This is a genomic window from Dickeya oryzae (assembly GCF_020406815.2).
Lineage (GTDB): Bacteria > Pseudomonadota > Gammaproteobacteria > Enterobacterales > Enterobacteriaceae > Dickeya > Dickeya oryzae.
Window position 1 is genome coordinate 1,730,144 of the sequence record NZ_CP162670.1, and the last position, 230,686, is coordinate 1,960,829.

General features: G+C 54.5%; 201 protein-coding genes, 2 tRNA genes, 4 pseudogenes and 1 riboswitch (2 of these 208 cut by a window edge). Of the genes and pseudogenes, 141 read left to right on the forward strand and 66 right to left on the reverse strand.

All coding sequences use genetic code 11. From position 1 onward, the window contains the following. Positions 1–234, reverse strand: partial view of a 4Fe-4S dicluster domain-containing protein gene (locus tag LF929_RS07485; protein WP_016943637.1) — the start only. It extends 393 nt beyond the left edge of the window; 234 of the gene's 627 nt are visible here — the first part of the coding sequence; the start codon lies at positions 232–234; its stop codon lies beyond the left edge, outside the window. A 407-nt stretch (positions 235–641) separates the two neighbouring features. On the opposite strand from LF929_RS07485, the gene hybG reads away from it, so the two are divergent. Next, complete coding sequence (gene hybG, locus LF929_RS07490) at positions 642–920, forward strand: hydrogenase maturation factor HybG (RefSeq protein WP_016943638.1); 279 nt, start codon at positions 642–644, stop codon at positions 918–920. A gap of 43 nt (positions 921–963) precedes the next feature. Here the strand turns inward: hybG and LF929_RS07495 are convergent, their stop codons facing one another. Beyond that, positions 964–1,758: an FkbM family methyltransferase gene (locus LF929_RS07495; protein ID WP_210175306.1), complete on the reverse strand. Its 795-nt coding sequence runs from the start codon at positions 1,756–1,758 to the stop codon at positions 964–966. Positions 1,759–2,056: 298 nt separating this feature from the next. On the opposite strand from LF929_RS07495, the gene cbl reads away from it, so the two are divergent. The 3 genes from cbl to LF929_RS07510 all read left to right on the forward strand — a co-directional run bounded on the left by cbl (position 2,057) and on the right by LF929_RS07510 (position 5,904). Next, entirely contained in the window at positions 2,057–3,010 is a 954-nt protein-coding gene (cbl, locus tag LF929_RS07500; RefSeq protein WP_210175305.1) for an HTH-type transcriptional regulator Cbl, read from the forward strand. Between the two features lie 432 nt (positions 3,011–3,442). Further along, entirely contained in the window at positions 3,443–4,762 is a 1,320-nt protein-coding gene (gltP, locus tag LF929_RS07505) for a glutamate/aspartate:proton symporter GltP (RefSeq protein ID WP_168365346.1), read from the forward strand. 152 nt (positions 4,763–4,914) lie between these two features. Then, entirely contained in the window at positions 4,915–5,904 is a 990-nt protein-coding gene (locus LF929_RS07510; protein WP_226093413.1) for a Gfo/Idh/MocA family protein, read from the forward strand. 95 nt (positions 5,905–5,999) lie between these two features. Here LF929_RS07510 and LF929_RS07515 read toward each other — a convergent pair whose 3' ends face one another. Then, positions 6,000–7,340 (reverse strand): anaerobic C4-dicarboxylate transporter, encoded by a 1,341-nt coding sequence (locus LF929_RS07515; protein WP_038908487.1) that lies wholly within the window; start codon positions 7,338–7,340, stop codon positions 6,000–6,002. A 1,107-nt stretch (positions 7,341–8,447) separates the two neighbouring features. Here LF929_RS07515 and patD point away from each other — a divergent pair. The 36 genes from patD (at position 8,448) to LF929_RS07695 (ending at position 48,189) form a co-directional block, all read left to right on the forward strand. Further along, positions 8,448–9,884, forward strand: coding sequence for an aminobutyraldehyde dehydrogenase (gene patD / locus LF929_RS07520; RefSeq protein ID WP_168365350.1), 1,437 nt, complete (start codon positions 8,448–8,450; stop codon positions 9,882–9,884). A gap of 279 nt (positions 9,885–10,163) precedes the next feature. After that, positions 10,164–11,585, forward strand: coding sequence for a putrescine aminotransferase (gene ygjG / locus LF929_RS07525; RefSeq protein WP_226093412.1), 1,422 nt, complete (start codon positions 10,164–10,166; stop codon positions 11,583–11,585). A 529-nt stretch (positions 11,586–12,114) separates the two neighbouring features. Beyond that, the gene (gene gntA / locus LF929_RS07530; RefSeq protein ID WP_210175303.1) at positions 12,115–12,795 is read left to right on the forward strand and encodes a guanitoxin biosynthesis heme-dependent pre-guanitoxin N-hydroxylase GntA; all 681 of its coding nucleotides are present in this window, start codon (positions 12,115–12,117) and stop codon (positions 12,793–12,795) included. 202 nt (positions 12,796–12,997) lie between these two features. Next, positions 12,998–13,747 (forward strand): SDR family NAD(P)-dependent oxidoreductase, encoded by a 750-nt coding sequence (locus tag LF929_RS07535; protein WP_210175302.1) that lies wholly within the window; start codon positions 12,998–13,000, stop codon positions 13,745–13,747. A gap of 11 nt (positions 13,748–13,758) precedes the next feature. Beyond that, entirely contained in the window at positions 13,759–14,790 is a 1,032-nt protein-coding gene (locus tag LF929_RS07540; protein WP_016943650.1) for a hypothetical protein, read from the forward strand. Positions 14,791–14,973: 183 nt separating this feature from the next. Continuing rightward, the gene (locus LF929_RS07545) at positions 14,974–15,645 is read left to right on the forward strand and encodes a 2Fe-2S iron-sulfur cluster-binding protein (protein WP_038908484.1); all 672 of its coding nucleotides are present in this window, start codon (positions 14,974–14,976) and stop codon (positions 15,643–15,645) included. Positions 15,646–15,647: 2 nt separating this feature from the next. After that, positions 15,648–16,292 (forward strand): LysE family translocator, encoded by a 645-nt coding sequence (locus LF929_RS07550; RefSeq protein ID WP_016943652.1) that lies wholly within the window; start codon positions 15,648–15,650, stop codon positions 16,290–16,292. Between the two features lies 1 nt (position 16,293). Beyond that, positions 16,294–16,983 carry a phenylalanine--tRNA ligase beta subunit-related protein gene (locus LF929_RS07555; protein ID WP_016943653.1) on the forward strand — a complete coding sequence of 230 codons (690 nt, stop codon included), beginning with the start codon at positions 16,294–16,296 and terminating at the stop codon, positions 16,981–16,983. After that, a complete protein-coding gene (locus LF929_RS07560) occupies positions 16,983–17,747 on the forward strand; it encodes an MOSC domain-containing protein (protein WP_038908483.1) in 765 nt (254 codons plus the stop codon). The genes LF929_RS07555 and LF929_RS07560 overlap by 1 nt, the downstream gene beginning before the upstream one ends. Positions 17,748–18,144: 397 nt before the next feature. After that, positions 18,145–18,864 (forward strand): phosphonate metabolism transcriptional regulator PhnF, encoded by a 720-nt coding sequence (phnF, locus tag LF929_RS07565; RefSeq protein WP_012885258.1) that lies wholly within the window; start codon positions 18,145–18,147, stop codon positions 18,862–18,864. Beyond that, positions 18,865–19,314, forward strand: a complete 450-nt coding sequence (gene phnG / locus LF929_RS07570; RefSeq protein ID WP_226093411.1) for a phosphonate C-P lyase system protein PhnG — start codon at positions 18,865–18,867, stop codon at positions 19,312–19,314. Further along, positions 19,311–19,886, forward strand: coding sequence for a phosphonate C-P lyase system protein PhnH (gene phnH, locus LF929_RS07575; RefSeq protein WP_226093410.1), 576 nt, complete (start codon positions 19,311–19,313; stop codon positions 19,884–19,886). Before phnG ends, phnH begins: the two co-directional genes overlap by 4 nt. Continuing rightward, the gene (locus LF929_RS07580; protein ID WP_226093409.1) at positions 19,886–20,977 is read left to right on the forward strand and encodes a carbon-phosphorus lyase complex subunit PhnI; all 1,092 of its coding nucleotides are present in this window, start codon (positions 19,886–19,888) and stop codon (positions 20,975–20,977) included. The genes phnH and LF929_RS07580 overlap by 1 nt, the downstream gene beginning before the upstream one ends. Continuing rightward, a complete protein-coding gene (locus LF929_RS07585) occupies positions 20,955–21,809 on the forward strand; it encodes an alpha-D-ribose 1-methylphosphonate 5-phosphate C-P-lyase PhnJ (RefSeq protein ID WP_038908479.1) in 855 nt (284 codons plus the stop codon). Before LF929_RS07580 ends, LF929_RS07585 begins: the two co-directional genes overlap by 23 nt. Further along, entirely contained in the window at positions 21,796–22,611 is an 816-nt protein-coding gene (gene phnK / locus LF929_RS07590) for a phosphonate C-P lyase system protein PhnK (RefSeq protein WP_226093408.1), read from the forward strand. The genes LF929_RS07585 and phnK overlap by 14 nt, the downstream gene beginning before the upstream one ends. A gap of 24 nt (positions 22,612–22,635) precedes the next feature. Further along, positions 22,636–23,358 (forward strand): phosphonate C-P lyase system protein PhnL, encoded by a 723-nt coding sequence (gene phnL, locus LF929_RS07595; protein WP_226093407.1) that lies wholly within the window; start codon positions 22,636–22,638, stop codon positions 23,356–23,358. After that, a complete protein-coding gene (gene phnM, locus LF929_RS07600) occupies positions 23,355–24,542 on the forward strand; it encodes an alpha-D-ribose 1-methylphosphonate 5-triphosphate diphosphatase (RefSeq protein WP_210177516.1) in 1,188 nt (395 codons plus the stop codon). Before phnL ends, phnM begins: the two co-directional genes overlap by 4 nt. After that, positions 24,542–25,105: a ribose 1,5-bisphosphokinase gene (phnN, locus tag LF929_RS07605; protein ID WP_038908476.1), complete on the forward strand. Its 564-nt coding sequence runs from the start codon at positions 24,542–24,544 to the stop codon at positions 25,103–25,105. The genes phnM and phnN overlap by 1 nt, the downstream gene beginning before the upstream one ends. Before the next feature lie 18 nt (positions 25,106–25,123). After that, a complete protein-coding gene (gene phnP, locus LF929_RS07610) occupies positions 25,124–25,873 on the forward strand; it encodes a phosphonate metabolism protein PhnP (protein WP_226093406.1) in 750 nt (249 codons plus the stop codon). Between the two features lie 268 nt (positions 25,874–26,141). Continuing rightward, positions 26,142–27,020: a phosphonate ABC transporter ATP-binding protein gene (gene phnC, locus LF929_RS07615; protein ID WP_226093405.1), complete on the forward strand. Its 879-nt coding sequence runs from the start codon at positions 26,142–26,144 to the stop codon at positions 27,018–27,020. A 62-nt stretch (positions 27,021–27,082) separates the two neighbouring features. Further along, positions 27,083–28,015, forward strand: a complete 933-nt coding sequence (gene phnD, locus LF929_RS07620; RefSeq protein ID WP_038904840.1) for a phosphonate ABC transporter substrate-binding protein — start codon at positions 27,083–27,085, stop codon at positions 28,013–28,015. Between the two features lie 162 nt (positions 28,016–28,177). Further along, positions 28,178–29,044, forward strand: coding sequence for a phosphonate ABC transporter, permease protein PhnE (gene phnE, locus LF929_RS07625; protein ID WP_226093404.1), 867 nt, complete (start codon positions 28,178–28,180; stop codon positions 29,042–29,044). Beyond that, a complete protein-coding gene (gene phnE / locus LF929_RS07630; RefSeq protein ID WP_019846302.1) occupies positions 29,041–29,937 on the forward strand; it encodes a phosphonate ABC transporter, permease protein PhnE in 897 nt (298 codons plus the stop codon). Before phnE (LF929_RS07625) ends, phnE (LF929_RS07630) begins: the two co-directional genes overlap by 4 nt. Before the next feature lie 419 nt (positions 29,938–30,356). Further along, entirely contained in the window at positions 30,357–31,727 is a 1,371-nt protein-coding gene (locus tag LF929_RS07635; RefSeq protein ID WP_226093423.1) for a diaminobutyrate--2-oxoglutarate transaminase, read from the forward strand. Between the two features lie 166 nt (positions 31,728–31,893). Then, complete coding sequence (locus tag LF929_RS07640; RefSeq protein WP_038906384.1) at positions 31,894–34,008, forward strand: TonB-dependent receptor; 2,115 nt, start codon at positions 31,894–31,896, stop codon at positions 34,006–34,008. Positions 34,009–34,110: 102 nt separating this feature from the next. Beyond that, the gene (locus tag LF929_RS07645; RefSeq protein WP_226093403.1) at positions 34,111–35,991 is read left to right on the forward strand and encodes an IucA/IucC family siderophore biosynthesis protein; all 1,881 of its coding nucleotides are present in this window, start codon (positions 34,111–34,113) and stop codon (positions 35,989–35,991) included. Beyond that, on the forward strand, positions 35,984–37,237 hold the full coding sequence (locus LF929_RS07650; protein WP_226093402.1) for a type III PLP-dependent enzyme: 1,254 nt from the start codon (positions 35,984–35,986) through the stop codon (positions 37,235–37,237). Before LF929_RS07645 ends, LF929_RS07650 begins: the two co-directional genes overlap by 8 nt. After that, positions 37,227–38,675, forward strand: coding sequence for a DHA2 family efflux MFS transporter permease subunit (locus LF929_RS07655; RefSeq protein ID WP_226093401.1), 1,449 nt, complete (start codon positions 37,227–37,229; stop codon positions 38,673–38,675). The genes LF929_RS07650 and LF929_RS07655 overlap by 11 nt, the downstream gene beginning before the upstream one ends. 80 nt (positions 38,676–38,755) lie before the next feature. Continuing rightward, on the forward strand, positions 38,756–40,612 hold the full coding sequence (locus tag LF929_RS07660) for an IucA/IucC family siderophore biosynthesis protein (protein WP_226093400.1): 1,857 nt from the start codon (positions 38,756–38,758) through the stop codon (positions 40,610–40,612). Then, positions 40,606–41,382, forward strand: a complete 777-nt coding sequence (locus tag LF929_RS07665) for an HpcH/HpaI aldolase/citrate lyase family protein (RefSeq protein WP_210177525.1) — start codon at positions 40,606–40,608, stop codon at positions 41,380–41,382. The genes LF929_RS07660 and LF929_RS07665 overlap by 7 nt, the downstream gene beginning before the upstream one ends. Before the next feature lie 19 nt (positions 41,383–41,401). Then, the gene (locus LF929_RS07670) at positions 41,402–43,309 is read left to right on the forward strand and encodes an IucA/IucC family siderophore biosynthesis protein (RefSeq protein ID WP_226093399.1); all 1,908 of its coding nucleotides are present in this window, start codon (positions 41,402–41,404) and stop codon (positions 43,307–43,309) included. A 406-nt stretch (positions 43,310–43,715) separates the two neighbouring features. Continuing rightward, on the forward strand, positions 43,716–44,633 hold the full coding sequence (locus LF929_RS07675; RefSeq protein ID WP_210177527.1) for an ABC transporter substrate-binding protein: 918 nt from the start codon (positions 43,716–43,718) through the stop codon (positions 44,631–44,633). Next, positions 44,630–45,652, forward strand: coding sequence for an iron ABC transporter permease (locus LF929_RS07680; protein ID WP_226093398.1), 1,023 nt, complete (start codon positions 44,630–44,632; stop codon positions 45,650–45,652). Before LF929_RS07675 ends, LF929_RS07680 begins: the two co-directional genes overlap by 4 nt. Continuing rightward, entirely contained in the window at positions 45,645–46,694 is a 1,050-nt protein-coding gene (locus LF929_RS07685; protein ID WP_210177528.1) for an iron chelate uptake ABC transporter family permease subunit, read from the forward strand. Before LF929_RS07680 ends, LF929_RS07685 begins: the two co-directional genes overlap by 8 nt. Before the next feature lie 11 nt (positions 46,695–46,705). Next, positions 46,706–47,551 (forward strand): ABC transporter ATP-binding protein, encoded by an 846-nt coding sequence (locus LF929_RS07690; RefSeq protein ID WP_038908462.1) that lies wholly within the window; start codon positions 46,706–46,708, stop codon positions 47,549–47,551. Next, positions 47,548–48,189 (forward strand): RraA family protein, encoded by a 642-nt coding sequence (locus LF929_RS07695; RefSeq protein ID WP_226093397.1) that lies wholly within the window; start codon positions 47,548–47,550, stop codon positions 48,187–48,189. Before LF929_RS07690 ends, LF929_RS07695 begins: the two co-directional genes overlap by 4 nt. 127 nt (positions 48,190–48,316) lie before the next feature. Here the strand turns inward: LF929_RS07695 and LF929_RS07700 are convergent, their stop codons facing one another. The 4 genes and pseudogenes from LF929_RS07700 to LF929_RS07715 form a co-directional block, all read right to left on the reverse strand. Next, positions 48,317–49,198, reverse strand: coding sequence for an EcsC family protein (locus LF929_RS07700; protein WP_226093396.1), 882 nt, complete (start codon positions 49,196–49,198; stop codon positions 48,317–48,319). A 221-nt stretch (positions 49,199–49,419) separates the two neighbouring features. After that, positions 49,420–49,632: pseudogene (locus LF929_RS07705) on the reverse strand (toxin-antitoxin system HicB family antitoxin); the annotation flags it as partial. An 80-nt stretch (positions 49,633–49,712) separates the two neighbouring features. Then, the gene (locus LF929_RS07710; RefSeq protein ID WP_226093395.1) at positions 49,713–50,780 is read right to left on the reverse strand and encodes an MBL fold metallo-hydrolase; all 1,068 of its coding nucleotides are present in this window, start codon (positions 50,778–50,780) and stop codon (positions 49,713–49,715) included. A 164-nt stretch (positions 50,781–50,944) separates the two neighbouring features. Beyond that, positions 50,945–51,871, reverse strand: coding sequence for a LysR family transcriptional regulator (locus tag LF929_RS07715; RefSeq protein ID WP_210175280.1), 927 nt, complete (start codon positions 51,869–51,871; stop codon positions 50,945–50,947). A 161-nt stretch (positions 51,872–52,032) separates the two neighbouring features. On the opposite strand from LF929_RS07715, the gene LF929_RS07720 reads away from it, so the two are divergent. The 15 genes from LF929_RS07720 (at position 52,033) to LF929_RS07790 (ending at position 72,477) form a co-directional block, all read left to right on the forward strand. Further along, a complete protein-coding gene (locus tag LF929_RS07720) occupies positions 52,033–53,124 on the forward strand; it encodes a 4-oxalomesaconate tautomerase (protein WP_038904825.1) in 1,092 nt (363 codons plus the stop codon). Positions 53,125–53,192: 68 nt separating this feature from the next. After that, the gene (locus LF929_RS07725; RefSeq protein WP_226093394.1) at positions 53,193–54,437 is read left to right on the forward strand and encodes an MFS transporter; all 1,245 of its coding nucleotides are present in this window, start codon (positions 53,193–53,195) and stop codon (positions 54,435–54,437) included. Between the two features lie 143 nt (positions 54,438–54,580). After that, positions 54,581–55,465 (forward strand): fumarylacetoacetate hydrolase family protein, encoded by an 885-nt coding sequence (locus LF929_RS07730; RefSeq protein ID WP_210177740.1) that lies wholly within the window; start codon positions 54,581–54,583, stop codon positions 55,463–55,465. A 75-nt stretch (positions 55,466–55,540) separates the two neighbouring features. Continuing rightward, the gene (gene citC / locus LF929_RS07735) at positions 55,541–56,590 is read left to right on the forward strand and encodes a [citrate (pro-3S)-lyase] ligase (protein WP_210175918.1); all 1,050 of its coding nucleotides are present in this window, start codon (positions 55,541–55,543) and stop codon (positions 56,588–56,590) included. A 33-nt stretch (positions 56,591–56,623) separates the two neighbouring features. After that, complete coding sequence (gene citD / locus LF929_RS07740; protein ID WP_038904517.1) at positions 56,624–56,914, forward strand: citrate lyase acyl carrier protein; 291 nt, start codon at positions 56,624–56,626, stop codon at positions 56,912–56,914. Continuing rightward, the gene (gene citE / locus LF929_RS07745; RefSeq protein ID WP_153509092.1) at positions 56,914–57,804 is read left to right on the forward strand and encodes a citrate (pro-3S)-lyase subunit beta; all 891 of its coding nucleotides are present in this window, start codon (positions 56,914–56,916) and stop codon (positions 57,802–57,804) included. Before citD ends, citE begins: the two co-directional genes overlap by 1 nt. A gap of 89 nt (positions 57,805–57,893) precedes the next feature. Continuing rightward, complete coding sequence (citF, locus tag LF929_RS07750; RefSeq protein WP_368678963.1) at positions 57,894–59,423, forward strand: citrate lyase subunit alpha; 1,530 nt, start codon at positions 57,894–57,896, stop codon at positions 59,421–59,423. Beyond that, positions 59,420–59,962: a citrate lyase holo-[acyl-carrier protein] synthase gene (gene citX / locus LF929_RS07755; RefSeq protein WP_226092915.1), complete on the forward strand. Its 543-nt coding sequence runs from the start codon at positions 59,420–59,422 to the stop codon at positions 59,960–59,962. Before citF ends, citX begins: the two co-directional genes overlap by 4 nt. Positions 59,963–60,044: 82 nt before the next feature. Next, the gene (locus tag LF929_RS07760; RefSeq protein ID WP_226092916.1) at positions 60,045–62,645 is read left to right on the forward strand and encodes a bifunctional aconitate hydratase 2/2-methylisocitrate dehydratase; all 2,601 of its coding nucleotides are present in this window, start codon (positions 60,045–60,047) and stop codon (positions 62,643–62,645) included. 411 nt (positions 62,646–63,056) lie between these two features. Then, positions 63,057–66,104, forward strand: coding sequence for a formate dehydrogenase-N subunit alpha (gene fdnG, locus LF929_RS07765; protein WP_226092917.1), 3,048 nt, complete (start codon positions 63,057–63,059; stop codon positions 66,102–66,104). A 12-nt stretch (positions 66,105–66,116) separates the two neighbouring features. Further along, positions 66,117–67,040 carry a formate dehydrogenase subunit beta gene (gene fdxH / locus LF929_RS07770; protein ID WP_038904819.1) on the forward strand — a complete coding sequence of 308 codons (924 nt, stop codon included), beginning with the start codon at positions 66,117–66,119 and terminating at the stop codon, positions 67,038–67,040. Next, a complete protein-coding gene (fdnI, locus tag LF929_RS07775; RefSeq protein WP_038908447.1) occupies positions 67,033–67,692 on the forward strand; it encodes a formate dehydrogenase-N subunit gamma in 660 nt (219 codons plus the stop codon). The genes fdxH and fdnI overlap by 8 nt, the downstream gene beginning before the upstream one ends. 150 nt (positions 67,693–67,842) lie before the next feature. Continuing rightward, positions 67,843–68,865, forward strand: a complete 1,023-nt coding sequence (locus LF929_RS07780) for a LacI family DNA-binding transcriptional regulator (RefSeq protein WP_226092918.1) — start codon at positions 67,843–67,845, stop codon at positions 68,863–68,865. A gap of 147 nt (positions 68,866–69,012) precedes the next feature. After that, on the forward strand, positions 69,013–71,142 hold the full coding sequence (locus LF929_RS07785) for an alpha-galactosidase (RefSeq protein WP_210177571.1): 2,130 nt from the start codon (positions 69,013–69,015) through the stop codon (positions 71,140–71,142). Between the two features lie 54 nt (positions 71,143–71,196). Next, the gene (locus tag LF929_RS07790; RefSeq protein ID WP_038904815.1) at positions 71,197–72,477 is read left to right on the forward strand and encodes an MFS transporter; all 1,281 of its coding nucleotides are present in this window, start codon (positions 71,197–71,199) and stop codon (positions 72,475–72,477) included. 119 nt (positions 72,478–72,596) lie between these two features. On the opposite strand, the gene LF929_RS07795 is transcribed toward LF929_RS07790, so the two are convergent. From LF929_RS07795 to LF929_RS07815, 5 genes are all read right to left on the reverse strand, one after another. Next, positions 72,597–73,403, reverse strand: coding sequence for a C1 family peptidase (locus LF929_RS07795; RefSeq protein ID WP_038908442.1), 807 nt, complete (start codon positions 73,401–73,403; stop codon positions 72,597–72,599). A 257-nt stretch (positions 73,404–73,660) separates the two neighbouring features. Next, complete coding sequence (locus LF929_RS07800) at positions 73,661–82,111, reverse strand: glucoamylase family protein (RefSeq protein ID WP_226092912.1); 8,451 nt, start codon at positions 82,109–82,111, stop codon at positions 73,661–73,663. A 253-nt stretch (positions 82,112–82,364) separates the two neighbouring features. Beyond that, positions 82,365–82,535, reverse strand: a complete 171-nt coding sequence (locus tag LF929_RS07805) for a YnfU family zinc-binding protein (protein WP_226092910.1) — start codon at positions 82,533–82,535, stop codon at positions 82,365–82,367. Between the two features lie 188 nt (positions 82,536–82,723). Further along, a complete protein-coding gene (locus tag LF929_RS07810) occupies positions 82,724–82,918 on the reverse strand; it encodes a hypothetical protein (protein WP_210175510.1) in 195 nt (64 codons plus the stop codon). An 85-nt stretch (positions 82,919–83,003) separates the two neighbouring features. After that, complete coding sequence (locus tag LF929_RS07815; protein ID WP_071603287.1) at positions 83,004–83,237, reverse strand: hypothetical protein; 234 nt, start codon at positions 83,235–83,237, stop codon at positions 83,004–83,006. A gap of 118 nt (positions 83,238–83,355) precedes the next feature. Between LF929_RS07815 and LF929_RS07820 the strand changes: the two genes are divergently transcribed. The 3 genes from LF929_RS07820 (at position 83,356) to LF929_RS07830 (ending at position 85,995) form a co-directional block, all read left to right on the forward strand. Then, the gene (locus LF929_RS07820) at positions 83,356–83,523 is read left to right on the forward strand and encodes a YnfU family zinc-binding protein (RefSeq protein ID WP_226092909.1); all 168 of its coding nucleotides are present in this window, start codon (positions 83,356–83,358) and stop codon (positions 83,521–83,523) included. Between the two features lie 281 nt (positions 83,524–83,804). Next, complete coding sequence (locus LF929_RS07825) at positions 83,805–85,136, forward strand: FAD-binding oxidoreductase (RefSeq protein WP_038904811.1); 1,332 nt, start codon at positions 83,805–83,807, stop codon at positions 85,134–85,136. 10 nt (positions 85,137–85,146) lie between these two features. After that, positions 85,147–85,995, forward strand: a complete 849-nt coding sequence (locus LF929_RS07830) for a GNAT family N-acetyltransferase (RefSeq protein ID WP_226092908.1) — start codon at positions 85,147–85,149, stop codon at positions 85,993–85,995. A 126-nt stretch (positions 85,996–86,121) separates the two neighbouring features. Here LF929_RS07830 and dsbG read toward each other — a convergent pair whose 3' ends face one another. From dsbG to LF929_RS07845, 3 genes are all read right to left on the reverse strand, one after another. Further along, on the reverse strand, positions 86,122–86,874 hold the full coding sequence (gene dsbG, locus LF929_RS07835) for a thiol:disulfide interchange protein DsbG (RefSeq protein ID WP_210175512.1): 753 nt from the start codon (positions 86,872–86,874) through the stop codon (positions 86,122–86,124). Positions 86,875–87,016: 142 nt separating this feature from the next. Beyond that, complete coding sequence (locus LF929_RS07840; RefSeq protein WP_210175513.1) at positions 87,017–88,432, reverse strand: GGDEF domain-containing protein; 1,416 nt, start codon at positions 88,430–88,432, stop codon at positions 87,017–87,019. Between the two features lie 372 nt (positions 88,433–88,804). Beyond that, complete coding sequence (locus LF929_RS07845) at positions 88,805–89,599, reverse strand: DUF2076 domain-containing protein (RefSeq protein ID WP_226092907.1); 795 nt, start codon at positions 89,597–89,599, stop codon at positions 88,805–88,807. Between the two features lie 415 nt (positions 89,600–90,014). Between LF929_RS07845 and LF929_RS07850 the strand changes: the two genes are divergently transcribed. From LF929_RS07850 to LF929_RS07885, 8 genes and pseudogenes are all read left to right on the forward strand, one after another. Continuing rightward, complete coding sequence (locus tag LF929_RS07850) at positions 90,015–91,049, forward strand: isopenicillin N synthase family oxygenase (protein WP_038908434.1); 1,035 nt, start codon at positions 90,015–90,017, stop codon at positions 91,047–91,049. A gap of 36 nt (positions 91,050–91,085) precedes the next feature. Further along, entirely contained in the window at positions 91,086–91,898 is an 813-nt protein-coding gene (locus LF929_RS07855; RefSeq protein WP_226092906.1) for a MetQ/NlpA family ABC transporter substrate-binding protein, read from the forward strand. A 3-nt stretch (positions 91,899–91,901) separates the two neighbouring features. Then, positions 91,902–92,693 (forward strand): methionine ABC transporter ATP-binding protein, encoded by a 792-nt coding sequence (locus LF929_RS07860; protein WP_012885200.1) that lies wholly within the window; start codon positions 91,902–91,904, stop codon positions 92,691–92,693. Then, positions 92,678–93,349 carry a methionine ABC transporter permease gene (locus LF929_RS07865; RefSeq protein WP_038904803.1) on the forward strand — a complete coding sequence of 224 codons (672 nt, stop codon included), beginning with the start codon at positions 92,678–92,680 and terminating at the stop codon, positions 93,347–93,349. The genes LF929_RS07860 and LF929_RS07865 overlap by 16 nt, the downstream gene beginning before the upstream one ends. 278 nt (positions 93,350–93,627) lie before the next feature. Continuing rightward, entirely contained in the window at positions 93,628–94,659 is a 1,032-nt protein-coding gene (locus LF929_RS07870; RefSeq protein WP_152490423.1) for an ABC transporter substrate-binding protein, read from the forward strand. Positions 94,660–94,756: 97 nt separating this feature from the next. Then, a complete protein-coding gene (locus LF929_RS07875) occupies positions 94,757–95,263 on the forward strand; it encodes a substrate-binding domain-containing protein (protein WP_368678964.1) in 507 nt (168 codons plus the stop codon). A 20-nt stretch (positions 95,264–95,283) separates the two neighbouring features. After that, positions 95,284–95,421, forward strand: a pseudogene (locus tag LF929_RS07880) (metal ABC transporter permease); the annotation flags it as partial. 324 nt (positions 95,422–95,745) lie between these two features. After that, complete coding sequence (locus tag LF929_RS07885; protein WP_226092905.1) at positions 95,746–96,138, forward strand: hypothetical protein; 393 nt, start codon at positions 95,746–95,748, stop codon at positions 96,136–96,138. A 543-nt stretch (positions 96,139–96,681) separates the two neighbouring features. Here the strand turns inward: LF929_RS07885 and LF929_RS07890 are convergent. Then, a complete protein-coding gene (locus tag LF929_RS07890) occupies positions 96,682–97,461 on the reverse strand; it encodes a CDP-diacylglycerol diphosphatase (protein ID WP_226092904.1) in 780 nt (259 codons plus the stop codon). A 212-nt stretch (positions 97,462–97,673) separates the two neighbouring features. Continuing rightward, complete coding sequence (locus LF929_RS07895; protein WP_226092903.1) at positions 97,674–98,564, reverse strand: LysR substrate-binding domain-containing protein; 891 nt, start codon at positions 98,562–98,564, stop codon at positions 97,674–97,676. Between the two features lie 166 nt (positions 98,565–98,730). On the opposite strand from LF929_RS07895, the gene LF929_RS07900 reads away from it, so the two are divergent. From LF929_RS07900 to LF929_RS07940, 9 genes are all read left to right on the forward strand, one after another. Beyond that, complete coding sequence (locus LF929_RS07900; RefSeq protein ID WP_226092902.1) at positions 98,731–100,269, forward strand: ABC transporter substrate-binding protein; 1,539 nt, start codon at positions 98,731–98,733, stop codon at positions 100,267–100,269. A gap of 266 nt (positions 100,270–100,535) precedes the next feature. Next, a complete protein-coding gene (locus LF929_RS07905) occupies positions 100,536–101,420 on the forward strand; it encodes a dihydrodipicolinate synthase family protein (RefSeq protein WP_210175519.1) in 885 nt (294 codons plus the stop codon). Continuing rightward, a complete protein-coding gene (locus tag LF929_RS07910; RefSeq protein WP_226092901.1) occupies positions 101,417–102,445 on the forward strand; it encodes a nucleoside hydrolase in 1,029 nt (342 codons plus the stop codon). The genes LF929_RS07905 and LF929_RS07910 overlap by 4 nt, the downstream gene beginning before the upstream one ends. Continuing rightward, positions 102,420–103,379 (forward strand): nucleoside hydrolase, encoded by a 960-nt coding sequence (locus tag LF929_RS07915; RefSeq protein ID WP_226092900.1) that lies wholly within the window; start codon positions 102,420–102,422, stop codon positions 103,377–103,379. Before LF929_RS07910 ends, LF929_RS07915 begins: the two co-directional genes overlap by 26 nt. 40 nt (positions 103,380–103,419) lie before the next feature. Further along, positions 103,420–104,394 (forward strand): ABC transporter permease, encoded by a 975-nt coding sequence (locus tag LF929_RS07920; protein WP_038904789.1) that lies wholly within the window; start codon positions 103,420–103,422, stop codon positions 104,392–104,394. Then, positions 104,391–105,314: an ABC transporter permease gene (locus tag LF929_RS07925; protein ID WP_226092899.1), complete on the forward strand. Its 924-nt coding sequence runs from the start codon at positions 104,391–104,393 to the stop codon at positions 105,312–105,314. Before LF929_RS07920 ends, LF929_RS07925 begins: the two co-directional genes overlap by 4 nt. A gap of 2 nt (positions 105,315–105,316) precedes the next feature. Beyond that, a complete protein-coding gene (locus tag LF929_RS07930; RefSeq protein ID WP_226092898.1) occupies positions 105,317–107,107 on the forward strand; it encodes an ABC transporter ATP-binding protein in 1,791 nt (596 codons plus the stop codon). Positions 107,108–107,196: 89 nt separating this feature from the next. Further along, positions 107,197–108,117 carry an alpha/beta hydrolase gene (locus tag LF929_RS07935; protein WP_226092897.1) on the forward strand — a complete coding sequence of 307 codons (921 nt, stop codon included), beginning with the start codon at positions 107,197–107,199 and terminating at the stop codon, positions 108,115–108,117. 14 nt (positions 108,118–108,131) lie between these two features. After that, on the forward strand, positions 108,132–109,199 hold the full coding sequence (locus LF929_RS07940; protein ID WP_226092896.1) for an alginate lyase family protein: 1,068 nt from the start codon (positions 108,132–108,134) through the stop codon (positions 109,197–109,199). A 15-nt stretch (positions 109,200–109,214) separates the two neighbouring features. Here LF929_RS07940 and LF929_RS07945 read toward each other — a convergent pair whose 3' ends face one another. Continuing rightward, positions 109,215–110,183, reverse strand: coding sequence for a threo-3-hydroxy-L-aspartate ammonia-lyase (locus LF929_RS07945; RefSeq protein WP_210175526.1), 969 nt, complete (start codon positions 110,181–110,183; stop codon positions 109,215–109,217). Positions 110,184–110,377: 194 nt separating this feature from the next. On the opposite strand from LF929_RS07945, the gene LF929_RS07950 reads away from it, so the two are divergent. From LF929_RS07950 to mdcH, 10 genes are all read left to right on the forward strand, one after another. After that, complete coding sequence (locus LF929_RS07950) at positions 110,378–110,998, forward strand: transcriptional regulator (protein ID WP_210175527.1); 621 nt, start codon at positions 110,378–110,380, stop codon at positions 110,996–110,998. A 474-nt stretch (positions 110,999–111,472) separates the two neighbouring features. Then, positions 111,473–112,441: a chemotaxis protein gene (locus LF929_RS07955; protein ID WP_210175528.1), complete on the forward strand. Its 969-nt coding sequence runs from the start codon at positions 111,473–111,475 to the stop codon at positions 112,439–112,441. 463 nt (positions 112,442–112,904) lie between these two features. Then, positions 112,905–114,560, forward strand: a complete 1,656-nt coding sequence (gene mdcA / locus LF929_RS07960) for a malonate decarboxylase subunit alpha (RefSeq protein ID WP_210175529.1) — start codon at positions 112,905–112,907, stop codon at positions 114,558–114,560. After that, complete coding sequence (locus tag LF929_RS07965) at positions 114,561–115,418, forward strand: triphosphoribosyl-dephospho-CoA synthase (RefSeq protein WP_210175530.1); 858 nt, start codon at positions 114,561–114,563, stop codon at positions 115,416–115,418. A 9-nt stretch (positions 115,419–115,427) separates the two neighbouring features. Beyond that, positions 115,428–115,727 (forward strand): malonate decarboxylase acyl carrier protein, encoded by a 300-nt coding sequence (gene mdcC / locus LF929_RS07970; protein ID WP_038904776.1) that lies wholly within the window; start codon positions 115,428–115,430, stop codon positions 115,725–115,727. Further along, positions 115,720–116,553, forward strand: coding sequence for a biotin-independent malonate decarboxylase subunit beta (locus LF929_RS07975; RefSeq protein WP_210175531.1), 834 nt, complete (start codon positions 115,720–115,722; stop codon positions 116,551–116,553). The genes mdcC and LF929_RS07975 overlap by 8 nt, the downstream gene beginning before the upstream one ends. Further along, on the forward strand, positions 116,550–117,350 hold the full coding sequence (mdcE, locus tag LF929_RS07980) for a biotin-independent malonate decarboxylase subunit gamma (RefSeq protein WP_210175532.1): 801 nt from the start codon (positions 116,550–116,552) through the stop codon (positions 117,348–117,350). The genes LF929_RS07975 and mdcE overlap by 4 nt, the downstream gene beginning before the upstream one ends. A 257-nt stretch (positions 117,351–117,607) precedes the next feature. Next, positions 117,608–118,567 (forward strand): AEC family transporter, encoded by a 960-nt coding sequence (locus tag LF929_RS07985; RefSeq protein ID WP_038904772.1) that lies wholly within the window; start codon positions 117,608–117,610, stop codon positions 118,565–118,567. A 21-nt stretch (positions 118,568–118,588) separates the two neighbouring features. After that, positions 118,589–119,206, forward strand: coding sequence for a malonate decarboxylase holo-ACP synthase (locus LF929_RS07990; RefSeq protein WP_210175533.1), 618 nt, complete (start codon positions 118,589–118,591; stop codon positions 119,204–119,206). 1 nt (position 119,207) lies between these two features. Continuing rightward, positions 119,208–120,116 carry a malonate decarboxylase subunit epsilon gene (gene mdcH, locus LF929_RS07995; protein ID WP_210175534.1) on the forward strand — a complete coding sequence of 303 codons (909 nt, stop codon included), beginning with the start codon at positions 119,208–119,210 and terminating at the stop codon, positions 120,114–120,116. Here the strand turns inward: mdcH and LF929_RS08000 are convergent. Further along, the gene (locus tag LF929_RS08000; protein WP_168362848.1) at positions 120,100–121,032 is read right to left on the reverse strand and encodes a LysR family transcriptional regulator; all 933 of its coding nucleotides are present in this window, start codon (positions 121,030–121,032) and stop codon (positions 120,100–120,102) included. The genes mdcH and LF929_RS08000 overlap by 17 nt on opposite strands. Positions 121,033–121,276: 244 nt before the next feature. On the opposite strand from LF929_RS08000, the gene LF929_RS08005 reads away from it, so the two are divergent. Continuing rightward, on the forward strand, positions 121,277–121,705 hold the full coding sequence (locus LF929_RS08005) for a hypothetical protein (protein ID WP_226092895.1): 429 nt from the start codon (positions 121,277–121,279) through the stop codon (positions 121,703–121,705). Positions 121,706–122,148: 443 nt separating this feature from the next. Here LF929_RS08005 and LF929_RS08010 read toward each other — a convergent pair whose 3' ends face one another. Both LF929_RS08010 and LF929_RS08015 read right to left on the reverse strand, forming a co-directional pair. Then, entirely contained in the window at positions 122,149–122,499 is a 351-nt protein-coding gene (locus LF929_RS08010) for an FMN-binding protein (protein ID WP_226092894.1), read from the reverse strand. A 78-nt stretch (positions 122,500–122,577) separates the two neighbouring features. Continuing rightward, a complete protein-coding gene (locus LF929_RS08015) occupies positions 122,578–123,996 on the reverse strand; it encodes a flavocytochrome c (RefSeq protein WP_226092893.1) in 1,419 nt (472 codons plus the stop codon). Between the two features lie 1,204 nt (positions 123,997–125,200). Between LF929_RS08015 and LF929_RS08020 the strand changes: the two genes are divergently transcribed. The 3 genes from LF929_RS08020 to LF929_RS08030 are packed head-to-tail and all read left to right on the forward strand — an operon-like array spanning position 125,201 to position 128,249. Continuing rightward, positions 125,201–125,914, forward strand: coding sequence for a 4Fe-4S dicluster domain-containing protein (locus LF929_RS08020; protein ID WP_226092892.1), 714 nt, complete (start codon positions 125,201–125,203; stop codon positions 125,912–125,914). Beyond that, entirely contained in the window at positions 125,907–126,869 is a 963-nt protein-coding gene (nrfD, locus tag LF929_RS08025) for a cytochrome c nitrite reductase subunit NrfD (protein ID WP_226092891.1), read from the forward strand. The genes LF929_RS08020 and nrfD overlap by 8 nt, the downstream gene beginning before the upstream one ends. After that, positions 126,870–128,249 carry an MFS transporter gene (locus tag LF929_RS08030; RefSeq protein ID WP_226092890.1) on the forward strand — a complete coding sequence of 460 codons (1,380 nt, stop codon included), beginning with the start codon at positions 126,870–126,872 and terminating at the stop codon, positions 128,247–128,249. A 139-nt stretch (positions 128,250–128,388) separates the two neighbouring features. On the opposite strand, the pseudogene LF929_RS08035 reads toward LF929_RS08030, so the two are convergent. The 5 genes and pseudogenes from LF929_RS08035 to LF929_RS08055 all read right to left on the reverse strand — a co-directional run. Continuing rightward, a pseudogene (locus LF929_RS08035) lies at positions 128,389–128,577 on the reverse strand (DUF2000 family protein); the annotation flags it as partial. A 62-nt stretch (positions 128,578–128,639) separates the two neighbouring features. Next, positions 128,640–128,996: a Dabb family protein gene (locus tag LF929_RS08040; protein WP_226092889.1), complete on the reverse strand. Its 357-nt coding sequence runs from the start codon at positions 128,994–128,996 to the stop codon at positions 128,640–128,642. Between the two features lie 195 nt (positions 128,997–129,191). After that, positions 129,192–130,484 (reverse strand): FAD-binding oxidoreductase, encoded by a 1,293-nt coding sequence (locus LF929_RS08045; RefSeq protein WP_226092888.1) that lies wholly within the window; start codon positions 130,482–130,484, stop codon positions 129,192–129,194. A gap of 20 nt (positions 130,485–130,504) precedes the next feature. Further along, positions 130,505–130,927: a RidA family protein gene (locus LF929_RS08050; protein WP_016942663.1), complete on the reverse strand. Its 423-nt coding sequence runs from the start codon at positions 130,925–130,927 to the stop codon at positions 130,505–130,507. Positions 130,928–130,942: 15 nt separating this feature from the next. Next, positions 130,943–132,082, reverse strand: coding sequence for a tyramine oxidase subunit B (locus LF929_RS08055; protein ID WP_226092887.1), 1,140 nt, complete (start codon positions 132,080–132,082; stop codon positions 130,943–130,945). 178 nt (positions 132,083–132,260) lie between these two features. On the opposite strand from LF929_RS08055, the gene LF929_RS08060 reads away from it, so the two are divergent. Beyond that, a complete protein-coding gene (locus LF929_RS08060; protein ID WP_226092886.1) occupies positions 132,261–133,094 on the forward strand; it encodes a helix-turn-helix domain-containing protein in 834 nt (277 codons plus the stop codon). A gap of 144 nt (positions 133,095–133,238) precedes the next feature. Continuing rightward, a complete protein-coding gene (locus LF929_RS08065) occupies positions 133,239–134,621 on the forward strand; it encodes an APC family permease (protein ID WP_210175538.1) in 1,383 nt (460 codons plus the stop codon). 109 nt (positions 134,622–134,730) lie between these two features. Here LF929_RS08065 and LF929_RS08070 read toward each other — a convergent pair whose 3' ends face one another. Beyond that, the gene (locus tag LF929_RS08070; protein WP_246753729.1) at positions 134,731–134,889 is read right to left on the reverse strand and encodes a hypothetical protein; all 159 of its coding nucleotides are present in this window, start codon (positions 134,887–134,889) and stop codon (positions 134,731–134,733) included. Between the two features lie 354 nt (positions 134,890–135,243). Between LF929_RS08070 and LF929_RS08075 the strand changes: the two genes are divergently transcribed. Further along, positions 135,244–135,783: a hypothetical protein gene (locus LF929_RS08075; protein WP_226092885.1), complete on the forward strand. Its 540-nt coding sequence runs from the start codon at positions 135,244–135,246 to the stop codon at positions 135,781–135,783. 45 nt (positions 135,784–135,828) lie between these two features. On the opposite strand, the gene LF929_RS08080 is transcribed toward LF929_RS08075, so the two are convergent. After that, positions 135,829–136,395 (reverse strand): hypothetical protein, encoded by a 567-nt coding sequence (locus LF929_RS08080; protein WP_210175540.1) that lies wholly within the window; start codon positions 136,393–136,395, stop codon positions 135,829–135,831. A 206-nt stretch (positions 136,396–136,601) separates the two neighbouring features. Here LF929_RS08080 and LF929_RS08085 point away from each other — a divergent pair. After that, positions 136,602–136,948, forward strand: a pseudogene (locus LF929_RS08085) (zincin-like metallopeptidase domain-containing protein); the annotation flags it as partial. A gap of 201 nt (positions 136,949–137,149) precedes the next feature. Here the strand turns inward: LF929_RS08085 and LF929_RS08090 are convergent. After that, positions 137,150–138,133 (reverse strand): NAD-dependent epimerase/dehydratase family protein, encoded by a 984-nt coding sequence (locus LF929_RS08090; protein WP_210175541.1) that lies wholly within the window; start codon positions 138,131–138,133, stop codon positions 137,150–137,152. Positions 138,134–138,227: 94 nt separating this feature from the next. On the opposite strand from LF929_RS08090, the gene LF929_RS08095 reads away from it, so the two are divergent. Both LF929_RS08095 and LF929_RS08100 read left to right on the forward strand, forming a co-directional pair. Further along, positions 138,228–139,136 carry a LysR family transcriptional regulator gene (locus tag LF929_RS08095; protein ID WP_210175542.1) on the forward strand — a complete coding sequence of 303 codons (909 nt, stop codon included), beginning with the start codon at positions 138,228–138,230 and terminating at the stop codon, positions 139,134–139,136. Positions 139,137–139,284: 148 nt separating this feature from the next. Then, positions 139,285–139,905, forward strand: a complete 621-nt coding sequence (locus tag LF929_RS08100; RefSeq protein ID WP_210175543.1) for a LysE family translocator — start codon at positions 139,285–139,287, stop codon at positions 139,903–139,905. Positions 139,906–140,184: 279 nt separating this feature from the next. Here LF929_RS08100 and LF929_RS08105 read toward each other — a convergent pair. Together LF929_RS08105 and mtfA are read right to left on the reverse strand one after the other, a co-directional pair. Beyond that, positions 140,185–140,260: transfer RNA gene (locus LF929_RS08105), tRNA-Asn, on the reverse strand. A 124-nt stretch (positions 140,261–140,384) separates the two neighbouring features. Then, positions 140,385–141,161 (reverse strand): DgsA anti-repressor MtfA, encoded by a 777-nt coding sequence (gene mtfA / locus LF929_RS08110; protein ID WP_226093671.1) that lies wholly within the window; start codon positions 141,159–141,161, stop codon positions 140,385–140,387. Positions 141,162–141,255: 94 nt separating this feature from the next. Between mtfA and LF929_RS08115 the strand changes: the two genes are divergently transcribed. The 3 genes from LF929_RS08115 to LF929_RS08125 all read left to right on the forward strand — a co-directional run bounded on the left by LF929_RS08115 (position 141,256) and on the right by LF929_RS08125 (position 144,359). Beyond that, positions 141,256–141,345: transfer RNA gene (locus LF929_RS08115), tRNA-Ser, on the forward strand. 392 nt (positions 141,346–141,737) lie between these two features. Continuing rightward, a complete protein-coding gene (locus LF929_RS08120) occupies positions 141,738–142,085 on the forward strand; it encodes a DUF3168 domain-containing protein (RefSeq protein WP_038904751.1) in 348 nt (115 codons plus the stop codon). 87 nt (positions 142,086–142,172) lie between these two features. Then, on the forward strand, positions 142,173–144,359 hold the full coding sequence (locus LF929_RS08125) for a discoidin domain-containing protein (RefSeq protein WP_210175545.1): 2,187 nt from the start codon (positions 142,173–142,175) through the stop codon (positions 144,357–144,359). Positions 144,360–144,453: 94 nt separating this feature from the next. Here the strand turns inward: LF929_RS08125 and LF929_RS08130 are convergent, their stop codons facing one another. The 14 genes from LF929_RS08130 to bioA form a co-directional block, all read right to left on the reverse strand. After that, positions 144,454–145,008, reverse strand: coding sequence for a flavodoxin family protein (locus LF929_RS08130; protein WP_210175546.1), 555 nt, complete (start codon positions 145,006–145,008; stop codon positions 144,454–144,456). A 262-nt stretch (positions 145,009–145,270) separates the two neighbouring features. Next, positions 145,271–146,323, reverse strand: a complete 1,053-nt coding sequence (locus LF929_RS08135) for a glycosyltransferase (protein ID WP_226093673.1) — start codon at positions 146,321–146,323, stop codon at positions 145,271–145,273. 109 nt (positions 146,324–146,432) lie between these two features. After that, positions 146,433–146,828 carry an acyl-CoA thioesterase gene (locus LF929_RS08140; RefSeq protein ID WP_038908340.1) on the reverse strand — a complete coding sequence of 132 codons (396 nt, stop codon included), beginning with the start codon at positions 146,826–146,828 and terminating at the stop codon, positions 146,433–146,435. Positions 146,829–147,018: 190 nt separating this feature from the next. After that, positions 147,019–147,777: a molybdopterin-synthase adenylyltransferase MoeB gene (moeB, locus tag LF929_RS08145; protein ID WP_226093670.1), complete on the reverse strand. Its 759-nt coding sequence runs from the start codon at positions 147,775–147,777 to the stop codon at positions 147,019–147,021. After that, positions 147,777–149,012 carry a molybdopterin molybdotransferase MoeA gene (gene moeA, locus LF929_RS08150; protein ID WP_210177181.1) on the reverse strand — a complete coding sequence of 412 codons (1,236 nt, stop codon included), beginning with the start codon at positions 149,010–149,012 and terminating at the stop codon, positions 147,777–147,779. Before moeA ends, moeB begins: the two co-directional genes overlap by 1 nt. Before the next feature lie 200 nt (positions 149,013–149,212). Next, complete coding sequence (locus LF929_RS08155) at positions 149,213–150,910, reverse strand: NAD-dependent malic enzyme (protein ID WP_038904743.1); 1,698 nt, start codon at positions 150,908–150,910, stop codon at positions 149,213–149,215. A 243-nt stretch (positions 150,911–151,153) separates the two neighbouring features. Continuing rightward, complete coding sequence (gene cdd / locus LF929_RS08160; protein WP_226093669.1) at positions 151,154–152,041, reverse strand: cytidine deaminase; 888 nt, start codon at positions 152,039–152,041, stop codon at positions 151,154–151,156. 177 nt (positions 152,042–152,218) lie between these two features. After that, positions 152,219–152,917, reverse strand: coding sequence for a CidB/LrgB family autolysis modulator (locus LF929_RS08165; protein WP_193744472.1), 699 nt, complete (start codon positions 152,915–152,917; stop codon positions 152,219–152,221). After that, positions 152,917–153,327 carry a CidA/LrgA family protein gene (locus tag LF929_RS08170; protein WP_038904741.1) on the reverse strand — a complete coding sequence of 137 codons (411 nt, stop codon included), beginning with the start codon at positions 153,325–153,327 and terminating at the stop codon, positions 152,917–152,919. The genes LF929_RS08165 and LF929_RS08170 overlap by 1 nt, the downstream gene beginning before the upstream one ends. A gap of 324 nt (positions 153,328–153,651) precedes the next feature. Then, on the reverse strand, positions 153,652–155,616 hold the full coding sequence (locus tag LF929_RS08175) for a glycoside hydrolase family 3 protein (RefSeq protein ID WP_226093668.1): 1,965 nt from the start codon (positions 155,614–155,616) through the stop codon (positions 153,652–153,654). A gap of 320 nt (positions 155,617–155,936) precedes the next feature. After that, complete coding sequence (locus LF929_RS08180; protein WP_226093667.1) at positions 155,937–156,422, reverse strand: hypothetical protein; 486 nt, start codon at positions 156,420–156,422, stop codon at positions 155,937–155,939. Between the two features lie 215 nt (positions 156,423–156,637). Further along, positions 156,638–157,417 carry an AraC family transcriptional regulator gene (locus LF929_RS08185; protein ID WP_038904738.1) on the reverse strand — a complete coding sequence of 260 codons (780 nt, stop codon included), beginning with the start codon at positions 157,415–157,417 and terminating at the stop codon, positions 156,638–156,640. Positions 157,418–157,446: 29 nt separating this feature from the next. Then, entirely contained in the window at positions 157,447–158,814 is a 1,368-nt protein-coding gene (locus tag LF929_RS08190) for an MFS transporter (protein WP_210175550.1), read from the reverse strand. A gap of 514 nt (positions 158,815–159,328) precedes the next feature. Beyond that, a complete protein-coding gene (gene bioA, locus LF929_RS08195) occupies positions 159,329–160,621 on the reverse strand; it encodes an adenosylmethionine--8-amino-7-oxononanoate transaminase (protein WP_210175551.1) in 1,293 nt (430 codons plus the stop codon). A gap of 89 nt (positions 160,622–160,710) precedes the next feature. On the opposite strand from bioA, the gene bioB reads away from it, so the two are divergent. The 6 genes from bioB to LF929_RS08225 all read left to right on the forward strand — a co-directional run bounded on the left by bioB (position 160,711) and on the right by LF929_RS08225 (position 168,015). Then, entirely contained in the window at positions 160,711–161,748 is a 1,038-nt protein-coding gene (bioB, locus tag LF929_RS08200) for a biotin synthase BioB (RefSeq protein WP_226093666.1), read from the forward strand. Continuing rightward, the gene (gene bioF, locus LF929_RS08205) at positions 161,749–162,903 is read left to right on the forward strand and encodes an 8-amino-7-oxononanoate synthase (protein ID WP_226093665.1); all 1,155 of its coding nucleotides are present in this window, start codon (positions 161,749–161,751) and stop codon (positions 162,901–162,903) included. Continuing rightward, a complete protein-coding gene (gene bioC / locus LF929_RS08210) occupies positions 162,890–163,672 on the forward strand; it encodes a malonyl-ACP O-methyltransferase BioC (RefSeq protein ID WP_226093664.1) in 783 nt (260 codons plus the stop codon). Before bioF ends, bioC begins: the two co-directional genes overlap by 14 nt. Continuing rightward, positions 163,665–164,345: a dethiobiotin synthase gene (gene bioD, locus LF929_RS08215; RefSeq protein ID WP_226093663.1), complete on the forward strand. Its 681-nt coding sequence runs from the start codon at positions 163,665–163,667 to the stop codon at positions 164,343–164,345. The genes bioC and bioD overlap by 8 nt, the downstream gene beginning before the upstream one ends. Before the next feature lie 733 nt (positions 164,346–165,078). Then, positions 165,079–167,091 carry an excinuclease ABC subunit UvrB gene (uvrB, locus tag LF929_RS08220; protein ID WP_016942626.1) on the forward strand — a complete coding sequence of 671 codons (2,013 nt, stop codon included), beginning with the start codon at positions 165,079–165,081 and terminating at the stop codon, positions 167,089–167,091. Positions 167,092–167,130: 39 nt separating this feature from the next. Then, positions 167,131–168,015 (forward strand): FRG domain-containing protein, encoded by an 885-nt coding sequence (locus LF929_RS08225; protein ID WP_226093662.1) that lies wholly within the window; start codon positions 167,131–167,133, stop codon positions 168,013–168,015. A gap of 353 nt (positions 168,016–168,368) precedes the next feature. On the opposite strand, the gene yvcK is transcribed toward LF929_RS08225, so the two are convergent. Beyond that, a complete protein-coding gene (gene yvcK / locus LF929_RS08230) occupies positions 168,369–169,289 on the reverse strand; it encodes a uridine diphosphate-N-acetylglucosamine-binding protein YvcK (protein WP_226093661.1) in 921 nt (306 codons plus the stop codon). A 594-nt stretch (positions 169,290–169,883) separates the two neighbouring features. On the opposite strand from yvcK, the gene LF929_RS08235 reads away from it, so the two are divergent. The 12 genes from LF929_RS08235 to LF929_RS08290 all read left to right on the forward strand — a co-directional run bounded on the left by LF929_RS08235 (position 169,884) and on the right by LF929_RS08290 (position 180,460). Beyond that, positions 169,884–171,293 carry a cytochrome ubiquinol oxidase subunit I gene (locus LF929_RS08235; protein ID WP_038904727.1) on the forward strand — a complete coding sequence of 470 codons (1,410 nt, stop codon included), beginning with the start codon at positions 169,884–169,886 and terminating at the stop codon, positions 171,291–171,293. 1 nt (position 171,294) lies between these two features. After that, positions 171,295–172,302: a cytochrome d ubiquinol oxidase subunit II gene (gene cydB / locus LF929_RS08240; protein ID WP_038908323.1), complete on the forward strand. Its 1,008-nt coding sequence runs from the start codon at positions 171,295–171,297 to the stop codon at positions 172,300–172,302. After that, positions 172,302–172,442, forward strand: coding sequence for a DUF2474 domain-containing protein (locus tag LF929_RS08245; RefSeq protein WP_168365477.1), 141 nt, complete (start codon positions 172,302–172,304; stop codon positions 172,440–172,442). Before cydB ends, LF929_RS08245 begins: the two co-directional genes overlap by 1 nt. Positions 172,443–172,779: 337 nt before the next feature. Next, positions 172,780–172,924: riboswitch (molybdenum cofactor riboswitch) on the forward strand. Beyond that, positions 172,912–173,901 carry a GTP 3',8-cyclase MoaA gene (moaA, locus tag LF929_RS08250; RefSeq protein ID WP_226093660.1) on the forward strand — a complete coding sequence of 330 codons (990 nt, stop codon included), beginning with the start codon at positions 172,912–172,914 and terminating at the stop codon, positions 173,899–173,901. It overlaps the preceding riboswitch by 13 nt. A 44-nt stretch (positions 173,902–173,945) precedes the next feature. Beyond that, positions 173,946–174,458, forward strand: a complete 513-nt coding sequence (moaB, locus tag LF929_RS08255; protein WP_038904723.1) for a molybdenum cofactor biosynthesis protein B — start codon at positions 173,946–173,948, stop codon at positions 174,456–174,458. A 6-nt stretch (positions 174,459–174,464) separates the two neighbouring features. Then, a complete protein-coding gene (gene moaC / locus LF929_RS08260) occupies positions 174,465–174,947 on the forward strand; it encodes a cyclic pyranopterin monophosphate synthase MoaC (RefSeq protein ID WP_226093659.1) in 483 nt (160 codons plus the stop codon). Then, on the forward strand, positions 174,944–175,189 hold the full coding sequence (moaD, locus tag LF929_RS08265) for a molybdopterin synthase sulfur carrier subunit (RefSeq protein ID WP_226093658.1): 246 nt from the start codon (positions 174,944–174,946) through the stop codon (positions 175,187–175,189). The genes moaC and moaD overlap by 4 nt, the downstream gene beginning before the upstream one ends. A gap of 1 nt (position 175,190) precedes the next feature. Beyond that, on the forward strand, positions 175,191–175,643 hold the full coding sequence (gene moaE / locus LF929_RS08270) for a molybdopterin synthase catalytic subunit MoaE (RefSeq protein ID WP_226093657.1): 453 nt from the start codon (positions 175,191–175,193) through the stop codon (positions 175,641–175,643). Positions 175,644–175,890: 247 nt separating this feature from the next. After that, complete coding sequence (locus tag LF929_RS08275) at positions 175,891–176,907, forward strand: iron ABC transporter substrate-binding protein (protein WP_038904721.1); 1,017 nt, start codon at positions 175,891–175,893, stop codon at positions 176,905–176,907. Between the two features lie 124 nt (positions 176,908–177,031). Continuing rightward, positions 177,032–178,534 carry an iron ABC transporter permease gene (locus LF929_RS08280; protein ID WP_226093672.1) on the forward strand — a complete coding sequence of 501 codons (1,503 nt, stop codon included), beginning with the start codon at positions 177,032–177,034 and terminating at the stop codon, positions 178,532–178,534. Further along, the gene (locus LF929_RS08285; RefSeq protein ID WP_226093656.1) at positions 178,531–179,565 is read left to right on the forward strand and encodes an ABC transporter ATP-binding protein; all 1,035 of its coding nucleotides are present in this window, start codon (positions 178,531–178,533) and stop codon (positions 179,563–179,565) included. The genes LF929_RS08280 and LF929_RS08285 overlap by 4 nt, the downstream gene beginning before the upstream one ends. A 184-nt stretch (positions 179,566–179,749) precedes the next feature. Further along, complete coding sequence (locus LF929_RS08290) at positions 179,750–180,460, forward strand: Bax inhibitor-1/YccA family protein (RefSeq protein ID WP_012885126.1); 711 nt, start codon at positions 179,750–179,752, stop codon at positions 180,458–180,460. A gap of 368 nt (positions 180,461–180,828) precedes the next feature. On the opposite strand, the gene clsB is transcribed toward LF929_RS08290, so the two are convergent. The 6 genes from clsB to hlyD all read right to left on the reverse strand — a co-directional run bounded on the left by clsB (position 180,829) and on the right by hlyD (position 188,010). Beyond that, positions 180,829–182,040: a cardiolipin synthase ClsB gene (gene clsB / locus LF929_RS08295; RefSeq protein ID WP_226093655.1), complete on the reverse strand. Its 1,212-nt coding sequence runs from the start codon at positions 182,038–182,040 to the stop codon at positions 180,829–180,831. Continuing rightward, positions 182,037–182,807, reverse strand: coding sequence for an endonuclease/exonuclease/phosphatase family protein (locus LF929_RS08300; RefSeq protein ID WP_210177160.1), 771 nt, complete (start codon positions 182,805–182,807; stop codon positions 182,037–182,039). Before LF929_RS08300 ends, clsB begins: the two co-directional genes overlap by 4 nt. A 91-nt stretch (positions 182,808–182,898) precedes the next feature. Beyond that, a complete protein-coding gene (locus LF929_RS08305) occupies positions 182,899–184,005 on the reverse strand; it encodes an ABC transporter permease (protein WP_038908314.1) in 1,107 nt (368 codons plus the stop codon). A gap of 55 nt (positions 184,006–184,060) precedes the next feature. Continuing rightward, entirely contained in the window at positions 184,061–185,281 is a 1,221-nt protein-coding gene (locus LF929_RS08310; protein ID WP_210177159.1) for an ABC transporter permease, read from the reverse strand. Beyond that, a complete protein-coding gene (locus LF929_RS08315) occupies positions 185,265–187,016 on the reverse strand; it encodes an ATP-binding cassette domain-containing protein (RefSeq protein WP_038904713.1) in 1,752 nt (583 codons plus the stop codon). Before LF929_RS08315 ends, LF929_RS08310 begins: the two co-directional genes overlap by 17 nt. After that, positions 187,006–188,010, reverse strand: a complete 1,005-nt coding sequence (hlyD, locus tag LF929_RS08320; RefSeq protein ID WP_038908309.1) for a secretion protein HlyD — start codon at positions 188,008–188,010, stop codon at positions 187,006–187,008. Before hlyD ends, LF929_RS08315 begins: the two co-directional genes overlap by 11 nt. Before the next feature lie 444 nt (positions 188,011–188,454). Here hlyD and rhlE point away from each other — a divergent pair, with 444 nt between their 5' ends. Continuing rightward, a complete protein-coding gene (rhlE, locus tag LF929_RS08325; RefSeq protein WP_226093654.1) occupies positions 188,455–189,825 on the forward strand; it encodes an ATP-dependent RNA helicase RhlE in 1,371 nt (456 codons plus the stop codon). Positions 189,826–189,829: 4 nt separating this feature from the next. On the opposite strand, the gene LF929_RS08330 is transcribed toward rhlE, so the two are convergent. Continuing rightward, complete coding sequence (locus LF929_RS08330; RefSeq protein WP_226093653.1) at positions 189,830–190,726, reverse strand: DMT family transporter; 897 nt, start codon at positions 190,724–190,726, stop codon at positions 189,830–189,832. A gap of 228 nt (positions 190,727–190,954) precedes the next feature. On the opposite strand from LF929_RS08330, the gene LF929_RS08335 reads away from it, so the two are divergent. After that, the gene (locus tag LF929_RS08335) at positions 190,955–191,830 is read left to right on the forward strand and encodes a helix-turn-helix domain-containing protein (protein WP_226093652.1); all 876 of its coding nucleotides are present in this window, start codon (positions 190,955–190,957) and stop codon (positions 191,828–191,830) included. Here the strand turns inward: LF929_RS08335 and pepT are convergent. Continuing rightward, positions 191,822–193,063, reverse strand: coding sequence for a peptidase T (gene pepT, locus LF929_RS08340; protein ID WP_226093651.1), 1,242 nt, complete (start codon positions 193,061–193,063; stop codon positions 191,822–191,824). The genes LF929_RS08335 and pepT overlap by 9 nt on opposite strands. Positions 193,064–193,177: 114 nt before the next feature. Here pepT and LF929_RS08345 point away from each other — a divergent pair, with 114 nt between their 5' ends. The 4 genes from LF929_RS08345 to cyaB all read left to right on the forward strand — a co-directional run bounded on the left by LF929_RS08345 (position 193,178) and on the right by cyaB (position 197,589). Beyond that, positions 193,178–194,773: an ABC transporter substrate-binding protein gene (locus LF929_RS08345; protein WP_226093650.1), complete on the forward strand. Its 1,596-nt coding sequence runs from the start codon at positions 193,178–193,180 to the stop codon at positions 194,771–194,773. Between the two features lie 148 nt (positions 194,774–194,921). Next, positions 194,922–195,857, forward strand: a complete 936-nt coding sequence (gene dusC / locus LF929_RS08350; protein ID WP_226093649.1) for a tRNA dihydrouridine(16) synthase DusC — start codon at positions 194,922–194,924, stop codon at positions 195,855–195,857. A 90-nt stretch (positions 195,858–195,947) separates the two neighbouring features. Next, the gene (locus tag LF929_RS08355) at positions 195,948–196,355 is read left to right on the forward strand and encodes a VOC family protein (protein ID WP_210177121.1); all 408 of its coding nucleotides are present in this window, start codon (positions 195,948–195,950) and stop codon (positions 196,353–196,355) included. Positions 196,356–197,049: 694 nt separating this feature from the next. Beyond that, positions 197,050–197,589, forward strand: coding sequence for a class IV adenylate cyclase (gene cyaB / locus LF929_RS08360; protein WP_012885110.1), 540 nt, complete (start codon positions 197,050–197,052; stop codon positions 197,587–197,589). Between the two features lie 51 nt (positions 197,590–197,640). Here cyaB and LF929_RS08365 read toward each other — a convergent pair whose 3' ends face one another. After that, the gene (locus LF929_RS08365; RefSeq protein ID WP_210175576.1) at positions 197,641–198,321 is read right to left on the reverse strand and encodes an epoxyqueuosine reductase QueH; all 681 of its coding nucleotides are present in this window, start codon (positions 198,319–198,321) and stop codon (positions 197,641–197,643) included. A gap of 336 nt (positions 198,322–198,657) precedes the next feature. On the opposite strand from LF929_RS08365, the gene pbpG reads away from it, so the two are divergent. Continuing rightward, on the forward strand, positions 198,658–199,617 hold the full coding sequence (pbpG, locus tag LF929_RS08370) for a D-alanyl-D-alanine endopeptidase (protein WP_038904700.1): 960 nt from the start codon (positions 198,658–198,660) through the stop codon (positions 199,615–199,617). Between the two features lie 19 nt (positions 199,618–199,636). On the opposite strand, the gene LF929_RS08375 is transcribed toward pbpG, so the two are convergent. Both LF929_RS08375 and LF929_RS08380 read right to left on the reverse strand, forming a co-directional pair. Further along, the gene (locus LF929_RS08375; protein ID WP_210177119.1) at positions 199,637–200,323 is read right to left on the reverse strand and encodes a glutathione S-transferase family protein; all 687 of its coding nucleotides are present in this window, start codon (positions 200,321–200,323) and stop codon (positions 199,637–199,639) included. Between the two features lie 114 nt (positions 200,324–200,437). Continuing rightward, positions 200,438–201,214: a DeoR/GlpR family DNA-binding transcription regulator gene (locus LF929_RS08380; protein ID WP_226093648.1), complete on the reverse strand. Its 777-nt coding sequence runs from the start codon at positions 201,212–201,214 to the stop codon at positions 200,438–200,440. Positions 201,215–201,610: 396 nt separating this feature from the next. Here LF929_RS08380 and LF929_RS08385 point away from each other — a divergent pair, with 396 nt between their 5' ends. Then, entirely contained in the window at positions 201,611–202,951 is a 1,341-nt protein-coding gene (locus LF929_RS08385) for an aspartate aminotransferase family protein (protein WP_038904694.1), read from the forward strand. A gap of 241 nt (positions 202,952–203,192) precedes the next feature. After that, a complete protein-coding gene (gene bglX, locus LF929_RS08390) occupies positions 203,193–205,508 on the forward strand; it encodes a beta-glucosidase BglX (protein WP_226093647.1) in 2,316 nt (771 codons plus the stop codon). 116 nt (positions 205,509–205,624) lie between these two features. Here the strand turns inward: bglX and LF929_RS08395 are convergent, their stop codons facing one another. Then, the gene (locus LF929_RS08395; RefSeq protein WP_012770198.1) at positions 205,625–205,732 is read right to left on the reverse strand and encodes a membrane protein; all 108 of its coding nucleotides are present in this window, start codon (positions 205,730–205,732) and stop codon (positions 205,625–205,627) included. A 217-nt stretch (positions 205,733–205,949) separates the two neighbouring features. On the opposite strand from LF929_RS08395, the gene dinG reads away from it, so the two are divergent. The 6 genes from dinG (at position 205,950) to tnpA (ending at position 213,337) form a co-directional block, all read left to right on the forward strand. Further along, positions 205,950–208,055, forward strand: a complete 2,106-nt coding sequence (dinG, locus tag LF929_RS08400) for an ATP-dependent DNA helicase DinG (protein WP_226093646.1) — start codon at positions 205,950–205,952, stop codon at positions 208,053–208,055. 213 nt (positions 208,056–208,268) lie between these two features. Beyond that, positions 208,269–209,237 (forward strand): DNA-binding protein YbiB, encoded by a 969-nt coding sequence (gene ybiB, locus LF929_RS08405; protein ID WP_038904691.1) that lies wholly within the window; start codon positions 208,269–208,271, stop codon positions 209,235–209,237. Positions 209,238–209,267: 30 nt separating this feature from the next. Beyond that, positions 209,268–211,133: a M3 family metallopeptidase gene (locus tag LF929_RS08410; RefSeq protein ID WP_226093645.1), complete on the forward strand. Its 1,866-nt coding sequence runs from the start codon at positions 209,268–209,270 to the stop codon at positions 211,131–211,133. A gap of 253 nt (positions 211,134–211,386) precedes the next feature. Continuing rightward, positions 211,387–212,664 carry a phosphatase PAP2 family protein gene (locus tag LF929_RS08415; protein ID WP_226093644.1) on the forward strand — a complete coding sequence of 426 codons (1,278 nt, stop codon included), beginning with the start codon at positions 211,387–211,389 and terminating at the stop codon, positions 212,662–212,664. 27 nt (positions 212,665–212,691) lie between these two features. Beyond that, positions 212,692–212,922, forward strand: a complete 231-nt coding sequence (locus tag LF929_RS08420) for a hypothetical protein (RefSeq protein ID WP_368678965.1) — start codon at positions 212,692–212,694, stop codon at positions 212,920–212,922. Next, a complete protein-coding gene (gene tnpA, locus LF929_RS08425; protein WP_033570971.1) occupies positions 212,879–213,337 on the forward strand; it encodes an IS200/IS605-like element IS1541D family transposase in 459 nt (152 codons plus the stop codon). Before LF929_RS08420 ends, tnpA begins: the two co-directional genes overlap by 44 nt. Positions 213,338–213,479: 142 nt before the next feature. Here tnpA and LF929_RS08430 read toward each other — a convergent pair whose 3' ends face one another. The 6 genes from LF929_RS08430 to rhtA form a co-directional block, all read right to left on the reverse strand. Continuing rightward, the gene (locus LF929_RS08430; RefSeq protein WP_210174912.1) at positions 213,480–215,207 is read right to left on the reverse strand and encodes a DUF1349 domain-containing protein; all 1,728 of its coding nucleotides are present in this window, start codon (positions 215,205–215,207) and stop codon (positions 213,480–213,482) included. Between the two features lie 232 nt (positions 215,208–215,439). After that, a complete protein-coding gene (gene glnQ, locus LF929_RS08435; RefSeq protein WP_210174911.1) occupies positions 215,440–216,162 on the reverse strand; it encodes a glutamine ABC transporter ATP-binding protein GlnQ in 723 nt (240 codons plus the stop codon). Continuing rightward, entirely contained in the window at positions 216,159–216,818 is a 660-nt protein-coding gene (gene glnP, locus LF929_RS08440; protein WP_012885097.1) for a glutamine ABC transporter permease GlnP, read from the reverse strand. The genes glnQ and glnP overlap by 4 nt, the downstream gene beginning before the upstream one ends. 155 nt (positions 216,819–216,973) lie before the next feature. After that, complete coding sequence (glnH, locus tag LF929_RS08445) at positions 216,974–217,720, reverse strand: glutamine ABC transporter substrate-binding protein GlnH (protein WP_012885096.1); 747 nt, start codon at positions 217,718–217,720, stop codon at positions 216,974–216,976. Positions 217,721–218,221: 501 nt separating this feature from the next. After that, complete coding sequence (gene dps / locus LF929_RS08450) at positions 218,222–218,725, reverse strand: DNA starvation/stationary phase protection protein Dps (RefSeq protein WP_038908293.1); 504 nt, start codon at positions 218,723–218,725, stop codon at positions 218,222–218,224. Positions 218,726–219,207: 482 nt separating this feature from the next. Next, a complete protein-coding gene (gene rhtA / locus LF929_RS08455) occupies positions 219,208–220,089 on the reverse strand; it encodes a threonine/homoserine exporter RhtA (protein WP_038904683.1) in 882 nt (293 codons plus the stop codon). Positions 220,090–220,462: 373 nt separating this feature from the next. On the opposite strand from rhtA, the gene ompX reads away from it, so the two are divergent. Beyond that, a complete protein-coding gene (gene ompX, locus LF929_RS08460; protein WP_012885093.1) occupies positions 220,463–220,978 on the forward strand; it encodes an outer membrane protein OmpX in 516 nt (171 codons plus the stop codon). A gap of 69 nt (positions 220,979–221,047) precedes the next feature. Here the strand turns inward: ompX and LF929_RS08465 are convergent, their stop codons facing one another. Continuing rightward, complete coding sequence (locus LF929_RS08465) at positions 221,048–221,542, reverse strand: MarR family winged helix-turn-helix transcriptional regulator (protein ID WP_038908291.1); 495 nt, start codon at positions 221,540–221,542, stop codon at positions 221,048–221,050. Positions 221,543–221,638: 96 nt separating this feature from the next. Between LF929_RS08465 and LF929_RS08470 the strand changes: the two genes are divergently transcribed. Further along, positions 221,639–222,820, forward strand: a complete 1,182-nt coding sequence (locus LF929_RS08470; protein ID WP_038908290.1) for a CynX/NimT family MFS transporter — start codon at positions 221,639–221,641, stop codon at positions 222,818–222,820. On the opposite strand, the gene LF929_RS08475 is transcribed toward LF929_RS08470, so the two are convergent. Beyond that, positions 222,817–223,731, reverse strand: coding sequence for a LysR family transcriptional regulator (locus LF929_RS08475; RefSeq protein WP_038908289.1), 915 nt, complete (start codon positions 223,729–223,731; stop codon positions 222,817–222,819). The two genes, LF929_RS08470 and LF929_RS08475, sit on opposite strands and share 4 nt — an antisense overlap. A gap of 127 nt (positions 223,732–223,858) precedes the next feature. Between LF929_RS08475 and LF929_RS08480 the strand changes: the two genes are divergently transcribed. From LF929_RS08480 to LF929_RS08515, 8 genes are all read left to right on the forward strand, one after another. Continuing rightward, positions 223,859–224,641, forward strand: coding sequence for a 5-oxoprolinase subunit PxpA (locus LF929_RS08480; protein ID WP_210177109.1), 783 nt, complete (start codon positions 223,859–223,861; stop codon positions 224,639–224,641). A 29-nt stretch (positions 224,642–224,670) separates the two neighbouring features. After that, positions 224,671–224,919, forward strand: a complete 249-nt coding sequence (locus LF929_RS08485) for an acetyl-CoA carboxylase (RefSeq protein WP_019845612.1) — start codon at positions 224,671–224,673, stop codon at positions 224,917–224,919. 52 nt (positions 224,920–224,971) lie between these two features. Then, entirely contained in the window at positions 224,972–226,357 is a 1,386-nt protein-coding gene (locus tag LF929_RS08490; RefSeq protein ID WP_210174909.1) for an acetyl-CoA carboxylase biotin carboxylase subunit, read from the forward strand. 1 nt (position 226,358) lies between these two features. Beyond that, positions 226,359–227,243 (forward strand): allophanate hydrolase subunit 1, encoded by an 885-nt coding sequence (locus LF929_RS08495; protein WP_019845610.1) that lies wholly within the window; start codon positions 226,359–226,361, stop codon positions 227,241–227,243. Then, positions 227,230–228,237, forward strand: coding sequence for a biotin-dependent carboxyltransferase family protein (locus LF929_RS08500; RefSeq protein WP_210174908.1), 1,008 nt, complete (start codon positions 227,230–227,232; stop codon positions 228,235–228,237). Before LF929_RS08495 ends, LF929_RS08500 begins: the two co-directional genes overlap by 14 nt. 198 nt (positions 228,238–228,435) lie before the next feature. After that, entirely contained in the window at positions 228,436–229,743 is a 1,308-nt protein-coding gene (locus tag LF929_RS08505) for a cytosine permease (RefSeq protein ID WP_210174907.1), read from the forward strand. 244 nt (positions 229,744–229,987) lie between these two features. Beyond that, positions 229,988–230,476, forward strand: coding sequence for an Hsp20 family protein (locus tag LF929_RS08510; protein ID WP_023639924.1), 489 nt, complete (start codon positions 229,988–229,990; stop codon positions 230,474–230,476). Positions 230,477–230,651: 175 nt separating this feature from the next. Continuing rightward, on the forward strand, positions 230,652–230,686 hold the 5' portion of the coding sequence (locus LF929_RS08515) for a GlpM family protein (RefSeq protein ID WP_023639923.1). It continues 307 nt past the right edge of the window; only the first 35 of its 342 coding nucleotides appear in the window; its start codon is at positions 230,652–230,654; its stop codon lies beyond the right edge, outside the window.

Genomic DNA, 230,686 nt, shown 5'->3' on the forward strand with positions numbered 1-230,686 from the left:
GTCCAGCAACACGGCGTTGTCCTGATGCGTGATGGCATTGACCGGACAAACTTTCGCGCAGGGCGCGTCTTCACAATGGCGACACAGCACTGGGGCGGTGCCTCCGGCGTCACGCTCAACGGTCAGTCTCGGATGAGACTGCAACCCAGCCTGTCGGTGTACTTGTGTACAGGCCGCCATGCAGGTGTTGCATCCGATACAACGTGTTGGCTCCGCAATGACGAAGCGGTTCATAGCCATACCCTCCGGGGTGATAGAAATGTTTACTGCGCCGCAAGCATATTCCATGCCATAAGAAAAATATGGGTGTAATAGTTTTAATAATCATGTGGTTATGATTTATGTGTAATGAAATTCATCCCTGATGACCGTTGCCGTTCGACATTAGTGACGATGTTTTTCGACGAACCACCAGGCGACTGTCGTCACCCTCGACAGTGCGTTAGCGCCGTCGACAGGAAGGTCATTGCCGACAGATTTGACGAGTAGCCCGGTGTGTAGCGGCCTGACGGCCAGGTGAGAGACAACTGACAGTGGTTCGATTTCGCGACAGCGCCCAGGCTGCGCAGGATCATGTCAGCTGGCATCAAATTTGCTTAAGCTGTCAGGGAGAAAGGTGACTAACGAACAGGATGGGTGTTATGTGTCTGGGAATTCCGGGGCAGGTGGTGGAGTGGGCATCATCGGATCATCAACTGGCATGGGTTGATGTTTGTGGCGTACGCCGTGAAGTGAATGTGACGCTGGTGCAGGACGAGGGGCAAACACCTTCCACATTGATAGGCCAGTGGGTGCTGGTACACGTCGGGTTTGCCATGAGTCGGCTGGATGAACAAGAAGCGCGCGACACGCTGGATGCGCTGCGGCAGATGGAAGAAGTCGAGTCAGATGTGAGCGATTTTTTGACCCGGTCGATTTGAAGGAATAGAGCCATAACTGACATTATGGCTCTATTTCATGTGCTCACTTCGCTCGACATACGGACAGTAACGTTCCGTTGCTATCCCGATTAAAATCTACTCTCGCGTCATTTTTGGGGTGATGTGCAATATAGTCATCGTTATAAATATGCTCTATGGTGTAGCCCATATGTATTATAAATGATAACAGTTCTTGTTTTTTCTCGGCGAACCAGTGGGTATTCCAGGCTTCAAATGAGAAGGGCGGAAAATTGTTATGCTCGAGAAAACTGACTGCACCTTTTAGTACGTCTAACTCCAGACCTTCTACGTCTATTTTTACAAAACGAGTTTTTTCGTTAAACAGAAGATCGTCGAGCTTGATGACCTGCACGAAATGTGTTTCTTTCGACATGCATCCGCTTATGCCATTACGCTCTCTATACTCATCGATTATTGAAAATGTGCCGGTATTAGCCATTTTCTGGTAATCAGGAATAGGGATTTCAATGACTCCATCCTCACTGCCAACGGCCTTATTGAGCGCGGTGACGTTACTCAGCCGGTTTAAGAAGATGTTGCCGCATAGCTGGTAATACACAAATTTTTGCGGCTCGAACGAATAAACAACACCGCCTTGATTCTCTATTTCGCTTGCGACCGGTACGGTATAAGCACCCAGATTAGCACCAATGTCAAAAATGACCGGGGAATCGAATTCTGAGGTAAATTCATTAGTGACGAGACATAGCCATTTTTCCCATTCATCCCTGGTTGTGAGATGCTGTGTTATCAGATCCTGACCTAGCGTTAAAAAACTTCCTTGCGATGAATTAACTAAATGAACCCTCGGTAACATAAAGCCGCCTTAGTTCCGGAAGCGTAAAGTAAAAGGTAACTCGGCATAAGCTTAGTAAAGGTTGGCGAGAATGCCACCACGATAACAGACTACAAATTGTGTAGAATGTACTGTGTAGTTTTGGCGTCTTAATTCACCATGCTTTCGTTCACAACGCTTTTTCCTGTCGAGTAGAAAAGGGAACAATGCGTGCCGTTATAGCTCAAAAAATTATAAATAGTAATTTTTCCTTATTTGTATGGAATAAAAATACTTCGTATGAATAGTGCTAACAACAGAAGTGACAAGGGACAAGGGCGTGAACTTTCAACAATTGAAGATCATCCGCGAATCGGCGCGATGCAACTATAACCTGACCGAGGTTGCCAATACCCTGTTCACCTCCCAGTCTGGTGTCAGTCGTCATATTCGCGAACTGGAAGAAGAGCTGGGGATTGAGATATTTATCCGTCGCGGTAAACGCTTGCTGGGGATGACGGAGCCGGGTAAAGAACTGCTGGTGATGGCCGAGCGTATCCTTAATGACGCCAATCACATCCGTCGGCTGGCGAACCTTTTTAGCGATAATGATGTCGGGCAACTGGTTATCGCCACGACCCATACTCAGGCGCGCTACAGCCTGCCGGGGGTCATCAAAGCATTCCGCGCGCTTTATCCGCAGGTTCAAGTGGTGCTGAATCAGGGAACACCCGATGAGATTGTCGCGATGCTGGAATCCGGTGAAGCGGATATCGGGATCGCCACTGAACAACTGATCAATGTTACCTCACTGGCAGCATTTCCCTGGTACCGCTGGCATCACGCGATTCTGTTGCCGGAAGGCCATTCATTGGCTCAAGAGCCGGTCATAACGCTCGACAAACTGAGTGCAGTACCGTTAATTACCTACCGTCAGGGCATTACCGGCCGCTCACGCATTGACCGCGCGTTCACTGCCGCTGGCCTGACACCGCATATCTCTATCAGCGCACAAGACTCTGATGTGATCAAAACCTATGTTGAACTGGGGTTAGGCGTGGGGATTGTGGCGGATATGTCGTTCGACGCCACACGTGACCCTGGTCTGGTCCGGTTGGATGCTCGCCACCTGTTTGAAGCCAACACCGTCTGGCTTGGTCTTAAACGCGGTCAATTGCAGCGCAACTACACGTGGAAGTTTATTCAGTTATGCAACCCGGAACTGACACCGGATGAGATTAAAGCACGGGTGTTTGCCGATGAGAACGAGGTGGCGATCGATTATCAGATTTAATCGCTGATTTATGATCGAATGGTGGGTTTCGCTGCGTTTTGCCTCGATTTGCATGAGCCAAATTGGGCCTATATCGGCGTTCGGCGGTGTTTAATAGACAGTGACGAAACGCATAATTATGAAAACTACCCCGAACGTAGCGCTTGATCTCACGGGAGGGGGATAGTAGCATGCCTCGGCATAACAACAGGTTATGCCTTTTTTGTTTTCTTTTGCGATACAAATAGTTGCGCAATTTTAATGAATAACTATTTGATTACGCATTCTGTTTTGGTGAGTCACGTATTTGCCTGTGGGTCACGAGTTTTTGCAAAAATAACCTTCAAACCTCCCCCTTCATCTGTAGCAGTTCAGCATACGCTGGAGCGTTCGATGGCTGTGTTATAGCCATCGACTAGTAGTCGCAGGGAGCACAGACAATGGATTCGTATTATGAAAAAACAGAAAGTTAGCCTTGCCTGGCAAATCCTCATCGCATTGATTGTCGGTATTGCCGTCGGTGCCTGGTTACATGAAAACCCGGCCAATAAGCTGTGGCTGGTGACCAACGTGTTAAGTCCGGCCGGGGATATCTTCATCCGGTTGATCAAAATGATTGTGGTGCCGATCGTTATCACCACGTTGGTGGTGGGTATCGCCGGGGTGGGTGATGCTAAAAAACTGGGACGTATCGGTTTTAAAACCATCGTTTACTTTGAGGTCATTACTACACTGGCGATTGTGATTGGTATTACGCTGGCCAACCTGTTTCATCCGGGGCATGGCATTGATATGTCGATGCTTACCCGGGTGGATATTTCTCAGTATGAGAAAACTACTGAACAGGTGCAAAGCGGTTCGCACAGTCTGGTGGGCACGATTCTCTCGCTGATCCCGCCCAACATTTTTGCCGCGTTGGCCAAGGGTGACATGCTGCCGGTGATCTTCTTCGCCGTATTGTTTGGTCTTGGACTGTCATCTCTGCCGCGTGAGCAGCGTGATCCGCTGTTGAACGTGTTTCGCAGTGCTTCGGAAACCATGTTCCGCGTCACCAATATGATTATGCGGTATGCCCCGGTTGGGGTATTTGCGCTGATCTCGGTGACCGTCGCCAATTTCGGGTTCGCTTCGCTGTGGCCGCTCGCCAAGCTGGTCATACTGGTCTATGCCGCGATTCTGTTCTTTGCGCTAGTGGTACTGGGCGCTGTGGCGCGGCTGTGTCGGTTACGGATTATGACCTTGATCCGTATTTTGAAAGATGAGTTGATTCTGGCGTACTCCACCGCCAGCTCTGAAACGGTGCTGCCACGTATCATCCAAAAGATGGAAGCCTACGGTGCGCCGAAGGCGATTACCAGTTTTGTGGTGCCGACTGGATACTCGTTTAATCTGGATGGTTCAACGCTGTATCAAAGTATCGCGGCTATTTTCATTGCCCAGCTTTACGGTATCGATTTGAGCCTGTGGCAGGAGTTGGTGCTGGTGTTGACGCTGATGATTACCTCCAAAGGGATTGCTGGCGTACCGGGTGTTTCCTTCGTGGTATTGCTGGCGACCCTGGGCAGTGTAGGGATCCCGCTTGAAGGTCTGGCATTCATTGCCGGGGTAGACCGTATTCTGGATATGGCGCGTACGGCACTGAACGTGGTGGGCAACGCCCTGGCCGTGCTGGTGATTTCGAAGTGGGAAGGGCAGTTTGACGAAGAAAAAGCACGAGCTTATGAACTGGAGCAGGCAACAATGGCGGTTCGTCCCGCCGCCAGTCAGGAGTAGTCTGGCGCGCTGACAACAGGCCATCGGGCGTTGCCCGGTTCTACGCTTCTCACCCTCACCCTGCGAGCGCTATGCTGGCAGGGTGTTTTTTTATATCGGTTCGTATCGGTATATTACGTTCTGTTCCGCTAATCCATTTTGGAGTCTGAGGCATGAAGATAGCGTTGGTTGGGTCGGGGAAGATTGTTGCTGCCTGTCTTGAGGTGCTGTCAACGATTGAGGGGATAGAACTGTGTGCGTTGTGTGTCCGACCAGGGAGCTTGTCAAAAGGTGAAACACTCGCCCGCCAATATGCTATCCGTTCGTTGTATACCGATTACGATGCCATGCTGCGTGATGAGCATATTGATGTTGTTTACCTCGGCATACCCAATCATCTGCATTACGCGTATTCCCACCGGGCATTATCTGCCGGGAAGCATGTCGTCTGTGAAAAGCCGTTTACGTCCAGTTATGCGCAACTACTGAGTTTGGTGACGCTGGCGAAATCCAAAAAGCGCTGTTTGTTCGAGGCGATAACCGCAATTCATACGCCGGGATTCCATTATCTGAAGCAAAACATCGCTGAGATTGGCGATATTAAAATGGTACAGGCGAATTACTCGCAGTATTCGAGTCGTTACGATGATTATGTCAATGGGATCGTGCATCCGGCATTTGACCCGGCTTCGTCGGGCGGCGCGCTTTACGACATCAATGTTTATAACATTTACCTTGTCTGCGCGTTATTCGGCGCGCCAGATCGTGTGAATTATCTGTGTAATAAAGGGCATAACGGTATCGATACGTCGGGTGTTCTCGTCATGAGTTATCAGACGTTTATTGCGGTTTGCAGTGGTGCCAAAGATTCAGCCAGCCCGGCTTATTTCACCGTACAGGGGGCGGCGGGCTATGTGAAAGTTAACGATACACCTGGCGTATGCAAGCACGTCGAGAGTGTGAAGCAAGGACAGCTCGCCACATTTGACGATGCAACGGATAACCATCACATGAGGTACGAGTTCGAGGTATTCAGAGATATTGTCAACGCTCAGGATCTTTCCCGCTGTTATCAGTTACTGGATATGGCGTTGATGGTTGCTCGGGTGCTGGAACAGGCCAGAGTGTGCTGCGATATTTATTTCCCCCTTATTCAAGAATAACCGCCCGACGGCAGGGACCGAGCGGGCGGTTGAGGGAGAAACCGACATGCGCCAGAAGAGCGGTCTGGCGCAATGGCTAACTCAGTAACATTAACTCAGTAGTACCCATACATGGCGGCGAACACCCAGCCGAATACGCAGGAGGTGCTGACGCCAATCAGGCCGGGCAGAATGAAGCTGTGGTTAATGACAAAGCGGCCGATGTGGGTCGTACCAGAGCGGTCGAACTGGATAGCGGCCAGATCGCTGGGGTAAGTCGGCAGAATGTAGTAACCATAGCAAGCCGGTGCAGATGCCACGATATACGCCGGGTCGACACCAATCGCCAGTGCGACCGGTACGATAGCGGCCAGCGCGGCAGCCTGCGAGTTAACGAACTTGGAGACCAGCAGTAGGATCAGCGCATAAGCCCAGGGGTACTCTTTAACCAACTCCCCCAGCGTACCCTTGATCTGTCCAAGGTGAGCACCGAACATGGTTTCCGCCATCCAGGCGATACCGTACACCGCGACAATCGCAATCATCCCGGAACGGAACACCTCATTTTTTGAAATCGATCCTGGGTTGGTTTTGGTGGCGATAATAATGATGGCACCAGACAGCAGCATAAACATCTGGATTACCAGCACCATGGACAGCGGTTTGCCGCCGAAGGTCGGACGCAGGCTTTCGACTGCACCCAGCAGGGCTACCGCCGCGATGGTGGCAAGGAAGATCCACATGGCAACCCAGTTGCTGCGCGGCAGTTTGCGATCCAGCAGGGTGGCGGTGTCACCATAGACGTACTCACGGTTTTCCGGTACGGAAATAAATTTCTGGAAATCCGGGTCTTTATCCAGATCTTTACCCCTGAACCAACTGAAAATCCCGATGGCCAGAATACCCAACAGGGTAGAGGGAACCGTGATTGCCAGTAAGTCCAGAAACTCGAGGTGTTTACCGTGGAAGGTAAATTTACCGAGCATGGCGACCAGTGATACCACTGCCACGGATACCGGACTTGCGATAATCCCCATTTGCGCGCCGATCGAGCTGGCCGCCATGGGGCGTTCCGGGCGGATGTTATTCTTGATAGCGACGTCGTAGATAATCGGCAGAATGGTATACACCACATGACCGGTACCGCACAGAATCGTCAATATACAGGTGACGAACGGTGCAATAATTGACACGTATTTCGGGTTACGCCGCAGCATTTTTTCCGCTACCTGCAGCATAACGTCCAAACCGCCGGAAGCTTGCAATGTCGCCGATGCAGCGACTACGGAAATGATGACCAGCATCACGTCCACCGGTGGTTTCCCAGGTTCTAGTTTGAAAATGAAAACCAGAATGACGAGCCCGATACCCCCTAATAATCCGAGCGCGATACCGCCTTTTCGCGCACCGTAAAACAGGCAGATCAGGACTATGACAAGTTGAATGATAAAGTCCATAGATTCCCCATTACTCAGCATGACGAGTTAATTAATTGAGATTGGATTACTGTCGTCGCAACTACTATAGAGATTATTCCGTCTATTTTTTCTTGATCTAAGTCTACAATTTCCATTGTTTCTTGCCCGTAGTACAAATTAAATGGCGCATTGGCGAAGATAAAAAAACCGTAGTTTTTTTAGTTTATTAACTATAATATTAATTTTATAACCTTTAATAAAGATGTGTCTTCGCGAGTTTGTTTAATTATTTTCGGTATTTCGCGTTTTTGTTTTGGTATGTGTTTTATTTTTGTTGTGTCGGTGTTTTTTTATGGTTTATTTTTTGCCTCAATTTGGTGAGTGGTGTTCACTGACGTTATATCAATAAATGTATTGTTAGTGGATTTTATTTTTATCCTGTTGATTTATAATGATTAAGTTTTATATCGATTTGCTGATTTATTCTGTTTTTTTAATGTCAATCACATGTGGGTTTGTCGGGAATAAATGATAATAATTTTCGAATCGGCTGGGGGCGTTATTTTATAAATCTATCGGTGGTGTCACATTGTTGTGCTCGTGAGAAAATAAATATCGCATGCTATGACTAATAGTCTATAGGGTTATTAAAATAACGCGGCAATGACGTTTTTTTCATTGTCAGCAGTAAACCACCTCCTGATGAGGTGGTGATTGTTGTGGTCTGAGTCATGCCACGTTATCAAACCCAACCTCAAACCGGTTGAGCGAGACAGTATTAGCACGTACTTATTCTGTCTGTCGTGCGCTGACCAACGCGGCCATTGCCGGGCAACCCTGTTCACGTTGTAATCCATCAATTACGCCCTGACGGTCTGCCGGGGCATTCATGGTGTGATGTGAGTGCGTGATATGTGATGTCAGTAATCCCTTTGCTGGTCGATATCGGTTCCCGCTCATTCTCCTTTTGGTGGTAGCTCAGCTACGCTTTAACGATAGCGAATACACGCGTTTTCACGCCTTGATTCACGATGAGGTGCGCGATGACGAACCAGTACAGGGTGGACGAGTCGAGAAGATGGCAGGTATTTTGCTAGATGATTGCCATAGGGTACGTCTATCGCTATCGCTTCAGGGGAGCAGGGTATGCACGACAATTTGCTGATTGACATGTTGATTGACGGAAAACGGGTGCTGGGCAAGGGAGCGCCTTACACGGTGCACAACCCGGCCACGGGAGAGGCCATCATCACGATGGCGCAGGCGGATCTGTCACAGGTGGATGCTGCCGTGATGGCGGCGGAGGCGGCGTTTGCCCACTGGGGGCAGACAACGCCCAAAACACGCGCCACGCTGTTGCTGAAGCTGGCGGACTGCATCGAACAGCACGGTGAAGCGCTGGCCCGACTGGAATCGCTAAACTGCGGTAAACCCTACCATGCGGTATTAAATGACGAGATACCCGCAGTAGCGGATGTGTTTCGCTTTTTTGCCGGTGCCGCACGCTGCCTGAATGGCTCGGCGGCGGGTGAATATCTGGAAGGGCATACCTCGATGATCCGTCGTGATCCGGTGGGGGTGGTTGCCTCCATTGCTCCCTGGAATTATCCGTTGATGATGGCTGCCTGGAAGCTGGCTCCGGCGCTGGCGGCCGGTAACTGTGTGGTGCTGAAACCCGCAGAGCAAACGCCGCTGACGGCATTGTATTTGGCCAGCCTGTTGGCTGACCTGTTCCCGCCGGGCGTCGTCAATATCCTGTTCGGGCAGGGACGGGAAATCGGCGATGCGCTGACCGGCCATGAGCGGGTGCGTATGGTGTCACTGACCGGCTCTATTGCCACCGGTTCGCATATTATTGGCAACGCGGCGGCCAGTGTAAAACGTACTCACATGGAACTGGGCGGCAAGGCACCGGTTATCGTGTTCGACGATGCGGATCTGGAGCAGGTGACAGACGGTATTCGTAGTTTTGGCTTCTATAATGCCGGGCAGGATTGCACCGCGGCCTGCCGTCTCTACGTGCAGCGCCCCATCTATGACCAACTGGTGGAAAAGCTCGGTAAGGCGGTTGCTTCGCTCAAAATCGGCACGCCCGACGACCCGACAACGGAACTGGGGCCGCTGATCACGGCAGAACAACTGGAGCGGGTGGCTGGGTTTGTCGAGCGAGCCCGCGCACAACCCCACATCCGGCTTATCACCGGGGGAGAACGGGTGCCCGGTGGGGGTTACTATTTTCAACCCACCGTACTGGCTGATGCCCGGCAGGAAGACGAGATAGTCCAGCGAGAAGTCTTTGGTCCGGTGATATCCATTACGCCGTTTGATGATGAAGCACAAGTGGTGGCGTGGGCCAACGACTCCCGCTATGGGCTGGCGTCTTCGGTATGGACGCGGGATATCGGCCGTGCGCATCGCGTTGCCGCCTGTCTGGAGTACGGCTGTACCTGGGTTAACACCCACTTCATGCTGGTCAGCGAGATGCCGCACGGCGGACAGAAACTCTCTGGTTACGGTAAGGATATGTCGGTCTATGGTCTGGAGGATTACACCATCGTGCGGCATGTGATGATCCGCCATTAACGGTAGCGCGATAACCGACGGGCGGTGAAAAAATGCCCAATCGTAGGGCGAGCTGCACATAAACGGTGCGTTCGCCTTGTTTTTTGGGCGATTTTTATTCTTTATCTGATCTGCAATAGCAGGATGTGACAATAAATGAGCGGTTTTGTCTATAATCTGTTGTAAAAATAAGCAGGGAAAGGACGAAATCGTGATTTTCTGATTAGGCGGGCGGAGTGGTGCGTTATATGCATTACTTAAATTGGTATCACGTGATACCTCACCCCCAAGGAGCACATTTTGTCCAGATCTCTGTCACATTTCAACCCGCTAGAGTGTTCTCAGCAGGCGCTTGATTTAATTATGAGCGATACCCTTCCCGCCGACGCGATGGCGGCGCTCAATCGTGAAACGCTCAATGCATTTCGTGAGTACGTCAATCCCGGTTTTCTGGAGTACAGAAAATCCGTCACCTCCGGTGGCAGCTTCGGTGCGGTAGAATGGCGCGCCAGCGGCCCCAATACGCTGCTTGATACACAGGGTAACGAATACCTCGATTGTCTCGGCGGTTATGGCATTTTCAATGTCGGTCATCGCAACCCCACCGTCGTGGCCGCCGTGGAAAAGCAGCTTTCCAAACAGCCGTTGCACAGTCAGGAACTGCTCGATCCGCTGCGTGCCATGCTGGCAAAAACGCTGGCGGCCATTACACCGGGTACGCTGAAGTACAGTTTCTTTTGCAACAGCGGCACCGAGTCGGTGGAAGCGGCGATCAAGCTGGCGAAAGCCTACCAGTCACCGCGTGGTAAGTTCAGCTTCATCGCTACCCACGGTGCATTCCACGGTAAATCGCTGGGCGCGTTATCCGCAACCGCCAAACCGGTATTCCGTCGTCCATTCATGCCATTATTGCCCGGTTTTCACCATGTGCCGTTTGGGGATATCCAGGCGATGCGACAGAAAATCGAGCAGTGCCAGCGCAACGGCGAAGGCATCGCAGCGGTGATTCTGGAGCCGATTCAGGGTGAAGGTGGGGTCATTGTGCCGCCGGATCAGTATCTGCCTGCGGTTCGCGCACTGTGCGATGAGACCGGCGCGTTGCTGATCCTCGATGAAGTACAAACCGGCATGGGGCGTACCGGCAAGATGTTTGCTTGTGAGCACTATGGCGTGCAACCCGATATCCTGTGTCTGGCGAAAGCGCTTGGCGGTGGCGTGATGCCGATTGGTGCAACGGTCGCGACCGAAGAGGTCTTTTCGGTACTGTTTGACAACCCGTTCCTGCACACCACCACCTTTGGCGGTAACCCATTGGCGTGTGCGGCAGCGCTGGCCACCATCAACGTACTGCTGCGTGATAATCTGGCGGAGCAGGCGGCACGTCAGGGGGCGTTTCTGCTGACCGGGCTGCAACGACTGGCTGCCGCGTATCCTGATTTGATTGTGGAAGCGCGTGGCAAGGGCCTGCTACAGGCAATTGAATTCAGAGAAAACGCGATCGGCTATGCGTTTGCCAGTGAACTGTTCCAGCACCGGGTGCTGGTGGCAGGCACGCTGAATAATGCCAAGTCGATTCGTATTGAACCGCCGTTAACCATTACCCAAGAGCAATGTCAGCACGTGCTGCAAGAGGCAGAACGGGCGCTGGCGAGGCTACGGGCAACCGGTGTGGACGACGACGCCAAACCTAAACCTGTTAATAAGGAACTCGCACTTCAGTGAACACCCACCCAGCAGCGTTCAGCCCTGTGCTGAGCCGATACATAAAGCCAGTCTGATTCGTCGACTGGCTTTTTTTTACTTACTTTATAGCGTGATATGGTTGCTATTAGGCGATTTTATTTAGCAATGAATGTTCATGAAAAAATTGGATTAAGTCGAACAATCTATTAAATCACTTTTTACCTGCTGTTAATGGCAGTAAGGATAAAGCGATATTCCAAAATATATACGTGATGGTGAGGAAGGTGAAAATGCCGGAATTATCCTTCTGACATTAAACTCTTAGTGTCAAAATGAATAAATATTCAATTTTTTCAATTGAAATATAATCATTGTCACTAGTAATATAAAAAATCACTTTATATGAATTTGTTTTTTTTGAAACTAACATTTAAATTTATTTAATATCAATTGGTTATGGTTGTTTGCATAGATATCGATTTTAGTTATGTCAATACGGTGTTGACACCAATTTAAGTAGGAGTTATTTTTTATTCACTTTGATTGATTTAATATTCATGGCAATTTTATGCAAAAGGATGAAGTTGAACTTACAAATAATCCGGAAATTCTGAATAAATTTCTTAACTATATTGAATCTGATACATTTTCTTGTATTGGGGCAAAAACGGCAGCGGCTATGGGGTCATTAATCCATAGAGACTGTTGCAAAAATAACAATGTAAGCTTGGAAGATGTGTATGGATATCTCCGTCAGTTTATTTCGTTACGTGAACAACTAAGTAAAACAAATAGTACTTTTGTGCTGACATTCAGCGACAAGTACTGCAGTGACGAAGCTGAGTTTGAAATCTTTTTGTGGGATACGTTAACGAAATTGAGCAAAATAGATATGGAATGCGGTTTCTTATGGAGCGAAGAGTGTTCCTCTGATCCTCTGTCACCTCAGTTTAGTTTCTCCCTTGGTGGCGAGCCATTCTTTATTGTTGGCCTTCATCCTAAGGCAACAAGGATCAGTCGTCGCTCTCCTTATCCATCTATCGTGTTTAATTCACATCGACAATTTCATTATCTAAAGGAATTGGGGACATTTGAGAAAATGCAGAAAGAAATACGACGGAGAGAAATGGTTATCCAAGGAGACCTTAACCCAAACCTAAGTAATTTTGGTGAGGAAAGTGAAGCCAGACAATATGCCGGTAATATCACGACAAAAGAGTGGGTTTGTCCATTCAAAAAGAAATTGTAAAAACTGTTTCGTCATTGAAATGAGATAAAACTCATCTTTACAATAAATCGATTTTTTTTAAAACCACCTTTTATACTGACTGAAGCTCAATGCGTTGCATTGGTGATGGGCAAATTAATAGCAGAGAATGGTTTACTGTTTAGCTTAGTAAACCTATATTTTTTTGCAACTTGAAACATGCGTGTGAAAAGGTTATACCTAAATGAATAATACGGAAACAATCGTTATTACAGGCGCATCATCAGGGTTTGGTAAAGCGATATCACACAGGTTTTTAATAGAAGGGTATAATGTTGTTGCTATTGCCAGAAGAGCGGATAATCTTAATGAATTGAGTAAAACGTTTCCAGGCAGAGTACTTCCAGTCATCGCTGATATTACTGATAAAAAGTCAGTTGAAGAGGCCTTAAAAGGTATTCCTAAAGAATTCGGATATATCTGTGGGTTGGTAAACAATGCAGGACTTTCTTTAGGGTTTGGTCCAGCACAAGATAATGATTTCAGCGATTGGGAAGCAATGATCAATACTAACATTATAGGCCTGCTGCATATTACTAAAATTCTTATTGAAAAATTCATATCGCAAAATCGAGGCCATATCATCAATATAGGATCTGTGGCAGCTAACTACCCCTATATGGGTAGTAATGTATATGGTGCCAGCAAGTCGTTTGTGCATAATTTTAGCCTTAATTTGAAAACCGACCTAGAGGGTACAAACATTAGAGTAAGCTGTATTGCTCCTGGGCTATCTAAAACTGAATTCGCTTTAGTAAGATTTAAAGGTGATGTTAAGAAAGCTGATGCATTATATGAGAATAAAACATATCTGACGTCAGAGAATATTGCTGAAATGGTCTTTTGGACTTATTCTCTCCCGTCAAATATAAATGTCAATATTCTTGAGGTGATGCCGACAGGGCAATCATTCGCGTTAGGGTTTAATAAATAACAGGATCTAAAATGAGTATCATAAATAGTTACAGTGATTGGGGTAAATTAGAAGAAATTATTTTGGGTAGTCCAAAGGGACTGACGCTGCCTGATCTAGATATATCATCACGACACTTCTTTGACCTTCAGGAAGAGTTTGTACAAGAGAAGAATGCCGCTTCAGTCCTTTCTAAAGTGAAAGATGAAATGGAAGAGGACTTCCAGGAGATGACATCGGTACTGGAACGATATGGTGTTAAGGTTCGTCGCCCTGACGTTATCCCCCTTGATATAAAGTGCCAAACACCACACTGGAGTTCACAGCAGTCACATGCCCTTATGCCACGAGACTGTTTACTGGTTTTGGGGGATACGTTGATTGAAGTACCAATGCCATCTCGCAACCGATATTTTGAAAACCAATCGTTTAGGAGTATTGCTCGTGAGTATTTTTCGAGTGGTGGAAAATGGATTTCTGCACCTAAACCAATTTTGACCGATGATACGTATCTGTGGCGTAATAACCATCCCTATCTTGCTGAAGATGATCCTCTATTTGATGCGGCAAATATTATGCGCTGCGGAAAAGATGTTTTTTTCAATATAAGTAACAGCGGTAATCATACTGGCTTTGAATGGCTGAATAGAACTTTTGGTGACAAATTCAATTTTCATCCAATGTCGATTTGCAGTGATCATGTTGGTACAACGATGCAGTTGTTACGTCCTGGTTTGGCTTTAATAAATGGATCTAGGATGAAACCAGCGGACATACCACACCAATTTAAACATTGGGAATTGGTGTTCTTCAATGAGCCTATTGATATAGGATACGCATTTGATTGGGCTAGAGCATCTGTATGGATTTCAATGAATGTGTTATCTATTGATGAAAAAACCATAATCGTTGAAAAAAATCAGCATAAGTTAATGGAGATTCTCGACCATTGTGGCTTGGAAGTCATCCCAGTTTCCTTCCGGCATGGAAGAACCGTCGGTGGAGGATTCCATTGCTGTTCACTTGATGTTCGTCGTCAAGGGGACTGCGAGAATTATTTATAAAAATTATATCTACGAATAATTTATGAAGCGTTGCAGGGTAATAATAACCCACGCAACGCGGTAATTAATATAGTGGTTATGGGAAGATAACATGAGCATGGTTATGATGTGTAGTGAGGAGGGAGTACACTGGTAGTTAGAAGGATGACACTTGGCTGAATACTACTGAGGAGATGAGTAAATATGAATCCGGGCGTTCTGTCTATTAAAGGGGTAATAAAATTATCAGGCGGTCATCCAGAAGTAATAAAAATAAGTGTCAGAGCAGACACCCTCCACGAGTATGACGACGAGTGTTCTGGTTTTAATGTTGTTTTTGATGGTGGTGAAAATAATTTTCTTAAGCTTGTACTAAAAAATCTTGAAGGTGAGTCTTATCTTGAAGATGTTCTTTACCCTGAAGAGTTATGGTGTGAATCCGGTTTATTAATGGCTCTATCAGTGGTTTTCTACGTTACCGGTCTTACGAAAATTAAGGTTGTCGAGAGAGAGATTTTTGCGCTCATAGGAAAATTAGAAAAATCCAACAGAACATTTCCAGAAATAAACATTTCTGAGTTGGAGAATAAGTCGAATAAAGTATATGAAATTAGTTATTCTTATGAAGAAATAGTTGTTTCACATAATACAGACGTTTTTAGTTTATCAGTAGAGCAGAGCATCCTTGATGCAGCCCTGAGTAGAAACATTGAGTTGAAACATATGTGTAGATCAGGCATTTGCATGAAATGCAGGAAAAAAGTTCTCTCTGGCGCCTGTATGACACTATCTCAGCAGGAAGAACAAGATATGCTAAAGGTACAGCATCTTCTTACTTGTAACTACAAAGCTATCACTTCACTTATTATAGGATGATCATGGAACAAACTAGTTTAATTGCTTTTGCGTTTGCCGCTTTACTGCTTAATCTGAGTCCTGGCCCATCTTTATTTTTTGTAAGTGCAAGGGGAATTAGTGAGGGAAAAGCTGCAGGCGCTGTTTCTGCCTTGGGGCTTGCTTCTGGTAGTTCTATTCATGCACTTTTGGCTGGACTGGGGGTCACCGCTATTGTTGCAAAAAGTGTTTTTGTCGCTAATGCAGTTGCTTTGGTTGGGGGGGTGTATATTCTTTATCTGGGATATGAATCTCTCAAAGCCGCGCGTGATGTGGGTGATACCAAGGTCGCTGAGTCTGATACAATTAAAAAGAATAGTCTTCTAAAACTTTATTTACAGGCGGTGTCAGTAGAGTTTCTTAATCCTAAGACGATACTTTTTTATCTTTCAATACTGCCAGGCCTTATTTTGACTGGAGGATATACACCAGTCCAAGCACTACTTGTTTCACTCATTGTGCCAGCGACTGCGTTGCCTATTGATATGACTGCTGGGCTTACTGGGGGAGTGCTTGCACGTGCATCGCAAAAAAATCGAGCACTCAATGTTACTCTTAATTATGTGTCAGGAGCAGCACTCGTTTTTATCGGTGTTATTCTTCTTTATAAAAATTTTATGGTTGGTTGATATGTACTTCTCAATAGATAGTGCAGCTGCAGATGCTGGTGTAACACATGCTCTCTTTCTGGTTGTTCGAGGTTTGATAGTTTCGCCCAGTAAGCCAGAGTTTTTAAAGAGATGCGAAAATAGTGTAAGCGAATGTATACCAGAAGATATAGGGCGCTATAATTTTGGTATGCGTAAGATTCTTACCATAACAACTGAGCAGAATAATTTTAAAACTGCAGGTGAGAAACTAAGAGATAATTTCAGTACGCGAGGATTTAGGTCTATAAATAATATCATTGACTCATATAATGAGGTTGCATTTTATTATGGGCTTGGAATCGGTGGGCATGATATCTCTCACGTGAGGACAAGTGACTGTGTTGAAATAAAAATTTCATCAGGTGAAGAGAGGATAACTCCTCTTTTTCAGGATAAAGCTAAAACTATAAAATCAGGTGAGCTCATATATGGTACTGAAGATAGAGTCATGGCTTGGATTGGCAGCAAGGATGTAGATTCTGACTATTTTAAAATAACAGAGAAAACAACTGACTGCCTTTTTGTTATTATCGGTCATGAATATGTCTCAGCTAATGACCTTTATACTGTTAGCAATAAAATAAGAAGAAATATTGTTGATGCATCATATGAGCTTCATAGCCATGAATTCGATGTTCAGGAGTTTTATTACAACGCGAGAAGTAGCTGATGAGTATCATAGAACAGTTAATTTACTATCCTCTCAAATCTGGTGCCGGTATCCGTTCGGATGTGTTGCAAGGCGGAACGAACGGTATTAGAAAAGATCGACAATTTTGCCTTTACGGAAGAAAGAGTAATAAGTTCATGTCGTTAAGGGAAAATATTAACATTCAGAATATAGTGATTGTGGATGCAGGTGATACTCTTATTATAGATTTAGGAACTATTAAAAAATCATTTTTACATACTAACGGAGATGATACATCTATTCATATTTGGTCAAGAGAGGTAGAGGTGTCGGCATTTTTCGGTGAGGTCTCGGCTTTTTTGAGTAGCTATCTTTTAGAAGATGTAGTGCTTGCTAAAATAAAACATCCAGACGATTTTGGTCAGAGTTTTATGGATACAGGACCGATACACATTATTGCGCAGTCAGAGCTTAAGAGGCTTGCTAAGATTTGCCAGCTTGATGAGTTAAACCCAATGATATTTAGACCTAACATTATTGTCTCCGATTTTGGCGAACAGGGTGAGAGCGATGTTAATAAAGTAAAAATTAATGGGGTTGACTTTTTAGTGACAGAGAGGACTGGAAGATGTAATGCAGTAACTCTATTACATAAAAAAAATCATAACATGTCACATTCAATACTTCTCGATGTATTGGATGAAGAGAATAATAATGACGGTGCATTATTTGGGCTATATCTTCGAGCTGACAATGATTTTGAAATAAAAACCCATGATGTAATGGATATTAGCTTCGATTAAATAAGACTTTACTTATGGTGGCAACCATAACTACGAGAGTTTTCCTGATAAATAGTAAGCTATTTCCTCGTATGCCTGAAAATCGCTCTTATGCAGTGGCGGTTTTCAGCATTAGTCTCTTTTATTCTCTGAAAAATTTTGGTAGTGATAACGCATTGATAATATTAGCTATATAGACAGGCTCACTTCCCCACAGCCACCTGTCCTTTTTCCTTCACTATTTCGTCATCCGCGCTTCGCCAGTCTGTCACACAATGTTGTCAACATAATCTCCAATTTCCCTGACTGAGACGTCAACTCTGCCGATAGCTGGCTGCATTCCGGCTCGGTGTTGGGGTTAAGCAAAATCCGTGTGCCAGTTGGGATGCGGAGTTGAACCTGCGAGCAGGAGTTTTTTATGGACAGGTTATCTAGACATCCTACCACTGTGTATCAGGCCATCGCCGCCCGGCTGGAAGAAGAGCTGCGCACGGTGTATCGCTGCGGTGACTATCTGCCGTCCGAACAGCAACTGGCGGCACGTTATGACGTCAATCGCCATACGCTGCGTCGGGCGGTGGATGAACTGGTCAATAAAGGGCTGGTTCAGCGTCGGCGTGGCATCGGCATTCTGGTGCTGATGCGTCCTTATGATTACCCATTACACGCGCAAACACGTTTTAGCCAGAACCTGCTGGAGCAGGGCAGTCATCCCACCAGCGAACGGTTGCTGGCGGTGTTGCGACCAGCTAATGCATCCGTGGCGGCGGCGCTGGGGCGGGAAGAGGGCGATGAAGTGATTCATCTGCGAACCCTGCGCCGGGTTAACGGCGTACCGGTATCACTGATAGATCACTACCTGCCGAATCTCGACTGGTGGCCCGTACTACAGCGTTTCACCAGCGGGTCGTTGCACGAATTTCTGGCGCGTGAGCTACAACAGTCTCTCACCCGCCGTCAAACCCGCATCAGCGCCAGGGCATCACAGGCGAAAGAGGCGCAACTGCTGGAAGTCGCGCTGCAAACCCCGTTGATGTGTATCCGCACGCTCAATACCTGTAACGGCAGCGACCGGGTGGCGGAGTATTCCGTCAGTCTGGCACGCGCTGACATGATCGAATTGACCATGGAGCACTGAATGACAACCCAAACCCCACGGCAGCGCTGGCTGTCGGTACTGGCGCACAGCGATGTGGAGCAACTGCGGCGTCACTGGCTGTCGCTGGCATTACAGCCGTCCTGGCAGTTGCTACGCGCACCAGAAATCGGTTTAACCCGCTTGCAGGCGCGCATGGGCGCAACCGGCAATCGCTTCGTGCTGGGCGATGTTACCGTCACGCGGGCGGTGGTCCGGCTGGATGACGGTACCTGTGGCTACAGCTATGTGATGGGGCGAAATAAACCCCATGCCGAACTCTGCGCATTGATTGATGGCTTGCTGCAACAGCAAGGTACCCAAAGCGCGTTTTACCAACAACTGATCGTGCCGCTGGCGGCGACCCATGACGAGTTGCGTCAGCAACGCGCACGAGAAATTGCCAGCAGCAAGGTCGATTTCTTTACGCTGGTGCGGGGAGATAACGCATGACGTTACTGGCAGGCTTTTCCCATCCGTGGCGCGATGCGCAGTACGCCTTTCGCCGCATATTAAAAGCGATGAGCGAACCGGGCGTGGTGGTATCGCTGGACCATGACAACGGTTGGGACGGTTTATCGTCTTCCGCTACCGCCGTGGTCTTGACGCTGATGGACCGTGAAACACCGCTCTGGCTGGATCCCGCGTTATCGCAAGAGGTGCTGTTGTCTAACCTGCGGTTTCACACTGGGGTGAAACTGGTCGAGCGTGAAGCTGCCGCTTTCGCCTTGCTGCCGGTCAGCCGGGAACTGTCACTGGCGGGGTTTGCGGCCGGTGACGACATAGTACCGGAAAACAGCACGACGCTGGTGCTGGAAGTGCCTGCACTGGGTGGCGGTCGGGCATTACGCCTGAGCGGGCCGGGCATTGCCGAAGCGCGGATGATCGCGCCGCAGTTACCCGCCAGTGTGCTGGATTACCTCGAACATCGCCCGCATGCGTTCCCCGCCGGGCTGGACTTTCTGTTTACCTGCGGCAACGCGCTGATGGCGTTGCCGCGTACCACGCATGTGGAGGTGTGCTGATGTATGTCGCGGTGAAAGGGGGCGAGAAAGCCATTGAGGCCGCCCATCAGTTACAGGCGAACCTGCGGCGTGGTGATACCCGGCAGGCCGAAGTGCAGACCGTGCAGATTGAGCAACAACTGGGACTGGCGGTAGACCGGGTGATGACCGAAGGCGGCATTTACGACCGGGAGCTGGCGGCGCTGGCCATCAAACAGGCGAGCGGTGATCTGGTCGAGGCAATTTTTTTACTGCGCGCTTATCGCACCACGCTGCCCCGGCTGGCGGATAGCCTGCCGCTGGATACCGGGCGGATGCAACTGGAGCGACGTATCTCGGCGGTCTATAAGGACCTGCCCGGCGGACAGGTGCTTGGTCCCACGTATGACTATACCCACCGGTTGCTGGATTTCGCCTTGCTGGCGGAAGGTGAAACACCGCGTGCGCCCAAGGCTGAGGAACCGCTGGCGGAATACTGCCAGCATATGTTTGACATGATGACGGCGGAAGGGCTGGCGGCGGTCGAGGAGGATGATGGCAGCGAGCCGCTGGATATCACGCGCGATCCACCGACGTATCCGATGCCGCGCAGTGCCCGCTTGCAGCAACTGGCGCGCGGCGATGAAGGCTTCCTGCTGGCGTTGGGGTATTCCACCCAGCGTGGTTATGGCCGCAACCATCCGTTTGCCGGTGAGATTCGTACCGGTTACGTCACGGTGGAGATAGCGCCGGAAGAGTTGGGGTTTGCGCTGGAAATTGGCGACATCCTGTTGACCGAATGCGAAATGGTCAACGGTTTTACGGTGCCGGAAGAGAGACCACCGCATTTTACCCGTGGCTACGGGCTGGTGTTTGGCCGTGCGGAACGCAAAGCGATGGCGATGGCACTGGTGGACCGGGCGTTACAGGCTCCTGCCTATCAGGAACCGGTTGGCAGCCCGGCACAGGACGAAGAGTTTGTGTTGTCGCACGCCGACAACGTAGAAGCCGCGGGTTTCGTTTCTCACCTCAAATTACCGCATTACGTCGACTTTCAGGCCGAGCTGGCGCTGCTGCGTCAGTTACGCCAGCCACCGCAGGAGGAGCGCGATGAACACGCTGAGCGGGTATAACCCCGGTTATCTGGACGAACAGAGTAAACGCACGATTCGGCGCGCCATTCTTAAAGCGGTGGCGATCCCCGGTTATCAGGTGCCGTTTGGTGGCCGGGAGATGCCCATGCCCTACGGTTGGGGCACCGGCGGCATCCAGCTCACCGCCAGCCTGATTGGCGATGACGATGTATTAAAAGTCATTGATCAGGGGGCGGACGATACCACTAACGCGGTGTCGATCCGCCGCTTCTTTCAGCGGGTCAGCGAAGCGGCGACCACCGAGCGTACCGTCGAAGCGACGCTGATTCAAACCCGTCACCGTATTCCAGAAACACCGCTGCGTGAAGATCAGATTCTGATTTATCAGGTGCCGATTCCTGAACCGCTGCGCTTTATCGAACCGCGTGAAACGGAAACGCGCAAAATGCACGCGCTGGAGGAGTACGGCATCATGCAGGTGAAACTGTATGAGGATATCGCCCGCTTCGGGCATATCGCCACCACCTACGCGTACCCGGTGAAAGTGAACGGTCGCTACATTATGGACCCGTCACCCATTCCTAAATTCGACAACCCGAAAATGCATCAGATGCCAGCGCTGCAACTGTTTGGGGCCGGGCGTGAAAAGCGGATTTACGCGCTGCCGCCTTACACCAACGTGGAAAGCCTCGACTTTGATGACCACCCGTTCAGCGTCCAACGCTGGGATCAACCCTGTGCACTGTGCGGATCGCACGACAGTTATCTCGATGAAGTGGTGATGGACGATCTGGGCACCCGGCTATACGTCTGTTCCGATACCGATTATTGCCGTGAACGTCAGGAGGCGGGGCACCATGAATCACATTGATCACGCAGCGGTGGAGCAGGCGGGCAGGCTCATCGTGGAAAGCGGTGATGATGCGCCGTTGTTGCAGGTGCGCAATCTGACCCACCTGTATGCCCCCGGTAAAGGGTTTAGCGAGGTGTCGTTCGATCTCTATCCCGGTGAGGTGCTGGGTATTGTCGGTGAATCCGGCTCCGGTAAAACCACGCTGTTACGGGCGATTTCCGCCCGGCTGACACCGCAGGCCGGGCAGATTGATTATCAGGGCCGCTCGTTATACGCCATGAGCGAAAGCGACCGCCGCCGCCTGTTACGCACCGAGTGGGGGGTGGTACACCAGCACCCGATGGACGGGCTGCGGCCCCGCGTGTCAGCGGGCGGCAACATCGGCGAGCGGCTGATGGCGGTCGGCGCTCGCCACTACGGCGATATTCGCCGTCAGGCCGGGCAGTGGCTACAGGACGTGGAAATCCCGCTGTCGCGGCTGGATGACCTGCCCACCACCTTTTCCGGTGGGATGCAACAACGGTTGCAAATCGCCCGCAATCTGGTGACCCACCCGAAGCTGGTGTTTATGGATGAACCGACCGGCGGGCTGGATGTGTCGGTACAGGCGCGGTTGCTGGACCTGCTGCGCACGCTGGTACGCGACCTGGGGTTGGCGGTGGTGATTGTGACCCATGACCTCGGTGTGGCGCGTCTGCTGGCGCATCGGCTGTTGGTGATGCGTGAGGGCAAGGTCGTGGAAAGCGGCCTGACCGACCGGGTGCTGGATGATCCACATCATCCTTATACCCAGTTACTGGTGTCGTCGGTGTTGGGATAAGCGCAACTGGCGATGAGGTGAACTATGACAACCGAAGGCACATCCATGACCATTCTGCGCGTGGAAAATTTGAGTAAAACCTTTGTGCTGCATAACCAGCATGCCGCCCGGCTGCCGGTGTTACATCAGGCCAGCCTGACGGTATCGGCCGGGGAGTGTGTGGTGTTGCATGGACACTCCGGCAGTGGCAAGTCCACGCTGTTGCGCTCTTTATACGCCAATTATCAGCCGGATAGCGGGCAGGTGTGGGTACGCCATCGTGATACGTGGGTAGATCTGGTGACGGCCCCGGCCCGGCAGATACTGGCGGTACGACGCGACACCATCGGCTGGGTCAGCCAGTTCCTGCGGGTGATCCCTCGTATTTCGACGCTGGAGGTGGTCATGCAGCCGCTGCTGGAACGCGGTGAAGACCGTGCCGTGTGTGAAGCATGCGCCAGCGCACTGCTGACCCGCCTTAACGTCCCGCGCCGGTTATGGACGCTGGCCCCCGCCACCTTTTCCGGTGGTGAGCAGCAGCGGGTCAACATCGCCCGTGGTTTTATCGCCGACTATCCCGTGTTGTTGCTCGATGAACCGACGGCCTCGCTGGATGCCGCCAACCGCGACGCGGTGGTAGGGCTAATAGAAGAAGCGCGTGCGCGTGGCGCCGCCGTGGTCGGTATTTTCCACGATGCAGAGGTGCGTGCCCGCGTGGCGGACCGCCTGCATCACATGGCACCCGTCACGCAGGAGCTTACGGCATGAGTGCGACGACTCAGATCACCAATACAATCCATATCACCAATACAACCCAGATAATCAATAATGTCCAACTGGTGTTGGCAAACGAGGTGGTCAGCGGATCGCTGGCCTGGCGTAATGGCATAATTGAAGACTTTTCTTCTACGCCCAGCCAACTGCCGCAGGCGCTGGACGGAGAGGGCGGCTGGCTGTTGCCCGGATTGGTCGAGCTGCACACTGACAATCTGGACAAGTTTTTTATGCCACGCCCGAAAGTCGACTGGCCGGCACATTCGGCGATGAGCAGCCACGATGCGCTGATTGTCTCCAGCGGTATTACCACGGTGCTGGATGCAGTGGCGATAGGGGATGTGCGCGATGGTGGCCACCGGCTCGACAACCTGCGGCGCATGATTGATGCCGTGGTGCATAGCCAGCAGCAGGGGGTAAACCGGGCACAACATCTGCTGCATCTGCGGTGCGAATTACCGCACGACACCACCCTGCCGCTGTTTGAAGCGCTGATGGATATCCCGGAAGTGGCGCTGGTGTCGCTGATGGACCACTCGCCGGGGCAACGGCAGTTTGCGACGCCGGAAAAATACCGCGAGTACTATCAGGGGAAATACCGGCTGAACAATGCCGAGATGGATGCGTTTGAAACCGAGCAGCGCATGCTATCCAAACGCTGGTCAACGCCAAATCGACTGGCGATTGCCGCTCACTGCCGTAAGCGCGGTATTGCGCTCGCCAGTCACGATGACGCCACCGAAGCCCATGTGCATGAATCGCTGGCGCTGGGTAGCGTGATTGCCGAGTTTCCTACCACGGAAATCGCGGCGCAAGCCTCGCACACCCTCGGCATGAAAGTGCTGATGGGGGCACCCAATATCGTGCGTGGCGGTTCTCACTCCGGCAATGTGGCGGCGTCTCATCTGGCGGAGCAGGGGCTGCTGGATATTCTGTCATCCGATTATTATCCCGCCAGTTTGCTGGATGCGGCGTTTCGCCTCGCTGACGATGAGCGCAATAGCTTTACCTTGCCGCAGACGGTGGCGATGGTCAGCGACAATCCGGCACAGGCGGTCGGGCTCGTTGACCGGGGACGGATAGCTGAGGAGCTGCGTGCCGATCTGGTGCTGGCGCACCATGCGCACGGGCAGGTACGAATCCGTCATGTCTGGGCTCAGGGACGGCAGGTGTTCTGATGGCACGGCTCATCTGGCTGACCGGGGCGTCCGGCTCCGGCAAAGACACGCTGCTGGATGCCCTGCGGCAGACCGAGCCAGTGCGCCTGCTGGTGGCGCATCGGTATATCACCCGCCCGGCACAGGCGGGGGGAGAGAACCACATCGCGCTGAGCGAGGCGGAGTTTGCCTATCGTCGTGAGCACAACCTGTTCGCGTTGCACTGGCAGGCACACCAGTATCAGTACGGTATCGGCATTGAAATCGATCAATGGTTATCTGCCGGGCTGGATGTGGTGGTCAACGGCTCCCGGTTTCACCACCAGCAGGCAGAACAGCGTTATGGCAGCCGGTTATTACCGGTGTGTTTGCAGGTGTCTGCGGCGGTGCTGGCACAGCGGTTACGCCAGCGTGGGCGGGAAGATGACGCGCAGATAGCGCTGCGGCTGCAACGGGCCGATGCGATGGATATCCTCCCGGCGACGTGCCGACGGCTGAACAACGACGGACCACTGACGCAGACGCTACAGGCGTTCCACACCCTGCTGGCGGCTGAAAAACGAGAAACTGAAAAATGGACGTGATGCTATGGAGCTGATGCTATGGATCTAATGTTTATGGGCACCGGTGACGCACAGCAGGTGCCGTTGACCGGTTGTGGGTGTATCGCCTGCGAACGTGCGCGTCGGGATCCCCGTTTTCGGCGTGGGCCAAGCAGCGTGATGATTCGATGTGATGGCGAGGTGACCTTGCTGGATGCGGGCGTGACGCAACTGGAGCAGCGTTTTGGCGTGAATGAAATCCGCCGTATTCTGCTGACGCATTACCACGTCGACCATGTTCAGGGGCTGTTTTCGTTGCGTTGGGGCATCGGCGATCGGATCCCGGTATTCGGCCCACCGGATGAACAAGGTTGCGATGACTTGTATAAACATCCTCGACGGCTGGATTTTCAACCGGCGATGACGCCGTTTCAGACGGTGGCGATGGGCGCGTTACAGGTGACGGCACTGCCGCTGAATCATTCCAAACCCACCTTTGGTTATCTGCTGGAAACCGGTCGCCATGCCGTGGCGTACTTAACCGACACCTGTGGCCTGCCGGATGACACCCTGGCGTTTTTGCGTGGTAAGCGGCTTGAGCATATGGTGATGGACTGCACCCAGCCGCCGCGCGACACGCCACCGCGCAATCACAGTGATCTGAACACCGTATTGCAGGTGCGTGAGTGGTTACGCCCGGAACACACCTGGCTGACCCACCTCAGTCATGAAACAGACGCCTGGCTGATGCAAAACACCCTGCCGGAGGGCGTACAGGCCGCTGCCGATGGGGCATGGATTATTGTGTGAGCTGTTATCTGATAACCAATTGCTTTGTAAGTAAATCATTTCTATTTCAACGCGCCGTGGTGGTTTATTGACGCGGCGTGCCTGATAGTGTTTGGTTGTGCATAACGGTAGGCGTTGGTGAGCGGGGATATTGGCTTACCAACGCGCACGTTGCCGTCGTTGTTCTGTAATGTTCATTTTCTAATCACAAAGCTGTCATCAAGTCTTCATCTGCACTGCGCTTAATAGCGTCCATAGTGTTGACTAACCGTAAACGATGACGAAAACCATGGCACAGGCACTGTTAGCATCCGAAAGCGCGATTGAACTGCGCACCTACCAACCCCAGACACAATCACAGTCTCCCATTCTGTCCGTCCGGCAGCTATGCAAAGCCTATTCCGGGCAGCAGAAACGGGTGCTGGAGAACATCAATTTTGACCTGCACGCCGGTGAAATGGTGGCGGTGATTGGTCGCTCTGGTGCCGGTAAATCGACCCTATTACACGTGATGAACGGCACGATCCCGGCCAGCGAAGGGCAAATCCTGCGCTATACACAATCGCAGGTTGACACACAATCGCAGGTCGACCTGCACGGCGAGACGCAGGATGTGCTGCAATTCAGTCGTCGTCAGATGCGCCAGTGGCGCAGCGAATGCGGCATGATCTTTCAGGATTTCTGTCTGGTGCCGCGACTGGATGTGCTGACCAACGTACTGCTGGGTCGTCTGAGCCAAACCTCGACCCTGAAATCATTCTTCAAGCTGTTTTCCGACGAAGACCGCGCCCATGCCATTGGGCTGCTGCAATGGATGAACCTGTTGCCGCATGCGTTGCAACGGGCGGAAAACCTGTCTGGCGGCCAGATGCAGCGTGTCGCCATCTGCCGCGCATTGATGCAGAACCCTAAAATCCTGCTGGCCGACGAGCCGGTCGCCTCCCTCGATCCGAAAAACACCCGCCGCATCATGGACGTGTTGCGACAGGTGAGTGACAACGGCATCACCGTGGTCGTCAACCTGCACTCGGTCGAGCTGGTGAAAGAATATTGCACCCGGGCAATTGGTATCGCACAAGGGCGCATCGTGTTTGACGGTTCGCCGTCAGCATTAACCGACGGGTTGTTGCGTACCTTGTATGGCGACGACCTGCAACCGGTTCATTAATTCTCTGTTTGACATCGCATTACTACACATCATCTTGGCATAACGACAAAATAGGCAAACCGATGAAAAAAACTTTTACGTTGACCACGTTGCTGGCCGGTGCGGTAGTGTCCGCCAGCGTATTCGCCGCGGAAACACCGAAAACCCTGAACCTGGGCATTTTGGGCGGGCAGAATGCCACCCAGCAAATCGGCGATAACCAGTGCGTCAAACAGTTTCTGGATAAAGAGTTGAACGTGGACACGCAAATGCGTAACTCGTCTGATTACGCCGGTGTCATCCAGGGGCTGTTGGGTAAGAAGATTGATCTGGTGCTGAGCATGTCGCCCTCATCGTATGCGTCGGTGTACATCAAAGATCCGAACGCGGTGGATATCATCGGTATCGTGGTGGATGACGCAGACCAGTCGCGTGGTTACCACTCGGTGGTAGTCGTCAAAGCCGACAGCCCTTATAAAAAGCTGGAAGACCTGAAAGGCAAAGCGTTTGGTTTCGCCGACCCGGATTCCACCTCCGGCTACCTGATTCCTAATCAGGCGTTTAAACAGCAGTTCGGCGGTAATGCGGATAACAAGTACAACAACTTTTTCTCCAGCGTGACCTTCTCCGGCGGCCACGAGCAGGACATCCTCGGTGTGCTGAATGGCCAGTTTGATGGCGCGGTGACCTGGGCATCAATGATCGGTGACTACAACACCGGTTATACCAGCGGCGCGTTTGGCCGCCTGATCCGTATGGACCATCCGGATCTGATGAAGCAGATTCGTATTATTTGGCAATCGCCGTTGATCCCGAACGGTCCTGTTCTGGTGAGCAACGCCTTGCCTGCGCCTTTTAAAGCCAGGTTGATCGCCGCGGTGAATAAGCTGGATAAAGAAGACCACGAGTGCTTCATCAAAGCGGTCGGTGGCAAACAGCATATCGGCCCGGCCAGCGTGGATGACTACAAAACCATCATCGAGATGAAACGCGAGCTGACTAAAGGCAACCGTTAAGCACGGCTAGCGGTATTGCGCCGGGCTATCGCTCCCGGCGCGTCCCTGAATCCGCGGTGCATCATGGCGCGATATTGAGGACGGTAGCACAGGCAGGATGCCTTTTTCGCTTTATGGCGACGCCGACCCGCTCATCTGTTTTCCACCATCCAGACTAAACGCATGCTGAACCCTGATTTTGAACGCTACTACCAGCGCATACGCACGCAGCAAAAGCGCGAGTCACTGACATGGGCGCTGGTGCTGGCCGTGCTGTATATCGGCGCGGGCAAATTGTCCGAATTTAATCTGAACACCCTGTGGACATCGTTCCCCCATTTTTTTGACTACCTGTCGGAAACGATGCCGGTATTGCACTGGCATCTGCTATTGGCGGATGGTCATACCGAAGGGTCACTGGCTTACTGGGGATACCGCCTGCCTATCCAGTTACCGCTGATTTGGGAAACGCTCAACCTGGCGCTGGCAGCCACGTTATTCTCGGTGGCGGCATCGGTGGTGCTGGGCTTTCTGGCTGCCGGGAATACCCAGAGCGCGCCAGGTATACGTTTTACTATTCGTGCCTTGGTGGCGTTTTTGCGCACCATGCCGGAACTGGCGTGGGCGGTGATGTTTGTGATGGCCTTTGGTATCGGCGTCATCCCCGGATTTCTGGCGCTGGCGTTACACACCATTGGTAGCCTGACCAAGCTGTTTTATGAAGCGATCGAAACCGCCTCAGAACGGCCGGTACGCGGGCTGGCCGCTTGTGGTGCCAGCGTATTACAGCGCATGCGCTTCGGGTTGTGGCCGCAGGTCAAACCGATTGTACTCTCCTATAGCTTTATGCGGCTGGAGATCAACTTCCGCCAGTCCACCATTCTTGGGTTGGTGGGGGCCGGGGGCATCGGTCAGGAACTGATGACCAATATCAAACTGGACCGCTACGACCAGGTCAGCATCACCATGCTGCTGATTATTGTGGTGGTTTCAATGCTGGATGCGCTGTCCGGATGGTTGCGACAGCGGGTAGTGGAGGGCAGCAAATGAACATGACCTCGCTGGCGTCGACGGATATCGCCGCCATCAAACAGCAACACCCCGAGCTATTCAGCCAGCAGCGCCGTTATCTGTGGCGTGTCGGGCTGACGGGGGCCGCCGTACTGCTTTACTACGTGGTGTTTCTGGTGTTTTTCGGCATCAGTATCGAGCAGTGGGTGCGCGGCTTCGGTGAATTAGGGCGCTACTTTATGCGCATGTTCGTGTGGCACGACTTTGCCAACTGGCCGTTTGGCTACTACCTGTCACAGATATTTATCACCATCGCGATTGTGTTCGCCGGTACGCTGACAGCCACGTTGGTGGCGTTACCTCTGTCATTTCTGGCGGCCCGTAACGTGATGCACGCGCCGATATTGCGACCGGTCGCGTTGCTGGTGCGCCGTTTGCTGGATGTGTTACGCGGTATCGACATGGCGATATGGGGGCTTATTTTTGTGCGGGCGGTGGGGATGGGGCCGCTCTCCGGCGCGCTGGCTATTTTGATGCAGGATGCCGGTTTGCTCGGCAAGCTGTACGCCGAAGGGCATGAAGCGGTAGAACGTTCGCCGAGCCGTGGGTTGAGCGCGGTGGGTGCCAACAGCCTGCAAAAACACCGCTTCGGCATTTTTACCCAATCGTTCCCCACCTTTCTGGCGCTCAGCCTCTACCAAATGGAGTCGAACGTGCGCTCCGCCGCCGTGCTGGGGTTTGTCGGCGCGGGCGGTATCGGGCTGGTGTATGCCGAAAACATGCGACTATGGAACTGGGATGTGGTGATGTTCATCACCCTGATTCTGGTGGTGGTGGTCATGCTGATGGATGTGTTATCCGCCCATTTGCGCCAGCGTTATATCATCGGCAAACCGTTGCCGTTGTTTGAGCCGGAATCTTCGTCACACTAACTCATTGCCACTAATTATCGTCACACTCATCATCCGTCATACTGAGTTGACGGACTTATCTGTTTGTTATAACGCCGGTTTTCTATACGGGGACCGGCGTTTTTATTATCCCATCCGATCATTCCCCTCGCGGGATATCACAACGATAGATCTGAATACTACCCAGTTGCTTACTGTGATGTTCGTCACAAAAATGAGTTCATGTCCGGCCTGCTTGCCTCGTGTATTTTGCCCCCGTTTTGCCGCAAAAAACCCTCTTGCCACCTGCGCTTAGTTAACATTCCTTCAACGTTTGTAAGGATTTGGTTATGAAAACTGTCATTTAAATAACACTTGAGCATCACTATTCTTAATGATAATTATTGTCATTATCAATATCACGGAGGGTGAAGGCGATGTCAGAGACACAGTGGGCGGTAATGGATGCGGCGGTCATGGAGAGTGGGCAGAGAACCAATGCCGATTATCTGGAGCGTCAAAGACGGTTTGAATCCAATGTGCGCAGTTATCCGCGCAAATTACCGCTGGTCATCCAGCAAGCACAGGGTGTGTGGGTGACGGATGTGGACGGCAACCGGTATCTGGATTGTCTGGCAGGGGCGGGGACGCTGGCGCTGGGGCATAACCACCCGGAGGTTGTCGCCAGTATTCAGGCATTTCTGGCATCGGGCCTGCCGATGCACACGCTGGATCTCACCACGCCGCTAAAAGATGCCTTCTGCGAAACCTTGCTGGCGCTGTTGCCGGGCGGTGAAAGCCAGTATTGCCTGCAATTTTGCGGCCCTTCGGGGGCAGATGCGGTTGAAGCGGCGCTGAAGCTGGCGAAAACCTATACCGGTCGGGGCGGCATTATCAGCTTCTCCGGCGGTTATCACGGCATGACACACGGTGCCCTGGCCGTGACCGGCAATATCGGCCCGAAAGAAGCCGTACAGAATTTAATGCCCGGCGTTCAATTCCTGCCGTATCCCCATGAATACCGTTGCCCGTTGGGGATTGGCGGTGACGCAGGTGTTGAGGCACTCAGCCGCTATTTCACCGGGTTTATCGATGATGTCGAGCGCGGTATGTCACTGCCGGCTGCGGTTATCGTTGAAGCGGTGCAGGGCGAGGGCGGTGTTAACCCGGCACCGGCACGCTGGCTGCAAACGTTGCGCGAGGTGACACGCCGTCACGGCATCCTGCTGATCGTGGATGAAGTACAGGCCGGGTTTGCCCGCACCGGCAGTATGTTCGCCTTTGAACAGGCGGGTATTGAGCCGGATATCGTCGTGATGTCGAAAGCGGTGGGCGGTGGTTTACCGATGGCGGTGCTGGGCATTCGACGCGAGTTTGATGTCTGGAAACCCGGTACTCACACCGGCACCTTCCGTGGCAACCAGATGGCGATGGCGACCGGGAAAACCACCATTGATATTTTGCTGCGCGACAAACTGGCGGCGCAGGCGGCGGCACGCGGTGAATGGCTCAAACAGCAGTTCATGCAGATGCAGCCACGCTTCCCTTGTCTGGGACAGGTGCGTGGTCGTGGCCTGATGCTGGGCATCGAAATTGTTGATGAGCGTCAGCCCGTGCAGGCCGGTAGTTGCTACCCGCTGGATGCTGACCTGGCCGCCGCTATCCAACAGCACTGTTTCCGGCAGGGGCTGTTGCTGGAGCGGGGAGGCCGACAGGGTAATGTAGTCAGGTTGCTGCCACCCCTGATTATTACCGAAGAACAGTGTCGCAGCGTTGTGGCACGTTTTGAGCAGGCGTTAACTGACGCGGTGGCGCAAATCCGCCATCGGTAATTCAGCGTGAATAGCCCGTCATGATCCGAAAAGCGAAATAATAAAAGCCAATTGCTGGCGGCGTTATTACGGGCATCACCTTGGGCTGAACAGATTATTTGATGATATGTGCTGGTGGGAACATCAGCGTTTTATTGACTGGGAAAATAATAATGAGGTTGCAGGAATGAAGGTTCGGGCATTATATGCGTTGACGCCATTATTTTTATTTACACAGGCTGACGCAGCAGATAGTACAAATAAAAATGACAGCGAAATGGTGGTCACGGCGTCCCGAACGGATACCGAAAAAAAAGATTCGCCTCAGGTTGTAACCATTATTACCAAAGAACAGATTGAACAGCAGCGACAAATTACCAGTGATTCTTCCCAGATATTAAGTAATTTATTACCGGCAATGGCACCGAGCCGCCAGAAAATGAGCGGTAGCGGTGAAACATTCCGTGGTCGCGCGCCGTTGATCATGGTCGACGGCATTCCGCAGTCGAACCCGTTGCGTCCTACCGGGCGTGAAATGCACACCATTGATTTCTCGATGGTAGACCACATCGAAGTGATTCACGGTGCCAGTGCCAGCAACGGTATTGGTGCGACCGGTGGCGTTATCAATATTATCACTCGCCGCCCGGAACCGGGCTCGTTTAACCAGCACTTCAGCGTGGAAACTACCTCGCCGACGAAAGTCAGCTCAGACACCATGAGCTACAAAACCACTTACGGGTTCAGTGGTCGCGAAGAGTATCTGGATTACCTGTTCTCCGTCAGTTATGAAGATCAGGGGCTGTTTCTGGACGGAAAAGATCGCCCGATTGGGGTGGATAATACCCAGGGCGACCTGATGGATTCGCGCGCCTATGACGTGATAGCGAAGGTCGGCTACTGGCTGGATGATGACCAGCGAATCCAGTTCAGCCTCAACCGTTATCAGATCAAAGGCAAGATGAACTATCTGGGCATTGCCGGTGACCGCGATAAGGGTATCCCGACCACGTCCATATCCGGTCGTCCGGTCGGCGATGCGCCGATGAACAGCGTCTGGACTACCAGCGCTACCTACGATAATTACAATCTGGCGGGCATGAAACTGAACTCGCTGGTGTATTACCAGAATTACGAGTCGTTGTTCGGCGCAGATAACTCCGCCTCTTTCCAGGATGTCCGCATTGCGCCGCTGAATAAGCTCTATGACCAGTCACGGGTGACCTCCAGCCGTTACGGTAGCAAAGTGGCGCTGACCAAAGACGATATCTGGGATGACTACCTGAAAGCGACTGTGGGGTTCGATACCCTGTTTGATACCGGCAAGCAGGATTTCTGGCTGACCAAGCGCATCTATGCACCGCAGATGAAATACACCGATCTGTCGCCGTTTATGCAGTGGGATATTCAGCCGGTCGATTCACTGAAAATTACTACCGGGGTGCGCTATGAGTACGCCCGACTGGACATCGACAGTTTCCGTACGGTGGCGGCCAGTACCGCCAAAGCGCCGAATAACAGCGTGGATGTGCAGGGCGGTCGGCTGAGTTTCAACAAGACGCTGTATAACGTGGGCGCAGTATGGACCACGCCGTATCAGCCATTGAGCCTGTTCGCTAACTATTCACAAGGCTTTGGTATTCCTGACGTAGGCCGCACGCTGCGTGGCATTAAAACCGCCAATCAGTCGGTCAATATGCTGCCGCTGGAGCCGATTGTCACGGATAACGTTGAAACCGGTTTTCGTATCGATAAAGACCCGGTGACGTTTGAGATGAGTTACTACCGCTCGACCTCTAAGCTGGGCGAACGTGTGGTGGATGTCAACGGCACCTTCCAGAGCGAGCGCCAGAAAACCCGCATTGACGGTATCGAAACTTCACTGGGCTACAAAGTGAATGACGACCATAGCCTGAAGTTCGGTTATTCCCACATTCAGGGATGGTATGACAGTGACGGCAACGGCAGCCTGGACAGCAAGCTGGACGGCTTAAATATTCCGCCGGATCGCCTGACCGCCAGCTGGTCTGCCAACTGGACGCCGCAGTGGTCTTCCTTTATTCAGGCCAATTACGCCTTCGACAGAATTATGGATAACCGTCAGCAGGACTTTAACGGTTATTTACTGGTGGATGCCGCCGTTGGTTATAAATTGCCGAAAGGCAGAATTAATCTGGCGGTCTCTAATTTGTTTGATAAGGAGTACATCACGTATTACTCGCAAAGCGCGATTGTGAACTCCCTGCGTTATTTCTCCGGTCGGGGAAGAACCGTGACATTAGGATATAGCGTTGACTTTTAATTCATGTCCCGCCGAAAGGCGGGGCTATTTCCCGTGCGTTAATCAGGATAGTTAACCGTCGCCACGACATCACCGGCCGATTGTTATTCTTATGGAGCAGAGATGAACAACCTTAATCATGATGCTTTGTCCAGAATGATAAGCGAAAAAGCAGCCCTGCATGGGTTACTGAATTGTCTTATCAAAGAGTTCGCCATACCGGAAGGGTATGTGCGATATGAATGGCCAGACGAAATGAAAGGGATCCCGCCGGGGGCCTATTTTGATGGTGCGGACTGGAAAGGTATTCCGATGGTTATCGGTGTGCCCGACTCACTGCAATTATTTGTCATGGTGGACCGCCGTGATACGTTCGGCAGTCAGCACTATCTGTCTGATGTCTATCTGCGCCAGTCACAAGGCGACTGGCACTGCCCCGATTTTGAACGTGTGATTGCCCGCATACTGGCAGCCTGCGAACACATTGCCGGGAGAAAAAACCCGGAACTGTACGAGCAGATTCTGCAGAGCAGGCAATTGGTCGGTGCGATTGTCAGCCACAACCAGCGCCAGCAAACAGACGCACCGCTGCAACACTATTTGCACAGCGAGCAAGGGTTGTGGTTCGGCCACCCCAGCCACCCTGCGCCCAAGGCACGCCTGTGGCCTGCACATCTCGGCCAGGAGCAGTGGGCACCGGAATTTCAGGCCAGGGCGGCGTTGCATCAGTTCGAGGTGCCAACAGAAGGCTTACACATCGGTGCCAACGGCCTGACACCGCAACAGGTGCTGGAGGGATTTGCTGATCAAGGCCCGGCGGCACCGGGGCGCGCCATCATCTGTATGCATCCGGTACAGGCACAACTGTTTATGCAGGACGCCCGCGTACAGCAGTTATTACAAAACGAGGTGATCCGCGATCTGGGGCAAAGCGGGCGTGTCGCCAGCCCGACCGCGTCTATCCGCACCTGGTTTATCGAAGACCATGATTACTTTATCAAAGGCTCGCTGAACGTACGGATCACCAACTGCGTGCGTAAAAATGCCTGGTACGAGCTGGAAAGCACGGTGCTGATCGACCGGCTGTTCCGCCAGTTACTGGCGCAGCAGGCCGATACGCTGGGTGGGTTGACGGCGGCGGCCGAACCGGGTGTGGTGAGCTGGAGCCCGGTCGGTGTCAGCGAATCGGATCAATACTGGTTTCGCGAGCAAACCGGCGGCATTCTGCGTGAGAACTTCTGTCGCCGTACCGGTGCGCAGCACAGCATCATGGCCGGTACGCTGTTTGCCCGTGGCGTCGATTTACAGCCGATGATTCATACTTTCCTGCGCACACACTACGGTGCGGCACTGGATGACAACGCGTTGTTGTACTGGTTTGACGACTATCAGACGCGGTTACTGCGCCCGGTATTGTCACTGTTCTTCAATCACGGTGTGGTGATGGAACCGCATCTGCAAAATAGCGTGCTGGTGCATCAACAAGGGCGACCACATCAGGTGTTGCTGCGCGATTTCGAAGGGGTGAAGCTGACCGACGATCGCGGTATCCACGCAATTCCTGACGATATACACCCCCGCGTGCGCCAGTCGTTGCTGTATTCCCGCGAGCAGGGCTGGAACCGCATCATGTACTGCCTGTTCATCAACCACCTGTCAGAAGCCATTCTGGCGTTGAGTCATGGTCGTGCCCATCTGGCACCGCTGATGTGGCAACGGGTCCGACAGCAGCTGCGTGCCATTCAGGCGGAACTGCGCCAACCGGCACCGGAGCTGGAAGCGCTGATCGCCGGTGAGACGGTGGCATGCAAAACCAACCTCAAGGTGCGGCTGGCAGCCGAGGCCGATCGTCAGGCCAGCTACGTCCAGTTGCCGTCCCCCTGGGGCGAGACTGCGCACCAGAGTAAGGTGACAGGCTACGGCGAAGCGTGGCATACGGCGGGACGTCGGCATGATTCGCTCGCGCAGGGTGAGGTACAGCAGCATGAGGTGCAGCATGGGTAAGCTGCCACAGCCTGTTCGCCAGCTGATCGTTCGCCTGCAACAGCAGCACCGCGATCCGCTGGCCGCGTTTGTCTATGACCTGGCGGCGTTGCGTCAACACGTCAGCGAGGTGATGGCAGCGTTGCCACCCGGCGTCGAACTCTATTACGCCATCAAGGCCAACAGCGAAAAACCGATTCTGGATGCCATCGCACTGCTGGTTCATGGGTTTGAGATTTCCTCCGGCGGGGAAATCGACCGTGTGGCCGGGTGCGCAACCGCGAAACCGTTTGTGTTCTCCGGGCCGGGCAAGCTGGATTCTGATTTTGATCTGGCGCTGGAACACGGGGTGGAGGCGGTCCATGTGGAAAGCCGTCATGAGATAGCCCGCCTGCAACAGCGAGCGCAGCAACACGGCGTGGTTCAGCCGGTGTTCATCCGTATCAACCCGGAACTGGCGTCGTCGCTGACCAGCAAACTGGCGATGGCCGGTACGCCGACACCGTTCGGCATGGATGAGGCAGACCTGCCGGATGCGGTGCGTGACGTGGATAACGCCAGCCACCTGCAACTCAAAGGGTTCCACGTGCATGCCATGTCGCACCAGATGAGTGTGGAGCGGCACCAGCAATTGCTGGATCTATATCTGACGCGCTGGCCGCAGTGGAAAGCGCTGTCTGCCCATCCACAACAGATTACCCATCTCAATGTCGGTGGTGGCATCGGTGTGCCGTACCTGACGCCGGAGCGTTTCGACTGGTCAGCATTGTGTGACTACTTGCGTGTGCGGCTGGCGCAACAGCCGGATGTGCCGGTGGTTCGCTTTGAACCGGGGCGGTTTATCAGCGCGTATTGTGGCTATTACGCCATCGAAGTGTTGGATAAGAAACGCAGCCACGGTAAGCATTTTCTGGTGTGTCGCGGCGGTACGCATCAGTTCCGCCTGCCGGTGGCGCAAGGGCATGACCACCCCGTTATCCATCTGTCACTGGCTCCTGCACAGCCAGCAGGGGAAACGCGCGACTGGACAGTCGTCGGCCAGCTCTGTACGCCGAAAGATGTACTCAGCCGTGACCAGCGCCTGACCGACGTGAATATCGGTGACCTGCTGGTGCTGCCGTTGGCAGGGGCCTATGGCTACAACATTTCGCATGCCGATTTTCTGTGTCACCCCCGTCCTGCGCAGTATTTCATCACCGACGCTGGGGTTATCACGGCGGACGGTACGAACGTAGACATAACCGGAGTGGTGGACCGTGTCGACTAGCGCTGTTCCTCGCTGGCTGGTGGTGGTGAATGTGCTGCTCGGTACTACGACGGTCAGCCTGAATAACAGCTCGCTGAACCCGGCATTGCCCGCGTTCATCGAGGTGTTTCACATTGGGCCGCTGCTCGCTACCTGGGTAGTGGCGGCGTTCATGGTCAGCATGGGGATGACGATGCCGTTGACCGGCTATCTCGGGCACCGGTTGGGTAACAAACCGCTCTATCTGCTGGGGGTAGCGCTGTTTATCAGCGGCTCGGTGCTGGGGATGCTGGCAGATTCCATCTCGCTGGTGATAGCCGCTCGCACGGTGCAGGGCATCGCCAGCGGGCTGATGATCCCGCTGTCGCTGACGCTGATTTTTTCGGTATACCCCAAACAGGAGCGTGGCGGTATTACCGGTATCTGGGGCGCTATCGTGATGCTGGCTCCGGCGCTGGGGCCGCTGTGCGGCGGCATCCTGCTGACGTGGTTTAGCTGGCGGTCGCTGTTTGCCATGAATATTCCCATCGGTGCACTGGCGCTATTGATGGGGCTGGTGGTGTTGCCGAAAACCACGCCCGGTGAGCGCAAGCCGTTTGATATGACCGGTTATCTGTTGGTGTCCGCCGGTATTGGTTTGCTGATGGTAGCCGCCGGGCGATTACATCATGCGGCGGCGCTGGCGAATCCACTCAACCTGCTGATGCTGTTGGTGGCAGCTGCCTGTCTGGCGACCTTTGTTCGCGTCGAACTGCGTAAACGCGAGCCGCTGCTGAACCTGCGTATTTTTCAACTGCACGGCTATCGACTGAGTGTGGTAATTGCGGTGGTGCAATCGGTCGGGATGTTCGAATGTCTGGTGTTATTACCGATGCTGGTCCAAATGGTGATGGGTTACAGCGCCGTCTGGACCGGGCTGGCGCTGCTGTGCACTGCGCTGTTCGCCAGCCTGTTCGGTAAGCTCGGCGGCAACCTGCTCGACCGCCACGGCCCGGCGCGGGTTGTGGGGTGCGGGGTGCTATTGACCGCGCTGGCGACCATCGGGTTAGGCATGGTGGGTGCGCAGTCATCCATTGGCGTGGTGTTTGGCTGGATGATACTGCGCGGCATCGGGCTAGGGTTGTCCTACATGCCGGTCACTACCGCCGGGTTGAATGTACTGCCGGAAACGCTGGTCACCCAGGGGGCGGCGATGAACAACATTTCACGGCGTCTGGTGTCATCGCTGGCGATCGTGGTGGCGTCGCTGTACCTCGAATTTCGGCTGGCGGGCAGCGGGCTGGCACAGGAGGCTGCGCGTGCCGCCGCCATCAGCGAGACCTTTATGGCTACCGGCATACTGATCGTGCTGGCGCTGCCCTGTGCCTTGCGTTTCCCCTCGGGCAGTGACGAGACAGCGGCCAACGCATTGTTGGCCGGGGCTTCACCACCTCACACCGGTACAGGTGAGATGCGCTGAGGCACACAGGTACTGGGTTGACGACTGCCACGTCATTTTGACTGGCAACGTTATTTTTACTGACAAGGTTAAGAGACTGTATGGAAACATTATCCCCCGTCGTATTGCAGGGTATCGCCTGTGACTGGCTGTTGCAGATGGATGCGCAGCGTTATCAGCTGGTAGAACAGCGCGTGGTCGGGCAACTGTTACAGACGTTGCTGTACGAAGAGGTGTTGCCTTATCACTGCACGGACATGGGCGAGGGTAACAGCCAGTTTGTGATAACCGGCCGTGATGCGCAGCAACAACCGGTGGAATACCGCTGTAATGGATTATTGAGCGACAGCTTTGCGCTGATTCGTCTGGATTACGCCAGTGTGCAGCGCGTTGATGCCAGCGGCAATGCGCAGTCACCCAACCTGCACCTGATGCTGGAAGAACTGCTGGGTGAGCAGGAGAACAACCCGTTTTTGACGCGTTTTGTGCAGGAACTGGAGCAGACGCAACTAAAAGATTTGCAGTCGCGCGCACAGGATTACCACCCCGGCAAGCCAGCGCATCAGCTCAGTTTCGATGAGCTGGAGCGCCACTTCATGGATGCACACAGCTACCACCCCTGCTACAAGTCGCGCATCGGTTTTAGCCTGCAGGATAACGCGCAATGGGGGCCGGAGTTCGGCCAGCCTTTCGCCATCGTCTGGCTGGCGTTGTCGAAGCAACGCGCCTCAGCCAACCAGTCGATTAAGCTGAATCTGGATGACTTCCTGCTCACTGAGTTTGGTGAAGCGCGCTGGCAGGCGTTTAGCGAGCAACTGGCGCGTCAGGGGCGAAAAGCGCAGGACTATCAATTGATCCCGGTGCACCCGTGGCAGTGGAAGAACGTGATTGCGCCGGTGTTTTACCCGGAGTTGGTCAGCGGCGAGCTGATTTACCTCGGTGATTCTGACGACCGCTGGCAGGCGCAACAGTCGATTCGCACGCTGGCGAACGTCACCGAAAAAACACGGCCGTACGTCAAGCTGGCGATGAGTATGACTAACACCTCCAGCACCCGTATTCTGGCACGGCACACGGTGATGAACGGGCCTATCATCACCGACTGGCTACAACAGCTGATCGATACCGACCAGACTGCCCGCAACCTGAAGTTTGTGATCCTCGGCGAAGTCGCCGGGGTGAGCTTTGATACCCAGAACTTACCCGCCACCCGCATGGCGCAAGCCTATGGCGTGATGGGTGCCATCTGGCGTGAAAGCATCCATCAGTATCTGCAACCGGGTGAACAGGCGGTGCCGTTTAACGGCTTAAGCCATGTCGAACACCGCTACGACGGCGGCGAGCAGGCCCCATTTATCGACGCCTGGATTCGCCAATACGGGCTGGAAACCTGGACTCGCCAACTGCTGGAAGTGACGGTTTCCCCCATCATTCACATGTTGTACGCCGAAGGCATCGGCATGGAGTCGCACGGCCAGAATATTGTGCTGGTGGTGCGTGATGGCTGGCCGCAGCGCATCGCACTGAAAGATTTCCACGACGGGGTGCGCTATTCGCCGGACCATCTGGCACGCCCGGCGATGCGACCGGATCTGGTGCCGTTACCGGCCAGCCACGCCAAAATCAACCGTAACTCCTTCATCCTGACCGATGACGTTGAGGCGGTGCGCGATTTCACCTGCGATTCGTTCTTCTTTATTTGTCTGGCGGAAATGGCGGTATTCCTGCGCCAGCATTATCAGCTGCCGGAAGCACGTTTCTGGCAAATGACGGCGGAGGTGGTGTTGGGTTATCAGGCCGCACACCCACAGCATCGTACGCGTTATGCGCTGTTTGACGTGTTTGCACCGACCTACGAGGTGGAAGAACTGACGAAACGCCGGTTACTGGGCGACGGTGAACGCCGCTTTAAATCGGTGCCGAACCCCCTGCATCCGTTCGGGCCGTCGTCATGCTAAGAACCAACCATCTCAAGCGCAAGCTGGCGGCCGGTACGCCGGTCTATGGGTTAATCGCCTCGATACCCTCGCCGGTATCGGTGGAGTTGATCGCCGAAGCCGGGTTCGATTTCGTGATTATCGATACCGAACACGTGCTGATTAACCCGGAAACGGTGGAAAACATGATCCGGGTGGCAGAGAGCTATGCGCTCACGCCGCTGGTACGGGTGGCGGACGCCAACCCTAAAACCATGCTGCGGCTGCTGGATGGTGGCGCGCAGGGCATTGTGCTGCCGATGGTAGAGCAGGCTGAGCAGGTGCAGGCGGCGGTACGCGCCTGCTATTACCACCCGCAAGGCGAGCGCAGTCTCAACAGTGGCCGCCCCGGTGCTTTCGGTAAGCACAGTCTGGCGGAATACGTCACGCTGGCGAACCGGGAAATCCTGCTGGTGGCGATGATCGAAAGCGCCGAGGGCGTGCGTCAGGCGAAGGCGATCGCCGCGGTCGAGGGGCTGGACATGATACTGGAGGGCGCGGCGGATCTCTCTCAGTCGCTGGGTATGCCGTGGCAGACCGCGGCCGCCCCGGTGCAGGCCGCGCTGGCCGAGGTGCGTTTTGCCGCCGAGGTGCACGGGGTGTGCTATTGCGCCATCCCCCGCCAGCCTGACGATCATGCCCGCTGGCGTGAGCAAGGTGTGCGCGCATTTGTTTTGGGCGACGAGCGCGGCATCGCGTTTCGCGCGTTACAGGCCAGACTGGCCGCAACGATTTCAGCAGAAGGACAGTAATCCAATGGAAAGTCATGTGATGAAAAATACGTCTCACTATAAGGATGCCAGCGACAGTGTGATGCAGGATCTGGTGGATTGCCTGTTGGCCGAAGAATTTTTTGGTGCCCAGCCGTTGGCGTTGTATACCGCCGATGAATGGCACCAGCAGTACGGGCAGTCGTCACCGTTCGGTGCGCTGGAGAGCACGGCCCGTCTGTGGCGCTGGTGCAGCGATGAGCGTGAACAGCGGCATCTGGTGGTGGCGCTGCGCCCTGGCATTACCCAGCGCTGGGAAAAAGTACCGGACACGGTGGTGTATGCCTGGCAGCAGGGCGGTAACGACTGGCAGGCGCTGGAACCGGAAAGTTTCATGCATCTGGTCTTCGCCGGGCAGCGCAGTAACGAAGACAACAGTGCAGAAGACAACAGCGGGGACGGTAATGCCAAAGGGCAGGCGCTGTTTCTGGATGTGCTTAATACCAGCGTGGAGCAGACCGCGCTCTCACGCGAGCACCGCATCGATACCGACGAACTGCTCGCGCGCGGCAACGCTGATTTCTTCCACGTCATGGAACAGTGGGCTTCGCTGCGCGACCGCCCGTATCACCCGACCGCGAAAGCCAAACAGGGACTGAGTGCCGAAGAGTACCGTCGTTACGTGGCAGAGTTCGCCACGCCAGTGGCACTGAACTGGGTGGCGGTGGCAAAAGACAAGCTGCAATGTGGCGATGGGATTCACAACACGGTTGACCAGTACCCGGCACACTACCTGCTACCACAGGCGGAGCAGGCGGCGCTGCAACAGGAACTGGCGACACGCGGCATTGCTGACACCCACATCGCTTTGCCAGTGCACCCGTGGCAGTTCGATCATATTCTGGAAACCCAGTTGGGCGAAGCGTTTCGCAACGGTGACTGCCAGCGGCTGGATTTCTGTGCCGCTCGCTACCTGCCGACCTCGTCATTGCGTTCCATGACGCCGTGTTTTGCCAGCGCGGACTACCTCAAGCTGCCGATGGCGGTGTACTCGCTGGGGGCGTCACGCTATTTGCCCGCAGTGAAAATGATCAACGGCGGGTTAAGTGAAGCGTTGTTGCGACAGGCGCGCGACAAAGACGCGGTATTACAGCAGCGACTGTATCTGTGTGATGAAGGCAAATGGTGGGCGTTTATGCCGCCGCAGGCCACCCTGTTTGATGAAGCGCCACGTCACCTGTCGGCGATGGTACGCAGTTATCCGCGTGAACTGTTTGATGACCCGGATTACCGCCTGCTGCCGATGGCGGCATTAGGGACGCCGTTACCGGGTAGCCGTCGTCACTTCTTTGACGACTGGCTGGCGTATCGCGGTTTAGCGGCGAATGCCGAGTCGGTATTGACACTGTTTGCCGAGCTTTGCCATTGTTTCTTCGATATTAATTTCCGCATGTTCCGCTTAGGGATGCTGGGTGAGATTCACGGGCAGAACGCGGTGCTGGTGTGGAAAGCCGGTCAGGCCCACGGCCTGTTGCTGCGCGACCACGATTCACTGCGTATTCATGTGCCGACGCTGGAACAACACGGTATGCAGGACCCGGTGTACCGCATCAAACAAGGCCATGCCAATACGCTTTACCACGAACGTCTGGACGACCTGCTGTTCTGGCTGCAAACGCTGGGGATTCAGGTCAACATGCGGGCGATCATTGACACGCTGTCGCTGACCTATGATCTGGATGCCGCAACGCTGTGGGGCGTGATGCGCACTGAAATCAATGGGGCGATTGGCCGTGCCGGTTTCGCGACTGATACGCAAGCGATGCTGAAAACCCGCTTGTTTGACGCACCCAACTGGCCTCAGAAACTGCTGATCACCCCGATGATTGCCCGCGCCGGTGGGCCGGGGAGTATGCCGTTCGGCAAGGGAGAGGTGATTAACCCGTTTCAGGCAATCATTGGTAAATAGATGGCCATTAACTTTTTAGTGACGGGCTTTGCGGGATATACGCTGGTTTTTGGGCGTTGAAACTGTGCTGAGGTGGGCGACTTCGCCGGGTGAGCGGCAGGGACGCCGCGAAAGCCCGTGCCGCGTCTGGAACGCGTCACGGGAGGCCCGAACAGCGAAGGCGAACGCCGAAGGCACCGCGTTAGCGGCACAGTTTAGCCCTTAGCCAGTGGTCAAGGAGAGGCGGCGTTTGAGCCTCTCCTTGTCGTGCGTGCGATGAAGTTGCAAAGGATTCACTCAGTTTATCAAGCACGAAATGTCGCACGGCCCCGGCATAGTTCACCGGCAACAAAAATAATACGGCTGTTTATTAACAGCGCTAACTGTCTGTCAACAGTTCAACCTGTAAGGTAGATCACATCGAATCGTGAATGAGTATTTAATTTCGCGCCGCCGATTGCTGCGGTGGTCGTTAAGTCTGTTGCCGCTGGGGCTTTCCCGGCCTGCGCTGGCTCAGTCGTTGTTAGTGCCGCAACGGGTTATCACCCTGTTTCAGGGCGCGACGGATACCGCCGTGGCGCTGGGGGTGACACCTGCCGGTGTGGTGGATTCGTGGAGCGAGAAGCCCATGTACCGCTACCTGCGTCCGGCGCTGGCCGGGGTGCCGCATGTGGGGCTGGAAACCCAACCCAGTCTGGAAGATATCGTGCTGTTAAAGCCCGATACCATCGTCGCTTCGCGTTTTCGCCACCAGCGACTGGAGCCACTGCTGTCGCAGATTGCACCGGTGGTGATGCTCGATGAAATCTACCAGTTCAAGAAAACGGTACAGGTAATGGGGCAGGCGCTGGGACGTCAGGCGGTGGCCGACACCCTGTTGCAGCACTGGCAGCAGCGGGTGAACGGGCTGCGTGAGCAGTTGCAACGCCGCTTTGGCAGCGGCTGGCCGCCCACCGTGTCAATACTGGATATCCGCGAAGATCATATCCGCAGCTATTTACCTAACAGCTTTCCCGGCTCGGTAGTGAGCGAATTGGGGTTTGGCTGGAGTGATGCCAGCCGCGCCCAACCAGGGGTGTCCCTCAAGCTGACCAGCAAAGAGAGCATCCCGGTGGTGGATGCCGATATCTTTTTCATTTTTCTGCGCTCTGAGAGCCCCGCCGTGCAACGCAACTATGAATCGCTGATCCGTCATCCGCTGTGGCAACAACTGCGAGCGCCGCAGCGACGTCAGGTGTGGGTGGTCAATGGCGTCACCTGGAGCCTGTCCGGCGGTATTCTGGGGGCGAACATGATGCTCGATGATATCGCCCGGGTGACCGGTATCACCGGAGGTCTGTCATGAGCCATGTCGTGAGAGTCCGCATGAAGCAGATGGCACCGGCTCAGGTGCTGGCGGGTGGTGCGGTGTGTCTGCTGGCGCTGGCGTTTCTGAGCCTGATGGTCGGGCCGATAGCGATTGCGCCATCGCAGGTGTTCGGGGCGTTGTGGCATCCGGACCCACTGAACGTGAATCATATTCTGGTCACCTCGACGCGCCTGTCGCGCACGCTGATAGCTATCGTGGTGGGGGCCAGTCTGGCGGTGGCGGGGGCCTTGATGCAGGTACTGACCCGTAATCCACTGGCATCGCCGGGGCTGTTCGGTATTAACGCTGGCGCGATGTTTTGCCTGATTGTCTGTGTGTCGCTGTTTCCCAAGGTGGCGATGTCGGTGTGGCTGTGGTCGGCATTTGCTGGCGCGGCGCTGGCAGGTTGTCTGGTATGGCTGATTGGCACCATGGGCAAAGGCAGCCTGAACCCGCTGCGCATGGTGCTGGCGGGAGCGGCTATCACCGCCATGTTCGCGGCTTTTAGTCAGGGAATGCTGGTGGTCAATCAGGAAGGACTGGATACGGTGCTGTTCTGGCTGGCCGGTTCGGTGGCTGATCGCGAGCTGGCGACGGTATTGCCGTTGATGGGGTATTGTCTGGCGGCGCTGGTCGCCAGCCTATTGCTGGCAGGGCAGGTTAACGTGCTGAATGCCGGTGAAGCTATCGCCCGAGGTCTGGGGCAACGCACCGGACGCATCCGACTGTTGATGAGTCTGCTGGTGATTGTGCTGGCCGGTGGTGCGGTGGCGATGGCGGGCAGCATTGGCTTTATCGGTCTGATTGTGCCGCATATGGTTCGAAAACTGTTGCCTGCCGACCACCGTTGGCTGCTGCCCGGCTGCGCGCTATTAGGGGCTGCGTTATTGCTCCTGGCGGATATTCTGGCGCGGGTGGTGATTGTGCCTCAGGAGGTGCCGGTCGGGGTGATGACGGCGCTATTCGGTGCCCCGTTCTTTATTGTGCTGCTGCGGCGCGGAGGTCGGCATGGATAAGCGCGAAGGCAGGGATTCGGTGCTGGTGTGGCGACAAGGGCCGTTTTCCCGCCAGATTAACCTGACCAGCGTTGGACGCATCGCACTGGCGCTGATACTGGTGCTGGCGGTGATGGTGATATCACTTGGCATCGGCAAGCTGATGCTGTCGCCGTGGGAGGTGTTGCAGGCGTTAGTCTCGTCACAGTCAGAGGGCGCGACGCTTATCGTTCAGCAATTACGCTTGCCGCGGGTGCTGCTGGCGGCACTGGTTGGTGGCGCACTGGCGGTGTCCGGGCTGATTTTACAGGCGATGATTCGAAACCCGCTGGCGTCACCGGATATTCTGGGCATTACCAGCGGTGCCAGCGCCGCAGCGGTGTTCTATCTGGCGTTTCTCACCGGTACGCTGGGGGCGCACTACCTGCCACTGGCGGCGATGACCGGGGCCGGCGTGGCCGCGCTGGCGGTGTATTGGCTGGCGTGGCAATCGGGTGTATCGCCGCAGCGGCTGGTGTTGACCGGTGTGGGGGTATCGGCACTGTTGGTGGCGGCGACCACCTTTATGCTGGTGTTCAGCCCGCTGACGACCACGCTTTCGGCGTATGTCTGGCTGACCGGCAGCGTCTACGGTGCCAGTTGGCGTGAAACCCGAGAACTGGGTATCTGGCTACTGCTGATGGTGCCGTGGCTGGTGTGGCTGGCGCGTCAGGTGCGGGTGCAGCAACTGGACGATGGGCTGGCGCAGGGCATCGGTGTGCGGGTGCAGGGGCTGCGCCTGGCGTTGTTGCTGCTCAGTGTGGCGCTGGCCGGTGCGGCGATCGCCTGGGGTGGGGCGATGGCGTTCGTCGGGCTTATCGCTCCCCATATCGCTAAACGGCTGGTGGCACCGACCTTTGCCGGGCAGGCGACGATGGCGTTTCTGTGTGGCGCTGTATTGGTGATGATGGCGGATCTGTGTGGACGCACGCTGTTTTTGCCGCTGGATCTGCCCGCCGGGATTTTCGTTTCGGCGCTGGGCGCGCCGTTCTTTTTATATTTACTGATCAAACAACGTCATTAAGGAAACGGATGATGACCGCCATTACCAGCCGGGAACTGACCCTCGGCTATGCCAGCCAGACGATTATCGACAATCTGGATATACAGTTGCCAAAGGGCAAAGTGTCGGTACTGATAGGCAGCAACGGGTGCGGCAAAAGCACACTGCTTAAGTCTTTCGCCCGCTTGCTTAAGCCACTCAGTGGCTCGGTCATCCTCAATGGTGAGGATATTCACCGTCAGTCTACCGCCGAGGTGGCGCGCGCGTTGGCGATTTTGCCGCAGATGCCGGATGCGCCGGAAGGCATTACCGTGAAGCAGTTGGTCAGCCTGGGACGCTATCCCTACCAGAACTGGTTACAGCAGTGGTCACAGGAAGACGAGCGGATGGTAAACCGTGCGCTGGTGCAAACCGGCACCGACGGGCTGGCGGACCGACCGGTAGATGCGTTATCCGGCGGTCAACGCCAACGGGTGTGGATCGCTATGACGCTGGCACAGGACACCGAGGTGGTGCTGCTGGATGAACCCACGACCTTTCTCGACCTGGCGCACCAGATTGAAGTGCTGGATTTGCTGCGTGAGTTGAACCGTCAACACGGGAAAACCATCATCATGGTACTGCACGATCTCAATCTGGCGTGCCGTTACGCCGACCATATGGTGGCGGTGCATAACCGTACCGCCTTCGCGCAGGGGGCACCGGCGGCAATTCTGGACGAAGCGCTGGTGAAAACCGTATTTAATCTGGACTGCCGTATTATTGCTGATCCGTTTTTCCACACACCGTTATGCATTCCATTTGGCCGTGAAAAACCGCATGAAACAATGGCAGGCAATGGCCCGTCGGATGACTGGCATGGGCAGGTGGCAGGATGAATTATCATATTCTTCCCCGCGTCTCGCCGCTTAGCGATGAACTGCTGGCAGGCTATCGCCATGTCGGCACCTCCACACTGGGACATTTGACGGAACAGGGGTATTTGCCGGGTATCCGGCCGTTACTGGCGGATGTGCAGATGGTTGGCAACGTGGTGACGGTAAAACTGTGTCCGCCGGATGGCGGTGTACTGCGTGAGGCATTGTTACTGAGCCAACCCGGCGATGTGCTGGTGATTGATGCGTCGGATGAAGAGGAACGCGCCTGTTGGGGGGAACTGCGCACGCTGGCAGCCAAAGTGAAAGGGCTGGCGGGGGTGGTCGTAGCCGGTGACGTGACGGATTCACGTGCGCTACGCAAGCTGGGCTTGCCGGTGTTCTGCAAAGGCGTCAGCGCCATTACCACCCGCACACTGGGATGTGCCGGTGCCGTCAACGTACCGGTCACGATTGCCGGGGTGACGGTGCATCCCGGCGATATGGCGATAGGCGATGACGACGGCGTGTTTATCCTGAGCCCCTCAGCCGCCCGTGACTGGCTGGAGGCGGCACAACACAAAGAACTCGCGGATGCAGAACGGCGGGAGGTGTTGTGGCAAAAATTACCGGAGTGCATCTCCTGCATCGATAAACAGTGACTATTGGATTTATTTGTGTAAGTGTAAAATACTGATGTAATTCTTGTGAAATTAATCCTTTATTCTACATTAGCCCCTATTCTAGGGGCTGGTTTTTATTTTCTATAAAGAAGAATATCTGTGATACCTATCTTATATCTTCAGGGTCGTCAATAATAAAATCTTCTGCTGGCTTAACGGTTTTTTCTATAACATTGTGGCCATATTTTCTTGCTAAGAATCTTTCTCGATATAAGTAGTATGCTGCATTGCAAACATTGCTTGTGAAATAAGCGTTGAACCCTCCACCAACAACTGCACCAGAAACAGGAACAACTTGAGCTAACTTTGCCTTAGTGAGCCTTATTCCTAATATTTTAGATATTTGTTGAATTACTTGAACAAAGGCATGCTTGTTTAATTCATCCCATGTCTTTTTCTTTGCTACATCTTGTGATATTTTTAATAATTGTGCCATTGCTAAATTCTTTGAAATGTCAGATGGGGATGAAGCTAATCCCAATAGATTGAATGCATATAATCTTTCTTCTTGGTTATCAATATCAAAACCATAATAAGTTGCATATTCGCCAATTGCGCGTAAGCTTAGTGTCACTATTAGTGGTATATCAATAAACAAACCTGGTAATCCAATAGTACCCGTGCCAGCTCCTTGAGTAAGAGCCAATCCTTTATATTTTGCACCTAAAAAACCAACGGTTTTATCTATATTTTCAAGTGGGAGAGAGTGTATGTCATTATGAGATTTGATGTGGTGATGGCCATCATCACGAAACTCTTCAAAAATTGATTCAGGTCTTACACTCCATTGAGCAGCATCATTACATACTCCCACTAGTCCGTTAATGGATTTTTTTATCACGTCACCAATAGTGTCGTTATCTAATATCAGATCCCCCACGTAGTCTAAAGGTTTATTTATAACGCTTAATGCTTTGTCGAACCATGTTAATTGTGGGTTTTTCCATGCGTGTATTTCTTCTAGCGCTCGTTTTTCATAATCATTCATTTTATATGTGCGTCCATATTTATAATAAAAGGTTATTTCCCCTAGGAAGAGGATTGACTAAGATGGATTTAATGCTGTAAAAATAATAACAAAAAATAACTATTAAAGTGTTGGTTTATTTATATTGCATAGGGCAGTTAAATCCACGTCAATGCAGGGTATTTTATAAATAAAGGAAGATCAACGAATTGATGATATTTGTACTAATGCCGTCAGATCAAAGGCTCGATACCTGCTGCGCTGCAGTCATCCAGATATTCACGTAGTGAAATCTCACCTTCTTTTTTCAGCCCTTGAATGCTGTTCGATACAAAATCACAATAGCCAGTCAGACCAAGAAACCTGCCACGAAATGCGCCAAGTTATGGCTCATAGCTGATAACAGCCGGTTGACCCGCTATTTCAATCGTGTTTGGTGCAGATGGTTTGCTCATGACTTCACTCCTATGCTTTCAAGCCAGTCGTAGGTGATGGCGACTGGCGATACTCGTTAGCTTTTCATCCCCAAGATCAGCTATTCCGCATCCTGTACCGCGTTTCTGGCGATAGGTCGGGAGGGTAGCGCATCAACGTCTTTCTCCCACCATATCGGCGTGGTTGTGGGTGTCCCCAGCGTGACCACTTCACCCAGCATCGGTGTCAGCATAGGTAGCTGCCGCGCTTGCGCTAACTGGCTGCTGTGTTGCACCGGGTCGGCCCAGTCGTGAAACGCCAGCGTGAACATGCCCCAATGGATGGGCATGAACTGGCGGGCTTTTACGTCTTGTACCGCCTGTATGGTCTGCTCCGGGTGCATGTGTGAGTCTGGCCAGCGTTCGTTGTACTGTCCATTTTCCATGAAGGCGAGATCAAACGGACCAAAGCGTTCACCAATTTCACGGAAATGTTCGCCGTAACCAGAGTCGCCACTAAAAAAGAGACGTTCCCGTTGGCCTTCAATCACCCAGGAAGCCCACAGCGTGGTGTTGCGATCAGACATACTGCGGCCAGAAAAATGGTGCGACGGCGTGGCGGTAAAGCGAATGCCGTTAAACGTATGAGAGTGATACCAATCCAGTTCCTGAATGCGGCTGGCGTCGATCCCCCATTTTTGCAGGCGCTGACCCACTTTCAGCGGGGCGATAAAGCGGGTTGTGGTGTCACGAAAAGCACGGATGGTTTGCTCGTCGAGATGATCGTAGTGGTCGTGCGATAGCAAGATAAGGTCGATATTCGGCAGGGCTTCACGCGCCAACACGGGGGGCTGAAAGCGGCGGAACATAAAACTGAACGGCGAGACACTGGCGGAGAAGACCGGGTCTATCAGGATGCGGGTATCATCCAGATTCAGCAGCAAGGTGGAGTGCCCGAACCAGATAAATGTGAGGCGCTCATCAGCGGCGAGGAACGCCGTCAGGTTGGGGGATACCGTCGGTAACCGTTTAGCCGGTACACGCCCTTTGCGCTGAAAACCCAGCCGCCACAGCAGTGACAGGCTTTGCCACAGACCCATCCTCGGAGCCACCGACGGGCGTGGATTGAAAAAACGCCCGGTTTGCCGGTTGTAGTGTGGGGTGTCGTGTGACGTGATGGTCTCTGGCATAGGTACTCCTGACGTGCTGCATAGAGGGGATGGGCCGACAATCATAGATGTGGCTATCCGTGCTGACATGACTACGGATAGCATGCCTTGCCATACCTGTCATCGCATATGATGCGGTGCGTGAGTGGAACGGCACCACTCAGCGCGTGCCGCCCGGTCGGTGTTTACAGGTTGAATTTGCTTATCCAGGGGCTGTTTTTCTCGTTAGACCACAGATGCATCAACATATCTTTAAAGCGCTCTGCCGCTGGACTCAACGTGGAGTCTTTGCGTTGCACCACCCCGAGCGTTCTGCGCACGACGGGCTCTATCAACGGCTTACTCACTAACACATGGTGATCGTCACGCGGCATTGCCAGACTGGGCACCGCCGCAATCCCTAAACCGGCTTCTACCATACCCAGTGAGGTGGAGAGGTGGCGTACTTCATAAAACCAGTTGGGTTTCCAGGCGCTGTTTTCCAGTGCCTGTTCAATCAATAACCGGTTACCGCTGGAGCGTCTTACGCCAATCAGCGGGTAATCGGCCAGTTCTTCCCACATCACCAGTGACTTGTCTGCCAGCGGGTGGTCGCGTCTGCAGGCCAGTACAAAAGGCTCATTCACCAGCGGTATGAACTCCACATTAAAGTGTGTGACGTTGATCATATTAATACCAAAATCCGCGTCCCCGTTGAGCACGGCGTCCAGACAGTCGCTTGCGCTGTGTTCCAGTATACGAATGCGTATATTCGGGTAGTGTTCGTTGTAATTACGAATCACCGCGGGCAGGAAATAAAAAGCAGCGGTTGGAATACATGACAACGTGACGAAACCGGTTTGGTGTGAGGCCATCTCCTGAATATTCAGGATCGAGTTTTCATAAAAATCAATGAGGTTTCTTGCGTTGGGCAAAAAGCTTTTGCCGACGGCGGTCAGGCTGACCCGTCGGGTCGAACGTTCAAACAGTGCGGTGCCAAGACTCTCTTCCAGCTTTTTTATCCGCCGCGTCAACGCGGGTTGAGAAATATGCAACAACTCTGAGGCTTTCGTAAAACAACCGGTATCCGCAATTTTTACAAATGCCTTAATGCCCTGAAGCTCATGCTGCATGGGGGTTCTCTCCTGTTGACGGGGGGCTGACAAGATAATGTGTACCCGCCCCCTGATTAATGCAAGAAATGAATTAATCGGTATTTTTTTGACATTAGATTCATTGATAGTGCTATGGAATGCTTGTGCCATCAGAAGCAGTTACAGCGTGAGAGAACGTGATGGTAAAGATTCCCTGTGTATTAATGCGCGGTGGTACATCGAAAGGCCCGGTGATTCTGGCCAGTGATTTACCGCAAGATAATCAACAGCGTGACGAAGTGTTGCTGGCCTTGATGGGTTCCGGCCATGAGCTGGAGATCGATGGTATTGGCGGCGGCGCGCCACAAACCAGTAAAGTCGCGATTGTCAGCAAATCGACCCATCCCGAGGCGGATGTCGATTACCTGTTTGCACAGGTGATGGTCAAAGAGCGCCGGGTTGATACCACACCCAACTGCGGCAACATGCTGTGCGCGGTGGGGCCGTTCGCGATTGAACATGGGCTGGTGAGCGCCCGGCATCCTACCACACGGGTACGCATTCGTAACCTGAATACCGGGACGATGGTGGATGCCGACATCCACACGCCACAACAATGCGTCGAGTACGACGGCGAGACTGAAATCGACGGAGTACCCGGCAGCGCGGCACCGGTCGGCCTGACTTTTCTGAATTCCGCTGGCAGCAAAACCGGCAAACTGTTTCCCACCGGCAACGTACGCGATGTGTTTGATGGCGTCGCGGTGACCTGCATTGATATGGCGATGCCGATGGTGCTGATCGATGCCCGTTCATTAGATAAGACGGGTAGCGAATCGCCGCAGGCGTTGGAAACGGATCAGGCGTTTATGCAACGACTGGAACATATCCGTTTACAGGCCGGGCAGGCGATGGGGCTGGGTGATGTCAGTAATAAAGTGATCCCCAAACCCGTATTACTCAGTCCACCGAATGCCGGTGGCACGATTCAGGTGCGCTACTTTATGCCGCACAACTGCCATCGTTCGCTGGCGATTACCGGGTCTATTGGTATTTCCACCGCCTGTGTCGTTGAAGGCAGCGTGGCGCAGGATGTGCTGTCAGAAAAAGACAGAACAGCGTTCCTGGAAAACGTCAATATTGAACACCCTAGCGGAAAAATCGCCGTGTCGCTGATGAAAAATGGTGAGCGTCACGAAGATATTCGTGCTTCGGTTATTCGAACGGCAAGAAAGTTATTTGTCGGTAATGTTTATGTTCCTTCATACGCTCTGGAAACGGAAGATATTTAAGAATAATTAATGTAATAACTCGTTGTTTTATTTCCCCTGTATCCCTAAAACTATATTGTGAGGTTATTATGAGTGCAATTAAGGCGCCTACATCACAAAGCCAGGAAGCATCCGTGAATATTACGCAATACATGCGTGTCATCTTCGCACTGGCCTTTTCCGGCCTGGCTGAACTGGCCTCTTTATTTTTTATTCAGCCATTACTCCCGGTATTGGCTAAAGATTATGACATTCCAGTCAGCCAGGTGAGTATTATTCTGTCAGCAGAAACCGCCATGCTGGCTATCGGGTTGTTGTTTACCGGCACATTGGCCGACCGTTACGGACGTAAACGTCTGATTGTGGTATCGCTGATGCTGGGTGGCCTGCTGACGCTGATTTGCCCGCTGGTTAAATCCTGGGCATTGCTGGTGATGGTCCGTGGTGTGATTGGTCTGTCATTAAGTGGTATCGCGGCTGCAGCGACAGCGTATATCAGTGAAGAAGTCGCTCCGGTAGTCGCCGGTGTGGTGACCGGGTATTTTGTATTTGGTAACTCGATTGGCGGTATGTCTGGCCGCGTGGTTGCCAGCCAGTTGATTGGGCATGTATCTATTGATGTCATTTTCTATGGTTTTGCCCTGACATTGATGTTTGCCGCACTGCTGGTTGCTATGGTTCTGCCTGCATCGAAAAACTTCAAAGCCAGTAGCAGCCTGAATTTTTCTTACATCGTTAAAGGCGCTCAGGCACATTTCAAAAATAAAAAGTTGTCACTGATGTATGTGGTTAGCTTCATTATTTTTGGTGTGTTTACCTCTTTGTATAATTATCTGGCCTTCTATCTGGCGCGTGAGCCTTTCAATGTTTCTCATGCCAATGCCGGGTTGATTTCCTTTAGTTTCATCATGAGCTTTTTTACTGCACCACAAGCAGGGCGTTTGTCACAAAAATACGGCGCACTGAAAGTGTTGTCCGCGTTATTCATGATTATGATAGCCGGTATGTTGCTGACGTTAACCGCTAATCTGCCTGCGTTTGTGATGGGTGCCATTCTGTTTACCGGTTGTTTCTTCGGTTGCCACTCGATTGGATTAAGCTGGGTCAGTAAAAATGCTACCCATGCGCGTGGTCAGGCAACGGCACTGTATCTGTTCTTCTATTATATGGGCGGCTCCGTCGTCGGTTATTGCAACGGGCTTATCTTTTCGGCCGCAGGCTGGCTGGGTATGACCGCATTTATCATTACGTTGCTGATTGGCGGTATTTTGGTGGCGACTTACCTGAACGGTATTCAACGCGTAAATTTAGTCGCGGCGCAAAGCAATAAATAATCCTCTGTAATGAATCATCGGGTAAGTCATTACCCGATAATCCACATACCAGAAAAGCCTGAGAAATAAAAAAGGGATACCGCTGCTGAGGAATGTTTTCCGGCCGGTACAGAATCACTATTGCACGAACACCGGGTGTCATTATGAAACTTGCAAGTTATCGCCATCAGGGCAAAAACAGTTACGGGATCCACACACCGGCAGGGCTTATCGATTTGGGCAGCCGTCTCGGTGACCGCTACGCCGACCTGAAAGCCCTGCTGGCCGGGCAGGCGCTGCACGAAGCCGCCGCCTTCCAGACCGACACGCCGGATGTCGCCGTCGCCGACGTCACCTTCCTGCCGGTCATCGTCGCGCCGTCCAAAATCCTCTGCGTCGGCATGAACTACGCCGACAAGCGCAAGGAGTTCAACGAGCTGAACCCCGCACCGACCCTGTTCGTGCGCTTCGCCGACTCCCAGACCGGCCACGGCACCCCGGTGCTCAAGCCCCACTACTCCAGCGAGTTCGACTATGAAGGCGAGCTGGCGGTCATCATCGGCAAAAACGGCCAGAACATCCACCGTGACGACGCGCTGTCCTTTGTCGCCGGGTACAGCTGCTACATGGACGGCTCCGCCCGCGACTGGCAGCACAGCTGGTTCACCGCCGGCAAGAACTGGCAGAAGACCGGTGCCTTCGGCCCCTGTCTCACCACCCGGGACGAAATCCCCGACCCGCACGCCCTGGCCATCCGTACCTTCCTCAACGGCCGCATGGTGCAGGACGACAACACCGCCAGCATGATCCACAAGGTGGCGGACCTGATTGAGTACATCAGCACCTTCACCGCGCTCAGCGCCGGTGACGTCATCATCACCGGCTCGCCGGGCGGTGTCGGCAAGAAGCGCACCCCGCCGCTGTTCCTCAAGCCGGGCGACAGCATCGAGGTGGAAATCGAGAAGGTCGGCCACCTGCGCAACACCATCGGCGAGGCCGTCCGGCCGGTGACCGCCCCGCGTGCCGCGTCCGTGGCGGCCGGGCACTGAATCGTTCCCGCTGCCGGGTGACCGGCGGCGTCAGCCCCGCGGTGACGGGGCCCAGCAACAAGCAGGATAACCGTTATGTACGCCGATGACGACGAGAGTGTTACGTTTGCCACGCTGGATGCGCGCGTCCCGTCCCCCACGCTGGTGGCGATAACCGCGCTGCTGGCGCGCTGCCAGCTGGACCGGGACCAGGACGTCGAGTTTTTTGTGGCCGGCACGCATCACGGGCGGCTGGTGGCCTGTGCCGGGCTGTGCGCCAGCACCATCAAGTGCGTGGCGGTGGACCCCGACTTTCGCGAGCTCAGCCTGGGGGCGAAGGTGGTCAACGAGGTGGTGCAGCTGGCGGCCGAGCGCGGCCTGTTCCACCTGTTTCTCTACACCCGTCCCTGCAACGTCACGGCGTTTCGCGGCTGCGGCTTCTACCCGATTGCCTGCTATGACGACCAGGCGGTGCTGATGGAGAACACGCCGCTCGGCATCAGCCAGTACTGCCAGTCGCTGGCGGCCGAGGTACGGCCGGGGCGGGACATCGGGGCCATCGTGATGAACGCCAACCCGTTCACGCTGGGGCACCGCTACCTGGCCGAGCAGGCCGCGCAGGCCTGCGACTGGCTGCACATCTTCGTGGTGCGCGAGGACGTCTCCTTCTTCCCGTTCGCCGAGCGGCTGGAGATGGTGCGCCAGGGGGTGGCGGACATCCCCAACCTGACGGTGCACGCCGGGTCGGAATACCTGATTTCCAAGGCCACCTTTCCGGGCTATTTCCTGAAGGAAGCGGCGCTGATAAGCCAGGCGCACGCGGCGCTGGACCTCATCATCTTCCGCCAGTACATCGCCCCGGCGCTCGGCATCACCCGGCGCTTTGTCGGCACCGAGCCGTTCTGCCCGGTGACGCACCAGTACAACCAGGACATGCACCACTGGCTGGAGCAGGACGGGCGGGTGCCCGCCCCGGCCCTGACGGTGGTGGAAATCGAACGCACGCGCGAGCACGACGGGCAGGCGATATCCGCCTCGGCGGTACGGCGGCTGCTGCGCCAGCGCCAGTTCGACGCCATCCGCCAGATTGTGCCGGCGACGACGTTTGCGCATCTGCAGCGCTATGGCGAGCTCGCCTGCGCGTGACGTGTTTTTAATGTATCAGGCAGGAAAACCAACATGAAAATTATCAAGGAAGCCCTGGCGGGCACCTTTGAATCCAGCGACCTGCTGGTCCGGGTGTCCCCGGCGCAGGGCCCGCTGACGGTGGTGATAAACAGTGAAGTCATCAAACAGTTTGGCGCACAGATCACCCGGGTGGTGAACGACACGCTGAGTGCGCTGGGCGTCGAGTCCGGCACCGTCGTGGTGGAAGACAAGGGGGCGCTGGACTGCGTCATCCGGGCCCGGGTGCAGAGCGCCGTGCTGCGTGCCGCCGATGTGGATCAGATTGACTGGGAGAAACTGTGATGAGCACCACGCAACCGAAAAAACTGCGCCGCAGCATGCTGTTCCTGCCGGGTGCCAATGCCGCCATGCTGTCCAACGCCTTCATCTACCAGCCGGACTCCATCATGTTCGACCTGGAGGACGCGGTGTCGCTGCGCGAGAAAGATACCGCGCGCCTGCTGGTCTACCATGCGCTGCAGCACCCGATGTACCGGGATATCGAGACGGTGGTGCGCATCAACCAGCTCAACACCCCGTTCGGGCTCAGGGACCTGGAAGCGGCGGTGCGTGGCGGGGTGGATGTCATCCGCCTGCCGAAGACCGACTCCACCGACGACGTCGACGAGCTGGAGCACCACCTGGCGCGTATCGAGAAGGCCTGCGGCCGTGAAGTGGGCTCCACCCGCATCATGGCGGCCATCGAGTCGGCGGTCGGGGTGATCAACGCGGTGTCCATCGCCCGCTCGTCCGAGCGCATGATTGGCATCGCGCTGGCGGCGTTCGACTACGTGATGGACATGCAGACCGAGCGCGGGGACGGCACCGAGCTGTTCTACGCCCGCTGTGCGGTGCTGCATGCCGCCCGTGCCGCCGGTATCGACGCGTTTGACGTGGTGTACTCCAACGTCAACGACGAAGAGGGATTCCTGAAGGAAGTGGAGCTGATCCGCAAACTGGGCTTCAACGGCAAGTCGCTGATCAACCCGCGGCAGATTGAACTGCTGCACAACGCCTACGCGCCGACCCAGGACGAGGTGGACTACGCCCACCTGGTGATCAGGGCGGCGGAAGAGGGCGAGCGCGCCGGACTGGGGGTCATCTCGCTGAACGGAAAAATGATCGACGGCCCGATTATCAACCACGCCCGCCAGGTGGTGGAGCGTGCGCGGGCCTCCGGCGTGCGCCAGTAGGCACGGCCCGGTTAACCGACAGATTCTGCACGGGCCGGCCGGTGGCGGGAGCGCGCCCCGGCGGGCCGTCGCAATGACAGGATGAGAGCATGAGTAACTTTATTGAAGCACTGCAGAAGCAATACCCGGAAAAAAGTCCGCTGCAACCGTTCGTCAGTGCCAACCACCGTACCCCCTGGCTGGATGACGTCACCGAAAAACACCAGCGCAAGCTGTGTGCCGACCTGGAAGACGCCATCCGCAAGAGCGGGCTGCGGGACGGCATGACCATCTCCTTCCACCACGCGTTCCGTGAAGGGGACAAGGTGATCAACCACGTGGTGGAGACGCTGGCCCGGCTGGGCTTTAAGGACCTGACGCTGGCGTCGAGCTCGCTGATGACCTGCAACGCGCCGCTGATCGAGCATATCCGCAACGGGGTGATCCGCCGTATCTACACCTCCGGCATGCGCGGCAAGCTGGCGGACGCGATTTCGCACGGGCTGATGAAAGAGCCGGTGCAAATCCACTCGCACGGCGGGCGGGTCCACCTGCTGCAGAGCGGGGAGCTGACGATAGACGTGGCGTTCCTCGGGGTGCCGAGCAGCGACGAATTCGGCAACGCCAACGGCACGTCGGGGAAATCGCGCTGCGGGTCGCTGGGCTACGCGATGGTGGACGCGCACTACGCGAAGACGGTGGTGCTGCTGACGGAAAGCCTGGTGCCGTTCCCGAACATGCCGGCCAGCATCGTGCAGGACCAGGTGGACTTCGTGGTGCCGGTGGAGGAAGTGGGCGACCCGGCGAAAATCAGCGTGGGGGCGGCGCGCGTGACCAGCAACCCGCGCGAACTGCTGATAGCCCGCCGGGCGGCGGACGTGATAGCCCATTCCGGCTACTTCAAACCGGGCTTTTCCATCCAGACCGGCTCCGGCGCGGCCTCGACCGCCTGTACCCGCTTTCTGGAAGACCGGATGCAGAAGCAGGGGGTGACGGCGCGCTTTGCACTCGGGGGCATTACCGGCAGCATCGTCGACCTGCACGAGAAGGGGCTGATAGAGACGCTGCTGGACACCCAGTGCTTTGACGCCAACGCGGCGGCATCGCTGGCGAAAAACCCGAAACACGTGGAAATCTCGACCAACGTGTACGCCAACCCGAGCGCCAAGGCGGCGTGCTGCGACCAGCTGGACGTGGTGATTTTGAGTGCGCTGGAAATCGACACCCAGTTCAACGTGAACGTGATAACCGGGTCGGACGGGGTGATGCGCGGGGCGTCGGGCGGGCACTGCGACGTGGCGACGGCGGCGAACCTGACCATCGTGGTGGCGCCGCTGATCCGCAGCCGTATCCCGACGGTGGTGCGTCAGGTGACCACCTGCGTGACACCGGGCAGCGCGATAGACGTGCTGGTGACGGACCACGGTATCGCGGTGAACCCGTCGCGTCCGGACGTGGCGGCGCGGCTGACCGAGGCCGGGCTGAGCGTGATGGCTATCGAAGAGCTGTACCAGCGGGCGATAGCGCTGGTGGGCGAGCCGAAGGCGATTGCGTTTCACGACCGCATCGTGGGGGTGATCCGCTACCGTGACGGCAGCGTGATCGACGTGGTGCGTCAGGTGAAAGAGGACAACGCGTGAGCGAGGCAGTGACAGATACTGCGGTCAGCGTCTCACTGGACAGCCTGCTGGCGGCGAAGGAGCGCCGCCATGCACGCCAGCAGCAACTGCTGGCGTTGCACCAGTCGACGGTGGTGTCGCTGACGCTGGTGACGCCCGGTGCGGTGAAGGACTCGGCGCTGTACCGGCGGGCGATGGGGGAGGCGGTGGCGGCGTTCAACGACCTGTGCCAGGCCCGGGGATGGGCAGTACGTGAGCAGCAGCTGCACTGGCTGGAGACAGGGTCGGAGGCGTTCTGGGTGATAACCAAGGATGCGCTGAGCGTGAAGGCGGCGGCGATTGCGCTGGAAGAGCAGCACCCGCTGGGGCGGCTGTGGGATTTTGACGTGTTCTGCCCGAAGGCCGGGTCGGTGAGTCGAACGTTGCTGGCGCACGATCACCGCCGGTGTCTGCTGTGTGATGAACCGGCTCATCACTGTTCCCGTAGCCAGCGTCACACGCTGACGGCGGTGGTAGGGCGTATTGACGACATGCTACATGGCTGGTTTGACGCACGCTGATTTCAATCCTCTGATCTAAAACCTGTTTTTATTTTGGCGTTAATTACGCATTCATTACCATTGCATGGTAAGAGGAGTTGTCATGTTAGAACAGTATAATGCCCATATTGCAGAGCGACGTGAAATGGGCATTCCGCCCAAGCCGTTAACTGCACAGCAGGCGACAGATCTGGTCGCTCAATTATCTGCTGCTGAAAATCAGTCATCTGGCGATATTCCAGCGTGGCTTGACCTGCTGACATACCATATTTCCCCCGGCGTTGATGATGCGGCACAAGTGAAAGCCGACTTTCTGGGGAAAATAGTGCGTGGTGAGCTAACTATTGCGGCAATTTCTCCGATTGCCGCTGTGCGTTTATTGGCGACGATGCAGGGTGGCTATAATATTCAGCCATTAATTGATGCGCTCGATAATAATGTGTTAGCCGAAGAAGCGGTAAAGGCGCTCAGCCATACGCTGCTGATATTTGATTATTTTGGTGAGATTGAAAAGAAAGCCGGGCAGGGGAATGCCGCTGCACGGCGGGTATTACAGTCCTGGGCCGAGGCGGAATGGTTTAGCGCCCGTCCGGCACTGGCGGAAAAAATCACGCTGACGGTATTTAAAGTCGCGGGTGAAACCAACACCGATGACCTGTCTCCGGCACCGGAAGCCTGGTCACGCCCGGATATCCCGCTGCATGCGCTGTGCATGCTGAGCGTGCCTCGTGATGGTGTCACGCCGGATAAACCGGGGTCTATCGGCCCGGTGGCGCAGATGCAAGCCCTGAAAGCGCAGGGGCATCCGCTGGTGTATGTCGGTGATGTGGTGGGCACCGGTTCATCGCGTAAATCCGCCACTAACTCGATTCTGTGGCACATCGGTCAGGATATTCCGTTCGTACCGAATAAACGTGCCGGTGGGGTGGTGCTGGCCGGGAAAATCGCGCCGATTTTCTTTAACACACTGGAAGACTCCGGTGCGCTGCCAATCGAGATGGATGTGACCTCGCTGTCGACGGGGGATGTGATCGATGTGTATCCCTATCAGGGTGAAGTGCGTCGCCATGATGACAATACCCTGATCACCCGCTTTAGCCTGAAAACCGACGTGCTGCTGGATGAAGTGCACGCGGGCGGACGTATTGCGCTGATCGTTGGCCGCAGCCTGACTGCACGTGCCCGTCAGTCGCTGGGGCTGGCCGCAAGCACGGCATTCCGTTTGCCTCAGGCACCTGCCGAGTCATCACGCGGCTATACGCTGGCGCAGAAAATCGTGGGTAAGGCGTGTGGCGTTGCCGGTGTTCGTCCGGGGCAGTATTGCGAGCCGCGCATGACCACGGTGGGCTCGCAGGATACCACTGGCGGCATGACACGTGATGAGCTGAAAGATTTGGCCTGTCTGCAATTCTCTGCCGATCTGGTGATGCAGTCGTTCTGCCATACATCGGCTTACCCGAAACCGGTTGACGTCAATCTGCATAAGACCCTGCCGGATTTTATCACCCAGCGTAATGGGGTATCGCTGCGTCCGGGTGATGGCATTATTCACTCCTGGCTCAACCGGATGCTGGTGCCGGATACCGTCGGTACCGGTGCTGATTCTCACACCCGCTTCCCGATTGGTCTGTCTTTCCCCGGCGGTTCAGGGCTGGTGGCGTTCGCGGCGGCAACCGGCATCATGCCGCTGGATATGCCAGAGTCGGTACTGGTGCGCTTTAAAGGGCAGATGCAGCCGGGCATTACGCTGCGTGACCTGGTCCATGCCATCCCTTACTTTGCTATCCAGCAAGGGTTGTTGACTGTGGCCAAGCAGGGTAAGAAAAACATCTTCTCTGGCCGTATTCTGGAAATTGAAGGTCTGGCCGGATTAAGCGTCGAGCAGGCGTTTGAACTGGCGGATGCCTCGGCCGAGCGCTCGGCGGCGGCCTGTACCATCAAGCTCGAACAGACGGAAGTGGAAACCTATTTGCGCTCGAATGTGGCGTTGCTGCGCACCATGATAGAAGAGGGATATCAGGATGCACAGACGCTGGCACGGCGCGTTGAACGCATGGAACAGTGGCTGGATGACCCGCAGTTGCTGGAAGCCGACGCCGATGCCGAATATGCCGCTGTTATCGAGATCGATCTGGCAACCATCAAAGAGCCGATTCTGTGCGTTCCCAATGACCCGGATGATGTGAAAACCCTCTCCGACGTGGCAGGAAACCGCATTGATGAGGTGTTCATCGGTTCATGCATGACCAATATTGGGCATTTCCGTGCGGCAGGTAAACTGATGTCGCAACATCAAGGGGATATCGCCGCCCGGCTTTGGCTGGCACCGCCCACACGTATGGATGCCCACCAACTCAGCGATGAGGGCTATTTTAGCCAGTTCATTAAATCAGGCGTGCGTATTGAACCGGCTGGATGCTCGCTATGTATGGGGAATCAGGCCCGCGTGAAAGCCGGTAGCCATGTGGTTTCCACCTCGACGCGTAATTTCCCGCATCGTCTGGGGACGGACGCCAGTGTCTATCTGGCATCGGCTGAACTGAGTACGGTAGCGGCGATACTGGGTCGGTTGCCTACGGCGGCGGAGTATTTGCAGCAGGTGGCGGTTCTGTCCCAGTCTGCGTCAGATATTTACCGCTATTTGAACTTTGCTGCACCGGCAGACCCGGCGGCAGGAAAGCGTATTCCGGTACAGGCTGTTTGATCATGCTGGCCCGCATTGATGCGGGCCATTTTTAATGCCGGTTTGTCCGGCATGACCCCCACTGTTACCTCCGCTTTATTATCCGCTTTCATCACCTTGCTTTTATGGTGTTGCCGACATGTTGCAACACGATACCGTATCGATTTATTCGTCTGCTCGTTATTGTGTTGGGTTGTTAATGTCTCGGTAACGGCAGGTTGCCGGAATGAAATGAGGCTGACACGACGAGACATGACAACCGGCGGATATCGCTATGTATTTACATGCATAGCGAAAGTCTGAGCATAAATACCCATAAAGGGGGTGAATGTACTATTAAAACCGTAATTCTTGATTTTGCTCAAAATCTCCTCGTGGCGTGTTGTTAGATTCCTCGCAACAAAAAAGACACATAAAATGATAGGGAAAAACATGCAAGTTAATCGAAGGGGCTTTTTTAAAGTCTGCGCCGGGGGAATGGCAGGGACTACACTCGCTGTTTTAGGGTTTACACCCACGGAGGCGATGGCCTCGGTCCGCCAGTACAAACTGTTGCGGGCGAAAGAAACCCGCAATAACTGCACGTATTGCTCTGTAGGCTGCGGACTGCTGATGTACAGCCTGGGCGACGGGGCAAAAAACGCCAAACCCGCCATCTTTCACATCGAAGGGGACCCGGATCACCCGGTCAGCCGTGGCTCGTTGTGCCCGAAAGGGGCCGGTCTGGTGGATTACATCCACAGCGAAGGCCGCCTGAAATACCCGGAATACCGTGCGCCGGGTTCAGACAAATGGCAGCGTATCAGTTGGGATGAGGCGATCGACCGTATCGCCCGGCTGATGAAAAAAGACCGTGACGCCAACTTTGAGCGTGTTAACGCTAAAGGCACGCTGGTCAACCGCTGGCTGACTACCGGGATGCTGTGCTCCTCTGCCGCCAGTAATGAAACCGGTATTCTCGACCAGAAGTTTGCCCGTTCGCTGGGGATGGTGGCTATCGATTGCCAGGCGCGCCTGTGCCACGGCCCGACCGTTGCCGCGCTGGCACCGACTTTCGGCCGTGGGGCGATGACCAACAACTGGGTGGACATCAAAAACGCCAACGTGATCATCGTGATGGGTGGCAACGCGGCGGAAGCACATCCGGTTGGCTTCAAATGGGCGGTGGAAGCCAAAACCCACAATGACGCCAAACTGATTGTGGTTGACCCACGTTTTAACCGCTCTGCCGCCGTAGCTGACCTGTACGCGCCGATCCGCGCCGGGTCGGATGCCGCTTTCCTGCTCGGTGTCGTCAACTACCTGATCACCCACGACAAGATTCACCACGAGTATGTGAAGTCTTACACCAACGCCAGCCTGATCGTGCGTGAGGATTTCAGCTTCGACGAGGGGCTGTTCAGTGGTTATAACAGCCAGACGCACCAGTACGACAAGAGCAGCTGGCAGTACGAGCTGGGGGCGGACGGTTTCGCCAAACGGGACATGACCTTAAGTCATCCGCGTTGCGTGTGGAACCTGCTGAAAAAACATGTTTCACGCTATACGCCGGAGATGGTGACCTCGCTGTGTGGCACACCGGCGAAAGCCTATGAAGAGATTTGCCAGTCGCTGGCCAGCACCTGTGTGCCGAACAAAACCGCGACTTTCATGTACGCACTGGGCTGGACGCATCACACCAACGGCGCACAGATCATCCGCTCGGCGGCCATGATCCAACTGTTACTCGGCAACATCGGTATGGCAGGCGGCGGCATCAATGCGCTGCGTGGTCACTCCAACATTCAGGGGTACACCGACCTGGGGCTGCTGAGCCTCAACCTGCCGGGTTACATGCCGTTGCCGTCCGAAAAACAGGGTGACCTGAAAACCTACCTCAGCCAGATAACACCGGATGCGCTGTTGGCGGATCAGGTTAACTACTGGAAGAATACGCCGAAGTTTTTCATCAGCATGATGAAGAGCTTCTGGGGTGATAACGCGCAGTCCTCCAACAACTGGGGTTATGACTGGCTGCCGAAGTGGGACCGCAGCTATGACGTCATGGCCCAAACCGAACTGATGCTGGACGGCAAAATGAACGGCTACATCGTTCAGGGTTTCAACCCGCTGGCCGCGTTCTCCAACAAGAACAAGGCTACCGCCGCGTTATCGAAACTGAAATACATGGTGGTGATCGACCCGCTGGCGACCGAAACCTCCACCTTCTGGCAGAACCACGGTGAGTTTAATGACGTGAATTCGGCGGAGATTCAGACCGAAGTGTTCCGTCTGCCATCGAGCTGTTTTGCCGAAGAAAACGGTTCTATCGCCAACTCCGGGCGCTGGCTGCAATGGCACTGGGCGGCGGCTGAGCCACCGGCTGAAGCGCTGCACGACGCGAAGATCCTCGGGCGCCTGATGACGCGCCTGCGTGAACTGTACCGTGAAGAGGGCGGTGTGTGCCCGGAACCGGTGCTGAACATCAACTGGAACTATCAGGACCCGGAAGACCCGACACCCGAAGAGATCGCCCGTGAATCCAACGGGATGGCGCTGGCGGATGTGTTCGACGATAAAGGCAATCTGCTGTTGAAAAAAGGCCAGCAACTGGCGGACTTCTCGCAACTGCGTGACGACGGCACTACCGCCAGCTTCTGCTGGATTTACGCCGGGAGCTGGACCGAAGCCGGTAACCAGATGGCGAACCGCGACAATACCGATGTCGGGCTGGGGTGTACGCCGGGTTGGGCGTGGTGTTGGCCGCAAAACCGCCGCATTCTGTATAACCGCGCCTCGGCGGATTTGCAGGGCAAACCCTGGGACAGCAAACGCAAACTGCTGGAATGGACCGGCCAGAAATGGAAAGGCATCGACGTACCAGACTTTGCTGCCACGGTAGCGCCGGGCAAAGACACCATGCCGTTCATCATGTTGCCGGAAGGCGTCGCCCGGCTGTTCTCAATGGATAAGCTGGCGGATGGCCCGTTCCCGGAACACTACGAACCGATAGAAAGCCCGATCGGCACCAACCCGCTGCACCCGGCGGTGGTATCGAACCCGGCGACACGCCTGTTTGCGCGTGATGCCAAAACCATGGGCAAGGCGAGCGATTTCCCGTATGTCGCCACCACTTATTCCATTACCGAGCTGTTCCGTCACTGGACCAAGCATGCACGTATGAATGCGATCATCCAACCGGAGCAGTTTGTCGAAATCGGTGAGAACCTGGCGAAAAGCAAAGGAATTCAGGCGGGCGATATGGTGAAGGTCTCCTGCCAGCGTGGTTACATCAAAGCCAAAGCGGTGGTGACCAAGCGTATCAAAACATTGACCGTGGCCGGAAAAGCGATTGAAACCGTCGGTATTCCCTGTCACTGGGGATTCGAAGGGACGACACGTAAGGGATTCCTGGCGAATACCCTGACGCCTAGCGTCGGCGATGCCAACTCGCAAACGCCGGAATACAAGGCGTTCCTGGTCAATGTGGAAAAGGTGTAAGGGTAAAACGTTATGTCAATGCAATCTCAGGATATTATCCAACGTTCGGCCACCAGTAGCCTGACGCCGCCGCCACAGGTTCGGGATGATAAAAGCGAAGTCGCCAAACTTATCGATGTCACCACCTGTATCGGCTGTAAAGCCTGTCAGGCGGCCTGTTCCGAGTGGAACGACATCCGTGATGACGTCGGTCACAACGTGGGGGTATACGACAACCCTACCGATTTGAGCGCGAAATCCTGGACGGTGATGCGCTTTTCTGAAGTGGAGAGCGAAGACCGTCTGGAGTGGTTGATCCGTAAGGACGGCTGTATGCACTGTGCCGAGCCGGGTTGCCTGAAAGCCTGCCCGTCAGCCGGAGCCATTATTCAGTACGCCAACGGTATCGTCGATTTTCAGTCTGAACACTGCATCGGCTGTGGGTACTGTATCGCCGGGTGTCCGTTCAATATTCCGCGCTTAAACAAGCAGGATAACCGCGTCTACAAATGTACGCTGTGTGTCGATCGCGTCAGCACCGGTCAGGAACCGGCTTGCGTGAAAACCTGCCCGACTGGCGCGATTCATTTCGGTACCAAAGAAGAAATGAAGAACGTCGCGGCTGAGCGTATCACGCATCTGAAAAAACGCGGTTACGCCAACGCCGGTCTGTATGACCCCGAGGGTGTCGGCGGTACGCACGTGATGTATGTGTTGCATCATGCGGATAAGCCGTCGCTGTACCACAACCTGCCGGATAATCCGAAAATCTCGACGCCAGTGAACCTGTGGAAAGGCATTCTCAAGCCGTTATCCACGCTGGGCTTTGTCGCCACCTTCGCCGGGTTGATGTTCCACTACATCGGTATTGGCCCGAACACGGAGGAGATAGCACATTCGGATGACGCACATTCGGATAAAGAACAGGCGCATGAAGGAGACGATAAGCATGAGTAACCCAAAAATGATTGTGCGCACGAAGTTCGCCGACCGTGTTTGCCACTGGATTGTGGTGATCAGTTTCTTTCTGGTGGCGCTGTCGGGGATCGCGCTATTTTTCCCGACGCTGCAATGGCTGACGCAAACCTTCGGTACGCCGCAGATGGGGCGCATCATGCACCCGTTCTTCGGTATTTTGATTGTGGTGTGTCTGGTGCCGATGTTTATCCGTTTTGTCGGTCATAACATCCCGAAACGTCAGGATGTGCCGTGGTTCCTGAATATCATTGAGGTACTCAAGGGCAACGAGCATGAAGTGGCGGATGTGGGTAAATACAACCCCGGCCAGAAACTGATGTTCTGGAGCATCATGGGGTTAACGCTGGTGCTGCTGATTACCGGTGTCATTATGTGGCGGCCGTACTTCGCCCATTTGTTCCCGATAGACCTGGTGCGTTACGCCATTTTGTTGCACGCCACCGCCGCCATTGTGCTGATCCACGCCATTTTGATTCACCTGTACATGGCGTTCTGGGTTCGTGGTTCGATCAAAGGCATGATCGAAGGCAAGGTCTCGGAGAAGTGGGCGCTGAAACACCACCCGCGTTGGGCGCGCATGGTGATTGACAAAGCCAACGAAGCCGACAAAGACAACAAAGCCAAGAAATAAGGCTCCCTGCTGGCGGTTCCCGTTCGGAGCGGGAATCGCCAGCCTGTTCACAAAACCACTTGGCTGTTTGTCAACCGCCTCTCGCATCCCCCCCTTGCCGTGATTTGTGGTAGTCTGGCCCGTAACAGAATTCAGGGTGAATGATGCGCCATGTCACTGAAACAGATTGCAAAAACGTTGGGATTATCGGTCACCACCGTCAGCCGCGCGCTCAATGGCTATGATGACGTGGCGGCTCAGACGCGCCTGCGGGTGGAAGATGAAGCGCGACGCCTCGGCTATCGGCCCAATACGTTTGCCCGCCGACTGAAAATGGGGCGTATTGACGCCGTGGGGCTGGTGTTTCCGATGCAGCCCGCACCGCTCAGTAACACCACTTTTATGGAGATGGTGGCGGAAATCAGCCACGAGCTGGCGAAGCAGGAGATTGATCTGCTGTTGATTGCCGACAAGGAGCAGGCCGATCACCATGCGTTTTTACGCATGATAGAAAGCCGCCGGGTGGATGCGTTGATCGTCGCGCATACGTTGCAACAAGACCCTCGACTGCAATACCTGCAATCGGTCGGCTTTCCGTTTTTGGCGCTCGGGCGCAGTGATCTGCCATTGCCCTATGCCTGGTTCGATTTTGACAGTCAGGCTGGTGCGGCGCTCGCCACCCGGCATTTGATCTCGCTCGGTCACCGCCAAATCGCATTTCTTGGCGAACATCATCCGCAATCCTTTATCGCCCAACGTCGTGCAGGCTATCTGGAGGCGTTGGCGGCAGCCGGTATCGCCCCGCGTGATGCGTTGTTGCGACAGGTGGCACCATCACGCCGGGAGGGGTATCAGGCAACGTTGCAATGGCTGGCGTTGCCGCAGCCACCGACCGCTATCGTTATCGATGGCAGCACGCAAGGGGAAGGGGCAGCGCTGGCATTGCGCGACAGCGGCCGTCTGCAAGGGGAGCGCGCGGTATCGTTGATAGTCTATGATGGCCTGCCAGCCGACTCGTTGCTGGAGATACCGGTCACCGCCATCACGCAGGCTACCCGTTCGCAGGTGGGCCAGCAGATAGCCCATATGGTGTCGCGTTTATTGATGGGGGAGGCCCCCTCCTCACTACAGGTGTTATGGCAACCACAGCTGCGCGCCGGACAGACGGATAACCCGCTGCCAGCAACGAAATAACCGCCTGCATCCGCCTGTTTCACCATCGTTTTCCACCACCGTTGCTGCGTTCGTTTTTTAACCCGATCACAAAACCGAAACGTTTCGGTTTTTATCCGAAACGTTTCGGAATACAACTAATCTCATCAACCATTCAGGAGGATGAGGATGGAAACGACGCTAATTCGTTTGACCAGTTCGGTGACGGATGTGATTGTGCGCTGCCGACCGGCGGCAGAAATACTGTATTGGGGGCCGCATCTGGCGACGTTTTCGCCACAGGATGTGCAGAGTCTGTCACGGCCAGTGGCGAACGGCCGACTGGATGTGGATGTGCCGGTAACACTGGCGGCGGAAACCGGGCGTGGGTTATTTGGTTCGCCGGGCGTTGAAGGGCATCGCAACGGTCTTGACGCCTTTGCGGTGTTGACTACCGTGGCGGTAGAACAGCCGAGTCCGCAACACCTGATCATTGACGCAGAAGACCGTCAGGCGGGCTTGCGCCTGACCAGCGAGTTCAAGCTGCATGCTGACAGCGGGGTGCTGCAACTGCGTCATTGTCTGACCAACCTGCATCCAGGTGACTGGCAGGTACAGCGGCTGGCGGTCACGCTACCGTTGCCGGAATCTGCGGCGGAGGTGATGGCGTTTCACGGGCGCTGGGTACGGGAGTTTCAGCCACACCGCACGCGACTCGCGCACGGCAGTCTGGTCCAGGAAAACCGCCGTGGGCGCACCTCGCATGAGTATTTCCCGGCGATGGTGAGCGGTGAGCCGGGATTTTCCGAGCAGCAGGGCCGGGTATGGGGCGCACACCTCGGCTGGAGCGGCAACCATCGGTTGCGCGCGGAAGTGAAAACCGATGGGCGACGGCTGGTGCAGGCGGAAGCGCTGTATCTACCCGGCGAAATCGCGCTGGCGCAGGGGGAATCCCTGACCACGCCGTGGCTGTACGCTGCCTGTTCTGAGCAGGGGCTCAACGGTATGAGTCAACAGTTTCACCGCTTTTTGCGTCAGGACGTTATCCGCTTTCCTCGCGCCAACGCCCGCCCGGTGCATCTCAATACCTGGGAAGGTATCTATTTTAAACACGACCCGGACTACATCATGCAGATGGCAACGCAGGCCGCTGCGCTGGGTGTTGAGCGTTTTATTATCGATGACGGCTGGTTTCGTGGGCGTGACCATGACCGTGCTGCCCTCGGCGACTGGTACGTGGACGCAGAGAAATACCCGCAAGGGCTGATGCCGGTGATAAACCATGTGCGCTCACTCGGCATGGAGTTCGGTATCTGGGTGGAGCCGGAAATGGTCAACCCGAATTCCGAGCTGTATCGCGCGCACCCGGATTGGTTGCTGGCCGTGCCCGGTTACGAGCAGCCGACCGGGCGTTATCAGTATGCGCTCGATCTGGCGAACCCAGAGGTATTCGATTATCTGCTGGCGCGCCTGAGCTGGCTGCTGGGTGAACACCCTATCGACTACGTGAAGTGGGACATGAACCGCGAGCTGGTGCAACCGGCCCACCAGGGGCGGGCGGCCGCCGATCGCCAGACGAAGGCGTTTTATCATCTGCTCGATGTACTGGGCGAATGCTTCCCGCAGGTGGAGTTTGAGTCCTGTGCTTCTGGCGGCGGGCGTATCGACTACGAGGTGCTGCGGCGTAGCCACCGCTTCTGGGCTTCCGACAATAACGATGCGCTGGAGCGGCAGACGATTCAGCGTGGTATGAGTTACTTCTTCCCACCCGAAGTGATGGGCGCACACATCGGCCACCACCACTGTCACGCCACCGGGCGTCAGCACAGTATTGCCTTTCGTGGCCTGACGGCGTTGTTTGGTCACATGGGTATCGAGCTGGATCCGGTACGTGCCGACGCGCAGGAACAGGCCGGCTTTCGCCATTACGTGGCGTTGCACCGCCAGTACCGCACGCTATTGCACACCGGCTGCCTGTGGCGGGTCGACATGCCGGATGCCACCACGCAGGTGCAGGGTGTCGTCAGCGAGGATAGGCGTCAGGCGCTATTTCTGGTCGCACAACTGGCCATGCCGGATTACGCGCTGGCTGGGGTGCTGCGTTTTCCCGGGTTGGATGCGCAGGCCCGTTATCGCTTAACCGTGGTGGACCACCCAGACCTGAAGCCGGTTATCGAAGGTGGCAGCACCATGCGTCAGTTACCGTCCTGGATGGCGGCACCGGCGCAATACAGCGGCGAATGGTTGATGAAAGCCGGGTTGCGTCTGCCCATTCTTAACCCGGAAACGGCGCTGTTACTGGAATTAGAACGTCTGTAATACAGCGGGAGAGGGCGACCTCTCCCCCGACTGGCCTTTTTTAAGGATAGATATATGGACATCAGTCAACCGACCCTACACACGACAACACATCAACATAATCGTAATTTCTGGATTTTCGGCCTGTTCTTCTTTCTGTATTTTTTCATCATGGCGACCTGTTTCCCGTTTCTGCCGGTGTGGCTAGCGGAGGTGATTGGTCTGAACAAAACCCAGACTGGCGTGGTGTTCTCCGCCATTTCTCTGTTCGCCATTCTGTTCCAGCCGTTGATGGGTGTACTGTCCGACCGGCTGGGATTGAAAAAACACCTGCTGTGGGTCATCGCCATCCTGCTGTTTTTGTTTGCACCGTTCTTTCTGTATGTGTTTGCGCCGCTGTTAAAGGTGAATAGCCTGTTAGGGGCGGTCGCGGGCGGTGTTTACATCGGGCTGGTGTTTTCCGCAGGCTCTGCGGCGGTGGAAGCCTACATCGAGCGCGTCAGTCGCCAGAGCGGTTTTGAGTACGGCAAGGCGCGTATGTTTGGCTGCCTGGGATGGGGATTGTGTGCCTCCACCGCGGGTATCCTGTTTAACGTTAACCCGGAACTGGTGTTTTGGATGGGGTCGGGTGCGGCGGTGCTGCTGCTCGTGTTGCTGCTGATAGCCCGACCGGAAGCTCACCCAACGGCACAGGTGATGGACGCATTAGGTGCCAATCAGCCACAAGTCACGCTAAAAATGACAGGCCGGGTGTTCGGCGATCGCAAACTGTGGATGTTCATCTTGTACGTGGTGGGCGTCGCCTGCGTGTACGATGTGTTTGACCAACAGTTCGCCAACTTCTTTAAATCGTTTTTCGCTACACCGCAGCAGGGCAATGAGGTATTTGGTTTTGCCACCACGCTGGGCGAACTGGCGAATGCGGTCATCATGTTTTGCTCGCCGTGGATTATCAATCGCATCGGTGCTAAAAACACGCTGCTGGTGGCGGGGATTATTATGACGGTGCGTATCGTCGGCTCGGCGTTTGCGACCAGTGTGGTGGAAGTGGTGGCGCTGAAAATGCTGCATGCGCTGGAAGTCCCGTTCCTGCTGGTGGGGGCGTTCAAATATATCACCACCACCTTTGACACCCGGCTGTCTGCCACCATCTACCTGATTGGTTTTCAGTTCGCCAAGCAATCGGCGGCGATTTTCCTGTCGGCGATGGCCGGAAATCTGTATGACCGCATTGGTTTCCAGCACACCTATCTGATCCTCGGGGCGATTGCCCTGACGGTGACGCTGATCTCTGCCTTCACGCTATCGGGTACGCGCAGCGCCCCACAAGCAGCGTATCGAACCACAGTGTCTTAACGGCGTTCACTCTCGGGTCGGCCGCCTCGGATGGCCCGACGTTGCCTGTACTGCTATTATGACGTTGGGTAATACCGCACAGACCGTGCGGTTTATTTTTAAGGGCACTAGCTGTGGCACTAGCTTTTAACGGTATTAATAGCCCAGATATCTTGCGTCAACCGGTGGTCGAGCAAATAGGCGTAAGGCATATAGAAGTAGCCGTTTTCTCCCACGTTTTTCCCCCATGAATTGCGGAATTTAAAGAGCTGGGTGGCGTTGTCATACCCGACGCACAGGACGGCATGGCCACCTTCCGGTTTATCTTTGCCGCAGGGCAGCGGTACCACCACCGGCAGATTTTTCAGGTCCATCCAACTGGAATAGACCGTAAAACCGAACACAAACGGAAAGCCGCAGGCCAGACAGCCTTGTAAGTGTGACAAATCCTGGGATAGACGCTGGTAGTTGGTGATGGTGTATTTCAATGCGTCTTGATAACAGCGTTCCGGTGGTATGGTCGCCGCCGGGGCACCGGGAGGAAATTCACCGCCTTCTTCCTGTGCGGGGGTCGCCACATAGGGCCACTCTTCTTCCGGACAGACTCCCAGTTTATGCAGGGTTTTGATGCCATCGCGCAGCGTAGCGCCCGCATCATACTTGATATCGCCTTCAATGGTGCGCTCGTTGTAGTAGATGAACAGTCGTGACGGTATAAAGTTAGGTCGCTCACCAATTTTTAACCGTTCAAACTGCACCGCGCCTGCCAGCGCGTTGGCGGTACACGAGCCGATAGGGCCCTGATCGTAGACCTCAAACGTTGGCGTCAGGTCTACTTTGGCGGGCAGCACTTTCAACACGCTGGGGTCTGGAGTGTAGTGGTGGTCGCGAATGTCTGGAGTATCGGGAATATAGCCCAGTCGGGATTTACGTCTTTTGGTTAACATAGCATCGTTCTCCTGATAGTAGGGTTCCAGTCCATTGTCGGCGATGGGGGTTATCCCGCTATCGGAATGGGTTGAGAGAGGATGACTGGCCGGTGATCGTCTGTTGCAGGATGTGAGTGCGGCGGTATCGCTACCGACGTCCAATCGGCCGCTGACGGCACGACAGGTGATTTTCGCCGGTAACGCCGAGCTTTGTTTTGTTACATCCTGTCGATCGTTACATCCTGTCGAAGACGCATCGGCCGTACATCCATCCCTCATCGCTGTACGATATCCACCTTATGTGACTGGCCGTCATCGACCAGCGGGATCCGGTCACCCGGTAGTGCGTTGCCGTCCAGCGTGACGCAATAGTCATCGTCGCTACGCGTCACCGTTATCTGATAATGGCTGTTGCCATGCTGATAGCGCAGGCTGACCGATGGCCAGTTCTGGGGGAGCAAAGGATGGACGGCAATCGTTGTGCCGTACCGTTTGACACCCAGCAGCGCCTCGACGATCAGCCGGTATGCCCAGCCTGCCGAGCCGGTATACCAGCTCCAGCCCCCGCGCCCGGTATGGGGCTCGACGCTGTAGACGTCTGCCGCCATGACGTAGGGCTCCACTTTATAGCGTTCGACCGCGTCGGCATTCAGGGTGTGGTTGATGGGGTTGATGAGTGACCAGAGTTGCCACGCGCGTGCCGTCTCTCCCCGGTGTGCAAACGCCATCACTGCCCAGAGGGCACCGTGAGTATATTGTCCGCCGTTTTCTCGCACGCCGGGCTGGTAACCCTGGATATAGCCCGGACTGGGGCCACGGCCGTCAAACGGCGGTGTGAGCAGCTTTATCAACCCCGCGTCATCATCCACCAGTTGCTGGTCCAGCGCCTGCATGGCCTGCTCGCAATGCTCCGGGCTGCCCGCACCAGACAAGACGGCCCAGCTTTGGGCGATGGCGTCTATCTGACACTCCGGCGAGGTTTTAGATCCCAGCGGTTCCCCGCGGTCAAAATAGCCCCGGCGATACCAGTTGCCATCCCAGCCTGCGGTTTCGAGGCTGGTTTGCAAGCGCGCCGCTTGCGTACGGCACAGTGTGACGATGTCGTGTTCCTGTTTCTGTTCGGCCAGCCGCGCAAAGCGTTGTAACACGTCGTAGAGGAAAAAACCGAGCCAGACGCTTTCTCCCAATCCTGCCAGCCCGACCCGGTTCATGCCATCGTTCCAGTCACCACTCCCCATCAGCGGCAGGCCGTGTCGACCGAAGCGCAAACCATATCGGATCGCCTTTACACCATGTTGCCATAGTGTTTCCTCAACGGTACTGACGGTGGGTTGTTCGTAGAGCGACTCTTCACCGGGTTGGAGTTGTCGGCCTTCGAGGTACGGCAGCCGCTGTTCGAGAATGGCGGCATCGCCGGTGGTTTCCACGTAATGGCATAGGGCGAACGGTAGCCAGAGGTAATCGTCCGAGCAGTGGGTTCGCACACCATTACCCAGCGGCGGGTGCCACCAATGCTGAACATCTCCTTCGATAAACTGCCGTGACGCGCAGAGCAGGATCTGTTCGCGCAGCCGCTCGGGGGCGGCATGGCTCAGTGCCAGTGCGTCTTGTAGCTGGTCACGAAACCCGAATGCACCGCCGGACTGATAGTAGCCGCTGCGTGCCATAATTCGACTGGCGAGGGTCTGATAGAGTAGCCAGCCATTAGCCAACAGGTTGACGGCGGGATCGGGGGTGTCGACTACGATGTTATCGAGCAGGTTTTGCCAATAGCGATGCACACAGGCCAGTTCAGCACGGGCGGCGTCTTCGTTGAGGTACTGCGCGATCATCAACTCCGCGTGCTGGTGATGCTGCCCGACGCCCAGCACGAAGACGAATGTACGCTGATCGCCATCGATGAGCTTGGTGGTCGACTGCACGGCGGCGCACGGGTCCAACCCTGCACCGGTGTTATCCGACAGGGTACGCTGCGTCATCGCCGCTGGCTCGCGCCGTGAGCCGTTGCGGCCAAGAAATTCCCGTCGATCGCCGGTCACTGAACAGTGAACACCGGTCACAGCGAAGAACGCGGTTCGTTCCGAGCCATTGCTGCGGTAAAAGTTATGTGCCAATACACCGCAGCCGTTGGTGACCGCAGCGGGGCTGGTCACCACGTGCATGGCGGAGTGGGTGCGGGATTCACCCAGCGTCCATTCCACATAGCCGGTGGCGGAAATCCTGCGAGTACGCCCCGAGTTGTTGCTAAGCGTAAGGATCGCGAATTTAACCGGGGCGTGCTCGGCTACCAACACCGTTAGCTCACTGTCGATGCCGGTTTCACGGTGGGCGAAGACGCTGTAGCCAAAGCCATGGCGGGTCAGGTAGTGTCCGCTACCGCGTACCGGTAACGGCGTCGGTGACCAGACCGCACCGCTTTCTTCATCGCGTAGATAGAATGCCTCTCCGGCGTTGTCGCTGACAGGGTCGTTTTCCCAGGGCGTCAGTCGGTATTCGTGTGCGTTTTCATACCAGGTATAAGCCTGTCCTGCTTCAGAAATGACGGTGCCGAACTGGTCGTTGGCCAGCACGTTTGACCACGGTGCCGGGGTCGGGGCGTTGTCCGCCAGCGTAATCTGGTATTCGCGCCCATTCGCAGAGAATCCGCCGTAACCGTTGAAAAACAGCAGGTCACGGGTGTCCGGTTGCCAGGGTTCATGCTGATTCACCGGTAACCCGGTATGCGGAATCAACGTCGGCTGCATGGCGACAGTGGCCTGAACGCGCTGATTAAGCTGCTCTTTTAGACCGCCTGCCCGGTCATCAAGCAGAATGTGTGCAACGCTCAGCAACAGCAGACGATCTTCCGCCGACAGCAGTTCGCCATTGCGCACGAAAATGCCGCCGGGTTTGTCCATCTGACTGGTGGCGGAAACGGTGCCGATCAGATCCATAATCCGGTGGTACAGCTCCTGCTGGTAGCCGCCCTGACTGTCATTGAGGATCACCAGATCAACCGATAGCCCTTTCTGACGCCAATAGTGATGTGCCTGGATCAGTGTGGCTACCTCCGCAAGACTGTCGTTGCGGGTAGCGTTGAGGATGACAATGGGGAGATCGCCAGAAATCGCCCACCCCCACAGGCCGGGCTGTCCGCGACGGTTGCGAATGATGATGGATGCGTCGGCGCGCAGTTCCGGGCCGGGGAACAGTAGCGCACTGGCGAGACGGTTAAACAGTGTGGCGTCGTCTTCGTTGGCGTTGATTTGCCGCAGCATGACCTGACTGTGTGACCACGCGAGTTCAAAGACACGCTCGGCGATCGGGTGATCGCGGTATTTTTCCAGTAGTGCCTGACTGTGCTGGCGGTTGTCCGCGACGCCATACACCATATCGACGATGACCGGCTGGCCTGGCTGCAACACAACCGACTGACGGATGGCGAAGATCGGGTCCAGTACCGGCCCGGCGGTATTACTGAGTGGGCCGCTTTGCCTCGGTGCCAGAGCGTTGGCGGTGGTTCGCCCACGGCCGAGGAATCGTGCACGGTCCGTTTCGAACGACGTTTTTTGCTCTGGGGTCTGTCCGCGCACGACCATCATGTGGAATAACCACACACGGGGTTCATCGGGCGAACGGGGGCGGCGATGGCACAGGATCGCGTCCTGTTCGGGTATCAGTTCGGTCTGCACGAACAGCTTGCTAAACGCCGGGTGCGCCAGATCGCTGGCGGCACAAGCCAGCACGACTTCGGCGTAGGTCGTCAGTTCTAGCGTTCTTGGCTGGCGACCGCGGTGTAACAGGGTCACACGGCGCAGTTCGATATCGTCTTCCGGCGAGACCACGATTTCCGTTTTGATACCGAGTGTGCCTTCCGTGCGCCTGAATTCCGCACTGGCGTCGGTGAATATCACGTGGTATTGGCTGACTGGCGCACCGAGTGGTTGCCAGGTGTTGCTCCAGACATCGCCGGTTTTCGGGTCGCTGATATAGCAGAACGTACCCTGGTCATCACAGGTGGTATCACTGCGCCACCGGGTCAGCGCCAGATCGTTCCAGTGGCTGTAGCCGCCGCCAGACTGGGTTACCATCAGGTGATAACGGGTGTTTGACAGTAGCTGAACCTCGGGGGGCAGGTTGCCGATGCCGGTGAATTCACGCGGTTCATAGCGGGCAGGCGACAACGCCCCTTCGTGCGATTCAAAGTGGCGGCGTGGGCTGTAAAGCTCAATGGCGTCTGGTGTGCGTTCCTGTAACAGCAGACGTGCCGACTGAAAGGCCGGGCAGGACATAAATCGGTCCACCATTGGGGCATTAAGCAGCAGGTGTGACAGCGCCTGAAACGCCATACCCTGATGATGCGCCATCCATGAACGAACCACAGCGTACCGCTGGCCGCTAGCCAGACGGGACGGCGTGTAGTCCAGCGCTTCGTAGAAACCATACTCACCACGGGCACCGATTTTTTCCAGATTGACCAGATTTTCGCAGGCTTTTTGCGGCGCCACCATCAGCGCCATCAGCGAGGCGTAAGGCGCGATCACCATGTCGTCTGCCAGACCGCGCCGTAGGCCGAGGCCCGGTACGCCGAAGGCGTGGTATTGATAATTTTGCTGCGCGTCAAAGGCGTAATAACCCGATTCCGAAATCCCCCACGGCACACCGCGCGCTTTACCCCAATCGATCTGGCGGTTGACCGCCGAGTGGTTCATCGCCTCCAACAGGCTCCCCGGGTAGGTGGGCATCACCAGACTGGGCATCAGGTACTCGAACATCGAGCCGCTCCAGGACATCAGTGCCGTTTCGTTATTGATAGTGGTGAACAGGCGACCGAGTGCAAACCAGCTTTTGAGCGGCAACTGGTTGGTGGTGATCGCCAGAAAACTGGTCAGGCGTATTTCCGAAGGCAGCAAATCATAATAACTCGTGTCCAGCTTGTGGTGGTCGCTGTGATAGCCGACGCTGAGTAGGCTGGTCACCGGATTGTAGAGGAAGGAGAAATCCATGCGTGCGTGCGCATTGAGGCGTAACTCCAGCTCGGTAATGATGTCTAACCGCCTGCGTGCTCGCCCGATTGCGGCTGGCGAAGGCGCGCCTTCAGCATCCGGTGTCGCCTGCGCCAGCCAGGCCAGCGTCGGTAGCGTGGCAGCGTGCCAGTCCGGTGTGATCCAGCCCAGAAGTGACGACCACTCCTGACAGAACTGCGCCAGTTGATGCCTGAGATGATCGACCCAGCGGCGAATACGGCTGTCTTCACGGTTACACAACGCATGCAGGCGGTGGCATTGGGCGCGCATGTTGTTGAGTTCGGCGTACAACAAGGCTGGAGGGAGCGCGGTGGCGGCGGTGCAGTGCTTATGCAACTGGCGTAGCGACGTGGGCGCGTTCCGACCCCAGGCGGTTTCCAGCAGGCATAGGGTGTCTTCCAGGCCTGCCAGCATCTGTGAGCTGTTCAGGATTGGCTGGTGGCGTGACAGGGTTAACCCGGCGCTGAGTGTGAGGAGATGGGCGGCCATGTTGCCGCTGTCCACGCTGGATATGTAGCGTGGATTGAGCGGTGCCAGCGTGCGGGTGTCGTACCAGTTGTATAAATGGCCGCGGTAATGCGCCATTTTATCCAACGTATCCAGCGTATGTGTGACGCGCCGCAATACGTCGCTGAGTGGAATATAGCCGAAGTCCCATGCCGTCAGGTTGGCCATTAGCGCGAGACCGATATTGGTCGGCGACGTGCGATGGGCGAGCATCATACGCGGTATTTCCTGATAGTTATCTGGTGGAAGCCAGTTGTCTTTTGCTGTGGTGAAAGTGTCAAAAAACGCCCAAATTTCGCGGCTGGTTTGCCGCAGGAAACGGGTTTGTCCAATGCTTATCGTGGGGGGGCGACGTCGGGGCGGGCGGCTCAGCCAGCTCAACAACAGCGGCGCCAGACACCACAGTGTGCCGATGGGCAAGGCGAAAAGTAGTCGCATCGGTGTGAATTGTGCTGTCAAAACGATCAGTGTCAGGCCAGAGACCACATTGAGCCACATCGTTTGGTAAAAGCGCCACGGCGATGCCTCCTCGCCATCGGCACATTGATCGATGCTGACCCACTGGTGGAGGTTGCGGTGGCTGATACCCAGCCGCCAGAGTGTCGTCAGGATGGCATACAGGGAATAACCGGCTTTATGTGGCAGGGTGGCGAAATCCAGCCCGATACGTATCAGACGTTTGACAACGCCGGAGGAGACCAGAATCAGGTGTTGCCAGAACGGCCGCCGCATGGGTTTATTGACCAGATCCAGCGTTACGGCCAGTAGCGTGGGGAGCAGCAGCGTCATGGCGAGTATTCCCAGCCAGTAAAACGGGTTGGGCACCAGCAGCAGGGCGCAGAACAGCAGCCCCCACAGCGACGGGGCCACCAGACTGCGGCGCAGATTATCCAACAGCTTCCAGTAGGAAAGCGCACTCAACGGGTTTTTAACCCAGGAACCGTCCGCGGTTCTGACGCGTGGTGTGAGCCAGTTGAGTAACTGCCAGTCGCCACGGACCCAGCGGCGATGCCGGGCGACGTCGGTCAGGTAATTATTCGGATAGTGTTCGTACAGCAGAACCTCGCTCAGCAGACCTGAACGGGCATAGCACCCTTCGAGCAGATCGTGACTCAACACCAGATTTTCAGGGCAGGTGTTGTGTGTCGCCTCAACGAAGGTATCGACGTCGTAAATGCCTTTACCGACGAATGACCCTTCGCCAAACAAATCCTGATAGACATCGGATGACATCATCGAGTAGGGGTTGTTACCTGCCACACTGCTGCATATCGCGGCGTAGCGCCCCTGACCGTCTCGTGGGATCTCTTCCGCCAGCCCCGGTTGCAAAATACCGTACCCTTTCACCACCCGTCGTTTAGTCGGGTCATAGACCGGATGATTCAACGGGTGTGCCAGCGTAGCGACCAGCTTATGCGCTGTATCGCGCGGCAGCACCGTATCGCTGTCCAGCGTAATGACATACTTCACCCGCTCAGGCAGGCCGTGCTCATCCCCCACCACGGTGGAAAACTGCGCGCCAGGCTGACGTAACCAACTGTTTAGCATCGACAGCTTGCCACGTTTGCGCTCATAGCCCATCCACACGCCTTGCTGTGGATTCCACTGGGGTGAACGGTGCAGCAGGTAGAACAAGGGGCGGGACCCCTTTGCGTAGCGGTGATTCAGATTTTGTATTTGTGACCCGACCCAGCTCAGTAGCACACGGTTTTCCGGTGTGTTTTCTGTCGGTGAGTCGGTGAAGTCCGTCAGGAGTGCGAAGTAGAGATTCGCACTGTTATTGCCGAGATAGCAGACCTCCAGACTGTTGATCAGCCGGTCTGTGCTCTCGCGGTGCGTCAGCAGGCAGGGGATGACGACCATGGTACTGAATTGCGGTGGAATGCCGGTGGAGAAGTCCATGCGAGGCAGTGGCCGCGGTGTACGCCAGCGGGTGACGGCCTCGCCCAGCAGATGGCTCGCTAACTGGCTGATGACGACTGCCAGCGGCAATGCCATCAGCCACAGCGGCCAGTGCATACCTTGTTCATGGGTTTTCAGCACGATGTCGGCGGTTAAGGTGAGGGTTAGCAGGCTTAAACTACCCAGCCATGACAGTAGGGAAACCTGATTGAAACCCTGCCTCAGCCGAGTGAACCACGAGGTATTCACGGCTAACTGCCGTTCGAGTTCGGGCCTGCCTGCACCAATCAGGTAATAGCCGACGTGATATCCGGGCGTTGCGGTGTTCGCCTCCTGCGCCAGCATCAGAATGTGGCGGGCAATATCCAGTTCGCTGTGACGGCTGTGCCGTGCCAGCGTTTCAATGCTATGTCGGTAGTTGTCCCGGGTATCGAAGTGCATATCGGGATACACCCCGGCGGGATCCTGGCGCAGCGTCTGTTCGACCAGGCTCATCGCCTCGGCAAAATCAGTCCAGTTGGTTTCACTCAATTGCCGCAGACCTGCGATGCTGTTACTGACGGAAAGCTGGCTGGCAGCAAGTTGCTGATTGAAGCGGCGGATCAGAACATCAGTCGTGATGCCGCTTTCGGCCAGACGCTGTTCCACCCAGGTGAGGGGTAAGGCCAGCATAGCGCCGCGCCCTTGCAGCCGCCGCACCATCTCCGCCACAAACGCGCTGCTTAACGGTGGACGGGAGCGGGCCAGATCAGCAATGACCATAATCACATCCACCGGGGTGTTTTCCGCGCACTCCAGAATGCGTGTCACCCAGGCATCGGCCAGATTGCGCGCTTTCTGCGCGTTAGCGACTTCAATGCTGATACGCCGCAAATTCTCGATGATTGCCAGGCGTAGCATTCCTGGCAGCGCCCAAAGTTCGCCCAGGCTCAGCGGCGTTACCTGCTGATAAGCAGCGATATAGCCGGTGAGACTGGTGGTGTCCCAGCGCCCGTCACCATGGGCAATCGCTTCGGAAGCAATATCATAAATTCGTGGGCAGTCATGCGGCGGGGCCAGTACCGGAAGGCCTTTGCCAAAATTCTTCGGCAGATGGTGACGGACCATGCGGATCTGCTCCTCGATAAGATAATAATTATCCAGCAGCCATTCTCCCTCCGGCGTAATGCTGGACTGAGCGGCGGCATTCAGCACATAGCAGTTGCGGGTAATCATCGCTTCGTTATCTTTCAGACGCTGCAATAAATAATAGGGTTGCCTGGTGGGGGAGAGCTTGTGCGAGTGCGCCAGTTTCTGGCCGTAGCGTTCCATTTGTGCACGTGAAAATAATTCTGCCTTGATAGCAAGATCGTAGGCGGACGCATTGTCTTTCCACACCGGTTTTTCCGGCTGGGCTTTTTCTGGCTTACGTGCAGTAAGCCACTGTTTGATGCTTGTTTTCATGACGGTGCTCATCAGGCGTAGTGAACGCGCAGGAGCAGTTGTTTAATCGAGTCAGAAACGTTCTCTCAGGATGATGTGTAACGGCATCGGGGATTTAACAGCTGCAAGAGTGATTTCCGATCTATTTCGCTGTCTCGCAGACAAACAGCGATTTACATTGCGGGCAAAGCATTGTTTGCTTTCGGCGGATTTTGGTCGTGAGCTGGAGGGCCTGATGCCCGCATATCGGGCACGTGATGGTCGAGTGCGTTAAGCTACCGATGTGTTTCATTGCGTAATCGAAGAAGGACATAGTGATTAACCTTTCAATGAATGAGATTCACCCTACCATTGATAGATTAAAAAATATACAACAATGCATGAAATGTGATGGGACCGCGTCGCCTGAGAAACGCATCGGCAGCAACAAACCGAGGATGGTGTAAGCCTGAGAGCCATCAAGGTCAACACCAGGTTGACACTGGTGTAAAACCGGTTTTTCTATTCAAGCCGGCCGGGGGAAACAAACACCATTGCCTTTTCGTATAACTTTCGTTCATCGACAGACGCGTTTGCTCTCGAAATACGAATAAAATCCCGCATAATTTCCTGAGCGATCGTATCCCGGTTAACGATGCCATGACAGTTGATGACGCGTTCGACGGCAGCGCCGATGATTTCGTGCTGGTTTTTCATGGTGTTCTCTCGATGGCCGATGTTCACTGAAGACATCAAAAGCCTCAGCATGACGCCAGGCTTTTCTGTATGGAGGAGGGAGACGTTAAATTCGTCCGTTGATGCGCTGATTATCCCGAAGCACATCGATTGCTGTTTGCATAGCAACTTTATCGTCACGTCGCTTTTGACTCCTTTGCATGACCTGCAAATACTCAAGCAACGTCCGGGTGTTAATCGGACGACCCAGTTTTCCGACCTCAAGTACCGCATTACCCAGGATGATTTTTACAGGAGGAAGTTGTGCCGGATACCAGTCAAGTGTGTCTTCAGATTTCATGATGAAAATTCTCTGGGAAGGGTATCGTACCACTATGTAGCGATGCACACCTCATGCCGATCGTTTCTTGCTCGATGTTATGGTAAATTAAGACTCATTCTTCAAAAGAGTAAGCTTCATGCCATCCCCCCTCGAACATGCAATCAGGCGTATCAGCAACGCCAACTGCGTTACTGTCAGTTGCCCAATTTGCGGACATGAATCACGGCAGGTAAAGACAAAGGTCACGCGTGAAATGACGCTTATCTGCCCATGTTGTAAGGCCCTGTTTGTCATTCATCGCTAAGATGCCGTTCATGAGTTCATTGCCTCTGGATAGTTTTTATTGACGCACACTGACCCTGTGGCAGAAGGAACGCCATCGCGTGACGGTGACGTAAGATAGCGGCGCAATCTCCCTCGCAGAAGTACTTCGGTAGCATGCAACCTGGAACCTCGCAGATCTATGAGATGAGTCGAAACAAGGCTAATCTACGGTCCTGCATCATATTCTACGTTTTATGTGGCTCTTGCGAATTTCTCGGCATGAGCATTTTTTTTATTATTTAAGGGATATAGAGGAACAACATGCCTGCACCGATCAGATATGTTCAGGACAGTAGCCAGTTGCCAGACCAGGCGGATGTGGTGGTGATTGGCGCGGGTATTGCCGGTGTGGCCGCAGCCTATGAGCTGGCGAAAAAAGGCGTCAGCGTGTTGCTGCTGGAAAAAGGGCTGGTGGGTGGCGAGCAATCCAGCCGTAACTGGGGATGGTGCCGACAGCAAAACCGCGATGAGCGCGAATTACCGCTGATCATCTACGCGTTGCGTCGCTGGGAAGAACTGCAACAGGAGACCGGTGAAGATCTGGGCTTTCACCGTTCCGGGCTGCTGTACACCACGTTGGATCAGGCGGAAATCGATGCCTGGGACAACTGGGGCAAGATGGCGAAAGCCTATGGTGTACGTAGCGATATTCTCAATGCCGAGCAGGCCAAAGCGATGACGCCGGGCAGTACCACCGCGTGGCTGGGTGGCGTGTCGTCGCCGACGGATGGTCATGCCGAACCCGCGCTGGCTTGCGCCGGGCTGGCTATCGCCGCGCAACGTCTTGGTGCCAGTGTTATCCAGCAGTGTGCGGTGCGCGGGCTGGATATCAGCGGCGGACGGGTCAGCGGCGTGTGGACCGAGCGTGGACGGGTAAAAACCTCCACCGTGATTTGTGCTGGCGGTGTCTGGAGCTCGCTGTTCTGCCGTCGTCACGGTATCGAGCTGCCGTTGGGCAATGTGATTGGTACGGCGTTTCGCACCGCACCGATCGAGCAGGTCATTAGCCTGCCGTTTTACACCGCAGGGTTTGCCTGTCGCCCGCAGTCAGATGGCAGCTATACCGTGTCGGTGTCCGGGCGCGGTCGACTGGAGCCGGGCTTTCAGAGCCTGCGGTACGCCCGACAGTTTTATCCGACTTTCCGGGCGCGGCGTAAAAATTTGTCGTTCCGTCCGGGGGTTAAACCTTTCCTGTGTGGGCCGGAATCACGGGCAGCCTGGTCATTCGATGGGGTGTCACCGTTTGAGAAAACCCGTATTCTCGACCCGGCACCGGATATGGCGATAGTGAGCGACGGGCTGGCGGCGATGCGGCGTGAATACCCGGCGCTTGCCGCTATCCGCGCTGTACAGGCGTGGGGAGGGATGATCGACAGCACGCCGGACGCGATTCCGGTCATTTCACCGGTGGAGAGCCTGCCGGGGCTGGTGCTGTCTGCCGGGTTCAGCGCGCATGGCTTCGGTATCGGGCCGGGGGCCGGTCGACTGGCGGCAGATCTGGTGACGGGGGATACCCCGATCGTGGATCCAACCCCATTCCGCTACGCCCGACTGGTAGACGGTTCCGGGTTGAAAGCGCCGGGCATGATGTGAGGAGCATGACATGACGATAACGTTACGTGCCATGACGGCAGCGGATGCTGATTTTGGCTGGTCGTTAACCCGGCAGACGAACTGGCCGCACCGTCTACAGGACTGGCAGGACGCGTTGCGGCTGGGGGACGGGCTGCTGGCGGAAGAAAACGGGCAGCCGTTGGGAACCGCCGTATGCTGGCGCTGGGGCGAACGCTGGGCCACTATCGGACTGGTGGTGGTGGATGAACAGCAGCAAGGGCGTGGCATCGGTCGGCGGCTGATGGAAGGGCTGCTGGCTGGCCTTGAGGGATATCAGGTGCGACTACACGCCACGGCGGCGGGGCAGGGGTTATATACCCGGCTGGGATTTACGCCGGTGGGTGAAATCCATCAGTATCAGTGCCCGCAGTTACCGACAATCGCTGCACCGAGTCTGAACAATGGACAGCGGCTGCGAGCCGCTACGCTGGCGGATGCCTCTCACCTCTCGACGTTGGATCAACAGGCGCATGGGTTAGCACGCCCGGCGCTGATCGCCTGGCTGTTGCGGCAGTCAACGTCGATGCAGGTGCTCGAGCAGCACGGCCGTATCGCTGGGTTTGGCGCGTTGCGACCTTTTGGCCGTGGGTATGTTATCGGCCCGGTGATTGCCGACAGCGCCGAACATGCCCGTTTGTTGATCAGTTCGTTGATGAGCGAGGTTGGCGGTGAGTTTGTTCGTATCGACACAGACGCTGCTCTCGGACTCGGGCACTGGCTGGCAGAGTGCGGGCTGCAACCGGTCGATGCGCCGGTCACTATGATCCGGGGCACACCGTGGCAGCCAGAGGCGGGTGGTATGCAGGCCTGGACACTGATGACGCAGGCGATGGCGTAATCAGGTAGCACTCCAGACACCGTGCACTACGGCCAGTTGGCACCGGCCGTGGTGACGGGGGAAGGCGGCGAGGGTGAGATGGCGTAGCGCCTGAGCATCCACTCTTGTACTTCCCGGCGGAGCGGTTTATTTCCCCATCATGTCGGCCAGTTGCTTTTCATCGGGCAGGCCGACGACCTGTTGCAGGGCGTTGTCGGCGTTCATGTAGTAGATAGCCGGAGTAACGTTAGCACCCAGTTCTTCAAGCAACTGCTGGTTGTATTGCAGCTTTTTCACGACATCGGGCGGTGTAGCGTCCGGGAACGGTGGCACGGTTTTCCCGTTTGACAATTCAAAGTCGTGCCAGGCTTGTGCCGGGTTTTTCGCACTGAGTATGGCCGCGGCATACCGGCCGCTGTCCGGACGGATAATACCAACCAGCAATGTGCGTATCTGCACCTTGCCAGATTCCACCCAGGGTTGGGCCTTTTCCCAGAACTGCTTGCAGTAAGGGCAGAATGGGTCAGCGAATACCACGATGGTGCGAGGGGCATCGGCTTTACCTTCCGCAATCCACGGGGCGCGCTCCAGTTTTTTCCACATTTCCCGTCCGGCGGGCAGGTAGAGTTCCTTATCAATCAGCTGCTCGCTCAGGTTGTTGCCTTGCGCGTCGTACATGTAGCCGGAAATGGCGTGTTTACCATCTGGCGTCAGGTAAATGGTGACACCCATTTTTTGATACTCGCCCAGCCAGCCTTGTACGCCACCGGGTGCAGAAAACGGTTTGATAATTTTAATGCCCTGCTTTTCAAGCTGTTTTACCGCGGGAGGGATGGTGGTGTCAGCCTGTGCCGATACCGCAGCAAGCAGGGCACAGAGCAGTAAATAACGGTATTTCATTGATATCTCGATGCGTTTTTTATTCTTTGAAAACAATGCTTTGAAAGCAACCAATGCGTTGAGCGCCGTCAGGCCAAAGTACAGCTACCGGGCGATGTCCTGCCTATGTCCTTCGGCGACGGTTTTACTGAGTAGTGCTGTTTTACTGAATAGTACGGTTACGCCCTTCGCGTTTGGCGGTATAGAGGTTTTTGTCTGCCAGCGGAAAGAGCTCATGTACGGTATCCACCAGGTGTTTACCCGCTACCTGCGCGTGGGCAATGCCAATGCTAACGGTGACCGGCACATGCTGTTGGTTGAACAGAAATACGGTGTGCTGGATGGTTTGACGCAGTTCGTCGGCCAGCCGATAAAATGCGGGTGGACTGTAGTTAAAGCACACGACGGCAAACTCTTCCCCGCCGATACGACTGACCAGCCCTTGTGCAGAAACCGTCCGTTGTATCACATTGGCGACTTGTCGCAGGATTTCATCGCCGCAGTCATGCCCGAAGCTGTCGTTGATATTTTTGAAGTTATCGATGTCAATCAACATGATGTTGACCGCATCCTGCTGTGATTTGATGTTCTGATCGTGCGTGGATAGCGCTTCGGTAAACCCGTAGCGCGACAAGGTGTTGGTCAAAAAATCATGGCTGGCCTGTCGCAGCAGGCGGGCGTTTAACTGGCGGATGGTTCGTGCGTTGGTTGCCATCATCAGCGGGCTGAATATGGTGGCAGCAATACCGATGCGCGCAATCACGACCTGATGCAAAAACATCGGGTCTTGCGGGCTATAGAGCGCGTAAACATGCTCGGCGGTCATGATTAACTCTGTCGCACCGATGCACAAGGTGATAAGCCGAATCAACCATAGCGGGTAAACAATCGCGCACCAGGTTAATGCTGGCAAAGGAAACGCGATGATCGCGACTGGGCCGAGCAGCGGAGCAATGCAGATAGACAACAGCAGTAACAATAATGGCAGGGCGTCCGCCAGTTGCAGCGAAGCCGGGAGATGCAGCGGGATCCGGCTTTGCAGGGTTAACAGCAGTGGCAGAAACAGCACCGCGGTGTAGAACTGGTCGCTGAACCAATTGAGAAAATTACTGCGAAATACCGCAGCCGGGAAGGCAGGCCACGGCTGTTGCGCCAGGGCACCGACAAAACCGCAGGCCAGAGCGGCAATCATGCAGGCGGCGAAGACATACAGTGAACTGACCATGTCGGTTTCCCGACGTGTCAGTAGCCCCGGCCAGTTGAGCAACTGGGTGAGAACGACGATAAACGCGATGTTGGCGGAGTTGATGGTCAACGCACTGACACCCCAGCCGTAGAACATCGTATCTTGCAGAATCATCGCGGCGTAGGCGACGAGATAGTACCAGGGGTTATTCAAGTATCGGCAGCGGTAAAACAAGGCCGCGATGATGATGTTAACCGGCCAGAATACCGATAAATCAATGTTGGATAACCGGGCATGTGCGCCGATATTGCAACCCACCAGCGTCACCATGAAGACATTCAAACTGTTCAGCCCGGTGCTGCCTTTTTTAAATAAAGCCACGTTCAGATGCATGCCGTCAGTCCACTTTCAGGTTTCAGAGCCTTCCCCTGGCGCTAATCGTTGTGATTCTGTCGCTATCTGGCTGCAACGGTTCACACGTAGAGCCGGTATCATACAGTGTTATTGATAAATGATATGAAAAAAGCCCATTCCGCATTGTTTCTCTTTTATTCTATTTCTTTCAATTCGTTACAAGCGAACGAGGGCAATCAACATTGATCGGCCGTTGCCATGGGGGTTGGCCGTTATCCAGCCGTCACCGATTTCTGAGCGCTTAGGATAGCCTGAAACCGGCGCCAGGATAATCCATATCTATTTATATGGCCGCCCCTTGAGTCAGTACGACGACACAAGGAACGGCCAGATGGCGGGAAAAACGGGGTATCAGACGTAAGAATCGTCGTCGTCGTAGGAGTCGTCGGCAGAGAAATCGTCGTAGTCGTTCCCCTGCGGTTCGCTGCTGACATTGCTCCACTGGTCGTTGTTGCCAGTGCCGTTGAAGGTATCCAGGTTATCCGCGCTGAAATCGCGGAAATTATCGCTGGTATTGCCCAACGGATTGTCGTTGATCATCGGTGTTTCATTGATGATATTGACGATCTCTTCTGGCTGTGATCGATGGAACATGCCTGTCAGCATATCTGCCAGCACGACGCCGCCTGCCACGCCAGCCGCAGTTTGCAGCGCGCCACTCAGGAAACCACCCGCGCGGGAAGGGGCCGGCTGGGCATAACCTGGCGCTGGCTGGCCGTAACCTGCTGGCGGCGGAGTGTATCCCATCGGCTGGCCGTAACCGGCAGGTTGGCCATAGCTCGCAGGCTGCTGACCATAACCCGCCGGTTGCGAAGGCTGGGCTGGTTGCTGTGGCGCGCTGTTACGGCTGCCGCCGCCAAACAGACCGGACAGAAAACCACCACTACTTTGTTGCGGGCGCGCAGCGGCTTCTTGTCTGAGCCGGTTAACCTCGGCTTCCAGTTCTTTCACGCGCTGATCCAGTTGTTTGAGCGCCGCTTCCTGAATAATCATCGCCTGCGCCATGTAGTAAGGTGCGGCAGGTTGCTGACGAATATAGTCGTTGATTTGCTGTTCTGCCTTGAGATCCCGAGGGCCCGTGTTGGTCTCGGCTGTCTTCAGTCGGCTAAACAGACCATCAATAAGGCGTTGTTCTTCAGATTGCATAGGATTACCTCAAGAGATATTGGAGTGCAGACCGGGCACACGGTGGGCGGTTCTGCGGCTGTTTTATCACACCCTTCGCCGTCATCCTACTGTGTTCCCGCAGGCGAATACATGGATTGTCAGGTAAAGCTGCTTACAAATTTGTTACCAATTACAGCAAATCGGCGTCAATGGTTGTGCCGATTTTCGTCTTACCTTTGCCGTTATTGATATTTTACCTGCGTGGGAAAATCGGGATTAATACATTTCAGCCGTCATCCGCTGCTATGGCGTGATGATGTCATGTTTTAGGTTCGTTTTACGAGCCGGTTTCCTGATTATCGACCATGAGGAATCACCATGTCCCCTTCGTCTTGTTGCGCTTGCTCCATGTTGAATGCCACGACATCTCTACATTTCATTACTGGAGTTAGCCATGAGTCATACCGAAACCTTGCCCGTACTCGATTTTTCTCTGCTTGAAGGCAATGCCCGGCAACGCGCCGAGTTTCTGCAACGCCTGAATCACGCCGCACGTGAAACCGGCTTCTTTTATCTCACCCACCACGGCGTCTCGCCGGAATTGCAACAACGCGTTCAGCGCGTATCGCGAGCTTTTTTCTCTCTGCCGGATGATGAAAAACAGCGCGTGGCGATGATTCGCTCACCCCATTTTCGGGGGTACACCCTGGCAGGTGCCGAACGAACCCGCAGCGCGCCGGACTGGCGTGAGCAGTTTGATATTGGGGCAGAGCGCCCGGCGCTGCGCCTGCTGTCGGGCGATCCGGCCTGGCGGCGACTGCAGGGGCCGAATCAGTGGCCTGAATCGCTACCCGCGCTGAGAAGTACACTGCTGGAATGGCAGCAAACCCTGACCCGAATTTCACTGCGCCTGTTGCGTGCTTTCGCTGAGCTTATGGGGTTGCCGGTCACCGCGTTTGATGCGTTGTACGGTAATAAACCTAACGAGCATATCAAGCTGATTCGCTACCCCGGGCAACCGGTGGTAGGCAGCCAGCAAGGGGTTGGCGCGCATAAAGACTCCGGCTTTCTGACGCTGTTGTTGCAAGATGATCAGCCCGGCTTGCAGGTGGAGCTTGAACCGGATAGTTGGGTCGACGCGCGTCCATTGCCGGGTTCATTTGTGGTCAACATCGGCGAGTTGCTGGAACTGGCGACCAATGGCTATCTGCGTGCCACGGTGCACCGGGTCGTCTCGCCGCCGCCAGGTCAGGAGCGCTTATCCATCGCGTTCTTTCTTGGTGCGCAACTGGATGCAGTGGTGCCGGTATTTCCACTGTCACCCGCGCTGGCAAAACTGGCGCGCGGACCTGCCAGCGACCCGAACAACCCGCTGTTGCGTGACGTCGGCTGGAATTACCTGAAAGGGCGCTTACGTTCCCATCCAGAGGTGGCGAAGCGCTATTACGGCGATGTATTGCAGGCACAGCAGCAGGCAGAGACCGTCTGAGACGTAGAATAATTACCATTAATAAGGAATAACAACATGAAAAATAATAAATTTTTTGCTCTGACAGCAATGGCATTGGCATTGGCAATGGGGTTATCGGTATCGGCTCAGGCGGCTGATGTCTTGCGGGTGGCAGCGGACCCGGTGCCGCATGCAGAAATCCTGGCCCAGATTCAAAAGACGGATCCGTCACTGAAACTGAAGGTGGTGGAACTCAGTGGTAACGTGAACGCCAATGAGTTACTGGCCAGCGGCGATGTTGACGCTAACTACTTCCAGCATGTGCCTTACCTGCGCGATCAGGAAAAGGCGTTGGGCAAAAAATTCGTGGTGGTAGCCACCGTGCATATCGAACCACTGGGGATCTATTCCCGCAAATACAAATCGCTTAACGAGGTGAAAGAGAATGCCACCGTGGCGGTGCCAAATAACGTCACTAACCTCAGTCGTGCGCTGTACTTGCTGCAAGGGCAGGGGTTAATCAAACTTAAGGCGGGTTATAACGACCCGGCGAAAGATCAGGCGACACCGAAAGATATCGCCGAAAACCCGAAAAAACTGAAGATTAAAGAGATCGAAGCGGCACAAATCCCCCGCTCGCTGGATGACGTCGACCTGGCGGTTATCAATGGTAACTACGCACTGGAAGCTGGGTTGGTTCCATCCCGTGATGCGTTGGGGTTGGAAAGCGCCAGCCATAACCCGTACGCCAACATTTTGGTGACGACACCTGCGCTGCAAGACGATCCGCGCATTAAACAACTGGCGAAGGATTTGGAGTCTAAAGCGACGGCGGATTTCATCAGCCAGCGTTATAAAGGGTCGGTGATTGCGGTGGCGGGGCAATAACCCATGATTCGCATCGAACGGTTGGGAAAACGCTATCCGGGCTGTGCACAACCTGCGTTGGAGAATGTGTCGCTGACGATTCCCTCAGGGGCGGTATACGGCATTCTCGGGCGTAGTGGTGCGGGCAAGAGTACGTTGATCCGTTGTCTCAATCTGCTGGAACGGCCCACCTCGGGCCGTATTCTGATAGATGAGTGTGATATCGCCAGTCTGTCGCCGCGTGAACTACGCCAGCAACGCCAGCGTACCGGAATGATTTTCCAGCATTTTAATTTACTGCATGCCCGCACTGTGCGGGATAACGTGGCAGTACCGCTGGAAATTGCCGGGGTTGGCAAGCTCGAGCGTGAAGAACGGGTGACGGAATTGTTGGCGTTGGTGGGGTTAAGCGACAAGGCGCAGTCTTATCCATCGCAGTTGTCCGGTGGTCAGAAACAGCGAGTCGGTATTGCTCGCGCGCTAGCGGCGCGACCGCGTTATCTGCTGTGTGATGAAGCCACCAGTGCGCTTGACCCGGAGACGACCGCGTCAATACTGGCGTTGCTGGCGGAGATCAACCAACAACTGGGCCTGACGATAGTGCTGATTACCCATGAGTTGGAGGTGGTTAAAGCTATCTGCGACCATGCCGCGTTGCTGGAGCAAGGGCGTGTGGCGGAAAGCGGCGCGTTACGGACCTTGCTGGCGGATCCGACTTCCCGTTTGCGACACGCGCTGCTGCCGGATTTAGCCGCTGAGCGCGCGTTTCTACGGCGTCATGGCATTGAGGAGAACGGATTATGCAAAGTCGCCTGAGCTGGGACGAATTTTTCCCGATCATGCTGAACGCGACGCTGGAAACGCTCTATATGGTAGGGTTGGCGGCGCTGTTTACCGTGCTGGTCGGTTTGCCGACCGGGGTGTTGCTGTTTATCAGTCGACAGTCCAGTGTTCTGCCGTTGCCGCGTGTCAACGCGGTGCTGGGAAGCGTAATCAACGTCGGACGCTCGCTGCCATTTGTCGTGTTGTTGATTGCCCTGATCCCGTTTACCCGCTGGGTGGTAGGTACCACGTTGGGCAGTACTGCGGCGGTAGTACCTATTGCCGTCGGTGCGTTTCCGTTTTTTGCCCGCATTGTGGAAAATGCGCTGGCCGAGGTGGATAGCGGCCGGATCGAGGCCATTGAATCGATGGGGGGCACTGTCTGGCATGTGATCACCAAAGCGCTATTGCCGGAAGCGCTGCCGTCGATTCTGGCAGGCGTAACGTTGACGGTAGTGATGCTCATCGGTTTTTCGTCAATGGCGGGGGTGATTGGCGGCGGCGGTCTGGGGGATTTGGCTATCCGCTACGGTTATCAGCGTTTTAATCAACAGGTGATGGCGGGCACGGTGATCGTACTGGTGTTGCTGGTGCAACTGGTGCAGTCGCTGGGCGACAGGCTGGTGCGTCGGCTGGCCTACCGACGGTAATCTTTTTATCTTATCCACGATATTGCTGGCATCCAATCGATTGGCTATGAATAACCCTGAGCCCGGTAGCGGGTGTATCCACTGCGTGAAGGCAGGGATTTTACTCCACCAGATGAAGCGGTAGAAACATTACTGAATTTGATTAAACAGACGACCCGACAAGACATGAAGAAATAGTGCACGTTTGTTTTTGTGACTATTCATCCCTCAAGTGTGCGTTGTATAATTTTTTGCATAACGATTGAGGGGAAAAGATGAAACCATTTATTCAACGGGTAATGGCTATTACCTGCTTATGTTTATTGCCATTTCTTGCTCAGGCATCCCGGACAGTGACGGATCAACTGGGGCGTCAGGTAACCATTGCCGATAACGTCGAACGGGTTGTTGTATTGCAGCATCAGACACTGAATATTTTGGTGCAGCTAAACGCCACAGATAAAATCGTTGGCATCCTGGCCAACTGGAAGCAGCAACTGGGCGATAGTTATGCGCGTCTGGTGCCTGCTTTGTCTGATAAAGCCGCTCTGGGCGATTTGACCCATGTGGATGCTGAAAAACTGGTTGCGCTGCATCCGCAAGTGGTTTTTGTCACCAACTATGCCCCACAAGAAATGATCGACAGCATTACCCGTCTGGGGATTCCGGTGATTGCAATATCGTTGCGCCATGATAACGATCCTGTTCAGGCGGCGAAGATGAATTCAACTCCGGCTAATGAGGATGAGGCCTATAACCAGGGATTGCGCGAAGGCATTGCGTTGATTGGCGAGGTGGTGAATAAGCAGGCTGAAGCGAATGCATTAATTGATGCGGCTTTTGCCTATCGTCAACGGGTCAGTGCGCGTTTAAAAGGCATTCCAGATAGTGAGCGTGTTCGTGCTTATATGGCGAACCCGGATCTCACGACCTATGGTTCTGGAAAATACACGGGACTGATGATGCAACACGCCGGCGCACTGAATGTGGCGGCGGCAACGGTTCAGGGCTTTAAGCAAGTCTCTATGGAACAGGTGATTGCCTGGAATCCTCAGGTGATCTTCGTTCAGGATCGTTACCCTCAGGTGGTGAGCGAAATCACCAAGATGCCGGAATGGCAGGTGATTGACGCAGTGAAGCAGCATCGGGTCTGGTTGATGCCGGAATATGCAAAAGCCTGGGGATACCCTATGCCGGAAGCCATTGGTCTGGGGGAATTGTGGATGGCGAAAAAACTTTATCCATCACGCTTCAAAGATATCGACATGAAGCAAGAAGCAGAACGCTGGTATCAGCGCTTTTATCGCACTCACTATCAGGGCACCGAATAATGAAGGTGCTGGTGGCAGGCAGTTTACGGGCAGTCTGGCAACCGCTTATGGTGAATTTCTATGATATCTGGGGCCTGCGGGTATTGCCGGACAGGTGATGCCGTTCGCCACTAACCGACTGTGTTTGACCGTCGCCAGCAGTGGTATTCGCCCAGAGGATAATTGGTTGTCCCTCTTGAGTCGTCCCACCCTGCGTCTGGGGACATCGACGCCTGTCTGTGACCCTTCAGGTGATTATACCTGGCAATTATTTCGCCAGATTGAGTGGAGCCAGCCCGGTGTCGGCCTGTCTATTCAGCAACGAGCGCAGTGTCTGGTCGGGGGCGAAGCGAGTGCCTCGGTTCCTGCCGGGGAGATGGCGGCAAGCTGGCTTATTCAACAAGGCATGGTGGATATGTTTATTGGTTACGCCAGCTATGCACCGCGTTTAAGAAAGATTGCGGGCTTAACGGTATTTGATATTCCTGCTGAGTTCAGCGTCCAGGCACAATACGCCCTGGCGGTCATGAATAAAGAGGCAGAGTCTCTGGCTGCATTTCTGGGTTCGCCTGTCGCGCAACGGATCCTCAGTGAATGGGGCTTCGGTCCCGGCTCAGGCGGCTGATGCCTTGCGGGTGGTCGTGGGATCTGGCTGTCCGCTACGGTTATCAGCGTTTTAATCAACAGGTGATGGCGGGCACGGTGATCGTACTGGTGTTGCTGGTGCAACTGGTGCAGTCGCTGGGCGACAGGCTGGTGCGTCGGCTGGCCTACCGACGGTAATCTTTTTACCTTATCCACGATATTGTTGGCATCCAATCGATTGGCTATGAATAACCCTGAGCTCGGTAGCCGGTTTATCCACTGCGTGAGAGTAGGGATCGCATAAAACAAACGACGCACACGGTATTTATCCAGGCAGGGAGGAGAATATAAAATAATCAGGTCGGATGAGTCAGGTAATTTCTAGGAGTATTCCATATTCTTTTTATTTCCAGCTTTGCTTTAATCACTCACGAGGCGGTTACCTGAACGCTTCGGTTATTAACCAGAATATAAAACGTTATGTCTGGTTAATCGCAAATGACTTGTTAAAGGAAATTCATAATGAATATGAAACCTCTGTTTTTAGGCGTTATCCTGGCTGCTTCTTACGCTCACGCTGCATCCACTGAAGTGAGCGCCAAACCGGTAACCGGAACGGCCACCAGCGCGGAAGTGAAAACCACACCCGTCGCAGACGCTACAGCGAGTCAAGAGGCGAACAACAAAACGCTAACGGCGCAGCAAACAGCAACGGATAAATCGCTCAATAAGCATAGCGATAAAAAAGTGATGCATAAAAAAGTCACGACAGAGGAAAAAGAAAAGACGGCGGCAGAAAGCGCGGGAAAAGAAAAAACAGCGGAACATAAAATAACCGCAGAGAAAAAGAAAAATACCACAGATGAGAAAAAAGAAGCGACACCGACAATATCAAGCCCAGCTAAAACAGAATAGTTTTTATTAATTATATACCCAAAATAATTCGAGTTGCGGGACAACACGCTCGCGTGTTGAACAACGCCACGCGTTGACCCTTTAGGGCAAGGCTCGTTAGAGCCTTGTAACGCGGCAATCGAGTGACAAATTCGTCGGGAACGAATTTGACCAGCCAACGGCTGGCCTCTGGTGAGAGACAGGATGTCTCTCATTTCATCCCCAGGAGCTTACACAAGTAAGTGACTGGGGTGAGTGACAAATTGGCGAAGCCGATTTGAACGCTGCTAGCAGCGGCCCCGAAGGGGCGAGGCCCATGAAATGGGCTGAGTAACGCAGCCAACGCACCTGCAACTCGAAGTATGAAGGGTATAAAAGCATTATGCCAGCCACTGAAGGGAGTCAGTTATAGCTGAAACGGTATTATCGGGCTGGCCCCCTTATTCCCCCGGCTGGTCATCGTCTGTTTTTTGCCTGATGCAGAGAACAGGTGCGATGCCCGGCCATTCGTTAACAAGGTATTGATGCGGTGTATCCCGTTTCACCGTAACGGCCGCTTCAGCGTTACTGCGCCAGCGCGCAGCTCACATCCAGAATTTCTTCTGCGGAACCCAGATTGAACATACCGATGAAGTCACGCCTTACTGCCAGCAGGATCAGTTCGCCCTGCGCGTTGGCGGTGAGCGCCAGACCGTAGTTTTCCATTTTGTCCCCACGGGCCTGTACATATTGATTGAGCAACTTGAACGGGTCGGAACGCGTCAGGTCGCTGCCGTTGAGCTTGGTAGCCAGATAGTCGTGCTCCAGCAGTGGCTGACCAAGGGCGACCCAGTCGTAGCCGATGTGTGCATTTTGGGTGCGCAGCGTTTGGTAGACCTCGGGTTTCAGGCAGGAAATATGAATATGCAACTGGCCTTGTGTGCGGCCATACAGCGAATTGATCGCCAGCCCCAGCTTATCGTCGCTGATCGGTTTACCCATCTGGCTCGATAGTCTGTCGCGGTAACTCCAGGCGGCGGCAAAATAGGCAGGTGTGCCGGGTTGCAACAGCAACGGGCTTTCAATACCGCTGATGCGGTCGGTTGGGATCAGCAGATTGTGATACGGGCCGCGCCGGTCTTTGAACAGGGCGTAATGACCTTGCAGATTGACATCCAGACAAGGGGCGGGCGAGTGGTTGTTCTGCTGGTTGGGAACGCACTGTTGACTGACGAACTGCCACAAGGCATTACCATTACCGCGCCGGGCGAAAGGTTGCCAGAAATAGAGCAGCAGGGCGACCAACAATAACGTAACGATCAAACCGATAAGGTACTTTTTACGTATCATAACGTTGCGTGTCATAGCGCGATTCCATCAAAGGGGGCTGTCGGGGTATGGGTGACAGTGCCATTGTCGCAAGGCGAGCGTTTTCACGGCTATCCGTTATCAAGATAAATCGTTTCAAGATAAGTCGTTGCCAGGTGGTTCATCGTGTGACGGCTGGTCACATCGTGCCGCGTACAGATGGCGCTATGATGACAACCGCTATAGGGGCGACACCGCTTATGCGCTCTTTATGCGCTCTCGTTAATCAAGGTGCGGATAGCGCCAACGACCTCCTCAACCAGCATGCTGCGGGCATGCTGGGGCGGGAAAATCGCCATATAGGCAACGTCGATTTTGGGTTCAAACGGTTTGATCAAAAGCTGGGCTTCGCTGGTGCGGGCGGTAATGGCATCGACAATGCCGACCCCCAACCCGGTGCCTGCCATGACACAACAGTGGCGCAGCGAAGTTTCAATTGGGCTTTGCAATACGATGTCTTGCGCGGTGATAGCCTGCGCCAGTTGCTCACGTAACACGGTCTTGCGCCCCGGCAGTATCGAACGGTGGTAGTTCAGGTCGTCCAGAATAATGCCGGTACGTTCCGCCAGTGGGTGGCCGGGTGCGACAACGGCAACCGCCTGCGCAACGCCCAGCAGTTCAGCCTGCAACCCTTTGATGGCCGGTGTACTGTTGATAAAGCCAATGTCGTATTGATTACTGAGCACCATTTCGGTGATCGATAATGTACTTTCCACATCCATCGACAGCGCCACGTCGGGGTATTTTTTCAGCATCGATGGGAAAATACGTTCGGTACACAGATTGGCAAGCGCAGACACTGCACCAATGCGCAGGACACTGCCTTTAGCGTGCCGGATATCGTCCGCCACCCGCAGAATGTGATCCAGTCCCAGATAGAGCCGCTCTATTTCACGAAAAAGCTTAAGCGCCTCTTCTCGGGGTTCCAGCCCCCGGCCATCCCTGTCAAACAGCTTGAGTTTAACCGCGTATTCAAAATCCTTAATCAGGCGGCTAACCGCCGGTTGGGTAATATTCATGATGTTGGCGGCTTGTGTGATGCCACCCGTCAAAATCACTTTATGGAATGCTTCAACCTGCCTTAAGTTGATACGGCTCATAGATGTTACCAATCATAATGTTTATTTATGTATTCGGTACAAAATGCGATTTTTAATTATTTTAATCAACACGTAGACTCCATCTGCAAGGTTACAGTTTGTCATAGGTTTGAGCAAAACGTGATAAATACGAATGCGAGATGGATCTGAATCTAAAGGAGTAACCATGAAAGGAATGTTGTTTGCTGCCGGTTTGATGACGCTGATGCCCATCGCGCAGGCAGCAGATTTGACGATTGGACTGGCGTCATCCACGACCTCGATGGATCCGCAATTTTATGTCGGCGGTGCGAACAGCGCCATGGCCCGTAATCTATTTGATGGGCTGGTTAACCAAAACGAAAAACAACAGATTGTTCCTGCTCTGGCGCTATCGTGGAAAGCCATTGACGATACCACCTGGCAGTTTGCACTGCGACCCAACGTCAAATTTCATGATGGCACCGATTTTAGCGCCCGGGATGTGCTTGCCAGTGTGAAGCGCGTCGCGTTAGCGGCGAAAAATAGCCCCAGCGCCTATACGCCTTACGTGGCGGATATCAGCGAGATCCGTGAAATCAATCCGCTGACGGTAGAAATAAAAACCAAAGGCCCGGCGGCGCTGTTGCTCAACAATTTAAGCCGTATCGCTATTCTACCGGCTCGTCTGGCTGACCAGCCGACAGAGGTATTGAACAGCGGTAAAGAGGTGATTGGTACCGGCCCGTTCAAATTTGTCTCCTATACCCCGGATGACAAGGTGGTGTTGAGCCGAAACGATCATTACTGGGGCGGCAAAGCCGAGTGGGACACCGTTACGCTGCGCGTCATCAAAAACAGCAGTGCCCGTATCGCCGCGTTGCTCTCCGGTGATGTGGACATGATAGAAAGCGTACCAACGGCTGATCGCGCCACGATTGCCCGTCAACAGGCGTTTGTGACCGAATCAGTACCGGGTAACCGTATTTTGTATCTGCATCCGGATCAGGACAGGGAAGTATCGCCGTTTGCTAAAGGCGATGACGGTAAAAACCCGCTGCGAAACGTGGCAGTACGTCAGGCGATGTCGCTGGCTATCAACCGTGACGCATTGGTAGAGCGCATTCTCGACGGTCAGGGGCTGGCGTCGTCACAGTTGGTGCCGAAAGGGTATCCGGGTTATTCCGCCCACATACCCGCACCGGTTTATGACCTGAAACAGGCAAAACAAAAACTGGCAGCGGCAGGCTACCCGAATGGGTTTACCCTGACGTTCCATGCTTCAAACGATCGTTACCCCAACGACGCCAAAATTGCACAGGCGTTAGGGCAGATGTTCACGCAGGCGGGTATTAAGACCGAGGTGGTCACCATGCCCGGCAACGTCTACTTCGCCAAGGCAGCGCAGCGTGAGTTCAGCCTGGTGATGGGCGGGGCGGCGATCGAAACCGGCGAGGCGTCCGGTGTGTTGGGGCCGTTGCTGGAAACCTTTGGCCCGAATGCCGGGCAGGGGAATCGGGGGCGGTATTCCAATCCTGAATTTGACAAGCTGCTGAGTCAGGCACGCGCCACGCTGAATGAACAGCAACGCGATGCACTGTTGCAGCAGGCAAGCGAATTGGCGATGAAAGAGCAAGGGGTGATCCCACTGCTGTTTCTTTCCAATACCTGGGCAATGAAAAAAGGCTATAGCTACGTGGGCCGCACAGACGGCTACACATTGCCCTATTTTGTTCACAAGCAGTAAACGGTGAGTGTTTCACCCGATACTGGTGGTGGATAGAAAAATGTATACCCCAAATAATTCGGGTTGCAGGAAGGCGGCAACCGAGTGAATCCCCAGGAGCTTACATAAGTAAGTGACTGGGGTGAGTGAGGGCAGCCAACGCACCTGCAACTCGAAGTATGACGGGGTAGTGCGATTTTTACGTTAACACCAGGGTTCTCCCATCAGGCCGTGTCCCGCTGCATTCCGTGGCGGGACACCCAGCCTGCAACCTTCAGGATCACTCCATGAGCGGATTCTTCGGCGTATTTCCCTATCTGGTTTCACCGATAAAAGCGAATGGCGAGGTGGATCGCGTTGTCCTCGCTGAACTGGTCGAACACCTTATCAGTAGTGGTGTACACGGTTTGACGCCGCTTGGCAGCACCGGTGAGTTCGCGTATCTGACGCAAAAACAACGCGTTGATGTTGTGAGTACCGTGATGGAGGCCGCGCGTGGCCGGGTACCGGTGATAGCCGGTGTGGCAGCAACAACGATTCAGGATGCGGTCGCGCAGACGCGTACCTACCTGGAACTGGGCGTTGACGGTATTCTGGCAATACTGGAAGCCTATTTCCCGCTGACCGATGCCGGGGTAGAGAGTTACTTCCGGGCTATTGCCGCTGCTGCACATCCCACACCGGTAGTGTTGTACACCAACCCACAATTTCAACGCACCGACCTGAGCCTGCCCGTGATTGAGCGCTTAAGCCATGTGGATAACATTCGCTACATTAAGGATGCTTCCACCAATACTGGCCGGTTGTTATCGATCATGGAGCGTACCGGTGGTCGCATGCAGGTTTTCTCCGCCTCTGCCCATATTCCCGCTTGTGTGATGTTGATTGGTGGCGTCGGCTGGATGGCGGGCCCGGCTTGTATCGTTCCGCGACAAAGCCTGGCTTTGTATGACGCGGCTAAGCAAGGCGACTGGTCGCGGGCGATGGAGCTGCAACGTCCGTTGTGGCGGGTAAACGAAATGTTTGCCAAATACTCCGTGGCCGCCTGTATTAAGGCGGCGCTGGAAATGCAAGGGTTTGCCGTTGGCAATCCGATTGCGCCGCAACAGCCGTTAACGCATCACGCCCGCGATGAGATAGCCAGCGTGTTAAAAGAGGTGGGCGCATTGTGAGGTCCATTCCCGTTATTATCGATTGTGATCCTGGTATTGACGATGCGCTGGCACTACTGAGCGCGTTTGTCGCGCCACAATTGTCGATTCAGGGCATTACCGTCGTGAATGGTAATCAGCCGTTACCCAACACGCTGCGTAATGCGTTGCAGATAGTTGAACTGGGTGGGCGTACCGATATTCCGGTGTTTGCCGGTTGCTGGCAGCCGTTGTTACGTGAACCTATCTACGGCCAGTTTCATGGTCAGCATGGGCTGGGTGACAGCGATTTTCCCGCGCCGCGTAAAACCGAGGAACCGCAGCATGCGGTTAACTTTATTATCGCCCGTTGCCGTGCGGCGGCGCAGTGTGGCGAGCGAATCACACTGTGTTCGCTGGGGCCGATGACGAATCTGGCCAGCGCGTTCAGCATCGCGCCTGATATCGCCGCAGGTATTGAGCGGATTGTCTCGATGGGCGGTGCCTGCCGTGAGTTGGGTAACCGTACCATGACGTCGGAATTTAACCTGCTGGCTGACCCACACGCGGCACACATCGTTTTTTCTCAGGGCGTACCGATGACGCTGTTACCACTGGATGCCACCCATCAGGTGATCCTGACGCCGGAACGTGTTCATGAGCTGGTTGCCCATGCCGGACGATTACGCGACCCGCTGCGTCAACTGATGGCCTTCTGGGATCGTAATGACATCAAACGTTACGGCTCTCGTGGTGGACCGTTGCATGACCCGCTGGTGATTGCATGGTTACTGCGCCCCGAGCTGTTCCGCACTGAACGGGCACGGATACTGGTGGAGCATCAGAGCGAACTGTGTATGGGCCAGAGCGTGATGGATCTTTACGGCAAATCTGGCCTGACGCCGAATGTCGATGTGGTGACAGGCGTGGAGGTCGACGAGGTCATCCGCTTGTTCTGCCAGTTGTTTTCAGCTCATGAAACGATTTCAGCGTATGACAAGCCTTCAACCGAAACATGCTTTCAGCTCATGGAATTACACGATGACACGTCAGCGAATCATCATTGATACCGACCCCGGCGTCGATGACGCGATTGCGTTATGGCTGGCGTTGGCTTCACCGGAGCTGGACGTGCTGGGTATCACCGTAGTGGCTGGCAATGTGGCATTGCAACATGCGCTGGCGAACGCCCGGCGGATCGTGGCGTTGTCTGGCCGTATCGATGTGCCGGTCTTCGGCGGCGCGGAAAAGCCGCTGGTTGGTCCACAGCGTTATGGCAAGTATGTTCATATCGGCGCGTTCAGCGATGCGCTGGTGCCGGGGGGCGAGTGCCAGGCCACGATGCAGGAGCACGCGGTGGAGTTTATCGTGCGTACCGCGCGGCAGGCGGCACAGGAACACAACCCGATCACTTTTTGCGCCATCGGGCCGATGACCAATCTGGCGCTGGCGTTGGTCCAACATCCGGATGTGGCGCGGGGTATCCGCCAGGTGGTGACCATGAGCTGTGCGTTTAGCGTACTTGGTCATCGCATGCCGTGGGCGGAATTCAATGTGTATGCCGACCCCCATGCCGCCAGCCGGGTATTTAGTAGCGGTATACCGTTGGTTATCATGCCGTTGGATATGACCTTTCAGGCGCTGATCACCCAGCAGGAAATCGCCCAATTGCAACGTGATGCCGGGTTACCGGGGCAGGCTATCGCGCGTCTGCTGGAGGCGTTTGACCGCAGTGATGTGGCGCGCTTCGGGCGCGAAGGCGGCCCGATACATGATGCAACGACGGTGGCGTGGTTACTGCAACCGTCACTGTTCGCCGGTCGTGAAGCGCGGGTTGGGGTGACGGTTTGCGGTGAAACCACCGGGCACACCTGGGCAGATTTTTATGGCAAGCTGTCGCAGGCACCCAATGCGCAGGTCATGCAGTCGGTAGATGAACCCGGCTTTTTGTCGTTGCTGGTGCGGGTGCTCAGTCGTTATGGCCGGGCGGATACCCCGTAGCTTCCTGTGTAATCGTCACTGCTAACCACAAGGACTTGTCATGGCCCGCTTTTTACTCAGCCGCTTTTTGCAAACTCTGATAACGCTGGCGGTCATGTCAGTGTTGGTGTTCGCTGGTGTGTATCTGGTCGGCAACCCGGTGGATTTGCTGCTGGGCAGCAATGCGACGCCTGCCGAGCGTGACGCGGTGATCCGTGCCTTCGGACTGGATAAAACCCTGTGGCAGCAGTACCTGCTGTTTGTCACCCATGCCTTGCAGGGCGATTTAGGTAACTCCTTTATTTTTAATCAACCTGCACTACACCTGATTTTGCAACGGATGCCCGCCACGCTGGAACTGGCGCTGGTGGCGTTTTTGCTGTCGCTGCTGGTGGGTATTCCATTAGGGGTGTTCGCCGGTCTGCGACCGGACAGTCTGGCGGCAAAATCGGTGATGACGGTCTCCATTCTGGGGTTTAGCCTGCCAACATTTTGGATCGGCATGATGATGATCATGCTGTTTAGCGTGAAGCTCGGCTGGCTGCCGTCGTCAGGACGGGGTGAGACGGTAACGGTAGCAGGCGTTCCCCTGAGTTTGCTGACGCTGGATGGCTGGCAACACCTGCTGTTGCCAGCGCTGAATCTGGCGCTATTCAAGATTTCATTGATTATTCGCCTGACCCGCGCAGGCGTGCGGGAATGCCTGCAACAGGATTATGTGCGTTTTGCCCGCGCCAAAGGGCTGTCAGAAAGCCGCATCCTGTTTGTGCATGTGCTGAAAAATACGCTGATACCGCTGATTACGGTAATTGGTCTGGAATTGGGGTCGTTGATTGCCTTTGCGGTCGTGACCGAAACGATTTACGCCTGGCCGGGGATGGGCAAGCTGATTATCGACGCCATCGCCGTGTTGGATCGCCCGGTCATTCTGGCTTACCTGATGATGACGGTGGTGATGTTTAGCTTAATCAACCTGCTGGTAGACGTACTGTACGCTGTGGTGGATCCACGTATCCGCTTAGGGAGTGGGCAATGAATATGCCACAACAACGTTCAGTGCATACGCCGTCCACCCTGCCGGTATCACGCTCGGCACTGAGCCACGTGCTATTGATGCTGTGGCAAGACCGATTGGCGCGGTTGGGGCTGTTTATGCTGGTGTTGATTGTGGCGCTGGCGCTGCTCGCCCCGTGGATTGCGCCGCAGAACCCGTATGATTTGTCCCAGTTGATGATCATGGATAACCGCCTGCCGCCGGGTTCCAGTGGTATGAGCGGGGTGACGTATTGGCTTGGCAGCGACGATCAGGGGCGTGATTTACTCAGCGCCATCCTCTACGGCACCCGCACCAGTCTGATAGTGGGCGTCAGTAGTGCACTGGTGGCGTTGTGTATCGGTATGGCCGCCGGTCTGTTGAGCGCCTGGCTGGGGGGCAAAACCGATGCGTTGTTGATGCGTATCGTTGATATCCAGCTTAGCTTCCCACCGATACTGATAGCCCTGATCCTGTTGGCGGTGCTCGGCCAGGGGGTGGATAAAATTATTCTGGCGCTGGTGATCACCCAGTGGGCCTATTACGCCCGTACCCTTCGCGCCTCTGCGCTACTGGAAAATCGCCGCAACTATGTGGATGCGGCGCGTGGCATGGCCTTTTCCACCCCGCGGATTCTGTTTCGCCATGTGCTGCCCAACTGCCTGCCGCCGTTGATCGTGGTCGCCACGATGCGTATTGCTTACGCCATCATGCTGGAGGCGACGCTGTCGTTTCTCGGCATCGGCCTGCCGATTACCGAACCGTCGCTGGGGTTATTGATAGCCAACGGTTTTGACTATCTGCTGTCCGGTGATTACTGGATCAGCCTGTTTCCTGGCGTGATGCTGTTGTTGCTGATTGTGGCCATCAATCTGATCGGCGACGCCTTGCGTGATGCGCTCAATACCAGACAGGAGGAGTGAGGGTGAATCAGCCGGTACTGCGCGTTGAACAACTGAATACCGCTTTTCGGGTGAACGGTGAGTGGCTGAAGGTGGTGCAGGATTTATCGTTTGAGATTGGCGAGCGGGAAACCGTGGCGCTGGTGGGGGAATCTGGCTCTGGCAAGAGCGTCACCGCGCTGTCCATCATGTGTTTGCTGGCAGGACCACAGGTGCAAACCCGTGGGCGGGTGCTGTTCGAGGGGCGTGACTTGCTGGCGTTACCCGCCCGTGAGATGCAGCACATTCGTGGCAACCGCATCGGCATGGTGTTTCAGGAGCCGATGACCAGCCTCAATCCGGTACTGAAGATCGGCACCCAGATAACCGAAGTGCTGCAACGCCACCGGGGGATGGATCACGCCAGTGCCCGAGCCGAAGCCGTACGTCTGTTGGAGAAAGTGCGTATTCCCGCAGCGCAGGCCCGGCTGGATGAGTATCCCCTGAGCTTTTCCGGCGGTATGCGACAGCGGGTGGTGATCGCCATCGCGCTGGCTTGCAACCCGACATTGTTGATTGTCGATGAGCCGACGACGGCGCTGGATGTCACCATTCAGGCGCAGATCCTGTCATTGATCCAGACGTTGCAGGACGAAGAGGGCATGTCGATTCTGTTCATCACCCACGATATGGGGGTGGTGGCGGAGGTCGCCGATCGCACCATCGTAATGTATCGCGGTGAAGGGGTGGAAATGGCTGAGACCCGTCAGCTATTTCAGGCACCGCAGCATCCTTACAGCAAAACGTTATTTTCCGCCGTACCGCGACTGGGTGACATGGCAGACAGCCCCCTTCCGCAACGCTTCGCGCTATTCGGGCAACCGGGCGTGAGCGAGCCGCTGCAAGACACGGTAATGGCGGGCACACCGGTGCTGGCGGTGCGTGATCTGGTGAAGCGTTTTGAGGTGAAAAGCGGGTGGTTACGGCGGGTGACTGGCCGGGTACACGCGGTCGAAAACGTGTCTTTTAGCCTGCAAGCCGGGGAAACGCTGTCGCTGGTGGGCGAGTCCGGCTGTGGCAAATCTACCACCGGGCGCGCTATCTTGCGATTGCTGGAACCGACTGGCGGTACGGTGTCGCTGTGCGGTGAAAACATGCTGAGCGCCGATAAGTCGGCGCTGGCCGGGTTACGGATGCGGGCGCAGATGATTTTTCAGGACCCGTATGACAGCCTCAACCCACGGATGACCATCGGGCGCGCGATTGCTGAGCCCATGGTCAGTCACGGTCTGGCATCCGCCCGGCAGGCACCGCAGAAAGTGGCAGAACTGCTGGAGAGGGTCGGGTTACAGGCCGACATGGCGGAGCGCTATCCGCACCAGTTCTCTGGCGGGCAGCGCCAACGGTTATGTATTGCGCGGGCGCTGGCGCTCAATCCACAATTGATCATCGCCGATGAGGCGGTGTCGGCGCTGGATATGACGGTCAAAGCGCAAATCGTCAATCTGTTGCTCGATTTGCAACAGCAATTGGGGCTGGCGTATCTGTTCATTTCTCACGATATGGCGGTGGTGGAGCGCATCAGCCATCGTGTGGCGGTGATGTATCAAGGGGAGATTGTGGAGATTGGCCCGCGTCAGGCGGTATTCAACAACCCCCAACATCCGTATACCCGACGCCTGCTGGCTGCCGTGCCGGTGCCTGACCCGCAACGGCGGGTATACCGCTCACTGCTGGCGGATGAACTGCATAGCCCGCTGCGCCCGCTGGATTACCAGCCGCCGGTGCGCCGTTACCAGCAGGTGGGCGACGACCATCTGGTGTTGTTATCTTGAAGAAACCCTTCACCCATGCTGTGATGGTATCGCTCAGGTCGTAAAGATACGGCCCCCGCCATTCCCGCGAGTAAAGAGGTCGGCCAGTGATGAACCGCAGAAGATTTCTTACCGCTCTCTCAACGGCTACTGTGATCCTGACAGCGGGCCGGGTCTTGGGCGTGTCCTTGCCGACGGCACACCCGCGTATCAACCTGTGGGACCACACCCCGCCGGGCGGCGGTGGCCCGGCTGACCTGCCGCACTTGAGTGCCCGGGGAGCGCTTAGCCACATCGCCACGCCTTATCTTGAGGTGTTTACGCCGGAAAAACCCAATGGTCAGGCTATCCTGGTGGCGGCGGGGGGCGGTTATCAGCATATCGAAATGGGCAAAGAAGCCTGGCCTGCCGCCGCCTGGCTGGTGGCGCTGGGGTATACGGCCTATGTTCTGGCCTATCGTTTGCCCGGTGAAGGCTGGCATGACGGCAACCGGGTGGCGTTGCAGGACGCGCAGCGTGCATTACGGTTGATTCGCCATCGGGAGCGCCGGGTGGGGGTATTGGGGTTTTCAGCCGGTGGGCACGTGTTGGGGATGGCCGCACTCAGGCAAGAAGCACTCTATCCTCCGCAGGATGCACTGGACGCATTACCGATTCAGGCTGACCATGCTGCGCTGATTTATCCCGTCATTACGCTGGAAAAACCCTATCAACATACGGCGACGCACCGGGTCCTGGTGGGGCGGGATGCCAGTGCGGCTATGGAGGCTGAGTGGTCGGTACAATCCTATGTCTCTCGGCGTTCGCCCCCCTTTTTTCTGGTACAGGCAGAGGATGATTCGGTGTCCGATCCGCATAATACGCTGATCATGGCGCAGACCTGCCAGCGCGCTAACGTGCCGGTAGTGATGCAACGCTACCCTGTCGGTGGGCACGGTTTTGGACTGGGGGAGCCGGGCTCGCTGGTCGCGGCCTGGCCGTCGGCGTACCTGAACTGGTTGCGTCATCAGCATCCCGTCACGCTATTTTAGAAGGAGTATTACGCATGAGTATCATGATGCCGAAGCGCATGACCCGATGGGCCGTGGGCGTACTTGCTGCCGGTGTGATGGCTTCAGTACAGGCGGGAACGGTGCAGGCTGACAGCCGGTTGTGTCTGGCGGCGACCGTACCCTCGGAATCTGCACTGCTGTCGACCGTTTCCCATCCGCCGTCAGCACAGCCGCAGGCTATCCCGGTTATGCATACTGAAGGAACGCTCCCCCATCAGGGCATTTATGATATCTCGAACGCCGCCCGACGCGATTTTAGCTATATGCGTGATTTGGCGCTGGCGTGGCATCGGGCTGGGGATGCGACATCGTTATCCCGATTGGCAACCTATCTTGATGCCTGGACGACAACTTATCGTCTGAGCTTTAACCCTATCGATGAAACCAGTCTGGATGGATTGATTGACGCTTATCAGCTCACTCACGATGCGTTGCCGGCAGCCACACAGGCACGCACCCGACGTTTTCTCAACGAGCTAACCACCGGTTACCTGCAACAGATGCAGGCACATCAGCAGGATAAGCGCGGGACCTGGACTAATAACTGGCAAAGCCACCGCGTTAAGCTGGTGACGATGGGCGCGGCCGCACTGGGGGATGCCCACCTGATGGCGGCGGCGCAAGAGGCGTTTATTCGCCAGTTGAATGCCAACATCCATCCTGATGGTGAAGTGCTGGATTTCAGCCAGCGTGATGCGCTGCATTATGTGGTGTACGACCTGGAGCCGCTGGTACGTGCCGCCCTGGCGGCGCGAACGCAAGGGCGTGACTGGCTTGATTTGAAAGGCGCGGAGGGGCAGAGCCTGCGTGGCGCGCTGGCGTGGCTCAGCCCGTATGCGGAGGGGGTGAAGACCCATCAGGAGTTTGCCCGTACCACGGTGAAATTTGATATCGCACGGCGACAAGCGGGGGTGGCTGGATTTGATGGCATCTGGCCTGCTAAAACCGCGGCGGCCCTGTACTGGTCAGCCAGTTTGCTGGATACCCGTTATCTGGAGACGGCTCGCAAACTGAACGCCACGCCGCCCCGCTGGTTATGGGCGGCGGTGTCGTGCCGGTAAGCGGTATCTGACGGTTTACCCCGCCAGTAACTGGCCGTAGCGGGCCAAGTCAACGTTGCCGCCACTGACGATAATACCGACGCGTTTCCCCCGCAGTTCGTGCTGGCTGGCACGGGCTGCGGCGAAGCCGAGACAGCCGGTCGGCTCGACCACCATCTTCATCCGCTCGGCAAAAAAGCGCATCGCGCTGACCAGTTCATCATCACTGACGGTTAAAATGTCATCCACATGCTTGCGAATCAACGCGAAGGTGTACTGACCCAGATGCTGCGTCTGAGCACCGTCGGCGAGGGTGTTGGGCGTATCGATATGTACGATGTGGCCGCAACGAAAAGACTGCTGACCATCGTTACCAGCTTCAGGCTCGACACCGTATACCCGACAGCCGGGCGACAGCTGACGTGCCGACAGTGCTGAACCGGATAGCAACCCACCGCCACCCATACAAACGAACAGGGCATCCAGCTCGCCTACCTCCTCGAACAGCTCTTTCGCTGCCGTTCCTTGCCCGGCGATGATATGTGGGTGGTCAAAGGGGGGAATCAACGTCATGCCATGCTGTTGCGCCAGTTCACGCCCGATGGCTTCACGGTCTTGCGTGTAACGATCGAAGGTTACCACCTGTGCGCCGTACCCCTTGGTGGCCGCTATCTTGGCTGCCGGGGCATCCTGCGGCATGACGATGGTCGCGGGGATTCCCAACAGTGTTGCCGACATGGCGATCGCCTGTGCGTGGTTACCGGAGGAGAACGCTACCACACCGGCTGCCTTTTGCTCTGGGGTGAATTGCAACAGCGCGTTCATCGCGCCGCGAAATTTGAACGCCCCCATGCGCTGGAAGTTTTCGCATTTGAAGTAAAGCTCTGCGCCGAGCGCGTCGTTGGCGGTACGGGAGGTGAGAACCGGCGTGCGATGGGCGTATCCGGCAATTCGCTCACTGGCGGCGACGACGTCGTCATAAGAAGGCAGAACAATCTGGCTCATGGCGGTTCCTTTATATAAACTATTTATCCAGTTTTAAACAAAATGTCTTATTTTTATAGCCGGTATTGTAGCCATTGCCAACCGTTTTTCGCGGGCAGGCGGGCTTTTTTGTTGGAATGCCGTACTGGCCCAGTTTGACATAACGTCTATTTATAAATAATTTATCCAGCAACAAAGGGTGAAGGAGAAACAGGGTGACACATCTGCCAGACTCGATACTGCTTGAACAGCTCAGTACCATTGCAGAAGGACTGGGGGAGACCTTTGCACCGTTTTGCGAAGTGGTGATCCATGACCTGAAAAACCCTGAGCACTCGATTCTGGCGATTTACAACAATTTGTCTGGTCGGGAGGTCGGGCAGCCAACCACTGAGCTGGGGTTGGCGCGTATCGCATCGCCGGAATTCCCCCGTATCGTGGCCAATTATGCCAATCAGTTTGCCGATGGCCGCCCGGTGAAAAGCACCTCGATAGGCATCAAGGACGCCAGTGGTGAATATGTCGCCTCTTTGTGCCTGAATGTGGATATGACACTGTTTCGCGGCATCCAGCACGCTTTCGCGCATTTTAATCAGGTCAATAGCGGCGTACTGACTGAAAATCTGGAACCGTCCGGTGCCGAGGCTATCCGTCAGCGTATCGACCAATTTGCGGCGCGTCTGGCGACCACACCGCGCGCACTGAAAGCACCAGAGCGGCGTCTGCTGATGCAGGAACTGCGGGAAAGCGGTTTACTTGACGTGAAGAAATCGATGGAGACGATTGCGCAACATCTGGGTATTTCACGCGCTTCCGTCTATAGCTATGCCCGCTAGCCCTGGCGGGAATCGGCCATCGTAGCAGCAGCGGCGAACCTGCGGCTCGAATCATTTAGGGTACAACGGGTTCATCCTTGTCAGAAGAAAGATCATTTTCTTATGATCTTATTATTATTCTATTGATTATTTCTGTTAACTCTCACGCCTCGGTCATTTTAAGTCGATGCCTATTTATATAGGCAGGTAATAACAACACACATAATCAAATCCGCCATTCATCACAGGATGCAGAACATTTGCTGCGGGGGATGTGGTGGAGAAATGACCAGTGGTCTATGCTTTTCAAAACAGGAAGATGCAGCAGATGACGTGAGACACATATTTTTCTTTTTAATGGTGTATAAGAAGTAAGAGTTATTTGAAGCGCGTCAGCGATCGCGTAGAGTGGGGTAAGGCTACCTGCCTGATTTACCTGCATGACTGATGTTGCCTTGTAACCATACATTAATAATTATTTGCATTGAGGACAGAATGGATAAATTTCAAAAAGAGATTGAGGAGAGAACTAATCTTACCTCGTCCAACAAGTTTGAATTGTTATTGTTCCGTTTGGGATCGGCTACCGGAGAAGGGCCATCCGAGCTGTTCGGTATCAATGTGTTCAAGCTTCGTGAAATCGTTCCGATGCCAACCTTGACCAAGGCCGCGGGTATGAAACCACCGATGCTTGGTATGATTAATATTCGCGGGCAGATTATTCCCGTTATCGATCTTCCGGCGGTGGTGGGGTGTGCGGCGAGTACCGGGCGCAACATCCTGCTGGTGACGGAATATGCACGCAGCACCCAGGCTTTTGCGGTCGAATCGGTTGACGATATTGTCCGCCTTGACTGGAGTCAGGTAAATACCGCTGAGGCGGGAGTCAGCAATACCTATATCACCAGTATTGCGCGCCTGGACAGTGATCCGGCGAGCAACCGTCTGGCGCTGGTGTTGGATGTGGAACAGATTCTGCACGATATTATTCCTACCGAGCGTGAAATCAAGATTGAAAGCGTGGAGGCGAAAACCTTCCACCTGAAACCCGGTGCGGTAGCGATTGTGGCCGAAGACTCCAAGGTTGCGCGCACGATGCTAGAAACGGGGTTGAAGGTGATGAGTATTCCCTACATCATGCATATCACCGGCCTGGAGGCCTGGAACAAGATTAAATTAATGGCGCAGGAAGCACAGGCGGAAGGTCGACCGATTTCAGATAAGATTGCCTTTGTGTTGACTGACCTGGAAATGCCGGAGATGGATGGATTTACGCTGACACGTAATATCAAACGTGATGAGGCGCTTAAGCACATTCCCGTTATCATCCACTCATCGTTGTCTGGCTCAGCCAACGAAGATCACGTACGCAATGTCGGTGCTGATTCGTATGTGGCGAAATTTGAAATCAATGAACTGGCTGCGGCCATCCACAAGGTTGTGGATCGTGTAAAACCGAAATAAGGCAAAGGCATTAACCGACGAGTGTTATTAACTGACGAGTGTCATTAGCCCAATAATGCCATTAAGCGATAATGGCATTGACTTCATAACGTCAATGATTTCGTACGGTCCCGTGTTGCTTACCCAGCATGGGGCCGATGCGTATGCAGTATCGGGCTTGTGCCGATATTCCTGTCTCCCCGCAACGATGTGCCCGCTCTGTTTTCCTGTTCTTAATTCATTGTGATTAACGAGACCGATGCGCAAAGCGCCGGGCTGATCACAATTTGCGCGATGTAAACGGTGAGATGAAAACCCGCACTCCGCGCGGGCTGGCACGGTAATTATTGCTGGCGTGCCAGTTATCTTTACTCTAAAGCTAATGATCGTGACGGCTGCTTGATTGAAGCCGCTTCAGCCAGAGAACATACTTTTCCCCAGACCAAGGCAAATCAAAATGATGAGCTGAATCAGGAGGTTAACAATGTTGTCTGGGCAAACGTCACCGCGGGTCTGGAATACGCGCCGCAGTGAAAAGCAACGGCGCAAAGCGTCGATACCCGTTTCGGGCAAGGTGCTACCTACGGAACATCTGGCCGCGATGTTGGAAAAACTGATCGCTCCCGGCGATAAGGTCGTGCTGGAAGGTAATAACCAAAAGCAGGCCGATTTCCTCTCTCGCACCCTGGCTGAAGTCAACCCGCAGGTGGTGCATGACCTGCACATGATCATGCCAAGCGTTGGGCGTAGCGAGCATCTGGATATCTTCGAGAAAGGCATCGCCCATAAACTCGATTTCTCCTTCTCGGGTACGCAAAGTCTGCGCATTTCTCAGCTGCTGGAAGACGGTGCGCTGGAAGTGGGGGCGATTCACACCTATATCGAACTCTATTCCCGTCTGTATGTTGATTTGATCCCGAATGTGGCGCTGGTGGCCGGGTATAAAGCCGACCGTAAAGGCAACCTGTACACCGGCCCCAGCACCGAAGACACCCCGGCGCTGGTTGAAGCCGCCGCATTCCATGACGGCATCGTCATCGCGCAGGTGAATGAACTGGTGGATGACGAAACCGATTTACCACGCGTCGATATTCCCGGCTCCTGGATTGATTATGTCGTTGTCGCCGATAAGCCGTTCTTTATCGAACCGCTGTTTACCCGTGATCCGCGTCTGATCAAACAAGAACACATTCTGATGGCGATGATGGCTATCAAGGGCATCTATGCCGAGCATCAGGTGCAGTCACTCAACCACGGTATCGGTTTTAACACCGCCGCGATTGAGCTGTTGCTGCCGACCTATGGCGAGCGTCTGGGGCTGAAAGGCAAGATCTGTAAACACTGGACACTGAACCCGCATCCCACCCTGATCCCGGCGATCGAAAGCGGCTGGGTCGAGAGTATCCACTGCTTCGGTGGCGAACTGGGGATGGAAGCCTATATCGCCGCGCGGCCGGATGTGTTCTTCACCGGTGCGGATGGGTCGATGCGTTCTAACCGCGCATTTTGCCAGTTGGCGGGACAATACGCTGTCGATATGTTTATTGGTTCGACCTTGCAGGTCGACGGGGTGGGTAACTCATCTACCGTGACCAAAGGCCGTCTTGCCGGGTTCGGTGGTGCGCCCAACATGGGGCACGACCCACATGGCCGTCGTCATGCCACCCCGGCCTGGCTCGCCATGATCAACGAACCCGATCCGATGCAACGCGGGCGCAAGCTGGTGGTGCAAATGGTGGAGACCTTCCAGGCCGGCGTGAAACCAACGTTTGTGGAAAAACTCGATGCGGTCGATGTGGCGAAAGCTACCGGTATGCCGCTGGCACCAGTGATGATTTATGGCGATGACGTGACCCACGTGCTGACCGAAGAGGGGATCGCCTATCTCTATCGTGCCAACAGCCTGGAAGAGCGGCGGGCGATGGTCGCAGCGGTCGCCGGGATAACCGATATCGGGCTGGGTGTGGACGCGCAACGCGTGGCGGAGTTCCGCCGCAGCGGCAAGGTGGCCTACCCGGAAGATTTGGGGATCCGCCGCACCGAAGCGACCCGTTCCCTGTTAGCGGCGGGTAGCGTGGCCGACCTGGTGGAATGGTCAGGCGGCTTGTACAACCCGCCAGCCAAATTCCGGAGCTGGTAAATGAAAACGCAGCGACAGTCCGATGCTCACTGTTATGCCCTCTGGCTGGCCGACACCGCAACACATTGCCTGATTGAGGAAGCGCGACTGAGCCCCAAACCGGGTTTGGTCGATAGTCGTGGCAGCGGTGCGCATCAGGATTTGACGCTCGCGCTGATGGAACGCTCCGCTCACAGCCTGACCGCGACCTTTCATGCACTGGCGCTTCAGAGCTGGCAACGCCCGGCGGATGCCGCATTACGGCAGACAGTGGGGCGGGTGGGGCGTGAAGGCGAACAGCAGATGATGCTGGCGACAGGCGGTGTGAATACGCACCGCGGAGCCATCTGGGCATTGGGGCTGTTGGTGAGCGCCGCAGCGATGCTCGGCGGTTTTGGCAGCGTTCAGACTATCACCGAGACGGCAGCACAGCTGGCTCGCTTGCCGGATAGCGCTGCGCCGACCGTGTTCAGCAAAGGGCGGCTGGCGACGCAACGTTATCAGGTATCGGGTGCGCGTGAAGAAGCACAGCAGGGCTTTCCACATATTACCCGGCTGGCGCTGCCGCAACTGCGACGCAGTCGGCGTCAGGGCGCGAGCGAGAACGACGCGCGGCTGGATGCACTGATGGCGGTCATGACGTCGCTGAGCGATACCTGTGTGTTGTCGCGTGCCGGGCTTGATGGGTTACAGGCGATGCAGCAGGGCGCACAGGCAGTACTGGCGGCGGGGGGCGTGTCTTGCCCCGCGGGCCGACAGGCGCTGGCGCAACTGGATACGCGCATGCTGGCGCTGAACGCCTCTCCCGGCGGTGCGGCCGACCTGCTGGCTGCCACGTTATTGCTTGATGGTATCGCACAACCATCTTTATACGATTAAGAGGGTGTTATGGAACACATTACATTGTCATTCCCGGCTACCCGCACGGCCAGCGGCAACGCGCTGGCGGGCGTGGTGGGATCCGGTGATATGGAAGTGCTGTTGACGGCGGATGCCGGACAGACACTCACCATCGACATCACCACGTCGGTGGATAACAGCCGGGCACGCTGGCAGGCGCTGTTTTCCCGGTTAAGTACGCTTGGCAGCCTGACGGCTGGCACCATGACCATCCACGATTTTGGCGCCACGCCCGGTGTGGCACGCATCCGTATCGAACAGGTTTTTGAAGGGGTGAGTTATGCGTGACGACCGCAGTTTTATCGAACTTAAAGCGCGGGAACGCGCCCACGCACTGCTGGATGAAGGCAGTTACCGCGAGCTGCTCGGGCCGTTCGACGGCATGGTTTCGCCGTGGCTGGGGCAGCAGGGGGTCGTGGTGCAGTCTGACGACGGCATGGTGGTCGCGAAAGGTACGTTGCAGGGCAAACCGACGGTCGTGATCGCGATTGAAGGGGCATTTCAGGGCGGCAGCATGGGGGAAGTCTCCGGGGCCAAGATGGCCGCCGCGCTGGAACTGGCGGCTGAGGACCAACGGAACGGTATTCCGACGCAGGCGATTCTTTGCCTGGAAACGGGCGGGGTACGGTTGCAGGAAGCCAATCTGGGCCTGGCGGCGATCGCCGATATCCATGCCGCGATTGTCGACTTGCGTCGTTACACACCGGTTATCGGCATCATCGCCGGGACGGTAGGGTGCTTTGGCGGCATGTCGATTGCCGCGGCGCTGTGCAGCCACCTGATTGTTACCCGCGAGGCACGTCTGGGCCTCAATGGCCCGCAGGTGATTGAACAGGAAGCCGGGGTGGCCGAGTACGACTCGCGTGATCGTCCGTTCATCTGGAGTATGACCGGCGGTGAGATTCGTCACCACAGCGGTCTGGCCGACAGTCTGGTGGCTGATGGCGTTAACGCGGTCAAACACGCGGTGAATGATGCCCTTGCCCACGGTGTACCGGCACAACACCGGTCGGATAAGTATGCGTGGTATCTGACACGTCTGACTGATGCCGATACACGCATGCAGGCCGACACGCAGCAGATCCAACAGCTTTTCGGAGAGGTAAAATCATGAGTCAGGTAGCACATCGCGGCGCGTTATGGTTAGACGCGCTGGCACCTGGGAAACCACGCCTGAGCGGGCTGTGCCCGTCGGTACAGGTGGCAGACGGCGACATCGCCGGTGAGCCGGTACGTTTTATCGCCGTGGTTCCCGACGCGAATAACCACTACCCACGTGCGGTAAAAGGTGAGGTCGGGTTGCTGGAAGGCTGGACGCTGGCGAAGGTGGTGCATGAAACGATTGCAGCCGATCGCAATAGCGAGAAGAAACGCCCGATCGTAGCGGTAATTGATGTTCCCAGTCAGGCGTATGGCCGTCGGGAAGAAGCCTTCGGTATTCATCAGGCGCTGGCGGCGTCGGCAGGGGCTTACGCCGAGGCGCGTCTTGCTGGTCACCCGGTTATTGGGTTGATCGTCGGCAAAGCAATGTCCGGGGCGTTTCTGGCTCACGGCTATCAGGCTAACCGACTGGTAGCCTTTAATGACCCGGAAGTCCAAATTCACGCCATGGGCAAAGCCTCAGCGGCGCGTATCACGCTCAGAAGTGTCGAAGATCTGGAGAAGCTGGCCGCGACCATCCCGCCGATGGCGTATGACATACGCAATTACGCCACGCTGGGGTTGTTATCGACACTGCTGGATATCGCCAACCCGGATGCGCCGTCTGCCGACGACCTGACACAGGTGAGCGCAGCACTGCAACAGGCGGTGGCCGATGCCCGCCGTGACCCGTCGCTGAAAACGCGACTGGGTGCGGACAACCGGCGCAGTTCTTCCCTCGTTCGTGAGCGGATGAGGGCGCAGTGGTAAGCGCGCTTAACCACGCTTACAGCTAAGTCACATACCGGTGGCTGGTTCGTGTTGAACCACGACGGCCACCTATCGGTAAGCCAATAAAGAGACCTGCCAGATAACAGGGGCAAGGTGCCATTCGGCGCCTGCAGGATCCCTTTTGTCTGAAAAAACGGCCGTCTGAACATCGACAGACATTGCGCCCGCCACTGTGCGGACACAAGCCAAACCATCGCGCTGGAACTGATACTCTTTTTATTACAGGTGAATACGATATGACTTATGTAATTGTTCATGCCCTCGCGCCCATTTTTATCATCATGCTGCTGGGGTTCTGGGCGGGCAAAGCTAAGCTGGTGGATAACAAGAACGTCGCGCTGCTCAATATTTTCGTGATGGATTTTGCTTTGCCAGCGGCATTGTTTAGCGCCACCGTGCAAACGCCCTGGTCCGGCATTGTCCAACAGTCTCCGCTGATCGTGGTGTTGACGCTGGCGATGTGGATAACCTACGCCGCTATCTACTTTCTGGCTGTCAAGGTATTCCATAAAACGCCGCAGGACGCGGCGGTGCTGACGCTGACCGTCGCGCTGCCCAACTACGCGGCACTCGGTTTGCCGATCCTCGGCAGTGTGTTGGGTGATGGGTCATCGACATCACTCTCCGTGGCGGTCTCTATTGCCTGTGGTTCGGTGTTAATGACGCCGTTCTGCCTGCTGATTCTGGAGCGTGAAAAGGCGCGGGCGTCCGGCGGTAGCGAGACCTCTACGCTGTCGATGCTGCCGGTGTTGATGTGGCGATCACTGAAAAAACCGATCGTGTTAGGGCCACTGCTGGGTGTCGTGTTGTCCGCCATCGGTATCCGCATGCCAGAACTGCTGTTGTCGGCAATCAAACCGCTGGGCTTATCCGCGACCGCGACCGCACTCTTCCTGACCGGGGTTATTCTGTCTGCACGCCAGTTAAAACTGAATTCGATGGTCACCACCGCGGTATTGACCAAGTTGCTGATTCAACCGGCGTTGGCATGGGGTATCGTGCTGGTACTGGGATTACACGGCTCGGTGGCGATCACCGCGATTCTGATGATTGCGCTGTCCGCCGGGTTTTTCGGGGTGGTGTTCGGTAACCGCTTTGGCGTGCAATCGCCGGATGCGGAAGCCGTGCTGCTGTTAAGCTCCGTTCTCTGTATCCTGTCGCTACCGCTGTTTATCACGTTAACGTCAGGTATTTGAACGACATCAGGAGTCTGAATCATGGTAACGACACGACCGCACGACTTGTTATGGCTTGCCTCCCGCGACGCATTGGAGGGGATTGATGCTCCCTGGGTGGCGAGCCAATGGCAACCGGCGCTGCCGGTGGTAGTGCGGCGTGACGTTGACCCGGCAGGGCGCATTCCGGTGGGGGTGCGCGGTCTGCGCCGCGACCAGCGTGCTGCCGGGTGGGTAGCAGCAGAGCAGATTGTTCGGGTGGTCACGCCGGAGAGTCTGAGCAACCTGTCATCGCTATTGCATTCATCGTTTGTCTCTCAGCCACCGGTACAGCTTGCGATTCAACTGGCGCAACAGCACTGGCCGTGGCAATGGGGCATCACCGGTGCTACCGCCTACGCGCTGGCAACGCAAGTGCCGGTGCTGCATGCCGCCAGCGACCTGGACCTGCTGATTCGCGCACCACAGGCGCTGGAGCGTGACGCGTTGGCACACTGGCAACGGCTGCTTTTCGCATCGCCGTTATGCCGGGCCGATACGCAAATTGAAACGCCCAACGGTGGTTTCGCGCTGGCTGAATGGTTACGCGATGGACAGGTGCTGTTAAAAACCAACCACGGCCCGCGGCGGGTCAGCGACCCGTGGGCAATGGAGCTGTAAAATGAAAATTCTGTTTACCTTCCCCGGACAGGGCGCACAGCACGCTGGCATGTTGCAGCAATTGCCAGCCGATACGCGCGTGTTGGATGAGGCGGTTGCCGTGTTGGGGGATGAGGTTTACCAGCTGGATACCCCGCAGGCATTACAACACACCCGTGCGGTACAACTGTGCCTGTTGATAACCGGGGTCGCCTGGGCCAGAGCGCTGATGGCGCGTGATCTGATGCCAGATATGGTCAGCGGTTTGTCGATTGGCGCATTTCCGGCGGCGGTGATAGCCGGGGTGCTGCGTTTTGACGATGCGTTACGGCTGGTAGCGTTGCGCGGTGATCTGATGGAACAGGCATACCCGCAAGGCTACGGACTGACCGCGATTATGGGCTTAAGCCAGTCGGAAGTGGAAGCCTTGCTGCCCGGCAGCGGGGCGTATATCGCCAACCTCAATGCTGAACGGCAAATTGTGATTGCCGGTAGCGATGAAAGCATGGCACAGGTGGCGGAACAGGCACTACAACGCGGTGCCAGTCGGGTGCAACGCCTGCATGTTAGCGTGCCGTCGCACTGTGCGCTGCTTGATGCGCCCGCCGGGCAACTGGCGGCGGCGATGTCGTCGGTGTCCTTTTCTCCTCCCCGCTGCTGTTATCTCAGTGGCAGTTCTGCCCGTGCTATCTGGCAACCGGAGCGTATTGCAGACGATCTGGCGATGAACATGGCGCGCACCGTGCGCTGGCATGAGGCGATGGTGGCAGCGGAAGAGCGCGATGTCGGGCTGGCGATTGAGATGCCGCCGGGTGGCGTGCTGACCTGTCTGGCGAAACAGGCGTTTAGTCGCAGCGAGGCATTTTCACTGGCGCGCAGCGGTAGCGATGTGGTCATCCACCGCACCGCGCAACTCAGGGCGCAGGGGTAGTATTCAGGCTACGGGCGTACATGCGGCCTTCGGCGACCAGCGCCAGCAGATTCGGGTCGTGCTCGCGGTTGCGAGCGAAGACGATGGCGATGAGCTGGCGCATCTGATAAGGCGCTGCCAGCGGTAGCAGTTGCACATCGTTTTCGTAGACTTTTTTCATCCGCTCGGGGATCAGGGTAAAGCCGACACCAGCTTGCACCAGACTGAGCATGGAAAAGATGTCACCCACCCGCGTGACGATCTCCGGTTCAAAGCCTGCAATATGAAACGCCTCCTGAAAACCGGCATAGGTGGCAAACCCTTCAGACAGTGAAACGAACCGCTGGTGATGAAAATCCCGCAGGTCGGCTGGTTGACTAGTATCGAGCTTCGCGCTGGCGGGTGCCGCCAGACAAATATTGTCCTCAAACAACGGCAGACACTCTAAGCGGTTACGATCAATCGTGTCGTCGGACAGCGAGATAAGGATCGCGTCAAGCTGTTGGTCATCCAGCATGGCGAGCAGACGCTGATTCGACCCCATGGTCAAATCCAACTCCAGATCGGGACGGCGCAGTTTGACGCCCATGATCAGGCGCGGCACCGTTTCCAGCGTCAGCGAATACAGTGTGCCGATACGCAGTCGCCCCTGACCGACACCTGCGGTCTTGCGCGTCTCTTCCAGCCCTCGCTCCATCAGCAACATCGCTTCCTGGCTGTATTCCAGCAGCGTATGTGCCGCTGGCAATGCCACCAGATTGCGACCTTTATGGATAAACAGCGGGCAACGCACACCTTCTTCCAGCGTATGCAACGCCCGGTGCACGCTAACACCGCTCAAGCCAAGACGCTCCGCGGTACGGGTGATGGTGCCGGTTTCCATGAAGGTCTTGAAAATCTCAAGTTTACGGAAGGTGATGTCGCTGTCTGTTAGCATGTCGGGCTCATAGTGTGTGCTGAGGCGGTGGATAACAATCGCTAAACCGTGGCGGGAATTGTACCTGCAATTCGCAGTCAAAGGGGAGAGGGGAGTCGTCAAGCGATGGTTGATAACGGTTGACTGTGATGTGGTCACATGCTCGCATCCGTTCCAGTTAGTTAACTACAAAAAAAGCGCGTGTTTCTTTTTCTGAGTCATCAGCGCTATCGTTTTGGGTATGCGATCTCTTTTAGGAATGACGATGATGAATGAGCGGTTCACTATTGGTGATGATCATGTTCGATTTACCTCTCCCGATGTTGTTTTACCGCTGGGATATCAGGCCATCGCGCATCGGTTTTTCCGTCACACCATGCCGTCCGCGTATGACGTCGAGATGGCGATAGCCACCATTGAAGATGTGATTCAGGCGACATCGATACTACGTCAGGTAGCGCAGCAGGCTTCATGCGTAGACCCGTATCTTAAAGAAATTGCCTGCATCACGGGCAGCCATGACATGCTGACTCTGCAGCAGATCGAGGATGTATTTAACCGGGTAGCGGATGTGATTTCCGGCAGCCCCAAACGTGATGGCGAATTCCCGGATGACATCGGGTTTATCAGCTACCTGGTTATCGTGCGTGAATTGTCACACCATCTGGGGATTCTGCAGATTATGTTGGTATAGCAGAGTGCGCTGCGAGAGGTATATGTCATGGCTCGATTATCTCTCTTCCGTCTGATTATGGTCAGGGCTGTTTGTATAGGGTGTGGCCCTAAGAGGTCTGGACGTCTGCTCATGCCAGAAGTCGATGGTTACGGAAAATACGGTGTTAGGGGAGTTCCAGACCTTTGCTATCAATAAAAGTCGTGTCCACATTAGGTGGGTAGGATCAACATTCGCTCCCAACGAATTTGTCCCTTGCTTGCTGTGTGACGATGCTCATGGCTGAGCATCGTCCTAAAGGGTTAACGCTTCGCGTTATTCAAAACGAGTATGTTGGTCTTGAAACTCGAATTATTTGGGATAGATATCTATCGTACATTACGAATGCATTGGTTATTGGCCCATCCCTAACGAGGTCGCTGCAAACGACACTCCAACAACGCGAAGGATTTAGGTTTAAGTGACTAAGATTTTGCTTTCTCTAACGCCTGTTTTGCCGCCGCCAGGACACCTGTGCTGGACATGGTCGCGCCTGTCACTGCATCAATTCCTTCTGCTGTTTGTTTTTCAATAATTTCTGGCAATATATTATCAATGACCCCCATCATCATTGCTTCAGTATCTTCGTGTTTTACCACTTCAACATTGGCAATTTTGCCCGCGCTAACTTTCACTGAGACTTCGACCTCCCCCTCTTTACCTTGCGCTTTTCCGGTGTATGTCCCGTCTTTATACGTTTGAGCAGCCTGAACGCTGGCCGAGGCCACAAACAATAAGGCGGCGGCAACAGCTAACGATGTAACGATTTTTTTCATAATTATCCCACTTTTCTCTGCTATTGAGATGACTGCAACGCCGCGACTCACGAGGCGGCGTTCCGTGAATAATGTGGCTTATTGACCTGCTTTAATTTCTTTTACCGCTTCATCGGCACCAATACGACCAAAGGTAACGATATCCGCCAGAGAGTTGCCCCCCAGTCGGTTGGCGCCATGCACCCCACCTGTGGCTTCACCTGCTGCAAACAGATTCGGGATCACCTTGCCTTGGTTATCGAGAACTTGTGCTTTGGTGTTGATGGCGATACCACCCATCGTATGGTGGATACCCGGCGTCACTTCAATAGCGTAATATTTGCCTGTATTCAGCGCTTGTTTAAAACTTTCGCGACCAAATTCGGTATCTTTGTTCGCTTTTGCGTAGCCTGTGTAGTCAGACAGCGTTTTAGATAACTGCTTGGGATCCATCTTGATGGCAGTCGCAAGCGCTTCTACCGAATCCCCTTCGAGCACCAGTTTCTGTTTGAAATAAGTATCAATAGTCTTATTCTGCTTGACGAGTGCGTCATTAAAGATCACATAAGCATGGGCGTTAGGTTGTTTTAAAATGCTTTGCGAAACCACATCACGTGTTAGCAATTCATTAACAAATCGTTTGCCTTGTTCGTTAACTAAAATAGCACCGTCACCACGCACACCTTCCGTAATCAGAATCCCTTTTCCAGGTACGGTTGAGGGGTGAATCTGGATATATTCCATATCCACTAGCTTGGCGTTAATACTTTCCGCCATTTTTACCCCTTCTCCTAATGAGCCGGGAGCATTCGTTGTTTTAAAACCAACCAATTTGGGATCGTAGTGTTTAATCATGTCAAAATTTGCACCAAATCCACCGGAGGTAATCATCACTTTCTTAGCATCAATGGTGTAAACGTTGCCATCTTTGCCTTTCGCTTTAATACCAGTCACTGCACCTTTATCATTTTTGATAATTTCTGTTGCAGAAGTGCGTGTACGCATATCAATGTTAAGAGCTTTGATTTTTTTGATCAGTGCCGTAGCAATAAAACTGCCCGCAGGCTCTCCCCCCATAGGGCGGTGGATACGGTCGACACTCGCTCCTCCGGCTCGAGACACATCCGCTAACTCTGCGCCATTTTCTTTCAAAAATTGAATGGAATCTTTTGCTTGCTCTGTAATGATGTGAACCAAATCAGGATTGTTGATGTTTCGTCCTCCTTTCATCGTATCTTTAAAGAACAACTCAGGACTATCTTCAATGCCCTTGGCCTTTTGATAAGGCGTTCCTGCTGCGTTTAAGCCTCCCTCTGCGCGTGCTGTATTCCCCCCGGCAAATGGCATCTTTTCCAATAGGATGACTTTGGCACCCTGATTATGTGCTTCAATGGCGGCAGACATACCTGCGCCCCCTGCGCCAATGATCACCAGATCGGTAGATTCCCGGGTCTCACTTTGCGCCATAGAAGAAAAAGCGAGTGCGAGCGCACTGAATAACAGAACTTTTTTTTTCATAATAAATTTCCTTTATTTTATTCTTGGATGAAGCAAGCAAAGACTATTTTTTGAATTAAAAACGGTGGCGTGACCGTTTCTGTCAATTTCATATCGACATAATTCAAAAATAAACCTGCACAGAACATCCCCACACAAGGTATTAATATTTTTATAACATATTCACAGCGCATTACGTCATCACAGTTTTTAATCATGATGCACTAAGTGCAATAGCGTTGCTTTTTCAAATAGTACGCTGATAACAGAATAATTATTTTAACCAGATCATAAAATGACACATTCAGAGATAGATGTACGTGAATGACGAAATAGGTTTTGTTGAATAAATAAAATTCCTGGCGAAAGCTCCTGGCAAAAGAGCGATTCTCAGGTCATACGCATGATTTCTGGCATATCTGCCTTCGTCATTTTGTTTAGTGCAAGCACGATGACCAGAGCCTCTGCAACCTGACCATCGTAGTCCCGCAGTGTCAGTCAACCCTGAAAAACGGTTATGGTTCGTTGTCCATTTTTTGCGGGTGTTTTTGTCTTAACTCTATGATTTTAAATAAAGGTATTGCAATTTCCATACACCTCATATCAGTTTCCTGAACCCTCGCGGCGAGGGGTAAGCGCGTTGATTTTCTTTCGTCGTAGTTCATGGTGGTATGGCTGAGTATCATACGCACCGGCTGAAATCAGATGAAACGCCACAACGTGTGCAAATATTTTTGGCATAATACTCATCCCTTCTTTTTTCCAGAATGTATCGACATTTTACAATTCAGTAACTTTGTTAGTTTTATTTAATTATGGACTCTATTGCCCACCCTGGTTATTTATGATAATCATCAGGTGATGTGTATATTAAATTTCAAAGCTGAAAATGTGATTTACTGCACGATATACCCACTAAGTGGTATGGTCAAATAAAACTCATAGGAAGCTCATGTTTTACGTGAATCTTATATTTTTTATATACCCGTCATACTTCAAGTTGCAGGTGTGTTGGCGGCATTGTTCAACACGCGAGCGAGTTGTCCTGCAACTCGAATTATTTGGGGTATAGATAAAATATCGGCCCCTGCAGGGTATCGATATCAAAACGTTTTTTGTTCGCTGTATCAGGGGAGGCTTTCTACACTGCGCCATAACAAATAAGACACAGCAAGCGCCTATCACCTGAATATTTTTGGATACATTCAATACTGAAGGTAATGTTATGGAAGAGTATTCCCGCCGCCGATTTCTCACTTATATGGGGGGGGCCATTTTTATAACTGGCAGTTCCTCATTGGCGTTAGCAAATGAGGCTGCACCGCAAAACGCAACACCTGCTACTGGCACTTCGAAAGGAGTACGTTATGGCATGTTGCACAACGAATCACTGTGTATCGGTTGTAAAGCCTGTATCGGTGCCTGTAAAGAGACCAACCATGTCCCCGATGGTGTGACCCGCCTCGAGATCCTGACCTCGGTTAATATTCCGCGCACCTCGACCAGTCGTGCTGTGCGTCAATATTTCCGTAAATCCTGCCAGCATTGTGAAAACCCGCCGTGTGTTTCCGTGTGCCCGACCGGCGCTTCTTTTAAGGATGCGCTGACTGGCATCGTTGACGTCAACGACAAGCGCTGCGTGGGCTGTCGCTACTGCATCGCGGCCTGCCCTTACCACGTGCGTTTTATCAACCCGGTAACCAATACTGCCGATAAGTGTAATTTTTGCCGTGAAACCAATCTGGCCGCAGGCAAAAAACCGGCTTGCGTCGAGATCTGTCCGACCCACGCACTGGTGTTTGGCGATTTGAACGATCCGGCTAGCGATATTTCCCAGATGATCCTTGCGAATCCAACTTATCGCTCCAAAGTCTATCTGGGCACAGAACCGAAGTTCTATCGCATTCCGGGCAAGCGCGGGGTAATCGACAATGCTTAATGCCTTTCACTTCAACACGCTAGTGTGGGATTGGCCCATCGCCATCTATCTGCTTTTGGTCGGCATTTCCGCTGGCATGATCACCCTCACGATGTTGCTGAAGTACTACGTGCCAGCTGAGTACAGCGGCAAAAATCCCATCGTTATAGCAACGGCTGTCGTGGCACCGCTGTCGGTAATGGTCGGTCTGATTATTCTGATCTTCCACCTGACGCGCCCGATGACGTTCTGGTACCTGATGGTCTTCTACAATCCCGGCTCCATCATGTCACTCGGTGTGATGCTGTTTCAGGTCTACTTCGTGTTTATCATCCTGTGGCTGGTCAGCCTGTATCGCGATGAGTTGCTGACGCTGGTGAGTAAATTCAACAACGGTGGCCTGTTCTCTCTGGTGCGTAATCTGAGTGCCATTATCCAGAAACGTATCAGCTGGTTTGAAAATACGCTGTTGGTGTTGGCAATCCTGTTGGGGTGCTATACCGGTTTCCTGCTGTCAGCCCTCAAATCCTTCCCGATGCTGAACAACCCAGTGTTGCCAGTACTATTCCTCGCCTCGGGCACCACGTCAGGCATTGCGGTTGCATTATTGGCCGGTGCTATGAATCGCCGGTTTATTAGCGAGCACAAGGGCACGCTGCATTTCATCCACAAGATTGAAAATCCGGTGGTATTCGCCGAGCTGTTCTTGTTGTTCGCCTTCTTTGTCGGGCTGTTATTGGGGGGCGGTCAGAAAACTCTGTCGGCGCACAACGCACTGACCGGTTTCTGGGGCAGTGTGTTCTGGATTGGGGTTATCGGTGTAGGCATCGCGGTTCCGCTTATCGCCGGATCCCTGAAGCGGCACGACAGTGCGCCAGGCCGCAAGCAGATGGCGTTTATGGCAGGTCTCAGTCTGCTGGGTGTGTTCTTGCTGCGTATGTTTGTCCTGTACGCCGGCCAGATGACTGTGGCGTAAATGATGAAGACGTCGTGGACCCTGTTCTGGATTGCATCTATTACTTTTTTTATGCAATCCGTCGACACGACGATGCTGTATATCGCACTGCCAGCTATTGCGGAGGTGTTTCACCAACCGGTGCTACATATGGAGCTGATTGTTATCTCCTATGTTGTCACCGTGGTGGCCTTCACCCCCGTCAATGGCTGGATGGCAGAGCGACTGGGTGAGCGTAACACCTACCTTGTCGCGGTCACTATTTTTATGACCGGCTCGTTACTGTGCATGGCTGCGACGTCTATCGTCAGTCTGAGCGCATTTCGTTTTATGCAAGGGATTGGTGGTGCGTTAATGCTGCCGATAATCAGAACGATTATTTTGAAGACCACGCCAGATACCATGAAACTCTTATTCCTCAACCGCATTACGCTGCTGGGGTTACTGGGCACCATGATTGGCCCGGTACTGGGGAGTTTGATGGTCAATATGGTGTCGTGGCGTCTGATTTTTGTGCTTAACATTCCCTTGTGTCTGGTCTGTCTTATATTGGCGAGAAAGCATATCCCTGCCAATATGCAGGTTCCACACATTGGGGGAGACACCTATAAACTGATGCTGTTGGTAGGTATCTTATTTCTTGGCGCATTTCTGCTCACCGCGATACCCAAAAATATCATCAGTCTACCGCTGAGCATCTCGCTGGCTATTGCCGGTTTTGGCCTGGTATTCCTCTATTTCAAACGGGGTATGCTGACAGATAGGGCTAACTCGCGTGAAAACCTGTTCGCTATTAAAACATTTTCTATTGGTGTGACTAGCGGTATTGTCACGCGAATTTTGCTCTCCTCGATCCCAGTGGTGCTGTCGCTGATGCTGCAAACCAAGCTAGCATGTGACCCTATCACGGTTAGCCTGATTTTATTATTATTCTCCAGCGGTGCTCTACTCTCTAAAATTGGCTTTGAGCCGCTGATAAAACGGATTGGTTATCGCAAGCTGCTCCTGCACACCACGGCCTTTACCTCTCTGTGCATTTTTGCCATGGGTGCTGCAGTACAGGAGAACGCAACGATATTCATCGGCATTATTGCTGTGCTGCTCGGCATTCTGATCTCAACATTGCATTCTGCAGAGAATACACTGGCCTTCAGCAGCCTGAGTCACCACACCTATAATAACGGCAATAACATTATGACGGTGACCCAGTTACTTTCCATTATGGCCAGTATGGCATTAACCTTTCCTATGTTGCGTTTTCTTACCCGAGTGGAGAGTGCTATTAATTTAAATAGTTTCAGTCTATTATTTGTTTTACTCGGTATCGGATTACCTATTTGCTGTTTTATATTCATGCATCTCAATGAAGATGACGGTCATCATTTTATTCATGGGAGGTAAAGTAAGGGATAGCACGAGGGGGGATGGTGTCGGCTTTGTTGAATACATCAGATTTTGGGGTAAGTATCTCTGTAGCAACGTGTTGCACTCAGTGCAATCATATTGTCTTGCTTAGCGAAGAAAAATAGCGAGTGAGATATTCATGAAGGTATTCACCTGACGCCAGCAGAACAGGAAGTGGGCTGTAAATAACACCAGGGTAATTTACGTTGTCAAGGCTTTTCTTATCAGGACTAACCAGGTTCTCAACCGTACGTCCGAAACTGATGCCAATGACGCTGACTGTATTCATCGCAAGACCCGCTGGCAGATCGTTATCAAGAATAATCGTACAGCGATGTTAGTTGGCATCAAATTTCATCTCTAATCCTCCATGATATCGGAATGACTTCAACGAGAGGTGGTAATGTCATTTAATACCGACAGCAAACCACTGTTCAGTGTAAAGTCACTGGGTATCTCAATATCAATAACCTTCCAGTCCGCAATCGATTTCCATTTTATAACCCCCTTTTGGTGATCGGGGTGAATAATATAGGCATTCAGATCATCACGGTTTTCAAATAGCCCTATCACCACGAAATCTGCTGCAATATCCCGGATTGTGGTATTCCTGCCACAGGTCCATCCTTTTATTTCGCTAATGTGATTGGGGTGATCATGCGTTGCTTTTTCGGCATCAATGGCTTCCTGGGATGACCAGTTCCATGGACTCCTAAACGTAAACATCACGATATGCATTAACATATGATTCAGCTGCTCCCTTGCTGTGTGTCATCATTCATCGAAAAGCACACATAGTATGCAGCAGATGAATGGGATTGTGTTACCCATATCGTTTACCGGGTAGGGGTTTTGAGGTAAAGATCACCTGATTTTTCTTTAAAAATAAAAGAGATTTCTATCATATCGGGTGCCTGGCCCGATACATTGCGCACGCGGTCAGAAACGAGCAAATCGATACGGCTTCGGGTCAATCAACGGTGTATGGCCTGATACCAGGTCAGCAGCCAACTGCCCAGCGGCAGGCGATGTACCGAAACCGTGGCCGGAGAAACCGGTTGCCAGCGTCAGGCCTTTCAGTGCCGCGACTTCCCCTATCACCGGGTTGGAATCTGGCGTTACATCGATGACGCCAGCCCATGCCTGCGCCAGCTCCGCCTGCTCAAATACCGGCCAGGCTGCACGCAGGTTACGCATCGCTTCCTGATTCAGCGCTGTATTCGCGGCAGGATCAAGCGTGCGAATGCGCTCAAACGGCGAGCGGTGATCACTGCGCCAGCGGCGCGCCAGCGCCAAATCTTTAACAAAATAGTTGCCAAGTGAAATGCGCAGGTTGTCACGCGCCTGGCGCAGTTGCGGTAGATAGCGCATACCAATCAGCAGATGATCGAGCGTTAGCGGTGCATCCAGTGCGCCACGCTGGGTAATGATAAAACCGCCATCCTGATGTTTACGAAATGAGAAGTCTGGTGCACCGACTGCAATAGAGGTCGGCCCTTCCAGCGGCTTGGTGCGCATCACCGAACAAATCAGCGGCAGCGTGGGTAACGCAATACCCAGATTACCAAGAAAACGCCGCGACCAGGCACCTGCCGCCAGTAGCACGTGCTCGCAGCGAATTTCACCTCGCTCGGTGACCACACCACTCACTTTGCCACCACTCGTCTCCAGCGTGCGCACGGCACACTGCTCGACGATGATCGCGCCTTTGGCGATAGCCGCACGAGCAATCGCGCTGGCTGCCAGTGTCGGCTCCGCACGACCATCGGAAGCGGTAAAAATACCCCCAGCCCATGTGCCTTTTCCACCCGGTACTCGCCCGGCAATGTCTGCTTTACTCAGCAGTAGGGTATCCAGCGCAAGCGGTGCGACCGCGTTATACCAACTTTCATGTAGCGCCATCTGTGCTTCACTGCGGGCAATGAACATAATGCCTGCCTGACGATAACCTACATCGCAGCCAACGCGTGCCGCCATTTCAGCCCACAGGCGATCAGCCGCCTGCGCCAATGGAATGTCATCGACAGCACGGCTGGTTTTACGAATCCAACCCAGATTGCGCGATGACTGTTCGCCTGCGATACGTCCTTTCTCCAGCACCACCACCGGAATATTGCGCTCTGCCAGCGTCAGGGCAGCGGTTAAACCGACAATACCACCGCCAATAATGACGACGGTGGTGGACTCAGGAACGTCAGATGACATGGTAACGGGGGTAATTTCTGGTGACATAGTGCGCCTCCTGGTACGCCTTACCGCGCAACGGTGATTTCCTGAACGTCAGCCCTGGCGGCCCCGCGATACGCCGTGACCTCCAATTCCACTTTGTAAACCGTCGAACCCAGCGGCGGGCAGGTTACCGTGGTGGCTGGGTTGATGCCCCGAAACTTATCCCCGATGATGGCCATGACTGTTGGCACATCGTCGGGATCCTGAATAAACACCCGCGAGAACACGACATCTTTCAGTGAGGCATCAATGGCGGCGAGTGCTGCTTCAATGTTGGCGAACACTTGCAACGTCTGTTCACTCACATCAGCCGGGATTTCCTGGCTGACCGGATTGCGACCCGCGGTATTAGAGACATAAATCCAGTTATCCACCGCGACAAGGCGTGAGTAGCTGCCCATTTCCTCAAACTTCGAGCCAGTTTTTACTTTAATGATACGTGTCATGCTGGTTGCCCTTAATTAGCTCAGTACCGGGGTTTCCCACAGGTTTAATTTCACGCCGATGTTGTTAGCCAGCGCGTTGCGATATATCACGGTTCCCCAGGCAACATCCTCCACTGGCATGCCACCCACCGACATGATGATAATCTCGTCGTCGTTCTGACGTCCCGGCGCATCACCGGCCACGATCTTACCGATGTCTTCCAGTTGCTCTGTCGTCAGTTTCCCTTCGGCAATCATGTCCATAAAGCGAACGCCAATCACCGGAATCGTTTTATGTGCGGGTTTAGGGACTTCTTCAAACCACGCCTGATAGAGGCCGGTATTATCGAGTACTTTACGCACGTCACGTTGTTCCATTCCGGCGTCGATGTTGCACAGCGCAGGCATGGCAAGGAACGCACCGGGTTTTACCCATTCGCGTTTCACCAGCGGATAACTGTCAGGCTCGCCGACTTCGCCCGAGCTGCAATAGGTGACAATATCTGAATCCCGCACCACGGCCTCCAGCGTGTCGACGACATCGATATGCTTGATTTGTGGGTAAGTGGTTTGTACCCAGGTGATGAAATGATCGAGGCTACGCTGACCGCGCCCCTTCACTTTGATAGTGTCAATCTGCGGGCAGACGGCGATAAACGCTGACACGGCCGTTTTCCCCATCACGCCAGGCCCCAGTAAGCCAATCACCCGTGAATCTTTGCGCGCCAGATGACGTGCCCCAACGCCGGGTACCGCACCGGTACGATAAGCAGAGAGCAGGTTGGCAGACATATGTGCCAGCGGTGCGCCGGTGTCGGCATCGCTGAGCGTGAACATCAGAATGGAGCGCGGTAGCCCCTTTTCGCGGTTGGCAATATTCGAGCCATACCATTTCACCCCGGCGGTGCAAAAACTGCCGCCAAGATAGGCAGGCATCGCCATTAAACGGCGATCGGCCGTCGGCTTAGGCATGGTGGGGAACGGCGAGTTTTCCGGGAACGTCACCATCGCGCCGTGTGAATCGTTATTCGCACCAGCCATGCGGTAGTCACCCCGATAAAGCAAACCAAACATCTCCTCCATAGTGTCGACGCAGGCGGGCATGTCGGTAACCCCCGCACGGATCATGTCCTGCTCCGACAAGTAGATAAAATCAATCCGGGTTGAATCAGTCATGGTCTGGCCCCTTTCTGTTTTATTTTCAGTATTGCCGTCGACACAGTGCGACTGGCATGCAGGTGAATGACCATAGAAATACGTGACGGTAGTCGGCCTGTATTGAATATTTGCGACATCGGCGTGGCACAGGGTTTGCATTATCAAGCGATAGGCTTAGTCGATATCGGAGCATGTCATGTCTGAAAATTCCCTTTGTCGCCCTGCAAGAAGCTTTCTCCCGGAACAGCCGTGGTTTGTGCTCAATTCAGCGCAGCATTATTCGGTGACCGCCTCAGAAAACCCGGCAATTTCACATTTTTACAGCTTCGATGTAGCGCAAACGGCAGGGATGACGCTGGCGGTGCCTGACGGTTGTGTTGATATCGTTTTTGATTGCGACCCGCTGAATCCCAAAGGTCGCGTGTGTGGTACCACGCTAGAAGCACGTGGTGCCGACATGCTGCACAACCATCATTATTTCGGCGTGCGTTTTGCGCCGGGTGTTATTCCTGATTTTCTTGATGTGATGGCCGAAGAGATCGCCAACCGTGAATTCAGCTTTCTTGACGTGGTGCCAGATGCCCGGTTGGCGTTTGAACAAATTGTGCAACAGCGCGATTTTTCACGGCAGATTTCATTATTTAATGCCTATTTCACGCCAAGACTGGTGCGTAAGTCTTCACCCGTCACCACCTCAATTATTCGGGCGATGGTGCAGCAGAAGGGGAATATCCGTATCGACCAACTGGAAACGTTGACCGGCTATACGTGCCGGACTATTCAGCGGCAGTTCCGCCAGGACACCGGGTTATCACCGAAAGCATTTAGTCGTATTCTGCGCGGCCAGTCCGCACTGCACCGCATTCATTCACAAGAGGATATTTCCTTTAGCAACCTGGCGTTTGACCTCGGTTTTAGCGACCAGTCGCACTTTCTGCGCGAATTTAAGAAGTTCGTCAGTATCACACCGTGCGATTATCAGCGGCACATTGCAGACGATGCGTTACTCCATCGCCTGCGCTACCACTAAGCACCACAACGGTGCAAGCCTGCACCGTTGCCCTGTCCGATTTTTTCTATCCGCGTATACGGGGAAATGATTCAGTGAAGTTACCTGCTTCAGGCGACGCAGATTGTCTGAAAAATTTCACTCTCTTTCACGGAGACGCTAACGATGAACAACGATAATGGTTTACGCAAAAATACGTTGGGCTTATTTTCCCTGGTCTTTTTTGTGGTCGCGGCCGCATCGCCTTTGACTGGCGTGGTTGGTGGCCTGCCGATAGCGATTATTTCCGGCAACGGCGGCGGCATTCCGGTGTTTTATATTCTGTCGTGCATTATTTTGATGACGTTTGCGGTGGGTTTTATCGCCATGAGCCGCTACGTCAATAATGCCGGTGCTTTCTATACCTACATCTCCAAAGGGTTGGGTGACCACTGGGGAGCATCAGCCTCTGTGCTGGCGCTGATGGCCTATGCTTCCATTCAGGTGGCGATTGTTGCCATGCTCGGTTTTTTTACTCAGCTGTTTTTGGAGGAGCATGTCAGCCTGCATCTTCCCTGGTGGACGCTGAGCATGGTATTTACGGTGATTGCCTGGGTGCTGGGCATCAAGCGCGTTGAGGTGGGGGGTAAGTTGCTGGGCGTGCTGATGCTGGCTGAAGTTGCCATCGTACTGTTGACTGACGTCATGCTGCTGGTAAAGAAAGCCGGTTCCTACACCGTCGAATCGTTTGAACCTTCGGTGTTTATGCACGGTAACCTTGGCATCGCCTTTATTTTTACTATCGCTTCCTTTATCGGTTTTGAATCAACAGCCATTTACGCTGAAGAGTGCCGTGACCCGCAGAAAACCGTACCACGTGCCACCCTCTGTGCCTTGTTGCTGATCACCGCCTTTTTCTGTTTCACCAGTTGGTCACTGGTGCAGGCGTATGGCTTCGATGACATTGTCGCCATTGCCAGCAAGGACCCCGGTAATTTTGTCTTCAATATTACTCGCCAGTATGTCGGGCAGTGGGCGGTCGATAGTATGTCGGTTCTGTTGATCACCAGCCTGTTCGCGGCCTCTCTGGCCTTTCACAACAACATTTCGCGTTACATCTTTAGCATCAGCCGTGATGGCCTGATCTGGAAAGCACTGAGCAAAACCCACCTGACCAACGGCACCCCGCATAATGCCAGCCATCTGCACAGCGTTATCCTGTTGATATTGCTGCTTGGAATAGGAAGCGCGGGCCTGGATCCGATGGTGCATATTTTTGCTATCGGGTCAGCCGTCGCGACCCTGTGTATTCTTATTCTGCAATTGGGCGTATCGGCTGCGGTGGTGATGTTCTTCCGCCGCATGTCCACCAACGATAGCCGCCTGCAGGTCTTCTGGGCACCACTGCTGTCGGTGATTTTCATGTCGATCACCATTATTCTGGTCGTCACCAATCTGCAGTCCTTGAGTGGCAGTGATTCCGTGGTGGTGAAGACGATCCCGTGGTTTATTGCGGCCTGTGCGCTGGCGGGGTATTACATGTCATCACTGCGTACCGTGAGAATCTAAGACAGAAGACGTGTTTTGCCTTCTTCTGTTTCAGCAATGAAAAAGGCGCTCCCGCAGCGGTGTGTGGTGAGCGCCTTTTACTGCCTTTTCAGACCCTAAAATGAGCGAATTAACTTAGCGCATTTATCGAGGGGATGTGTTTCGCCCACGGTTTCACTCGCTCTAGCTCAGCGGCGAGTGACAACCGCGTTTGCTCATCACCAAAACGGGCTGCAAAGTGTGAACCAATAGGTAACCCTTCCTGCGTCCAGTAAAGCGGGACAGACATGGCGGGCTGGCCGGTAGCGTTAAATAATGCGGTAAACGGGCAATAACGATGAAACCCTGATCTTACCCACCAACAGTGGACACATGACGTCACTCTCAAGTAGGGGGGGATTACTCTGGAAGGGGGGACGTTGCGTGGGGAGGATCAGCTTGTGTAGCTATAATTCATCACGGCAGAACTGTCATACTGCTGTCGAGTGTTCGGCGGGGAAATGCTGAAGCAGTGAATGCCTCCGTGAGTAATGATAATCGTGCCACAGGTTTGGAACAAAATTATTGTATTTCTGAATAATATTCATTTACATTTATCAATGAGTTGTATTTTTTCATCTTGCATATTGGGATAATTATGTTTATGCGATTGTTTTGGATAGGGATGTTTTGTGGATGTGTGAGTGGATGTTCTGTTGCAACCTATAGCCATAAGTTAGAGGATTATTCGGGAAGTGACCGTGTTGGAATGACCTTTGATAACCGAAATCTTGATTACATTCGTGTTTATCCGAATACCCATGAATGTATTAATTTAGATGCACCTGATAATGGGTACACTAATAATGCTGTTGGTTTTCAAACAAAGTTGAATAATAAGGAACTGGGTTTTCCTGAAATTCCGGAGTCCTCACCAATGAAACGTGAGTTTTGGGTGAGTGCCAAAGGGAATATCGCAGTGAGAATGGTCGCACCAAATGGTGTTGCTGACACGATAACATTTAAACCGGTTATCGGAAATTATTATTATGTCACTGGTGTTTTAGTCAGCCCATATTCGTCTCGTCACTTGGCTGTTTACGAGGTTTTTAAAACGGATAAAGGGTTTTATGATCGTAGGCCTGTTACCGACCTTGCAATAAAGAACTGCAAGGTCTTCGAGTCCCGATTCCAGCAATTCTGACTTTATTGCCAGATAATCTATGTATTATCTGGCAATATTGGTTAACTAATAAACATTGGCTAACTGTTGTCCGGTAAATGTGCCGTTATACCATGCATCCAGTACAGATAACAAATTCCTGACCTCTGCTTCTGTCATGGCGTACGAGCTGCCATTTGTATAGGGTTGAATAACCAGCAATTGGACATCAGAGCGAGAGTGCAGGTAATCAAATTGGTACTCAACCTCTTCATTTTCAAACATTGTTCCCGCAACGTTTCCCCGTTTACGTAGCATAGTCATTTTTTGGTCTTTAGCTTTGGGCTGTTTTACCCATAGTAGGAAATCACGCAATGGCTGTGTTTGTCTTTGATAATCGTCGCGAGTGAACCCGAAGTAAGCGTATTTATTGTATGTGACTAATGCGACTTTGCTTTTGTCATCTGAAATTTTTAGATTGAATACTTGTTTACCGTCCGTACATTCATTGAACTTGGGTTTGTAATCGCAGGCAGAAACACCGTCAATTTTATAGACTTCGTACAGACGTAGCGTAGCATATTTGTCAAAAGTGGTGAGTGCCTGGCAGCCGGATAAAATAAAAAGCATAAAAGGTAGTACGAGATAGCGCATAAACTTGGATTCCTCACGAGTTTGTATATTGCAAAACGCCACTGATAGTGGGGTGCAGAGACGTTCTAAGTTTTCGTTTTATGGCGAAAAGGATTCTGGTTAGGACCAACTAAATTAAAGGGAGTGTATCAATAAAAATAATTATTATCATCTTATGTTTTTATATCTCTCTTAGAGAGGGAAAACGAAGACGGAGAAATCGACGCTATCCCGATGCGGCTAATTTCTACTCTACCAGCCTGTACGAGCTGGTTCACTGGAGCGGTGGTAAAAAACGCCTTAACCGTGAAATGAAAGGAAAGTTTGGCTGTGAGGGTTACGTATTTGAGGCGTTGATCGCCGAACTGGGAAGTGCGTTTCTGATAGCGAATCAGAGGTTCAGCATGAAAGCTATATCATCACTTCCTGGCTGAAAGCACTGCAAAACGACAAAGGTTATATTTTCAAAGCCGCCAGCGCTGCATCGAAAGCGCATCGTTATCCGATGGGTAAGGTTTTAGTTGAAGTACAAGATGCCGCAAAGGAAGGTGGCGTTAACCTGATATTGGGGTAACCAGTCTGACGGCGTTGTCAATTTCCCTGAGAATGTTCCGGGCATTCAATGCCGGAACATTCTCAGGTTGCGGGCGGCAAAGAGCCCACGCATCCCGCAAACGATGTTTTTACACTGGTGATTGCTGTAAACAATGGCTCAGATATCACGACTGACTGTGAAACTTGCAGGATAGCAAAGGTAAATCGCTCTCTGATCCGCTCACAAACGCGCGAATGACTTGTGATTAATGCAGCCCTGGCCGATTAACGTGATACGCACAGCCTCAATAAGCGGAGTATGCGGTTCATGGCCTAAAAAATTGATCAGTTTTGCATTATCCATCTGTATGGCCTGTTCCCACAAATAGCGCATTTCCAGCATTTCATGCAGTGTGGTGTTGAAAGGTGCCATCGCCAGGATGAGCCACCAGGGAAAGGATTTTACCTTCGCGTTAACACCCGCAAGTTGTGCGACACGTTGTATGGCTTCGGCCATCGCCGTGCCATCGGCATCCCAGTGTCCTCGCATATGAAAACAGGCAAAAGGGTCAAGTTGATCCCGACGCGCTAACAGCGCAACCAGGGTTTCGGCGACGTCCGGCAGGTAGGCCCACTGGTGGCCTATCCCGGCTTTGCCTGGGTTTTTAATTATCCGTGGGTGTTGCCCCGGTTTGATCCATCCCTGTGAAAACCAGTTATTGCCTGCGTCGGGGCCAAAGAAGTCACCGGCCCGCAGAATCAGCACTTTTCCGCCACGCTGCGCGTAGGCGAACAATGCCTTCTCCATTTGCACCCGTATTGCCCCTTTTCTGGTGACAGGATTTTGGGGAGAGTCTTCCCGCAAGAGTGGAAAGGCGTCCGGACCGTAGTTGTAAACGGTGCCAGGGAGAACGATTAATGCTCCATTTCGCTCTGCGGCATCGATGGTGTTCTGTAACATTGGCAAAACCAGCTGTTCCCAGTTTCGATAACCTGGCGGATTAACCGCATGGACAATCACGCTACAGTCTGATGCCGCCGCCGCAACCTGCTCAGCATTTAGCGCATCACCGCTTATCCACGTCATACTCACGTGCTCTTCATTCTGCGGGACGTTACGACGCAATGCATGAACGTCCCATTTTTCGCGGATGAGTTTACGGGCGATTTCGCTACCGATTCCGCCTGTTGCGCCCAGTATGAGTACCTTGTTTTTGCTTTTCATGGTGTTACCTTTGCCGGATGTCTGCTTGACATCGTAGTGCCTACACAAGCTAAATGTAATTGCATGACATCAGACAGCAGGTATGCATTTTTGTATGAGGCTAAATATTCCATGGGAATGGTATCGAACCTTCCTGGCGGTGATGAAAGAAGGTTCCCTGTCGGGGGCAGCCCGTCAACTGGCAATTACCCAGCCCACAGCAGGGCGCCACGTGGCGGCGCTGGAATCCGCCCTTGGTCTGGTTTTGTTTACACGTTCTCAGACTGGTCTACAGGCCACAGAAGCGGCGGTAGCAATTCAGAGCCATGCGCAAGCGATGGAAAACACGGCCAGTATGATTGAGCGTTCGGCTGCCAGCTTCAGTACCCACACTGCCGGGTTGCATGGTGTGGTTCGCGTTTCTGCGAGCGAAATTATCGGTACAGAAGTGCTGCCTCCCCTGATTGCACGAATTAAACAAGATTATCCGCAACTTACCATTGAACTGGTGCTATCTAACCGAATGCAGGATTTATTGAACCGGGAAGCGGATATTGCGGTACGCATGACCACACCGGTGCAGGAACAACTGATTGCGCGTCGGTTGGGCAGTATTGAAATTGGTCTACATGCCTCACCGTCCTATCTGGCACGTCATGCCGCACCAGAAAGTATTGACGAGTTGTTCACCCATACACTTGTGGGTTTTGATAAAACGACGCCCTTTATTTTACAGGCGCTGAAACACTATCCTCAGTTAAATCGTGAACGCTTTACCGTGCGCACTGACAGTGATGTGGCGCAATTGAACCTTATCCGCGCAGGTGCGGGCATAGGGATATGCCAGGTTCAATTGGCCGATTTTCCTGTTCCATTAGAGAGGTTGATGTCTGATTTTTTTGCATTTCATCTCGATACCTGGCTGGTGATGCATGAGGACTTGCGCCACAGTAAGGCCTGTAAAACGGTGTTCGATATTCTTGCAGAGGGCTTACAGGCTTATATCAATAACGTCGGTTTGTGACAATCCCAGCAGGGGAACTGGCGCAGCACAGGAAATCAAAGCGTTGCCGTTCTCGAATGAGTTCGAGATTCAATGCTATTGCTTCCGCTTAATTTGATGTATTTAGAAAATTGAATTCTATTCCTCATGTTCACAAAGGCGCCGACCTATGCAACATCTCCCCGAGATTATTGGAATTGCAACGGCGCTCACCGCTGGCTCAGCAAGCCCTGGTCCGAGCTTCGTGATGGTGGCACGAACATCGGCAAGTATGGGCCGACTCAATGGCTTGTTAGCAGCGTTGGGGATGGGGTTTGGGGGATTGATTTTTGCAATAGCATCTTTGCTGGGACTTCATGGCGTTTTGCTTGCGGTCCCGTCGTTATATTTGCTCTTGAAAGTAGGCGGTGGTCTTTATCTGGCTTACTTAGGCTTCCGTATCTGGAAAGGGGCGCGTACCCCTCTTGTTGCTGAAATTCAGCGGCATGATCGTTCAATTTCACTATCTCCAAAATTTCTGGTATTGGGCCTTACCACTCAACTCAGTAATCCGAAAACGGCTATTGTCTATGCCAGTGTTTTTGCCGCATTTCTTCCATCAGATAGCTCGCTGGCCTTTAAGGTCGTCATTGCATTGCTCGTCTTTTTAATCGAAGCCAGCTGGTATGCGCTTGTCGCGATTGTTCTTTCCGCTCCTAAACCTCGAAATTTGTACCTTCGCGGAAAAACGTGGTTTGACCGAGTCGCAGGTGGCGTAATGATTGCCCTTGGGGTCAAGTTGGTGATTTGAGATACCAGAGACGTGAACCGCCGGGATTAATCAACAGGTACAGGCCGTGAGAATCGGAAACTTTGTAGGGTTTTGCTGATGGTTTTACGTTGAGGATTTTTGAGTCATTAAGAGACATGTGGGGGTCACTCCGTCATCGAACTAACCTGACCCCAAATCTGACCACCAAATTCTCCCGATGCAGAGGGAAAACTGAAAATGCACCGGGAAGACATTTCACGCTAACTTATTGAATCCGAATTACATAAGGATTCGCAAAGAGGCATGAAAACAAGAATTTGGCTCCTCTGACTGGACTCGAACCAGTGACATACGGATTAACAGTCCGCCGTTCTACCGACTGAACTACAGAGGAATCGTTTGAACGGGGCGAATCTTATCTGTGGTACCTTGCGCTGTCAACGGGCAAAACCGACATTCCGTACTGACTGCTTGGCTTATGTACAATCCGCAGCGTTCATCATCATTATGATGATAAATCAGTCGGCTGGCGGTATTGCCTGCCAGCGTTGCAAGCGCTCCAACGGGTCCTGACGATAAAAGCTGCAAAAATTCCGGTATACCTCTGGGAAACGCTCCACCAGCAAGTCAGGCGCGCTGAAGAAATATTCAGACAGCACCGCAAAGCACTCGGCCGGGTCGGTGGCGGCGTAAGGATCCATGCTGGCGGCATCTTCTCCCACCAGTTCGATTTCTTCGCGCAATGCCTCCATGGCGGCGTGCAGGGTTTGTTCCCAATGCGCGATGTTGCGTAGTGGCATCGCCGGTACGCCAGAAGGGCGTTCATTACCACGCTTATCTAGCTTATGCGCAACTTCATGAATAATCAGATTGAACCCGGAAAGATCAAAGGAGTCTTGAATCTCCAGCCAGTTCAGTACGACTGGTCCCTGATCCCAACTTTGGCCGGACTGAACGTTAGGGCCGCTATGCACCAGACCGAACTCATCCATCCACTCGCCATCTACCGTGAAAGGTGCGGGGTGGATCAGTACATCATGAAACCCATCAAGCCATTCAATACCCAGCTTCAGCACCGGCAGGGAAAATAATAATGCGATACGTTGTGCCATCAGCTCGGTGAGTGCCAGCCCCTGCAACGGTACCAGGCGTTTTTGGCGTAAAAATTGTCTTGCTACCATTACCACCTGTTGCCGTTCAGGTTCGGCTAGTGGCGTTAACAGCGGGATTGATAGTGCCTGCTGCCAGTCTAAAAACGCATCAGGTGTAGGGGATTTCCATTGCCACTTCATCATGGTGTTGCTCGCTAAGTCATCACTTGAATTCAAAGGCGTCGGTTTGTTCTTGTTAACATGCCATAAAACAGGGCATTATAAGCACCAATTTCGTGGAGAGATGCCGGAGCGGCTGAACGGACCGGTCTCGAAAACCGGAGTAGGGGCAACTCTACCGGGGGTTCAAATCCCCCTCTCTCCGCCACTACTTCTTTTTGCTGTCCACTCCATTCTGTATTCTTTCGTTCGTTGATTTATCCCGTATAAGTGCATGGTGTAGCCTAACACCCGATGATGAGTGTTTCTGGCAGAACCGTCATGAAATTACCATTTTTATACCATAAGTTCTCGCCATTGATACCCTGGTTCAGCGCCGGTAGGGATACCGCTATGCTGTTTCATTTTATTGCTTGTTAATAATGAAGGTGCAGCATTCTGTATTGTTGTTTCTGGTTGATAGCACAACAATGAGCGCGAGAAGTGTGGTGTCCAATCCCTTTATGATAATGACCGAAGCGATACGTTTTCGAAAGAACCTATTTTCTACTGAACTGGTGAAAATAGATTTTATTCATTGTCTAAATAAGGCTGATTGAAATGACTGAAGAAGATATCTATCCACTGTTGGGTAAATTGGCGTATGGCCGTGTTTATGCTTATGCCGTGCCCTGCTGTGACTATCATGCGCCACACCAGAAACATCCATTTATTCTTTTTTCACTGAGTCAGGAAAATAATTATAACGCCTCTCAGCAGTTGTCCAGCCAGAAAGTGACCGTCAGCGCAGATTGCTATGCGCATACCGTAGCTGAAGCCCGCGCGTTGCGTGAACAGGTACGAACGGCGCTGTCAGTATTGCAGCCGAATAAAACCATCGAATATAACGACTTTGATGTAGAGTACGAAAAATTCCGTATGACACTGGAAGTTGATATTTCTCGTTAATCATTTGATTTTAAATTTCTCGTCAACATCCATCTGGTATTGGGTTGGCCTGCTTTTGACCGTTTCATGCAATAAAGGAATAATGTTATGTGGTATAAGTCAGGTGGTTTGTCTTTATTTTCTGGCAGCAAAGTCGTCTTGGGTGAAAATACCCTGTGGGCAGATAAGAATAATGGCGTTAGTGCCGGCAGCATGTTGCTGATTTTTGCTGATTGCGGCATTAAGATTTATGAAATTGCCTCTGTCATGTCAGATACCGAGCTGATGCTGTCCAGTGAATATAGCGGTTGTACCGCTAATGGTGTGCATTACGCTATTCCCGTGTTTGGCAGTAACGACACCTTCGATCATGCTGCTTATGTGGCGCAGATTGCGGCGATGCTGGCAGGTTACCAGTCCCAACTGACTCAGTGGAAACAAGTGCTGACCGAGCGCGGCCAGGTGACGCTGACGGATAATAGCGGCCAGAGTGTGGTGGTGAAAACGCTGCCAGATTTGACTGATGCCGTGAGCCGCATGATGGATAAAACCCTCAATGGTGCGGATATTCCGGATAAAGCGCAGTTTGTCGCTAATCTGGGATTAAGCGACGTAGTGCATAAGTCCGATCTGGCAAACCACACCCATACCGCCTCGCAAATTACCGACTTCACTGACGCGGTGCGTAAAGTTCTGGTGGCGACCCTGGCAGCCGGACAGGGTGTTTCACTGAATTACGATACAACTAACAATCAGTTGGTTGTGAGTGCGACAGGTAGTAATAGCGGCGGCGGAAATAGCGATGGTGGAAATAGCAGCGGTGGCCGCGATTATACGGTGGTGACGCAGAGTATTACTGCTGTAACGTCGCCAGTGGTGTTTCGCATCAATAATCAGACGACCTATGCCTATGATGCGTATGCTCTAAAAGAAGAAGTTGGTTCTAAAACACAAGTCCAGCTGGATGATTTTGGAACCAATAGCGCCAGCTCATATTCTGCGACCGGGGATGTAATCTTTGACGGGGCGTTGCGTTCTTACGCCAATGAAACGCTGAATACTACTCAGGATGGTGCTTTTTATAGTACGCCGATTCGCTCTGCTGGCAAGGATGTTTCATTTGATCTGATTACTGACTCTCTGGTATCAGGTTTAACATCTGCCACATCTATGCCAGGCGTCACTGTGTCTCAAAGTTCGTCGGCGAAAGGCGCTGAGGTTGTATGGCAGGGTTGGTATGCATTCGACAATAATCAGCAAACAATTTGGAGTTCAGAGGCTCCGTTACCGCAATGGCTTTCGGTCAGTTTTTCTGACTTGAAAACACTAACCTTTTATTCAATCTCTCCGTCACGGTTTGGTGGTGGTGTGTCTCCGCGATCATGGAAAATCCAGGGTAGTAATGATGGTGGTGTGACATGGACCGATGTTGATGCACGCACGGGTATTTCATGGGGGAGCAGTACACAAACATTCAGGCTGGCAGCCGCTGTACAGTTTAAGGCCTACCGATTTTACTGCACTGCAGTGAATGGGCAGACTGATAACACAGTAGCGATTGCTGATTGGGTATTGTTTAATGACGCGAAGAAGTTTCTCTTGTTGGCCGACGATGGAAGCTATTATACCGCCGCCAATGGCACATTAACGCAGGTTGCCGCTCCCACATCCGCAGCAGACATTACGGCCACTGGGTTTGCAAGTTCAGGCAAGATCACTGAAGCTACGTTAGCTGGGAAGAAGTTGGTAAAACTCGTTTCTGATTTTCCTGCCAGTTGCCGAGTGGTGTATACTTCTTACCCGCAAATTGCGATTCAGAAACTGGTTACTACAGCTAATTCATGGAGCAGCCTGGTTTCAGTTGTACCGACTTATACGCAGTCTGGGTCGGGGAATATCCGTGTAGCGGTTTCCAGAAATGGTAATGATTGGTCTGTCTGGAATGGGTCGGCATGGACATCAATTGGTGCATTGACTGCAGATACGGCTAGTGCAGCTAAATTGCTGAGTAGCGGAACGTCATTATCAAGTATAGCTGCAATTACCGCTGCGCAGTGGGCACTGTTATATAGCAATAATTCGGGTATACCTGACGCTATCAGTTTCGCATTTGCGATAGATATGCCTATTGCAGCAACTGATGTCGCTAACATTGATAATCTGTCTCTCACAATTACAGCCTCTGCATGGAAATTGCAAACTCCGGCCGAGGTTGAAATTCGTTGGTATCGTGATCAGGTGACATTCAAACCAGCTAGCACCGGTAACTATAAGTTTGCTTATCAGCATCCGTAAGGTAGGTGAACGTAGTCTGCCATTTATTGATTGAAAATTAGGACAAAAAAATGCCCGGTTAAACCGGGCATATGAATAGCTAAAGGAAACGCTATTAACCGTGCAGGCGGCGGGTAATTTCAGCAACGCGTGCGCCGTACAGTTTAGCGGTTTCCAGGTCACCTGCCGGGATGGCATCCGCACCAGCGTCAGACGGAGACTGAATCAGTGCACCGGCAGAACCACCGAGGTTGTTGGCATCGTTACGGGTGGAAGCAAGCGCGTTAGCTGGAGCTTGTCCCAGGCTAACCCAGATACCGCCGTGCTGTGCCGCCAGCGTCTGCAGATAAATCAGGGTAACTTGCTTGTCACCATTCAGGCTGGCGCTGTTGGCGAAACCACCAAATACTTTGTCCTGCCAGCCACGGGTAAACCAAATTTTGGAGCTGGCATCAGCAAATTTTTTGAACTGCCACGGTACGTTGCCCATGTAGGTCGGCGCACCGAAAATGATACCGTTTGCGGCGTTCAGTGTTTCCCAGTCGGCGTCGGTGATATCGCCGTTGCTATCAATAGCGATCAGGCCTGCCTGTGCGCTTTCTGCAACCAGTTCAGCGATATGTTTGGTGTGGCCGTAGCCGGAATAGTAGACAACCGCGAGCTTGCTCATAGTATTTCCTCATGTATGGACGGATAAAAGCGTTAGTAAAACCATAAACCATGTTCAGGGATGTCGGCATATTATCGTGTCCCATTTTTATAAACAATGAATTACCCGAAAGTACCTAGGTTACCCTGTGGTAACCCGAGGTTGATAATTTGAATGAAAATAATCAAATACGAACTGATAGCGTATTTCTTTTTTATGATATGAATAAAATGAATAAGACAGATATCCACCAGACATGCTGAGGATATCTGTACCCGCCGCTTTAGTTAACCAACCGCTGGATGCCGTCACGCGCCAACGCGTAACTACCGCATTTTTGGTAAAATTCCAGAGCCTGCTGCTTCATGCCGACACACTCCAAAATAACGCCGATATTGTAGTTGGCTTTATAAGAGTTGACGCCTTCTTTATTCCCTGTTGGCATGTTTGTACATTGCAAAAATAAATCGACTGCATTCTGCAGTTGGCCATTATTCATCAGGGTGAGGGCTTTCAAAAATATAAAATCAGTGGATGAGAAGTTGGACTCATACTGGATAATATCCATCGCTTCTTCATATTTCCCCGCATTGATCAACGCATAGCCGTAAGTTTCAATCAGGTCTTCGGTGTATTCGTAAGTAAAATTGGTCTCGAAGCGTATTGCCTGTTGAAAATAGTGAATGGCTGTCGAATAGTCGCGTTTCAGATAATAACTTTTACCTAGCTGGAACAGCAGGTATGGATCGTTAGCCTGCGCTTCCAATGCCTGTTGTAGCAAATTGATATTCCGAGTGATTTTATCTTTTTCCTGCAGAATCTCCTTTTTATACCCGACATGATGCAGACGTATTGGTGAAATAAATGGGCGGGGCGGTGAAACACTGGGATCCCGTGGTGTAACCTGTTCATGAATGATGCCTCTATAATGATAGAGATCTTTACGGAATAGGCGAGTTAGCAACTCCTTGACCGTAGTGGTCTCACTGCCTTCATCGAGATAATTGATGAGTTCTACACGACCGGGTGCTTGCGGATGCGCTTTTATCAGAGCGTGCAATGCATCAATATCAACGAAGTCGACTTCTTCATCGGCATCAACCACGAGAACCCAATCGTTACGCGCGTAATCCAAAGACGCATTGCGTGCCGCAGAGAAATCGGCGACCCAGGCGAAGTCATAAACATGGGGGGTGAATTGGCGGGCGATGGCTTTGGAATCATCAGTAGAACCCGTATCGACAACGATAATATCATCAAAATGCGCCGCGATAGAGGCCAGCGTACTGGCAAGATGCCTGGCTTCGTTTTTCATTATCATGCAGACGGAAATCATTGTATTTACCCGCCAGAGGAAAAGAGTTCGACGATATCCTGTCACCAGCAGACATCATTGGCGCAATTATCGTGCACTATGCCGCATCGCAACACCGATGCGTCCGCCATCAGAATAGCGGTATTGGGCGTCCTTCGTCATTGACTGCCACGAAATTGAACTGACCGGTAATCACTTTGGTGCGGCCTTCGGCGTACATCTGCTCCAGATAGACCGACACATCTACGGTCAGGCTGGTACGTCCGACCCGGCTGACCTGCCCGACCAACTCCACAATCGTGCCTGATGGGATAGGGGTCGTGAAATTGATCTTTTCAGTAGAAACGGTGACCAGGGGTTTATGGCAAAAACGGGTAGCAGTAATAAAAGAGATTTCGTCCATCCATGCCAGTGCGGTGCCGCCAAACAACGTGGAATGGTGGTTGATAGTGGTAGGGAAGACGACTTTGGCGACCCGGGTGATGGATTGCTGAATGCGTTCTTCCTCAGTTAATGCTTGTGTCATGATGCGACGACCTTATGGAGTAACAGGAACGCGGTTATCTTACACCAATTCTGTTACAGCGGTCTGGCCGTTGGTCGATTAAGGTCGTCTAACGGCCAGTCTGGGGTGGATGGTTTGAGGTGGTGGTGGCCCTATTCGTATTCTTGCCGCCAGGCCGCGCACACGCCAGCCGTTCTGTCGGGGCAAGGCGTCAGGTCACCTGCCCACAGGTGTCACAGTCTGGATTCTTCGATAAGCGCATGTCGCGAAATTGCATCGTCATCGCATCAAACAGCAGCAATTTACCCGCCAGCGGCTGGCCATAGTGCGCCAGCAACTTGATGGTTTCCAGCGCCTGCAATGACCCTATCACGCCAACCAACGGTGCCATCACACCCGCTTCAACACAGGTGAGCGCACTGTCGCCAAACAAACGGCTGAGACAGCGGTAGCAAGGCTCCTGCGGTTGATAGGTAAAAACGCTGATTTGCCCTTCCATTCGGATCGCCGCACCGGAAACCAACGGTATTTTCTGCAGAAAACAGAGATGGTTAAGCCGCTCACGGATGGAGACATTATCGGTGCAATCCACCACGACATTGTGTTGCGTCACGACAGCCTCTAGGGCGTCATCGTCCAGATTATCCTGAATCGGTGTTATCTGAACGTGTGGATTGATGCGTTGCAAGGTCTGACGGGCCGACTCGACTTTTGGCATGCCGATGCGATCGTCACGATGTAACACCTGGCGTTGCAGGTTGGACAGTGACACGGTATCAAAATCCAGCAGGGTGAGTTGGCCGACACCGGCTGATGCCAGATACTGCGAGGCGGCACAACCCAGCCCACCTAACCCGACAATCAGTACCCGAGCGGCTTTCAAGCGCTCCTGTGCATCAAAATCAAACCCGCGCAGGACGATTTGCCGGTTATAACGCAGCGTTTCTTCATCAGTCAGTTCAGGCAGCATCAGTAGTGGCTCTGCAGCAGTGAGTTGAAGGGTTCGACTTCCACCCATTCGCCCGCGTCAACACGGCCGCGTTCCGCTTCCAGTACGATGAAGCAGTTGCCGAGACTGAAAGAACTGAACACATGAGAGCCTTGATGCCCGGTGGTCCGTACTTCCAGGTCGCCCTGTGGGTTACGGGTTAACACGCCACGTTGGAAATCCAGCCGGCCGGGCGATTTTTTCAGCGGTGTCGCTGTTTTGACCCGGAAACGGGCCGGCAATGACCACCCGCTATGGCCGGACAACTGTGCCAGCAGCGGTTGCACGAGCTGGTAAAACGTTACCGCGGCGGAAACCGGGTTACCCGGCAGTCCGCAGAACCAGGCGTGGCTCAGCTTGCCAAAAGCAAACGGTTTACCGGGTTTGATGGCCAGCTTCCAAAAGCGGATATCCCCCAGCGCTTCCAGCATCTGTTTGGTGTAATCCGCTTCTCCTACTGATACGCCCCCGCTGCTGATCACCACATCGGCAGCCTGATCCGCCTGCAGAAAGACCTCACGCAGCGCGGTGGGATCATCACGCACGATGCCAAGGTCTATGACGTCATGGCCCAATTGTTCGAGCATCAGCCGTACCGCAAAGCGGTTAGTATCGTAAATTTGCCCTGGTTGCAACGGCTCGCCGACAGGTTGTAGCTCATCGCCAGTGGAAAATAGCGCCACTCGCAGACGGCGTACGACCGATATGCTGGCAATACCCAGTGATGCCAGCAACGGCAATTCGGCCGCCCCCAGCCGCGTACCTGCGGGCAGAACCTGCGCCTGCTGTTGGATGTCCTCACCGATACGGCGGATATTCTGGCCCGGTTTCACCGCATGGGTGAACCGAATCCGGCCATCGGCATCGCTCTGTGTTTCCTCCTGCATGACCACCGCGTCGGCACCGGCGGGGATCGCCGCACCGGTCATAATGCGAATACAGCTGCCTTCAGGCCAGTCTGCGTCAAATGGCGCGCCAGCAAATGCTTTACCTGCTACGGGTAACGGCTGACCGGTGAGCTCATGACACCGCACGGCGTAGCCGTCCATCGCCGAATTGTCGAATGGCGGCACATTGATAGGCGAGGTCACCGCGGTGGCGGTAATACGACCGGCAGCCTGATAGATAGAAACGGTTTCCGTGGCGGTAAGTGCGGAAACTTGCGTCAGCATGGCATGCCGCGCCTGTTCCAGAGAGAGTAAACCCGAAGTATCCATGGCAGCTCCACACACCCGTTCGTTGCATGGCAGAGCAGGCAAAACAGGCATGACATTGATGTATCGATAGCGTGCCATTATGGCAGAAATCGCCGGGGGGGAGAATGACGTGTGTCAGAAGGGAAAGGGATAAAAAAACGCGGCCGAAGCCGCGTCTGAAACCGTGTTCGCCCTGTCATCCAGGCGATCGGCACGCACAATCAGAACGAGGTGCGCTTGTAGGTGCGGTACTGCGGATGCCAGAAGTTATGAGCAATCGCTTTGACCAGCGCATCTTCAGATGTTACTTCCGCCACACCCTGCAACTGGGCGGCTTTAGCCACTTCCAGCGCGATGTGTTTGGATACTTCCTGAATGGTGCCGACATCAGGCAGCAGTGCGCCTTCACCCTGATTCGCCAGCGGAGAGCAGTCAGCCAGCGCACGGCTGGAAGCCATCAACATGCCATCAGTGATACGTTTCGCACCACTGGCCAGCACACCCAGACCAATACCCGGGAAAATGTAGGAGTTGTTGCACTGTGCGATCGGGTAAACCTTGTCTTTGTGCTGTACCGGGGAGAACGGGCTACCGGTCGCGACCAGTGCGGCACCGTCGGTCCAGCGGATGATATCTTCCGGACGCGCTTCCACACGGGATGTTGGGTTGGACAACGGCATTACGATCGGGCGGGCGCAATTGCGGTGCATTTCACGGATGATTTCTTCCGTAAACAGGCCCGGCTGACCTGACACACCGATCAAGATGGTCGGCTTGGCGTTACGCATCACATCCATCAACGAGATAGCGTCACGGGTGACATCCCACTGAGCCAGTTTATCGCTTTTCTGCACCAGTTTGCTCTGGAAGTCGAGCAGGTTAGGCAGTTTGTCGGTCAACAGGCCAAAACGGTCTACCATGAATACGCGGGCGCGGGCTTCTTCGTCGCTCAGGCCTTCAGACTTCATCTGTGCGATGATCTGCTCGGCGATACCGCAACCGGCGGAACCCGCACCCAGGAAAGCCACGGTCTGATCACGCAACTGGCTGCCTGCTGCACGGCTGGCGGCGATCAGGCTGCCCAGGGCCACGGCGGCGGTACCCTGAATGTCGTCGTTGAAGCTACAGATTTCATCACGGTAGCGGTTCAGCAACGGCATAGCGTTGTTCTGTGCGAAATCTTCGAACTGCAGCAGGACGTTCGGCCAACGGCGTTTCACAGCCTGAATGAATTCGTTCACGAACTCATAGTATTCGTCACCGGTAATACGCGGGTGACGCCAGCCCATGTACAGCGGGTCGTTGAGCAGTTGCGGGTTGTTGGTCCCAACATCCAGTACCACTGGCAGAGTATACGCCGGGCTGATGCCGCCGCACGCTGTGTACAAGGACAATTTACCGATCGGAATCCCCATACCACCGATACCCTGGTCACCCAGACCCAGAATACGTTCGCCGTCCGTCACCACGATGACTTTTACGTTCTGTTTGGTGGCGTTTTGCAGCATATCGTCGATATGCTCACGGTTAGGGTAGGAGATGAACAGACCACGGGCACGACGATAAATGTCGGAGAAGTGTTCACAAGCGGCACCGACCGTCGGCGTGTAAATGATCGGCATCATTTCGCTCAGGTGGTTTTCCAGCAGGCGGTAGAACAGGGTTTCGTTCGTGTCCTGGATATTACGCAGGTACACGTGTTTTTCCATGTCGTTCTTGAATTCCTGATACTGCCGCCAGGCGCGTTCTGCTTGTTCTTCAATGGTTTCTACTGCCTCAGGCAGCAAACCGTGCAGGTTGAAATGATCACGTTCTTCTTCGGTAAAGGCGCTGCCTTTGTTCAGAAGGGGGAACTCGAGCAGGAGGGGACCAGCATAAGGGATGTAGAGCGGACGTTTACTTTCGTATTCCAATTCCATGACTTTTTCGACTCTTTGGTAGCTGAAATCGGTTCGGAGAACCAGCGGGAAGCGATCGATACCGGCGATCTTAAAGTACCCAGCAAATATGTACAGGGATTGTTAATTAAAATAATTACAGATGACTTGCATATAAAAAATTATGTGGGGGAAGTCACATAGTGGCGACTTTTAGCGACAACAAAGGCCACAGAAGGGGGTGGGGATGCCGTCATCTCATCAATAAGACGACGGCGTGATGCTTCAATCGGCCAGTGCGTGGTGCAGTGCGGTGCACCCCAACGAGGCCAGCAACGGTTGGGCCAGACTCCACTGACTGAGTGCGGCATGGCTTGACTCCACCAGAACCGCCCGCTGAATATCGCTGAATACTTCGCCCGCCAGATTGACCAGATTCAGTGCCGCCTGCAAAGGAGGCAGGCTGGGGTTGAATGCAGCGTTTTCCGCATAACGTCCGGTGTAGCGATGGCCTTGCCGCGTCTCTAGCGCGATACCGCTAAACGCCTTGCTGTACGGTGCGTGGCTGCGGTTGGCGGCGGCTAGCGCTAACTGGCACAGCGTGTCGTCCGTTGCCAGTGTTAATCCATTATCGATGGTATCCATCAACAGGGTGTTGATCGCTAAATCACGCGGGCCAAAGGCATCCGGCAGGTAATGGCTGAGCGCCGCTGCCGCCCGTCCCGGCAGACAAATACGCAAGTCAGGCGCACTGTTCAGTTCATTCATGAACTGGCGGCAGTGACCACAGGGCGTGTAATTGACGGTTACCGCGCGCAGTGCAGGCTCATCGCGCAACCAGGCGTGGCTAATCGCGCTTTGTTCGGCATGGACAGTCTGCTGTAACGGCAGGCCGTCAAATTCCATATTAGCGCCCCAGTAGAATGCGCCGCTGACTCCTTGTGCGATGGCGCCAACGTGAAAATCAGAAACCGGTGTCAGTGCACAGGCGGCGGCCAGCGGCAGCAAGGTAAAGGCCAGTTCATCGGCGTCGAGCTGACAGTGGGCGCAAATCTGGCGGACGTCGTCGGCGGTTAGCATGGCGGCGAAATCGTCACGCGCCAGTATGGGAGCCAACGCGGTTTGTAGCGTCGCAGGCAGTTGCGTGAAGGCGTCATGAAAGCGTGCTTGCATGGTGGTTTCTCTTCCCCGGTTTACAAGGCGTACTGACCCAAGTGTGGACAGTGATACAGCTAATATTTGTGATTATTATCACTTTTAGAATGAAATGAATGAAAAAGAAATCACAAATGCGAGATATCTCGCAGGTTTCAGGCCGGGTAAAAGCAGAAAAAACAGATGGAGGGGGCGTTATGCCCCCATCAGGCGGATGATCACCGGAAATAGGAATGGCGCGACCAACGAGGTAATGATGCCGCAGATAACGAGCGCCAGCGAGCTGAAGGCACCTTCCTGAAAATCGACTTCCGCGCAACGAGCTGTACCCAATGCGTGTGACGCGGTTCCCATCGCCAGTCCCCGGGCGGATTTAGCGTGAATATTCAGCCGATTAAGCAGCGTGTGGCCCATCACCGCGCCGACAATACCAACAAGAATCACACACAGGGCGCTGATGGCCGGAATGCCGCCGATAGCGCTGGCAACGGCCATAGCGATTGGTGTGGTGACTGACTTTGGCAGCACGGAGGCAGCGATTTCCCGCGAGGCACCGAGCCACAAGGCAATCACGGTGCCAGAAATAATGGCGGTAACACTGCCGATAAAACAAACGCTGATGATGGATTTCCAGCGCGCGCGGATTTGGTGTAGCTGTTCATACAACGGTAAGGCCAGCGCCACCACCGCAGGTTGCAGCAGACTGTTGAGGATGGCGCTACCGCTAAAATAATGATTGTAAGGGATATCCAAAACCAGCAGCAGCGGGATGATCACCAGCATTGAGACCAGAAGCGGGTTCAGTAACGGCATTTTCAACGTTAATGCCACTTTGCGGGCACCAAAGAAAACCACCAGTGTTAGCGGTAGTGACCACCACAGATAATTCAGCATTATTTCTCTTCCTTCGTGTCTGCGGTGTTTCGGTCTGGCGGTATTCGGTCACGGTGCATCATCTGGGTGGTGTAACCCACAACGGTCATGACCACAAATGTGCTGACCAGACAGGAGACGACGATGGGACCGAACTGGTCGCGCACAACGCCATAATAGTTCATCACCCCCACCCCGATAGGCACGAACAGTAGTGCCATGTAGCGGATCAGCAACTGGCAACCCGGTTTGACCCAGCGCGACGGCAGAATTTGCGATGCCAGCAAGGCAAACAGCACCAACATGCCGAGAATGCTGCCGGGAATGGTAATCGGAAGTAACGCGGATATCGCATTGCCAATAAACAGACACAGATAAATCAATGCGAAAGCGCGTAAATACTGCCAGCACAGTGTGATGGTATTGCGCATAGGGGAAAATCCTGGAGAACCGTTAAGGTGATGATAACGCTAATGTCGTCAGTGTGCTACGAATCACAAAAATGAGGGGGAGAGTTTCGCCTCTGTTGTACGGTTTTTCATGAATTGCCGCTGATTGAATGGGGGAAAAGAGCAGTCTGGGTAGTAGGGGGATAGAGCGCCGCCCCATAACTCCGGGGCGACGTTTATGCCATTACACCATTACGCTAGCTATTAAGTCTGTTACGTTCGCTCTATCACATTGGTTCCATCATATTGCTTCCATGCCATTGGCTAAATGGCATGGATTACATGATATTGAACCGTGACGCGGGCTTAGTGAGGCAGGCCATAACCGAATGGGAACAGCGGTTTTGCACTGTCATAAGGGAGATCGGGCTGCTGGTTGCGCACCGCCGACATAGAAGACGGCAGCTCAAACGGCAATTTTGCCGTATAAGCCGCGCCTGACATCAGTCGGTTGAGCAATACACTATCGCTAACGCCAAAGTTGGCGACCAGTGCGCGGGTTTTATCCACCACATTGGTCAGAATGGCAGGCCGCTCCATATAGACGGTGACCAAAGTTGGCACCCTGGCGCTGGCACGCACGATAGCCTGATAGTCCGGGTTGTCGTTGCGAAATGCCAGCGACCCTTCATGATGGCGGCTGCCAAAGAAAAAGTTCTTGTGTGGCTGTTCGTATGGGGTGTGGGTACGGATCAGCGCCACATCTGCCTGCTCTGGCGTATTCACGACGATAAAACCAGCCTCCTGCGCGGCGTTTGCCGCAATGCCATGTAGCCAGACCCGGCTGCCTTTACGCAGCGGTAACAGATTGTTGTTTTGCAACAAGACCAGCGAGCGAGCCTGGGTATCGTCTGCCAGTTGTTGCCAGTCTGCCTTGCCGACGATGTCGTTAGCTTGTGTGGCATTAACGTAGGGACGCTCGAATAATCCGGTCTGGAATTTCTGTTTCAGAATGCGGTTGACGGAGGTATCAAGGCGAGCCTCGCTCAGTTTGCCGTCCTGCACCGCTTGCACCAGCAGCGCTGAGTCGGTGACGCCGCCGAACTGATCGACCCCGGCATTCACGGCTTTGACGAAGCGTTCGGCGGGTGTCAGTTTCTCCACACCCCACGGCATACCACGCGGCACCGGTTTTTCACCCGGCTTCACACCGGTGAGGCAATCGCCTTTGCAGTCGTTGGTGATAAGCCAGTCACTGAGGATGACGCCGTCAAAACCATACTGTCCGCGCAGCAGGTCAGTGAGCAGGAAACGGTTGAACCCGGCACCGACCTGTTCGATGGGTTTGCCGTGCCAGCGCGCGTTTCGCAAAATGGAGTAAGTCGGCATGATGCCCGCCGCATGGGCTTCAAACGCGCCGGTAAACGGGTCGATGTGCCATTGCAGGTTGTTTTGCCGGAATTGCGCGTATTTGCCGTAAACATTGTGGCTGTCCCAGCCGTCTTTTGCCGCACCATACCCGACCCAGTGTTTTACTATCGAGATGACGCTTTGTGCGTTAAGGCCATTTTTACCGTTCTGCATACCGGTGACATAACCGCGCACCATTTTTTTCGTCAGGTCGGGGTCTTCGCCAAAGGTGCCATCAATACGCGGCCAGCGTGGTTCGGTGGCGAGGTCTGCCTGCGGTGATAACGCTTCGGTGATGCCGACGGCGCGGTATTCCTGGCGCACAATATCAGCAAAGCGCCTGACCAGTTCTTCGTCGCCAATCGCCGCCAGTCCAAGCGTTTCCGGCCATTTGCTGAATTTACCGGCCGATACACTGACACCAACCAGCGACTGGAACGAACTACGCGGGTCGGTGCTGATAGTGATAGGGATCCCCAATCGGGTGGCTTCCGCCAGTTGCTGTAATTTATTGTTTTCTTCCGCCATCTGAGCCGGGTTATCGCCAGAAAGCCGGGTAATAAAGCTGTTGACGTAGCGATCGGCAATCATGGTTTTTGCCGCGTTGAGGTCATATTGCGTACCGGCACCGGTGACGCTGCCTGCCGTTGGCGCGGAACCGTGCATCATCACCCCAGCTTTTTCTGCCAGCGTCATGCGTGAGACCAGGTCCGCCGCCCGCTCTGCCGCAGGTAAACGCCAGTCTTCATACGGGTTGAGTTTTCCGTCGCGGTTCAGGTCTTTAAATGTCAGCCCGTTGACCTTGATCAACGGTGCGCCACGGGTATCGAGCACGGCCTGTTGTACTGCGCTTGCCAGAGGGGAAAACAGTAAGGGTAGCGCGATGAGAAGCGCCTTTTGTCGTATCGCACTTTTTTCCATGTGTAGATTTCTCGTTATTTGAGGTGGTACAGCGGTCGCAGACAACAACAACACCGCTTCACAGCGCATGTGGGAGGGTGCACGCCATTGTCCTGTCAGAGAGGTCGTTCACATTAACAATTCACATTAGCAATTCACATCAATAGTCCACATCAACACTAGTGCAGCCTTCAGGTGGCCTTCAAGTCAGCGGGGTAAAATTCTGGATAGAGTTCAAAGAAATAGTGGTGAACTGCGTGCTGCCACCGGCGCGGGTGGCAGCTGTCATTGCGCTGTGCGTAATAGTGCATAATAAAGGTGGTGAATGAATCTGGTCAGGCTTAGTGGATAAATGAGGTGATGCTTAGCAGACTCATCGTCAACTGGTTATGCAATAGCATTGCCAGCAGAATCAGGCTGGTTGACCCCATTTGGGTTAACACCGCGCGGTGTAGTCGGGAGGTGTGCAGTAACCAGCCTGGTTCACCGGGGCCAGTGGTGTCCAATGCGGTCGTGGCCGGGTCACGCCATTTCTTTTCTGCGATAGAGTCGATGACGAAAAACGCCACGCTCAGGACAAACCACAACTGGAATAAGCGGTGCCAGTCATCCAGCCACAGCATGACAGCCCCGCTTATCATCAGCAGCCAACCTGCCACGTTGTAAAATCTGTCGGTAATGGTTAATCCACTGAGCAGTAGTTGCTTTTCGGGGTTCTGTTGGCAGGATTGCAACCGCCATGAAAGCCAGGGGGCAAACAGTAACGGGCCAGTGGCAGCCACTGCAGCCAGCGCATGCAGCAATTTCATCAGGTTATATTCCAGCATGGGTCATTCCTTTTTTATCGTGAATCGTGTTTTATCGTAAATCCTAGTGTGCTTACGGTAACGCAGTACGACCAAGCCGGGAATGCTCGATAAAGTCATGGTATCGAATGAAAGTGACAATTCACGTCAATGAGGCGATGTGGCCATCAGTGTTCTGGCAGAACACCGATGGTAGTCGCCGGGAAGCCTGTGGGCGTATCGTGGTTTGGGAGAACTCAGGGCGTGGGAGAGTTTTGTGTGTTGAGGTGTCGGCGTGCGTGGCTGGGGCTATTGCCAGTCATGCGGCGAAACCAGTGCCCAAAGGAGTCGCTGGATGAAAATCCTAGCTGGATGGCCAGCTCATCATTGGATTTATTGTCTGCCAGTCCGCGCCAGGCTTCGGATAATAACAGGCGATTGTGCCATTCGGTGAAGCGTAGCCCGGTATGACGCACAAACAGTCTGGCCAGCGTACGTTCCGTCGCCCCCACCAGTTTTCCCCAGTCAGCGAGGCTGCGGCGTAATGCCGGTGTGGCGATGAGACAGTCAGTGATTTTTTTCAGGCGGTGATCGCCGGGTAGGGGCAGGGAGAGGTTGCTGGAGGGCATTTCCTCGATTTCTTCGAAGAGCAGTTGCAGGATGCGATCGCGACGTTCATCGCTCAGTGTGGTCTGTGCAAAGGCCAGGCGTTCGCACAAGCCGACGATAAACGTGGACGCATCCAACAGTTTTATCTCACTCGACGAGCAGTGGCACAGCGAGGGGGCAACATACAGCACGGTTAAATCAACCCGATGTAAGGCATGCCCCCAGTGCACGACATTCGGCGGGATCCATACCGCCATGCCCGGTTTAATCAACCAGTTTCGAAATGCCGTGTGACCGTACAGTATTCCCTGACGCACCAGAACAAACTGTCCCTGAGTGTGCTGGTGCGGTACATTTTCAGATACGGAAACTGAATCAAGAATACGCTCGGTAAAAAAAGCGTCATGCTGGTGGATCACGTCGTCCATTATGCATCCGTCAGTGTTGCCCGTTACTGTCAGGATTTTTGATAGTAATTGGGGATAAGGAAACAAAAAATCACGCCTACCAGCATACTTCCCCCCAATAATGCGAAACAAGTCTGATATGTATTTCCTGTCTGAATATGCTGTTGCAGCGTCGCCAACAGGTTGACGCCAACGGCTGCGCCAATATTGCGTAAAAACTGGATGGTTGAGGTCCTGGCACCCAGACGCTCTGGCGGTGCGCTGTTTTGAGCCAGTACCAGTGTGGTGGTGGCGGTGAGTCCCATCCCCAGACCAATCATGACCAGTGCCAACGCGATAACCAACGTGTTATTAAGCGTCAGCGCAGCATTCATCACCATACAGCCGATAGCCAGTAACGCCATTCCGGCACCCGCCATCGTTCGATATCCCCGCTTAGCGAGCAGGTTGCCGCATACGGCAGAGCCGACGACCCAGCCTAACGCAGCCAGCATAATCAGCAGCCCACCCGATAACAGCGTACCACCAGACTGACTGAGTGCCAGAGGCAGCAAGGTGACGGAGGCATAGAGACCTGCGCTGGAAAGCATGACCAGTACAATGACTGAGAACAGCGCACCGCGGCGGAAAAATTCGACGGGAATCGGGCTGCTGAGCGGTTGTTTTTGCAGGCGCAAGGCCAGGAATCCAGCGCTAATCAGTACCAGCGCGACAGGGGCAAACCAGGGCATCATCAGGCGCGATGAACTGGTCATCAGCCACATCAGCACGCTGGCTAGCACGATGAGCGCCAACTGTGCGGTCATATCGAGGCGAACCGTGTTTTGTCGCTTGCCCACCGTCGGCGTAAACACCAGCAACAGCAACGCACCCAGCCCGACGGGCAGGTTGAACCAGAAGATAGACCGCCATCCGAACCAATGGGTTAATACGCTACCGCACAGTGGGCCAATAATAGCGGCAAGCCCCCAAACAGCGCTGAGCATGCCTTGCATTTTGCCTCGCTGGCTGGCGTCAAACAGACTGGCGAGTAACGCGTAGGTCAATACAATCAGGCCGCCAGCGCTACACCCTTGCAAGACGCGTGCGGCAATCAGCCAGCCCATCGTCGGGCTGACGGCAGCCAGAACCGAGGCGGCCAGAAAGATGATCAGGCTGGTTTTCAGCGTGATGGAAACACCGAGGCGGTCAGCGCAGGCACCAGCCAGCGGAGCAATCAATGCCACGGGCAGTAAGAAGCCGGACATGATCCAGGGCCAGAGTTCGGCGTGGCCCAACTCATCACGCATGGCTGGCAGTGCGGTGCTGACAATGGTGCTATCCACCGCGGCAAGAAACAGGGTGGCGACAATCGCCACCACACCTAAACGTGTTTTAGGTTGCGGCATTGCTGCCGCATTCAGAGCGTGTTCTTTCATGCGAAAGGACCCCAGCTATGTATATGAGAAGATTCGGAGAAATTAACGACCAGCGCCTGTGTCTGTTCGGTCATGGGGTTATTCATGAGTAACCCATGGTGGTATTCTGATTTATCTATAATTCCAATATGCTTTGAGATAAATATCGAAAATGTATTTTTGCTTCGCTAGAGACTCCATCATCAGGATAAATAATATCAGGCTGTATATCAGCACTGCCAATAGCTCTACTTTTTGCTTCAAATAGAGCATGCTGATCCTTTGCTTGAAATTCCATATACGATAGGAATACTAGCAACGTTGATGCTTATGGAGAATGACCATTCAGGACAGAATGTCGAATAAAACAGACATTAATAGGAACCAATTTTTTTAATAATGTTGGCCCCTAAAAATGAATTCAGGTTTTTTTAAGAAAATAAAAAGGTAAATATTTTACCAGCACGCTGATAATTATTCCGGAGGGGGATTGCCTGGCGTTTAAATATCCAGGCAGGCAAGCAGAAAGTATGGATCAGTGGAAAAACGAGGTATGGGCACCACTCACGGCATCCGCGATAGCGTGAGTTAATTGTGCTAAGGCCTGCGGTTCAATGATAAACGGTGGCATCAGATAAATCAGTTTGCCAAAGGGGCGAATCCATACTCCCCGTTCGACAAAGAACCGTTGCAGGTTTGCCATATTGACCGGCCGGTGGGTTTCCACCACGCCGATAGCACCCAACACCCGTACATCGGCAACCGCGGCTGCGTCCCTAAGCGGCAGCAACGCCTGACGCAGTTGCTCTTCGATGGCCGTCACTTGAGCTTGCCAGTGATTTTCTGCTAGCAGTGTCAGGCTGGCGTGGGCCACGGCGCACGCCAGCGGGTTTCCCATAAAGGTCGGGCCATGCATGAAGCATCCGGCCTCGCCATTGCTGATGGTCTCGGCGACCGCACGGGTGGTCAGGGTGGCGGACAGTGTCATGTAGCCACCGGTTAGCGCCTTGCCAAGACACAGTATATCCGGCGTGACGTCGGCGTGTTCGCAGGCAAACAGACGCCCGGTGCGGCCAAACCCGGTGGCGATTTCATCGGCGATCAACAAGATGCCGTGTTGATCGCATAACTGACGGACTTGTCGCAGGTACTCGGGATGATAAAAGCGCATACCACCCGCACCCTGCACGATAGGTTCCAGAATGACGGCGGCAATTTCACGCTGATGCTGTTGCAGCAATGCGCTGAACGCCGATATATCTTCCTGTTGCCACGGCTGGTCAAACCCGCTGCGCGGCGCATCGGCAAACAGATGCGGTGGCAGATATCCCTGATAAAGACTGTGCATCGAGTTGTCCGGGTCGCACACCGACATCGCGCCGAAGGTATCGCCATGATAGCCGTGGCGCAGTGTCAGAAAACGCTGACGACGTTTCCCGCGTGCCTGCCAGTATTGCAACGCCATCTTCATCGCCACTTCTACCGCCACCGATCCAGAGTCGGCCAAAAACACACACTCCAGTGCAACTGGGGTGATTGCCACTAACTGGCGACACAGTGCCACCGCCGCCGGATGGGTGATGCCGCCAAACATGACATGCGACATCTGCGCCAGTTGTGCTTGCAGCGCCTGATTCAAGCGTGGGTGATTGTAGCCATGAATCGCCGCCCACCAAGACGACATGCCGTCCACTAACTGGCGGCCATCAGCCAGTTGCAACCGGTAGCCGCTGGCAGCGGTGACCGGATAACAGGGCAGTGGGGACGTCATAGAGGTGTAAGGGTGCCAGATATGGCGCAGGTCGAAGTTCAGGTCATCCTGATTCATACTATTGTCAACTAATCTGATCTCAATTTGGTTGACAGTATACCCACATAAATTACACTGGCGAGACTTTTTTACCCGGAGCAATGACGATGACCGAACGCGTAAACTGGACACTGGAACAGGCGCAAGCCCTGTTTGATGAGCCGTTTCTGGAACTGATGTTTGAGGCACAGCAGGTGCATCGCCAGCACTTTGACTCCCGTCAGGTGCAGGTCAGCACACTGTTATCCATCAAAACCGGCGCGTGTCCGGAAGATTGCAAATATTGTCCGCAAAGCGCCCGTTACCGCACCGGCATTGAAACCGAAAGGCTAATGCAGGTTGAGCAGGTACTGGAGTCTGCCCGTCAGGCAAAAGCCGCAGGCTCGACCCGATTCTGTATGGGCGCGGCGTGGAAAAATCCTCACGAGCGCGATATGCCGTATCTGGAATCGATGGTGCGTGGCGTGAAAGAGATGGGTATGGAAACCTGCATGACGCTGGGTACGCTGCATGGCGATCAGGCCCAGCGACTGGCGGCGGCCGGGCTTGATTTCTATAACCACAACCTGGATACCTCGCCGGAGTTTTACGGCAACATCATTACCACCCGTACCTATCAGGAGCGGCTCGATACGCTGGATAAAGTCCGTGGTGCAGGTATCAAAGTCTGCTCCGGCGGGATTGTCGGGCTCGGGGAAACGGTGCGTGACCGTGCTGGCCTGTTGGTGCAACTGGCCAATCTGCCGACGCCGCCGGAGAGTGTCCCCATCAACATGCTGGTGAAAGTGAAGGGCACGCCGCTGGCGGAAAACGACGATGTGGACCCGTTCGATTTTATCCGCACCATTGCGGTGGCACGCATCATGATGCCGACGTCTTATGTGCGGCTATCCGCTGGTCGTGAACAGATGAGCGAACAGACACAGGCGATGTGTTTTATGGCGGGTGCCAATTCCATTTTTTATGGTTGCAAGCTGCTGACGACGCCAAACCCGAAAGAAGATAAGGACCTGTTGCTGTTTCGCAAACTGGGGCTTAATCCGCAGCAAACCCAAACCGAATATGGCGACAACCAGCAACAGCAGCATCTGACCGAGCAATTGCTGCATACCGATACTGAGCAATATTACAACGCGGCGGTATAAATGAGCTGGCAGCAACGGATCGATCAGGCGCTGGCACAGCGGCAGGCGCAAGACGCCTACCGGGTGCGTCTGGCTAATGACGGTGGCAGCGGTCGCTGGCTGGTGCGCGAGCAACAACGTTATCTCAATTTTTCCTGTAATGATTATCTGGGGTTGAGCCAGCATCCGGCGATTGTGCGCGCCTGGCAGCAAGGGGCGCAGCAGTTCGGTGTGGGCAGTGGCGGCTCCGGTCATGTAACCGGTTATACCACCGCACACCAACAACTGGAGCAACAGTTGGCGGACTGGCTGGGATATGACCGGGCTGTGCTGATGATCTCCGGCTTTGCCGCGAATCAGGCGGTGATAACCGCGCTGATGGCAGAGGGCGACCGTATTCTGGCGGATCGGCTCAGCCATGCCTCGCTACTGGAAGCCGCCAGCCTGTCACCCGCGACGCTACGCCGCTTTCACCATAACCAGCCGGAATCGTTGCAATCATTGCTGGAAAAGCCGGTGGGGGGGCAGTCGCTGGTGGTCACCGAAGGGGTATTCAGCATGGATGGCGATACCGCACCGTTGGCGGCATTGCACCAGTGCTGTCGCGAGCATAGCGCCTGGCTGATGGTGGATGATGCCCACGGTATCGGCACGCTGGGGGAGTACGGTCGCGGCTGTTGCGCGCAACAGGGGGTGAAACCTGAATTGCTGATCGTCACCTTCGGCAAGGCCTTTGGCGTCAGCGGTGCGGCGGTGTTGTGTAGCCAGGCGATTGCGGAATACTTGCTACAGTTTGCCCGTCATCTGATATACAGCACCGCCATGCCACCGGCGCAAGCCTGCGCGCTGTCAGCGGCGCTGGCTGTCATTCGCGGCGATGATGGCGAGGCCCGGCGTGATGCGCTGGCGCAGAATGTTCAGCGTTTTCGCGAGGGGGCTGCTGGCCTGCCGTTTCGCCTGTTGGCATCAGAAAGCGCCATTCAGCCGCTGATTGTCGGTGATAACGCCTGGTCGCTGGCGCTGTCGCAGCAATTGCGCTCCGCGGGGCTGTGGGTCAATGCTATACGGCCGCCCACCGTGCCACCGGGTACAGCACGCTTGCGCATTACCCTGACAGCCAGTCATCAGCCTGACGATATAGACAGACTGCTGGAGGTGTTGCATGACGCAGGTTGACGGGGTGTTGAACGCGTCGCCCCCTCATAAACAGGCGATCGCCCGTGCTTTCGGCCGGGCGGCTTCACAGTATGACCGCTTTGCCGCACTACAGCGTGAGAGCGGCGAACACCTGATGACTCTGGTCGGTGAACATCACGGCGGTGAACTGCTGGATGCCGGTTGTGGTACCGGCTATTTCAGTGCGCGCTGGCAGGCGCGCGGGAAACGGGTGACGGCGCTGGACCTGTCAGTGGATATGCTGGCGATGGCGCGTCAGCGTCAGGCAGCGACACACTACCTGCTGGGGGATATCGAGCACTTACCGCTGGCGGATGGCAGCGTGGATATCAGTTTTAGCAATATGGCGATGCAATGGTGTGATGACTTTGCCGCCGGTCTGGCTGAGCTTTATCGGGTCACCCGGCCTGGCGGGGTGATTGCCTTTTGTACGCTGGCGCAGGGGACGCTGGCCGAACTGGATGACGCCTGGCAGCAACTGGATGGCTCCCTGCGTATTAATCGATTCTTGTCGCTGGAAGCCATTGTTTCAGCCTGCCGTCGTTACCAAGCGGATATCTCGCCGGCCCCCGCGACATGCTATTTCCCCGATGTACTGGCGCTGATGCGCTCCGTCAAAGGTGTGGGGGCAACCTGGTTGCGGGAGGGGCGGGAGCCGCGCGGCCTGAACCGTCGGCAACTGACAGCGCTGGCTACGCATTATAGCCGTCACCCACAAGGCTATCCGCTGACCTATCAACGCATTTTTGGAGTGATTTACCGTGACTGAGCGCTGGTTTGTAACCGGAACCGATACCGAAGTGGGGAAAACCGTTGCCAGTGTGGCGCTGTTGCAGGCTGCCCGTCGTGCTGGATACTGTACCGCAGGTTATAAGCCCGTGGCGTCCGGGTGTGAACTAACCCCACAGGGCGTCCGCAATAGCGATGCATTGCAGCTACAGGCTAACAGCACACTGGCACTGCCTTACGACGCGGTTAATCCGCTGGCCTTTATGGAACCGACATCGCCCCATATCGTCAGTGCAGAGGAAAATCGACCGATTGACTTTTCTACCCTCAGCGACGGCCTGCGCCAGCTTGAGCGTCAGGCGAACTGGGTCCTGGTTGAAGGGGCGGGCGGCTGGTTTACGCCGCTTTCCGCACAGCAAACCTTTGCTGATTGGGTACAGGACGAGGCGTTAGCGGTGATTTTGGTCGTCGGCGTCAAACTGGGGTGCATCAATCACGCCATGCTCACCGCGCAGGCCGTGCAGCACGCGGGTGTAAGGCTGGCTGGGTGGATTGCCAATGTCATGCAGCCGCCAGGGCGTTATCACCGCGCCTATTTGCAGACGTTACAAGATAACCTTCCGGCGCCGCTGTTAGGCGAAATCCCGTATTTATCCAAGCCGTTTCAGCAGGATATCGGTGATTACTTAAACATCACTTTACTAACAGGTTAACGAAGTTGGGTGAATGTTGCGTGGGTGGTGGTTTTATCCCTGTTCCTAATTGAAATTGATAGAGAAAACCATCTTGAAAACTGCTGATCTAACCACTGGGTCAGCAGTTTTTCTTTTTGCTAAGTCTGTGTCATTTAGCACTTTTTTTTATAATAAGCGGCACGTCAAACATGGAAATTTTGTTTAAAAGTCGTTTGCCGGTCTCTAACGGGCCAAGGTAACGAAAGACGCCAATACAGGAGGCGCGGGCGCTTGTGGGAGTTATCCACTATTTCTGTGGATAACTGTGTGTATTAGGGTTAGAAAAAACGCGCCAGCCAAGAGCTGGCGCGGGTTGCACCGGGTTTGGTGCTAAACTCCGCTTTTTTGTGAAGTGCTTTTAAATCAATAAATTAATTAAAATCAAGTCACTTTTATGTCAGCACACCATACCTGAATAAATTACCGGCACTGGTCGTAGTTGATAATTTGAGAAACAGCATTTCTGGGGATAAATGCGTGATTTTTTGCTGGATAGCAACATCACTCTGTGCTAGTCAACGAGGGCACGTGCTGGTGTGTGGTCAATGGTTAAGAATTACTTGATGCTGTTTTTATATCCAGTAATATGAGGCTGGCAAATCTGGCTGGGGGTTTTCATACTAGACGTATCCCTTTCCTGTCGATGATGCGGGTCATGCCGACTCGCCTCTGATGCGTGATTCCAACCGTTTTTTATCCGGGTGTCTTGTTCATGAGTAAAGCGTTCAAACTGCATTCTGCCTTTAAGCCCGCAGGCGACCAACCTGAAGCGATACGTCGTCTGAAAGAGGGGCTGGAAGACGGGCTGGCGCATCAGACATTGTTGGGGGTAACAGGCTCCGGCAAGACGTTTACCATCGCTAACGTGATTGCGGATCTTAACCGGCCTACCATGGTGCTGGCACCGAATAAAACCCTGGCCGCGCAGTTGTATGGCGAAATGAAGGAATTTTTTCCGGACAACGCGGTGGAGTATTTCGTGTCTTACTACGATTACTACCAGCCTGAAGCCTATGTGCCAAGCTCCGATACCTTTATCGAGAAGGATGCTTCGGTTAACGAACATATCGAGCAGATGCGGTTGTCTGCGACCAAGGCCCTGCTGGAGCGGCGTGACGTGGTAGTGGTGGCGTCGGTATCCGCCATTTACGGTCTGGGCGACCCGGATCTCTACCTGAAGATGATGCTGCACCTGACGCAAGGCATGCTGATTGATCAGCGTGCTATCTTGCGTCGGCTGGCGGAGTTGCAATATTCCCGTAACGATCAGGCCTTTAGCCGTGGCACCTTCCGGGTTCGCGGTGAGGTCATCGATATTTTCCCGGCGGAGTCCGATGAGATAGCGCTGCGGGTCGAGTTGTTTGACGAAGAAGTGGAGCGGCTGTCGCTGTTTGACCCGCTCACCGGCCACATCGTGCAAACCGTACCGCGTTACACCATTTACCCGAAAACCCACTATGTGACGCCACGCGAACGTATTTTGCAGGCGATGGAAGAGATCAAAGTCGAACTGGCGGAGCGCCGTCAGGTGTTGCTGGCCAACAATAAACTGTTGGAAGAGCAGCGGCTGGCACAGCGCACCACCTTCGATCTGGAAATGATGAATGAGCTGGGGTATTGCTCCGGCATTGAAAACTACTCCCGCTTTTTGTCCGGACGCGGCCCCGGCGAACCACCGCCAACCTTGTTTGATTACCTGCCCGCCGATGGGTTGCTGGTGATTGACGAATCCCACGTGACTATCCCGCAACTGGGGGGCATGTATCGTGGCGACCGGGCGCGTAAAGAAACGCTGGTGGAATACGGGTTTCGCTTACCCTCGGCGCTGGATAACCGGCCGATGAAGTTTGAGGAATTCGAAGCGCTGGCACCGCAGACCATTTATGTTTCGGCGACGCCGGGTAATTACGAACTGGAAAAATCTGGCGGCGAGATAATCGATCAGGTGGTGCGGCCGACCGGCCTGCTGGATCCGGTGCTGGAAGTGCGCCCGGTCACCACGCAGGTGGACGATTTACTGTCGGAAATCCGCAAGCGTTCGGCCATTAACGAGCGTGTGCTGGTCACCACCCTGACCAAACGTATGGCGGAGGACCTGACTGAGTATCTGGAAGAGCATGGCGAGCGGGTACGTTACCTGCACTCGGATATTGATACCGTGGAGCGGGTAGAAATCATCCGTGATTTGCGACTGGGCGAGTTCGACGTGTTGGTGGGTATCAACTTGCTGCGTGAAGGGCTGGATATGCCGGAAGTGTCGCTGGTGGCGATTCTGGACGCCGACAAAGAAGGCTTCCTGCGCTCGGAGCGGTCGCTGATTCAGACCATTGGCCGTGCGGCGCGTAACCTTAACGGCAAGGCGATTTTGTACGCCGACAGGATTACGCCGTCGATGGAGCGCGCCATCAATGAAACCCAACGCCGCCGTGAGAAACAGCAGGCCTACAACGAGCAGCATGGCATTGTGCCGCAGGGGCTGAATAAGAAGATTGGCGACATTTTGCAGATTGGTCAGTCTGTCAACGGCAAGGGCAAAGGCCGCGGCAAGAAAGCGGCGGAACCGGCGGCCCGGTATCAGCAACTGTCGCCGAAAGCGTTGGATCAGAAAATCCGTGAGCTGGAAAGCCAGATGCTGACCCATGCACAGAATCTGGAGTTCGAAGAGGCCGCCCGTCTGCGCGACGAAATCCACGCGCTGCGCGAGCAGTTTATTGCGGCATCCTGACGTATGTATGAACAGATAATCTTTCAGGAAGAGAGGACCATGAAATCTGAGAATGAAAAAAAAGATGAGCCTATTAAATCTGTCGCTGATTTTATTTCCGCAGTGATGGAAATGAATAAAGATGGTAAAAAGCCTACGGCTTACCGGGGGCAACGGAACAAAACTTGGCATTTTATTCCTAAAATTTTTAGGGATGATGGACAATATGAGGATGAATACGCTATATCCAGGGATATAATTATCCCCCACTCTGAAGAGTTTCGTGATGATTCGTGTATGTTTGATAGACTAGTAAGAATGCAGCATTTTGGTGCACCAACTCGGTTGCTGGATGTAACAACTAACCCGTTGGTGGCTTTATGGTTTGCAACAGAAGAAACACCAGAAAAAGAAATAAAAGAAAAAGGTGAGGTTGATGCAAAAATTTCAGCATTTTATATTCAAAATGAAAGAGAAAAATATTTTGACAGTGATACAGTTAGCTGTATGGCGAATATTGCGAATTTAAAAATTGAAGAGAAAAAAGAACTGTTTGCATTAATAGACTCAGAGTCTTCAATTGAAGAGTTTAATGGAGAGAATGTTGTCAAAAAACTTTGCTATTTTATTGGCATGGAAAAACCTAATTTCGAAAAAAATATCAACCCAAAAGATCTTCTTTTTCCATTGTATGTTAAACCAAAACTCAACAATAAAAGGATTATCGCGCAATCAGGAGCATTCTTTATATATGGCGTAAGAGAAATCACAGATGAAAGAAGGAATAATCCCATCCGGGCAGGGCATCTAACTATTGATTATTCTTCGAAGAGAAACATCAGAGATGAATTGAACTCATTAGGAATTAACGAGGGTATGTTATTTCCTGAACTAGATAGAACAGCAAAAATAATAGCTGAAAAATATAAAAAAGTTGCATTGTGAGTTTCACTTTTTAATCAAAAATGAACACTACATTTTTAAGTGGATGCAGGGCTAGTTGAATCGTTATTGTGAGTATTTCCGGCGTAAAAAACTGCGCTGAGGCGAGCATCGACGCCGGGTGAGCGGCATGGATGCCGCGAAAGTCTGCGCCGCGTCGGGAGCGCGTCGCAGGCGGCCCGAATAGCGGCGATGAACGCCGAAGGCACCGCGTAGCGGCGCAGTTTAGCCTCTCAGCCAGTGGTCAAGGAGAGGCGGCGTGTGAGCCTCTCCTTGTCGTGCGCAATTTATTGTTTAATAAGGAATATGAAGGTTTGTCGCGCACGAAATTTTACGCTATCTCAATATAAATCCATTTAAGCCAGACACAGCCCCAGCGCTTGCACGGCCTGCTCTAACGCGGCCTGCAGCAATTGGCGATCATGGTGGTGGGGGACATCTTGTGCCCCCAGCGGCTGTTGGATAATCAGGCGGTCGTTCACGCCGTGGGTATCGGTTTGGGGTGCGACGACAACGGCGTCGATGATGCGCCGGTTGATCTTGCTTTCGATGAGTTGCAGCTTTTGGGCCAGTGTCAGACGGGTGGCTATCTGGCTTTGTTCAGTCCCCAGATTACCGATATAGACCACCGGCGCACGCGCGTCGTGCAGCGACTGAGCCAGATCGGTCAGCAGTAAAGGTGGCATCAGGCTGGTGAGGAAACTGCCTGGCCCTATCAGGATCAGGTCTGCTTCTGCTATCGCCGTCAACGCCTCTTGTGTGGCCGGTGCGTTTGGATAGAGCATCAGATCTTGCGGCAGTGCGGCGAGTTGATCGACCGCCACTTCGCCATACACCGGGTTGCCTTGCGTATCAATCGCCATCAGGTCGACGGGCTGCTCTGACATCGGGATCAAAAGCGCGTCGACGTTAAGCAGATTACGTATCAGGTTGATGGCTTCCAGTGGACGCACACTGAGGTGGTCCATCGCTTTGAGCATCAAATTACCCAGGTTGTGGCCGGACAACTCGCCGTTGCCGTTGAAGCGGTATTCAAACATGGCAGAGGCGACACTGGGCGTGGTGATCAACTGATTAAGACAGTTACGGGTGTCGCCCCAGGCAATGCCGCCTTCCGAGCGGCGAATGCGCCCGGTAGAGCCGCCATTGTCGGTGGTGGTGACAATGCCTGTCAGCCGCGAGCCGAGAAAGGAGAGCGATGACATCACGCGCCCCAGTCCATGGCCGCCACCCAGCGCGACCACGCTACCCAGCTCCGCCAACGTGCGATTACCCATACCTGCCCTTATATTCCGGTTATCTACCCTAAAAAGTAGCGGTTATATACCACATCTTTGGTGAAAGCTGCATAAGTGCCAACAGAAAATTTCAGCGCCAGGTATCGATGGGGTCAATGATGTTCACCCGAGGGGCAGCAAACAGCACCGTGACGCTGGGAAGGCTTGGTGGTGAACAAGCTGGCGGCACATCAGCACAGGCAACGATACAGAGGGGACAACGACCGATATCAAGGGAGAGGGAATATATTCTTTCCTGATTTAATTTTTAATAAATTATTCTGTTATATTTCTATCAATATTTATCATTTATTTGTTTTTAAAGGTTTTTAGAAATTATATTTTAATTTTATTATGGTTCGATAATGGATTTATTAAATAACATTCAGACTGTTATAGTCTAAATAACGCAGACTGTTTATACCCATTCACTCCTGCCCATTTTAAGATCAGTGCCGGTGGTATCTCGTCTCGGCGCGATATTTCCCGCGCGTTATGTCATCGGCGCACGTCGGCGCTGTTTCCTGATTCTGGCCTGCGTGCCAGCCGACAAGTAAAACGATAGCAGGGCTGATAACAGTCCAGGGGTAAGGCATGTTTGGACTCGATGCATTTCATCTGGCAAGGATACAGTTTGCGTTCACGGTATCCTTCCATATCATTTTTCCCGCCATCACTATTGGGCTGGCCAGTTTTCTGGCTGTGCTGGAAGGGTTGTGGCTGAAAACCAGAAACCGCGACTACCGTGATCTCTACCATTTCTGGTCGAAAATCTTTGCCGTTAACTTTGGTATGGGTGTGGTGTCCGGTCTGGTGATGGCCTACCAGTTTGGTACTAACTGGAGCGGTTTTTCGCAGTTTGCTGGCAGTATTACCGGTCCGCTGTTGACCTACGAGGTGCTGACCGCATTCTTTTTGGAAGCCGGTTTTCTCGGTGTCATGTTGTTTGGCTGGCAGCGGGTTGGGCCGGGGTTGCACTTTTTCGCGACGTGCATGGTGGCACTCGGTACGATCATGTCCACGTTCTGGATCCTCGCCTCCAACAGTTGGATGCAGACCCCGCAGGGGCACGAAATTCATAACGGTGTGGTGGTGCCGGTAGACTGGCTGGCGGTTATTTTCAATCCCTCTTTCCCGTACCGACTGATGCATATGGCGACGGCGGCATTTCTTGCCAGCGCCTTTTTTGTCGGCGCGTCTGCCGCCTGGCATTTGCTTCGTCGCAACGATACCCCGGCAATTCGCAAAATGTTGTCGATGGCGCTCTGGATGGCGTTGATTGTCGCTCCCATTCAGGCGTTGCTGGGCGATATGCATGGTCTGAACACGCTGAAATACCAGCCCGCTAAAATTGCCGCGATTGAAGGCCACTGGGATAACCCACCCGGCGAACCGACACCGCTGATTTTGGTGGGCTGGCCGGATATGGAACGTGAAACCACCCGCTATGCGCTGGAAATTCCTTATCTGGGTAGCCTGATCCTGACCCACAGTCTGGATAAACAGGTCCCGGCATTGAAGAGCTTCCCTAAAGACGAACGGCCCAACTCGCCGGTGGTGTTTTGGTCGTTTCGCATCATGGTCGGTTTGGGAATGCTGATGATCCTGCTCGGGGTTCTGGGGTTGTGGCTGCGCTGGCGTCAGCGCTTGTATCAGTCGCGGCCATTTTTGTGGTTCACCTTGCTGATGGGGCCGTCGGGGTTAGTCGCCATTCTGGCCGGTTGGTTCACCACCGAAGTCGGCCGCCAGCCGTGGGTGGTTTACGGCCTGCAACGCACCCGTGAGGCGGTATCGGCACACGGTGACTTGCAGATGAGCGTGAGTTTGCTGCTATTTATTGCGGTGTACCTGTCGGTATTTGGCGTGGGGTATGCCTATCTGGTGCGCTTGATTAAAAAAGGACCGCAACCGGGAGAGGGGGCGCCCAACGGTGAACCGGGACTGGCGCAGACACCAGCGCGACCGTTATCGGCGGCGCAGGACGTGTTGGGAGAGGGGAAATAACATGGGTATTGAGCTTTCTGTTGTCTGGTTCGCCATCATTATCTTCGCCACTCTGATGTATATCGTGATGGACGGTTTTGATCTGGGCATCGGCATTTTATTTCTGACTCACCGAAACCCAGCCGACCGGGATGTGATGGTGAATACCGTCGCCCCGGTGTGGGATGGCAACGAAACCTGGCTGGTGCTCGGCGGGGCCGGGTTGTTTGGTGCCTTTCCGCTGGCTTACGCGGTGATCGTCGATGCGCTGACCATCCCGCTGACGTTGATGCTGGTGGGGCTGATTTTTCGCGGCGTGGCCTTCGAGTTTCGCTTCAAAGCGACGCCGTCACACCGTCCGTTTTGGGACCGTGCCTTCCTGTGGGGATCGGTGGTGGCGACCTTTTTTCAGGGGGTGACCGTCGGGGCGGTGCTCAATGGTTTTGAGGTGACCGATCGCCATTTTTCCGGCCCGGTATTCGGCTGGCTGACTCCGTTTTCGCTGTTTTGCGGCGTTGGACTGGTGGTGGCGTATGCGCTGCTGGGCTGTACCTGGCTTATCATGAAAACCGGACAGTCGCTGCATAGCCGTATGTCGGCGTTGGCACCGTCGCTGGTGGCGCTGTTGCTGGTGGTCATTGGCGTCATCAGCGTGTGGACGCCGCTGGCTCACCCCGTCATTGCGCAGCGCTGGTTTTCGTTGCCCAATCTGTTTTGGTTCCTGCCGGTTCCGATTTTGGTGGTGCTGTGTGCGGCAGGTATTGTGCGTGGCGTTCGCCGCCAGGCACATTACGCGCCTTTCCTGTTGACGCTGGGGCTTATCTTCCTAGGCTTTACCGGACTGGGTATCAGCCTGTGGCCGATGATCATTCCACCGCGATTGACCCTGTGGGACGCGGCTGCGCCACCGCAGAGCCAGGGATTTATGCTGTTCGGCGCATTGCTGATCATCCCGGTTATTCTGGGGTACACCTTCTGGAGTTACTACGTGTTCCGGGGAAAGGTACGGCCTGAGGAGGGATACCACTGATGGCCGGTACAAACGCGCCATCGCTATGGCGGCGGCTGTTATGGATGGTCATATTATGGGGAGCCAGTGTGCTCGCACTCGGTGTAGTCGCAACGGTATTTCGCCTGCTGATGACGGCTGCCGGGCTGAAAACCCACTAACTATGAGTCACATACTTTAATTGGCATCAATTGGCATCAATTGGTATTGGCCTCGGCATGAGCACAAACCGCCCGCGGTAGCATCGCGGGCAGTTTGTGTTAACTGTATAACCTGTCGCCATTGGGAGGCGGTTTACTCCGATGGGAGTAGAGGATATCGGTCATACCATGATACAGGTCAGAAAAATTGATCGGATTTCCGCTATGCTGAGCGTGAAAATAGTGAATGAAATCCGCTATATACAAGATTATATACCGCATTTTCAGTGACGGATGACTTGATTTGGCGATAGACTTCATGAAGTAATCACGGTTATCCGACATCGGTGTTCGATGCCGGGAAATCAAACTCCTAGCCTTGGAACCTACGTTCGAGAGTCAGCGCGAATAGGGTTTCCTGGCCGTGACCTGAGGGTCACCAGGGTGCAGGGTAGAAATGCCCGCATCTCCCGTATTTGGAAAGGTGTTTATGGTGAGTCAACTGACCGATGCGTTTGCGCGCAAGTTCTACTATTTGCGTCTGTCGATAACGGATGTCTGTAATTTCCGTTGCACTTATTGTCTGCCGGACGGCTATCAACCCAATGGCGCGACCCCTCATCGTTTTTTGTCGTTGAATGAAATCCGCCGTGTTGGGCGGGCGTTTGCCGAATTGGGCACGGAAAAGGTGCGCCTGACCGGCGGCGAACCCTCTTTACGACGGGATTTTGTCGACATTATCGCTGCGATTCGTGAAAACCCGGCTATCCGTACGCTGGCGGTGACCACTAACGGTTACCGGCTGGCACGGGATGTCGCGAGCTGGCGTGATGCCGGATTGACGGCGCTCAATGTCAGTGTCGACAGTCTGGATGCCCGGGCGTTTCACGCCATTACCGGGCAGGACAAATTCCGTCAGGTGATGGACGGCATCGATGCCGCTTTCGCTAACGGATTCCAGCGGGTGAAAGTCAACACCGTACTGATGCGTGATGTTAACGACAACAGCCTGCACACCTTTCTGGAATGGATCCGCACCCGGCCTATCCAACTGCGCTTTATCGAACTGATGGAAACCGGCGAAGGGGGGGAGATGTTCCGCCGCCATCATGTTTCCGGGCAGGTGATTCGCGAGCGTCTGTTACAGCAAGGCTGGCAACAGCAGGTTCGTTCGCGCAGTGACGGCCCGGCGCAGGTGTTTTCACACCCGGACTATCAGGGTGAGGTGGGGCTAATCATGCCGTATGAAAAAGACTTTTGTCAGAGCTGCAATCGCCTGCGGGTTTCAGCTATCGGTAATTTGCATCTGTGCCTGTTTGGTGAGCAAGGCATTCCACTGCGCGATTTGCTGATGGATGACGAGCAACTGGACGCGCTGAAATTGCGTATTTCCGGCGGCCTTGGCAGCAAACGAGAGTCGCATTTTCTGCATGACGGCAACAGCGGCATTACCCCGAATCTTTCCTTTATTGGCGGCTAAGCAGCCGCGCAATACGGTATCACGCATACCGTTACGGAGTGTTTATGAGCAAGGTCAGCAGTGAATTTGTTCCTCTGCGTGTGGCGGTGATGACGATATCCTCCCGCCGTACGGCCGACGACGACACGTCTGGTGATTATCTGCGCGAAGCATTGCAGCACGATGGGCACCATCTGGCGGGCAGCGCGATTGTCAGTGAAAACCTCTACCACATCCGTGCACAGGTATCTGCCTGGATAGCCCGCGAGGATGTGCAGGTGATTCTGATTAACGGTGGTACCGGCTTTACCGCGGGCGATCTCGCACCGGAAGCTATCCGGGTGTTGTTTGACTGCGAAATCGAAGGATTTGGCGAACTGTTCCGCATGGTGTCGTATGAAGAGATAGGCACCGCCACTATCCAGTCGCGCGCCATTGCCGGTATGGCTAACCAGACGGCGATTTTTGCGATGCCGGGGTCGACTAAAGCTTGTCGTACCGCCTGGGAGCGGATTATTTGCGAGCAACTGGATGCGCGCCAGAAACCCTGTAACCTCTATCCTCACCTGAAAAAGTAAGCTGTTATGTCACAACTGACCCACATTAATGCCGCCGGTGAAGCGGCGATGGTGGACGTTTCCGACAAGGCAGAGACCGTGCGTGAAGCGCGTGCCGAAGCCTTTGTGGAAATGGCACCGCATACCCTGTCGATGATTATCGACGGCAAGCATCATAAAGGCGATGTGTTCGCCACTGCCCGTATCGCCGGCATTCAGGCCGCCAAACGCACCTGGGAGTTAATCCCGCTGTGCCACCCGCTATTGCTCAGTAAAGTGGCCGTTGAATTGGAAGCGCAACCGGAACATAACCGGGTGCGCATCGAAACCCTGTGTCGGTTAACCGGTAAGACCGGGGTGGAAATGGAAGCCTTGACCGCCGCCTCGGTCGCGGCGTTGACCATTTATGACATGTGCAAAGCGGTGCAGAAAGACATGGTGATAGGGCCGGTACGGCTGTTGGCGAAAAGCGGGGGTAAATCCGGTGACTTTAAGGCGGAGGCATCATGATTACGGTGTTATTTTTCGCGCAGGTGCGCGAGCTCACCGGTATTGACCGGTTATCCCTGCCTGCCGAGTATCAGGATGTGTCATCGTTGCGTCAGGCGCTGTGTGAACGGGGCGACCGCTGGGCGCTGGCGCTGGAAGACGGCAAACTGCTGGCGGCGGTTAACCAGTCGCTGGTGGCGATGACGCATCCGCTGACCGATGGCGACGAAGTGGCGTTTTTCCCGCCGGTGACCGGAGGCTGACATGGACACGCGTATTCGGGTAGGGCAGGAACCGTTCAGCGTAGGCGACGAGTACAGCTGGCTGGCAACCAGCGATACGGATGGCGCCGTCGTCACGTTCACCGGCAAAGTGCGTAACCACAATCTGGGGGATAACGTCAATGCGTTAACTCTGGAGCATTATCCGGGGATGACGGAAAAAGCGCTGGCTGAGATTATCGAGGCGGCACGTGAGCGCTGGCCGATTCAACGTGTCAGCCTGATCCACCGTGTCGGTGCGCTTTTTCCCGGCGACGAAATCGTGTTTGTTGGCGTTAGCGGAGCCCACCGTCAGGCCGCGTTTGATGCGGCGCAATTCATCATGGATTACCTCAAAACGCGTGCACCGTTCTGGAAGCGGGAAGCCACGCAGGATGGTGACCGTTGGGTCGATGCCCGTGATAGCGATCGACAGGCGGCAGAACGCTGGTCCTAAGCGGTGACGGCGGTGGATTGATTGCCGCCGCTACACCATTGCTGGCGATATGATTTCACTACTGGAATAAAAACGATAAAAAGCAGCCGCTTATAAAAGTTGCATCGCTATAGCGTTCGAATAATAATTAATAAGAATCATTTTTATTTCTATTTTTATGCAACGATAATGAGCCGCGGTAATTTTTTGCCGGATTCGCTTTTATTGTCATACAGTTAATTGCCATACAGTGAAAAAGGATAATGGTATGAAACGGCGTATAGCTTCCCTGTTCCCCGCCACATTGCTGGCGTCTTCCCTGATGATGGGACTGTCCTTCGGCGCACAGGCGGAGGATGCAGGTATTGTGATTTATAACGCACAGCATGAAAACCTGGTGAAGTCCTGGGTAGATGGCTTCACTCAGGATACTGGTATTAAAGTGACGCTGCGTAACGGCGGCGATAGCGAGTTGGGTAACCAACTGGTTCAGGAAGGCAGTGCGTCACCGGCTGACGTATTTTTGACGGAAAACTCGCCATCGATGGTGCTGGTGGATAACGCCAACCTGTTCGCACCGCTGGATGCCGACACACTGGCGCAGGTGGAGCCGCAGTACCGTCCCTCCCACGGGCGCTGGATTGGTATCGCTGCCCGTTCGACGGTATTTGTTTACAACCCGGAAAAACTGACCGAAGCACAATTACCGAAATCATTGATGGATCTGGCGAAACCAGAATGGAAAGGGCGCTGGGCGGCGTCTCCGTCGGGTGCAGACTTTCAGGCGATTGTCAGCGCGATGCTGGAGCTGAAAGGCGAGAAAGCAACGCTGGACTGGCTGAAGGCGATGAAAACCAATTTCACGGCGTATAAAGGCAACAGCACGGTAATGAAAGCGGTGAACGCCGGTCAGGTCGACAGCGGCGTTATCTATCATTACTACCCGTTTGTCGACGGCGCGAAAACCGGTGAAAACAGTAAAAATATCCGTTTGTACTACTTCAAGCATCAGGATCCGGGCGCGTTCGTCAGCATCTCTGGCGGCGGTGTGCTGGCATCGAGCAAGCATAAAGAACAGGCTCAGGCATTCATGAAGTGGATCACCGGCAAGAAAGGCCAGGAAGTGCTGCGCACCAATACCGCGTTTGAATACGCCGTGGGCGTCAATGCGGCTTCCAACCCGAAACTGGTTCCGCTGAAAGACTTGCAGGCTCCCTCCGTGGATGCGGCCAAACTCAACGGCAAGAAAGTGGTTGAGCTGATGACCGAAGCCGGTCTGCTGTAATACGTCAGTATAGGGCGGGAGTCCAATAAGACCGATGGCCGATGTGGAATGGAAAGTCGCTGGTGTGGGGATGCCACAACCAGCGCGTTCGGGGGCGAAGCCGTACCGGATAGCGGGTGGCAGTATGGCGCTGATGGCCGTACTGCTGTCGCTGCTGGCGTTATTGCCGCTGGGTTTCGTCGTGGGGGTGACCCTGACGACGGGCTGGGAAACGGTAAAGACGCTGGTGTTCCGGCCCCGGGTTGGGGAACTGCTGCTCAATACCGTGTTGCTGGTGGCGGTCACGTTGCCGCTCTGCACGCTGTTCGGGGTGGCGTTAGCCTGGTTGACCGAACGTACCACCTTGCCGGGGCGCCGGGTGTGGTCGCTGTTACTGACCGCACCACTGGCGGTGCCCGCCTTCGTCCAGAGTTACGCCTGGATCAGTCTGCTGCCCGGCATGAATGGCCTGGCAGCTGGCGTATTCCTGTCGGTGCTCGCCTATTTCCCGTTTATTTACCTGCCGGCGGCAGCGGTGCTGCGTCGGCTTGATCCCAGCCTGGAAGATGTGGCGACCTCATTGGGTGCCAGGCCCTGGCGCGTTTTTTTTCGTGTGGTGCTGCCGCAACTGCGGCTGGCGATATGGGGCGGCTCGCTGCTGATTGCGTTACATCTGTTGGCGGAATACGGCCTGTACGCCATGATCCGCTTTGATACCTTCACCACCGCGATTTTCGAGCAGTTCCAGTCGACGTTTAACGGCCTGGCGGCAAACATGCTGGCGGGTGTACTGGTGCTGTGTTGTCTGGGGCTGTTATCGCTGGAAGCCATGACGCGTGGGCGTGCGCGCTATGCTCGCGTGGGTTCCGGTAGCGCCCGCAGTCAGACCCCGTGGCGGCTGTCGTCCCCGGCGGCGTTGATGTACGGATTATTGCCGCTGGCGTTAACCACGCTGGCGCTGGGTGTCCCGTTGGTGACGCTGGCCCGCTGGCTGTGGCTTGGCGGCATAGAGGTATGGCGTAATGACGAACTGTGGCCCGCGCTGCGCCAGACAGTGTGGCTGGGCATCAGCGGTGCTGTGCTGGTTACGCTGTGCGCATTCCCGATGGCCTGGCTGTCGGTGCGTTATCCCTCACGACTGTATCGCCTGCTGGAAGGGTGTAATTACGTGACCAGCGCGTTGCCGGGCATTGTCGTCGCACTGGCGCTGGTGACGGTCACCATCCATACGTTGCGGCCACTGTATCAGACCGAGTTTACCCTGCTGCTGGCCTATGTGTTGATGTTCATGCCACGGGCGTTGATCAACCTACGCGCGGGTATTGCGCAAGCGCCGGTTGAGCTGGAAAACGTGGCACGTAGTCTGGGGTGTTCACCGGGGCGGGCATTGTGGCGCATCACGCTCAGGCTGGCGGCACCGGGTGCGGCGGCTGGGGCGGCATTGGTGTTTCTGGCGGTGACCAACGAATTGACCGCCACGTTGCTACTGGCACCCAACGGCACCCGGACGCTGGCGACCGGTTTCTGGGCGTTGACCAGCGAAATTGATTATATGGCGGCGGCACCTTATGCGTTGATCATGGTGGTACTGTCGCTCCCGCTGACCTGGTTACTTTATTCCCAATCGAAACGCACGGCAGGCTTATGAATACGCTCGAACTTTATGGCATCGGTAAATCGTTTAACGCTGTTACGGTGCTGGACGGCATCGACTTGCAGGTCGCGCCGGGTAGCCGTACCGCCATTGTCGGCCCTTCGGGTTCCGGTAAAACGACGTTGCTGCGTATCATCGCTGGTTTTGAAGCGCCGGATAAAGGCACCGTGCGTTTGCAAACACGCGTTGTGGCCGATGCGAATCAGTGGGTGCCTGCGCACCTGCGTGGTATCGGTTTTGTCCCGCAGGACGGTGCGTTGTTTCCGCATTTTACCGTGGCGCAGAATATTAGCTTCGGGCTTGAGGGCAGTAAACAGGACAAACAGCGGCGTATTGATGAGCTGATGGAGATGGTGTCGCTGGACTCCCGGCTGGCGGCGTTGTGGCCGCATGAACTGTCCGGCGGTCAACAACAGCGGGTTGCGTTGGCGCGCGCCTTGTCGCAACGCCCGGCGTTGATGCTACTGGATGAGCCGTTTTCCGCGCTGGATACCGGCCTGCGTGCCGCTACCCGTCAGGCGGTGTCGGCGCTGTTAGCGCAGGCGGGTGTGGCGTCCATTCTGGTCACCCATGACCAGGCCGAAGCGTTGTCGTTTGCCGATCAGGTCGCGGTAATGCGCCAGGGGCGCTTAGTACAGGTTGGGTCGCCGCAGTCACTGTACCTGCGTCCGGCGGATGAAGGTATCGCCGCGTTTCTGGGTGATACACTGGTGTTGCCCGCACAGCTTACTGGGGGGCGTGCCGCCTGTGCGCTGGGGGATGTCGCGGTGGATGATAATCAATCTGCCGGGGTGGCGCGTATCATGTTGCGCCCGGAGCAGATTCAGGTCACGCTGGCCGAACCTCATGCAACGCCACAGGCGGTGGTGACCGGTATTGAGTTTGCCGGATTTGTCTCTACGCTACGTCTGCGCATGACGCAAGGTGCGCAGGTGATTGAACTGAAAAGCGTGAGTCGGGAAGAGATTGTTGTGGGTTGTGGCGTCAATCTGACGGTGGCAGGGCGGGCGCATCGGCTTGACTAACCCGGCAGGCGGGAAACCGGCGGGTAGGTTGGTTGGGGGATACCTGTCGGGCCATGTCCCGCTTTGCAGGAATTACGATCCTTGTTGAGAAAGTGTTACCCGTTGTGCGCGTGGTTTTGTGTTAAGCTGAAAGTCAGGTGGGCGTAAGCCTGTTGTGTTTCACTTCTCATGCAAAGGTTGCATCATGGATCGATTTCCACGTTCTAACGGTTCCATCGTTCAACAAGCCAGCACGGGTCTGCAAACCTATATGGCGCAGGTCTATGGTTGGATGACCTGTGGTTTGCTGCTGACGGCGTTTGTCTCCTGGTATGCCGCCAATACCCCGGCGGTGTTGCAGCTGGTGTTTTCCAGCAAAATTACCTTTTATGGACTGGTGATCGCCCAACTTGGGCTGGTGTTTGTGCTGTCCGGCATGGTGCATCGCCTGAGCGGTGGTGTGGCGACCACGTTGTTCATGCTTTACTCCGCGCTGACGGGCCTGACGCTATCCAGTATTTTCATCGTGTATTCCGGTGAGTCTATCGCCAGTACGTTTGTGATAACGGCCGGGATGTTCGGTGCCATGAGTCTGTATGGGTATGTCACCAAGCGTGACCTGACCGGTCTGGGCAGCATGCTGTTTATGGCGCTGATTGGTATCCTGTTGGCGACCCTGGTGAATTTCTGGTTGAAGAGTGAAGGGCTGCAACTTGCCATCACTTACATCGGTGTACTGGTGTTTGTCGGCCTGACGGCGTATGACACACAGAAACTGAAAAACATCGGTGAAGAGCTGTCAGTTGATGACAAGGATAACTTCCGTAAGTACTCGATCATGGGTGCGCTGACGTTGTATCTGGATTTCATCAACCTGTTCCTGATGCTGTTGCGTTTGTTCGGTAGCCGGCGTTGAGGTTGTTGCAGATTACTGGCAACCCTTCTTAGTTACAGATAATGGGGCTTTCCGGCGTTAAAACTGTGCTGAGGCAAGCGACTTCGCCGGGTGAGCCGCATGGACGCGGCGAAAGTCCGTGCCGCGCCGGGAGCGCGTCACGGACGGCCCGAACAGCGAAGGCGAATGCCGAAGGTAGCGCGCAGCGCCACTGTTTAGCCACCAAGCCAGTGGTCAAGGAGAGGTGGCGTTTGAACCTCTCCTTGTCGTGCGTGCGATGAAGCGGCAAAGAAATGACACCGCTTATCCCGCACGAAACCATTCACTGACCAGACATGCATCTCCGTTCACAAAACAACACGGCTGTTTGTCGACAGTCTTAGTGTTTTTCATTTCTTTTCGCCGTCATCCTCCGATGTGTGTCCCACCTGCGTTAACTGTGGGCTATGCGCCGGTAACCAGCCGACCATCGATGGGAAGCGTTTCAAAAAATGGAACACCACCACGTTTTTCAGCACCTGCCAGAACGAGCGTGCCGGTAGTTGTGCCGGGTCAACCTGCACGCAGTCTTCCCGTATCAACTGGTGCAGATTATCGCGTAATTGCTGGTTGAACCCCCGATCGTTAATGAACAGATTCGCCTCCAGATTGAGCGCCAGACTGAGCGGATCCAGATTGCTGGAGCCGATGGTGGCCCAATACTCGTCTTGCAACGCCACTTTGCTGTGTAATGGCTGGCGGCGGTATTCGTAAATATCCACTCCGGCCTTCACCAGCCAGGGGTAGAGCAAGCGCGCACCGAACAGCACGATAGGCATGTCCGGTTGCCCCTGAATAATCAATCGTACCCGCACACGCCGCCGTGCGGCTTTGCGCATCGCCCGCAGTAACCGATAGCCAGGGAAAAAGTAGGCATTGGCAATCACCACTTCGCGTTTGGCACGCCGCAGCATCAGCAAATATTGTCGTTCGACATCGCGGCGATGCAGGCCATTGTCGCGCCAGACGAACAGCGCTTGTGCGTTACCGGGATGCGGGTTACGCACCGGGCGGCGAAAACGTCGCCGCCACCAGAGATGTGGTTCTTCATCATGGACCAGTGCCGCCAGCATAAAACGGTAGATGTCATCCACCACCGGGCCTCGTACTTTCACCGCGTAGTCTTGTTTAGCTTCCGGACCGTAGTCACTCAGGTGGTCGGCGGAATAATTAATGCCGCCTATCCAGGCGGTGTGTCCGTCTACCACCACCAGCTTGCGGTGCAAACGCCGGAACAGATTGGTGCGCATCAGGCCAAACAGGCGAGGGCGCGGGTCGTAAAAATGAAAACGCACCCCGGCTTCGATCATCGGTGCCAGAAAATCGGGCGACAGATCGTGCGAGCCGTAGCCGTCAGCGGTAGCGTCCACGCTGACACCGCGTTGCGCTGCGGCAATCAGTACCTCCCGTAATGCGTAACCTACTTTGTCTTCAAACCAGATAAAGGTCTCCAGCACGACCCGATTGCGGGCCTGGTGGATAGCCTCAAACACGCTGGGGTAGTATTCGTCGCCATTTACCAGCAATTCAATGTGATTACCGTCGCGCCATTCGGTTCTCACAAATGGATCTCCACCGCCAGAGGCGCATGGTCGGATAAATGCGCCCAGGGTTTGGACGGCAGCAGCTTGGGTACACTGGTTTTGGCGTTACGCACGTAGATACGGTCAAGCCGCAGCAGTGGGAAACGGGCCGGGAAGGTGCGGGGCGGTTTACCAAAATGTTGACTGAATACCTCCTCCAGACCGGCGCGGCGCTTGAGTAAGGCGCTGGCTTTCATCTGCCAGTCATTGAAATCGCCGGCGACAATCAACGGCGCGTCAGCGGGCAGGGTGGCCAGCAGGTCGCACAGCAGCGAGAGTTGCTGCCGCCGGTGCGAGGCGGTCAGCCCCAGGTGAACGCAGACGACATGGATATGTACATCCCGGTTGGGGACTTTCAGTACGCAATGCAGAATACCGCGTTTGTCCTTTTCAGATACCGATACATCCAGGTTGCGATAGCTAAAAATCGGGAAATGCGACAACACGGCGTTACCGTGATCGCCTTCCGGGTAGACAGCGTTGCGGCCATAGGCGTAATCATTCCACATGGTTTCTGCCAGAAATTCGTAGTGTGGGGTGTCCGGCCAATGCTCTACTTGTAGCGGATGGGTGGAGTGACGGCCTAGCACCTCCTGTAAACACACGATATCGGCGGACACCGAACGTACAGCATCACGCAGTTCAGGCAAAATAAAGCGGCGATTGAGTGCGCTGAACCCTTTATGGGTATTGATAGTGAGGACAGTGAAAGAAATCCCCAATGGCGATTGCGAAACGGTACCCATGGCTTTCCCTCGTTCCCAAGTAGCTGAAAATCAGTGTAGTCAGGATTTGGCAAGACGTCGCTGACGCCGGAGGCAAACGATTCGCTCACCGCTATCCTATCTTGTGCCTGAAGAGTGCGTAAGCCGCGCTGCCCGTGGTCGCGGTAATGGTCAGTAACGGCCATAGACCATGCCAGATGATGCTCATACTGGCGTTTTTCAGATAGATCTGTTTGGTGATATCGGTGAAATGGCGCACCGGGTTAACCCAGGTAAGTTGTTGCAGCCACATCGGCATGTTCTCAACCGGAGAGACATAGCCAGAGAGCAGGATAGCTGGCATCACGAAAACAAATACACCAATGAAGGCCTGCTGTTGGGTCGAGCAGAGCGTGGAAATCAATAACCCAAATCCCACCAGCGATAGTCCGTATACCAGCATGCTGAGGTAGAACAGCAATAGCGAACCGGAAAACGGAATGCGGTAAGCAAGGATACCCGCCGCCAGCACGATACTGGCCTGCACGGTGGCGACAATCAGCGCTGGCACAGCTTTGCCGACGAAAATTTGCCCGGTAGAGAGCGGTGACACCAACAACTGCTCCAGCGTCCCTTGCTCCCGCTCACGTGCCACCGACAGCGCGGTGACGATCAGGACACCAATCGTGGTGATCAGCGCCACCAGCGACGGCACCACAAACCACTTGTAGTCCAGATTCGGGTTATACCAGTGACGGATCACCAGGTTACTTTGGTGCGTCAGCGTCGGGGACGTGATTCGCTCCTGCTGATAGTCCTGTACGATTTGTTGAATATAGCGGGCGGCAATTTGGGCACTGTTGGAGTGGCGTCCGTCAAGCAACAGTTGGAGGCTGGTCGGTGAATTGTTTGCCAGTTGGCGGGAGAAATCAGCGGGAAAGCGCACCAGCAGCAGCGCGCGCTGGTCATCAATCGTTGGGGCGATTGCCTGTGGGCTGTGCAACAGGATGACCCGCGAAAATGCACTGGCACTGGCGAAACGCTGGGTCAGTTCGACGGATGCCGCGCCGTTATCTTCGCTGTAAATGGCGATGGTGGCGTCGGTGACGTCCAGCGTAGCGGCAAACGGGAATAACAGCACCTGCAGCAGTACCGGTAATACCAGGATGGCGCGAGTCTGTGGCTCGCGCAGCAATGACTGAAGCTCTTTGCGGATCAGCGTCCACAGGCGATGCAACATACGCTTTTTCCTCCGTGCCGCTCTGGGCGTCACTGTCCATGGTCGTGCTTCGGATCTAATCGAGCCGCCGCCGGGTTTTCCAGGCGGTCAGGCCAATGAAAAACACCGCTGATGTCATCAAAAACAACAGATTCATCAGCAACACGCTGCCGATGTTCCCGGCTAAAAACAGGGTTTGCAGTGTGCTGACGAAATAGCGTGCGGGGATCAGGTACGATACCGCCTGTACCAACACCGGCATACTGTGAATTTCAAAGATAAACCCGGACAACATTACCGCAGGCAGAAATGCCGCGTTAAGTGCCACCATTGCGGCGTTGAACTGGTTGCGGGTCAGGGTGGAAATCAGCAACCCCATACCCAGCGTACTGGCGAGAAACAAACTGCTCATGCCAAACAGTAGCCACAGCGAACCACGATACGGTACGCCGAGTACAAATACCGCCACCACCACGCACAGCACCATGGCAATCATGCCCAGCACGTAGTAGGGGAGCAATTTGGTGAGCAGCAGTTCTGCGCGGGTGACCTGGGTTGATAATAATGCCTCCATGGTGCCCCGTTCCCACTCGCGGGCGATCACCAGTGAGGTCAGAATAGCGCCGATCACCGTCATGATGATGGTGATGGCACCGGGAATGATGAAATGGCGGCTGATGGCGGCGGCGTTGAACCAATAGCGTGTCTGTACGTCAATCAGCGGTTGGTAATGGCTGCCGTTGTCTTGCGCGTATTGCTGCTGCCAGAGTTGCCATATCCCCTGGGCGTAGCCCTGCACGAACTGCGCCGTATTAGGCTCGCTGCCATCGGTGATCACCTGAATCGGTGCCGAGTCTTGTGGGCGCGCCAGGCGGGTAGCGAAGTCGGCGGGGATAACGACTAAGCCGCGAATTTGCCCAGCTTGCATCTTCTCTATCAACGCCGGGCGGTTGTCGCTCAGGGTGACGGCCAAAAAGGGCGAACCGGTAAAGGCGCGCGCCAGACTATTGGCTTCGGCGCTGTGCTGTTCCATCAACACGCCGACGTTCAAACGGCTGGAGTCGAGGTTGATGCCATAACCGAAAATAAACAGCAGCAACAGTGGAATGACGAAGGCAATCAGTGCGCTGCTGGGGTCGCGCAGGATCTGGCGGGTTTCCTTCAGACACAGCGCGCGCAGCCGTCGCCAGGAAAAACGTTGATCGTTAAGGCGTTTTTTATCAACGCTCTGGTCATCACGGTGTTGGCTATCAAGGTGCTGTTCACCACGGTGCTGTTCATCAAGGTCTTGCGGCATGCGTCACCTCCCGGTCGTAAGCCTGTACCAGTGTGATAAACGCCTGTTCCATGGTTGGCTCCGGTGTATCGTCGCAGGCCGCCTGCCGCTTGAGATCGTCCGGCGTACCGCTGGCAATAAGCCGTCCCCGGTATACCAACCCGATACGGTCGCAGTATTCGGCTTCATCCATAAAATGGGTGGTGACCATGACGGTCACGCCTTTGTCCACCATGCCGTTGATATGCTGCCAGAACTCCCGTCGGGTGAATGGGTCGACGCCGGAGGTGGGTTCGTCAAGAAACAGAATATCCGGTTCGTGCATTAACGCGCAGGCCAGCGCCAGCCGCTGGCGAAAGCCAAGCGGCAGCGAATCCGGTGTTTGTTGGAAAATGGGATGGAAATTGAACGCCTGCGCCATGCTGTTCACTTTTTCCTGCTGACGCTGGCCGCTCAGGCCGTATACGCCGGAGAAAAAGCGCAGGTTCTGTTCTACCGTCAGATTGCCGTAGAGCGAAAATTTTTGCGCCATATAACCGAGGTGCTGGCGTGCTCGCCCGGAGCCAGTTTTGAGATCCATACCCAGCACCAGCGCCTGACCATCGGTGGGTGTCAGCAGGCCGCACATCATACGAAAGGTGGTGGATTTACCGGCACCGTTTGGCCCCAGCAAACCGAAGATTTCACCACGACGAACCTGAAAATTTACCTGGTCGGTGGCGGCAAAATCACCGAATTTTTTTGTCAGGTTACGCGCTTCGATCACCGTTTCCCGGCGATGGGTATCCAGTTGTGGCAAAATCGCTGCCAGTGACGAGGTGGCGCTGGGGCCGCCTCCCAGCAGGTCAATAAACGCATCCTCGAAACGTGGCGCGGTATTTTGCACCCGATCAGGGGGCAGGTTGAGGGCATGCAGTAAGGCGTCGCGGTCTGCCTGTGGTTTTAGGATCAACCGCACGTAGCGCCCCTGAATAACCCCATCGCTCACCTGTGGCTGACGCAGCGCCTGTTGTAGCAGGCGGCGGTGATTACTGTCCGGCTGGTCGAGCAGAATGCAGCGGCCCGCCATCTGTTGCGTCAGGTCGGCGGGCGCGCCCCGGTAGAGCAGTTCGCCATCGTTGAGTAGCAATACATCGCGGCACTGTTCCGCCTCATCCAGATAAGAGGTGCTCCACAGAATCAGCATGCCATCATCTGCCAGCTCGTGCACCATGCGCCACAGCTCACGACGGGAGATGGGGTCGACACCGACGCCTGGCTCATCCAGCAGCAGCACGTTGGGTTGCCCCAATAGCGTACAGGCCAACCCGAGCTTTTGCTTCATACCACCAGAGAGTTTGCCTGCCAGCCGGGTGGTAAAACGGGTGAGATCGGTAAACTGCAACAGCCGCTCAAACGTGGCACGCCGGGTATCACCGGTAATGCCCCGCAGGTCGGCGTAGAGCGTCAGGTTTTCCATCACCGTGAGGTCTTCGTACAGACCAAATTTCTGCGGCATGTAGCCCAGTCGGGCGTGTAGCTGGCGGTCATCGGCTATCGGGTCGAGTCCCATCACCCGAATGGTGCCTGCGCTGGGTGTCAGTAACCCGGCCAGCATGCGCAACAGCGTGGTTTTGCCCGCTCCGTCCGGCCCTACCAGCCCGGTGACCGCCCCGGCGCGAATATCCGCACTCAGTTGCGCCAGTGCCGGTTTTTCCCGGCCAGCAAAGCGTTTTTCCAGCGCATCAAGGTGGATAAGCGGTACATCACTGGTCATGTGAGGCCTTATCCTGTTCCAGCGTGAGTGTGACCGGCATTCCCTGACGCAAGCCGTCGTCTGCATCGTCCACAATGATACGCAGCCGGTACACCAGGTCGGTGCGAAGCGCCGTGGTTTCAACACTCTTGGGCGTAAATTCAGCACTGGGTGAGACGAAGCCGATACGGCCATGATAAGGGCGTCCCGGACGGCTGTCGGTGTAAATCAGCACCTTTGCCCCCGGTGCAGCACGCCCTAACTGCGGTTCACTGACGTAAGCGCGAATCCACACCGGGTGGGTTAGCGACAGGGTAAAGACGGTGCTGCCCGCATTCAGCATACTGCCGACTTCAGCCGCACGGGTGAGGATCACGCCGGGGGAGGGTGCATACAGATGGGTATCCTGTACATTGAGTTGCGCCTGCGCTTCGGCGGCTTGCGCTTGTGCCAGCGCAGCCTCGGCGGCAGCGATTTCCTGCGGTCGGTTACCCCGTTGATACTGGCTGAGTTTTTCCCGTGCGGCCTGCAATGTTGCCTGAGCCTGATTGCGTGTCGAGCGGGCGTCTTCCAGTGCGTTGGCGGCGAGGGTGTGTTGCTTCCACAATCCTTGCTGTCGTTGGTAGAAGCTGTTGGCGTAGTCGTAGGCGGCTTGCGCCTGCTCCACCTGAGAGCGTACCTGCGCGATTTCTTCGCTGCGGTAGCCCGCCTGTAATAGCGCCAGCTGCGCTTGTGCGTTGGCGACGCTGGCTTTCGCCTGTTGCAGCGCGTTTTGCAACGGCGCGCTGTCCAGCCGGGCTAACTGTTGTCCGGGCTGAACGACATCGCCCTCATCCACATTGAGTGCCGCCAGGCGTCCACCCACCCTGAAACCCAGATTAACACTGCGGATATCCACATTGCCGTACAGTGTCAGCGGCGTATTTTGCTGATGGCGATGCTGCACCAGACCGTAACCGACGGCTGCGATAATCACGACCGCCAGTGCCAGCCACAGCCCTGTTTTCTTATTCATAGCGCTCCCGATGTGCTCTTGCGTCCTGGTTGTGCCCATCGAGCGCGGGATGGCCTCTCCCACTGGACGATGGCATCACTGTAAGAATAATCGCTCATTCAACAGTTTGCCGCATGCTGACTGCTGACGGGGCGGTTTCACCCCCCTTCACAGGCGCTGCGGTGGAGGAATGGGCTTTATAATCAGTAACTAATTGATATCCATAAAGAGCAAAACTATTTTGCGCACAATGCAGAGGATAAAATGTGATCGACAGATAAAAATTCCTCAAACAAGCGATTTCCTGTTACAATCGCAGGCAGTCATGCACCGTAGTTTGTGCCCATTCATCTGGAGTCGGCGTTGTGCGGCATACAAGCCGACGCGACGCGGAACCCATCTGTCATCACCCTAAAAACTGCACCGGTAGATACCGGGTAGGGTGACTCTGGAGTTGTTCTCGTTATGTCTTTTCAATCCCTCGGTCTGAGTGCCGATATTTTGCGCGCTGTGGAAGAGCAGGGCTACCGTGAGCCGACGCCGGTTCAGAGTCAGGCGATTCCGGTTGTGCTGGAAGGGCGCGATCTGATGGCTAGCGCCCAGACCGGCACCGGCAAAACCGCCGGTTTCACCTTGCCGCTGTTGCAACTGCTGAACGAACGCCCGGTACTGGCGAAAGGTCGTCGCCCGGTGCGAGCGTTGATCCTGACGCCAACCCGTGAGTTGGCGGCACAGATCGGCGAAAACGTTCAGGCGTACAGCAAATATCTGCGCTTGCGCTCGCTGGTGGTATTCGGCGGCGTCAGCATTAATCCGCAGATGATGAAGCTGCGTGGCGGCGTCGATATTCTGATTGCCACCCCAGGGCGTCTGTTGGATTTGGAGCACCAGAACGCGGTTGACCTGTCGCAGGTAGAGATTCTGGTACTGGATGAAGCCGACCGTATGCTGGATATGGGCTTTATCCATGATATTCGCCGGGTGCTGGCGAAATTACCACCTAAACGGCAGAATCTGCTGTTTTCGGCCACCTTTTCCGACGAGATTAAAGAGCTGGCTGGCAAGCTGCTTACCAATCCGGCCTCGGTGGAAGTGGTGCGCCGCAATACCCCGTCCGAGCTGGTGACGCAACACGTGCATTTTGTCGATAAGAAACGCAAACGTGAGTTGTTGTCGCACCTGATCGGCAAGCACAACTGGCAGCAGGTGCTGGTGTTTACCCGTACCAAGCACGGTGCTAACCATCTGGCGGAACTGCTGAATAAAGACGGCATCACCGCTGCCGCTATCCACGGCAACAAGAGTCAGGGCGCGCGTACCCGTGCACTGGCGAATTTCAAAGACGGCGACATCCGTGTGTTGGTGGCGACCGATATCGCCGCGCGTGGGCTGGATATCGATCAGTTGCCGCACGTGGTGAACTACGAACTGCCGAATGTACCGGAAGATTACGTACACCGCATTGGTCGTACCGGGCGAGCCGCATCGACTGGTGAAGCGTTGTCGCTGGTGTGCGTTGATGAGCACAAGCTGCTGCGCGATATCGAACGTCTGTTGAAGCGGGAGATCCCACGCATCGCCATCCCGGGTTACGAGCCGGACCCAACCATCAAGGCCGAGCCGATCCAAAACGGCCGTCAGGGTGGACGCGGCGGCCGGGGCGGCGAACCACGTCAGGGGGATCGCCCACAAGGTGAAAGAGCCTCTGCACGTCCGCAAGGCGATCGTCCACTTCAGCCACGTCGTGACGGCGGCGCTCGCCCGGCAGGCCGTCCGGAAGGGCAACCTGCTGCTCGCCGTCGCCCGCCGCGTAATAAGCCTGCTAACGCGCAATAATCGACTAGATGGCGGTTTTCGCCTCCGGCTGTGGCCGGGGGCGATAAAACATCACCGCATTGCCCGCCAGAATCAGCAATAATCCCAGCACCGCATTACTGCGCCACACGTACCCTTCGTACAATGTGGAGACTGAAAGCGCCACTAACGGAAACAGCAAGGTCGCATACGCCGCCTGACTGGCACCGATCCGCCCGACCAGCGCAAAGTAAGCGCCAAACCCAATCACCGAACCAAACAGCGACAAATAAAACAGCGAGCCGAGGTATTGCAGCGAGAATTCTGGCGTGAAGCGGTAACCCAGCATCAACGCTATCAGCCCCATTGCCAGCGCTCCGTACAGCATGCCCCAGGCGTTGGTCGTCATAATGTCCCGGCCACTGTGTTGATGACGGGCGCTTATCATATTGCCGAGTGAGAAACCGTATGTCCCCAGCAGGCTCAAACCGACGCCCCAGAGCAGTTGCGGGCTGCTGTTAAGACGCAACAGGTCGTGCCAGAACAGCAGGAGAATACCGGCCAGCCCCAGCGGGGCGGCGATCATCACATTACGGCTTAGCCGTGTGCCGAAAAACAGCCGACTATTGAAGGCGTTAAATAGCACTGCCATCGAAAAAATCACCGACTCCAACCCGCTCGGGATCCAGGCAACGGCATGATAAAAACAGAAGAAATTAAGACCGAAGACGGTGGCCCCCTGCGCCATGCACAATACATGCGCACGTCCACTCAACGGACGCAGGCGACGCGTCAGGATCAAAAATGCCATCAGCAGCGTCGAGGCACTGGCAAAACGCCAGAAAATCGACACTTCCGGTGGTACGTTACCATGCTGAAAACTGATGGCTATCCAGGTTGTCCCCCAGATCAGCACGACGGCGCTATAAAGCAGGCTATTCATTGTTATACTCCAGACCCTACACAGGCGCTCATTATCCGGCATTGTCGAGAGGCTGGCTGTCAGCAGGTTGCGGTGAGTAACAGAATCCTGCGGTTTTTTCTGTCGTGCGGCGACAACTGTGAAATGGAGCGACGCTGGATTGTCGGGGCCGGTGCGTACAGACTCATTCCTAATAGCGAGCGCTTGTTTTACTCTGTTGGCCAGAGGGGATGTTTCTCAGGGTGAACAATGAGCCAGTACGACGCTTTCGACGTGTTACAGCATTATAAAACCCGGTTGCAGCAAACCGTGACGCTGGATAATCAGGTGCAACTGGCGGTCTGGCAGAATAGTCACGATCGGGTCACGCTGGAAAATACCCGTCATCATACCTTCAGTATGTACGTGCAGGATGGGTACGAAAGCTACCACAAGCGCCCGGATGGGTGGTTTAACGGTGGTGCGCCGGGACGTTTTTGCCTGATGCCGCAGCAGAGCCAGTCCACCTGGGATATTCGCGGTAGCCTGCGTTTTGCCCACTTTTACTGTACCGATCGGCACTTGCGTCAACTGGCGGAACAAACCTGGGATCGCAGCCCGGCGTCTATCCGGCTGGATGAGCGCATTTTTGTCGCCGACCCGGCACTGGAAGCACTGTATCGCCATTTTTTGCTGACCGGTAACTGGGACGACCCCGCCAGTCAGATGATGCTGAGTTCTGCATCAACGATGGTGATGCTGCACATGCTGCGTCAATACAGCCAGTTACAGTGGCAGACGCCGGGTAGTCGCGGCGGGCTGGCACCGGCGGTGTTGCGGCGGGTAAAAGCGCGAATTGATGCCCAACTGGGGGAACCGCTGACCCTGTCGGATTTGGCGATGGAAGCCGGGCTGAGTGAGTTTCACTTTTCACGCATGTTCCGCCAGAGTGAGGGGATGGCACCGCATCAGTATGTGATGAAGCGGCGGCTGGCGCAGGCGGAACAGTGGTTACGCCATAGCAGTCGTTCCATTACTGATATTGCGCTGGCCTGCGGGTTTAGCTCCGCCAGTCATTTCAGCCAGCGCTTTCGCGCTGAATACGGCATCACACCGTCGGCGCTACGCCAGTACCGCTCAGACTGATGGCTGTTGTGCCGCGAGCTGGCATAGCGTCAATGCCACCTGATACGATTTAACGAACGACGGCACCGGCAGAAACTCGAAGCGTGAGTGAAAGTTGTGCGCGCCGGTAAAAAAGTTCGGCGTCAGAATGCCTTTGGCTGACAGTGCCGCGCCGTCGGTACCGCCGCGCATCGGAATCACGTTCGGGGTAATCGACAGTGTGCTCATGGCGGCGAATAGCAGGTCAAGCGCGCGCCGGTCATCCCCCAACGCGTTGCTGATGTTGCTGTAAATATCAGCGATGGTGCAACTGACCTGACCGGTTGGGTACTGCGCGGCAAGCTGTGCGGCGACGTCGTGTATCTGTTGTTTTCGCTGTGCAAACCGGGCCAGATCGAAATCACGGATCGAGGCTTTCAGCACTGCTTCATTGGCGTTGGCGTGGATGTCGTTAAACCAGATATATCCCTCCCGCCCTTCGGTGTGTTCCGGGGTCTGCTGGCGATCAAACTGGCTGATGAAATCGTGCGCCATCAGAACGGGGTTAACCAGCACGCCTTTGGCTGACATCGGGTGGGCGGTCACACCGGTAAAGCGGATTTCCGCCGATGCCGCATTAAAATTCTCGTACACCACTTCACCCAATTCACAGCAATCGATGGTGTAGGCGAAATCAACGTTGAAACGCGTCAGGTCCAGCGCTTTCGCACCCCGCAAGCCAATTTCTTCGTCCGGCACGAACGCGACGACAATGTCGCCATGTGGCTGGTCATCACGCAGGTTTTCCAGCAGCGTCATCACCACGGTGACGGCGGCTTTGTTGTCGGCCCCTAACACGCTGGTACCGTCACTGAAAATGATTTCCTGACCGCGATAGGGCTGAATCTCCGGGTGCTCACTGACGCGCAACCAAATATCCTGTTCCAGGTTCAGGCACAGGTCTTCGCCAGTAAAACGTAAGGTTTGCGGGTGAATATCCGGTGACAGGCCGACATCTACGGTATCAATATGGGTAATAAAACCAATACGTGGCGCAGACGGGGTATTGCCCGGTTTCACCGCGGTGACGGTAGCATTCTCGTCGCACACTATCTGGCAGAGCCCCAGGGTGCGCAACTCCTCTGCCAACAGGCGGGCCATCGCCATCTGACCTGGTGTGCTCGGTAGCGTGGTCGCCGCAGCGTTGCTCTGGCTGGTGACCGCCAGATAGCGGTAGAAACGGTCGGTCAACTGGCGCGTCAGGTTATCACTCATAACGGATCCTTATTGGTAAACCCCATGGAAGGTTCGGTATTGTTTTCAACCATAATCAAAGGCTTCGTTGTACTCAGCGAGCTACCTGGAAGTCAATAAAAAGCGAGGATGGGGATGAAAAACAGATTAACACGTATTGCGCTGGCGGCGATGACGCTGACGGTTGCCCAGATGGCATGCGCCAAAACGCTGGTGTACTGCTCGGAAGGTTCACCGGAGAACTTTAACCCGCAGTTGTATACTTCCGGGACCAGCGTGGATGCCAGTGCAGTGCCGATTTATAACCGGCTGGTAGACTTCAAGGTCGGTACCACCGAGCTGATACCGAGTCTGGCAGAAAGCTGGGAGATAAGCCCGGATGGCACGCAATACACCTTTCATCTGCGTAAAGGGGTGAAATTCCATCACAACGCCCAGTTTACCCCGAGTCGTGATTTCAACGCCGACGACGTGATTTTCTCTTTTCAGCGCCAGCGTGATCCCAATAACCCTTATCACAAGGTGTCCGGTGGCACCTATGCCAACTTCGAAAGCCTGTCGTTTCGTAGCCTGATTACCGCCATCGACAAGCTGGATGACCATACGGTGCGTTTTACCTTAAGTCATGCAGAGGCCCCGTTTTTGGCCGATCTGGCGTGGTATTTCGCCTCGATCCTGTCTGCTGAATACGCCGACCAGATGTTGAAAGCTGGCACACCAGAAAAAGTGGATCTGGAGCCTATCGGCACCGGCCCGTTCCAACTGGTGCAGTACCAGAAAGATTCCCGCATTCTGTATCAGGCATTTGCGGATTACTGGCAGGGTAAAGCCAAACTGGACCGGCTGGTTTTTAGCATCACACCGGATGCCTCGGTGCGTTACGCCAAGCTGCGCAAGAATGAATGTCAGGTGATGCCGTTTCCCAATCCTGCGGAGTTGGCAGACATGAAGAGCAATAAAGACATTACCCTGATGCAAAAAGCCGGGCTGAACATCGGTTTTCTGGCGTTTAATACCCAAAAACCGCCGCTGGATAACCTCAAGGTGCGTCAGGCATTGACGATGGCTATCAACAAACCGGCGATTATCGAAGCCGTATTTCAGGGCACTGGGACGGCAGCGAAAAATCTGCTGCCGCCTGGTGTATGGAGCGCGGCGTCTGATCTTGAGGATTACCCATACGACCCGGAAAAAGCGCGAGCGCTGCTAAAAGAAGCCGGTATGGCGCAAGGCACCACTATCGATCTGTGGGCGATGCCGGTACAGCGGCCGTATAACCCGAACGCGCGTCGTATGGCGGAAATGATTCAGGCTGACTGGGCGAAGGTGGGGGTGAAAGCCACTATCGTCAGTTACGAGTGGGGTGAATACCTGAAGCGGGTGAAAAGCGGTGAACATCAGGCGGCGCTAATGGGCTGGACTACCGCGACCGGTGACCCGGATAACTTCTTCGGCCCGCTATTTACCTGTCCTTCCGCCAATGGCGGGTCTAATTCATCCAGGTGGTGCTACCCGCCGTTTGATACGTTGATTACCGAAGCGCGTGCCGAGCAGGATCACCAGAAACGTGTGGCGTTATACCGTCAGGCGCAGTTCATGATGCATGAGCAGGCTCCCGCGGTGATGATTGCGCACTCGACGATCTTTGAGCCGGTGCGCAACACGGTGAGCGGATACGAAATCGACCCGTTCGGTAAACACATTTTTTATCAGGTCGATATCCGACAGTAATGCCAACGCCACAGCGGGAGAGTTTCGGCTTTCCCGCTCGTTCAGTCACCTCGCTGTGACACTGTTTTTCCTGTCGACGCCTTCTCCCCGTCGACAGTTTCTCCCGCCGACAGTACCATGACCTGCCTTTTTTATGATGAGTCGAGTTATGCGCGTTTTACTGGCCCCGATGGAAGGGGTGCTGGATTCCCTGGTGCGGGAATTACTCACCGAAGTGAATGATTACGATCTGTGCATCACCGAATTTTTGCGGGTGGTGGATAGCCGTCTGCCGGTAAAAGCGTTTTATCGCCTGTGCCCGGAATTGCGCCACGGTAGTCGTACCCCGTCCGGTACCCGGGTCCGGGTACAGTTACTCGGTCAGTACCCGCAGTGGCTGGCAGAAAATGCCGCCAGGGCGGTGGAACTTGGCTCCTGGGGGGTTGACCTCAACTGTGGTTGCCCATCGAAACTGGTCAACGGCAGTGGCGGCGGTGCCACCTTGCTCAAAGACCCCGAGTTGATCTATCAGGCTGCCAAAGCGATGCGTGACGCGGTGCCGCTGTCGTTGCCGGTGACGGTAAAAGTGCGCTTAGGCTGGGATTCTGGCGAGCGCCAGTTTGAGATTGCCGATGCGGTAGCGCAGGCGGGAGCCAGTGAACTGGTGGTGCATGGGCGCACGAAAGAGGATGGCTATCGGGCCGATCGCATCAATTGGGCGTCGATAGGGGACATTCGCCAACGCCTGAATATTCCTGTGATCGCCAACGGAGAAATCTGGGACTGGCAAAGCGCACAGGATTGTATGGCCGTGACCGGTTGTGACGCGGTAATGATTGGCCGGGGCGCGCTCAATGTGCCTAACCTGAGCCGGGTCATCAAGTATCGTGAGGCGCGTATGCCGTGGTCAGAGGTGGTGCAATTGCTACAGAAATACGTGCGGCTGGAGAAGCAAGGCGACACCGGTTTGTATCACGTTGCGCGTATCAAACAGTGGCTGGGTTATCTGCGTAAAGAGTATGACGATGCCAGCGAGCTGTTCAGCCAGATTCGTGCGCTGACGACCTCGGCTGATATTGCGCGGGTGATCAACAGTATCCGGTAAGGGATACCTTGCTGTGCCATCCTGAGAGTCGTAACCTGAGCGTTGTATCTGTTTCGTTGAACCATCGACTTGAAAGGCGCGAGGTTGTGCATGTTATCCGGATTCAATCATCTGACATTATCGGTGTGCGATTTACCGCGCAGCCTGACGTTCTACCATCACTTGCTGGGGTTGCGGCTGGAGGCGGAGTGGGCGACAGGGGCGTATCTGTCATTGCCGGGATTATGGCTCTGCTTGTCCCTGGAGCCGACGCGTGGCGATATCGCCGCGGGCTATACCCACTACGCATTCAGCCTTTCTGCCGATAATTTTCCGTTGTTTTGCCAGCGTCTGCGTGATGCGGGCGTTACAGAGTGGAAAGATAACCGTAGCGAAGGTGACTCGCTCTATTTTCTTGACCCGGATGGTCACCAACTGGAGGCTCACGTCGGTGATTTGGCGTCACGGCTGGCGCGCTGCCGTCAGGCCCCTTATCACGCGATGACGTTTTATTCGTGAAGCCGGGCTGTGAAAAGAAAATTTACAACAATATCTCTTCCTGAACGGCAAAATGCGTGATGGTAGATTGAATTATTATGCTTTCGTATCTATACATGAGTATCGAAAAGCAAGATTTGTAATAATGACGGGGTGAAATAGAGAAAATAGTGATGAAAAATACGACGATCCACATTCCACATGGGGGGTGTTAAGCAGGATTCAGGTTACGTGGGGTGAGTGAAAACAGCGACTGGTTTTTATCGTTATGATAACCGGTAACGGTAGATCGTCTGACGTAATGAGATTCATTTTGCCAGCCAGCCATGATGGAAAATGGAAGACTGGTTTTTCTGGTAAGGAATAGATGGCGTTTCTGTTTAATCCGTTCTCTTTTTTCAGCATAGTGAACGCACACTGTGCTTTTTGCTTGTGGTGCTTATTTCAGCACATCATGCCAATGAAGGCTGGCGCAACTCACGCGTCGTTATCCGGAGCAATATCCGGGTGATACGATTCCAGTAGGTAGAGTGCAGGGCGGTTGGCGGCGTGATAAGTGAGAACCATTAGCTATATCGCTGACAGCCTGAATAAAAGTTAGCATAATAATCTATCTGATGATTAATATTACATAAGCTGATCGTCTGTTGTCCTGCTTGTAGGTATTTGTCAAATAAAGCGACGGTCAGAGAGAACCGATAAGCGGAGAAAAAAAGTGCACGAGCATTTCAGAGGGAAATATGAAGTTGAATTGAAATTTCGTATTCAGGATATTATCGCTTTTCGTGAAAAATTATTCAGCCATCATCCTGAATCGTTCGTATTCGAAAATAAGGAACATGATATTTATTATGATTCAGCGGAAAAGAAACTGGGGCAACAAAATATCAGTATGTTGTTACGCCGCATGGCGCCATCCGGGATTAAGCTGTGGATTGTGAAAGGTCCGCGAACCGGTCGTTGTGAGGCCGTCAACGTGGAGTCATTCGATATGACAGACAGCATGCTGAGAACGCTGGGGTTTTTGCCTATCTTTGAAGTGAATAAAACCCGCAGCATCTATTTTCTCGACCGGTTTCACATCACGCTGGATTATATTGAGTCGTTGGGGCATTTCGTCGAGATATCCTGCATGACAGAGGACGAGACGGAACTGGATATTCTGGGTGAGCATTGCCAGGATTGCGCATTACGGCTGGGGTTACAGATGGACAGCATCGAAACCCGTTCCTACCGTCAACTACTGGGATATTAAGTGGCGTCACCCAATCGTGCCTGACACCACCTGCTTCACGAACCGGGGCTATCAGCCCCTATCGCCCTGGTCTTTATCGGCGGTAGCGTCGTTGTCGGAGGCCGCGTTGTCGCCGTAATACAGCGTACCGATGCGGATAATATCGCGGCCCTGCGCTTTGCGGTGTTTATTGGTATCACGCAGCGAGTAGATACACCCACAGTATTCCTGCTGGTAGAAACGCTCACGTTTGCTGATGTCAATCATGCGGGCTGAGCCACCGCCTTTACGCCAGTTGTAGTCCCAGTAGGTCATGCCCGGATAGCGGCTGGCGGCGGTGACACCACACTGGGTTATCTGTTGCATGTTCTTCCAGCGGGAAATACCCAGTGAACTGGAGATAACCGAAAAACCGTGCTCGTGCGCGTACAACGCGGTGCGCTCAAAACGCATGTCGAAACACATAGTGCAGCGAATACCGCGTTCCGGCTCCCATTCCATGCCTTTGGCGCGTTCAAACCAGTTATCGCTGTCGTAATCCGCATCGACGAAAGGAATGCCTTGTTTTTCGGCAAAACGCATGTTCTCTTCTTTACGGATCTGGTATTCGCGTTGTGGGTGAATATTCGGGTTATAAAAGAAAATAGTGTACTGGATACCAGACGCGGTGATAGCTTCCATCACTTCGCCTGAACACGGTGCACAGCAGGAATGCAGCAACAGTTTGTCAGCCTGATTAGGCAGTGTCAGCACTGGGCGTTGAAAGCCGGTGCGCGGTTCATTGCCGGTGGAATGTTCCTTATTGGTGGAATATTCCTTATTGGTAGCCTGTTCCTTTTGGGGTAAATGTTCCTTTTGGGGTAAGTGTTCCTTGTCGGACACGGCGTCATCCTTATCTTCATGGGTACATCAGCGGTGGGCAGTATCGGTTATCCACTTATCGATGACAACCTGGCTCCAGTTGGGATAGGGCTGTCAAACTTTGTCACAAAGCTTTTAAGACAGGTGGAGTGCGTGCGATCCGTCGGCGCATTATAATGCGTCGTTCTTTTTTTTCAGTTAACAGTACACTGTTTAAGCTATTGAATAATGAATAAAAAATTTCGGCTTTCCGTTGTAAGCCTGCTGTTGCTTTCCGCCCCTGTGTGTTTTGCAGCACAGGCCGTGGCTAAAACACCTGTGACACAGCATGCCCCATCCCGTCAGGAGATTGCCTCCGGCAGTGCGATGGTGGTGGATATGCGTAATAACGAGGTGCTCTATTCCAGTAATCCAGATGTGGTCGTGCCGATTGCCTCTGTGACGAAACTGATGACCGCCATGGTGGTTCTGGATGCCAATCAGCCGCTGGACGAGCTGATTTCCGTTGATATCAGCCATACCAAAGAGATGCAAGGGGTGTATTCCCGCGTACGCCTGGGCAGTGAAATCAGTCGCCACGATATGCTGTTGCTGGCGTTGATGTCGTCGGAAAACCGTGCTGCTGCTAGCCTGGCGCATCACTACCGTGGCGGGTATCAAGCGTTTATCACCGCGATGAACGCTAAAGCGCGTTCGCTTGGCATGATGCATACCTACTATGTGGAACCGACCGGGCTCTCAACCAGCAATGTGTCTACCGCACGTGATTTGACGAAGTTGCTGATTGCGTCCAAACAGTATCCGCTGTTAAGCCAACTCAGCACCACGCATGAAAAAACCGCCGTGTTTACGCACCCGTCGTACACGTTGCCGTTTCGTAACACCAACCATCTGATTTATCGCCCGGACTGGAATATTCAGTTGACCAAGACCGGTTTTACCAATCAGGCAGGCCACTGTCTGGTGATGCGTACGGTGATCGGTGGTCGTCCGGTGTCGCTGGTGGTATTGGATGCGTTTGGCAAATTCACCCATTTTGCCGATGCCAATCGCCTGCGTAACTGGCTGGAAACGGGGAAAGTGAGCCCGGTTCCGGGAGCGGCGCTGAGCTACAAAAAGCAGAAGTCACTGGCATCACGCCAGCCGCATGGCAGCGGAGCTGGCGTCACTGCTGAGGTAGATGAATAACCGTCGGATAAGGGCGGTGTTACGACGCCGCCCGTTGGTCCTGCACTATCCGGCCTGATGCCGCAATGTCCTCTTCATGGCCGGGTTCGCGCCAGGTTTCCGTGAGTGCCTGCTGGTACCATAACTGCATCGCCGGTTGTGCCAGCATGTGGCTGACATACTGTGCCGCTGCGCCCGTTAGTGGCAGTGCGTAGGTTTGTGCCCTGAAGACTACCGGGGCGAAAAACGCGTCAACGGCACTGAACTGCGCTCCTGCCAGGAATGGCCCGCCAAATCGTTCTATCCCTTCCTGCCACAATTGATTGAGCCGGTCGATATCGCGTTGCAATTCTGCGTTGATGGCATGAAGTTCCACCCGCACGCCGCAACTCATCGAGCACTGGTTACGCAAGGCGTTAAAACCGGAATGCATTTCCGCCGCCGCGCTGCGAGCCCAGGCACGGGCCGCCTTGTCTTGCGGCCATACCGCAGGAACGTCCTCCGCCAGATATTCGGTAATAGACAGCGAATCCCAAACGGTGATGCCATCGTCAACCAGACAAGGGACTTTGCCGGTCGGTGAGAATGTTTTGAATGCCGTCTGGACGGGGGCGGGGGCAAACGGGGTCAGGATCTCGTCAAACGGGATATCCAGCGTTTTCAGCAGGATCCACGGGCGCAGCGACCAGGACGAATAGTTTTTATTGGCGATGTGCAACTGATACATGTCTTCCTCCGTGGGGGGATATAACGATGGGCGGTGTCGTTTTAGATGTATCACGAAATCAGCAACATGGCACTATCAACAACATGGCACTGACCGATTAACCCGTCCCTCGGTTCAGGCCAACAGCACCTGAGCGCAAACCGCCTGCAATGCCGGGAAGTCGGCATTACTGCTGCTGCCACTGTCGGTAATCAGCAGGTCGATATCCGTGGGCGCGGCGTAGATAACGCGGCTGGTAACGCCAATCTTGCTGTGATCCGCCAGCATGATACGTTGTCTGGCATTGCGAGACATCTCGCCGGCAATTGCCGCTTCATGGTGGGAAAAGCTGCTGGCACCCGACTGGCTGGCAATACCAACCGGTGAGAGCAGCGCGATATCAGCCCGATAACGCTGGATTTCCGTCACCGTCAGAGCACCGCTGGTGGCCTGTGCGGCTGCGCCCATGTGGCCGCCGAGCAGAATGACCTCATGTGGCGCATGCTCGTCGGTTTCTGTGGCGGTGAGTGTCAGCGCGACGTTCAAGCTGTTGGTAATAATGGTCATGCCGGGGAGCACCAGCAATTCCGCAGCCAGCAAGGTGGTGGTACTGCCTGCATCAATAAATAATGTCTGGCCTGCTTTTATCTGTTGCGCCGCCAGTTGGGCAATCGCCCGTTTCTCCTGTTCCCTAACCGTATTGCGAACGGATAGCGGCGGCTCTGGCTCAACATCCATCGCGACGATACCGCCATGAACCCGACGCAACACCCCCTGGGCTTCCAGCTTGAGTACATCACGGCGCACGGTTTCCCGCGACACACCAAGATGCTGAATGATGTGGTCGGTACTGACCCGGTTGAGGGACGACAGCAGCAGGCGGATACGGTGCAGGCGGGTTTCTTCAAGCATGAGCAGGCATTCTCTCGGTCAGGATGACAATCGCCGTCATTATAACGATAAGGCAGCAGACTGGCAGGAACAACAGAGGGTTGGTCTGTTTGTGTAATTTTGTGCATTTAAGCATAACAGGTGTCGCTGTATTGGCAAGGGTCTTCTGGGAAATTGAGGTAATTGCGTATATCAATTTGTTTTTAATTGATTAATTTGCTTTTCTTGTAAAGAGTGTGTTCGCGTAACAACACGCTAAATCACGGGTTTTTTAGGCGGATAAGTTTGCGTTTTTGGTATGCGTATTTTTGTGTTTGTGTATTTTATTGCTTTTGGTGTAGGGTAGTGTCCATCAGGCGGCACCGGGGAGCCGGTAGCCATCACGCGTTGGCACATTACTTTTAATCGGGAGTCATCATGGCGACACGTTCAACCATCATGGATACCAACAGCTTCCGGGCTGAACACGCAGCAGCATTGAGCGACGATATCCGCACACTGACCGAAAAACGCGGCAGGGTGCTGGGGGAGTCTTACCGGCTGTTCTACCGTAACCCGGTGCATCTGGTGCGTGGCGAGAAGCAATACCTGTGGGATGCGGCGGGTAACCAGTATCTGGATGTATACAACAACGTCGCCAGTATCGGCCATTGCCATCCGGCGGTGATTGAGGCGGTACACGCACAGATGTGCCAGCTCAACACGCACACCCGCTACCTGCATGACCGTATTCTGGATTACACCGAAGAGTTGCTGACGCTGGTGCCAGCGGCTATCACCAAGGCGATGTACATGTGTACCGGCTCGGAAGCCAACGATCTGGCGATTCGCGTTGCGCGCGCTTACAGCGGTGGCACCGGGATTATCGTCACTCGCGAGGCGTATCACGGCACCAGTGAACTTACGTCCGGTGCGTCGCCAGCGCTGGGCAGCGGCCAGCCGATTGCGGCAACGACACGTCTGGTCCCCGCGCCAGATCGCTATCGTGTCGAAGCGCCGGATTTGGGGGCCTGGTTCGCGAATGAAATTCAGAAACAGATTGATGACATGGCCGCGCACGGCATCAAGTTTGCCGGTTTCCTCGCCGATTCGATTTTCTCCTCTGACGGCGTGCTGCCGGGGCCAGCCGGTTACCTGCAAGCCGCTATCGATGTGGTCCATGCCAACGGCGGCATCTTTATCGCCGACGAAGTACAACCCGGGTTTGCCCGTACCGGTGACGCATTCTGGGGTTTTGCCCGCCACGGTATCGTGCCGGATATCATCACGATGGGGAAACCGATGGGAAATGGTATTCCGGTCTCGGCGTTGCTGGCGAAACCCGATGTGCTGGCCGCATTTAGCGATGAAATTCCCTATTTCAATACCTTTGGCGGTAATCCGGTATCGATGGCGGCGGCACAAGCCGTACTGACGGTGATCCGTGAAGAGAAATTGCAGGAGCACAGCAAGGTCGTCGGTGCCCAGCTACTGAAAGAGTTGGCAGGGCTGGCGGATCGTCATGCCTGTGTGGGCGATGTTCGCGGTGCCGGGTTGTTTATCGGTTTTGAGCTGGTGAGCGATCGTGATAGCAAAACGCCGGACAAAACGCGCGCGTTGAACGTGATAGAACAGTTGCGTGAGCAGCGCGTGCTGACCTCAGTCGCCGGTCCGCATGGCAACGTGCTGAAATTGCGTCCGACGCTGGCATTTCAGGCGCATGATATCGACTGGCTGGTCGGTGCGCTGGATAAGGCGCTGAGTGCCACCGGCTCCTGATTGTTGCGCTGTGTGATGCCGATGACCTGACTTTAAATTGCCTGACCGGGTGCCAGTGCGTCTGCATGGTGTGCGATTCCTCCCCAGCCCTTGTGTTGTGTCACACCGTTGGCGGGAAAATGCGTGATAGTCATTTTTCCGCTGGCGGTTTTGTGGCACATTAGCCGCCTTGTTAACCACACACTCATCGGGCAGCGTGTCGCACCCTAACTGGCAACTGCACAAGGAATTCGCAATAACAATGAAATGGTTTACTCCACTGGCGCTGGCGGTCGGTTTGGCCTGTAGCCCGCTTTGGGCGCAAACGCCCCAGTCACAGACAACTGCGCCACAGGCAACCCCTGCTCACCAGCAACAGCGCGATGCTTTCGTTAACGACTTAATGAAAAAAATGACGCTGGATGAAAAGATTGGCCAGCTTCGTTTGATCAGTGTCGGTCCGGATAACCCGAAACAGGCCATCCGCGAAATGATCCACAACGGCCAGGTCGGTGGGATTTTCAACACGGTTACCCGACAGGATATTCGCGTGATGCAGGATCAGGTGATGCAGTTAAGCCGCCTGAAAATTCCGTTGTTTTTCGCTTATGACGTGGTGCACGGTCAGCGTACCGTTTTCCCCATCGGATTGGGGCTGGCTTCCAGTTGGGACATGAATGCTGTCGAGTTGTCGGCAAAGATAGCGGCGTATGAAGCCACCGAAGACGGCCTGAACATGACCTGGGCACCGATGGTGGATATCACCCGCGATCCGCGTTGGGGCCGTGTTTCCGAAGGTTTTGGTGAAGATACCTATCTGACCAGTGAAATCGCGCGCGTGATGGTAAAAGGTTTTCAGGGAGATGACCTGTATGGCCGTCACTCGCTGATGACCAGCGTCAAACATTATGCGTTGTATGGCGCGGCAGAAGGCGGGCGTGATTACAACACTGTCGATATGAGCCCGCAGCGCATGTTCCAGGAGTATATGCCGCCGTATAAAGCCGCGATTGATGCCGGCAGCTACGGTGTGATGGCATCGCTCAACTCCATCAACGGTGTACCGGCGACCGCCAACCGCTGGTTGCTCAAAGATGTGCTGCGTGACCAGTGGCATTTCAAAGGCATTACCATCAGCGACCACGGTGCTATCAAAGAGCTGATCAAGCATGGCGTGGCGGCAGACCCGAGTGATGCTTCGCGCATTGCGGTGCAATCCGGCATCGGTATGAGCATGAGCGACGAGTATTTCGCGCGTTACCTGCCGGATCTGGTGAAGCGCGGTGTGGTCAGCATGAAAGATATCGATGATGCCTGCCGTCAGGTGCTGAACATGAAATACGACATGGGCCTGTTCGAAGACCCGTATCGTCACCTTGGCCCGGCCGGTTCCGACCCGGTGGATACCAATGCCGAAAGCCGGTTACACCGTGAAGAAGCGCGTGATGTGGCGCGTCGCAGCCTGGTGCTACTGAAAAACCGTCTGGGTATTCTGCCGCTGAAGAAATCCGGCACCATCGCGGTTGTCGGCCCGCTGGCTGACAGTAAGCGCGACATCATCGGCAGTTGGTCTGCTGCCGGACGTCCGGCACAGGCGGTGACTGTGTATGAAGGTATTCGTAAAGCTGTCGGGTATAACGCCCGGGTTTACTATGCCAAAGGCTCGAACATCACCAATCATCCGGGGTTGATCAAATTCCTCAATGAATACGATGAATCCGTGGTGGTGGACCCGCGCTCGCCGCAGGCAATGATTGATGAAGCGGTCGACGTGGCGAAGAAATCTGACGTGGTGATCGCAGTCGTAGGGGAATCCCAGGGGATGGCGCATGAAGCCTCCAGCCGCGCCAAAATCACCATTCCGCCAGAGCAGAAAGCGCTGATTGCCGCGTTGAAAGCAACCGGTAAACCGTTGGTGCTGGTGCTGATGAATGGCCGTCCGTTGGATCTGAGCCGTGAAGATCAGCAGGCGAACGCGATACTGGAAACCTGGTTTAGTGGTACCGAAGGGGGTAATGCCATCGCTGATGTGCTGTTTGGTGATTACAACCCATCGGGTAAATTGCCGATGACCTTCCCGCGCTCCGTGGGACAGATCCCGATGTACTACAGCCATTTGCCAACCGGTCGTCCGTACTCAGCCGAAGCGCCCAACAAATACACCTCGCACTATTTTGACGAGGCCAACGGGCCGCTGTATGCGTTCGGTTATGGCTTAAGTTACACCACCTTTGCGGTATCGGACGTAACACTCTCCAGCCCGACGATGAAGCGTAACGGCAGTATTACCGCGTCGGTGACGGTAACCAATACCGGTAAACGGGCTGGCGAAACCGTGGCACAGCTGTATCTGCATGATGTGGTGGCGTCGGTTAGCCGTCCGGTGAAAGAACTGCGTGGTTTCCAGAAGGTGATGTTGATGCCGGGTGAAAGCCGCACCGTAACATTTACCCTGTCGCCGAAAGATCTGATGTTCTACAACGCACAGATGCAGCAGGTAGCGGAACCGGGCAAGTTTGACGTGATGATTGGGCTGGATTCCCAGCGTGTGAAAACCAGCAGCTTTACCTTGCTGTAAAGACGGTGGGTTGAGCCCGTTAAGGGTGACAGACGACGGCCCCTGCGATGTAGGCAGGGGCCTGACAGGAAAACCGGCTGCACGGCAACAGGCGGCCGGGAGTGACCGGTTCGGCGTTAGCCACCGTGCACGATAATAATATACCCCACCAGCATCACACCGCCGATGCCGCCTAACGCGCACAACGCAAACAGGCTGACGACCCCCAGTTTTTTGATATTCATCCGGTTATCCTTTTGTTACGCCCCGGTAATGGTGACGTTCCGGCGATTATAGAGACTCCACCATCGGATACAAGCCAGCCGCGCGTGTTGATACCCATCCGTTACCGGGCTGATAAATGTGACAACGTCACAAAGTCGCGGTGGCAAAACTGTGCTTGCTGACGTTGCCGTTGGTCTGTGGGACAATACCCGCCAGATTGAACGACAGTGAGATGGCATGACCCTGACCCCCGCGTTAAAGCAGCAGATTGGCGAATGGTATAAAGCGCTGCAACAGCAAATTCCTGATTTTGTCTCCCGAGCGCCGCAGCGTCAGATGATAGCCGAGGTAGCCAAAGCGCTGGCAGGGGACTACCCACGTCATCTGGTGATTGAAGCGCCGACGGGTGTGGGTAAAACCCTGTCGTATCTGATCCCCGGCATTGCCGTTGGCCGCGCTGAGCTGAAAACACTGGTGGTCAGCACCGCCAACGTGGCGTTGCAGGATCAGATCTTCAACAAAGATTTGCCGCTGTTGCGCCAGTTCATCCCGGAGTTGAAATTCACGGCGGCGTTTGGTCGTGGGCGCTATGTGTGCCCGCGCAATCTGGCGGCGATGGCGACCGAGGCGTCAGCACAGGGCGATCTGATGCTGTTTATGGATGACCATTTGCCATCCAGCCGTGAAGAGCAAACCACCAGCGCCCGGTTGCAACAGGCATTGCAAAGCTACGCCTGGGATGGGTTGCGCGACCACTGTCAGGAGTCTATCGGCGATGCGCTGTGGCAGCGCATCAGTACTGATAAAGCCAACTGTCTGGGGCGTAATTGCCATTATTACCGCGAGTGCCCGTTCTTTCTCGCCCGCCGGGAAATTGAAGACGCCGATGTGGTGGTGACGAACCATGCGCTGGTGATGGCGGCGATGGAGAGCGATTCTGTATTACCGCAGGCAAAGAACATGCTACTGGTGCTGGATGAAGGTCACCATGTGCCGGATGTGGCACGCGATGCGCTGGAAATGTCCGGCGAAGTGACGGTCAGCGCGGTACAACATCAGATGGATCAATTGATTCAGCAGGTAGGGATGTGTCTGGCGCAGTTTCCGCCCAAGTCGTCCCCCCGATTGATGCAACCGGATAGGCTGGGTGAGCATTGCGGTGAAATCCGTGAACAGTTGCAATTGTTCGATCGCCTGAGCAGTCTGTTTCTGCCTGCAGCCCAACCCGATGCCGACTACCGTTTCCCGATGGGGGAATTGCCAGACGAGATGCGCGAGTGCTGCAATCGGTTATTCAAACTGACGGATAGCCTGCGCGGTCTGGCGGAGTATCTGTTAAACGACCTGGCGGAAAAAACCGGTAAGCATGACGTCGTGAAGTTACATCAGGCAATGCTGCGTATCAGCCGACTCAACGGCTATTGGGAGGCACAAAGCAAGCTATGGCGGCTGGCGGCGCTGGAGAAATCCTCTAACGCGCCGGTGTCGAAATGGTTGCAACGGGAACGGCGTGACAACCAGTTACACCTCTATTTCCACTGTGCGGGCATTCGCGTGTGTGACCAGTTGGACCGATTACTGTGGCGTAATTTGTCGCATGTGGTGATCACCTCGGCGACATTGCGCTCGCTCAATAGCTTTTCTCGCCTGAAAGAGCTATCCGGGTTGGATGAAGACGAGGGCGACACCTTTATTGCGCTGGATTCACCGTTCAATCACCGAGAGCAGGGGAAGCTGGTGATCCCGCAGATGCGTCATGAACCGTTGATTGCGCAGGAAGCAGAACATATCGCCGAGATGGCGCGTTTTTTTCGCGCAGAACTGCAGCGTGACGTGCATAAAGGCATGCTGATGTTGTTTGCCAGCCAGCGTGCCATGCAGCAATTTCTGACCGAGGTGCCGGACTTGCGGCTGATGTTGCTGGTGCAGGGTGACCAACCGCGTTACCGGCTGGTGGAATTGCACCGCCAGCGGGTACAGCAAGGGCAGACCAGCGTATTGATTGGCTTGCAGTCCTTCGCCGAAGGGTTAGATCTCAAGGGCGAATTGCTATCGCAGGTGCACATCCACAAGATTGCCTTTCCGCCGATCGACAGCCCGCTCATTCTGACGGAAGGCGAGTGGCTGAAAAGTCTCAAACGTCACCCCTTTGTGGTGCAAAGCTTGCCCAGTGCGTCCTTTAGCCTGATCCAACAAGTCGGACGATTGATCCGTAGCCATGATTGTTTTGGTGAAATCGTCATCTACGACCGTCGCCTGTTGACCAAAGGCTACGGTGCTCAGTTACTGGCGGCGCTCCCCGTCTTTCCTATCGAACAGCGTGCGATGCCAGATGATAAGTAGCTCGCGATTTCAAGGTGAGCTATCCGCCGCATCAACAGTAAACGGTGACCTGCTTTCCTTGCTGCTCCCGTCGGGGGCAGCAACGGTGATTTCACGCTTCCCCTCAGACTCATTCATGCTATGTTTCCAGTGTGTTATCCCACATAACCGGGGCTACCCACTCGCCCGTTCGAGGGCACCGTTTAACCATCGCCTTACCAGTGAGAGCAGATCATGGATTACACCCACATCATTAAAGAGGTTGGTCGCGGCAAAAATCATGCGCGCGATCTGAACCAGGACACGGCGTATCAACTGTATGGTCATATACTCAATGATCAGGTACCGGAGCTGGAGTTGGGTGGGCTGTTGATTGCATTTCGCATTAAAGGCGAGTCTGAAGCCGAAATGCGGGGCTTTTATCAGGCGATGCGCGAACAGACGCTACGCCTGTCCGTACCGGCTAACAGGCCGATGCCGGTGGTGCTCCCCAGCTATAACGGCGCACGTAAGCAAGCTAATTTGACGCCATTACTGGCGTTGTTGCTGCACCGACTGGGGCTGCCGGTGGTGGTGCACGGTGTGAGCCACGACCCAACCCGCGTGACCAGCGAGGCGATTTTTCGTGAGCTGGGCCTGATGCCAGTGAGTGACGCGCCGTCAGCACAGCAACGGCTTGATGAGGGTGAGCCGGTGTTTATGCCGGTGTCGCTGCTGTGTCCTGCCATCGAGCGTCAGTTGGATTTGCGCTGGCGTATGGGGGTGCGTAATAGCGCGCATACGTTGGCCAAGCTGGCTACGCCGTTTGATGAAGGCGCGGCGTTGCGTCTGGCAAGCGTGTCGCACCCGGAATACGTCGGCCGGGTGGGTACCTTTTTTCAGGACATCAATGGCCGTGCGTTATTGATGCACGGCACGGAAGGCGAGGTGTACGCTAACCCGCAGCGCTGCCCGGAAATGTATTTCATCCGTGAACAGCGCAACGATCTTTTGCAGGTTCGTCAGGATATCGCCGTCGATCGCTCAGCACTGCCTGCTGATAAAGACGCGGTGACGACGGCTCGCTGGACGAAAGCCTGTCTGGCGGGGGAACAACCGATACCGCAAGCGATTCGGCTGCAACTGGCGTGTTGTCTGGTGGGAACAGGCGAAGCCGCGTCGATGGAGCAGGCGGTGTCAACAATACGAAAACGACTGGGTTGAACATAACGATTAACGATAAGGAACAACCACATGCAACAGGCTGAGGCGTATTTTGACGCCCTGAACCGCGATTATCTGGTGGTACATCAAACGAAAGAAGATCTTTTCTGGCAGTGTTACATGGGGACCGGCGACGAGACTGTGGCTACCCGCTTTTCCGAGGCAGAGAGTGCCTGGAAACGCTTTATTGCGCAATCCTCACGGCTGGCCGAATTGCGCCAACACATGGCGACGGTTGAAACGGAGTCTGCCAGTGAAGCGCGTGACGCGCTGCTGCACGGTTTACGCGGCTGGTATCGCTTTTTTGACTGCAATGTGATTGAAGACCCGCAGGCGCAGGCGCTGATGGATGAGTTGATTGCCGCTGAGCACGCGTTGTTCGCCCGTCGCAAAACCTATCAACCTATGCATATCGACGAGCAAGGGGAACTGGTTGCCGCGTCGCTTGGCGAGTTGCTGACCAACCAGGCTACCAATGATAACGAGGCGCATCGGCGTAGCTCGCAACAGGCGTTGCGTGATTTGGAACAGTGGCTGGTCAACCACGGATTTCCGGAGCTGGTCAGCCTGCGTAACCGCTTTGCGCGTCAGATGGGGTATCGCAACTACTTTGACTACAAGGTCAACAAGACCGAGCGCATGACACCGGAGCAGTTATTCGCCATTCTTGACCGCTTCGAAGAACAGACTCGTGAGGCCAACCTGCGTAGTCTGCGTCAACTGGCGGTGGAGAAAGGCGAGGACGCATTAACACCGTGGAACGTGCGCTATGCCAGTACCGGCGACGTGACCCGGCAGATGGACCCGTACTTTCCATTTTCAGCGTCTCTGTCCCGCTGGGTCGATAGCTTCAAACGTCTGAATATTGGCTTTCGTGGGGCACAAATGCAGCTCGATTTGTTGGTACGCAAAGGGAAATATGAAAACGGTTTTATGCACCAGCCCGTGCCACCGTTTGTCGACCAAGGCCGGTGGTTGCCTGCGCGCATCAACTTCACCAGTCTGGCGCAGCCAGATCAGGTAGGCAGTGGTGCCAACGGTATCAACACGTTGTTCCATGAAGGGGGTCATGCGGCGCATTTCGCCAATATCCGCCAGAATGCGCCGTGTTTTGCCCAGGAGTTTCCGCCGACGTCAATGGCCTACGCCGAAACGCAGTCGATGTTTTGCGACAGCCTGCTGCAGGATGCCGACTGGCTCAAGCGCTATGCCTATAACGCGCAAGGCGAGGTGATCCCCGATGCGTTGATTCAGGCCGATATCCGCGCCCGCCAGCCGATGCGGGCGTTCAACGAACGCCACATTTTGCTGGTGCCGTATTTCGAATGGCAGTTGTACTGCATGGATGACGAGGCGCGCACGCCCGAGGCGATTTTGCAACTGGCCCGCGAGACTGAGCAACGCATTCTCGGCATCAGCGGCAGTCCACGCCCGACGATGGCGATCCCCCATTTGTTGTCGATGGAGTCAGCCTGCTCCTATCAGGGCTACCTGCTGGCAACGATGGCGGTAGAGCAAACGCGGCATTTCTTCCGCCAGCGTGATGGCTATTTGACGGATAACCCGGCGATTGGCCCGGATTTGACGCGCCATTACTGGCAACCCGGCAATAGCCTGAGCCACGATGAAACGCTACGCAGCCTGACCGGTGAAGGATTCAATCCAGACTATCTGGCCCATGAGTGCAACCTGACGGTTGAGCAGGTGTGGCAGCAGGCGCAGGCCACCATCGCCGCTGCGATGGCGCGCCCGCAACCCGCGGCAGATTTCCCCCTCAACGCCCATATCCAGGTGGTGGATGGTGATACGGTGCTGGCAGACAATCAGGACGGCGATGACGTTATGTGCCAGGCATTCGCCCGTGTGATTGATGAAACCTATCTGCTTCATGCCTGAGTAGGCACAGGCGCTGTGGCAAACCACAGCGCCTGTTTTGCTTGCACCATAACCCTTTTATATCGCTAAACCGGTGCGGCTCTCTCGCGCCATCACAAACCCCTGCCTATACTGGTCTGGTGGTTATTTGCAATCAATTTGCAATGAAAGTGCCTGTTATTAAAAAAGTTTCACTGAACTGTCATCAGCAGCGCTTAGGCTGATGCTGTTTCTGTCTTTGACGATAATCCGTGACAATAAAAAAGGACATATCATGCGCTATTCTTACGTGTTTATGGCGGTGGTTTGCTCACTGGCGACAGCCCAGGCGCAAGCCGCTTCCCGTAGTGACACCCAGTTGCCGCAGATAAGCCTGCTGCAAACGACCACCGAGGCCAGCAATAGTGCGCCGGTGATTGAAATGCAGCAACGGGTGCAGCAGTACCTGCAAAAAGCCCTACAGGGAACCGCGCCAAAGCTGACACGCGCCGTGCTGGATAAAGCGCCGGATCAAGGGGAACCGCAGGGTGATATGAAATGGCTGAAAGCCACCGGTTACGCGTTCAACCCGAAGGACCAGCAGCAGGCCAGCGTGAAATTGCTGGAGGGGTTCAGAACCCTGCCAGCCGAGGTGTTAGCGAAAAACCTGGCGACCGTTGAGCGCATTAATCTGGAAGCGACGCTGCCATTGCGGCAGAAAGCGCTGATTGATGCTGAAAATACCCGCTATCTGTATGCGCTGGCAGAAGCGCTGGGGCCGAAATTGGGCAAGGCGTTTCTTGCTGTCTACCAGAAAGGTGAAATCGGCAAAGCCGCTGCGCTGATTAAAGCCACTAACGTCAGTACCTCTGCGGCGAAAAACGCGTTTAACTACCCGCGTCCGTTCAAACACGAGGGTAACAGCATCCATCTGGTGCCGGATACCGCTGTCGTAGCGGACAATGCGCTTTACACGGCGTCGGGTGGTTCATTCCCGAGCGGGCATACCAATGGCGGCTATAACGATGCACTGCTGTTGGCGCAGATGCTGCCAGAGCGTTTTGTGCCGCTCCTCGATCGTGCCGCCACCTACGGATATTCCCGTCTGGTATTGGGGGTACATTACCCGTTGGATGTCATCGGTGGACGCATGACCGCCGAGCGTAGCGTGGCGCATTTCCTCAATGATCCGAAATACCGCGTGTTGTTCAACGAGGCGAAAGCCCAGTTGCGGACCGCGCTGGAAAAAGCCTGTGGCACGACAGTGGCGGAATGTGCCAAACCGCAGGGTAAAAACGACCCTTACACCGACCCGGCCATGAAGTCATTCTACCGTTACACCATGACGTACAACCTGCCGATGGCGAAGGTGAAAGCCCAGTCGGTCAAGGTGCCGGAAGGCGCTGAGGTGTTGCTGGAAGGGCCATTGCCTCAATTGAGCGCCGCCCAACGTCGTGCCTTGATGGTAAAAACCGCCATTGCTGACGGTTATCCGTTGTCCGCCGGTGGGGCGGATGCCAATTTCTGGCAGCGCCTGAACCTGCATGATGCGGTGGAATCCGCGAAGAAATAAAGAATTCCCTCTTCACAGGGGGAAATCATGGTGAGCGATGAAGAGAGGCGAGATTCACGCCTCTCTTTTTTGTCTATAGAAAACCCCCAGCTAGGCTGGGGGTTCCGTAAAGCTTCCAGCTTTGGGGCGGATATAAAAACCCCTTTTGATTTGTTAAAACACCTTGCGGTCTGGCAACTGCAATGGTCAAACAAGAAATCAAAAGGGGGTCCCAATGGGGGACGAAAAGAGCTTAGCGCACACTCGCTGGAACTGTAAATATCACATAGTTTTCGCACCCAAATACCGAAGACAGGTCTTCTACGGTGAGAAACGGCGTGTAGTAGGGAGTATCTTAAGAAAGCTGTGTGAATGGAAAAATGTGCAGATTCTGGAAGCAGAGTGCTGTGCTGATCACATACATATGCTTGTGGAGATCCCGCCGAAGATGAGTGTATCGAGCTTCATGGGGTATCTGAAAGGCAAAAGTAGCCTGATGCTCTATGAACAATTTGGTGATCTGAAATTCAAATATAGGAACAGGGAGTTTTGGTGCCGAGGGTATTATGTAGATACGGTGGGTAAAAATACATCGAAGATCCGGGACTACATAAAGCACCAACTGGAGCAGGATAAACTGGGCGAGCAGTTATCAATCCCGTATCCAGGTAGCCCGTTTACGGGCCGTAAGTAACGGATTTGGATGCAAATGTCAGATTGCGATGCGCCTGTTAGGGCGCGGCTGGTAACAGAGCCTTATAGGCGCATATGAAAAACCTCCGGCTATGCCGGAGGATATTTATTTTGTGGCTATACCCAACTGCAACGGAGGACGACTAGCGCTCAATACTCACGTTATCGAAACTGACTTTCCCGTTATTGTGGCGTGACGAGAGTGCCAGCCCGACGTACAGCGTATCGTTCATGTTTTGATTGATGACTTTATTGAGCGTAGTCCAGCTCTGCCCATCGCTGGATACCTCAGAGATAAAGGCGTTGCCATCACGAGTCAGTCGTAACCAGGTCGGCTGACTGCCATTCTCGGATTTGGCAAACCGTCCCCGGCTGCCCGTGGCACTGGCCTCTTTACTGCGCCATTGCGACATCGTGCCGGATGAGGCGATATAGCCAGTCAGCATGTAAGCACTGCTGTCGGATAGGGTATTACGCATCATCACACCGGCTTTGGCGTAAGGGTCGCTATAGCGCAGGTCTATCAATCGTGCGGTAATGCTGCCATCGCCTTTCAGTTTTTGATACACAAAATAGACACTGTCAGACTCTGCCCACATATCGCCGTTATGCGCTTGTAGCGCAATCACGTCGTGATCTTCGCTGGCGGAGCCGGGCGTGTCGGTTTTCCCGATATCCTGCTGCGTCCAATTGCTGCTGAGTGCGGCGGCGGGCGGTGTGGTGACCGTGACCACGTTAGAGTAGGCGGAATCACCGGCTTGATTGTAGGCTTTGACCCGAAAGGCGTAAGTCGTGTTGGGCTCCAGCGTCCCGACCTCGATTGAGGTGGCGTTCGGCCCCAGCGATTTGGCACTGGTATAGACCGCACCAGCATCATAGTGATGGGGCGTGGTGTCGTAGGATCCTTCGCCGAAAGTACCCGCATACGAATATTCAACGACGAAGCCACGCTCGTTGTCCGAGCCATCATTCCAGTCCAATTGCACCACCGAGCTGGAGATAACGCCTGCTGTCAGGCTATCGGGCGAGACGGGGGGCTTATCTGCGCCGGTATAGGGATCCAACGAGATACCGTCGCGTAGCGTGGCGGCGTTAATGCGATAGCGCGTTGCCGCCAGCCGGTTATTTACGTCGGCCAGCGTCAGTGGCGTGATGCTGATGTCATAATCCACCGGGCCTTCGCGCTGAGTGAGGGTCGCGGTGCCGTCCAGATAGAAAATCTCGTTGAGCCACAGACTGGGCATGATTTCACCGTTACCAGCCGGTGCGCCAACGGAGAAAGGCACCAGAGGATTGCCGGTGCTGGTCTGGATACCGGCGTTCCACACCGCAGAGCGGCCGGGTACGCCGTCAAGGGGGTAATCCGGCGCGTAACGGCCGGTTAACGCCACTTTTTTGATGAAACCCTGCGAGGTAGTCACCAATGGCGCATTGTCTGCCAGTAAGGTGCCGCCATGATTGAAATAGTTCAGTTCCCAGTGCATCAGAAAATACCCCTGGCCGGTCAAAGTCAGGTGCTCTCCGGCGTGTAATAACAGGTACTTTCCTTCTTTTGAGCCTTTAATCGGTTCAACGTACTTATTCGCTTCGCCGTCGTTGTCGCCGACCAGCGTGACGCCGCTGGTCGCTGGTCGTTGGTACAGACCGTTGATCTTCGGATAGGACAGATCCTGATCGCCTTTATCGAATGCGGAATTATTGAGCGTGGAAGTATTGAGCGCGGAAGTACTGGATGAGGCGACGGTGTCAGCACTGCGTTGCGTATCGACCGTGGGCGGCGTGTCGTCCGCGAACCCATATGCGCTGAAAAACAATCCGCCCAGCAGGGCGCTGAATCGGCGTCGGGAAAGGCGAGAACGGGGAGTTTTCATGCGTACATCCTGGTGAACTGATAACGTATTGATTTAAAAGTGATATGAATAATGCGTGACAAACGTTTCGTGCAGCGTATCGGAATCAGGAAAAAATGCCAAACCCGGTAGCATCAATCTCGGAATAGTCGGACATCATGTGGTGATAATAACAGCAACGGTGAAGGGCAGTCAGAAGGCGCCAGAAGCCAGTAGTGACGGCAGCCTGGTCAAGGCCGCCGTCACTGCGCTATCAGGATACGTGTTGCAGGAACTCACGCAAACGATCGCTGGGCGGATTGGAAATCAACTCATCCGGGTGACCATCTTCAGCGATGCGGCCTTTATCGATGAAGATCAGGCGGGAGGCGACTTTCTGGGCGAATCCCACTTCATGGGTCACGATCACCATGGTCATGCCTTCTTCAGCCAGATCCTTCATTACATTCAGGACTTCGTGACGCAGCTCTGGGTCCAGCGCCGAGGTGGGCTCATCAAACAGCATCAGTTTCGGTTTAACCGCCAATGCACGGGCGATAGCCACACGCTGCTGTTGACCGCCAGAGAGCTCGGAAGGGTAGTGGTGCGCACGTTCTGCCAGACCCACTTTACCCAATAGCTCGCGTGCCAGTTTTTCCGCGTCGGCTTTGCTGGCGCCACGTACCTGAATCGGGCCGAAAGCCACGTTCTCAAGCGCGGTCAGATGTGGAAACAGATAGAACTGCTGGAACACCATCCCCGCTTCCTGACGAATCAGTCGTTCGTCCACTTTCGGGCTGTTGACGGTCAGACCATCCACCACCAGCTCACCGCTGGTAATCTCTTCGAGCTTGTTGATACAGCGCAGCAGGGTGGATTTACCAGACCCTGACGGCCCGATAATCACGACGACTTCGCCCTGTTTAATTTGCAGGTTGATATCGTGCAGCACCTGCGTCTGGCCGTAGTGTTTCGATACGTTTTTAAATTCAATCATATAATTTTCAGTCTTGTTTCCAGCCAGCGTAAAACGGCACTCAACACCAGCGTTATCACCAGATAGATGATGGCGACTGCGCTCCAGATTTCCAGTGCGCGGAAGTTACCGGCAATGATTTCCTGTCCCTGGCGGGTCAGCTCTGCAACGCCGATGACGATAAATAACGAGGTGTCTTTAATACTGATGATCCATTGGTTGCCCAGTGGCGGCAGCATGCGACGCAACGCTAGCGGCGCGATAACATGACGCAGTGTGTCACGACGGGACAACCCCAGCGCCAGACCCGCTTCAGTAAAGCCTTTGTGGATAGACAACACCGAGCCACGGGTGATTTCCGCGATATAAGCGCCCGAGTTGATCATAATGGTGACCACAGCCGCACTAAACGGGTCGATGCGTATCGACGTCAGCAGCATCGGCAGTGCGAAATAGATAAACATCACCTGTACGACAATCGGCGTACCGCGGATTATTTCGATAAATACCAGCGCGATACGGTTGGACAGCCAGCCGCCGTAAACACGGGCAAACCCTGCCAGTACGCCAATTATCAGCCCCCCCAGCAGACCCAGCACCGAAATCAGCAGGGTCATTTTCGCCCCTTCCAGCAGAAGCGGGATGGACGGCCAGATGGCACTCCAGTCAAACTGCATGAACATTCTCCAGCAATAATCATTCTGTAATAGCAAGGTGCCGAACGGTCTGGCCGACGGCACCCTAAATGCTATTAAGCGGATACGTTACTCAACCTGGTACATCGTTAACCAGGTAACACGCATGCTCAGCACGCGTGTTGTGTTCCCGCTTCTTATTTCGGGTCAGTACCGAACCATTTCTTGTAGATAGTGGCGTAGGTGCCGTTGTCACGCAGGGTTTTCAGCGCCGCGTTCACCTTGTTGCGCAGGTCGTCGCTGCCTTTCGGGAACGCGACACCATACTGCTGTGCTTTGATGGAATCGCCTACCGCTTTAAACTTGCCATTGCCTGCGGTTTTGATGAAGTAAAGGATATTCGGCGTGTCGTGCAGCACGGCATCGGCGCGGTTGGTGCCGAGTTCCAGATAGGCGTTATCGATGTTCGGGAACTGACGCAGCTCTTTGGTTTTGATGTTGGCTTTCGCGTAGTCGACAGAACCGGTGCCGCTCTTCACTGCTACGACTTTACCGGCCAGATCCTGCTCGCCTTTGATGTCCTGATTGTCGGCACGTACCATCACCAGCAGGCCGCTGTTGTAGTAACCGTCCGAGAAATCGATTGCGTGCTTACGCTCTTCAGTAATAGTGATGCCAGCCAACGCCAGATCCACATTGCGGGTTTGCAGTGCCGGGATGATCCCGCTGAAATCCATCGGTTTCAGGGTATAGGTCAGGTTCAGTTGTTTAGCGATGGCATCCCACAGGTCGATATCAAAACCGACATATTTGTCGCCTTGCTTGAATTCAAACGGTACGAATGCTGTATCAGTTGCTACGATGAGCGGCTTCTCTGCGGCCTGACCGGACAGGCTGAAGGCCAGCGCTAATGCGGCCAGTGAAGATTTAAATAACGATTTCATCAAAACGTCCTTCCTCTCGTTGGTTATATATTCCACTGTCTCACCGCACCTTACAGGTGTGTTGCACCCGCTCCGACATGTCGGTATGACGCTGATGGCACGGCATCGGCTAGGGTCGCCCGCCGTGCTGCCGTTGACGGTGCGGCGGAGAAAACAGGGGGAGTCGTTGCCAAAACAGGACGGGTAGACCCGCTAATAATTATGGTGCTTCCATCAGAAACGCCTATGGAACGCGCTGCTATGAATAACTGAATTGTGCAGGGGACACAACCGTTGATTACGTTCAAAAGGTAATATTGCTGACAAGCGCTAATTTTTTGTACATTTTTTGGCTACCATACATGCATTTTGAGTAGTGATGCAAAAAAAATGCATATTATTTCACGGCGTCTGAGGGTGTCAGAATCGTGAAAAATGGGGCAGAGAGAACAACGGTGAAGGGGACGTGCTGATAACAGTCGGAGAAACCCGGCGGCAGAGCCGCCGGTAGTGATTGATGAATTATTCGATGTTAGCTTCGATAAACCACAGGTACTGATCCAGATCGCGGGAGGCGGCGGTGAGCATGTCGGCGGTATCTTCGTCCTGCGCCTGGCTGATGGCTTTACGCACCGTATTGGCAACGATAGCATAGCGATCCGCCAATGCTTTCAGATGGTCTTGCACACTGTGGAGTGTTAGTGGGTAGCTGGCTAACGCCGTATTCTGATGGATGACCTGCACTGTGCCGGTCGCCACGCCGCCCAATTGCACTACGCGTTCGGCGAAGGTATCCAGATGGGTCACCAGCGATGTGCGGAAGGTATCCAGCATTTCATGTACGGCAATGAAATTGGCTCCACGCATATTCCAGTGCGCCTGTTTGGTAATAAGCGACAGATCGGTAAAGTCCACGACCAGCTGGTTGAGCAGGGCGATGGTCGAGGCTTTAACGTTATCGTCCAGATCGTTACGGGTGAAAATAAGGTCAGCAGATGCTGCTTTTACCAGTTTGGCTGTACGCATAGTGTTATCCTCTTTATTTCTTCTGTTGCTGATAATGAGTCTGGCTTTCAACGAAAAGAATTATAACAGTCGATATCAGTCGGGGATGCTCAGTTCGGTCTATTACAGGAATAGCTTCAGTCAGTGAGAAATAACGCGCCGTTGGCATGTTATTTATCGCTCACATCACTCGCTAAAAAAGCGAAAGCAGATCGGAGAAGGAGGGCGAATGATTTACGTTGCCAGCCTGATTGCGAAAACAAGAAGATTAACTTCACATTTAGTGCTATTGGAATAATCCACTGATTTTCTGAATGCGGTGGTTAATAACGCATCAGTGAAGAATGGCACTTTCGATTGAAGGCAGTATTACAGTATTGAAGACAGTAAAGTTAATCAACGCACTATTTCCCAGCCGGATGACCGGTGGGAAATTATTTTTTAGCCAGAGTGACACCGCAATGGTGAGTCAGTATTGCAAAGCAATACTGACAGCCGGTGTTTTAGGATGTAGCAGAGGCGCTACGTGTTTTTACGCTGAGCGTGGTGCCCAGAGACGCAATAATAATGAATGCCAGCGCCAGCCACTGAGTGAGGGTCAGGTGCTCGTTCAAAAACAGTATGCCGGATAACGCTGCTACCGCAGGCTCCAGACTCATCAATGTGCTGAAGGTGCGTGTTGGCAACCGGGTCAACGCCATCATTTCTAATGTATAGGGTAAGGCGGTAGAGAGTACCGCCACGGCAATGCCGATGGGTAAGATGCTCATCGACAATAGGCTGCTGATATCGGAGAACAGCAACCCTATCGGGCAATATACCAGCGCGGCGATAAGCGAGCCCATCGCGACAGTACCGGCACCGTGGCTGGCCCCCGCTTTTTGGCCAAACAGGATGTAGCCTGCCCAACAGGCACCTGCGCCCACGGCGAAAGCCGCACCGGTGAGATCGACATTATTGACGTGCTGACCGAGTGGCAACAGCAGCCACAGCCCGGCGGCGGCCAGCGCTATCCACACGAAATCCAACACCCGACGCGAGGCCAGTATCGCTACCGCCAGCGGCCCGGTGAATTCCAGCGCTACCGCAATACCCAATGGCACGGTGCGCACCGCCAGATAAAACAGATAGTTCATGCCGCCCAGCGTGATGCCATAAATCAACAATGGCAACCGGTTGGAACCCGCGCGTAGCCGCCAGGGTTTGAACGCTATCAGTAAAATCAGCGAGCCTATCGCCAGACGCAGCACCGTCATGCCGGATGCGCCGATCAGCGGAAAGACCGTTTTGGCCAGCGCGGCCCCCGTCTGGATGGACAGCATGGCGATGATTAGCAGTAATACGGGCAACAGAACGGAGTTTTTTAATGCGGAAATCAAGGTCATTGCAGGGCCTTAACATTCAGTGGGGCAATCGGGGAAAAGCAGGCAATAAATGAACAAATTATTCTCGCTTAGTTTACTCTTGTTGACCTTAATTTACTCTCACTTTGAAAATCTTTTTTTTGATATAAAATCAGCCTGAAAATTAATCAAAAAATTAAGAAAACTCTGCATCAAAGAACGGCCCGTTATTATTTTTTTCATGCAAAAATGAACTTTGTTTTTTGTTTTAAAACAGTTAATTACCTTGATATTGAAAAATTTTGTTACATGTTTGCCCTAATTGAAAAATAATAACCAGGCAGCATGTGCCCTAATTTTTTGTTATATTTACCTCGCTTAAATCTTCTTTGGTAAGATAAATTCGAGGCATATTATGAAAAAAATCGCGTGTCTTTCCGCTTTAGCTTGTGTTCTGGCTGTAAGCGCTGGTTCTGCTGTCGCTGGTGAAAGTACTGTTACTCTGGGTTATGCTCAGGGCGACGCTCAGAGCGTGCAGAACAAACTGCCGGGCTTCAATCTGAAGTACCGTTACGAGTTCGATAATAGCCAGCTGGGCGTGGTAGGTTCTTTCACTTACCTGCAAGACAGCCAGACTATTGACTCCACCTACAACAAGAACCAGTACTACGGTTTCAGCGCAGGTCCGTCTTTCCGCTTCAATGACTGGGCAAGCATCTACGGTCTGGTGGGTGTGAGCGCAGGCAAGTTCACCTTCAACCAAACTGACGGTTCTTCCAACAACCGCACCAGCGATGCTGGCTTTGTGTATGGTGCTGGCCTGCAGTTCAACCCGGTTCAGAACGTTGCCTTTGATGTTGGCTACGAACAGAGCCGCATCCGTAGCGTTGACGTGGGCAGCTGGAACGTAGGCGTAGGCTACCGTTTCTAATCGCACCCAGTGCGACAGGTGCGATGTAATCACCGTACGCTTAAAAATCCGCCCAGCCGGGCGGATTTTTTATTGCTGTGGCAAACCGGCCAGTAATTTCTTGAGCAACACATTCAACTGTCGCTGTTCTTCTGCATCCAGTGATGCCAGTAGTTGCCGTTCGTTATCAATATGCTGCGTCAGCACGGCTTCGACCTGTTCCCGTCCTTTTTCTGTCAACCTCACCAGGGTGCCGCGTCGGTCTTGCGGGTTACTTTGACGCACGACCCATTGTGCCTGCTCCAGCCGGTCGATACGGTTCGTCATACCGCCTGATGACATCATCAGCGCTTCGTACAGTTGCGTGGGCGTCAGTGCGTAAGGTGCACCACTACGCCGCAAGGTGGCCAGTACATCAAATTCACCGGGACGCAGGCCGAACTGCGCAAACAGCGGGTTAAGATGATCCCGTTCCAGCCGCAACGAGGCTTCAAACAGCCGCCCTACCAGTTGCATCGGAAACGGATCAATATCCGGTCTTTCTCGTTGCCATTGCTTATATGCGTTATCTGCTCGATCAGTCATATGTATAATTTATCTTGACGTTAAGATTCTTTTTGTGAAGATATTCTATGGGTAAAATGTATCATTGCTCAAGTATCAGGAGCCACAGGGAGCGCTATGTCACACGCAATTCGTGCCAAATCACTATTTTTTGTCGTTATTACCGTCATGTTACTGGGACTTAACCTCCGGCCGGTGCTGGCCGGTATTGGGCCGTTGTTGTCACGGATTCAGGCGGATACCGGCATGGGGGATACGCAGGCGGGCTTGCTGACAACGCTGCCTGTGTTCGCGATGGGGATTTGCGCCTTGTATGGTGGATGGTTGCAGGCCCGGGTGGGTGAATACCGGGGGATCGGGATAGGCATTGTCGGCATTGCGGTTGCCAGCCTGCTACGTTGTTGGTTAACCGGTACCGCCGGGTTACTGCTGACCGCGGCGTTAGCGGGTATCGGTATTGCGTTGATTCAGGCATTGATGCCGTCGTTTTTGCGTCGTAGCTTCAGTCAACAAAGCAGCCGCCTGATGGGGTTGTACACCACGGCGATTATGGCGGGTGCCGCGCTGGCTGCAGCCAGTGTCTCTCCGCTGGCGGATGTGATGGATTGGGACGGTGCGCTGGCAATATGGGGCGGTCTGGCTACGCTGGCTGCCGTGGCCTGGATGATCACTGTATCGATCAACCCAATGCCAAATAACGCACCGCACACGAAGGCTGTTACCACATTGTCGCGTAGCCGGGCGTGGGCGTTGATGATCTTTTTTGGTATCGGCACTGCCGCTTACACGCTGGTGCTGGCCTGGTTGCCGCCTTACTACACCCAGCTTGGCTGGAGTTCGGCCCATAGTGGCCTGCTCCTGGGCGGGCTGACGCTGACAGAAGTGGTGGCCGGGTTGCTGGTGTCGTGGCTTATCAACCATGTTCCTGACCGGCGCTATCTGTTGCTGCCGGTGTTGCTGTTGCTGTTGCTGGGCATGGCTGGCCTGATACTGGCACCGCTGACGCTGGTGCTGCCGATTATGGTGGCGCTGGGGTTGGGGATCGGCGCGTTGTTTCCACTGTCGCTGATTATCGCGCTGGATCAGGTAGACGACCCGCGTCAGGCCGGGGCGCTGATGGGCTTTGTGCAAGGCGGTGGTTATCTGATAGCCAGCCTGATGCCGCTGCTGGCAGGATTTATCCGGCAACACACCAGCGGGCTGAATCAAGCCTGGCTTATCATGGCGGCGGGTGTTGTCGTCTTGATCCTGATGGCACTGCGTTTTGGTCCACGTCATCCGGTTCCGGCATCAGCCTAACGGCGTGAAAACGCCAACTGCGGTGTCAGGAACAGATTACGGAAATATTCCCGTACTGCCTGCATGGCCGGGGTAAACTCGGCGTCACGATACCAGGCCAGCCCAACGCTCATGGGGTGAACCTTATCTTTTAGTGAACGGGTTTCGATACGCCGCCCCTCAAGCGACCAGGGGCGGTACACCAGATCAGACAGTATCGCCACACCTAACCCATTCGCCACCATACTGCGCACCGCTTCCACCGAGCTGGTGCGTAGCATCACCTTCGGGCGGTGTCCGCTTGATTCCCAGTAACGCATCGCACTGTGGTCCGCCTCATCGACGGTCAGCATGATAAAAGGTTCGTCAGCGACATCCGCCAGGCTCACTTCAGCTTTATCACACAAAGGATGCCGACTGGGCAGCCATAAACGTCGCTCGGAATTAAACAGGGTTTCTGAGGTAATTTCCGGGTGCGTGAGGTTAGCCGTCAGCACTAACGACAGATCCAACGAGCGGTCCAGTAACCCCAGTTCGATATCCTGCCGCTCACGTTCGTTGAGGTGCAAGGTGACATGTGGGAAACCGTCAGACAGCCGTTGCAGGTGAAAGGGCAGGAAGTAGCCCATGACCGTGTAGCTGGCGGCGATATTCAGTGAACCACTGATCCGGTTGTCAGTTAACGGGATGTTCATGGCGTCGTTCACACTGCGCAGCACCGCATAAGCGTGATTCAGGAAGTAACTGCCGTTTTCCGTCAGCGTCATACCGTGTACCGAGCGCAGGAACAGCGGCTTCCCCAGCAGGTGTTCCAGCTCCTGAATAGCGGAGGTGACCGCCGACTGCGAAATGTTGAGATGAATCGCCGCCTGTGAGATTTGGCCCATCTCGGCGGTGGCGATGAAGTAGCGGATCTGACGCAATGTGACCATGACCGTTTCCTTATCGATGAGCGTTCTGTTTTTCAGATAGTGAGTGTTCTGAAAATACGTCTTTCCGAATGGAAAATTGTAGTTCTATATTATTTTTAAACAAAACCATCACAAATAAGAAATAACTATGAAATATGAAATCGATCTGAATTCCGATATGGGCGAAAACTTCGGTCCCTGGAAAATAGGCGATAACGTTGACCAGGAGATTATGTCTTATATCAGTTCGGCCAATATTGCCGCTGGATTTCACGCAGGCGATCCTTCAACGATATGTCAGACCATCGAATGGGCTAAAGCGTGTGGTGTGGCGGTGGGGGCCCATCCCGGATTTCGCGATCTGGTTGGTTTTGGTCGTCGGCATATTCATAGCCAGCCGCAGGAAGTGGTCAATGACATTCTGTATCAGCTTGGGGCGGTGCGGGAATTTACCCGACTGCATCAATTACCGTTACAGCATGTGAAACCACACGGCGCGTTGTATATGCATCTGGCCCGCGATCAGGTTGCCGCGCAACAGTTTGTGGAAGCGTTACACCGGCTGGACCCGGAATTGCGGTTATTTTGCCTGCACGGCTCGTTGGTATGGCAGGAAGCGAAAAAGCTGCAACATCCTGTTATTTGTGAGTTTTATGGTGACAGGGAATATGACATCAGCGGTTCTATCGTGTTTACTCGCCGGGTCGGTACGCTAGACCCAACGGCGGTGGCAGCGAAAGTCGTGCGCGCGTGTGTTGAAGGCAAGGTCACGACGGTTGATGGCGAGGATATCGCAGTCGAGTTTGATTCTATCTGTATTCATAGTGATACACCCGGTGCGTTGTCATTAATTAAGGCCACGCGAGAAGCATTGAATGACGCCAATATCCACGTGCGCTCGCCATTGAAAAATAGTTTCAATCATCGGTAATCAATCAATAAATATAAGGGTTAAAGATAATGAAAACATATGAAGTGTGTTCCCCTTTGCCGGGTATTTTCTATCGTCAACCTGCCCCGGACACCCCGGTGTTTATTGAAGAGAATACCCCAGTGACGGCGAATAGCGTTATTGGCCTGGTCGAAGTGATGAAACAGTTCAGTGAGATTTATGCGGAGCAGGCAGGGGTATTAGTCTCGTTTTGTGTGAATAACGGTGATGCGCTGGAACCGGGGCAGGTTATAGCCATCATAAAAATCGATGAATAACGGTAAATCTACCCTATAACCTCATTATTACGTCATCAGGAGGACCACAACGATGCGTCAGCCGATCAAAAAATTGCTTATCGCTAACCGTGGGGAGATTGCCGTACGCATTATTCATGCCGCACGCAGTCTGGGGATCACCTCGGTCGCTGCCTGCAGCGAAGCCGACATCGATTCATTGCCCGCGCGTCTGGCGGATGAAACGGTATTGTTGGGGCCGGCGCGTGCTGATCAAAGTTACCTGAATCAGGCCGCGTTGCTCAAGGCCGCTCAGGATTGCGGTGCCGATGCGGTCCACCCGGGATACGGTTTTCTGTCGGAGAATGCGGCATTTGCCGACGCGGTGGAACAGGCGGGGCTGGTGTTTGTCGGCCCGACGGCGGACACCATTCGCCTGATGGGGGACAAGGCAGCTGCGCGGCGCACAGCACAGGCTGCCGGGGTACCGGTCGTTCCCGGTTCCGGGGTGCTGTCATCATTGGAAGCGGCGTTGCAGGCGGCGACGGAGATTGGCTATCCACTGTTGATTAAGGCTGCCGCCGGTGGCGGTGGGCGTGGTATTCGGGTGGTGAATAACGAGGATGACCTGAAACGGGAATTGCCGATCGCCCAAAGTGAAGCGAAAGCGGCATTTGGATGTGGCGATGTCTATCTGGAGCTGTTTATCCGTCATGCCCGCCACATTGAAGTGCAAATTCTGGGGGATGGCGAACGGGCGGTACATTTGTATGAGCGTGAATGCTCGCTGCAACGCCGACGTCAGAAAGTCTTTGAGGAAGCGCCTTCATCGGCATTATCACCAGAACAGCGTGACGCGCTGTGCCGTAGCGCATTGCAGCTGGCGCAGCAGTTGCACTATCGCAGCGCCGGTACGCTGGAATATTTGTTCGATACCGAGCGAGAGCAGTTCTATTTTATCGAAATGAATACCCGCATTCAGGTCGAACACCCGGTTACCGAGCGGGTAACCGGTGTTGATCTGGTGCAGTGGATGTTGCGTATTGCCAGTGGTGAACCCCTTGCGCTGCGTCAGGAAGAGATTGCCTTACGCGGGCATGCCTGCGAAATGCGAATTAACGCGGAAGATCCGGCGCGCAATTTCTTTCCTTGCCCCGGTGTGGTGACCTCGCTGAGCTGGCCGCAGGGCCCCGGTATTCGTATCGACAGCCATGTGTTCAGTGGTTACCGGATTCCACCTTATTACGACTCGCTGCTGGCGAAAGTGGTGGTATCAGGGGCGGATCGCTCACAAGCGCTGGCCCGTGCTGAACAGGCGCTGCGCCAGCTACGGATCGATGGGATAACGACCACGCAATCGTTACACCAGTGGTTGCTGGCTGACCCTCGCGTGCGGGCTGGGCGCTTTGATACCACTTCGCTGGAAAACTGGCTACAGGCGCGGGAAGCCGACGCGCTACCGCTGACGAGGGAGGCCTGAGATGACGTTCCCTGAAATCAGGTACACCTTTGGTGGCGATGAGCACTTGTTTGCTGAAATTGACGAAGCGATGTCGTTGGGGGCGTTCTTCCGTGGGCTGGCGATGACCCGGGCGCTCGAACAGCAGGCGTTGCCCGGTGTACTGGATATTTGCCTGGCCAACGCATCGTTTCAGGTGCGTTTTAACCCGGACCTCATCGCACCGCAGGCGCTGCTGGAACAGGTGCGGCAAACCGAGAGTCAGGCGCAAACGATGACGGTGCTCGACACACGCATCATCGAAATTCCGGTGTTATACAACGACCCCTGGACACACGAGACCCTGATGCGGTTTCGCGATCGCCATCAGGACCCCAGCGCTACTGATCTGGAGTACGCCGCTCGCATCAACGGTTATCAGGATGTGGCGGCGTTTATTGCCGCGCACAGCGGTACACCGTGGTTTGTGTCGATGGTGGGGTTCGTGGCGGGATTACCGTTCATGTTCCAAATGGCAGAGCAGGCACAACAGCTTCAGGTACCGAAATACCTGCGTCCGCGCACTGATACCCCCAAACTGTCGTTGGGGCATGGTGGCTGTTTCGGCTGCATCTACTCGGTACGCGGGGCTGGTGGCTACCAGTTGTTTGGCGTGACACCAGCACCGATTTACGACCCGGAGCAGCGGCTGGACTATTTGCAATCGTCGATGGTGTTTTTCCGTGCGGGCGACATCGTGCAGTTCAAGCCCATTGATCTGGCTCGTTACGAACAAGACGTGCAGGCGGTGGAAGCGGGCAGCTTCAGCCTGCGTATTCGCCCGGTCACGTTTGAGCTGGATAAATTCCTCGCCGACCCGGTGGGTTATAAACACTATCTTCAGGGGGTGCTGTATGCAGCGCAATAGTGGGCCACTATCGGGTGGGCGAGTCAACGTTATCCGGCCTGGGCTTGCCACCTCGGTACAGGATACCGGGCGCGAAGGGTATTACCATCTCGGTATCCCGCCGTCCGGTGGGTTAGACCAGTATTCACTGCGGCTGGCAAACCTGCTGGTGGGAAATCCGGCACAGGCAGCCGTGCTGGAAATGACGTTGCTGGGGCCGGAATTACAGTTTGAAGACGATGCTGTGGTGGCGGTGTGTGGCGCGCGCATGTCGCCGTTGCTGGATGGCGACGCGATGCCGATGGATACCTCGTTTGCAGTGCGGGCCGGTCAGGTGTTGCGATTTGCACCGGCAACAGCAGGCTGTCGTGCCTATCTGGCGGTAGCCGGGGGCGTGGCGGTACCTGAGGTGTTGGACAGCCGTTCGACTTATGCGCTGGGTGCGCTAGGCGGTTATCAGGGGCGGCGGCTGGCGGCCAATGATGTTTTACCGATAGGGGTACCAACTCGTCAGGTGAACCCCGGTGTGACGGTGCCTGCGGATTGCCTTCAGCCGCTGGATAAGCAGGTGACGCTGCGCATGGTCACTGGCTTGTATATTCATCGGCTCACTCCCGCCGCCGTCGAGCAGTTCTTCGCTGATAACTGGCGGGTTGGCACCGAGGCGGATCGTATTGGTTATCGCCTGAAAGGTGGTGCACCGTTAGCGTTTGAGCCGCGCACGCCCCCCTTTGGTGCCGGGTCAGACCCGTCTAATATCGTTGATGCCTGTTACCCCATCGGCTCGGTACAAGTGCCGGGCGGGTTGGAGCCGATTATTTTGTTGCGAGACGCGGTATCCGGTGGAGGGTACATGACGTTGGGCACGGTGATCAGCAGTGATCTGGACCTCATCGGGCAGTTACAACCCCATTACGGCGTTCGCTTTACGCCGGTATCGCTGGAGGAGGCGCTGCTTGCCCGCCAGCACTATCGCCACCGCCTTGAGCGGCTGGAACATCTGTTAGCGCACTGATTTCAGACAGCCCCGCCAACTCTCACCCCCGCGCCAACGCCAGGGCAACGGTGGCGGCGGGGCATGTCTGATTATACCGAATGCATCATTGACCGTGCAGTATTCCTGCCACGGCGGGTGTGTTCGGCCTGAAAACCTGCGACAGCAGGTTCATCAACGTCAACAACGATACATCAATGACAGGTCTGTGGAGGGTGTATGGCTGAAATATCCGGAGTACAAGGGGAGGTGGTGACGCCTGCCGATACGGTGTCTGGCGCAGAGCGCATGGGCAAACTCTCGCTGACCATGGCCTGGTGGGCGGTGTGCAGCGCTATTTTTTACATTGTGGTCGGTGCATCGCTGGCGCTGAATTACGGTGCGCGCAATGCCATCATCGGCATGGTGCTCTCCGTGGTGTGTTACGGTGTGATCAACGCGGTGATTAGCCGTTTTGCCATTCGCAGCGGCCTGTCGGTGGCGGCGTTTTCCGGCCAGTTATTCGGTCAGGCGGGGTCAGCATTGGCGACGCTGATTTTTTTCTCTACCGCGATTTATTACGCCGTGTTTGAAGGCTCGGTGATCGCGTTTGCTATCAATCACCTGTTTCCCGCGCTGGATTATCGCTGGGCGGCGTTACTGGTGGTGCTCTACAGCGTACCGTTGATCTTCGGCAGCGTGCAGCATTGGCTGGATAAATTCAATGGCGTACTGTTGCCGTTTTATCTGTTAGGTCTGGCGCTGACGGTTGCGGTGTCTATCCAGCATTATGGCTATCAGCCGCAATGGTTGTCGTTTGGCCCGGCGTCACCGCCTGCCAATGGCTGGTGGAACTGTTTTACCTACTATATGGGGGTGTGGATCCTGATGATGTACACCTTTGATTATGCCCGGTTCGGCCGTCAGGAAGACAGTCAGTATCATGCGCGCATTAACTTCGGTATGCCGTTCTATCTGATCACCTTCCTGCTCAATGGCGCGGTGGGTATTTATCTGGTGAGTAGTTTTGCCCAGCAAAATGGCGTCAGTGAAACCGCTGTCGTGGTTAATATCCTTAATCTGCTCGGTTTCTGGGGATTACTGTTTGTGTGGGTGACACAAACACGTATCAATACCGCCAACTATTATCTGGCTACCGTCAACATGCAGGTGTTTTTTGACCGACTGTTTCGATTGCGCCATCGCAAGATTGTCTGGGCCTGTGTGGTGGGCGCGGCGGTATATGGCCTGATGCTAGCGGATGTCTTTGCCTATATTTTGCAGGCGCTGGCCTATCAAGGGGTGTTTGTGGTGGCGTGGGTTGGTGTGGCGCTGGCGCATATTCTTGGTCACCGCACGCTACCGGCCACGACGGCGATACGTGCATTTAATCCGACCGGCCTTATTGCCTGGCTGCTGAGCGTGATTGCCGGGGTAGCGTTGATGCATGGCAGCGCGCTGTTACAGTCATTTTCCGCGCCAGTGACTTTTGTGGTGGCGCTGGCGCTCTATCGGGTATTGCCGGATAGCCATCGCGTTCGGGGATAGTCGCCGCGCTTGAGCATGCCGTAACGCCTTAATCACGTAAACCAGGAAATCGTGTAAACCAAGTGTACCGGGGCAGGGACGCCCACACCTTTCTATTGGTCGATTTCCTATTGGTCGATTTCTTGACTAATCCCCTTGAAAAAATCGGATACGGATCTATATGAAGAAGTGAAAGCAAGACAATGCTGTTGCCTTGCGGTTTGCACTTTTGAATGTGTATCACGATATATTCAGGAGGTTAACCATGGCATTCAAAACTGTGTCTTTATTTCCGGCGTTTACCGATTCACTGTTCTCTGATCGTTTCAACCGCATCGACAGGCTTTTCAGCCAGTTGACGGGAGATACGCCGCTTAGTGCGACACCATCCTACGATATCCGTCGTCTTGACGACACCCATTACGGCATTACGGTGAGTGTGCCGGGCTGGCGCGAAGAGGAATTGGAGATCAATACACAGGGTGGTCAGCTCACCATTAGCGGCAAACACAGTGAAGACGTACCGGAAACGTCGCAACATCAGGAAGGCTGGCTCTACCGCGGGATCAATCGTACGGATTTCAGCATCAGTTATTCGCTACCGGAGCATGTCAAGGTGGAAGGCGCACATCTGGAAAACGGGTTGCTGACTGTCAACCTTCGGCAGGATATCCCGGAAAGCGAAAAACCGAAGAAGATCGCCATTGAAAACCGTAACCCACAAGCGTCTAAGGCGCTGGAGCACGCCCATTAAGCGGTGTGTGCCACCATCGTTACGCTGTGTAGCCCCGAGAATATCGGGGCTTTTTATTTTTCAAGTTTTTGTCCGATTTTTCTGTTAGATATAGCAACAGCTGCCGGATAGTGAGGGCGGAAAGGGCGGACGTGTGACGTGCCGAATAGCAAACCGATAACCGAACATCATCAATATGGCCTTACTGATAAAAGCGGCGCTGGGCGCACT

Bases quoted from the DNA above. Each gene is read 5' to 3' on its own strand.
- hybG (WP_016943638.1), top strand. From the start codon at position 642: ATGTGTCTGGGAATTCCGGGGCAGGTGGTGGAGTGGGCATCATCGGAT.
- LF929_RS07495 (WP_210175306.1), bottom strand. From the start codon at position 1,758: ATGTTACCGAGGGTTCATTTAGTTAATTCATCGCAAGGAAGTTTTTTA.
- gltP (WP_168365346.1), top strand. From the start codon at position 3,443: ATGAAAAAACAGAAAGTTAGCCTTGCCTGGCAAATCCTCATCGCATTG.
- LF929_RS07510 (WP_226093413.1), top strand. From the start codon at position 4,915: ATGAAGATAGCGTTGGTTGGGTCGGGGAAGATTGTTGCTGCCTGTCTT.
- LF929_RS07515 (WP_038908487.1), bottom strand. From the start codon at position 7,340: ATGGACTTTATCATTCAACTTGTCATAGTCCTGATCTGCCTGTTTTAC.
- patD (WP_168365350.1), top strand. From the start codon at position 8,448: ATGCACGACAATTTGCTGATTGACATGTTGATTGACGGAAAACGGGTG.
- gntA (WP_210175303.1), top strand. From the start codon at position 12,115: ATGCAAAAGGATGAAGTTGAACTTACAAATAATCCGGAAATTCTGAAT.
- LF929_RS07535 (WP_210175302.1), top strand. From the start codon at position 12,998: ATGAATAATACGGAAACAATCGTTATTACAGGCGCATCATCAGGGTTT.
- LF929_RS07540 (WP_016943650.1), top strand. From the start codon at position 13,759: ATGAGTATCATAAATAGTTACAGTGATTGGGGTAAATTAGAAGAAATT.
- LF929_RS07545 (WP_038908484.1), top strand. From the start codon at position 14,974: ATGAATCCGGGCGTTCTGTCTATTAAAGGGGTAATAAAATTATCAGGC.
- LF929_RS07550 (WP_016943652.1), top strand. From the start codon at position 15,648: ATGGAACAAACTAGTTTAATTGCTTTTGCGTTTGCCGCTTTACTGCTT.
- LF929_RS07555 (WP_016943653.1), top strand. From the start codon at position 16,294: ATGTACTTCTCAATAGATAGTGCAGCTGCAGATGCTGGTGTAACACAT.
- LF929_RS07560 (WP_038908483.1), top strand. From the start codon at position 16,983: ATGAGTATCATAGAACAGTTAATTTACTATCCTCTCAAATCTGGTGCC.
- phnF (WP_012885258.1), top strand. From the start codon at position 18,145: ATGGACAGGTTATCTAGACATCCTACCACTGTGTATCAGGCCATCGCC.
- phnG (WP_226093411.1), top strand. From the start codon at position 18,865: ATGACAACCCAAACCCCACGGCAGCGCTGGCTGTCGGTACTGGCGCAC.
- phnH (WP_226093410.1), top strand. From the start codon at position 19,311: ATGACGTTACTGGCAGGCTTTTCCCATCCGTGGCGCGATGCGCAGTAC.
- LF929_RS07580 (WP_226093409.1), top strand. From the start codon at position 19,886: ATGTATGTCGCGGTGAAAGGGGGCGAGAAAGCCATTGAGGCCGCCCAT.
- LF929_RS07585 (WP_038908479.1), top strand. From the start codon at position 20,955: ATGAACACGCTGAGCGGGTATAACCCCGGTTATCTGGACGAACAGAGT.
- phnK (WP_226093408.1), top strand. From the start codon at position 21,796: ATGAATCACATTGATCACGCAGCGGTGGAGCAGGCGGGCAGGCTCATC.
- phnL (WP_226093407.1), top strand. From the start codon at position 22,636: ATGACAACCGAAGGCACATCCATGACCATTCTGCGCGTGGAAAATTTG.
- phnM (WP_210177516.1), top strand. From the start codon at position 23,355: ATGAGTGCGACGACTCAGATCACCAATACAATCCATATCACCAATACA.
- phnN (WP_038908476.1), top strand. From the start codon at position 24,542: ATGGCACGGCTCATCTGGCTGACCGGGGCGTCCGGCTCCGGCAAAGAC.
- phnP (WP_226093406.1), top strand. From the start codon at position 25,124: ATGGATCTAATGTTTATGGGCACCGGTGACGCACAGCAGGTGCCGTTG.
- phnC (WP_226093405.1), top strand. From the start codon at position 26,142: ATGGCACAGGCACTGTTAGCATCCGAAAGCGCGATTGAACTGCGCACC.
- phnD (WP_038904840.1), top strand. From the start codon at position 27,083: ATGAAAAAAACTTTTACGTTGACCACGTTGCTGGCCGGTGCGGTAGTG.
- phnE (WP_226093404.1), top strand. From the start codon at position 28,178: ATGCTGAACCCTGATTTTGAACGCTACTACCAGCGCATACGCACGCAG.
- phnE (WP_019846302.1), top strand. From the start codon at position 29,041: ATGAACATGACCTCGCTGGCGTCGACGGATATCGCCGCCATCAAACAG.
- LF929_RS07635 (WP_226093423.1), top strand. From the start codon at position 30,357: ATGGATGCGGCGGTCATGGAGAGTGGGCAGAGAACCAATGCCGATTAT.
- LF929_RS07640 (WP_038906384.1), top strand. From the start codon at position 31,894: ATGAAGGTTCGGGCATTATATGCGTTGACGCCATTATTTTTATTTACA.
- LF929_RS07645 (WP_226093403.1), top strand. From the start codon at position 34,111: ATGAACAACCTTAATCATGATGCTTTGTCCAGAATGATAAGCGAAAAA.
- LF929_RS07650 (WP_226093402.1), top strand. From the start codon at position 35,984: ATGGGTAAGCTGCCACAGCCTGTTCGCCAGCTGATCGTTCGCCTGCAA.
- LF929_RS07660 (WP_226093400.1), top strand. From the start codon at position 38,756: ATGGAAACATTATCCCCCGTCGTATTGCAGGGTATCGCCTGTGACTGG.
- LF929_RS07665 (WP_210177525.1), top strand. From the start codon at position 40,606: ATGCTAAGAACCAACCATCTCAAGCGCAAGCTGGCGGCCGGTACGCCG.
- LF929_RS07670 (WP_226093399.1), top strand. From the start codon at position 41,402: ATGAAAAATACGTCTCACTATAAGGATGCCAGCGACAGTGTGATGCAG.
- LF929_RS07680 (WP_226093398.1), top strand. From the start codon at position 44,630: ATGAGCCATGTCGTGAGAGTCCGCATGAAGCAGATGGCACCGGCTCAG.
- LF929_RS07685 (WP_210177528.1), top strand. From the start codon at position 45,645: ATGGATAAGCGCGAAGGCAGGGATTCGGTGCTGGTGTGGCGACAAGGG.
- LF929_RS07690 (WP_038908462.1), top strand. From the start codon at position 46,706: ATGACCGCCATTACCAGCCGGGAACTGACCCTCGGCTATGCCAGCCAG.
- LF929_RS07695 (WP_226093397.1), top strand. From the start codon at position 47,548: ATGAATTATCATATTCTTCCCCGCGTCTCGCCGCTTAGCGATGAACTG.
- LF929_RS07700 (WP_226093396.1), bottom strand. From the start codon at position 49,198: ATGAATGATTATGAAAAACGAGCGCTAGAAGAAATACACGCATGGAAA.
- LF929_RS07710 (WP_226093395.1), bottom strand. From the start codon at position 50,780: ATGCCAGAGACCATCACGTCACACGACACCCCACACTACAACCGGCAA.
- LF929_RS07715 (WP_210175280.1), bottom strand. From the start codon at position 51,871: ATGCAGCATGAGCTTCAGGGCATTAAGGCATTTGTAAAAATTGCGGAT.
- LF929_RS07720 (WP_038904825.1), top strand. From the start codon at position 52,033: ATGGTAAAGATTCCCTGTGTATTAATGCGCGGTGGTACATCGAAAGGC.
- LF929_RS07725 (WP_226093394.1), top strand. From the start codon at position 53,193: ATGAGTGCAATTAAGGCGCCTACATCACAAAGCCAGGAAGCATCCGTG.
- LF929_RS07730 (WP_210177740.1), top strand. From the start codon at position 54,581: ATGAAACTTGCAAGTTATCGCCATCAGGGCAAAAACAGTTACGGGATC.
- citC (WP_210175918.1), top strand. From the start codon at position 55,541: ATGTACGCCGATGACGACGAGAGTGTTACGTTTGCCACGCTGGATGCG.
- citD (WP_038904517.1), top strand. From the start codon at position 56,624: ATGAAAATTATCAAGGAAGCCCTGGCGGGCACCTTTGAATCCAGCGAC.
- citE (WP_153509092.1), top strand. From the start codon at position 56,914: ATGAGCACCACGCAACCGAAAAAACTGCGCCGCAGCATGCTGTTCCTG.
- citF (WP_368678963.1), top strand. From the start codon at position 57,894: ATGAGTAACTTTATTGAAGCACTGCAGAAGCAATACCCGGAAAAAAGT.
- LF929_RS07760 (WP_226092916.1), top strand. From the start codon at position 60,045: ATGTTAGAACAGTATAATGCCCATATTGCAGAGCGACGTGAAATGGGC.
- fdnG (WP_226092917.1), top strand. From the start codon at position 63,057: ATGCAAGTTAATCGAAGGGGCTTTTTTAAAGTCTGCGCCGGGGGAATG.
- fdxH (WP_038904819.1), top strand. From the start codon at position 66,117: ATGTCAATGCAATCTCAGGATATTATCCAACGTTCGGCCACCAGTAGC.
- fdnI (WP_038908447.1), top strand. From the start codon at position 67,033: ATGAGTAACCCAAAAATGATTGTGCGCACGAAGTTCGCCGACCGTGTT.
- LF929_RS07780 (WP_226092918.1), top strand. From the start codon at position 67,843: ATGTCACTGAAACAGATTGCAAAAACGTTGGGATTATCGGTCACCACC.
- LF929_RS07785 (WP_210177571.1), top strand. From the start codon at position 69,013: ATGGAAACGACGCTAATTCGTTTGACCAGTTCGGTGACGGATGTGATT.
- LF929_RS07790 (WP_038904815.1), top strand. From the start codon at position 71,197: ATGGACATCAGTCAACCGACCCTACACACGACAACACATCAACATAAT.
- LF929_RS07795 (WP_038908442.1), bottom strand. From the start codon at position 73,403: ATGTTAACCAAAAGACGTAAATCCCGACTGGGCTATATTCCCGATACT.
- LF929_RS07800 (WP_226092912.1), bottom strand. From the start codon at position 82,111: ATGGAACGCTACGGCCAGAAACTGGCGCACTCGCACAAGCTCTCCCCC.
- LF929_RS07805 (WP_226092910.1), bottom strand. From the start codon at position 82,535: ATGTCCTTCTTCGATTACGCAATGAAACACATCGGTAGCTTAACGCAC.
- LF929_RS07810 (WP_210175510.1), bottom strand. From the start codon at position 82,918: ATGAAAAACCAGCACGAAATCATCGGCGCTGCCGTCGAACGCGTCATC.
- LF929_RS07815 (WP_071603287.1), bottom strand. From the start codon at position 83,237: ATGAAATCTGAAGACACACTTGACTGGTATCCGGCACAACTTCCTCCT.
- LF929_RS07820 (WP_226092909.1), top strand. From the start codon at position 83,356: ATGCCATCCCCCCTCGAACATGCAATCAGGCGTATCAGCAACGCCAAC.
- LF929_RS07825 (WP_038904811.1), top strand. From the start codon at position 83,805: ATGCCTGCACCGATCAGATATGTTCAGGACAGTAGCCAGTTGCCAGAC.
- LF929_RS07830 (WP_226092908.1), top strand. From the start codon at position 85,147: ATGACGATAACGTTACGTGCCATGACGGCAGCGGATGCTGATTTTGGC.
- dsbG (WP_210175512.1), bottom strand. From the start codon at position 86,874: ATGAAATACCGTTATTTACTGCTCTGTGCCCTGCTTGCTGCGGTATCG.
- LF929_RS07840 (WP_210175513.1), bottom strand. From the start codon at position 88,432: ATGCATCTGAACGTGGCTTTATTTAAAAAAGGCAGCACCGGGCTGAAC.
- LF929_RS07845 (WP_226092907.1), bottom strand. From the start codon at position 89,599: ATGCAATCTGAAGAACAACGCCTTATTGATGGTCTGTTTAGCCGACTG.
- LF929_RS07850 (WP_038908434.1), top strand. From the start codon at position 90,015: ATGAGTCATACCGAAACCTTGCCCGTACTCGATTTTTCTCTGCTTGAA.
- LF929_RS07855 (WP_226092906.1), top strand. From the start codon at position 91,086: ATGAAAAATAATAAATTTTTTGCTCTGACAGCAATGGCATTGGCATTG.
- LF929_RS07860 (WP_012885200.1), top strand. From the start codon at position 91,902: ATGATTCGCATCGAACGGTTGGGAAAACGCTATCCGGGCTGTGCACAA.
- LF929_RS07865 (WP_038904803.1), top strand. From the start codon at position 92,678: ATGCAAAGTCGCCTGAGCTGGGACGAATTTTTCCCGATCATGCTGAAC.
- LF929_RS07870 (WP_152490423.1), top strand. From the start codon at position 93,628: ATGGCTATTACCTGCTTATGTTTATTGCCATTTCTTGCTCAGGCATCC.
- LF929_RS07875 (WP_368678964.1), top strand. From the start codon at position 94,757: ATGCCGTTCGCCACTAACCGACTGTGTTTGACCGTCGCCAGCAGTGGT.
- LF929_RS07885 (WP_226092905.1), top strand. From the start codon at position 95,746: ATGAATATGAAACCTCTGTTTTTAGGCGTTATCCTGGCTGCTTCTTAC.
- LF929_RS07890 (WP_226092904.1), bottom strand. From the start codon at position 97,461: ATGACACGCAACGTTATGATACGTAAAAAGTACCTTATCGGTTTGATC.
- LF929_RS07895 (WP_226092903.1), bottom strand. From the start codon at position 98,564: ATGAGCCGTATCAACTTAAGGCAGGTTGAAGCATTCCATAAAGTGATT.
- LF929_RS07900 (WP_226092902.1), top strand. From the start codon at position 98,731: ATGAAAGGAATGTTGTTTGCTGCCGGTTTGATGACGCTGATGCCCATC.
- LF929_RS07905 (WP_210175519.1), top strand. From the start codon at position 100,536: ATGAGCGGATTCTTCGGCGTATTTCCCTATCTGGTTTCACCGATAAAA.
- LF929_RS07915 (WP_226092900.1), top strand. From the start codon at position 102,420: ATGACACGTCAGCGAATCATCATTGATACCGACCCCGGCGTCGATGAC.
- LF929_RS07920 (WP_038904789.1), top strand. From the start codon at position 103,420: ATGGCCCGCTTTTTACTCAGCCGCTTTTTGCAAACTCTGATAACGCTG.
- LF929_RS07925 (WP_226092899.1), top strand. From the start codon at position 104,391: ATGAATATGCCACAACAACGTTCAGTGCATACGCCGTCCACCCTGCCG.
- LF929_RS07935 (WP_226092897.1), top strand. From the start codon at position 107,197: ATGAACCGCAGAAGATTTCTTACCGCTCTCTCAACGGCTACTGTGATC.
- LF929_RS07940 (WP_226092896.1), top strand. From the start codon at position 108,132: ATGAGTATCATGATGCCGAAGCGCATGACCCGATGGGCCGTGGGCGTA.
- LF929_RS07945 (WP_210175526.1), bottom strand. From the start codon at position 110,183: ATGAGCCAGATTGTTCTGCCTTCTTATGACGACGTCGTCGCCGCCAGT.
- LF929_RS07955 (WP_210175528.1), top strand. From the start codon at position 111,473: ATGGATAAATTTCAAAAAGAGATTGAGGAGAGAACTAATCTTACCTCG.
- mdcA (WP_210175529.1), top strand. From the start codon at position 112,905: ATGTTGTCTGGGCAAACGTCACCGCGGGTCTGGAATACGCGCCGCAGT.
- LF929_RS07965 (WP_210175530.1), top strand. From the start codon at position 114,561: ATGAAAACGCAGCGACAGTCCGATGCTCACTGTTATGCCCTCTGGCTG.
- mdcC (WP_038904776.1), top strand. From the start codon at position 115,428: ATGGAACACATTACATTGTCATTCCCGGCTACCCGCACGGCCAGCGGC.
- LF929_RS07975 (WP_210175531.1), top strand. From the start codon at position 115,720: ATGCGTGACGACCGCAGTTTTATCGAACTTAAAGCGCGGGAACGCGCC.
- mdcE (WP_210175532.1), top strand. From the start codon at position 116,550: ATGAGTCAGGTAGCACATCGCGGCGCGTTATGGTTAGACGCGCTGGCA.
- LF929_RS07985 (WP_038904772.1), top strand. From the start codon at position 117,608: ATGACTTATGTAATTGTTCATGCCCTCGCGCCCATTTTTATCATCATG.
- LF929_RS07990 (WP_210175533.1), top strand. From the start codon at position 118,589: ATGGTAACGACACGACCGCACGACTTGTTATGGCTTGCCTCCCGCGAC.
- mdcH (WP_210175534.1), top strand. From the start codon at position 119,208: ATGAAAATTCTGTTTACCTTCCCCGGACAGGGCGCACAGCACGCTGGC.
- LF929_RS08000 (WP_168362848.1), bottom strand. From the start codon at position 121,032: ATGCTAACAGACAGCGACATCACCTTCCGTAAACTTGAGATTTTCAAG.
- LF929_RS08005 (WP_226092895.1), top strand. From the start codon at position 121,277: ATGATGAATGAGCGGTTCACTATTGGTGATGATCATGTTCGATTTACC.
- LF929_RS08010 (WP_226092894.1), bottom strand. From the start codon at position 122,499: ATGAAAAAAATCGTTACATCGTTAGCTGTTGCCGCCGCCTTATTGTTT.
- LF929_RS08015 (WP_226092893.1), bottom strand. From the start codon at position 123,996: ATGAAAAAAAAAGTTCTGTTATTCAGTGCGCTCGCACTCGCTTTTTCT.
- LF929_RS08020 (WP_226092892.1), top strand. From the start codon at position 125,201: ATGGAAGAGTATTCCCGCCGCCGATTTCTCACTTATATGGGGGGGGCC.
- nrfD (WP_226092891.1), top strand. From the start codon at position 125,907: ATGCTTAATGCCTTTCACTTCAACACGCTAGTGTGGGATTGGCCCATC.
- LF929_RS08030 (WP_226092890.1), top strand. From the start codon at position 126,870: ATGATGAAGACGTCGTGGACCCTGTTCTGGATTGCATCTATTACTTTT.
- LF929_RS08040 (WP_226092889.1), bottom strand. From the start codon at position 128,996: ATGTTAATGCATATCGTGATGTTTACGTTTAGGAGTCCATGGAACTGG.
- LF929_RS08045 (WP_226092888.1), bottom strand. From the start codon at position 130,484: ATGTCACCAGAAATTACCCCCGTTACCATGTCATCTGACGTTCCTGAG.
- LF929_RS08050 (WP_016942663.1), bottom strand. From the start codon at position 130,927: ATGACACGTATCATTAAAGTAAAAACTGGCTCGAAGTTTGAGGAAATG.
- LF929_RS08055 (WP_226092887.1), bottom strand. From the start codon at position 132,082: ATGACTGATTCAACCCGGATTGATTTTATCTACTTGTCGGAGCAGGAC.
- LF929_RS08060 (WP_226092886.1), top strand. From the start codon at position 132,261: ATGTCTGAAAATTCCCTTTGTCGCCCTGCAAGAAGCTTTCTCCCGGAA.
- LF929_RS08065 (WP_210175538.1), top strand. From the start codon at position 133,239: ATGAACAACGATAATGGTTTACGCAAAAATACGTTGGGCTTATTTTCC.
- LF929_RS08070 (WP_246753729.1), bottom strand. From the start codon at position 134,889: ATGTCTGTCCCGCTTTACTGGACGCAGGAAGGGTTACCTATTGGTTCA.
- LF929_RS08075 (WP_226092885.1), top strand. From the start codon at position 135,244: ATGCGATTGTTTTGGATAGGGATGTTTTGTGGATGTGTGAGTGGATGT.
- LF929_RS08080 (WP_210175540.1), bottom strand. From the start codon at position 136,395: ATGCGCTATCTCGTACTACCTTTTATGCTTTTTATTTTATCCGGCTGC.
- LF929_RS08090 (WP_210175541.1), bottom strand. From the start codon at position 138,133: ATGAAAAGCAAAAACAAGGTACTCATACTGGGCGCAACAGGCGGAATC.
- LF929_RS08095 (WP_210175542.1), top strand. From the start codon at position 138,228: ATGAGGCTAAATATTCCATGGGAATGGTATCGAACCTTCCTGGCGGTG.
- LF929_RS08100 (WP_210175543.1), top strand. From the start codon at position 139,285: ATGCAACATCTCCCCGAGATTATTGGAATTGCAACGGCGCTCACCGCT.
- mtfA (WP_226093671.1), bottom strand. From the start codon at position 141,161: ATGATGAAGTGGCAATGGAAATCCCCTACACCTGATGCGTTTTTAGAC.
- LF929_RS08120 (WP_038904751.1), top strand. From the start codon at position 141,738: ATGACTGAAGAAGATATCTATCCACTGTTGGGTAAATTGGCGTATGGC.
- LF929_RS08125 (WP_210175545.1), top strand. From the start codon at position 142,173: ATGTGGTATAAGTCAGGTGGTTTGTCTTTATTTTCTGGCAGCAAAGTC.
- LF929_RS08130 (WP_210175546.1), bottom strand. From the start codon at position 145,008: ATGAGCAAGCTCGCGGTTGTCTACTATTCCGGCTACGGCCACACCAAA.
- LF929_RS08135 (WP_226093673.1), bottom strand. From the start codon at position 146,323: ATGATTTCCGTCTGCATGATAATGAAAAACGAAGCCAGGCATCTTGCC.
- LF929_RS08140 (WP_038908340.1), bottom strand. From the start codon at position 146,828: ATGACACAAGCATTAACTGAGGAAGAACGCATTCAGCAATCCATCACC.
- moeB (WP_226093670.1), bottom strand. From the start codon at position 147,777: ATGCTGCCTGAACTGACTGATGAAGAAACGCTGCGTTATAACCGGCAA.
- moeA (WP_210177181.1), bottom strand. From the start codon at position 149,012: ATGGATACTTCGGGTTTACTCTCTCTGGAACAGGCGCGGCATGCCATG.
- LF929_RS08155 (WP_038904743.1), bottom strand. From the start codon at position 150,910: ATGGAATTGGAATACGAAAGTAAACGTCCGCTCTACATCCCTTATGCT.
- cdd (WP_226093669.1), bottom strand. From the start codon at position 152,041: ATGCAAGCACGCTTTCATGACGCCTTCACGCAACTGCCTGCGACGCTA.
- LF929_RS08165 (WP_193744472.1), bottom strand. From the start codon at position 152,917: ATGCTGAATTATCTGTGGTGGTCACTACCGCTAACACTGGTGGTTTTC.
- LF929_RS08170 (WP_038904741.1), bottom strand. From the start codon at position 153,327: ATGCGCAATACCATCACACTGTGCTGGCAGTATTTACGCGCTTTCGCA.
- LF929_RS08175 (WP_226093668.1), bottom strand. From the start codon at position 155,616: ATGGAAAAAAGTGCGATACGACAAAAGGCGCTTCTCATCGCGCTACCC.
- LF929_RS08180 (WP_226093667.1), bottom strand. From the start codon at position 156,422: ATGCTGGAATATAACCTGATGAAATTGCTGCATGCGCTGGCTGCAGTG.
- LF929_RS08185 (WP_038904738.1), bottom strand. From the start codon at position 157,417: ATGGACGACGTGATCCACCAGCATGACGCTTTTTTTACCGAGCGTATT.
- LF929_RS08190 (WP_210175550.1), bottom strand. From the start codon at position 158,814: ATGAAAGAACACGCTCTGAATGCGGCAGCAATGCCGCAACCTAAAACA.
- bioA (WP_210175551.1), bottom strand. From the start codon at position 160,621: ATGAATCAGGATGACCTGAACTTCGACCTGCGCCATATCTGGCACCCT.
- bioB (WP_226093666.1), top strand. From the start codon at position 160,711: ATGACCGAACGCGTAAACTGGACACTGGAACAGGCGCAAGCCCTGTTT.
- bioF (WP_226093665.1), top strand. From the start codon at position 161,749: ATGAGCTGGCAGCAACGGATCGATCAGGCGCTGGCACAGCGGCAGGCG.
- bioC (WP_226093664.1), top strand. From the start codon at position 162,890: ATGACGCAGGTTGACGGGGTGTTGAACGCGTCGCCCCCTCATAAACAG.
- uvrB (WP_016942626.1), top strand. From the start codon at position 165,079: ATGAGTAAAGCGTTCAAACTGCATTCTGCCTTTAAGCCCGCAGGCGAC.
- LF929_RS08225 (WP_226093662.1), top strand. From the start codon at position 167,131: ATGAAATCTGAGAATGAAAAAAAAGATGAGCCTATTAAATCTGTCGCT.
- yvcK (WP_226093661.1), bottom strand. From the start codon at position 169,289: ATGGGTAATCGCACGTTGGCGGAGCTGGGTAGCGTGGTCGCGCTGGGT.
- LF929_RS08235 (WP_038904727.1), top strand. From the start codon at position 169,884: ATGTTTGGACTCGATGCATTTCATCTGGCAAGGATACAGTTTGCGTTC.
- cydB (WP_038908323.1), top strand. From the start codon at position 171,295: ATGGGTATTGAGCTTTCTGTTGTCTGGTTCGCCATCATTATCTTCGCC.
- LF929_RS08245 (WP_168365477.1), top strand. From the start codon at position 172,302: ATGGCCGGTACAAACGCGCCATCGCTATGGCGGCGGCTGTTATGGATG.
- moaA (WP_226093660.1), top strand. From the start codon at position 172,912: ATGGTGAGTCAACTGACCGATGCGTTTGCGCGCAAGTTCTACTATTTG.
- moaB (WP_038904723.1), top strand. From the start codon at position 173,946: ATGAGCAAGGTCAGCAGTGAATTTGTTCCTCTGCGTGTGGCGGTGATG.
- moaC (WP_226093659.1), top strand. From the start codon at position 174,465: ATGTCACAACTGACCCACATTAATGCCGCCGGTGAAGCGGCGATGGTG.
- moaD (WP_226093658.1), top strand. From the start codon at position 174,944: ATGATTACGGTGTTATTTTTCGCGCAGGTGCGCGAGCTCACCGGTATT.
- moaE (WP_226093657.1), top strand. From the start codon at position 175,191: ATGGACACGCGTATTCGGGTAGGGCAGGAACCGTTCAGCGTAGGCGAC.
- LF929_RS08275 (WP_038904721.1), top strand. From the start codon at position 175,891: ATGAAACGGCGTATAGCTTCCCTGTTCCCCGCCACATTGCTGGCGTCT.
- LF929_RS08280 (WP_226093672.1), top strand. From the start codon at position 177,032: ATGGCGCTGATGGCCGTACTGCTGTCGCTGCTGGCGTTATTGCCGCTG.
- LF929_RS08285 (WP_226093656.1), top strand. From the start codon at position 178,531: ATGAATACGCTCGAACTTTATGGCATCGGTAAATCGTTTAACGCTGTT.
- LF929_RS08290 (WP_012885126.1), top strand. From the start codon at position 179,750: ATGGATCGATTTCCACGTTCTAACGGTTCCATCGTTCAACAAGCCAGC.
- LF929_RS08300 (WP_210177160.1), bottom strand. From the start codon at position 182,807: ATGGGTACCGTTTCGCAATCGCCATTGGGGATTTCTTTCACTGTCCTC.
- LF929_RS08305 (WP_038908314.1), bottom strand. From the start codon at position 184,005: ATGTTGCATCGCCTGTGGACGCTGATCCGCAAAGAGCTTCAGTCATTG.
- LF929_RS08310 (WP_210177159.1), bottom strand. From the start codon at position 185,281: ATGCCGCAAGACCTTGATGAACAGCACCGTGGTGAACAGCACCTTGAT.
- LF929_RS08315 (WP_038904713.1), bottom strand. From the start codon at position 187,016: ATGACCAGTGATGTACCGCTTATCCACCTTGATGCGCTGGAAAAACGC.
- hlyD (WP_038908309.1), bottom strand. From the start codon at position 188,010: ATGAATAAGAAAACAGGGCTGTGGCTGGCACTGGCGGTCGTGATTATC.
- rhlE (WP_226093654.1), top strand. From the start codon at position 188,455: ATGTCTTTTCAATCCCTCGGTCTGAGTGCCGATATTTTGCGCGCTGTG.
- LF929_RS08330 (WP_226093653.1), bottom strand. From the start codon at position 190,726: ATGAATAGCCTGCTTTATAGCGCCGTCGTGCTGATCTGGGGGACAACC.
- LF929_RS08335 (WP_226093652.1), top strand. From the start codon at position 190,955: ATGAGCCAGTACGACGCTTTCGACGTGTTACAGCATTATAAAACCCGG.
- pepT (WP_226093651.1), bottom strand. From the start codon at position 193,063: ATGAGTGATAACCTGACGCGCCAGTTGACCGACCGTTTCTACCGCTAT.
- LF929_RS08345 (WP_226093650.1), top strand. From the start codon at position 193,178: ATGAAAAACAGATTAACACGTATTGCGCTGGCGGCGATGACGCTGACG.
- dusC (WP_226093649.1), top strand. From the start codon at position 194,922: ATGCGCGTTTTACTGGCCCCGATGGAAGGGGTGCTGGATTCCCTGGTG.
- LF929_RS08355 (WP_210177121.1), top strand. From the start codon at position 195,948: ATGTTATCCGGATTCAATCATCTGACATTATCGGTGTGCGATTTACCG.
- pbpG (WP_038904700.1), top strand. From the start codon at position 198,658: ATGAATAAAAAATTTCGGCTTTCCGTTGTAAGCCTGCTGTTGCTTTCC.
- LF929_RS08375 (WP_210177119.1), bottom strand. From the start codon at position 200,323: ATGTATCAGTTGCACATCGCCAATAAAAACTATTCGTCCTGGTCGCTG.
- LF929_RS08380 (WP_226093648.1), bottom strand. From the start codon at position 201,214: ATGCTTGAAGAAACCCGCCTGCACCGTATCCGCCTGCTGCTGTCGTCC.
- LF929_RS08385 (WP_038904694.1), top strand. From the start codon at position 201,611: ATGGCGACACGTTCAACCATCATGGATACCAACAGCTTCCGGGCTGAA.
- bglX (WP_226093647.1), top strand. From the start codon at position 203,193: ATGAAATGGTTTACTCCACTGGCGCTGGCGGTCGGTTTGGCCTGTAGC.
- LF929_RS08395 (WP_012770198.1), bottom strand. From the start codon at position 205,732: ATGAATATCAAAAAACTGGGGGTCGTCAGCCTGTTTGCGTTGTGCGCG.
- dinG (WP_226093646.1), top strand. From the start codon at position 205,950: ATGACCCTGACCCCCGCGTTAAAGCAGCAGATTGGCGAATGGTATAAA.
- ybiB (WP_038904691.1), top strand. From the start codon at position 208,269: ATGGATTACACCCACATCATTAAAGAGGTTGGTCGCGGCAAAAATCAT.
- LF929_RS08410 (WP_226093645.1), top strand. From the start codon at position 209,268: ATGCAACAGGCTGAGGCGTATTTTGACGCCCTGAACCGCGATTATCTG.
- LF929_RS08415 (WP_226093644.1), top strand. From the start codon at position 211,387: ATGCGCTATTCTTACGTGTTTATGGCGGTGGTTTGCTCACTGGCGACA.
- LF929_RS08420 (WP_368678965.1), top strand. From the start codon at position 212,692: ATGGTGAGCGATGAAGAGAGGCGAGATTCACGCCTCTCTTTTTTGTCT.
- tnpA (WP_033570971.1), top strand. From the start codon at position 212,879: ATGGGGGACGAAAAGAGCTTAGCGCACACTCGCTGGAACTGTAAATAT.
- LF929_RS08430 (WP_210174912.1), bottom strand. From the start codon at position 215,207: ATGAAAACTCCCCGTTCTCGCCTTTCCCGACGCCGATTCAGCGCCCTG.
- glnQ (WP_210174911.1), bottom strand. From the start codon at position 216,162: ATGATTGAATTTAAAAACGTATCGAAACACTACGGCCAGACGCAGGTG.
- glnP (WP_012885097.1), bottom strand. From the start codon at position 216,818: ATGCAGTTTGACTGGAGTGCCATCTGGCCGTCCATCCCGCTTCTGCTG.
- glnH (WP_012885096.1), bottom strand. From the start codon at position 217,720: ATGAAATCGTTATTTAAATCTTCACTGGCCGCATTAGCGCTGGCCTTC.
- dps (WP_038908293.1), bottom strand. From the start codon at position 218,725: ATGCGTACAGCCAAACTGGTAAAAGCAGCATCTGCTGACCTTATTTTC.
- rhtA (WP_038904683.1), bottom strand. From the start codon at position 220,089: ATGACCTTGATTTCCGCATTAAAAAACTCCGTTCTGTTGCCCGTATTA.
- ompX (WP_012885093.1), top strand. From the start codon at position 220,463: ATGAAAAAAATCGCGTGTCTTTCCGCTTTAGCTTGTGTTCTGGCTGTA.
- LF929_RS08465 (WP_038908291.1), bottom strand. From the start codon at position 221,542: ATGACTGATCGAGCAGATAACGCATATAAGCAATGGCAACGAGAAAGA.
- LF929_RS08470 (WP_038908290.1), top strand. From the start codon at position 221,639: ATGTCACACGCAATTCGTGCCAAATCACTATTTTTTGTCGTTATTACC.
- LF929_RS08475 (WP_038908289.1), bottom strand. From the start codon at position 223,731: ATGGTCACATTGCGTCAGATCCGCTACTTCATCGCCACCGCCGAGATG.
- LF929_RS08480 (WP_210177109.1), top strand. From the start codon at position 223,859: ATGAAATATGAAATCGATCTGAATTCCGATATGGGCGAAAACTTCGGT.
- LF929_RS08485 (WP_019845612.1), top strand. From the start codon at position 224,671: ATGAAAACATATGAAGTGTGTTCCCCTTTGCCGGGTATTTTCTATCGT.
- LF929_RS08490 (WP_210174909.1), top strand. From the start codon at position 224,972: ATGCGTCAGCCGATCAAAAAATTGCTTATCGCTAACCGTGGGGAGATT.
- LF929_RS08495 (WP_019845610.1), top strand. From the start codon at position 226,359: ATGACGTTCCCTGAAATCAGGTACACCTTTGGTGGCGATGAGCACTTG.
- LF929_RS08500 (WP_210174908.1), top strand. From the start codon at position 227,230: ATGCAGCGCAATAGTGGGCCACTATCGGGTGGGCGAGTCAACGTTATC.
- LF929_RS08505 (WP_210174907.1), top strand. From the start codon at position 228,436: ATGGCTGAAATATCCGGAGTACAAGGGGAGGTGGTGACGCCTGCCGAT.
- LF929_RS08510 (WP_023639924.1), top strand. From the start codon at position 229,988: ATGGCATTCAAAACTGTGTCTTTATTTCCGGCGTTTACCGATTCACTG.